191 protein-coding genes, 3 pseudogenes and 1 riboswitch (1 of these 195 cut by a window edge) are annotated in these 230686 nt (G+C 40.6%); of the genes and pseudogenes, 114 read left to right on the top strand and 80 right to left on the bottom strand.

The annotated features are described in order from the left end of the window. On the bottom strand, window positions 1-1285 hold the 5' portion of the coding sequence (locus ACN222_RS22690) for a serine hydrolase (RefSeq protein WP_010998676.1). Its footprint begins 230 nt before the window's first position; 1285 of the gene's 1515 nt are visible here — the first part of the coding sequence; its start codon is at window positions 1283-1285; its stop codon lies beyond the left edge, outside the window. A gap of 353 nt (window positions 1286-1638) precedes the next feature. Beyond that, entirely contained in the window at window positions 1639-2370 is a 732-nt protein-coding gene (locus ACN222_RS22685; protein WP_010998675.1) for an RNA methyltransferase, read from the bottom strand. A gap of 75 nt (window positions 2371-2445) precedes the next feature. Between ACN222_RS22685 and ACN222_RS22680 the strand changes: the two genes are divergently transcribed. The 4 genes from ACN222_RS22680 (at window position 2446) to ACN222_RS22665 (ending at window position 5640) form a co-directional block, all read left to right on the top strand. Then, on the top strand, window positions 2446-3078 hold the full coding sequence (locus ACN222_RS22680) for a Crp/Fnr family transcriptional regulator (RefSeq protein WP_231865486.1): 633 nt from the start codon (window positions 2446-2448) through the stop codon (window positions 3076-3078). Between the two features lie 70 nt (window positions 3079-3148). Beyond that, entirely contained in the window at window positions 3149-3562 is a 414-nt protein-coding gene (locus ACN222_RS22675) for an ester cyclase (protein WP_010998673.1), read from the top strand. Between the two features lie 144 nt (window positions 3563-3706). Further along, a complete protein-coding gene (locus ACN222_RS22670; RefSeq protein ID WP_010998672.1) occupies window positions 3707-5053 on the top strand; it encodes a PQQ-dependent sugar dehydrogenase in 1347 nt (448 codons plus the stop codon). A 179-nt stretch (window positions 5054-5232) separates the two neighbouring features. Continuing rightward, window positions 5233-5640 (top strand): phosphomannose isomerase type II C-terminal cupin domain, encoded by a 408-nt coding sequence (locus ACN222_RS22665; protein ID WP_010998671.1) that lies wholly within the window; start codon window positions 5233-5235, stop codon window positions 5638-5640. Between the two features lie 117 nt (window positions 5641-5757). Here the strand turns inward: ACN222_RS22665 and ACN222_RS22660 are convergent, their stop codons facing one another. From ACN222_RS22660 to ACN222_RS22600, 13 genes are all read right to left on the bottom strand, one after another. Further along, window positions 5758-6516, bottom strand: a complete 759-nt coding sequence (locus tag ACN222_RS22660; protein ID WP_010998670.1) for a HEAT repeat domain-containing protein — start codon at window positions 6514-6516, stop codon at window positions 5758-5760. A 146-nt stretch (window positions 6517-6662) separates the two neighbouring features. Then, on the bottom strand, window positions 6663-7244 hold the full coding sequence (locus tag ACN222_RS22655; RefSeq protein WP_010998669.1) for a GNAT family N-acetyltransferase: 582 nt from the start codon (window positions 7242-7244) through the stop codon (window positions 6663-6665). Window positions 7245-7312: 68 nt separating this feature from the next. Next, the gene (locus ACN222_RS22650; RefSeq protein ID WP_168370997.1) at window positions 7313-7486 is read right to left on the bottom strand and encodes a hypothetical protein; all 174 of its coding nucleotides are present in this window, start codon (window positions 7484-7486) and stop codon (window positions 7313-7315) included. Between the two features lie 245 nt (window positions 7487-7731). Next, window positions 7732-8139 carry a hypothetical protein gene (locus tag ACN222_RS22645; RefSeq protein ID WP_044522214.1) on the bottom strand — a complete coding sequence of 136 codons (408 nt, stop codon included), beginning with the start codon at window positions 8137-8139 and terminating at the stop codon, window positions 7732-7734. Further along, entirely contained in the window at window positions 8124-9632 is a 1509-nt protein-coding gene (locus ACN222_RS22640) for an AmpG family muropeptide MFS transporter (protein WP_010998666.1), read from the bottom strand. Before ACN222_RS22640 ends, ACN222_RS22645 begins: the two co-directional genes overlap by 16 nt. A 96-nt stretch (window positions 9633-9728) precedes the next feature. Next, window positions 9729-11186 carry a DNA phosphorothioation-associated putative methyltransferase gene (locus ACN222_RS22635; RefSeq protein ID WP_419756876.1) on the bottom strand — a complete coding sequence of 486 codons (1458 nt, stop codon included), beginning with the start codon at window positions 11184-11186 and terminating at the stop codon, window positions 9729-9731. A gap of 98 nt (window positions 11187-11284) precedes the next feature. Further along, a complete protein-coding gene (locus ACN222_RS22630; RefSeq protein ID WP_010998664.1) occupies window positions 11285-15025 on the bottom strand; it encodes an ABC transporter substrate-binding protein in 3741 nt (1246 codons plus the stop codon). Window positions 15026-15052: 27 nt separating this feature from the next. Continuing rightward, on the bottom strand, window positions 15053-16213 hold the full coding sequence (locus tag ACN222_RS22625) for a DUF1822 family protein (RefSeq protein WP_044522213.1): 1161 nt from the start codon (window positions 16211-16213) through the stop codon (window positions 15053-15055). Next, the gene (locus tag ACN222_RS22620) at window positions 16197-16841 is read right to left on the bottom strand and encodes a hypothetical protein (protein ID WP_010998662.1); all 645 of its coding nucleotides are present in this window, start codon (window positions 16839-16841) and stop codon (window positions 16197-16199) included. Before ACN222_RS22620 ends, ACN222_RS22625 begins: the two co-directional genes overlap by 17 nt. A gap of 14 nt (window positions 16842-16855) precedes the next feature. Further along, window positions 16856-18124, bottom strand: a complete 1269-nt coding sequence (locus ACN222_RS22615; RefSeq protein ID WP_044522211.1) for a flotillin family protein — start codon at window positions 18122-18124, stop codon at window positions 16856-16858. A 101-nt stretch (window positions 18125-18225) separates the two neighbouring features. Beyond that, entirely contained in the window at window positions 18226-19569 is a 1344-nt protein-coding gene (locus ACN222_RS22610; RefSeq protein ID WP_010998659.1) for a flotillin family protein, read from the bottom strand. A gap of 97 nt (window positions 19570-19666) precedes the next feature. After that, window positions 19667-19987 carry an NfeD family protein gene (locus ACN222_RS22605; RefSeq protein ID WP_010998658.1) on the bottom strand — a complete coding sequence of 107 codons (321 nt, stop codon included), beginning with the start codon at window positions 19985-19987 and terminating at the stop codon, window positions 19667-19669. 544 nt (window positions 19988-20531) lie between these two features. After that, window positions 20532-20774 carry a hypothetical protein gene (locus ACN222_RS22600; RefSeq protein WP_010998657.1) on the bottom strand — a complete coding sequence of 81 codons (243 nt, stop codon included), beginning with the start codon at window positions 20772-20774 and terminating at the stop codon, window positions 20532-20534. 408 nt (window positions 20775-21182) lie between these two features. Beyond that, window positions 21183-21397, bottom strand: a riboswitch (cyclic di-AMP (ydaO/yuaA leader). Between the two features lie 925 nt (window positions 21398-22322). Here ACN222_RS22600 and ACN222_RS22595 point away from each other — a divergent pair. Beyond that, on the top strand, window positions 22323-22928 hold the full coding sequence (locus ACN222_RS22595; RefSeq protein WP_010998656.1) for a DUF4360 domain-containing protein: 606 nt from the start codon (window positions 22323-22325) through the stop codon (window positions 22926-22928). Between the two features lie 172 nt (window positions 22929-23100). Here the strand turns inward: ACN222_RS22595 and ACN222_RS22590 are convergent, their stop codons facing one another. From ACN222_RS22590 to ACN222_RS22580, 3 genes are all read right to left on the bottom strand, one after another. Further along, window positions 23101-23235 (bottom strand): hypothetical protein, encoded by a 135-nt coding sequence (locus tag ACN222_RS22590; RefSeq protein WP_269083583.1) that lies wholly within the window; start codon window positions 23233-23235, stop codon window positions 23101-23103. Between the two features lie 75 nt (window positions 23236-23310). After that, window positions 23311-23496, bottom strand: a complete 186-nt coding sequence (locus ACN222_RS22585; RefSeq protein WP_126987149.1) for a hypothetical protein — start codon at window positions 23494-23496, stop codon at window positions 23311-23313. Between the two features lie 170 nt (window positions 23497-23666). After that, the gene (locus ACN222_RS22580; protein WP_010998654.1) at window positions 23667-24428 is read right to left on the bottom strand and encodes a PEP-CTERM sorting domain-containing protein; all 762 of its coding nucleotides are present in this window, start codon (window positions 24426-24428) and stop codon (window positions 23667-23669) included. A 381-nt stretch (window positions 24429-24809) separates the two neighbouring features. On the opposite strand from ACN222_RS22580, the gene ACN222_RS22575 reads away from it, so the two are divergent. The 3 genes from ACN222_RS22575 to ACN222_RS22565 all read left to right on the top strand — a co-directional run bounded on the left by ACN222_RS22575 (window position 24810) and on the right by ACN222_RS22565 (window position 28522). Then, window positions 24810-25988: an anhydro-N-acetylmuramic acid kinase gene (locus tag ACN222_RS22575; RefSeq protein WP_010998653.1), complete on the top strand. Its 1179-nt coding sequence runs from the start codon at window positions 24810-24812 to the stop codon at window positions 25986-25988. 128 nt (window positions 25989-26116) lie between these two features. After that, on the top strand, window positions 26117-26560 hold the full coding sequence (locus ACN222_RS22570; RefSeq protein ID WP_044522208.1) for a hypothetical protein: 444 nt from the start codon (window positions 26117-26119) through the stop codon (window positions 26558-26560). A 399-nt stretch (window positions 26561-26959) separates the two neighbouring features. After that, window positions 26960-28522 (top strand): serine/threonine-protein kinase, encoded by a 1563-nt coding sequence (locus tag ACN222_RS22565; protein WP_010998651.1) that lies wholly within the window; start codon window positions 26960-26962, stop codon window positions 28520-28522. A gap of 460 nt (window positions 28523-28982) precedes the next feature. On the opposite strand, the gene ACN222_RS22560 is transcribed toward ACN222_RS22565, so the two are convergent. The 7 genes from ACN222_RS22560 to ACN222_RS22530 form a co-directional block, all read right to left on the bottom strand. Next, on the bottom strand, window positions 28983-29180 hold the full coding sequence (locus ACN222_RS22560) for an NblA/ycf18 family protein (RefSeq protein ID WP_010998650.1): 198 nt from the start codon (window positions 29178-29180) through the stop codon (window positions 28983-28985). A 562-nt stretch (window positions 29181-29742) separates the two neighbouring features. After that, complete coding sequence (locus tag ACN222_RS22555) at window positions 29743-30465, bottom strand: Stp1/IreP family PP2C-type Ser/Thr phosphatase (RefSeq protein ID WP_010998649.1); 723 nt, start codon at window positions 30463-30465, stop codon at window positions 29743-29745. Window positions 30466-30483: 18 nt separating this feature from the next. Further along, window positions 30484-32169 carry an ABC1 kinase family protein gene (locus ACN222_RS22550; protein ID WP_044523285.1) on the bottom strand — a complete coding sequence of 562 codons (1686 nt, stop codon included), beginning with the start codon at window positions 32167-32169 and terminating at the stop codon, window positions 30484-30486. Window positions 32170-32291: 122 nt separating this feature from the next. Then, window positions 32292-32624 (bottom strand): DUF6825 family protein, encoded by a 333-nt coding sequence (locus ACN222_RS22545; RefSeq protein WP_010998647.1) that lies wholly within the window; start codon window positions 32622-32624, stop codon window positions 32292-32294. A 227-nt stretch (window positions 32625-32851) separates the two neighbouring features. After that, window positions 32852-32980 (bottom strand): hypothetical protein, encoded by a 129-nt coding sequence (locus tag ACN222_RS22540; RefSeq protein ID WP_269083582.1) that lies wholly within the window; start codon window positions 32978-32980, stop codon window positions 32852-32854. Between the two features lie 92 nt (window positions 32981-33072). Beyond that, entirely contained in the window at window positions 33073-33606 is a 534-nt protein-coding gene (locus ACN222_RS22535) for a ferritin-like domain-containing protein (protein WP_044522207.1), read from the bottom strand. A gap of 32 nt (window positions 33607-33638) precedes the next feature. After that, the gene (locus ACN222_RS22530; protein ID WP_010998645.1) at window positions 33639-34940 is read right to left on the bottom strand and encodes an NAD(P)/FAD-dependent oxidoreductase; all 1302 of its coding nucleotides are present in this window, start codon (window positions 34938-34940) and stop codon (window positions 33639-33641) included. A gap of 287 nt (window positions 34941-35227) precedes the next feature. Between ACN222_RS22530 and petC the strand changes: the two genes are divergently transcribed. Next, window positions 35228-35764 carry a cytochrome b6-f complex iron-sulfur subunit gene (petC, locus tag ACN222_RS22525; RefSeq protein WP_010998644.1) on the top strand — a complete coding sequence of 179 codons (537 nt, stop codon included), beginning with the start codon at window positions 35228-35230 and terminating at the stop codon, window positions 35762-35764. A gap of 86 nt (window positions 35765-35850) precedes the next feature. Next, window positions 35851-36840, top strand: a complete 990-nt coding sequence (locus tag ACN222_RS22520; RefSeq protein WP_010998643.1) for an NAD(P)/FAD-dependent oxidoreductase — start codon at window positions 35851-35853, stop codon at window positions 36838-36840. Window positions 36841-36964: 124 nt separating this feature from the next. Here the strand turns inward: ACN222_RS22520 and csaB are convergent, their stop codons facing one another. Next, window positions 36965-38014, bottom strand: coding sequence for a polysaccharide pyruvyl transferase CsaB (gene csaB, locus ACN222_RS22515; protein WP_010998642.1), 1050 nt, complete (start codon window positions 38012-38014; stop codon window positions 36965-36967). 155 nt (window positions 38015-38169) lie between these two features. On the opposite strand from csaB, the gene ACN222_RS22510 reads away from it, so the two are divergent. From ACN222_RS22510 to hisA, 3 genes are all read left to right on the top strand, one after another. Further along, entirely contained in the window at window positions 38170-38478 is a 309-nt protein-coding gene (locus tag ACN222_RS22510; RefSeq protein WP_010998641.1) for a DUF2499 domain-containing protein, read from the top strand. 76 nt (window positions 38479-38554) lie between these two features. Then, window positions 38555-38845 (top strand): DUF3593 domain-containing protein, encoded by a 291-nt coding sequence (locus tag ACN222_RS22505; protein ID WP_199315895.1) that lies wholly within the window; start codon window positions 38555-38557, stop codon window positions 38843-38845. 56 nt (window positions 38846-38901) lie between these two features. Next, window positions 38902-39675, top strand: a complete 774-nt coding sequence (hisA, locus tag ACN222_RS22500) for a 1-(5-phosphoribosyl)-5-[(5-phosphoribosylamino)methylideneamino]imidazole-4-carboxamide isomerase (RefSeq protein ID WP_010998639.1) — start codon at window positions 38902-38904, stop codon at window positions 39673-39675. Window positions 39676-40297: 622 nt separating this feature from the next. Here the strand turns inward: hisA and ACN222_RS22495 are convergent. Together ACN222_RS22495 and ACN222_RS22490 are read right to left on the bottom strand one after the other, a co-directional pair. After that, window positions 40298-41377, bottom strand: a complete 1080-nt coding sequence (locus ACN222_RS22495) for a hypothetical protein (RefSeq protein WP_010998638.1) — start codon at window positions 41375-41377, stop codon at window positions 40298-40300. Between the two features lie 39 nt (window positions 41378-41416). Further along, on the bottom strand, window positions 41417-42400 hold the full coding sequence (locus ACN222_RS22490; protein ID WP_010998637.1) for a hypothetical protein: 984 nt from the start codon (window positions 42398-42400) through the stop codon (window positions 41417-41419). Window positions 42401-42942: 542 nt separating this feature from the next. Between ACN222_RS22490 and ACN222_RS22485 the strand changes: the two genes are divergently transcribed. From ACN222_RS22485 to ACN222_RS22465, 5 genes are all read left to right on the top strand, one after another. Continuing rightward, window positions 42943-43695 carry a winged helix-turn-helix domain-containing protein gene (locus ACN222_RS22485; RefSeq protein ID WP_044522204.1) on the top strand — a complete coding sequence of 251 codons (753 nt, stop codon included), beginning with the start codon at window positions 42943-42945 and terminating at the stop codon, window positions 43693-43695. Window positions 43696-43753: 58 nt separating this feature from the next. Beyond that, window positions 43754-45058, top strand: coding sequence for a sensor histidine kinase (locus ACN222_RS22480; RefSeq protein WP_010998635.1), 1305 nt, complete (start codon window positions 43754-43756; stop codon window positions 45056-45058). A 49-nt stretch (window positions 45059-45107) separates the two neighbouring features. Further along, window positions 45108-45776, top strand: coding sequence for a phosphate signaling complex protein PhoU (gene phoU / locus ACN222_RS22475; protein WP_010998634.1), 669 nt, complete (start codon window positions 45108-45110; stop codon window positions 45774-45776). Window positions 45777-46514: 738 nt separating this feature from the next. After that, window positions 46515-47141: a Crp/Fnr family transcriptional regulator gene (locus ACN222_RS22470; RefSeq protein ID WP_010998633.1), complete on the top strand. Its 627-nt coding sequence runs from the start codon at window positions 46515-46517 to the stop codon at window positions 47139-47141. 129 nt (window positions 47142-47270) lie between these two features. Further along, window positions 47271-48911 (top strand): iron uptake porin, encoded by a 1641-nt coding sequence (locus tag ACN222_RS22465; RefSeq protein WP_010998632.1) that lies wholly within the window; start codon window positions 47271-47273, stop codon window positions 48909-48911. Between the two features lie 55 nt (window positions 48912-48966). Here ACN222_RS22465 and ACN222_RS22460 read toward each other — a convergent pair whose 3' ends face one another. Beyond that, complete coding sequence (locus ACN222_RS22460) at window positions 48967-49227, bottom strand: hypothetical protein (RefSeq protein ID WP_010998631.1); 261 nt, start codon at window positions 49225-49227, stop codon at window positions 48967-48969. A gap of 252 nt (window positions 49228-49479) precedes the next feature. Between ACN222_RS22460 and ACN222_RS22455 the strand changes: the two genes are divergently transcribed. From ACN222_RS22455 to pcrA, 3 genes are all read left to right on the top strand, one after another. Next, window positions 49480-50082, top strand: a complete 603-nt coding sequence (locus tag ACN222_RS22455; RefSeq protein ID WP_010998630.1) for a DUF3318 domain-containing protein — start codon at window positions 49480-49482, stop codon at window positions 50080-50082. Window positions 50083-50508: 426 nt separating this feature from the next. Then, the gene (locus ACN222_RS22450) at window positions 50509-52236 is read left to right on the top strand and encodes a sensor histidine kinase (protein ID WP_010998629.1); all 1728 of its coding nucleotides are present in this window, start codon (window positions 50509-50511) and stop codon (window positions 52234-52236) included. A gap of 258 nt (window positions 52237-52494) precedes the next feature. Next, window positions 52495-54813: a DNA helicase PcrA gene (gene pcrA, locus ACN222_RS22445; RefSeq protein ID WP_010998628.1), complete on the top strand. Its 2319-nt coding sequence runs from the start codon at window positions 52495-52497 to the stop codon at window positions 54811-54813. 58 nt (window positions 54814-54871) lie between these two features. Here pcrA and ACN222_RS22440 read toward each other — a convergent pair whose 3' ends face one another. The 12 genes from ACN222_RS22440 to ACN222_RS22385 form a co-directional block, all read right to left on the bottom strand. Further along, on the bottom strand, window positions 54872-55939 hold the full coding sequence (locus ACN222_RS22440; RefSeq protein ID WP_010998627.1) for a glycosyltransferase family 4 protein: 1068 nt from the start codon (window positions 55937-55939) through the stop codon (window positions 54872-54874). 37 nt (window positions 55940-55976) lie between these two features. Next, on the bottom strand, window positions 55977-56864 hold the full coding sequence (locus ACN222_RS22435; RefSeq protein WP_010998626.1) for a glycosyltransferase family 2 protein: 888 nt from the start codon (window positions 56862-56864) through the stop codon (window positions 55977-55979). 2 nt (window positions 56865-56866) lie between these two features. Continuing rightward, a complete protein-coding gene (locus ACN222_RS22430; RefSeq protein ID WP_010998625.1) occupies window positions 56867-57895 on the bottom strand; it encodes a glycosyltransferase family 2 protein in 1029 nt (342 codons plus the stop codon). Window positions 57896-58067: 172 nt separating this feature from the next. Next, window positions 58068-59144, bottom strand: coding sequence for a glucose-1-phosphate thymidylyltransferase (locus tag ACN222_RS22425; RefSeq protein WP_010998624.1), 1077 nt, complete (start codon window positions 59142-59144; stop codon window positions 58068-58070). A gap of 2 nt (window positions 59145-59146) precedes the next feature. Next, window positions 59147-60031, bottom strand: a complete 885-nt coding sequence (gene rfbD / locus ACN222_RS22420; protein ID WP_010998623.1) for a dTDP-4-dehydrorhamnose reductase — start codon at window positions 60029-60031, stop codon at window positions 59147-59149. Beyond that, window positions 60024-60569 carry a dTDP-4-dehydrorhamnose 3,5-epimerase gene (gene rfbC / locus ACN222_RS22415; protein ID WP_010998622.1) on the bottom strand — a complete coding sequence of 182 codons (546 nt, stop codon included), beginning with the start codon at window positions 60567-60569 and terminating at the stop codon, window positions 60024-60026. Before rfbC ends, rfbD begins: the two co-directional genes overlap by 8 nt. 38 nt (window positions 60570-60607) lie before the next feature. Beyond that, window positions 60608-62752: a glycosyltransferase gene (locus ACN222_RS22410; RefSeq protein ID WP_010998621.1), complete on the bottom strand. Its 2145-nt coding sequence runs from the start codon at window positions 62750-62752 to the stop codon at window positions 60608-60610. Continuing rightward, the gene (locus ACN222_RS22405) at window positions 62736-65726 is read right to left on the bottom strand and encodes a glycosyltransferase (protein WP_010998620.1); all 2991 of its coding nucleotides are present in this window, start codon (window positions 65724-65726) and stop codon (window positions 62736-62738) included. The genes ACN222_RS22410 and ACN222_RS22405 overlap by 17 nt, the downstream gene beginning before the upstream one ends. A gap of 10 nt (window positions 65727-65736) precedes the next feature. Beyond that, window positions 65737-66477, bottom strand: coding sequence for an ABC transporter ATP-binding protein (locus tag ACN222_RS22400; RefSeq protein WP_010998619.1), 741 nt, complete (start codon window positions 66475-66477; stop codon window positions 65737-65739). Further along, window positions 66478-67284, bottom strand: coding sequence for an ABC transporter permease (locus tag ACN222_RS22395; RefSeq protein WP_010998618.1), 807 nt, complete (start codon window positions 67282-67284; stop codon window positions 66478-66480). Window positions 67285-67818: 534 nt separating this feature from the next. Next, entirely contained in the window at window positions 67819-68544 is a 726-nt protein-coding gene (locus ACN222_RS22390) for a Uma2 family endonuclease (RefSeq protein ID WP_010998617.1), read from the bottom strand. A gap of 23 nt (window positions 68545-68567) precedes the next feature. Then, complete coding sequence (locus ACN222_RS22385) at window positions 68568-68735, bottom strand: hypothetical protein (protein WP_190449778.1); 168 nt, start codon at window positions 68733-68735, stop codon at window positions 68568-68570. 84 nt (window positions 68736-68819) lie between these two features. Between ACN222_RS22385 and ACN222_RS22380 the strand changes: the two genes are divergently transcribed. The 11 genes from ACN222_RS22380 (at window position 68820) to ACN222_RS22330 (ending at window position 80174) form a co-directional block, all read left to right on the top strand. Continuing rightward, a complete protein-coding gene (locus ACN222_RS22380) occupies window positions 68820-69014 on the top strand; it encodes a DUF2862 domain-containing protein (RefSeq protein WP_010998615.1) in 195 nt (64 codons plus the stop codon). 84 nt (window positions 69015-69098) lie between these two features. Then, window positions 69099-70199 carry an ArsA family ATPase gene (locus tag ACN222_RS22375; RefSeq protein WP_010998614.1) on the top strand — a complete coding sequence of 367 codons (1101 nt, stop codon included), beginning with the start codon at window positions 69099-69101 and terminating at the stop codon, window positions 70197-70199. 102 nt (window positions 70200-70301) lie between these two features. Then, window positions 70302-71336, top strand: coding sequence for a chlorophyll synthase ChlG (gene chlG / locus ACN222_RS22370; RefSeq protein ID WP_010998613.1), 1035 nt, complete (start codon window positions 70302-70304; stop codon window positions 71334-71336). A gap of 86 nt (window positions 71337-71422) precedes the next feature. Next, on the top strand, window positions 71423-71914 hold the full coding sequence (locus tag ACN222_RS22365; protein WP_010998612.1) for a DUF1499 domain-containing protein: 492 nt from the start codon (window positions 71423-71425) through the stop codon (window positions 71912-71914). A 218-nt stretch (window positions 71915-72132) separates the two neighbouring features. Further along, entirely contained in the window at window positions 72133-72555 is a 423-nt protein-coding gene (locus ACN222_RS22360; protein WP_010998611.1) for a DoxX family protein, read from the top strand. Window positions 72556-72752: 197 nt separating this feature from the next. Then, on the top strand, window positions 72753-74966 hold the full coding sequence (locus ACN222_RS22355) for an Hsp70 family protein (RefSeq protein ID WP_044522197.1): 2214 nt from the start codon (window positions 72753-72755) through the stop codon (window positions 74964-74966). A 5-nt stretch (window positions 74967-74971) separates the two neighbouring features. Then, window positions 74972-75409, top strand: a complete 438-nt coding sequence (locus ACN222_RS22350; protein WP_419756875.1) for a LysM peptidoglycan-binding domain-containing protein — start codon at window positions 74972-74974, stop codon at window positions 75407-75409. Then, entirely contained in the window at window positions 75409-78138 is a 2730-nt protein-coding gene (locus ACN222_RS22345; RefSeq protein WP_010998608.1) for a tetratricopeptide repeat protein, read from the top strand. The genes ACN222_RS22350 and ACN222_RS22345 overlap by 1 nt, the downstream gene beginning before the upstream one ends. 13 nt (window positions 78139-78151) lie before the next feature. After that, window positions 78152-78766, top strand: a complete 615-nt coding sequence (locus ACN222_RS22340; protein ID WP_010998607.1) for a hypothetical protein — start codon at window positions 78152-78154, stop codon at window positions 78764-78766. Continuing rightward, entirely contained in the window at window positions 78759-79343 is a 585-nt protein-coding gene (locus tag ACN222_RS22335) for a nucleotide exchange factor GrpE (protein WP_010998606.1), read from the top strand. The genes ACN222_RS22340 and ACN222_RS22335 overlap by 8 nt, the downstream gene beginning before the upstream one ends. Before the next feature lie 21 nt (window positions 79344-79364). Beyond that, on the top strand, window positions 79365-80174 hold the full coding sequence (locus ACN222_RS22330; RefSeq protein WP_419756874.1) for a hypothetical protein: 810 nt from the start codon (window positions 79365-79367) through the stop codon (window positions 80172-80174). 103 nt (window positions 80175-80277) lie between these two features. On the opposite strand, the gene ACN222_RS22325 is transcribed toward ACN222_RS22330, so the two are convergent. The 4 genes from ACN222_RS22325 to ACN222_RS22310 form a co-directional block, all read right to left on the bottom strand. Next, the gene (locus ACN222_RS22325) at window positions 80278-80559 is read right to left on the bottom strand and encodes a type II toxin-antitoxin system YafQ family toxin (RefSeq protein ID WP_044522191.1); all 282 of its coding nucleotides are present in this window, start codon (window positions 80557-80559) and stop codon (window positions 80278-80280) included. Beyond that, entirely contained in the window at window positions 80540-80770 is a 231-nt protein-coding gene (locus tag ACN222_RS22320; protein ID WP_010998603.1) for a hypothetical protein, read from the bottom strand. The genes ACN222_RS22325 and ACN222_RS22320 overlap by 20 nt, the downstream gene beginning before the upstream one ends. 181 nt (window positions 80771-80951) lie before the next feature. Continuing rightward, window positions 80952-81338 carry a VOC family protein gene (locus tag ACN222_RS22315; RefSeq protein WP_010998602.1) on the bottom strand — a complete coding sequence of 129 codons (387 nt, stop codon included), beginning with the start codon at window positions 81336-81338 and terminating at the stop codon, window positions 80952-80954. A gap of 324 nt (window positions 81339-81662) precedes the next feature. After that, the gene (locus tag ACN222_RS22310; RefSeq protein WP_044522189.1) at window positions 81663-82151 is read right to left on the bottom strand and encodes a GNAT family N-acetyltransferase; all 489 of its coding nucleotides are present in this window, start codon (window positions 82149-82151) and stop codon (window positions 81663-81665) included. A gap of 514 nt (window positions 82152-82665) precedes the next feature. On the opposite strand from ACN222_RS22310, the gene ACN222_RS22305 reads away from it, so the two are divergent. Then, window positions 82666-83589: a hypothetical protein gene (locus ACN222_RS22305; protein ID WP_010998600.1), complete on the top strand. Its 924-nt coding sequence runs from the start codon at window positions 82666-82668 to the stop codon at window positions 83587-83589. A gap of 54 nt (window positions 83590-83643) precedes the next feature. On the opposite strand, the gene ACN222_RS22300 is transcribed toward ACN222_RS22305, so the two are convergent. Then, window positions 83644-84549: an ATP adenylyltransferase family protein gene (locus ACN222_RS22300; RefSeq protein ID WP_044522187.1), complete on the bottom strand. Its 906-nt coding sequence runs from the start codon at window positions 84547-84549 to the stop codon at window positions 83644-83646. A gap of 614 nt (window positions 84550-85163) precedes the next feature. Between ACN222_RS22300 and ACN222_RS22295 the strand changes: the two genes are divergently transcribed. From ACN222_RS22295 to ACN222_RS22260, 8 genes are all read left to right on the top strand, one after another. After that, window positions 85164-86375 carry an RNA-guided endonuclease InsQ/TnpB family protein gene (locus ACN222_RS22295; protein WP_010998598.1) on the top strand — a complete coding sequence of 404 codons (1212 nt, stop codon included), beginning with the start codon at window positions 85164-85166 and terminating at the stop codon, window positions 86373-86375. A gap of 103 nt (window positions 86376-86478) precedes the next feature. After that, entirely contained in the window at window positions 86479-87204 is a 726-nt protein-coding gene (cysH, locus tag ACN222_RS22290) for a phosphoadenosine phosphosulfate reductase (RefSeq protein ID WP_010998597.1), read from the top strand. Window positions 87205-87340: 136 nt separating this feature from the next. Further along, the gene (gene sbcD / locus ACN222_RS22285; protein WP_010998596.1) at window positions 87341-88582 is read left to right on the top strand and encodes an exonuclease subunit SbcD; all 1242 of its coding nucleotides are present in this window, start codon (window positions 87341-87343) and stop codon (window positions 88580-88582) included. Window positions 88583-88785: 203 nt separating this feature from the next. Next, complete coding sequence (locus ACN222_RS22280) at window positions 88786-90225, top strand: BCD family MFS transporter (protein WP_084789117.1); 1440 nt, start codon at window positions 88786-88788, stop codon at window positions 90223-90225. Window positions 90226-90242: 17 nt separating this feature from the next. Further along, window positions 90243-91049: an inositol monophosphatase family protein gene (locus tag ACN222_RS22275; RefSeq protein ID WP_010998594.1), complete on the top strand. Its 807-nt coding sequence runs from the start codon at window positions 90243-90245 to the stop codon at window positions 91047-91049. Window positions 91050-91330: 281 nt separating this feature from the next. Next, window positions 91331-91885 carry a hypothetical protein gene (locus tag ACN222_RS22270; RefSeq protein ID WP_010998593.1) on the top strand — a complete coding sequence of 185 codons (555 nt, stop codon included), beginning with the start codon at window positions 91331-91333 and terminating at the stop codon, window positions 91883-91885. 847 nt (window positions 91886-92732) lie between these two features. Further along, window positions 92733-93296: a hypothetical protein gene (locus ACN222_RS22265; RefSeq protein ID WP_010998592.1), complete on the top strand. Its 564-nt coding sequence runs from the start codon at window positions 92733-92735 to the stop codon at window positions 93294-93296. 2 nt (window positions 93297-93298) lie between these two features. Then, window positions 93299-94255, top strand: coding sequence for an MDR/zinc-dependent alcohol dehydrogenase-like family protein (locus ACN222_RS22260; RefSeq protein WP_010998591.1), 957 nt, complete (start codon window positions 93299-93301; stop codon window positions 94253-94255). 17 nt (window positions 94256-94272) lie between these two features. Here the strand turns inward: ACN222_RS22260 and ACN222_RS22255 are convergent, their stop codons facing one another. The 4 genes from ACN222_RS22255 to ACN222_RS22240 all read right to left on the bottom strand — a co-directional run bounded on the left by ACN222_RS22255 (window position 94273) and on the right by ACN222_RS22240 (window position 97236). Continuing rightward, entirely contained in the window at window positions 94273-94560 is a 288-nt protein-coding gene (locus ACN222_RS22255) for a hypothetical protein (RefSeq protein ID WP_010998590.1), read from the bottom strand. A gap of 114 nt (window positions 94561-94674) precedes the next feature. Next, complete coding sequence (locus ACN222_RS22250; protein WP_010998589.1) at window positions 94675-95478, bottom strand: SDR family oxidoreductase; 804 nt, start codon at window positions 95476-95478, stop codon at window positions 94675-94677. Between the two features lie 253 nt (window positions 95479-95731). Then, window positions 95732-96493: an enoyl-CoA hydratase/isomerase family protein gene (locus ACN222_RS22245; protein WP_010998588.1), complete on the bottom strand. Its 762-nt coding sequence runs from the start codon at window positions 96491-96493 to the stop codon at window positions 95732-95734. A gap of 119 nt (window positions 96494-96612) precedes the next feature. Next, on the bottom strand, window positions 96613-97236 hold the full coding sequence (locus ACN222_RS22240; RefSeq protein ID WP_084789116.1) for a Crp/Fnr family transcriptional regulator: 624 nt from the start codon (window positions 97234-97236) through the stop codon (window positions 96613-96615). 68 nt (window positions 97237-97304) lie between these two features. Here ACN222_RS22240 and ACN222_RS22235 point away from each other — a divergent pair, with 68 nt between their 5' ends. The 4 genes from ACN222_RS22235 to ACN222_RS22220 all read left to right on the top strand — a co-directional run bounded on the left by ACN222_RS22235 (window position 97305) and on the right by ACN222_RS22220 (window position 100597). After that, window positions 97305-97865, top strand: coding sequence for an RDD family protein (locus ACN222_RS22235; protein WP_010998586.1), 561 nt, complete (start codon window positions 97305-97307; stop codon window positions 97863-97865). A gap of 44 nt (window positions 97866-97909) precedes the next feature. Further along, a complete protein-coding gene (rpmG, locus tag ACN222_RS22230; RefSeq protein ID WP_010998585.1) occupies window positions 97910-98104 on the top strand; it encodes a 50S ribosomal protein L33 in 195 nt (64 codons plus the stop codon). 2 nt (window positions 98105-98106) lie between these two features. Continuing rightward, window positions 98107-98322, top strand: a complete 216-nt coding sequence (rpsR, locus tag ACN222_RS22225; RefSeq protein WP_010998584.1) for a 30S ribosomal protein S18 — start codon at window positions 98107-98109, stop codon at window positions 98320-98322. Window positions 98323-98536: 214 nt separating this feature from the next. Further along, window positions 98537-100597 (top strand): ribonuclease catalytic domain-containing protein, encoded by a 2061-nt coding sequence (locus ACN222_RS22220; protein WP_010998583.1) that lies wholly within the window; start codon window positions 98537-98539, stop codon window positions 100595-100597. A gap of 663 nt (window positions 100598-101260) precedes the next feature. Here ACN222_RS22220 and ACN222_RS22215 read toward each other — a convergent pair. The 3 genes and pseudogenes from ACN222_RS22215 to ACN222_RS22205 form a co-directional block, all read right to left on the bottom strand. Further along, window positions 101261-101406, bottom strand: a pseudogene (locus ACN222_RS22215) (IS1 family transposase); the annotation flags it as partial. A 342-nt stretch (window positions 101407-101748) separates the two neighbouring features. Then, window positions 101749-102897, bottom strand: coding sequence for an endo-1,4-beta-xylanase (locus tag ACN222_RS22210; protein ID WP_010998581.1), 1149 nt, complete (start codon window positions 102895-102897; stop codon window positions 101749-101751). A gap of 135 nt (window positions 102898-103032) precedes the next feature. Next, window positions 103033-103980, bottom strand: coding sequence for a 1-aminocyclopropane-1-carboxylate deaminase/D-cysteine desulfhydrase (locus ACN222_RS22205; RefSeq protein WP_010998580.1), 948 nt, complete (start codon window positions 103978-103980; stop codon window positions 103033-103035). A 300-nt stretch (window positions 103981-104280) separates the two neighbouring features. Between ACN222_RS22205 and ACN222_RS22200 the strand changes: the two genes are divergently transcribed. The 7 genes and pseudogenes from ACN222_RS22200 to ACN222_RS22170 form a co-directional block, all read left to right on the top strand. Continuing rightward, complete coding sequence (locus tag ACN222_RS22200; protein ID WP_010998579.1) at window positions 104281-106011, top strand: diflavin flavoprotein; 1731 nt, start codon at window positions 104281-104283, stop codon at window positions 106009-106011. Between the two features lie 134 nt (window positions 106012-106145). Then, entirely contained in the window at window positions 106146-106643 is a 498-nt protein-coding gene (locus ACN222_RS22195) for a phosphate-starvation-inducible PsiE family protein (protein WP_010998578.1), read from the top strand. A gap of 68 nt (window positions 106644-106711) precedes the next feature. Then, the gene (locus ACN222_RS22190; protein ID WP_010998577.1) at window positions 106712-108439 is read left to right on the top strand and encodes a diflavin flavoprotein; all 1728 of its coding nucleotides are present in this window, start codon (window positions 106712-106714) and stop codon (window positions 108437-108439) included. Window positions 108440-108685: 246 nt separating this feature from the next. Beyond that, on the top strand, window positions 108686-110026 hold the full coding sequence (locus ACN222_RS22185; RefSeq protein ID WP_010998576.1) for an FAD-binding oxidoreductase: 1341 nt from the start codon (window positions 108686-108688) through the stop codon (window positions 110024-110026). A gap of 166 nt (window positions 110027-110192) precedes the next feature. Then, window positions 110193-111851, top strand: coding sequence for a hormogonium polysaccharide biosynthesis protein HpsL (gene hpsL / locus ACN222_RS22180; protein ID WP_010998575.1), 1659 nt, complete (start codon window positions 110193-110195; stop codon window positions 111849-111851). Between the two features lie 98 nt (window positions 111852-111949). Then, the gene (hpsN, locus tag ACN222_RS22175; protein WP_010998574.1) at window positions 111950-112963 is read left to right on the top strand and encodes a hormogonium polysaccharide biosynthesis glycosyltransferase HpsN; all 1014 of its coding nucleotides are present in this window, start codon (window positions 111950-111952) and stop codon (window positions 112961-112963) included. A 33-nt stretch (window positions 112964-112996) separates the two neighbouring features. Next, window positions 112997-113497: pseudogene (locus ACN222_RS22170) on the top strand (glycosyltransferase family 4 protein); the annotation flags it as partial. Between the two features lie 22 nt (window positions 113498-113519). On the opposite strand, the gene ACN222_RS22165 reads toward ACN222_RS22170, so the two are convergent. Further along, window positions 113520-114313, bottom strand: a protein-coding gene (locus ACN222_RS22165) for an IS5 family transposase (protein ID WP_096637171.1) whose coding sequence is annotated in 2 segments (ribosomal slippage) — window positions 113520-113974 and window positions 113974-114313 — 795 coding nt in all. Because the reading frame shifts where the segments join, the coding sequence is not laid out codon by codon here. Window positions 114314-114406: 93 nt separating this feature from the next. Here ACN222_RS22165 and ACN222_RS22160 point away from each other — a divergent pair. Next, window positions 114407-115087: pseudogene (locus ACN222_RS22160) on the top strand (glycosyltransferase); the annotation flags it as partial. Window positions 115088-115156: 69 nt separating this feature from the next. After that, window positions 115157-116335 (top strand): hormogonium polysaccharide biosynthesis glycosyltransferase HpsP, encoded by a 1179-nt coding sequence (gene hpsP / locus ACN222_RS22155; RefSeq protein ID WP_010998571.1) that lies wholly within the window; start codon window positions 115157-115159, stop codon window positions 116333-116335. Window positions 116336-116433: 98 nt separating this feature from the next. Here hpsP and ACN222_RS22150 read toward each other — a convergent pair whose 3' ends face one another. Further along, the gene (locus tag ACN222_RS22150) at window positions 116434-117675 is read right to left on the bottom strand and encodes a hypothetical protein (RefSeq protein WP_010998570.1); all 1242 of its coding nucleotides are present in this window, start codon (window positions 117673-117675) and stop codon (window positions 116434-116436) included. Between the two features lie 414 nt (window positions 117676-118089). Here ACN222_RS22150 and ACN222_RS22145 point away from each other — a divergent pair, with 414 nt between their 5' ends. From ACN222_RS22145 to ACN222_RS22070, 16 genes are all read left to right on the top strand, one after another. After that, window positions 118090-118878, top strand: coding sequence for a DUF1868 domain-containing protein (locus tag ACN222_RS22145; RefSeq protein WP_044522184.1), 789 nt, complete (start codon window positions 118090-118092; stop codon window positions 118876-118878). A gap of 371 nt (window positions 118879-119249) precedes the next feature. Continuing rightward, window positions 119250-122351, top strand: a complete 3102-nt coding sequence (locus ACN222_RS22140) for a filamentous hemagglutinin N-terminal domain-containing protein (protein ID WP_010998568.1) — start codon at window positions 119250-119252, stop codon at window positions 122349-122351. A 912-nt stretch (window positions 122352-123263) separates the two neighbouring features. Beyond that, the gene (locus ACN222_RS22135) at window positions 123264-125468 is read left to right on the top strand and encodes a GumC family protein (protein ID WP_010998567.1); all 2205 of its coding nucleotides are present in this window, start codon (window positions 123264-123266) and stop codon (window positions 125466-125468) included. A 197-nt stretch (window positions 125469-125665) separates the two neighbouring features. Continuing rightward, a complete protein-coding gene (locus ACN222_RS22130; RefSeq protein ID WP_010998566.1) occupies window positions 125666-126619 on the top strand; it encodes a glycosyltransferase family 2 protein in 954 nt (317 codons plus the stop codon). A 76-nt stretch (window positions 126620-126695) separates the two neighbouring features. Next, on the top strand, window positions 126696-128018 hold the full coding sequence (locus ACN222_RS22125; RefSeq protein ID WP_010998565.1) for a flippase: 1323 nt from the start codon (window positions 126696-126698) through the stop codon (window positions 128016-128018). 39 nt (window positions 128019-128057) lie between these two features. After that, window positions 128058-128984, top strand: coding sequence for a hypothetical protein (locus ACN222_RS22120; RefSeq protein WP_010998564.1), 927 nt, complete (start codon window positions 128058-128060; stop codon window positions 128982-128984). A 35-nt stretch (window positions 128985-129019) separates the two neighbouring features. Next, window positions 129020-130255, top strand: coding sequence for an O-antigen ligase family protein (locus ACN222_RS22115; RefSeq protein ID WP_010998563.1), 1236 nt, complete (start codon window positions 129020-129022; stop codon window positions 130253-130255). A 25-nt stretch (window positions 130256-130280) separates the two neighbouring features. Continuing rightward, entirely contained in the window at window positions 130281-131216 is a 936-nt protein-coding gene (locus ACN222_RS22110) for a phytanoyl-CoA dioxygenase family protein (RefSeq protein WP_010998562.1), read from the top strand. Window positions 131217-131257: 41 nt separating this feature from the next. Further along, on the top strand, window positions 131258-132511 hold the full coding sequence (locus ACN222_RS22105) for a glycosyltransferase family 4 protein (RefSeq protein WP_010998561.1): 1254 nt from the start codon (window positions 131258-131260) through the stop codon (window positions 132509-132511). A gap of 35 nt (window positions 132512-132546) precedes the next feature. Next, the gene (locus ACN222_RS22100; protein WP_010998560.1) at window positions 132547-133563 is read left to right on the top strand and encodes a hypothetical protein; all 1017 of its coding nucleotides are present in this window, start codon (window positions 132547-132549) and stop codon (window positions 133561-133563) included. A gap of 78 nt (window positions 133564-133641) precedes the next feature. Further along, window positions 133642-134535, top strand: a complete 894-nt coding sequence (locus ACN222_RS22095) for a glycosyltransferase family 2 protein (protein ID WP_010998559.1) — start codon at window positions 133642-133644, stop codon at window positions 134533-134535. Between the two features lie 121 nt (window positions 134536-134656). After that, window positions 134657-135796, top strand: a complete 1140-nt coding sequence (locus ACN222_RS22090; RefSeq protein WP_010998558.1) for a glycosyltransferase family 4 protein — start codon at window positions 134657-134659, stop codon at window positions 135794-135796. A gap of 160 nt (window positions 135797-135956) precedes the next feature. Then, entirely contained in the window at window positions 135957-136730 is a 774-nt protein-coding gene (locus ACN222_RS22085; protein ID WP_010998557.1) for a WecB/TagA/CpsF family glycosyltransferase, read from the top strand. A gap of 253 nt (window positions 136731-136983) precedes the next feature. Next, window positions 136984-138414: a sugar transferase gene (locus ACN222_RS22080; protein ID WP_044522179.1), complete on the top strand. Its 1431-nt coding sequence runs from the start codon at window positions 136984-136986 to the stop codon at window positions 138412-138414. Between the two features lie 129 nt (window positions 138415-138543). Beyond that, a complete protein-coding gene (locus ACN222_RS22075; RefSeq protein ID WP_010998554.1) occupies window positions 138544-138792 on the top strand; it encodes a response regulator transcription factor in 249 nt (82 codons plus the stop codon). 91 nt (window positions 138793-138883) lie between these two features. Beyond that, window positions 138884-139927, top strand: a complete 1044-nt coding sequence (locus ACN222_RS22070) for an adenosine deaminase (protein WP_010998553.1) — start codon at window positions 138884-138886, stop codon at window positions 139925-139927. A gap of 27 nt (window positions 139928-139954) precedes the next feature. Here ACN222_RS22070 and ACN222_RS22065 read toward each other — a convergent pair whose 3' ends face one another. Further along, window positions 139955-140830, bottom strand: a complete 876-nt coding sequence (locus ACN222_RS22065; protein WP_010998552.1) for a DUF5331 domain-containing protein — start codon at window positions 140828-140830, stop codon at window positions 139955-139957. A gap of 257 nt (window positions 140831-141087) precedes the next feature. Then, window positions 141088-142062: a cysteine synthase A gene (locus tag ACN222_RS22060; RefSeq protein ID WP_010998551.1), complete on the bottom strand. Its 975-nt coding sequence runs from the start codon at window positions 142060-142062 to the stop codon at window positions 141088-141090. 390 nt (window positions 142063-142452) lie between these two features. Between ACN222_RS22060 and ACN222_RS22055 the strand changes: the two genes are divergently transcribed. The 3 genes from ACN222_RS22055 to ACN222_RS22045 all read left to right on the top strand — a co-directional run bounded on the left by ACN222_RS22055 (window position 142453) and on the right by ACN222_RS22045 (window position 147215). Beyond that, entirely contained in the window at window positions 142453-142767 is a 315-nt protein-coding gene (locus tag ACN222_RS22055) for a DUF3040 domain-containing protein (RefSeq protein ID WP_010998550.1), read from the top strand. A 23-nt stretch (window positions 142768-142790) separates the two neighbouring features. Continuing rightward, window positions 142791-144872, top strand: coding sequence for a dynamin family protein (locus ACN222_RS22050; RefSeq protein ID WP_010998549.1), 2082 nt, complete (start codon window positions 142791-142793; stop codon window positions 144870-144872). Window positions 144873-144986: 114 nt separating this feature from the next. Further along, on the top strand, window positions 144987-147215 hold the full coding sequence (locus ACN222_RS22045; protein WP_010998548.1) for a dynamin family protein: 2229 nt from the start codon (window positions 144987-144989) through the stop codon (window positions 147213-147215). Between the two features lie 50 nt (window positions 147216-147265). Here ACN222_RS22045 and ACN222_RS22040 read toward each other — a convergent pair whose 3' ends face one another. Continuing rightward, entirely contained in the window at window positions 147266-149728 is a 2463-nt protein-coding gene (locus ACN222_RS22040; protein WP_010998547.1) for a VIT domain-containing protein, read from the bottom strand. 250 nt (window positions 149729-149978) lie between these two features. Between ACN222_RS22040 and yhdJ the strand changes: the two genes are divergently transcribed. From yhdJ to ACN222_RS22010, 6 genes are all read left to right on the top strand, one after another. After that, a complete protein-coding gene (yhdJ, locus tag ACN222_RS22035; RefSeq protein WP_010998546.1) occupies window positions 149979-150866 on the top strand; it encodes an adenine-specific DNA-methyltransferase in 888 nt (295 codons plus the stop codon). Further along, complete coding sequence (locus ACN222_RS22030; RefSeq protein ID WP_010998545.1) at window positions 150847-151992, top strand: hypothetical protein; 1146 nt, start codon at window positions 150847-150849, stop codon at window positions 151990-151992. The genes yhdJ and ACN222_RS22030 overlap by 20 nt, the downstream gene beginning before the upstream one ends. 105 nt (window positions 151993-152097) lie before the next feature. Further along, complete coding sequence (locus tag ACN222_RS22025; protein ID WP_010998544.1) at window positions 152098-152268, top strand: hypothetical protein; 171 nt, start codon at window positions 152098-152100, stop codon at window positions 152266-152268. A 112-nt stretch (window positions 152269-152380) separates the two neighbouring features. Next, on the top strand, window positions 152381-152638 hold the full coding sequence (locus tag ACN222_RS22020; protein WP_044523269.1) for a hypothetical protein: 258 nt from the start codon (window positions 152381-152383) through the stop codon (window positions 152636-152638). Continuing rightward, window positions 152628-152990: a type II toxin-antitoxin system RelE family toxin gene (locus tag ACN222_RS22015; protein ID WP_044522174.1), complete on the top strand. Its 363-nt coding sequence runs from the start codon at window positions 152628-152630 to the stop codon at window positions 152988-152990. The genes ACN222_RS22020 and ACN222_RS22015 overlap by 11 nt, the downstream gene beginning before the upstream one ends. 92 nt (window positions 152991-153082) lie before the next feature. Further along, entirely contained in the window at window positions 153083-154561 is a 1479-nt protein-coding gene (locus tag ACN222_RS22010; protein WP_044522173.1) for an NB-ARC domain-containing protein, read from the top strand. 39 nt (window positions 154562-154600) lie between these two features. On the opposite strand, the gene ACN222_RS22005 is transcribed toward ACN222_RS22010, so the two are convergent. Continuing rightward, complete coding sequence (locus ACN222_RS22005) at window positions 154601-155185, bottom strand: Uma2 family endonuclease (RefSeq protein ID WP_010998540.1); 585 nt, start codon at window positions 155183-155185, stop codon at window positions 154601-154603. A gap of 139 nt (window positions 155186-155324) precedes the next feature. Then, a complete protein-coding gene (locus ACN222_RS22000) occupies window positions 155325-155963 on the bottom strand; it encodes a peroxiredoxin (protein WP_010998539.1) in 639 nt (212 codons plus the stop codon). A 357-nt stretch (window positions 155964-156320) separates the two neighbouring features. Here ACN222_RS22000 and ACN222_RS21995 point away from each other — a divergent pair, with 357 nt between their 5' ends. The 4 genes from ACN222_RS21995 (at window position 156321) to ACN222_RS21980 (ending at window position 160962) form a co-directional block, all read left to right on the top strand. After that, complete coding sequence (locus ACN222_RS21995; protein ID WP_010998538.1) at window positions 156321-158033, top strand: VWA domain-containing protein; 1713 nt, start codon at window positions 156321-156323, stop codon at window positions 158031-158033. Between the two features lie 59 nt (window positions 158034-158092). Next, window positions 158093-158818 carry a hypothetical protein gene (locus tag ACN222_RS21990; protein WP_010998537.1) on the top strand — a complete coding sequence of 242 codons (726 nt, stop codon included), beginning with the start codon at window positions 158093-158095 and terminating at the stop codon, window positions 158816-158818. A 30-nt stretch (window positions 158819-158848) separates the two neighbouring features. Continuing rightward, on the top strand, window positions 158849-159961 hold the full coding sequence (locus ACN222_RS21985; RefSeq protein WP_010998536.1) for a substrate-binding domain-containing protein: 1113 nt from the start codon (window positions 158849-158851) through the stop codon (window positions 159959-159961). A gap of 207 nt (window positions 159962-160168) precedes the next feature. Beyond that, window positions 160169-160962 (top strand): IS5 family transposase gene (locus ACN222_RS21980; protein WP_419755657.1). Its coding sequence is split into 2 segments (ribosomal slippage): window positions 160169-160508 and window positions 160508-160962, totalling 795 coding nucleotides; the frame shifts between segments, so codons are not numbered across the junction. A 294-nt stretch (window positions 160963-161256) separates the two neighbouring features. Here the strand turns inward: ACN222_RS21980 and ACN222_RS21975 are convergent. Further along, window positions 161257-164484 (bottom strand): DEAD/DEAH box helicase, encoded by a 3228-nt coding sequence (locus ACN222_RS21975; RefSeq protein WP_010998535.1) that lies wholly within the window; start codon window positions 164482-164484, stop codon window positions 161257-161259. A 135-nt stretch (window positions 164485-164619) separates the two neighbouring features. On the opposite strand from ACN222_RS21975, the gene ACN222_RS21970 reads away from it, so the two are divergent. The 3 genes from ACN222_RS21970 to ACN222_RS21960 all read left to right on the top strand — a co-directional run bounded on the left by ACN222_RS21970 (window position 164620) and on the right by ACN222_RS21960 (window position 168036). Beyond that, a complete protein-coding gene (locus ACN222_RS21970; protein ID WP_010998534.1) occupies window positions 164620-165168 on the top strand; it encodes a GNAT family N-acetyltransferase in 549 nt (182 codons plus the stop codon). 146 nt (window positions 165169-165314) lie between these two features. Further along, complete coding sequence (locus tag ACN222_RS21965; RefSeq protein ID WP_010998533.1) at window positions 165315-167471, top strand: polyribonucleotide nucleotidyltransferase; 2157 nt, start codon at window positions 165315-165317, stop codon at window positions 167469-167471. Between the two features lie 301 nt (window positions 167472-167772). Continuing rightward, a complete protein-coding gene (locus tag ACN222_RS21960) occupies window positions 167773-168036 on the top strand; it encodes a DUF3146 family protein (protein WP_010998532.1) in 264 nt (87 codons plus the stop codon). 32 nt (window positions 168037-168068) lie between these two features. On the opposite strand, the gene ACN222_RS21955 is transcribed toward ACN222_RS21960, so the two are convergent. The 3 genes from ACN222_RS21955 to ntcA form a co-directional block, all read right to left on the bottom strand. Beyond that, window positions 168069-168515 (bottom strand): pre-16S rRNA-processing nuclease YqgF, encoded by a 447-nt coding sequence (locus ACN222_RS21955; RefSeq protein ID WP_010998531.1) that lies wholly within the window; start codon window positions 168513-168515, stop codon window positions 168069-168071. A 263-nt stretch (window positions 168516-168778) separates the two neighbouring features. Further along, complete coding sequence (locus tag ACN222_RS21950) at window positions 168779-170269, bottom strand: DUF3084 domain-containing protein (RefSeq protein ID WP_010998530.1); 1491 nt, start codon at window positions 170267-170269, stop codon at window positions 168779-168781. A 329-nt stretch (window positions 170270-170598) separates the two neighbouring features. Beyond that, window positions 170599-171270: a global nitrogen regulator NtcA gene (gene ntcA, locus ACN222_RS21945; protein ID WP_010998529.1), complete on the bottom strand. Its 672-nt coding sequence runs from the start codon at window positions 171268-171270 to the stop codon at window positions 170599-170601. A gap of 628 nt (window positions 171271-171898) precedes the next feature. Between ntcA and fabI the strand changes: the two genes are divergently transcribed. The 5 genes from fabI to ACN222_RS21920 all read left to right on the top strand — a co-directional run bounded on the left by fabI (window position 171899) and on the right by ACN222_RS21920 (window position 177620). Beyond that, a complete protein-coding gene (gene fabI / locus ACN222_RS21940) occupies window positions 171899-172675 on the top strand; it encodes an enoyl-ACP reductase FabI (RefSeq protein WP_041456288.1) in 777 nt (258 codons plus the stop codon). 142 nt (window positions 172676-172817) lie between these two features. Further along, on the top strand, window positions 172818-173447 hold the full coding sequence (hisB, locus tag ACN222_RS21935; RefSeq protein ID WP_010998527.1) for an imidazoleglycerol-phosphate dehydratase HisB: 630 nt from the start codon (window positions 172818-172820) through the stop codon (window positions 173445-173447). 186 nt (window positions 173448-173633) lie between these two features. Next, window positions 173634-174641: an ABC transporter ATP-binding protein gene (locus ACN222_RS21930; protein ID WP_010998526.1), complete on the top strand. Its 1008-nt coding sequence runs from the start codon at window positions 173634-173636 to the stop codon at window positions 174639-174641. 312 nt (window positions 174642-174953) lie between these two features. Beyond that, window positions 174954-176435 carry a polysaccharide biosynthesis/export family protein gene (locus ACN222_RS21925; protein WP_010998525.1) on the top strand — a complete coding sequence of 494 codons (1482 nt, stop codon included), beginning with the start codon at window positions 174954-174956 and terminating at the stop codon, window positions 176433-176435. 348 nt (window positions 176436-176783) lie between these two features. Next, a complete protein-coding gene (locus tag ACN222_RS21920) occupies window positions 176784-177620 on the top strand; it encodes an SPFH domain-containing protein (protein WP_010998524.1) in 837 nt (278 codons plus the stop codon). A gap of 40 nt (window positions 177621-177660) precedes the next feature. Here ACN222_RS21920 and folP read toward each other — a convergent pair whose 3' ends face one another. Further along, window positions 177661-178524 (bottom strand): dihydropteroate synthase, encoded by an 864-nt coding sequence (gene folP, locus ACN222_RS21915; protein WP_010998523.1) that lies wholly within the window; start codon window positions 178522-178524, stop codon window positions 177661-177663. A gap of 52 nt (window positions 178525-178576) precedes the next feature. Next, window positions 178577-179302: a triose-phosphate isomerase gene (tpiA, locus tag ACN222_RS21910; protein ID WP_010998522.1), complete on the bottom strand. Its 726-nt coding sequence runs from the start codon at window positions 179300-179302 to the stop codon at window positions 178577-178579. A gap of 210 nt (window positions 179303-179512) precedes the next feature. Here tpiA and ACN222_RS21905 point away from each other — a divergent pair, with 210 nt between their 5' ends. Next, the gene (locus tag ACN222_RS21905; protein ID WP_010998521.1) at window positions 179513-180988 is read left to right on the top strand and encodes a GTP-binding protein; all 1476 of its coding nucleotides are present in this window, start codon (window positions 179513-179515) and stop codon (window positions 180986-180988) included. Between the two features lie 256 nt (window positions 180989-181244). Here ACN222_RS21905 and ACN222_RS21900 read toward each other — a convergent pair whose 3' ends face one another. After that, window positions 181245-183329: an elongation factor G gene (locus tag ACN222_RS21900; RefSeq protein ID WP_010998520.1), complete on the bottom strand. Its 2085-nt coding sequence runs from the start codon at window positions 183327-183329 to the stop codon at window positions 181245-181247. A 266-nt stretch (window positions 183330-183595) separates the two neighbouring features. Here ACN222_RS21900 and ACN222_RS21895 point away from each other — a divergent pair, with 266 nt between their 5' ends. Next, on the top strand, window positions 183596-184531 hold the full coding sequence (locus ACN222_RS21895) for a tetratricopeptide repeat protein (protein WP_010998519.1): 936 nt from the start codon (window positions 183596-183598) through the stop codon (window positions 184529-184531). Window positions 184532-184595: 64 nt separating this feature from the next. After that, on the top strand, window positions 184596-185150 hold the full coding sequence (locus ACN222_RS21890) for a phosphate-starvation-inducible PsiE family protein (RefSeq protein WP_010998518.1): 555 nt from the start codon (window positions 184596-184598) through the stop codon (window positions 185148-185150). A 47-nt stretch (window positions 185151-185197) separates the two neighbouring features. Here ACN222_RS21890 and hemB read toward each other — a convergent pair whose 3' ends face one another. Continuing rightward, window positions 185198-186178 carry a porphobilinogen synthase gene (gene hemB / locus ACN222_RS21885; RefSeq protein WP_010998517.1) on the bottom strand — a complete coding sequence of 327 codons (981 nt, stop codon included), beginning with the start codon at window positions 186176-186178 and terminating at the stop codon, window positions 185198-185200. 814 nt (window positions 186179-186992) lie between these two features. On the opposite strand from hemB, the gene prfC reads away from it, so the two are divergent. From prfC to ACN222_RS21855, 6 genes are all read left to right on the top strand, one after another. Continuing rightward, the gene (prfC, locus tag ACN222_RS21880; RefSeq protein ID WP_010998516.1) at window positions 186993-188615 is read left to right on the top strand and encodes a peptide chain release factor 3; all 1623 of its coding nucleotides are present in this window, start codon (window positions 186993-186995) and stop codon (window positions 188613-188615) included. A 292-nt stretch (window positions 188616-188907) separates the two neighbouring features. Further along, a complete protein-coding gene (locus ACN222_RS21875; RefSeq protein WP_010998515.1) occupies window positions 188908-191091 on the top strand; it encodes a zinc metalloprotease HtpX in 2184 nt (727 codons plus the stop codon). 612 nt (window positions 191092-191703) lie between these two features. Beyond that, window positions 191704-192204, top strand: coding sequence for an RNA recognition motif domain-containing protein (locus tag ACN222_RS21870; RefSeq protein WP_010998514.1), 501 nt, complete (start codon window positions 191704-191706; stop codon window positions 192202-192204). 1629 nt (window positions 192205-193833) lie between these two features. Continuing rightward, complete coding sequence (locus ACN222_RS21865; RefSeq protein WP_010998513.1) at window positions 193834-195102, top strand: glycosyltransferase family 4 protein; 1269 nt, start codon at window positions 193834-193836, stop codon at window positions 195100-195102. Between the two features lie 255 nt (window positions 195103-195357). After that, window positions 195358-196161: a choice-of-anchor W domain-containing protein gene (locus tag ACN222_RS21860; RefSeq protein ID WP_010998512.1), complete on the top strand. Its 804-nt coding sequence runs from the start codon at window positions 195358-195360 to the stop codon at window positions 196159-196161. A 166-nt stretch (window positions 196162-196327) separates the two neighbouring features. Beyond that, the gene (locus ACN222_RS21855) at window positions 196328-198067 is read left to right on the top strand and encodes an Rqc2 family fibronectin-binding protein (protein ID WP_010998511.1); all 1740 of its coding nucleotides are present in this window, start codon (window positions 196328-196330) and stop codon (window positions 198065-198067) included. Between the two features lie 221 nt (window positions 198068-198288). On the opposite strand, the gene ACN222_RS21850 is transcribed toward ACN222_RS21855, so the two are convergent. Then, a complete protein-coding gene (locus ACN222_RS21850) occupies window positions 198289-198819 on the bottom strand; it encodes a DUF4330 domain-containing protein (RefSeq protein WP_044522166.1) in 531 nt (176 codons plus the stop codon). A 286-nt stretch (window positions 198820-199105) separates the two neighbouring features. On the opposite strand from ACN222_RS21850, the gene ACN222_RS21845 reads away from it, so the two are divergent. Further along, window positions 199106-199963 carry a M48 family metallopeptidase gene (locus ACN222_RS21845; protein WP_190449762.1) on the top strand — a complete coding sequence of 286 codons (858 nt, stop codon included), beginning with the start codon at window positions 199106-199108 and terminating at the stop codon, window positions 199961-199963. Window positions 199964-200082: 119 nt separating this feature from the next. Here ACN222_RS21845 and ACN222_RS21840 read toward each other — a convergent pair whose 3' ends face one another. Then, the gene (locus ACN222_RS21840) at window positions 200083-200838 is read right to left on the bottom strand and encodes a metallophosphoesterase family protein (RefSeq protein ID WP_010998507.1); all 756 of its coding nucleotides are present in this window, start codon (window positions 200836-200838) and stop codon (window positions 200083-200085) included. Between the two features lie 219 nt (window positions 200839-201057). On the opposite strand from ACN222_RS21840, the gene ACN222_RS21835 reads away from it, so the two are divergent. After that, entirely contained in the window at window positions 201058-201342 is a 285-nt protein-coding gene (locus tag ACN222_RS21835) for a DUF2470 domain-containing protein (protein ID WP_010998506.1), read from the top strand. Between the two features lie 50 nt (window positions 201343-201392). Here the strand turns inward: ACN222_RS21835 and ACN222_RS21830 are convergent, their stop codons facing one another. Continuing rightward, window positions 201393-203186, bottom strand: coding sequence for a serine/threonine-protein kinase (locus tag ACN222_RS21830; protein ID WP_010998505.1), 1794 nt, complete (start codon window positions 203184-203186; stop codon window positions 201393-201395). Between the two features lie 677 nt (window positions 203187-203863). Here ACN222_RS21830 and ACN222_RS21825 point away from each other — a divergent pair. Beyond that, a complete protein-coding gene (locus tag ACN222_RS21825) occupies window positions 203864-204373 on the top strand; it encodes a hypothetical protein (RefSeq protein ID WP_231865484.1) in 510 nt (169 codons plus the stop codon). Window positions 204374-204514: 141 nt separating this feature from the next. Here the strand turns inward: ACN222_RS21825 and ACN222_RS21820 are convergent, their stop codons facing one another. Continuing rightward, a complete protein-coding gene (locus tag ACN222_RS21820) occupies window positions 204515-206209 on the bottom strand; it encodes a protein kinase domain-containing protein (protein WP_010998503.1) in 1695 nt (564 codons plus the stop codon). A gap of 570 nt (window positions 206210-206779) precedes the next feature. On the opposite strand from ACN222_RS21820, the gene ACN222_RS21815 reads away from it, so the two are divergent. Further along, entirely contained in the window at window positions 206780-210766 is a 3987-nt protein-coding gene (locus ACN222_RS21815) for a magnesium chelatase subunit H (RefSeq protein ID WP_010998502.1), read from the top strand. A 54-nt stretch (window positions 210767-210820) separates the two neighbouring features. After that, a complete protein-coding gene (locus tag ACN222_RS21810) occupies window positions 210821-211396 on the top strand; it encodes a Uma2 family endonuclease (protein ID WP_044522163.1) in 576 nt (191 codons plus the stop codon). Window positions 211397-211411: 15 nt separating this feature from the next. Here ACN222_RS21810 and ACN222_RS21805 read toward each other — a convergent pair whose 3' ends face one another. Beyond that, entirely contained in the window at window positions 211412-211840 is a 429-nt protein-coding gene (locus ACN222_RS21805) for a lecithin retinol acyltransferase family protein (RefSeq protein WP_269083608.1), read from the bottom strand. Window positions 211841-212227: 387 nt separating this feature from the next. On the opposite strand from ACN222_RS21805, the gene ACN222_RS21800 reads away from it, so the two are divergent. Both ACN222_RS21800 and ACN222_RS21795 read left to right on the top strand, forming a co-directional pair. Further along, window positions 212228-212476, top strand: a complete 249-nt coding sequence (locus tag ACN222_RS21800; RefSeq protein WP_010998499.1) for a type II toxin-antitoxin system HicA family toxin — start codon at window positions 212228-212230, stop codon at window positions 212474-212476. A 1-nt stretch (window position 212477) separates the two neighbouring features. Beyond that, window positions 212478-212690: a type II toxin-antitoxin system HicB family antitoxin gene (locus ACN222_RS21795; protein ID WP_010998498.1), complete on the top strand. Its 213-nt coding sequence runs from the start codon at window positions 212478-212480 to the stop codon at window positions 212688-212690. Between the two features lie 359 nt (window positions 212691-213049). Here the strand turns inward: ACN222_RS21795 and ACN222_RS21790 are convergent, their stop codons facing one another. Both ACN222_RS21790 and ACN222_RS21785 read right to left on the bottom strand, forming a co-directional pair. After that, window positions 213050-214333: a vWA domain-containing protein gene (locus tag ACN222_RS21790; protein WP_010998497.1), complete on the bottom strand. Its 1284-nt coding sequence runs from the start codon at window positions 214331-214333 to the stop codon at window positions 213050-213052. Next, a complete protein-coding gene (locus ACN222_RS21785) occupies window positions 214330-215586 on the bottom strand; it encodes a vWA domain-containing protein (protein WP_010998496.1) in 1257 nt (418 codons plus the stop codon). The genes ACN222_RS21790 and ACN222_RS21785 overlap by 4 nt, the downstream gene beginning before the upstream one ends. A 250-nt stretch (window positions 215587-215836) precedes the next feature. On the opposite strand from ACN222_RS21785, the gene ACN222_RS21780 reads away from it, so the two are divergent. The 3 genes from ACN222_RS21780 to ACN222_RS21770 all read left to right on the top strand — a co-directional run bounded on the left by ACN222_RS21780 (window position 215837) and on the right by ACN222_RS21770 (window position 218068). Further along, on the top strand, window positions 215837-216499 hold the full coding sequence (locus ACN222_RS21780) for an ATP-dependent Clp protease proteolytic subunit (protein WP_096637197.1): 663 nt from the start codon (window positions 215837-215839) through the stop codon (window positions 216497-216499). 79 nt (window positions 216500-216578) lie between these two features. Further along, entirely contained in the window at window positions 216579-217172 is a 594-nt protein-coding gene (locus ACN222_RS21775) for an ATP-dependent Clp protease proteolytic subunit (RefSeq protein ID WP_010998494.1), read from the top strand. A gap of 272 nt (window positions 217173-217444) precedes the next feature. Next, window positions 217445-218068 carry a J domain-containing protein gene (locus tag ACN222_RS21770; RefSeq protein ID WP_010998492.1) on the top strand — a complete coding sequence of 208 codons (624 nt, stop codon included), beginning with the start codon at window positions 217445-217447 and terminating at the stop codon, window positions 218066-218068. Window positions 218069-218113: 45 nt separating this feature from the next. Here the strand turns inward: ACN222_RS21770 and ACN222_RS21765 are convergent, their stop codons facing one another. Further along, window positions 218114-219445: a Rieske 2Fe-2S domain-containing protein gene (locus tag ACN222_RS21765; protein ID WP_010998491.1), complete on the bottom strand. Its 1332-nt coding sequence runs from the start codon at window positions 219443-219445 to the stop codon at window positions 218114-218116. Between the two features lie 180 nt (window positions 219446-219625). Between ACN222_RS21765 and ACN222_RS21760 the strand changes: the two genes are divergently transcribed. Then, window positions 219626-219886: a MoaD/ThiS family protein gene (locus ACN222_RS21760; RefSeq protein ID WP_010998490.1), complete on the top strand. Its 261-nt coding sequence runs from the start codon at window positions 219626-219628 to the stop codon at window positions 219884-219886. Window positions 219887-219933: 47 nt separating this feature from the next. Here ACN222_RS21760 and ACN222_RS21755 read toward each other — a convergent pair whose 3' ends face one another. Next, on the bottom strand, window positions 219934-220131 hold the full coding sequence (locus tag ACN222_RS21755; RefSeq protein ID WP_010998489.1) for a hypothetical protein: 198 nt from the start codon (window positions 220129-220131) through the stop codon (window positions 219934-219936). 447 nt (window positions 220132-220578) lie between these two features. Then, window positions 220579-221775, bottom strand: coding sequence for a 1-deoxy-D-xylulose-5-phosphate reductoisomerase (dxr, locus tag ACN222_RS21750; RefSeq protein ID WP_044523268.1), 1197 nt, complete (start codon window positions 221773-221775; stop codon window positions 220579-220581). 383 nt (window positions 221776-222158) lie between these two features. On the opposite strand from dxr, the gene ACN222_RS21745 reads away from it, so the two are divergent. The 3 genes from ACN222_RS21745 (at window position 222159) to ACN222_RS21735 (ending at window position 226147) form a co-directional block, all read left to right on the top strand. Continuing rightward, a complete protein-coding gene (locus ACN222_RS21745) occupies window positions 222159-223463 on the top strand; it encodes a mannosyltransferase family protein (RefSeq protein ID WP_010998487.1) in 1305 nt (434 codons plus the stop codon). Between the two features lie 126 nt (window positions 223464-223589). Further along, the gene (locus tag ACN222_RS21740; protein ID WP_010998486.1) at window positions 223590-224789 is read left to right on the top strand and encodes a hypothetical protein; all 1200 of its coding nucleotides are present in this window, start codon (window positions 223590-223592) and stop codon (window positions 224787-224789) included. Between the two features lie 170 nt (window positions 224790-224959). After that, entirely contained in the window at window positions 224960-226147 is a 1188-nt protein-coding gene (locus ACN222_RS21735) for a hypothetical protein (RefSeq protein ID WP_010998485.1), read from the top strand. A gap of 24 nt (window positions 226148-226171) precedes the next feature. Here ACN222_RS21735 and ACN222_RS21730 read toward each other — a convergent pair whose 3' ends face one another. Beyond that, a complete protein-coding gene (locus ACN222_RS21730) occupies window positions 226172-227719 on the bottom strand; it encodes an ArnT family glycosyltransferase (RefSeq protein ID WP_010998484.1) in 1548 nt (515 codons plus the stop codon). Window positions 227720-227741: 22 nt separating this feature from the next. Next, window positions 227742-230180, bottom strand: a complete 2439-nt coding sequence (locus ACN222_RS21725) for an ArnT family glycosyltransferase (RefSeq protein WP_010998483.1) — start codon at window positions 230178-230180, stop codon at window positions 227742-227744. Window positions 230181-230686: the final 506 nt, after the last annotated feature.

The following is a 230686-nucleotide window of genomic DNA, read 5'->3' as shown; positions in this document are numbered from 1 at the left end:
GGGGATCATTATTGGGGCGCTGTACCATGACAGCAACTACATAACGCTTCCCTGTGGGTGTGTCAATTAACCCAGCATCGGCCAACATAGTACCGATATCACCAGTTTTATGGTACACCCTGGCACCTGCGCCTAAACCAGAGGGTAGGAGATTATCTCGCTCTGTTTGACGCATGATATCGAGAATTTGATCACGCGATCGCATACTCACCAAATTACCCTGACTTACCATAGTCATAATGTTTCCCAACTCTTTGGGACTAGTGGTGTTTGTCCCTGGTAGGTCTGGCAAGATATTGCGAATGACTGTATTTGTTAATCCCCAACTACGAAAACGCTCATTTAGTGCTTCCATACCTCCCAGTCGGGTAATCAGCATATTAGTAGCTGTGTTGTCGCTAATGGTGATCATTTTCGTAGCAACTTCCAAGGCAGGGTACTGAGTTCCGGCTGGTTTGTATTGAAAATTTCCTGAACCCCCTGCTACCATTTCCTGTTTCATGGTCAGCAATTCATCCAAGCGGATCTTCCCAGCATCCACATCTTGGAAGAAAGCAACAAGAATCGGGATTTTAATTGTGCTAGCGGCTGGTAAAGCATTAGCAGCATTGATATCTACATAACCTCCTGTGTCTAAATCTACCAAGAAGACCCCAGGGCTGAGGTTAGGAGTAGCAGTAGCCAATTGCTGCACAACATTTTTGAGAGGTGTAATTTCTTGAGTCAAGTATAAACCTGCTGCTGGGGTAGGTTTTGACTGAGTTTGTCCTGCGTTACTGGTATTAGATGGGGTAGAAATAGGAGCCATGCGAGTGGCAGGGTCTAAAACCGACAAAACTGTACCGACGATCGCACCAATACCCACTCCGACAATTAATAAGCGTATAGCATACAAAATGGCTCTGGCCATTGGCTTTAATCTAGTCTTGCGTGATACTCGTCTACCGATCTGGGGCATCGGCTGCTTCTGCACTCGTACTGTTCTGACTTTTACATTGTTGGGGTTGAAGGGAGGTATCGGCCGTTTGGCTGTGGGAATGGGTTTGACTACACTGGGCATAACCAGCCCTTGTTTGGGTCTGCGACCCCCAACAGCAACAGGGGGAGGTACAGCGTTATTATTAGAGCGCGTGATCACTGCTGCTCCCGTGCCTGCACGCTGCGGGTTAGGAGCTTTGACCTTTTTCGATTCTACCTTTTGGACTTTACGCGATCGCTGGCGGCGGTTGGCGGGTTGTCGCCGCGAAAAATCTCTTAGTTTGTCACTTGACTCTGACACTGCCACTCCTTGTGACCCACTCAAATTGTTTTCTGCCGACTCCCGATTCAAAACTTACGCCATCGGCTGCTTGAATTGGGGATTGGGGACTAGGGATTGGGTATTGGGAAAGAAACATTGTTATCCTTTGGTTGTGGGCTTTTCTCCATCGGGAAAATCATGGATAGAGCTATAGGCAAATCCATAGACTTGAGCTAACCTCTTTCCAGTCCCCAGTACCCAGTACTCCATTACTCAATACTAGTAACATTTTTGTGTTTAGTTTAAGCCATATTAAATATTTTGGGGAATACTTGCGTAGATATTAGACAATGAATTATACCAAATTGGGAAACAATGTCTCTGGGCATAATTACGAATTACACATCACGCTGGTTGTCCATTGCCCATTCTATCTGTCGTAGAATGCCGCGAAGCATTCCCACTTCATGCGTTTGCAGGTAAGCACGGTTATATAGTTGGCGAAATTTTTCCATACGGCTGGTTGCTGTGTGAGGATATAAATAGCCAATTCTTAGTAGTAAGGATTCTAATTGTTGATAGTACGCCTCCACAAACTCTAAAGGCGCAAACTCCGTTTCGCTGATTGTTTGAGTTTCCGGTGGTGTTAGATTTTGTGCTAGTTCGTAGCAGCATATCCCGACGGCACTAGCCAGATTTAAAGACAGATAATCGGGACTGGTGGGAATGCGAATAAATCTTTGGGCGTAAATTAATTCTTCATTACTTAGACCCCTATCTTCTCTGCCAAAAATCAATGCTGAGGGTTGACCGGTTTCTTCTAATAACCAAGGTAGAGCTATTCTGGGCGTTTCTAAAGTTAAGCCCCAATCATTATCGCGGCCTGAAGTGGCGATCGCCCGCACACATCCATGTAATGCTGCTGGTAAGGTTGGGACTGTGATAGCAGATTCTAAAATTTCTTTGGCATGGACTGCCATTCTCATCGCGTCTTCAGATAGTGGATCGCATTGGGGACTAACTAAGACTAGATGTGCTAATCCAAAATTTTTCATCACTCTGGCGATCGCACCTACATTCAACGGGCCAGATGGTTCTACCAACACAATTCTGACACCAGCCAATCCCATTATTTACCTCCACTATATAAATTCAGAAATAGTATATAAACTAATTTAATCATCTTACCTTTAGAGAATTGCTACTTGAGCTTAGATCAGGTTCAAACCATCACAAGTTTAAATTCCGATGATCAAATGTATGAATCATTTCACGAATTCATTCGGCAACTTTTGCCCGATTTCAAAATTGACCTCACCCTTGTTGAACCACTTTTAGAGGTCAAAAAAGTTAATAAGGGTGAATTCTTTTTGCGGGAGGGTGATGTTTGTGAAGTTCTTGGCTTGACGCTGAAAGGTTGTCTGAGAACATTTTTCTTAAAAGACGGAAAAGAGTTCACTTTATTTTTTCATGTCGAACATCAACCACTGGGTGATTACGAGAGCTTTTGCAAACAAATACCCGCCTGTTTTTCTTGTGAGGCGATTGAAGATTCTGAGGTACTGGTTATCAACCATGAGGCATTAGAAGTTTTTGAAGTAAGTCCAGATGGACAAAAACTTTTGAGGCTCCATGCTGAAAGTCTTGCGTTTATGCTGCGAGATAAATTGCTGTCTCTTTTTAGGGATACGCCTGAACAGCGTTATCTGAAGATAATTCAAAAAGAACCCGAACTCTTACAGCGCATTCCTCAATACTACCTAGCATCATATCTGGGAATTGAACCAGAATCTTTAAGCCGATTAAAACGCAGAGTCAAACAGCAGCAAGTTTCTTAACCTAAGTCAATGCAACAGAGCAACTAACAAGGTAGATTCGTAACGCAATATTTCAGCATCAAAACCTTTCATGTCATTAGAAGATAATAAATTTATAGTCCTGCAAGCTTACGAAGCCTTTGATTTAGGAGACATCGAAAAAGGTAAAACATTTGTAGCCTCAGATATTATTGGCTGTGTGATGGGGAGCCATCAACTTCAAGGATCTGATGCTTTTTTTGAGTATGCACTGATGATGCGTTCTGCTTTTCCAGATGGTTCCCACACTTTTATCGATGTGATTGCTGAAGGCGATAAGGTTGTTACCCGTGGGACATTCAGTGGAACTCATCAAGGAGAAATTATGGGTATTCCACCGACAGGAAAGCACGTCAAATTTTCAGTCATTCATATTGATCATGTCATTAATGGCAAAATTGTAGAACATTGGGGTCAAGGTGACATGATGGCGTTAATGCGGCAATTAGGTGCTGTATCTAACTGAGACTTTGGCGGAAACAAAACTGAAATTTATTAGGTAAGACGATAAGCACGAAAACCCTAACCAGTAAAAATCAAACTTGTGACAGGCGGCAATTATTGAACTTCTAGCTTACATTAAGAAAGTTGTGTATGTATCCGCACCATCATGAAGGTTTCTGGGCGTTTCGTGCTGCCTGTGTTTCTATTCATCACCTCAGCAGCCTGTAACCAGACTAGCGCCTCATTAGATAATTCCCCACCACAAGAAGCATCTACATCTGCGGCTCAACTGGCGCAAAATCCCACACAGGGAAAGAACCTCATCCCTACAGAAACATTTTCACCTACACCTATCCGTATTGACTTACAGAATTTACCAGCGCCCTTTGCTACAGATAGTGCATCTAAAGCCCCGCAAGTTGTATCGATTCCCCAAAAACCAGTTCTGAAAGTCCCAGCCGGGTTTACAGTTAATGTTTTTGCCGAAGGTCTAGACGCACCTCGCTGGCTGGCTTTAACTCCCAGTGGCGATGTGTTGGTGACGGAAACTAGACAAAACCGGATTCGTTTATTGCGTGATACTAACGGCGATGGGGTAGCGGATGTCCGTCAGACTTTTGCTAGTGGGGAAAATGGACTGAATATTCCCTTTGGGATGGCGTTTGCTGGCAATTCCTTCTTTTTAGGTAATACCGATGCCGTTTTACAGTTTCCCTACACCAAAGGACAGCAACAACTCACTGGCACTGGTACAAAAATTGCTGACCTCCCCGGTGGTGGTTACAATCAACACTGGACTCGTAATGTTGTGGCATCACCTGATGGTAAACAACTATATGTTTCCGTTGGTTCTCGTTCTAATGTGGATGAGGAAGAATTACCAAGAGCTTCTGTGCAGGTGATGAATTTGGATGGTTCTCAAAAGCAGACTTTTGCCTTTGGCTTACGTAACCCTGTTGGTCTTGACTTTCATCCTGTGACCAAAGAACTTTATACTACCGTGAACGAGAGGGATGGAATTGGTGATGATTTGGTTCCAGATTACCTGACACGGATTCGCCAAGGGGAATTTTACGGCTGGCCTTATGCCTACTTTAAACCCGAAAACCTCGACCCCAGACAAAAAACAGGTGATCAAAGTAAGCGCCCAGATTTAGCAGCGCGTACCCGTAACCCAGATGTCTTGTTTCAAGCTCACTCAGCTGCATTGGGCTTGCAATTTTATGATGGTCAAACTTTTCCTCAAAGATATCGTAACGGTGCTTTTGTGGCTTTTCGAGGTTCTTGGAACCGCGATCGCGGTACTGGATATAAAGTAGTATTTGTTCCCTTTAATAGCCAAGGAAGACCGCAAGGTTACTATGAAGATTTTCTCACTGGATTTATGCTAGACCCTGATATACCAACCACTTGGGGGCGACCTGTAGGTTTACTTGTATTACCTGACGGTAGTCTATTAGTTACAGAAGAAGCAAACGATCGCATTTACCGAATTCAATATACAGGGGGTTAGAGATTAGAGAGAAAAACAGGAATTATTCCATGTTTAAATTTAGATACAATTTATGGACTAGACTAGACTGAGAGCATTAGTAATCATCAAATAATATTGCACCTCTTGTTCTTGGTTTTCTCTGGTTTAAGTTAAATTACCTGAAAACATTAATAATCTTTTAGCTGAGAAGTTTGGTTATGACTCAGAGTGAAAACAATGGGCAGTTAGAGGCTAATGATTCTTCCTCACACTCAGGTTCACGTTACTGGGGTAATGTGGAGGTAATTGAAGAGGGAGAAAGCTACAGAATTAGTCGCATTGAAATCAAGCCTAGACATGGTATTAAACCCCAAATCCATTATCACCGTAATGAACATTGGGTGGTAGTCTCTGGTGTTGCTAAGGTGACTTGTGGCGATGATGAAGTTTTGCTAGGTCGTAATCAGTCAACTTATGTACCAGCCGCAACACTACATAAAGTAGATAACCCAGGGTCTATCCCGTTAGTAATTCTAGAAATTCAAAATGGTGAATATTTAGGTGAGGACGATACAGAGCGTCCTTATGACTTAAATTTGGTTAAGCCTGGGGTTGAGAATAAGTAGAGGTGAGTGGGGACTGGGGATTGGGGACTGGGGATTGGGGAGTTGTAAGAGTCAATAGTCAGTTGTCATTGGTCTTTTCTTTTCTATCCTCTCCTGCTTTCCCTACACCCCTACACCCTAAAACCAGCCTTCTTGTTCTAAGGTTTCAATCAGTTGCAAGCCACGGGGGTCGCCTACACCTAATAATGAGGCTTTCGCATCTTCGCGCACACCTAAGTCTTTGTCTTCGGCGAAGGCTTGAATTAAAGCGTCGATCGCTGTAGCGTAAACTATATTAGAAGGCAGTTCTTTACACAATTGCCCAATTGACCACGCGCTGTTACTCCGCACTGCGGCTACTGTATCTTGTACTAGAGCTTCAATTAGTGGTGGGATTGCACCAACGATCGCCTCATAGCCAACTCCTGTCATCTGGGCTAAGGCGCTAGCAGACCAAAGGCGCACGGCGGAAATATCCGTTCTGAGAGCATCGGCTAGGGGTGCTAAACAACGGCGATCGTGGCAGTTACCTAATGCCCAAACAACACCTTTTCTGACGTAGCCATTCAAATCTCGATACAGTTGGGCAATTAATGGTTCAACTGCATCTGCGCTGGGATTACGACCGATGCCATAGGATGCACTCACTCGTACCAGTGGACAGTTATCACTCAAAAGACGAATCAAAATTGGCGTAGCGCGTGAGTCTTCGATATCGCAAAAAGCGCGAGCTGCTAACATCCGTTTTTGTGGTTGCGGATTGTCTAGGAGCGCTAGCATTTCATCTGGGTCAGGCTTTGGTATTTCTGACTCAGCCGTAATCGGTTCTATCTTATCTAAGGGGCTTTCTAACTCCTCCTCGATATCGAGTAGGCTTAGGTCTTCTTCGTCATACATATTTCTCTTGCACGCGCGAGTGAGATTTATATAAACCCCCCGTGCTAATTATTTAAAACTTTGTTGTTATGGGTTAAATAATTGTACACTTTCCGATCCATCTCACACGCGATGAATTTGGAATTAGTGAGACTGTTGACTGCTGACTAATTAATTTTCTTTACCATCCAGAGGGATTGGGTTTGATAACCTAAGTGATTGTAAAGATTTATGGCTGGTGGGTTTGATTGAAATACTTGTAATGCAATTTGGCGATCGCCTCTTTCCTTTGCCCAATTTTCTGCATATTGCATTAATGCTGTAGCAATCCCGCGTCTGCGATGTTCTGGGACGACATACAGCAAAAAAATATGAGCATGGCGATCGCCTTTAATTTGATCTATCGCATTTCCCATCCATAGACAAGCCACAGGAGAAGAGGCAGGGGAGCAGGGAGCAGGAAGAGAAGTCGCAAGGAGGGTTTCCCTCCGGGCGAACTTCGGGAGCAGAGGGGAGGAAATATTCAAAGACTCTACCCATGTCATGCTTCCTAATTCTGCCCTCGATTCCTCATGAGAAAAATCGACCCACCACAAAGGTGTGTCTTGGGAAAAGTATTGCTCAACGGTTATTGCTAGATGAGCAAATTCTTTTTGTTGGGGGAACAACTCTTGGTAAGTACGCTGGATGAATTTGACGAGTTGCGATCGCTCCAAGGTTGAGCCGCGTCGAAGATGATAAATAGTCATTTGTCATTGGTCATTTGTCATTAGTCCATAGTCCATAGTCCATAGTTCTCTACCTCCCCCCTGCTCCCTCACAGGACTATGGGAAAATCGCTAATTGGTACAAAACTGACACCTACCTCTTCAATAGGTGCTGGTGCGGCCATATCTGAGGGTAAGAAGATGCGGGCGCTGACTGCAACTAGGGCAAATATAAATACTAGTACTACTAGTAAAGGGGCGATGTATTGTCTGAATATAGCCATATTTTGATTCTTCACTGGATCAGGCGTTATGAGACGACCTAATCAAAGATTTGTAAATTTTACTTGACTTATTTTAGCTATATTTGGGCATGAGAAACCAAAGATTCCGGACTTACGCACCCAGGTTATCTGTTAAGACTGGGTGTAAGGGAGTAAGTGTGTAATAGTTTTAAATATTTACACCCCTACACCCCTATACCCCTAAACCCTTTTCCAAACCTTTGATTTTTCGTTTTCATGCGTAATTAACGAGTGTCACGGTCTAGGTCATCAAGGACTCTCTCGCAATACCAATTGTCTGGCATCCCTGGATAGTTTTGTCTTGCTTGCTCTATTAATCTTTCTGCTGATTCGACATCACCAGATAATCGGGAAATCAGTTTGTTTTTGAGATGATTGTCGGGTATTGTTGTTTGTTCTTCTAGTTGGGTGGGCATTTCTGCGGGTATTACTGGCGTTTGTTCCCGCTTCAATTGCCAGAACAATACATAATATAGAGTGCCAAAAATCAAGATGAGGCTGACTGTTCCGAAAAAGGTTAGGAGGTTAAACGCTAAAAAACCTAGAACTAACTGTGAAAGAACATAGCCGAGTAACAAACCTGTGAGTAAGAGAATAAATGTGCCGACGATAATCACTACTTGGTTTCCCATACATCCTCGTCATCAAGTCCTGGTCTATTTATTGCCACTGGTTTAGGATTCCAAGGGGCGACAACAGGCAAAAGCAGCAATCCAGGTAATGCTGCTGCTAAGGTAAGCAAGAAAAATGCCGGCCAGCCTGTGGCTTTAGCCAAATCTCCTGCTGGTGCAGATAAAACGTCTCTACTAATAGCCATTAAGCTAGAGAATAAAGCGAATTGAGTAGTAGTAAAGCGATGGTTACAAAGGTTCATTAAGAATGCTACTGTAGCAACTGTCACTAATCCTGCACTGAAGTTTTCGATATTCACTGCCAAGACTAGAAGTGAATAATTTTTGCCAGCAACGGCTAGTGCATAATAACCTAAGTTGCTCAGTAATTGAAGAATACCAAAGATCCACAAACTGCGATTGAGGTGGATTTTCGTCATGATTACGCCACCAGCTAATACGCCGATAGTTGTGGCGATAAAACCCATACCAGCCTGAATTGCCCCAATCTCAGTTTTGGTAAAAGCAATTTCTCGCAGGAACAGGTTGGCGGTAATACCTACTAGGGAGTCACCTAATTTATAAAGGATAATAAAAATCAGGATGACGCTGGCTTGAGTTAAGCCAAATCTGTGAAAAAATTCTTTGAAGGGGAGAAAAATTGCAGCTTGCAAATTTTGGGGAGGACTATCTTCTGTGACTTCTCCTAAAAGTTCTATGGGTAATAGCCAGGAGGTGACAATCCAAGCGACTATTAAACTCGCCAATAACCAATAAAATACAGGCAGAGCAATATAACCGACAAAGACACCGCCAATTAATCCCGCAACTAAGACTGTGATTAAGACGATAAAAATAACGTCTTTAACAGATATAGGTGCATACTTTTCAATAGCGTTGCGGATTTCTGGTTCTGGCGGCGACCACAAGGTAGTTAAAATACTCCCCGCCATGAAAACAGCCATAAGTAAGTAAACGCCATTCCAGGGAATATAGTCGGCTAAAACTATCGCTAGGGAACTGGTGATAAACAAGGCTATGCGATAACCTAGCACCCAAACTGATGCACCAGGTTCAGCTTCGAGGGGGTTTAAAATATCGGTACGGTAAGCATCTCCGGCGATGTCTTGGGTAGCGCTCAAAAAAGTAATGATGAGACAGTTGATAGCCAGGATTTGCAGTACTTGGTCACTTTGAGATGGTTGTTGTAATGCTAAGGCAGCGATCGCTAATGTTAACCCAATTTGGGTGCATATTAACCAACCCCGTCTAGCTCCTAAAAGTGGTGGGACAAATCTATCTAATAAGGGCGACCACAGAAATTTTAGGGAATAAGGCAAAGCCAACAACCCAAATAAGGTGATTTTTCCTAAATCAACTTTGGCATCCTGCATCCATAGCTGCAATGTTCTACTAGTCAAGAACAAAGGCAACCCAGATGCAAAACCTAGCAGTAGTAGCGCTCCCATTTTGCGACTTTGAAAGGCTTGTCGCAGTGCTTGAACTTCTCTCATCGTTTATACTTTTCCTTTTTACCAGAGCGCATTGCCGTTATATTGCCATAGTTAATCTAAATGGTGTTAGTAACTTCCACGAGCATCAGGGTTTTCTTAATCTTCCCGAATCACATGAATTTCATGTCCCCTAATTTCTACACCGTGAGCAGCGAGGCATTTTTCCCAACCTTCACGAGTACCAATTTCGCTTTTCTGTTGGAGTAGTCCTAATTCCTGCTCTTGTTGGGTGAGTTTAGCAAATTGTTCATACAGGGGATAGTTGGGAGTAACAAAAGTTTCCTTACGGTGAAGTACAGGTGGATTGGCTCTGGTGCTATAGTCGCGGTGAGTTACATACAGTGTTTTTAAGTCAATTGTGATACTGGCTTTTAAGGATGGGTGGGGGTCTGTGTCGAAGTCTGGATAAAACAGATAGGATATTTGCGGTTGGTCGGTGTAATATTTGATTAGGGTAGCTCCATCGACACGCCCAATGGTACGGCTCGCACAACCTTCGTAAATTCGTAGCAAGGGGTCAAGGGCTGCTAATGCAGAAACGTGGACGTATAAAGCGCCTCGTGTATGTTTACCGATTTTGCTTTTGTCACAGGCTGTCTGGACTACTTTTGGTTGACCTAAACTAAAGAGTTTTTGGTCGGCAACATTACAGGCTTCCTCGTAGCTGCCAAAGAAAGCTTTGATGTCGTGGCGCATTTCTGGCGCTAGTTGGGAGAATTTGGGACGTTTATCAAAGTGGGTGAGGGCAAGGTAAACTTGAATATCTAAAGAACGACGATAGGCGATCGCATCCCATTCTGCCTCATCGGTGGCTTGCAGGACAACTGCGAAAGCCCGGCGGAAGTTGCCAAATTCACCCAGTAATTCTGGTGCGGTGGCTAGTTCTCCTTTTACTGGCAGTCTACCCCGTTTGGTGAAAAATTCCATGAGGGGCGCGAGTTGTTCTTGATAGTCTTCAAACCGTTTTACCGGAATGCGGACTCGCGGTGTAGAGGTGCGAGAAAAGAAACGGATGGCTTTGAAGCTTTCTTTTTCGGCTTCATCACGGAAGACAAAATAAACCCCAAGCGCCACAGGGACAGCCTCAACGTTTAAGACTTCATCAATATATTTTTTCAGTTCTTGTTGTTCGTAATATTTTTGAAAAGTATTACGACTGGTGACAATACCGTCACTGTAAGCCAGTTGAGCTTTACTGGGAGCGTTAATTAATACTTGGGCGGCGACGATTAAAACGTTGCGAGTGAGTTCCCAGGCTTGGATGAGGCTTTGGCGGCGTTCTTCTTGGTCTTCGATGACGTTGAGGACGTAACCCAAATTCACCACATCGGCGGGGTTAATGGCTGCATCAGGATAGTAGTACGGATCCCAACCTGTACTGGTGTAGCCAAGGTTAGCTACACGCTGGACATCGCCACCATAACCACAGCCATAGTCAAAAAAAGTCTTGTCTGGGTTCAGGATTGCCCATTCTATAGCCAATCGTACAGGACGAGAGATTTCCGTGCGAGCGATCGCATCTCGATGACGTTCGATTTCTACAGTTTCCGACATAATAACCCCTTGTTTACGGGATACTACGTGTAGTTTGCTTCCCCGGTGGGGTAGGAGGAATGCAACTTTCTCAATTCAGCATCACACAATATGTAAAATTAAAACCTATTTGTTTTGGAAATCTGGTTTCTGGCTGCATTTAACAAAAAAAAGTCATAGCCAGTTGCAGATGCTTTGTTTGCTTGAATCTTTACTAAGATAGTATCGTTTTTGAGATAGCGATCGCCTGATGGGAAAAAGCGAATTTTGCCGGTGGCACCCACAGCATAAAATTTAGGATTACGTAGAACTCTTTGTAATTCTTCACGATTTTTACTTTGCTGCAAACCTGCAATTACGGCTAGGGTTGCATCATAACTGGTAGCGGAACGCCAAGTTACAGAATTTCCCCAAAGGCGTTGAGCTTTCTGGCTAAAATTATTTTGTGTATTCCCGTCTGGATGCCAGGGGACTGCTAACATTAAACCGTTAACGTCGGCTTGCCCTTGTTGTAAAGTTTGGGATGTGTATAGTGTGGGGCTAGCAAACAGTCTCAATCTACCTTTATTGGCTGCTGCTATATCTAAAGCTTTGTTAATTCTATCTATATGAGGTGCTAAAACTAAGCCATTAGCACCACTACTAATCGCCTCAGTAATTACTTGATTGGGGTTAAAATCAGGTGCAGAAAAATCACAGGGGATATTCACAAGATTTCCGCCATAAATAATGATAGCGGAGGTAAATTCATCTCGAAATGATTGATTATCTATAGCCTGTTCATCTACGCAAATTGCTAAGTTTTTTGTCTTTACTGTTTTAATCGCATAGTTGGAAAGAATATCAGCAATAAGTCTAATATTAGGGGCGGTACGGAATATATACGCACCACATCCTGATAATTTTACAGAAAAGCTGGTGGGGGAAATATTAACTAGTTTACCTGCTTGATAAATAGGACAAGCGGCTACAGAAGCGTCTGAGGCATTATGACCAATAACAGCTAAAATTTGCTTATCGGTCACAAAGTAACTTGCTAATTTTTGAGCAATTTCTGGGTTATTATCATCGGTGGCAATTTCTACTTGTAGTAAATGTCCTTGAATCCCACCTTGGCGATTGATTTCATCTTGAGCTTGAGCTACACCCTGGAGTATTTCTTTCGCAACATTCAAGTTACTACCAATAGGGACACTAACCGCTATTCTCAAGCTTTTACCACTACGAGCAGCCAAAGAATTTTGTAAATATATGCGTGTTTCTGGGTCATTAAATACCTTTTGCAGAGATAGTTGAAATAGGGCGATCGCCTGTTGATAATTACCTACAGCAAAAGCTTCTACACCTAGTTGCTTTTCATGACTAGGGTTATCTTGGATTAAGATTTTATCTCCCAAACTGATCCTATGTTGTAGAGAGTTTTTCGGGACGAAACTGTAGCCACTGGGTGCGTTGGAGTCTGGTTTTACTTCTACTAAGATAGCATTGCCCACGCGATCGCCTTTGCGATCGCCCCAAGATAAAAACTGAATTGTTCCTGTCGCACTTTGTAAAGAAAAATTTCGCGCCAAGGCTTTTTGGATACCGCTTCTGGTGTCGTCTTCCTGTTTCAAGGCTGCGGCGATAGCCTTGGTAGCATCAAAGGCGGTAGCTGTACGCCAAGTAATTAAATCTGATTCACGCCAGAGATTTTTGGCATTCTGCACAAATTCTTGATTAGGAGAAACATCTGCTAACCAAGGAGTTGCTATCACCATTCCCTTAATTACATCGCCTGCATCGAGTATGGTTTTAGTTTGTAAGCTGGGATTTCCTAATAATCGTACCTTACCTTGATTAAATTTCCCTATCTCCACCGCTTTACTCATTCTATCAACTTGGGGATTGAGTAAAATAGCATCTACATTTTGGGCGATCGCATCTTTTACAATAGTCTCTGGACGAAAATCTTCTGAGGCGAAATCACAATTTATATTATTAATATGTTGCAAGCGTTTGTAAATTATTGCATTCACAAATGCTTGTTCAAAAGACTGATCTGCGGCTTGTGAATCGCTACAAATCATTACCCTATTAATACCAGCAGTTTTGGCATATTCAGCTAAACTTTCGGCAATCACATTAAAGCTAATAATTGTGCGATAAATATAATTACCATGACTATCAAGACGAGGACGATCTGTTAATCTTGTAGAACTGCTAGTTGGTGAAACCATGACTAATTTTCCTGCCTGATAAATATCAGATGCAGGGACACTTGCATCACTACTGTTATGTCCTACTACTGCTAATATATCTGCATCTTGAACAAATCTCTGGGCTACTTGTTTGGCAATTTCTGGTTTATTATCATCGTTGGCAAGAACAACTTTTAAAAACTTGCCGTGAATGCCACCTTGATGATTTATTTCTTGTTGTGCTTGTGCAACTCCGCGCAAAATTTCTTGAGCGACATTGGAGTTAGTCCCGATAGGGACAGCAACACCAATTTTTAGTATCGGCTGATTGGCAACTTTAGCATTATTAAAATAGATTAATGTTTCTGGGTCATTATAATACTCTCGTAAGGACGCTTGAAACTTCTCTTGAGCTAATTGGTAATTACCTTGCTGAAACGCTTTGATGCCATCTTGTTTATGAGTATTTGTAAATGTTTTCACTAAAAGATTATTACCATCACTAAAGCGTCCGCGAAACCTCCACTCATTAACAACTGTTGTAAAAATATAACTCCCAGTAACTAACAAACCTATAAAAATAGCTGCCTTAAATCCTATTTTTGCCCAATTACTAGGTTGGGGATATTTTAATTCTGCTGCTGCTGGATTTTGAAAAATCACAGGTAGCCAGGAAGCGCAAGGATAATCGTTTTCTAATTCTTCTTGCAGGCGAGCGCGACTTTGTTGGACTGATGCGTATAAAGACTCGCCTGATGCAAATGCTGTTAAGAAATATCTTAAAAAATGTTGTGCTACTATGTCGGGAACAGGTTCCCGCATAACAATTGTATAAGGAATCCGCACATCAGCCAAATTGCGTGCTAATCCTACACCATCGCAAGAATTAAATATAGCTAATTTTAATCCTTTCTTCACAGCGTGGCGGAGTGTGTGACGCAGACTATCTAGTGATAAAGTTTCTTTGGCATTAATTTGAATTTGTCCAGAAATATCATCTTGATGACTACAACTATGCCCTGCAAAAAAGAAAATATCCCAAGATTGAGTCCATAATTTATCTCTAAGTTGTTGGCGTGATGGTTCTTGCAACAGTTCAATAATGGCACTAGGTAATTTTTTGATTGTTTCTAAATCCTGTTGAATATCAATACCTCGATTGTTGCCAAGAACTACCAGAATTTTCACTGGATTTATTAATTGTTTTTTAGACGGTTCATATTCAGAACTAACTATAATTTCTGGACGGGGATGGATATCATGAAAAATATCCCATAGATGCCAAGGAATGCGTCTTAGTAAGGAATCTTGTGTTTGTAAAATAAAGCGTATATCCTGCCAATCACCAACTTTTTGTAATAATTGCCGTTCCAATTGTCTAACTACTGGTTGATTTAACCATTCATTAAAACTAAATTGAAATCTTTGAGCAGCATGATGACAAGTCTCTATGGTGGATACATTAGTAATTTGAGTTTCGGGAACAGTAATTAACCAATTTGCTGGCAAGTGACGATAACTTGATTGCCATTCATAATAGTGTTGAGGAATTGTTAATGCTGGTGGCAATCTGCCGAGAATTTCCGTAGAATGAGGTTTACGCTCTTCCCCAATTCTAATTTTCACAGGAAACCCCTGCTGAAAACTGCCTTCTCCAATCTCGAAGATAACCAGCTTACCCACTGTTTCTTCCCTATAATAATTTGTCTATTAAATGACAAAATTTTCTGTAAAACTTACATTATTCATACTAACCCGAACTTGAAATTTTTCGCCGAATTCTGCACAAAACTTGCACTGGATGTAATCATCTTTATTTTCTCGTGCTTGGACTTCTAAAAATGATTTGCCATTTTCATCTAGTCCTGCTAATTGCAATCCTGGTGGTAAATAAGGCTGATTTCCCATTGGATACACGCGCAATAAGACAGCCACATTCCTATCCGGTTTGGCTAAAATTGCTACCATTAAAGCGACAGGATGGCCTGCCAGCTGCATTCCTAAATCAATGATGCGTCTAGCACTGACAGCAGGATGATTGGGTGCAAGAGTCCACAAAATTTCTGCCAAAGTCCAGCGAGTTTCTTCGTCTGGAGTTGTTTTTAAAAGATGAGCGATCGCTTCAGTAAATTTAGTGTAATTATTAGTAGTGGGAGATACTTCTATATCGCCTAATCTTCTCCAAGGAAAACTGGCTAATAGTTCCGGCGGTAAATTTTTTTCCCAACTGTGAGCAGGATATAATTGCTCAACTACTTGCCAAGCTTTTTCGGGATTGTCAAATTCCCAACCCCGCACACGTTTAGAACGAAAGGCTAATTGAGTGCTTCTTTGGCTTGATAATTCTTCTATACTTTGCCAATTATTTGTGTAGATGCCTTCTAGCCATTGCCGTAAATGTACTAGATGCAAATGTTCAATTAATACTGTTAATGATCGCAGTTGTTCAAGGGTAATTTCTGGAGTGTTGACACTGGTGACAAACCCTCTAATTTTCCCTTCCTTACAAGTGTGATTAATTTCCACAACAACATAACCAATGCGATTATCCCAAACTTCTGGGGGAATTTTACAAGTGCGATCGCCCGTCCGCATCGGCAGACATTCCAAACGTCCCACACCAGTTAATAGTAAATCTGCAACATCAGCCGTCAAGCGCCCCCGTGGATGCCAACTATAGCTAGCTTCTAGTTCTGTGGGGATATCTAACATAGCTAAATAGCTATTAACTACTTGTACAGCTAATGTATTTAAATATACTTGTTTCGCTTTTGTAGAAATTGGTTGTTCTTGGGCAAATTCCAGAGCTATTTGGCGAAAACTTTCTGGAATCGGTACAGATATGCTTTGCTGTTCACTTAGGTAACTCATACTCATGATCAATATAACCTTGGGATATGCCGAAATTTAGGAGGCGGGGAAAACAATGGCGTTGATAGAAACCACTCAGGGTTGCAATGGAGACATCAAACTCTTGAGATAAGTCCTTCCAAGAAGTTTCTGGCGGTAAGCGACGTTCAATCAACACCAAACAATTGATATCTGGGCGATTGGTTACGTAAATACGGCGTAAAGTATGAGCTTCTTGTTTTAACCATTCCTGAATTTCCTCTAGAATGGGTGGTGGTTCTGGTCGTGCGGGAATCAAATCTGTGGGATCTATTTCTTCGCCATTTTCATCTGACGAAGAATAAATGATTTTTTGATTAGGAACAACGATATCTTTCAGCCTGTACCGCAAGTAGGCATTCAGCCAAGTAATCACACTTCCTTGGCTGGAATTGTATGGTTCCTCACTGGTTGTAGCTTCGCAGAGATTGAGGCAAAAATACAGCCATGTTTTCTGCAATGCTTCCTCTGCATTAGGTACACCCGTACCCCGAAACAATTTACCAGACTGCTGAATCCGCCAGATAATTTCATGCAGTCCTTTTTGGCGTTCAATACTCCCCCTTGGATGCTGACAGGTTTGTTTCACAAGTGCTGTTAATTCATCCATGCTTGACTTTCTTACTAACCTTGATCCAAATTTGAGCCAACCTTGCCATTTTTACCATCAGACTTGAGCTGATTGATCACTTGAGCAACATCGACACCAGTAGTTTGACGTAATTGCTCAATTAAAGAGGCTATTTTCGGCACACCACCACCATTAGCCGCATCAATCACAGTTAAATTTTCTACTTCTACCTCAGGTACTCCCGCAGCCATCATTTTCAATAATGGTTCGAGTTTTTGGAAGATAAAGATTTCTCGCGCCGATGCGCCTGCATTTTGCCAAGATTCAGCTAGACGCTGGGTTCCTGCGGCTTGGGCTTTGCCTTCTTCGATGATTTTGGCAGCATCTCCCTTAGCTTGAGCGATCGCACTGTGACATTCTGCCTCGGCTGGGGCAACTATATCCGCTTGTAGTTGGTTTTCTACTTGAATAATCCGTTCTGTTTGCACTGCTACTTCTGCCTGCACCTTGGCAATTTGGGAATTGACCACCGATTCCACCTCTGCAATCACAGCAACACGCTTGGTGAGTGCATCTCTAACTCTGCGTTCTGCTTCGGCTTTAGCAATTTGCAAATCCCGTTCAATTTGTCTCAGTTTAGTAATGCGGAGATTTTCTGAAGATTTAATGATCGCTTGGGCTTTAGCTTCCGCTTCAGCTATCCGCGCATCTCGCAGCAACTCTGCCTGTTGTTTGCGTCCAATAGAATCTAGGTAAAGAACCTCATCAAAAATATTCTTGATTTGCAGGTTGTCTAGTACCAATCCTAGTTTTTCTAAATCATCTTCGGCTTCTTCCAACAAAGTTTTAGCAAAGGTGATTTTATCTTCGTTCACCTGTTCTGGCGTGAGATTCGCCAATACCCCCCGCAGATTACCTTCCAATGTGTCCTTGGCTAATTGTTCAATATCTTTGCGGCTTTTACCCAAAAGTCGCTCAATGGCATTGTGAATTGTCGGTTCTTCACCAGCAATTTTAATATTTGCCACTCCTTCCACCGTTAAAGGAATCCCACCTCTTGAGTAGGCGTTGGACACCTTCAGTTCAATAATCATGTTAGTCAAATCCATGCGGAAAGTTTTTTCCAACAGAGGGATTTGAATACTACTACCACCTTTCACCAAGCGATAACCAACCGATCGCCTATCATCAACCTGAGTCCGACTCCCCGCAAAAATCAGCACTTCGCTAGGTTGGCAGATATAGTACAAGTTGCGAATCACCCACCAACCTGCGGCGGTTCCAGTTCCAAAAATTCCTAAAAGTAAAGCGATAATTTCCATAATTGTTAGTTGTTAGAGACGCGATTAATCGCGTCTGTACATTTGTTAGTGGTAATTGGTAATTAGTTCCTACTCCTGCCCTAATCCTCAGTCCCCAGTCCCTAATCCCCACTCCCCAACGCCCCTGTAACATCAATACCCAGGGTACGATTAACGTTTTCTAGGAATTGCAGCACGATTTCGGGGTAAATATTTACCAAGCTGGCTACGGATTTGCCATCGCCGTTATCAATCACATTTACCTTCTCTAGGTGAATACGTTTAGGAATCTGCACTGCTTCTTGGAGAACGGTTTCAATTTGTTGAATGAGGAATAACTTAGAAGCGTCGCTGCCGGTTTGCTGCCAAACTTGGGAAAGAATGTCGTTAACTAACGCTGCGGCTTTGGCATTTTCTTCTAGGAAAGCTGCTTCCCCTTTGGCTCGGAGTTCTTGGGCTTGGCGACGGGCTTCGGCGGGTAGGACTTCATCGGCTTGTAGGCGTAGGCGTTCTAACTCAGCCCGTAGTACTTGTAAGACTTGTTCGGCTTTGGCTTTCTTTTCTTGTGCAGCCGCCGTGGTAATTTCTTCTTCAGACTTGGCTCTCTGTTCTAGCTGGGCTTTGATGGTGCGGAGTTCGTTTTCTTTCTCCAACACAATGATTTTGTCTTGGGTTTTGGCGACTTGGGCATATTCTTCGGATTGGGCTTCGATTTGTTCGGCTTGGGTGAGTGCGTTGGATTCGGCAATCTCTGCGTCTCGAATCACCAGGGCAATTTGTTTACGTCCCCAAGATTTGAGATAGTCTACATCGTCAGAAACGCTTTGAATTTTTAGGGTGTCCAGTTGCAATCCCAGTTTACTAAGGTCGCGGCTGACATCGGAGGCGATACGTTGGGCAAAACTCAGGCGGTCTTCGTTGAGTTCTTCTGGTGTGAGGGTAGCGACAACACCCCGGAGATAGCCTTCTAGGGTTTCGCGGGAAACACGAGCCAATTCCGAGCGATCGCGGTCTAAAAAGCGTTCAATGGCGTTACCGACAACCACCGGATCTGAGGAAATTTTCACATTGGCGATCGCTTGAATATTTAAAGGCGTTCCCCCTTTGGCGTAAGCATTCCGCACTTCCACCCTTACCGGCATAGTTGTTACATCCATCCGTTTTACCGTTTCCACTATAGGAATCCGAATGGCGCGCCCACCTAATAACACTCGATAACCCATCTCTTGTCCATCTTTAGTCCGCCATTTGCGTCCCGAAAGTATCAAGATTTCGTTGGGTTTACAAATACATAAAAAAGACTTGATAAACCACACAAGTACAAATGCACCAAAAATAGATAGAGCAATAGGCAGACCACCATAAAGTAGACTTTCTATGCCATTATTTTCTTTGTTAGTAGCAGGTGTATTCGGATCAACTTGTGCTACTGTTACAGTCGCTAATTCTTGTTTAATTAAATTCATAGTTATTTATCAAGAGTCATTAGTAATTTCTCAACTGTCAACCGTCATCAGAATATCCTTCTAAACCGCACTATAAACTGCCTCCTGCCCTCTCTTGCTAAACATTAACCACCCAAACCTTATTTCCCTTAATTCGCACGATAACAACAGAATCACCTTGATTAAATTGATGAATTTCATCGGTGAAAGCTACAAAGTCTACTAGAGAACCTTTGAGATTGATCCGTACTTTTCCTGGACTATTTTGGTTTATGGGAACTTCCACAATCCCAAAACAACCAACCACGTTATTAATACGGATCAAACTGTCTACTGCTTGTCGTCGCCGTTGGATATAAATTAATCCCACAATGAAGACACCAACAATGATACCGAAAGCAATTACAACACTAGCAGTTGCGAGAATTGGATTATTCATTACCCTATTTCCAGGTATTTTATAATTATTGTTTATCCTTTATTGGTAACAAAAAACCCAGATGGTGATGAAATAAATCTACTATTGGCACTTTCATAACACATAGCTTTAATTAATATTTAAGAAATACATAAACTGTCGTACATTTAACTTGCATATCTTTTCGGTTTTACCGTTAGGTGTTAGCAGTTAGCAAACCATACAAGCTTATAAGGAAGGCAGAGATACAACATAAATTCTGTTATATCTCTGATGTTATTGAACGCGGTATATGGAGATTCCAGTTGCGGTTCTATAGGTATTTCTGTAGAAGTAGGACAAAGTTATCCGGTATGTTACAAAACTTTACAATATTTTTATTTCAGTGATTGGGATTTTATAGGTGTTAATATTTACACCTATAAAACCTCAAATGGTGTGTTGCTTTACACGAAAACACGCCACATAACAAAAGATCGGCACTAATTATTGATGTGTATGACTAGAACGGTGTAAGGGAACACCAAAAAATAAATTATCCCTATCACCCCACCCCATTAATTGACTAGATTTCTCCAGTGAGATTAACTAGTTCGTGATTACACTTCATCAACTCGTATAAGTCATAAGCGTATAAATCTTCGTGGTTAGGTTCACTACTATGGCTTGCTGCTACGATGGGATCGCCATAGGCATTAGTTCTGCCAATTAGTAAGAGCTTTTTCCCGGCAAACTCTCCAATTAACTTAAATTTATGCTCAGGTAAAAAGTTAACATCAGTGAAAAAGTTGCGATTTTTAATAGACATTTTATTCTCCTGTAATGTTTACGAATACGTGCTTCTATGCTGAGTTTTTCTGACAAACTAATTCAACCAAGCTGCATCAAAAATTTACACCTAGCACAATGACAGATGTTTTCTCTACAGTTTGATCAAAGTTTTATCAGTACTGTGTTGGAATCTTCTTTATGGGAAAAAACAAACTTTCAATCCTATTTATGGTGGCGCTAACAATATCTACTGTGATGAAAGTAAAGGGATGATTTATCTTCAAAAACATGATCAACTGTACCTCAAGGCAACTAATCCGACCTCAGCCCCTAGAAACACAGACTATAAAACCCTGACTTCCAGTGCGAGGACAGGTAAAACGAAGCGTAAGTTTACCAGCCAAGGATACTGACGACAGGCATTATTTGTATAAATGCTGCTCGTTCAATCTCCTCTCAATGCCTACGAAGTTAGCTGACGGGCTAGGACTGAGAGATGTCCTTCTCTAAATGCTCTAAGTCTAAAATTTGAAATCTCTTTTTCATACTTTAGCTTCAGCTTTTTTGGCAGATACGCCCCAAACTTGGTTCCTCCGTTCCTAGCTTCAACCCTGCACATAGGTGTTTTGAGAGTAAAGCTGGATTAGGCAGACTTATTTTTCTTCTCTGTAATACTAACGTGTTACGACGTAAGGTAAAACTCCAGTAAACAAAAAGATACGATCGCATCTATGATACTGATACAGGCGATCGCTTCTTTTCTGCTACCGTTTTGCATACGCAACTAAGGAAATACCCAGAATCACAAACATAAATCCGGCAATACGTGTTGGAGTGAGATCAAAATTGAGTAATCACATCAACGAAATGCAATAAAAATTTAGGCGAGGCGTTCCGCCTACCGTTGGCGATCGATACTTAATTATCAATGTGATTACTTAACTCATTTTACGGGAACACAAGACAAAATTCTTAGTCATTGAGCGAGTATAGATTAAATATTAAAAGCTTGACTAAGGAGTCGGAAGCTGAAAATCACAATTAATTAGTGGAAAAAATCTTACTAATTATACTCTGCTAAATATTGGATTTAGCACCTCGAATAATGTCGCTAATTCATCCAACGACATTACAAGCAAAAGCTCCTTCTGACTAATAAATCTGAATTCTGTTTAGATGTTTGTATCAGCTATTCAGTGTAACTTTAGTTAGCTTAAATGCAGTATGCAAATGTGGCTTCAGTAGTTATGATCAGCCAATTCATCGATAACTATGAGTATCGAAATTGTTGATAATGCTATCCGTTGCTATTTTTTGCCGACTAATTTAATAATTGATAATCTATACAACGTAGAGTTAAAAACTTGTATTTAGCTCATTGATTAATAAGTTAATTATTTGGCTAGATTATGCTTATCTTATAACTATAATCTATGCCACAAACCATGCTGTCAATAATGTTATATACAAGCTCTACTCTACAAAAAAAGTATGATTCATGCAGAATTCCCTAAATAATTTTTCTGGAATTGCATACATCATATTTGGATCTAAGACTATTCAAATTACTCAAGTTAGGTGAATCGTGAATAATCCCAACATCAAGAAAACATCTATCAATTTTATCCAAGCTTTTCTGACTGCGGCTACACTAATTACCGCTTCTGTTGGCCCTGCTCTTGCTAATGACAAAGTTACGATTTTAGGTGCAGAATATGGCGGTAATGGTTGCCCTGACGGATCTGCCAGCGTCAGTGTCAGCCCCGATGGTCAAGAACTAAGTATCCTCTTCGACAACTTTATAGCTGTGGGTAATAAGTCAGGAGAAAGCCGCAAAAGTTGTAATTTGAGCATTCCGATCAAAGTACCCCAAGGCTTTCAAATCTCCCTCTATGATGCTGATTATCGAGGTTATGTTGCTCCCAAGACAACAGGGAGACTCAGGGCAGAGTACTTTTTTGCTGGTCAGCGTGGCCCTGTTTTTTCTCGGACATTTAGAGGCGAAACAGACTACAATGTCCGAGATCAATTAGTGACCGTGGCTGATGTCTGGTCACGCTGTGGTGATAGTGTGAATATGCGGGTGAACGCTGCCATGACCGCCAGTGGTCAAGGGATGGCCACCGTTGACTCTTTTGACCTTGCTCATCGTGGTTTGGTTTATCACATCAAATATCGCCAGTGTCGTTAGGTCTTTTCGGTGTAGCAGGGTGGTTTTATACAAGCAGAGAAACAAGACAACAGTGTTTCAAAGCCTCTACCTTGTGGGGGCAAGGGGTGTATACACCAGTCTGATCAACCTTGCCCTATAACGTTTTGATCCCCCCTAACCCCTCTTAAAAAAGCAGGGCTGTTTCATTCGCTCAGATAAGTATTTTATCAAGAGTATCAGCCAGAAATTTTAGGGAGTCGGCAAGCGAAAAATTACTATTTCCAGCAGTAATTTTCAGTACGATGGCGTTCCGCCCACCATAGGCGATCGCTAGGCTCATAAGCAAATAAAATTTCTCAACTACCTGATTTCTTCGGTGGATAAGCTTGTAATTTAGGGGCTTTTAAGGGATGAAACAGCCCTACTTCTGATCTGCGTTTATACCTTCTGGTGGTTGGACAGCAATGGATAAGCGATCGCCACTAAATCTTGGAGCAAATATTTCCAAATACTTACAGGGAATTTGTTGGCGAGAATATACAACTTTTTTATTTATAGCTGTTGCCAGTAGTGTTAGGACATCACATAGATGATAAAACCTAGACACAAAACGACTTTTCACCCAGTCCCTAGTCCCTAGCTATATTTGTAGTTTTACCGTCAAAATAGCCATTGCCACATAAAAATTATCTCCAGACGCTATAAAAGCATCATGGAGAAAAAGATAATCTTCTATTTAGTTACTCCAAAATTACCAATTCTCGAACTCGAATCAGATTAAGATTTGCTGGCACCTTGCAATTTTTGCTTTTTGTGTTGACGTAAGAATAAACCACCAACAGCTAGCATCCCTAAAGTCATACCAGGTTCGGGAACAGATTGGGGGTCAAAACCTGTAAATCTGCCATTTCCAATCTTAAAAGAGTGGTTGTCACTTTCAAACCCACCACCATCTGTACTAGCTTGAGAGATGACGATCTTGTTGAAAATATCATCACTGCCTTCAGAGTAGAAATGAAGGTAACCATTACGTTCTCCACCATGCTGTGTAGCACTAATAGGAGCTACGGTATTTACATCTTGAGTGGTGAAAGACCTGATCAAAGTGTCCCCATTATAAAAAGAGAAGGTATTATTGTTGCTGATCGCACCCCAGTTAATACCGAAATAATTAAGATAGCTATCTAAGTTAATGGTCACTTTATCACCATTGAAGACAGCTAAGTAACTTGTATCATTGACTTCTCCGTTGGATCCTGCTGGGGCCCATTGGTCTTTTCTTACACTGCTACCGCCGCCATTTTCAAATGAATATTTAGCAAAACCGGTGGTTGGAGCCATACCATTATTGAAATCAATAGTTGTTACACCTGAATCTTGCCAAAACTGAGAATAAGCGCCTTGATTGGTAACACCATTAGGACCAGCAACACCTGTCTCCACCTTGAAGCCAATAGCGTGAGCAGAGCCAGCATAAGCAAAAGAAGCGATCGCTGATGTCGAGACTAATGCGGCACAAACAAGTTTTTTAAGAATCATAATTTTGAACTCTGCCTTTGTCTAATTAGTAAACACAACTCAATTCTGTGAGTAATTACGGTTAAAAGACAGGATATAAATACTAGACTTTAGTTAAAAGCATCTCTGGACACCTTAGTGCTTTATTGCATGACATTAATAAGTAAAAACATTGTCTATATTGAAGGATTTTGCCAAGCAATTTAAAATAAATGTGAAATAAAATTGTACTTGTATAAAATTCCGTCTAAACATGAGAAATCTTGAAGGCAGTATGAATTTGAGAGTTAATAAATCGGTCAGAACCTATATTCTTTTCATAAAGACAATATGAAAATTTAAGTTTTTGACAAAAAGACAAGTATCAATTAGACTACCCCTGGCAATTAGCAACATTTAATCATGTATTCTTCTCAAGCATCTGCCGTTCCTAACCGTGTTGTCGGTTTAATCAGTGGCACATCTGTAGATGGTATAGATGCCGCCTTAGTAGAGATTACTGGCACAGAATTGGATCTGAAAGTTGAGTTACTAGCAGGAAAAACATATCCTTATCCTGCGGACTTAAGAGAACGCATATTGGCAGTTTGTGCAGGCGAAGCTATTTCCATGTTGGAACTTGCACATATGGATGATGCGATCGCCCTAGCTTTTGCCCAAGCTGCTCAAAATATTCAAATAGGTTATCAGCCAGCAAATTTAATTGGCTCTCATGGTCAAACTGTGTATCATCGACCACCAAAAGAAGCAGGAGTAGGGAAGAAAAACCTTGGTTATACTCTCCAGCTTGGTCGTGGTGAGATGATTGCCTATTTGACGGGAATTACAACTGTCAGTAATTTTCGTGTTGCTGATATCGCTGTTGGTGGTCATGGCGCACCACTTGTTCCCAGAGTCGATGCCTTTTTACTGAGTCATCCCCATGAAAGTCGTTGTATTCAAAATTTAGGTGGTATTGGTAACCTTGCCTATATCCCAGCGCGTACTGATGACTGGCTTTCACAAATTTGTGGTTGGGACACAGGCCCAAGTAATAGCCTGTTAGATTTAGCAGTAGAACGTCTGACGGCTGGTGCTAAAACCTATGATGAAGATGGTCAATGGGCAGCCAGTGGAACTCCTTGCTATCCTTTAGTCGAAAAATGGCTCACCCATGAATATTTTCATCTCTCACCACCTAAATCGACTGGTCGAGAATTGTTTGGTGTGGCTTACCTAAATCAATGTTTCCAAGATGCCGAACCATACCAACTTAGTCCAGCTGATATGCTAGCAACACTTACGGAACTAACTGTAGCTTCCATTGTTCACAGTTACCGTACTTTTTTACCACAAATGCCACAACGTGTATTTTTATGTGGCGGTGGTAGTCGTAATTTGTATTTAAAACAAAGATTACAGTTAGCGTTAGAAACAGTCCCAGTCTTGACCACCGATGAAGCAGGCGTGAGTGCCGACTTTAAAGAAGCGATCGCCTTTGCTGTTTTAGCTCACTGGCGACAATTAGCCATTCCAGGCAACCTACCAACAGCCACAGGCGCACCACATGAAGTTTTGTTGGGAGAAATTCATCAAGGGTGAAGATAGAAAATGGGAATGAGGAGTAAGGAGAAAAGATAACTGCTGACCACTGACTAATGACATTTCGACTTTGCAGAATATATGTTTATAGTCTGAGGACTACTCGATCAAGGCAAGGAAGATACAAAGTGGCTCACACTTTTTTGTTGGAACCAGGACGCTGGAAAATACAAGGCAGTTGGCTAGAACGGAATGGTATGCCAATCAGCGTCAAGGGTATGACCTTGGTAGCTTGGAATCGAGATAACTGGTTTACTATGGCAGCAAAGCTGATATTTCCGGGTAGCGATCGCCCAGAAATTTCACTACAGTATAAGGGGCGCTTACATCAAGAAGAACGCCAATATACTTTTTTACTCCAACATAGTCTTTTAGGACAGGTTGAAGGCGAGGGTTGGATTGGTCTAGACACAATTGTGCAGCGTTACTGGGCAATGAGCGATCGGCAGCGTCGTAGTGGATTTGAAACCATGCACCGCGTTTCTGACGATGCCTATTATCTCAGTAGTGGTGTTATGTCAGGTCATTTTTTAACAAGCACAATGGAAGCAAGCTTAGAGCGTCAGTCTTGATCAAATAATTAGTCAATAGTCAGTTGTCAGTGGGTATCTTTTCGCCAATCCCCATAATTTTGACATCCCTTAAGTTATCTACCACAGAAAAATTGGGCAAACTAGAACTACATCAAAATCCCAGTGCAGAAGATTAGGATACATCTACCTATTATTTTTTGTTTGCGCTCCTCAACCACAGAACTTAGTACTCATATCCTGAGTATCCATAATGAACTGTGTATATCAGGATAAATGAAAAGGGGACTAGAGGTTTAGAGGTGAGAGGCTGGTGAATTTTACGGGCTAAACACCCCGCTACCGCTAACAGAAAACTGCTTATCATCCTGCTAATACTACTCTGCACTTTTTCAGTACAGGTGTAGTTCACCATTGTTGAATATTGGAGTCCAATTTTCTATGTCAGACCCCAACATAGGTCGCTTACTTGGCAAACGTTACCAGCTTCAGGAATTAATTGGTACTGGAGCAATGGGTAGAGTTTACCGTGCCAAGGATGTTTTGTTGGGAGGGGTACCTGTTGCGGTGAAATTTCTGGCTTTATCAATGCAAAATGAGAAAATGCGTTTGCAAGAACGCTTTGAGCGAGAAGCAAAAACCTGTGCCTTATTGGGGCAAAAAAGTATTCATATTGTGCGCGTGATGGATTACGGCGTAGATGAAAATAAAATCCCCTTTTATGTCATGGAATATCTACAAGGACAAAGCCTCAACCAAATAATTCGCCAGCAAAATATATCCTTGTCTCGCTTTGTGAGCATGGCGCGTCAAATTTGCTTGGGTTTACAGTGCGCTCATAATGGTATTCCATTTGATGGGACGGTCTACCCCATTATTCACCGTGACATTAAACCTAGCAATATCCTAGTGATTCAAGATCCCAGCTTTGGAGAATTAGTTAAGGTCTTAGATTTTGGTATTGCTAAATTACTACAGTCAAATAGTGACCAGACAAAATTTTATTTGGGGACACTAGCTTATTCATCTCCTGAACAAATGGAGGGTAAAGAATTAAATAATCGCTCCGATATTTATAGTTTGGGTGTGATGATGTTTGAAATGCTCACAGGTAAGATGCCATTAGTTGCACCTACCCATTCTTTTGGCTCATGGTACAAAACTCATCACCACCAACCGCCAAGAACTTTTTCTGAGGTTGCGCCTGATTTAGCAATTCCGAAGGAAATAGAAAATTTAGTAATGAACTGTCTAGCTAAGTCAGCAAAAGACCGCCCATCAAGTATCAGTGAAATACTGCAAGTTTTAGAGTCTGTGGAACAACAACGTAGTAAACGTTTATTGAAGCAGGAAAACTATGATAATCGTCAATCTACTGCTACCTTAACAGTTAATACTGTCCCTGAACAAAAGATAAAACCCGATGTGCTGTTATCTGTACCTAAGGATAACACTATTTACAATACTTCCTGGCCACAAAATAAACCTATTGCTGATATTGTTTTTCCTCAGTCTGTCAATGTCAGTGGAGAAGTCTTACCTGCACTATGGGTAATGCTGCCGGAAAAAGAAATTTTCAAACGCATCATTTGCAGTCGTTACAATCAATTTCTGTTCATCACAGCGCCTCATCCAATGCTGCTATGGATCACGGTTATCCATAACCGTAAATATGGAGCTAAATGGTTACCTTACTATCTCGATCTTAAAACGGGTATCGGTCAAGAGATAGCCAGCTTGTTAGTAAAAACAGGTAGCTATCGTTTACTATTTTTCGCACGAGAATCACCAAATCGCTGTTCTCATGTCTTAAGTGCTAGTGTTGCCTCTGTTCAACGTCAACGCCTACAACAGTGGATTATGACCGCGAAAACCTTTGTCTCCTGTGTTGATCCCCAAATGAGTAAAAACCTTCTCAAAGGAGAATATGAAAAAATCAAGCCCCAAATTCTAGCCAAATTGGCAGCTATTGATACGGATTCGCCCATTGATCTATCTGGCTAGGACTGTCTGGATTATCTGTAACATCTGTATTAGTGAAACACCTTGTCTAAATATGTAAATTTTTATAAATAAAATATATAACGTAGTTGTAACTATTATTGGCAATAAATATAATGATCATCAGTGTTAGTGAAAAATACGCTCCTGGTTAAGCATAAAAATAGGGTGTCTAAGAGTACTTACGGTATTTAAAAGCCAAAGGTACGCATTGATTTAACCAGTAGTCACTTAAAGGTTGAAGTTTGCTAATACTATCAGCTTGGTAAACAAAAAGCTAAACAAGTTAAAAGACGACAGTACTTAACATCTGAAAGTAGATGCCATGTTTAGTTTTGAGTGATTTCTTTTTAGTCAATGTGAACTTGTTCCGGTCGGAAGTTGACGCCCCAGCATCCCCAGCTCTTTTCCTCCCTGGAACTGAGCAAGAGAAGGAGGTCGCCCACTGCGACACATAGCAACTCTATGCCGGAGTGGAACCAGAATCTAAGCCCCACTGATGCTTGAGTAGCTCTTGATATGTGGCTTCACGGACAACCATTTGTTCGTAAAGTTTGACCAAAAAATCTTTGGCTTGATCATGGCTCATATTCTGCACTTGGGTGGCAAATGAGCGAATGCTGAATTGTTGTTCTAATGACAATTCGATTGGTTGGTTCATAACAGACTCCTAAAAGACAACGCGTAAAGGTTATGTCGGTTACAGAAGCCCCACAGGCATAGGACTTTAGTTAGTACCTGCCCCATATTGTTGATTATTCCTCTGTATTAAGAAAGATAACAACTATTTGACAGATTGCCTATATCCTTAATGGGTAAAATTTGTGCTTTGTTGTTTTGCACCTGAGCCTACTGGTATATAACCCAAGTCTGCTAGAGCAGATTTCGGGGAAATTCATCGATTTAATAAATTTACAGCAGGTTCAATACCTAAAATTGACTACCTATTCAAAACTGTTCTCTGGCGGGAGACGTTAATGACTAGGTAGTAAATTAATGGTAGTAATATCGCATTATATGCGCCATACCTTATTGTGTGCAAGATGTCAACAGACAAAATTTATGTAAACTAAGCTGGCAGTAGGAAAATTTGCTGCTAAAAATATTTGTATCAAGTTGCAAATGGGAAAAATGCTCAGGTTGAACAAATTGCTGAGTATATTTACTAAAAATGCGGTTTTTGGTTGTGAGTTGCCAGTTGGAAATGAGCTATTTTGGGAACGTTATTCTAAAGCGACGATAACGACGGTGATGTTATCGTGTCCGCCTTGCTCTTTAGCGTCTTCCACTAAGGAAAGAGCAGATTGATCCAACAAGGAATTAATTTGTAAGTTATGAGCGATTTTTTGATCGGGAAGTTCTTCTGTTAGACCATCACTACATAACAATAGGCGATCGCCTATCTTCGTATCCAGTGGTTGCACATCTACTTGATGTAAGTCTTCTCTACCTAAACACCTGGATAAAACGTGGCGAAATGGATGAACTCGCGCTTCTTCGGCGGTAATGTCGCCAATTTTAATTGCTCTGGCCACCCAGGTATGATCTTCCGTAACCTGTTCTAGTTGTGTTTCTCGCAAACGGTACAGACGGGAGTCACCAACATGAGCGCACCATTGTTCGTCATTACGGAAAATAACGACTACGGCTGTTGTACCCATATCAGCCCGTTCAGGGTGATTCTGCTGGTCTTGTAGAATGGCTTCATTTGCCTGCCATAGAGCTTGTTCTAATAATTCGGACGAGGGTTTAGAAACATCCCAATTAGCGGTCAAATACGCCTTAATTTCCCTTGTGGCGATGCGACTTGCTTCTTCACCTCCTGCATGACCACCCATACCATCAGCGACGATAAAAAATCGCCCCTCAGGGTCGATATAGTAATCATCCTGATTGTTAGAACGAATAAGCCCCGGATCAGTATGACCCGTGAAGTTGAGTTTCATAACTTTTTATCACAACAATTAATACATACGGTCATAACGATCTAGGCGGAGAAGCAGTCGAATCAGTATCACTGAAACTGCTGCGGCAATTAAACCAGCCAGCAGTGCTAACCATACATAATGATTAACTAACAAAATAGTTGCTGAAAGGGTAAATCCACTGATTATCAGTGCGTAACCTATGCCTATCTGAATATTACCTTGTCGCCGTAGGAGTCGTTCTGATTCTATAGAACGTACCCGCAAGCGCATATCTCCCCGCTCTAATTTTTCTAGTGTATCTTCCAATCTCCGTGGTAATCCAAAGGCAGTGGTACTGACTTGGACTGCTTGTCGGCTCAATTCGTTGAGGAAGCTATTGCTATCTGAACCATTCATATCGGTCATAAGCTGCATTGCGTATGGTTGGGCAACTTCCATAAAGTTAAACTCTGGATCTAAACCTTTGCCTACCCCTTCTAGGGTAGAAAAAGCGCGCATCACAAAAGTGAAAGTTGCAGGAAATCTAAATGGTTGATTATAAGCTATTTCGTATAAATCATCACTAATCGCGGCAACAGATTGATTTTCAAAGGGTTTATCCATGAAATTGTCGAGCATATACTGCACCGAACGTCGCACTGGCCCCATATCATCTACGGGTGCGATCGCTCCCAAATCTATGAGAGACTGGACTACGCGATCGCCATCTTTTTGAGCGATACCAAACAACGTTTGCATTAGCCCTTCGCGGATATTTGATTTAATCTGCCCCATCATGCCGAAGTCGTAGAAAATTAAGGCTCCATCGGCACTAACCGCAATATTACCTGGATGGGGATCGGCATGGAAAAATCCGTTATTGAGCAGTTGCAATAGGTAGGCTTGAGCGCCTTGACGTGCCAATACCTTCCTGTCTAAGCCTGCGGCTTCTATGGCTTCGTATTGGCTAATTTTAATTCCTGGTAGATACTCCAAAGTTAGGACTCGTGGCGAAGCATAACGCCAATAAACTTTGGGGACTTTTACCCAGTCGTAGCCGCGAAAGTTTCGGCGAAAAGTGTCGGCGTTGCGACCTTCGTTGAGATAGTCAATTTCTTCCCAAAGAATGCGGCAACATTCTTCGTAAATCCCCATCCAATCCCTTCCTCGTCCCCATTTGGGATGGCTTTGAAAGTAACGGGCAATGCCTTTAAGAATTTGTAAATCTATCTCAAATAACTTTTTTAATCCTGGTCGCTGCACCTTAACAACAACAGATTCCCCGCTATGCAAGACAGCCTTGTGTACTTGTCCCAAGCTAGCAGCTGCTAAAGGGATTGGCTCAAAACTGTGAAAGAGTTCAGGAATTTTTTTACCCAATTCTTGCTCAACTATTTTTTCGACTTGCTCATAGCCAAATGCTGGCACTTTGTCTTGTAGCTTTGCTAACTCTTCTACGTATTCGCCAGGGAATATATCTGCACGAGTAGAAAATAGTTGCCCGACTTTAATGAAGGTTGGGCCCAAATCCAGCAGAGTATTACGAATCCAGACTGCTTGAGCTTTACGTCTTGCAGCCTGTTTTGCTTCCGTGACACCACCAGGATAACTCCAAGATTTGTTGTATCGCCAAAGCTTAAACATTAAGGTCAACACAAAAGACCAAATGTCCACAAAGCGCCGCTTGCTAGAGTAGTTTTCCCGATTCCAACGGTAAGCCTTATCCGAATAATTGGTTTCCATATCCTGCGCGTACCGTTGGGTTATTACTGAATCACCTGGAAGAAAAGACACTCTGATCCCTAAATTGTTTGCATAAATTGCCATTCGCCAATTAACGACTGACAACTGACCACTAACTAAATCTATACAGAACTACTGCGATAACGTTGTAATTCGTTACGCAAGAGGGCAATTTCTGCCCGTAACTCGTCGATGGTGGCTTGTAAGTCAACTGAGTCAGCAGCCCCAGTTTGTCGTCCACTACCTGTAGTTGTTTGACCTGCTTCAGCCGTCGCTGAGGCTCGGTTTGCTCGTTCTATCACTTCGTCGGTGAATTGGCGTAGCTGTTCTCTAGCTTCCGCATCAAATTTACCGATTTCGCTCAAAGCATCGGTAAAAGCGACTTCTAGACGTTCGTTAATGACTTCGGCTACAGCTCTACCGACAAAAAAAGCCTGTACAAGGGGGTTACTCATAAATTTTTGTTACGCTCATCCGCAAGAGAATTATAACTTGCCCGTATGCTTTGCGGCTTCCTTCTGACAGCGTGCTGTTAGGTTTATTTAGTTTACCGTTTTGCCATCTAGCAATTGTAACTGTATAGATATATAATCAGCCAATGATAGATATTGTATTAAATATTAAAAAAGCTGAAATTTTTATCTCTTTTTTGTGGCCAACCTAATTAAGAGAATCGCGTAGCCTATTGTAGGCGATCGCCTGTTTTTTCCAAAATGATAAAATAAACCCAGAAAATAGTGGAACAAGCTGAGGAGAGGGCAGAATGTTTGGCTACCAAACTGCGAGAGTTAAGTTCAATATTGATCCACATACGATATAACTTACTCACTATTTTTGATTGACAAAATCTCCATTTTTTTTACATATGGAGACCGGCCATCAGCATAGTGCGGGGGACACGCTCTAATAACAACCTACACAACGTTGGAAAGCAGGAAGATGGTGATTTTGAGAAACATAGCGAAGTTGAGTGAAAGCATCTCGTAAATCAGGTTCTTGCACAAATTCTAAAAAGCAGTCATACATCTGGACATTGGCTATTTCTGATTCCACTCCTGCTTGACAGGCAGCTTGGAGAGTGTCAGGGGCTTGGACGTTTCCCATAAAATTATCAGGAGGAATCGGCAATCCGTATCTGGTAAATAGATGACTCCACAAAGAAACGTGTCTATCCTCGGCGTGAACAATATTACTAAAAGGACGCACTTCGCCAAATTTGTTGATTACTGCTGTGTAAAAAGCACGAGCATAATATTCATCGTTGATGGCATCAATCATTGCCTGTTCGGTTTTGGCATTTAACTCGGTATGAGGATTAAAAGCAGAAGTTGGTCTAGTGGTAGTATTGGCGATCGCTACACCACACATACCACTTTTACCTTTATGATTTAATCTAAATATTTGATGATGTCGGCGGCGGTTTCCTTGACAATTCATAATTGATTCCTCATTCTTCATCTCTATATTCTTTAATAATTCTCTTGGCTGATATTTCTACTACTCTTTACTGCCAGAGGCGCAACTAAAGACAGTCCCAATAATTTCAAAGCTAGTTTTTCAAACCAAGGTACAGCAGTCCCGAAGCGCATTTTAGCTAGAAAATACCTTTCAAATGCGGCTTTAGCCCAAGTTACCCAAGCACCACTCAACGCTACAGCTCGCCGACGTTTTCCTGTGGCTAAATCTGGTAACACGGGGTTAGCGAGAAATAAAATTCCTGAATTACCAAAGTCAGCAAAGCAAATGGCATCAAGTGTTGGAGTCACAGGCGGAGCAGAAAATACTCCCAATTCAATGGCAATATTATGGGCTACTGCCATGCCCATTGCTTCTGTCATTTGTCCAGTTTTGGGTACTCCCAAGGGGAGAGGTGTTACCTCTGATGGTTTAATTTCTACTACAACTCCCACCGCATAAATTGAGGCATATTCAGGATGTCTGTATGTAGGCAATACTGGAATAAAACCATCCTGATTACTTAATCCTGGTACTTGCCGGACAAAGCGCGGCCCCCGGAAGGGTGGGAGTAGCATTGAGTAAGCAAATGGTAATACTCTGCCATTTCCCAGATGAATCTGATTTGCCTCAATTGCTGTAACTGCTACGTTTTCAATAACCTCTACCCCTCGTTCTGCCATGAATTTTGTCACTAACTCGGCAGAATTAGCCATCCCACCTATACCCAAGTGTCCTGCGTAAGGTTCTGGAGTCACAAAAGTAATTGATACTTGCTCTCTTAATCCCTGTTTCCTGAGTACGTAGTCAGCTAATAGCGTAAACTCGTAGGCAGGGCCTAAACAACTCGTTTTTGGTAATGCCCCTACTACTAATGGCCCTGGTGCTAAGAGAAAGTTTTGCCAAGCCTGAAACGCCTTGATTGCATGATGCGGATTGCATACTGATTGAGTATATCCATCGGGGCCTAAACCAGCTACTGCATCTAATGCCAGTTCCGCACCTGTGGCAATAATTAAGTAATCGTAACTAATACTTTGCTCTCCAAGCGATATCTTTTGGTTTTGAGGATTCAAGTAATCTACTCGCCCTAGTATCCAATTAATGCCCTTTTGCTTTAGCCGTTGTTGCAGACTAACCTGAATTGACTCTAGGGAAGTTAAACCCATTGCTACCCAAGGCAATGAAGGAATAAATGTAAAGTAAGGGGTTTCTGAAATGACGGTAACTTGATGCTGTTTGGGGAGGATATGCCGTAATTCATAAGCGGTGGGTAAACCACCCAACCCTGCACCGACGATAACAATGTGAGCCATTGCAGGAAATCTCCGAATATTTGATTGTTGATTAGCAAAAATGAAGGTTGAGAGACTGGGGTTTGTGATGTCGTGTGTGTTTTTTATACTCGATTTTCAAATTCCCTAGCATAGATTGATTCTGCTCATTATTATTTGTCCGCTATCAGAACTCTTGTATAGCTGTTAATGAAGCTACAGACTGTAAAAAACGAAGTAAGGAAAATAAAATTCTTTCGGATTTTCCCATCATATAACTATATAGTAGTATAGTGTAAATATAATTTAATGAAAAGGTGAGAAAGTTTATGGACGATACGTTGAATCAGGCCAATCCTTCCATGTCCAGGCGTCAACTCCTGAATTTCTTCACTGGAGCTATTGTGGCAACTACGGCTAGTGCGGCCATATATCCAGCGACTAAGTTTTTTATGCCTCCAGCCGAAAGTACGGACGCAGAAGGTGGTATCCTCGCTCAAGACAAAATCGGTCATCCCATCCCAGCCAGCCAAATTTTAGCCCAAGCATCAGGAACACGGGCTTTAATTGCTGGACTAGCTGGTGAGCCTACCTATTTAACTGTTAGGGAAGATGGCACTCTTGATCCGATGGGTATTGTTAATAACTGTACTCATTTGGGTTGTACCTTCCCTTGGAATCCTGTTGATCAACAGTTTCAATGTCCTTGTCACGGTTCACGCTATGACGCCCAAGGTTCTGTAGAACGTGGGCCTGCTAACCGTCCTCTGAAGTTAGTTCAAGTCCAGGTTAAAGATGATTACATTTGGATTTCGCCCTGGCAAGAAACAGATCCCCGTACTGGTGAAAAACCTTGGTGGGTTTAATTTTTAAGAGCAAGCTACTAAAAGATAATTTTTGAAAACATGGCTTACCGCATTAATTACCCACATAAATACAAAAAAGCCAGAATATGCAAATATCAAAGACTAATATTTCGGAACGTCTTGACCATGTTTATGATGCAATTATTGTTGGTGGTGGTGCTGGTGGTTTATCTGCTGGAATCTACTTACAAAGATACCGTCTTTCTAGCCTAATTATTGATAAAGGTAAGGCGCGTTCTTTTTGGATGCAGGAATTACATAACTATTTAGGGTTGCCTCCAGACACTCCCGGTCGTGTGTTGTTACAACAAGGGAAAAAACATTATGAATCATTGGCTGGAGATTCTTTAACCGCCTACGTTGAAGAGGTTGTGGACGAAGGTGATACTTTTGCTGTACGAGTGAAAGTTGGTCGTCAAAATAGTACTTACTTTGTGTTGCATTCTAAGTATTTGATTGCAGCTAGTGGCATTATTGACCATCTACCATCCTTAGAAAATATGCAGAATGTTTTTGAATACGCTGGCTATAATTTGCACGTTTGTATGGTTTGTGATGGTTATGAAATGGTAGATAAACAGTGCGGCTTTTTTGCGGGGAGTGAAGCCAGTATTGAGGAAATGGTGTTTAATCTTAGTTGGTTTACACCTTACATTACTATCTTTACTCATGGATTATTTACTGTAAGTACAGAATTACGTTCTAAATTACAGCAGTATGGTTATCGCTTAGTGGAAACACCAATTAAGCAGTTTTTAGGTCAAAGTCATCATATGTCAGGTGTGGAATTGGTAGATGGTACGGTAGTTGAGTTAGAAACTGGTTTAATCTCAATGGGTTCTCGCTATCACAATACCTATTTGCAAAGAATCGACCTAGAGTTAAAAGGGGGTAATCTCGTCACAGATAAGATGTGTCGCACCTCCCACCCACGTATTTTTGCCATTGGCGATCTGAAGGTTGGTTTAAATCAAGTCGTGATTGCTGCTGGCGATGGTGCTTTAGCTGCTACACAGATTTGGCGTGATATCCGTCGTTCCTTTGGTGTACGTTGCTGGCAAGAGAATCTGATTTGAACCTCACACAACTCGAAGTCGCGCGAGGTTCAATCTCTCCCACAGCTTATCTCTGAGTGAGTATCTACCCGTCATCTTTTTCCCGTTGTTTATCCTAGATTTCGCAGTTTTAATCTCAGCTTACCTAATTGATGACACACCCTAGTGCTTTACTCAATAATTCTCTGTGCATAAAAGCGCCTTCTACTAAGGTTGTGATTTTCTCAGATGCTAAAGGTTGAACGTTAGTGTAAAACTCTATCCATGTTTTACTAATGACATTTGCGTTATCTGGTAAATTTACTAAATCCCATCCGGGTATTGCCAAATCTTCCATCAAACGATTTATTTTGGGGTCATAACTCAAGGCAAAACAGCGACAACCTTCACTTGCTGCCATAATTAAACTGTGTAGCCTCATGCCGATCGCCATTTCAACGCCACGAAATACGCCTTTTAAAATCTGCGGGTCTTCTATACAGAAAATTTCGCTAACATCTTTTAATTGTGGTTGTATTGCTTGGGCGATCGCTAAATCTTCGCTTTTTTGAAATGGTAGTAATAAAATAAAGGCTTGGGTAGATTTTTGCAGATTCACCAAGGCTTGAGTTAAGTTAGCTAACCTTGCTGCTGTTAACTGCGGATGGTTTCTTAAGGTGACAGCAATTCTAGGGGTGGGTAAATCGGCAAGTTCTGGAAATGGTTTTGCCTGTAGCGCCCAAACTGGGTCTGGTGCAAGGATATGGGGAATCTGCCAATCAGCTAATAATGCAGCACTCACGCGATCGCGTACACTAACTTTTGTACAACCAGTAAAATTCTGTTGTGCTAACCAGCGAGTCTGGGGACGCACTAGGGGGCCAATCCCTTGCGCCCAAGCCACAGTCTTTAAACCTATTTTTTGGGCTAACGCCATCAGTCCCCCATAGTAAAAAGGACTAATACTGCTGGTGACATCCTGAATTAGACTCCCGCCACCCCAAATAAAAGCATCACAAGAACGTAAAGCTGGCAACACAGATGTCAGAGACATCCGATTGTGAGATTCTACACCATAGCGATCGCTGGTTTCCTCTGGATTACCAGACAGCACCACAGGTGTAACATGAGATGGTAACATTTGCAGCAGTGTTGCCAATAAAGCTTCGTCACCACCATTTCCTTTACCGTAATACCCAGATAATAATGCCCGCATTCCATTTAAAATTTTGGATGTTGGATTTTAGATTATCAATATTTTCTCAACTGTTGGCGAGATGTCAGTCATATCGCAAAAAATATGAATTTACCTATGGGAAGATGAAGGGAGTGTTGACAGTTGACAGTTGACTAACGACTACTGACTATCTTATGAACGTTCTCTCAATTCCCACCTGGATTATTCATGTTTCTAGCGTTATCGAGTGGATTGCCGCTATTTGGTTAATCTGGACTTATGGCGAACTCACTGCTAACCGCAGCTGGTGGGGATTGTCCCTAGCAATGTTACCAGCCTTGATTAGTGCTATGTGTGCTTGTACATGGCATTATTTCGATAACTCCGAATCTCTAGAATGGATAGTGACGTTGCAAGCAACCATGACTTTAGTAGGGAATTTTACCCTGTTGGCAGCAGCATGGTTGATTTGGCGTTCTGCGAAAATAGAAGTTAGGGATTAGAGATAAGGGAGAGAAGGTAAACGAGTGAAAATCTTCCCCCTATTACCAATTACCAATTACCAAATTAACAGTGATTATGTCTAAAGAAACCCTATTTGCCCTTTCCCTATTTCCCTATTTGGGTTTCTTGTGGTTTATCCACCGCAGTCAGCTGATGCCTCGTTTATCCCTATATGGATTTTACGGTACTCTTGTTTTTGTAGGTGTTACTATTCCCGCCGGCATTTATGCCAAAGTTCATTATGGTGAAGCCTTAGCTAATGTAGACTGGTTACACGGTGGCGCAGAAGTATTTTTGACTCTTTCTAACATCTTGATTGTAGTGGGTTTCGCACAAGCTATCAGACAACTAAAAGCGAAAAACTAAATCGGGATTTGCACAAAATTGGCACTCTTCATGGCATTAAATACAGGGGAATTGAGATGGATGTAATTCCAGCAATTGATTTACTAGCAGGTCGTTGTGTGCGACTCTATCAGGGAGACTACGATCGCTCACAAGTGTTTAGCGAAAATCCTGTTGATGTTGCTAAACAGTGGGTAGATGAGGGTGCAACACGTCTGCACATAGTAGATTTAGATGGTGCAAAAGCAGGTAAAGTAGTAAATCTAGGAGCAATTGAAGCGATCGCTCAAGCTATTTCTATACCGATTGAAATTGGTGGCGGATTGCGCGATCGTTCTAGTGTGGAACAGGTGTTTAATTTAGGTGTACAGTGGGCAATTCTCGGTACTGTCGCCGTAGAACAACCCCAGCTTGTACAAGAACTCTGTCAACAATACCCCGGACAAATTATTATCGGTATTGATGCCCGTAACGGACTAGTAGCTACTCGTGGTTGGTTGGAAACATCTGAGGTTTTAGCCACTCAATTGGCTATACAGATGCAGGAAATGGGTGCAGCAGCCATCATTTATACAGATATCCACCGTGACGGGACTCTTGCAGGCCCGAATTTAGACGCACTACGAGAACTAGCAGCAGCCATTTCCATCCCTGTGATTGCATCTGGTGGGGTGAGTTCTGTCACCGATTTGTTGAGTTTGTTGGCGTTGGAACCCCAAGGCGTGACAGGTGTGATTGTGGGACGTGCATTGTATACGGGTGATATTAGCTTAAAAGAGGCATTGCAGGCGATCGGCCCAGGACGTATTCAAGACATACCACCGAATTTAGACTTCTCTTCCTTTGCTTAAGATAATTCAACTTGAGGCTAATGGTGTTTGCGTAGGGTCTTTACAAGATACTATGTGAACACAAAGATCACCTGTAAACTGCCATAGTATTTTTTAATTTCCGGAATCCTCAATACCAGATTGTAGTTAGGTATATAAGTTCATCGGCAGTTAGCGTTTCCCTTTGACTCGTTTAAAACATTTGGTTGTAATCAAATTAACCTGCCGAGCAACTATCTATAGGAAGTAGCTTAAAATACTGAATAATTTATTCTGACAAATCTTTCAGTTCTTAAAACAACTACAAATAATGGGTTTCCTTGGACATAGAGACGTAAATATTATAACGTCTCTATTTTATTTTACTATGTAAATTTATTGACTGATTTCTGGAAATAGTAATATGCTAAATGAAGATACAATTATTACTCATTAGCAGATTGCATTCTATGGCTAGCCAACAACCTAATCCCAATCAACCATCCAATAAAAATTTAAAGGCAAGCAACAAGAATAGAAAAAAACCACTAAATAATGGAAAACCAGATAAAACAGACCAATAATATTTTTAATTAAATGTGTTTACATCTTAAAAAGACGTAATTTTCGTTACGTCTTTTTATTTATTTTTATTATTTGTATTTTATTTATTTTTCACTTGACTTTTTGCCTGTTCTAAAGCTATTTCCTTGATTGCTTGATAAGAATTGACATTAGCAGTACCTTCAATAGCTTTTACCGCTAAATCTTGAACTTGCTTGAGTGCAGAATCAAGCTGTTTAGATAAGTTTTGTAGTCGCGTCTCTTGATTGTTAATGGTTTGTTCCAAAGACTGGAGTCTCTGTTCATAGAAGCGTTTCTGTCCTTCTACTTCTTTAGCATATAAATCAGATTTAACTTTAGCTTGGTAGTAAGCAATCCCTTTCCCTTCTTCTGTAGCTTTCTTAATAGCAGCTTCTTTCTCTTTAGGAAATACTTCTACTTTCGTTTTAAAATCTTCAAATTGCTTTTCTCTTTCAGCAATTACTTTTTCCCGATCATTCCACTGTTTTTCTGCATCTTGTTGTAATTCTTCTAATTGTTTATACAAAGCTTTTTGCTGTTGTTCATAGCCATCTGTTGCCAATTGACGAGCAAGTTCTAAATCATATTTGTACTCGGCATTATCTCGTTGTCGAGATTTATTTTGATTGTCATTCCGTTCTTTGATATTGCTTTGGTATTCTTCTTGTTCTTTGTGCCAATTTATTCTTTGTTCAAGAATTTCTTGTGACAGTATTTCATAGCGCTGATTAAACTCATCTTGATAGGCTTTTGCGTTTTCTTCATAAGTAGTAATAAGTGTATCTAATGTATTTTCAGAAACTTCTAAGCCATGTAAGTTTTTTAATTGCTCAACTTCTGTTGCCACCCCTTCGCTAATTCCAGATAATCTTGAAGCTTGTGTAGTTAGCTTTTCCGATAATTCATTTACTGCACTACCAAATCCCAACTGAATTTTTGCTAAACTCTCAATTGTATAATTCATTTTTTGTTGGATGGTATAAGGCTGATTTATTATGTGAGCTTGTTCTGGTTTTGGTTGTTCTTTCTTGATAGTTGGTGTTTCTTTAGATGCTTGACTAAGTTGAGACTTAAGAGATACGGTTTCTTTAGTCAAATCTTCATAAGCCTGTAAAATTTCTGCTTTGGTGTTTTTGTCTGTTAACTTTTTGACTGCCATAAAAACCTCTATTTATTGCAAATTTCCCAAAATTAATATTTATTTAGCCGTAGAACTATCAAAAGCTCTCATTGCTAAATCTTGTGATTGTTTTAGTGTTGTTTGCAATTGAGCAGAAATACTTTCTATTTGTTCAGTTTGTTTTTGAATTGTTTCTTCCAGTGATTTAATTTTCAATTCGTAACTTTGCTTACTGGCTTCCCACTCCTTTTCAAATAAATCTGCTTCAATCTTAGCCTTCTGACTGGTATCTTTAATTGCTTCCTCTCTAGATTTTTTCACTGCTTCTTCTAATTCTGCTGGGAATGCAGCTACTTTTTGTTGATATTCTGCAAAGATGGTTTGACGTTCAGTATTAAGTTTCTCTCTTTCTAACCAATCTTTTTCTTTTTGTTGAGTTTTTTCTTGAATGTCTCTTTCTGAATTGCGTTTCTTAGATTCGTATATATCTGTGTTTAGTTTACGAGTTGTTTCTAATTTATATCGATATTCTTCTTCTTCCTGTTGGCGTTCTTTCGCTAAAATATCATTGTAAGCTTGTAGAGATTCTGCATATTCTACTTGCTCTTTTTGCCACTCTTTACGTCTAGCTGATATTTCTTTTTCTAAAGCTTCTCTTTTACTAGCCGTATCTTGCTCTAGAGTTTTTAATTTTTCCTGGTGTTCTTGGGTCAAAATATCTAAAGTATCTGCAACAATTCTAATTCTTTGCAACTCTTGTAAATGCTTTGTTTCAATTTCTATAGATTGGTTTAACTCATCTAATTTAGAGTTTTCTTTAGCCAATTTTGTAGAGAGTTCATTAACCGTACTACCAAATTCTAATTGTAAATCTGCTAAAGATTTGACAATACTATCAACAGTATATTGAGAAGCAATTGCCAAAATTTCTTGATTTTTTGCCTTATCTGCTTCTTCTTGTTTAGTGGCTATTTTGGATTCTAGTTTTCTCTGTTCTGCTAAAATTTGTTGAAATGCTTGCATTAGTTGCTGCTTACTATCTTTGAGTGCAACTGTCGTCATATTTCAACTCCCTTGATTAGATAATGATTAATCGAGTAGTCAGCAATACCAGTAACTACTCCATGCACACATGATGGTAGCCCCTAAATATACATTTAAGGTGCAGTGCAAATACTGTAATAAAGCAACAAATATTACTTGACATAAATGTTATTTTATGCGGTGAGTTTTATTATTGTTTTGCATTTATTAGTATTTTTGTACTAATAGAAATATATCCAAACCAATCGATACCTGTCAAGCAATTTGTGATTTTATTTGACAATATTGGATTTAGGCTCAATCCAAAATCCTGTAGAATTTTGGAATTTTGTATCTATCGGAGCTATCTGTGGTGTATTTTAAATTTTGTGTAGAGCTATTGCACCCCAGAAATTGCTCTGGGCGTGTAGCTAGAGCGATTTATGGTATATTTGGCAATGTTACATATATTACTTGCAGAATCATTCACGATCGCCAAAGTGTGAATGTAGTGAAAAACAGATAATCAACTCTAACCACCATATTGATACAACCACAGGGCCTGAACTTTTGTGATATCAATGTACACCAGTGAATCGATCAAGTATTCGGCTAGAACAGAGATTGGACAAACCAGTCGGATTCTGGTAGTGGAAGATGAAGAACTCATCCAAGAAATGCTAGCAGTAGCACTGGAAGAGGAAGGTTATGGGGTAGTAACGGCTGCTGATGGCAGGTCAGCTGTAGAGTATCTCAAAAGTTTTGACCCAAACGGAGGAGATTTTCCCTTTGATTTGGTGATTCTCGATTTGATGTTACCCCAAATTAATGGCTTAGATATCTGCCGTTTGTTGCGTCATCAAGGCAACCCAGTACCGATTTTGATGCTCAGTGCCAAAGGTAGTGAAACCGATCGCGTGTTAGGTTTAGAAGTAGGGGCAGATGACTATTTAACTAAACCCTTTAGTATGCGGGAGTTGGTGGCACGTTGTCGCGCTTTACTCCGTCGTCAGCGTCTCATCACTTTACCCCAATTACCTGTACTGAAATTCAAAGATGTGACTTTAAATCCTCAAGAGTGTCGGGTCTTGGTACGAGGACAAGAGGTAAATCTTTCACCCAAAGAGTTTCGCTTGTTGGAACTGTTCATGAGTTACGCCCGTCGAGTATGGTCACGGGAACAGTTGCTAGACCAGGTTTGGGGGCCGGATTTTGTCGGCGATAGCAAAACAGTGGATGTTCACATTCGTTGGTTGCGAGAGAAATTGGAACAAGACCCCAGTCACCCAGAATATATTGTGACTGTAAGAGGATTTGGATATCGATTCGGATAAGCTATTGAGATAGTTGTTAGTTTTTATTAATCACCCGCAACTAACAACTTAAACTCAAATGCTCTTATTGGGATTTTTTCTGGGTTTGGCGGTAGGTATTGGGTTATGGATTTGGCAACAGATTCAACTAAACCGCTACCTGACGCGAGTTACCCAACCCCTCCACTCCCATACTTCTAAGCTGAAAGTGGCGTTGCCGTTGCTTCCTCGTCTGCAACGAGAAATTGCTGCTCTCAAACAGCATCGACTAGATTTGCAACAGTCGCTGCAAACTTACCAAGACCTACTGGAATTCGCACCAGTGGGCTATTTGCAGGTCGATGAAGAAAATCAATTGCTGTGGTGTAATCAGCAAGCCAGAGAAATCTTATATTTACAAAGATGGCAACCGGGACAGGTGCGTTTGTTGCTAGAATTGGTGCGTTCCTATGAACTTGACCGCTTAATTGAGCAAACACGCGATCGCCAAAAACCCCAGACTAAAGAGTGGGTATTTCATCCCTCTTGTGATAACGCCGCAGAAATGCCCACCATCAAATCCATGATGTTAAGGGCGTTTAGCTTACCACTACCCAATGAACAAGTGGGAGTTTTTCTGGAAAATCGCCAACCCCTTTTAGACTTGAATCAAGTTAGGGAAAGGTCTTTTTCTGATTTAGCCCATGAATTACGCACACCCCTAACTTCCATTCGCTTGGTTGCAGAAACCCTGCAAAATCGTCTGGAACCACCCTTAAATCGTTGGGTTGACCGTTTGATGCAGGAAGTGGACAGACTGGTTAACTTAGTCCAAAGCTGGCTAGAACTGACTCAAATGGAAGCAAATCCTACCATGCAGTTGCAGATGGAAACGGTAGAATTGCGATCGCTCATCACTTCAGTGTGGGAAACCCTAGAACCTCTAGCACAGCGTCAAAATCTGTCTCTCTCCTACTCCGGCCCAGAACAACTATTGATTAAAGCCGACTCAGCCCGGATTTATCAAGTGTTTCTCAACTTGTTAGATAACAGTATTAAGTACAGCTCACCCAATACCAGTATTCAAATTCAAGCGGAAATCTTATCCTTTAAGAAGAATCATGAAGCTAATTCTGCTCCTCCCATCCTCGAAATAAATTTGATTGATGCTGGTAAAGGTTTTGCAGATGAAGACTTACCCCATGTTTTTGAGCGATTTTATCGAGGAGATAAAGCCCGGACACACTCAGCTTTGCAGGATACTAATATTGTCGGTAATGGTTTAGGTTTAGCTATTGTCAGGCAAATTATCTTAGCTCACGGAGGTTCCATCAAAGCCATGAACCATTCAGAAATTGGTGGCGCATGGATACAACTTCATATACCTGAAGTAGTGGCAAACTGACAACGCCAAGACTATAGTTAAAGATATCTTCACGTTTGAGACTACAAGTGTGAAAGCTGTCGTTTATAGTCCCAACCCTGAAAATCCCCAGTTAGCACGAGCCATTAGGCGTTTAGAACGGGATGTATTACGCATGGGAGCTTTGGTAGAACAATCATTCCGCCTTAGCCACCAAGCCTTATTCTCCCGCGACTTAAAAGCTGCTGAGGAACTTCCCCGATTAGATAAAAAAATAGACCGTTTTTATAGACAAATAGAATCAGATTGTACATCCATAATGACATTACAAGCACCTACAGCCCAAGATTTGCGCTGTTTGAGTGCCTTTATGCAATTAGTCAGAGATTTAGAGCGTATTGGTGATTATGCCAAAGATTTAGCTCAAATAGCAGTCAAAATCTTTCCTTATCCGCCTCACCCATCTCTACCGGAAATTGCTGTCATGGCGCATCACGCCCAAGCTATGCTAGCCACTAGCTTAGTGGCTTTGGCAGATTTAGATGAAGCCGGTGGACGTAGTATCAAGCATTTAGATGATGCTGTAGATAATGCCTATGATCACCTCTATCAAACTTTATCCCAGCAACGAGATGTGCAAGGCGTTGTTGAGCCAATTATACTGCTAGCACTGGCAATTCGTTGTTTAGAACGTATGGCTGATCATGCAACTAACATCGGTCAACGAGTAGCATATATCGTTACTGGTCAACGCGCCTAATTATAGCTGGAGTATTTTTAAGCTCATCCCATCCCTCCCAGGGGTGGGATTTTTTTTATTAAAGGTGATATTTTACCAATCGTTTATCTTTTCTTAAACTTGCAGACCTAAATTAGCTTGTAACGACAGCTAAACACATAGTAGAGAGTATTATTTTTAACTAAAAGTCTTGAATAAGGCTTTAGTTGCTTATCATCACCAGACTCTCACCTCAACGTAGGAATTAGAGACTATTAGGTAGAGAGAAAAGAAATTTTCATTCTCTTATTGCGTAATTATCACATGAGTGTTTAACGCGAAAGGAAGAAAAAACAAAATTGAGTAATCTTATGTTATTCATCAGCAAGGATTATACTTGTCCTGGTTTTAGGTGCTTAAAATACAGCTATCTGATAAATATCAATATATAAAGACCCTATGATTTAACTCTAAAATAGCAATTTAACAATTACTTACAAACCATAAATATAGACTCTTAAAGATAAAGTATTTTTCAGTAAAAATACCTTAATAATTACTTTTTTATAGAAAAATATAATAGTTATACTCATGTTTGAAAATAGCTACCATAAGATAATCAAAAAATTAAATATTACCTTAAAATTTTGCGTTTATATTTTAAAACACTAAGCTTATTAAAGATTTATCAATCACAATACTTATTCAGATGTCCATGTAACTGCAAAAACCCAACTTATTTGAAGATTCATTTTTTCTCCTCTAGAAAATGCTCATATAATGTCTTCTATAATTTTGCCTCAAACTTCTACTGCTATCTTGAATGACTCAAATCTAAATGAGCATTTAACACAAAGACTATTTACACGTAAAGAAGTCATCCCACCTTGTAAAGACATACTTTGGCGCATTGAGAGTGGGGCTGTTCGGACTCTCACCTGGAGTGAGGATGGCTCATTTATTACTTTGGGGTATTGGGGAGTAGGAGATGTGATTGGTTATCCTTTATCCAAGGTAAATCCATATCAAATTGAATGCCTGACAAGCGTAGAGGCTATTATTATACCCCAGCATCTTTGGTATCAATACACTAATAATCTGCTGACGCATATTCAACGTTCAGAGGAGCTTTTAAGCATAGTCCACCGTAAACCTCTTTCCCTACGTTTATGGCAATTTCTTGTTTGGCTAAGTCAAAAGTTTGGGCGTAACTTAGAAAACGGCAAACTCATTGAGATGTATATTACTCATCAAGAAATAGCAGAGGTCTTGAATACAACAAGAGTGACTGTAACAAGGTTACTACAGCAGTTTGAAAATGAAGGCTTGCTAGTACGTTATAAACGTCGTATTATTCTATGTTTACCAAATAAAACAATTATGAATATGAACTTAAAAAATAAGTAACTATCTTGTCTTTGGTACTTCTAAAGATGTATAGTGATTACAGATATCATGTGTATATACCCGCAAACATGAAAGGGTTAAATATATCACCATGAGTGTGAATTAGTTGGTGTGAGTGATTTATAAACCATGACAAAACTATTCTGGAACGCTTTAAAATTTAGCCCAGTTCTTTTTGCTGCGACCTTTTTCGCTACTAATAGCGCCTTAGCAGTTGAAGCTGGCGAGCCAGTAATGAGTGTTTCCCAATTAACACAAGCTTCTGAATCTCAAAACATTGGCCAGGTAACATCTGTATCACAATTTTCAGATGTGCAACCTACCGATTGGGCATTCCAAGCACTACAATCTCTCGTTGAGCGCTATGGATGTATCGCAGGTTATCCCAACGGTACATACCGTGGTAATCGTGCTTTGACCCGCTATGAGTTTGCGGCTGGCTTGAATGCTTGTTTAGACAGAGTTAACGAACTGATTGCTACAGCAACAGCTGATTTAGTTACCAAGCAAGATTTAGCTACTTTACAGCGTTTACAAGAAGAATTCTCTGCTGAATTAGCAACTTTACGCGGTCGGGTTGATGCTTTAGAAGCTCGTACTGCTGAGTTAGAAGCTAATCAATTCTCTACTACTACCAAGCTTTCTGGAGAAGCAATCTTCAGTGTGTCTCAGGCTTTTGGTGACACAAGAGCGCTACCTTCAGGTTCTCAAGCGGCCCGAAGCGATTTAGATTCTAACCTGACTTTTGCTAACCGGGTACGTTTAACCTTAAACAGCAGCTTCACCGGCACAGATCAATTGCAAACTCGGTTAAATGCTGGAAACATTATTTCTAACAATGCCAATAACATAGGTAATGCTTCCACGGGTACTAACATGACTCGCTTGGGTTATGACGGCGGTACTGATAACAGTGTTTCCATCGATAAACTCAACTACGCATTCAACTTCAGCGATGCTATCCGTGTCAAAATTGATGCTACTGGTGCTGAGTTAAACGAAAACGCCAATGTGTTCAACCCTGACTTTAGAAGTAGTGGTTCTGGCGCTCTCTCCCGCTACGGACGCTTTAGTCCTATCTACCGCCAAGCCTATGATGGTGCTGGTATCACAGTCAACGTTAATCCCAGTGGGCCTTTGACATTTACAGCAGCTTATATGGCAACAGGCCGGAATAGTGCGGCTAATCCTGGGCTGATAGCGGCTGGAAGAGAAGGTGGATTATTCGAGGGTGATAGCACCATTTTTGGTCAAATTGCTTTCAAACCAAACCAAGCTCTTAACCTTGGTTTTGCTTACGCTCGTACTTATCAACAAAATGGAGCGGTCTTTGGGGATACAGGCAGTGCCTTTGCCAACAGACCCTTTGGAAATGCTAAAACCGAAGCAAACCACTACGGTATTCAAGCCACATTCCAACCCAGTTCTACGCTGACCCTTGGTGGTTGGGTAGGCTACACCACTGTTGATTCTCTACAGGATAACAGAGACGCAGATGCTTGGTATTGGGCTGCTAGCCTTGGTATCAGAGACTTTGGTAGAGAAGGGAATACATTGGGTTTGATCTTTGGTCAGCCACCTAAAATCACTGGTGGTAACAATATTGCTTCAGAAAACGGTACTTCTTATCATTTAGAAGGTCTTTACAAGCTGAAATTATCTGACAATATTCTCGTTACTCCTGGTTTATTGGTGATCTTCAACCCAGAGAATAACAACAACAACGATACTATTTATGTAGGTACACTCCGTACTACATTCACTTTCTAAGTTAAGTATTTAACTACTTAATGTTAACCAAAGCCCTCTTGATAGAGGGCTTTTTTTATTGCAAATCAGAATCTTGTGGTTGAGACAAATTGGATGGAGGGCGATCGCTACTCCATGCCCACCAAACACAACCACATTGGCAATGATAAAACTCTTGCCATTTACGCCGATGGTCTGTTGTTAGCACGGGCGATCGCCGATTAATCCAAACTTGTGAAGCTTCTAAACTACTGGCGTGGCAGGTTGGACAGCAAAACTCGTAAGCATGAACTGCCTTTTGTGTCCATTCGGGCGGGGTGGGAGCAAACGCATCCATGTGATAATTCGTAGTTCGTAATTCGTAATTTAGAAATTTTTACAGTGTTTTTTCATACACTGTATTTCATCATAATAGAGTTAATACCAATTAAAAATTCGCGTATTAGCAAAGCTCAACAGAAATAAAGGTGTGTCCATACGTATCTGTCGTATTTTTTTTCAAGTTGGTATAACTTTTTAAACCTAGAAGCCACCAAGGTACAGAAAACTCTGTATCTTAATTACGAAACACGAATTACAAATTATTCCTATGGAGCCAAAAGTTGAGATACGCCGTTTATTTGAAGTGATGCCAGCTTCTGGTAGGATGACGATTAAAATTGTCAGCAAACCAGAACAAAATCAAGTAATTGACCCGATTTTTCCCTTGCCCTGGAATCAAGAGAGGCTAATATATATAAACTTCGATTTATGGGAACGCTTGACCAAACCACAACGGGATTTGCTAATCTTGCAAAAGGTTGCTTGGTTGACAGGGGTCAGGTGGTTTACACCAAATATTTATCAGGGTGTGGTGTTAGCAGGACTTTTGGGCGGATTGGTGGAATCTGCACAGGCTGATGTGGTGGGTGTGGCGATCGCTGGGGGATTGAGTGCGATCGCTTTGTTGCGGATCTGGCGTAGCAACAAATCTCCAGAATTTGAGTTAAATGCTGACATAGCAGCGATTAAAGTTGCTCAACGCCGTGGTTATTCTGAAGCCGAAGCAGCACAAAATTTACTATGGGCGATTGAGTCAGTGGCCAAGATAGAAGGGCGTTCTAGCTTAGATTTTATCGCTTTGATTCGTTGCCAAAACTTACGAGCGATCGCTGGTCTTTCACCAGTGGGTGTACCAGAAAAGTTTCTATAATTTACGACAGAATTTAGTGTATCGCTGGTTATGAAGCTGGTTTGTCATCTAGAATAGAAACCGATTGCTAAAGATTATTTCTTCCAACATTCCCGATGGAAAAGGGATTATAGGTTAGAAGCTATTAGCTAGTTTTTTTATCCAGAACCAACAAAGGACTTGGCTAGACTAACAGGATTCTGACAAATAATCAGGGAAACTACTAAAAAATCGGCAGAATACTTGTTATTTGATACTAGCAAGTCACCATGTAAACATTCATATCAAAACTACTCAAACACTATGAAGTCATGCGAATTATCTAAAAGGTGAATTACTTATATTTCTTATCAGCCAAGATAATACAGGTGTTTATAAACATTTGTAGTGGTTATACAAATGAGGGTGGTTTAGTGGTTTTTGCGGGAGGGTAAGGAGATTTGAGGGATGCAAACTCAGCAGCCGATCCCTGTTGACAGCAGTTCAGACAGCAAAGAAGTGTCATTAGAAGAGCCATCAACATCGACAGACGAACTCCCAACTATAGAATTTCCTTCACGAGGGAAACTCAAAGCAAGTTCCTGGCGTATCCATCAGAAAATTGGGTATGGGTACTTTGTGGCAATTGGAATTGGCTTTTTTGGCTCACTCACAGGATTAGTGATTGCCAACTACTACCGAGGCAAAGAAATTAGGGAATTTAATCAAGCTCAAGAACAAAGACAATTATTGACTGATTACAAGAATGCTGTTGTTGGAGCGCAACTGCATAGCTCTAATATTGTGGCATTTTTGGAAGATCCCCAGCGCTTACCGATGAAAAAAGCCGATTTCTTGAGGGATGTCAAAAAAGCCGAAACTGATGAACAAAAAATTGCCAAGTTTATAGATGGTAGACCTAAAGACTTAGCTGCAACTAGTGCCAACTTAAAAGCTCTATTACAAGATTATGCGTTTTATTTAGATTCTTATGTGCAGCAAATAGATGCTGTCGTAGCAGAAATTCAGCAGCCTGTACCACCAAAACAGGCAGCCGAAGTCAGAGCGAAGTTATTGGAGATTATGCGCGGCGAAACAGCCATGCAGCTAGAGCAACTCTCACAGAAGTTATCCAATATCTTACAAACTGCTGAATCGAAAGAGCGTCAGAGACAAAGAGATGTTGAAGAAGCCAAAAGCGTTGAGAGATTAATTGTGATGGTGAGTATGCTGGTGTCAGTGGCGATCGCTGCCATCGTAGCATGGCGGACTAGTCGAGCGATCGCTGAACCAGTAATTATGGTCACCCAAGTAGCAGAACAAGTAGCTCGCAAACCAAATTTTGATTTACGCGCTCCTGTCACGACAGAAGATGAAATCGGCTTACTGGCTAAATCCCTCAATCGTCTCATTGAGCGTGTATCTGAGCGTACTAAAGAACTAGAACAGGCCAAAGAACTAGCTGAAGCAGCCAGCAAAGCAAAAAGTATATTTCTTGCCAATGTTAGTCATGAGTTGCGTACACCTTTAAACGCTGTAATTGGCTTAAGCCAACTCCTCAAAGACGATGCGGCTGATCTGAATTTGTCGGGAGAATTCACCAGTGATCTGGAAACCATCAATTCTGCGGGTAGACATCTACTGGAACTGATTAACGACATTCTGGATTTGTCAAAAATCGAAGCGGGTAAAATGACCCTTTATCCAGAGATATTTGATGTTGTTACACTCATCAATAATGTTGTTGTAACCGTCAAACCGACTATAGAAAAAAATAACAACCTTCTAGAAATATATTGTGATGAACACCTGGGTACAATGTATGCTGATCAAACCAGGATGCGGCAAGTATTATTAAATCTACTCAGTAATGCTGCTAAATTTACCACTAACGGCAGAATCAAACTGACAGTTAGGCGAGAAAAAGAAGACTTTTTACCAGAAATGCCCTTTGGTGCGATCTCCTTCACAGTTAGCGATACAGGTATTGGGATGTCTCCAAGTCAGCAGCAACAGTTATTTCAACCCTTTACTCAAGGTGACACCTCAACCACGAAAAAATATGGCGGTACTGGACTAGGTTTAGCAATTAGCCGCCACTTTTGCCAGATGATGGGAGGGGAAATTATCGTCAAAAGTCAACTGGGTTTGGGTTCGACTTTTACCGTCTACCTGCCACTTCAGGAGCAAAGTTAAAGGTAGAGTAGTAGATGGGGAGGCCAGGAGAACAAATCATACCAATTCAAAATAGCCTACGGCAAGGCTGCGCCAACAAAATTCAAAATTAGGAAAGCCAGACAGAATAAGGATATGTCCGTATGTATCTGTCCCATTCTTTTCTCAAATTAGTATCACATTAATTGTTGACTACTGACTACTGACTACTGACTACTGACTACTGACTACTGACTACTGACTACTGACTACTGACTACTGACCACTGACTAATAACTAATGACTACCGACTTTCTCAGTCATCTGAATCCCAGCCAACGTCAAGCCGTGGAACACTATTGCGGCCCCTTGTTAGTTGTTGCTGGTGCTGGTTCCGGTAAAACACGAGCGTTAACTTATCGGATTGCTAATTTAATACTGAAGCACCGTGTTGCTCCCGAAAATATTTTGGCGGTGACTTTCACCAACAAAGCCGCCAGGGAGATGAAAGAACGGATTCAACGGCTGTTTGCAGAACAATTAGCATTGACAGAACATGGAAAGCGTTTAGATTTACTACCAGAACACGAACAAACTAAATTGCGATCGCGTGTTTATAAAACTACTATTAAAGAACTGTGGTGTGGTACTTTCCATAGTTTGTTTTCCCGTATTCTCCGCTTTGATATCGAAAAATACCAAGATGAAAAAGGGCGACAATGGAACCGAAATTTTTCCATTTTTGATGAATCTGATGTACAGGGTCTCATCAAAGAAATCGTCACTAAACAATTAAATCTCGATGATAAGAAGTTTGAGCCTCGTTCTGTCCGCTACGCCATTAGTAATGCAAAAAATCAAGGACTTTCACCCCAGGAATTTGAAAAAGACCAACCAAATTATCGTGGGAGAGTAATTGCTGATGTCTATAATCGCTATCAAGATAAACTAGCAGAAAACAACGCTCTTGATTTTGATGATTTAATTTTAATTCCTACGAGATTATTTCAACAAAATGAGCAGGTTTTAGGTTACTGGCATCGCAAGTTCTGTCATATTCTTGTAGACGAATATCAAGATACTAACCGCACTCAATATGACCTAATTCGTCTGTTGACAACTAATGGCGAAGAGAAAAAAAGTGCATGGGAGTGGCAAAATCGCTCTGTTTTTGTTGTAGGTGATGCAGACCAATCTATTTACAGCTTTAGAATGGCAGATTTCACCATATTACTGGATTTTCAGAATCAGTTTGGTGATGGTTTGCCAGATGAAGACACCCGCACAATGGTGAAGTTGGAAGAAAACTATCGTTCTTGTGAAAACATTCTCCAAGTTGCTAACGAACTAATTGAAAATAATACTCAAAGAATCGATAAAGTCCTCAAACCAACGCGGGGAGCAGGCGAAGAAATTTACTGTCACAAGGCAGATAATGAATTAGAAGAAGCTGATTTTGTAATTCGTCAAATCCGCACATTAGAACATCAAAACCCGGAATTGGATTGGGGAAGCTTTGCAATTTTGTATCGGACAAATGCCCAATCTCGTCCCTTTGAAGAATTGTTAGTGAGGAATCAGATTCCTTACACTGTTGTGGGTGGGATGAAATTCTATGACCGCAAAGAAATTAAAGATGTTATAGCTTATTTAAGAGCGATCTCTAACCCCTCGGATACAGTTAGTTTATTACGAGTAATCAACACCCCTCGGCGCGGTATTGGTAAAGCAACTATTGATAACTTAATCAATGCTTCCCAACAATTAGGTACTACTCTCTGGGAAATCTTAAGTGATGAAACATCAGTCAATACATTGGCTGGGCGATCGGCAAAAGGGGTGAATAACTTTGCCAAAATGATTAACCGTTGGCAAGAACAAATAGCTACAGCCCCAGTTACAGAAATAGTTATGGGGATTTTAGAAGATTCTGGTTACGTACAAGATTTACAAAGCCAAGGAACAGACGAATCTGAAGACCGCATCCAAAACGTACAGGAACTTTATAACGCTGTCTTGCAATTCCAAGAAGAGAATGAAGATGTTTCTTTAACAGCTTTCCTGCAAAGTACAGCCCTTAGTTCTGATTTAGATAACCTCAAGGAAGGTCAAACAGCCGTTTCCCTCATGACTCTGCACGCTTCCAAAGGTTTGGAATTTCCTGTAGTCTTCTTGGTAGGTTTAGAACAGGGATTATTCCCCGGCTACCGTTCACTAAGTGACCCCGCAGCCTTAGAAGAAGAGCGTCGCCTCTGTTATGTAGGGATTACTCGCGCCCAAGAACGGCTGTATTTATCCTTCGCCCGTGAACGCCGCTTATACGGCTCACGAGAACCCGCCATGCGATCACAATTTCTCGATGAATTACCAGCCGAATTAATCACAACCCAATACCAAGTCCGGCAAACTTATACTAGACCCCCATCTACTACCAATGGTAAAGAAACAGCCAATCAAGATTGGCAAGTAGGGGACAGAGTATTACACAAAAGTTTTGGGATTGGGGAAATAACCCACGTTTTTGGTGCTGGTAGCAAGCTTTCTGTGGCTATTAAATTTACGAGCTTGGGTCAGAAAATTGTTGACCCTAGAGTCGCCCAATTACAAAAGGTGGATTAGTCATTAGTCAATAGTCAATGGTCAATAGTTTTTCTTCCTCTCGTCCCCAGTCCCTAATTCAAAGATAACGAGATAAGACTTCACTCGTTGCTTTACCTGTTCTTTCCCAACTGAATTGATTGGCTCTAGCGATTCCTTGGCGAGACAGATGGGATTGCAATTTGACATCATTAGCTATAGTCTGCATGGCATCTGTGATTTCTGCTGTGTTGTAGGGGTTGATGAGGATGGCTGCATCTCCAGCCACTTCAGGTAAGGAAGAGAGGTTAGAGGTAATGACAGGAGTACCGCAGGCCAAGGCTTCTAAGACTGGAAAACCAAAGCCTTCCCAAAGACTGGGGAAAACAAGTGCGATCGCTTGATTAATAATGATAGGTAATTCATCATAAGAAACATAATCAAGGAACTTCACACGATCAGTTATCCCTAGTTCCTCAACTTTTGCCTGCAACGTCGGGGTATAACGTGCATCAGTCGGCCCTGCTAACCACAGTTCATAATCCTTATTTGGTAAAGCAGCAAAAGCGGCAATAATTCGATTTAAATTTTTATAAATATTATGTCGCCCATAATACAAGAAATAATTTTTTCTCGGCAAGTCCAAAAAACGAAAATTTTGCTGATCAATAGCTAAAGGAATTACAGTTACTTTCTTTTCTGAAACACCTAGAAAACGCTGGATATCATGAGCCGTAATCAAGGAATTACAAATAATATGCTCTGACTGCTTAATCACCGCAGGTAGATAATTACGGCAGTAAAAAAGTTGCGCCGCAGAAAATTCCTGGGGAAATCTTAAAGGGATTAAATCATGAATAGTAACAACACTGCGACAACTAGAAAATAAAGGAACTTCAGGAATAGGTGAAAATAATAATCGAGACTTTAATCGGTTGTAAAAACTAGGTAGTTGCAACTGCACCCACATCAACCTTTGAAAATGTCCTTTAATTCCTCCCTCAGTTGTAATATTAGTTGGGGATGAATAAACTTTTATATTGTCAATTGCAATGGGACTGACAACATTAATACCTAAAGATTTAATATGTGGTAACAAATTGAGACTATAGGTTAACCATCCAGTTGGCTTTAAGGGTGCAAAAGATAAGTTTACCAATACAGTCATAACTGGCTAAATTAAGTATCAAAATAGCTTAGTATATTTAAGCTATTACGAATAATAATTTTATTATTTCTAAACTGTAAGGATTTCTTGTTGCCAAAAACTCAGGCAAGAATTTAGCAAATAGATATATTCTTAAAATAATTCTCTCCCATACAGGACAATGTTTTTTGTAATAATAAAGTTGGCTACGTCTATATTCCACCACCGTAGCATTGGCGTTTTTTTTCATAGAGTGGCCTCTTATATGTATTAAAGACACTTGAGGTGTATATAAAATTTTATATCCTTGATTTTGCACTCGTCTACATAAGTCTGCATCTTCAAAATAGATAAAAAACTTTTCGTCAAAACCACCCACACTATGAAATAAATCTGCACGAATAAATAAGGCTGCTCCGACAACAATATCCACCTCTTTAATCGTGTTGAATTCCTGCTCCAAGCTATTTAACTTAGATTTGTCTTCGGCGTATTCATGGAGTTTTCTAGATTTATATTCTCCCTTGATACCAATTGTATATGCAAAAGAAATCTGAAATGTCTCATCTGGAAAAACTAATTTAGTACCAATAATACCCACATCCGGATTTTCTCTCATCAAATCAATCAGATGCGGTAAAATATTAGTAGTTAGTATCGTATCAGTATTTAATAATAGTAAAAATTTACCTTTAGCGATTTTTGCACCAGCATTATTTCCTGCGCCAAAACCATAGTTTTTCGGCAATCTAACTATTTTTACATCAGGAAAATCCTGAGCAACTAACTCATAGCTATTATCTTGAGAAGCATTATCAACTAGAAGGATCTCGCAGTTATCTTTAGAAATAAATTTATCTATAGAATTTAAGCAATCTGGTAAAATATCAGCGCCATTATAGTTAACTAAAATAATTGATACTAGAACATTTGACCCTTCGGACATACTTATTGACTGTTTTTATAATAACTTTTGAACGTTTTTAAACAATGATAAAGTATGATTCTGTAACTCCTTTGGATATCGAAAATTAATTTTAAGACCCCAATTCTTAATGCCGCACCTTCTGAATTATAGCCTACAAGCAAACTTTTATACAACAATTTAAGAATATGCCAACCAAAATCCAATTTTCTATCATCAAAAGGGTTGGTATAACCTAGCTCGTTCAGTTCTCGTTTAAATCGACGATAAAATGCTTTACTAAAGTCTCTGTGAACTAAATAACTATTGCCATTGATTTTAAATTTCTTGCGACATAAAAGCAATAACTCACAATGTATTTTGCCTGAGTCTTTGAGAACACCGACATTATTGGCATTATGAATTCTATACCAAACTAAAGGTTTGTGGATATGCACAATTTTGCCTCTATGTGATGCGACTAAGGCTATCCACCAATCGTGATACCAGCTAATTTTATTTTGTGGTGGAAATGGTAATACATCCGTGAGCAGAGAAGTACAAAATAATACAGAGCATCCTGTTACCACGTTGCGAAGTAACAATAAATCGTGGGATAATTTATGTGGTTTACGCCCTTCAAAATCCCAGGCAGATGGGTGAATAGTTTGGTCGTAACTATTAATTAATTCTAAATCAGAATGTATTAAGACTGCCTTTTGTGAACGTAGTTTTTTTAATAAAATCTTTAACTTGTCGTCATGCCAAATATCATCTTGATCAGCAAGAGATATCGCAGTAATAGATTTATCTTGGGCGCAATATTTTAGACCTCGTTCAAAGTTATAATAGTGGTTGAGATTATGACTGTGGAAATGGCAAATAAAACGTGGATCGTTATCAATAATATTCTTGATGCCCACCTGATATTCTGAGTGAGAACAGTCATCTACAATGTGACAAACCCAATTTTTCCAACTTTGTTGTTTAATAGACTGTATTTGTTTCTCAAAATATTCTAGATTGGGATTATATGTGGCTAAAACAATACCGATTTTTTCTATAAACTGCATTATCTTAAGTAAGACAACCTAGATAATTGAGGGTTTGTATTATTTGCTACATAATTAGAATCAGTTCTACAGGCACGTAGGAGAATATCGCAAGTTGAAACCTACTACAAGCCGATGTAAAAACCTTGTCTTGCTTAACGTAGCTTTATTTTTGCCCTAACTCTATTAGGGGTTATGTCAGTTCAATTTGACAATCATCACCAATCAAAAAGCGTAAGGCTTTTGGGCGACGGGGGGCAATTGTTAGTTGCGCTCGTTGTCCAATTACACTATCAATGATTCGCTGATCAATTCCGGATATTTTAGCACCTTCTAAAATTACGCTATGTTCTAAATCTGAGTCGATGAGTGTTGTATTGTTGGCGATGCTGCTATAAGGGCCAATAAAGCAATTTTCTAAATAACAATTATTGCCAATAACCACGGGGCCACGAATTGTACAATTGATGATCTGGGAATTGACTCCGATTTGAACTCGTCCAATGATTTGACTTTTAGCATCCACTTCCCCTAAGTTAGACGTTGTTAAACAGGTATCTAAAATTAAGCGATTAGCTTCTAATAAATCATCTTTTTTACCGGTGTCTAACCACCAACCATATAAATTACAAGCTAATACTTGTCTTTTATCGTCTATTAAGCGTTGAATAGCATCAGTAATTTCCAGTTCTCCTCTGCTTGAAGGCTGGATACGAGCAATAGAATCATGAATAATCGGGGAAAAGAAATAAACGCCTACTAGAGCTAGATTGGATGGAGGAACTTTGGGTTTTTCGACTAATTGTAGTACCCGCCCCGTATCATCTACCTTAGCTACACCAAAGGCGCTAGGGTTGACAACCTCACGCAAGAGAATTAGAGCATCAGGTTGTTCTTGAATAAACTTTTGTAAAAAGTTGCTTAAGTCGCCTTGTTGAATTAGGTTATCACCCAAGTACATGACAAAAGGTGAATCTTTTAAGAAGGGACGAGCAACAGTAACGGCATGAGCTAGGCCGGCAGGCTGTTCTTGTAAAATATAGGTGATGTTCGCTCCAAAAAGTTTTCCATCTCCAGTTTTACTTTGTACTTCTGCCCCTGTTTCTGGGCTGATAATTATACCGATATCAGTAATACCAGCCGCGACCATCTCTTCAATCCCGTACCATAAAATAGGCTTGTTCGCAACTGGGACAAGTTGCTTTGCTCCAGTATAGGTGAGTGGACGTAGACGTGTACCTCTACCGCCAGAGAGAATTAGTGCTTTCATAATCAAGAATATTTGGAGAGCCAGTCTTGCAGCATCAACCGCAGTCTTTGTTGCCAATGAGGGGGAGCAGTTCCCAGAACTTGTGACATCTTCTCACAAGCCAGGACAGAATAGGCAGGACGGGGAGCTAAAGTCGGATATTCGGCGGTGGTAATAGGAATAATTTGTTGGACTGTGAGAGGAAAACCTAGTTTTTGAGATTCTGCAAAAATAGCAACAGCAAATTCGTACCAGCTAATTACACCAGTATTTGTGTAGTGGTAAGTCCCAGAAATTTCTGGTATTTGGGGTATCACTTGGGCTATGGTGTCAGCGATATCTTGCGCCCAAGTAGGGGAGCCAATTTGATCTTTTACTACCCGAATTTCTTGGCGTTCTGCACCCAGTCGCAGCATGGTTTTGACAAAGTTACTTTTACCAAAACTGCCATAAACCCAAGCTGTACGCAGAATAATGTGATGAGGGTGAGTTTGTTGAATGGCTATTTCTCCGGCTAGTTTGGTCTTACCATAAACACTTAAGGGGTTAGTGGGGTCAGTTTCTTGGTAAGGGTGACTTTGCTGACCATCAAAAACGTAATCTGTGGATATGTGAATTAAGAACGAGCCGAGTTTTTGGCTTTCTTCGGCGATAATTTGGGGTGCTGTAGCATTGATAGCTGTAGCTATTTCGGGTTCAGTTTCGGCTTTGTCTACAGCAGTGTAAGCGGCGGCGTTAATAATTATCTGTGGTTGGACTTCTCTGATGATTTGACGCAGACTATCGGCTTGAGTCAGGTCTATCCTTGGTCGTGCGACTGAGATAATTTTGTATCTAGGTGCAAGGAGATTTTGGATTTCTTGACCTACTTGACCGTTGCTACCTAGTAGTAGGATTGGTTCATTCATATACTTCCGCACTTTTAAATGGCTGACCCTGGCTATCTTTGGCTGATAAAATTGGTGGTTCTTTGAGAGGCCAATTTATTGCTAAATCAGGATCATTCCATAGAATAGTGCGATCGCCACCAGGCGCATAGTAATCTGTAGTTTTGTAAATAACTTCGGCAACTTCAGACAGTACGAGAAAGCCATGAGCAAAGCCTGGAGGTACCCACAATTGGCGTTTGTTCTCGGCGCTAAGTTCATAACCTACCCATTGTCCGAAACTGGGAGAGCTTTTTCTAATATCTACAGCAACATCAAAAATTGTCCCCACGACAGCGCGGACTAATTTGCCTTGGGGTTGAATGATTTGATAGTGCAGTCCACGCAGGACGTTATGTTGGGAAAATGAATGGTTATCTTGAACGAAGTTTACGGTGATACCAAGTTTATCTGTAAAATTTTGCTGATTGTAAGATTCAAAGAATAAGCCGCGTGAGTCACTGAAGACTTGCGGTTCGAGGAGGGAAATAGCAGGAATTTTTGTATGAATGAAGTTCATTAGCTAGCTTCAGGTATCTCACTTAATTAAGTGTCTCATTATTTAGTTAATACAAAGTAAAATTCTATATCTTCTATTGGGTTAGATAACGTAGGTTGTGACCATACTGACGACCAAGGGGAAATATTTTTACATACATGACTTATTAGTACACTAAAACTTTCATAAGTAAATGTATGATAGTGAATATCCGCTTGTTCCTGGAAATTTTTTTCTACTGTGGAAATAAAATTTTCTTCTAAGACGGGAAATGCAAGTTTAAAGAATTCAAAATAGTGTTCCTTATCTCTTTCTCTCAAGGGAGATTCATAATCTAGAATTAGATGTTCTAAGGTAGTTAAGTCACGCTGCTTATCAAAAGTTCTATCTTTATCCGGTATTACTAAAACAAGAGACCCTCCCATACGTAGTTTTTTATAAGATGCCTCTATAGCAGCAATAGGATTTCTAGTATGTTCAATCACATGACAAGCAACTATGAAGTCAAGACTATCGTCTTCAATCCCTTCCAAAGTGTTGAAATCAGTAATAACATCGGGTTCAATCAAGCTATAAACTACTTGTCCAGGATACAGTTTTTTTTGCAGTTCATTTGTAGGACAAATATCAGCGTATTTGACATCACAATGTAACGGTATCGGGAAAGGAGATGCCGCCGCGCCAAATTCTACGCCATTCCCACTCAGTCTAGACACAGCAATTTCTCTTATTATCGTCATGCTGACATCTCTAGGTGGGTTTACCCAATTTTCCAATGTCCATTTGTGCGGAGCAGGACGACCTGGCAGCAGACTAAGTAACACTTCATCACTAACAACTTGAACATCGGTTGGCCAAATGAATCCATGTTGGATTATCCAGTCTAAATCTGGCACATAATGACGATACCCATTGTTTACAACAAAAACAGCAGAACCAAAAATATCTCCATTAGACTGCACTAAACAGTTACTGTATTTGATTGCATGATATTGAATAAAATCGGTGATTTTCTTAATCTCAACAGACCAATCAGCATGGTTATATTTAATGCAATTAACTGCATTGTTTCTGATTAAATCAAAATCATCATACTTATCAATAGCTTCTGATATTGTTTCAGCGATACAACTAGCACTAGGGTGGGATAATAGACAATTTTCCCTGTCTTTCAATAACCATTGTGTACTCGAATTAATATTCGATACCACCAATACACCACAAGCCATCATCTCAAAAGGTAAATAAGATGGGTGTTTGGTCATCATCATTGAAAGTCCAATATGGCAAGAACGATACAAATTTCCTGTTTCTTCATAACTTAATAGTCCCAGGTTTTCTATAACTCCTTCTAAACCATATTCTTTAGGATTCCAATTAGCACCAGCAGATAATATTTCTATCTGAGAACCATAACGGGTTTTCAGCTTACGCATTGCTTCAACTGCTAACTCAAATCCATTACGTGGATGTCCTGGTCTTCCATAAAAAAATACGCGCTTGGAAGTATCATTTTTCCTGATGCTACTGTCAGGATAAAAGACCTTTGTATCTACACATGGTGTAAAATGAGTCGCTATGCCAGCATATTCAGTTTCATATATTTTTCTTAAACTGATAGTGTTAGCAATTCCATAGAACCCAAAACGGTAAGTTGCCTCAGCTTGAGCGTAAGTTGAGCCAGCAGGATAAAACAGGGGTTCAAAATCTTGTATAAAATAAAATTTTAAGCCAGTATTGTTTACTTTTAATAGGACATAAGCTGTTGTCCAAAGGGTAGCTATTGAGAAGTCTGATGGTGGAATGTTCTGAATAGCCTCCATGGAGTTGAGAATGATTACTTCAGCAGTATTCAAATTAGGAAAAGCATTAGTAATCTTAGTAAGCATCACTTCAGCATTACTATCTCCACAAATCAGAAATCTTTGTTTGATTTTTCCATGCTGATGTAAATAATCAGCAGTGCGGAGTATGGTCATAACACCACCATAAAAAGCGTTTTCAAATGGTGGTACATACCAATTGATAGTTTGACTGCCTGATTGATTGACTCGCTCAGGATGCTGCTGTATTTCAGAAATATCTGCACAAGAGAAATCCATGATACCCGCAAGTGCGGTAGCATCTCTTATGTATCTATCTACGATGATGTTTTCCTTAATTATGTCTTTGAGAAATTTGGGTAATTTAATTTTTTTTACCATTTTTAACTCTTAATTTTAAAGGAACAACTGAACTAAAGGCAGGATGAAAATAAGGATCATTTCCTAGAGAATCGTCAAATTCTGGAATATCATTTTTTGGTAAATCCTGCAAAAATGCACGAGCATGAGGGTTGACCAAGCCTCGTTTATTATTCACACGGATAGCTTGACAAAGCTTAATCATCGAGTGTGATAGAGAAGGAGAGTTAGATGGTAATCCTCCTCCCTCTAAGTAATTTTTATAACTAAAAGCTATAGACCAAGGAGAACTAGCACTACAATTTCTGTACCATAAAGCCCCACCAAAAATATCCCAGGAATATAAGAAATTTCCTCGCATTAAGGGAGAGCCATTATTATATTGGTCAACGACTAGTCCAGCTTCTACGACTAAATTGTTATCGGTTAAAACAAGTGAGGACACAAATCCAATATCTGGGTGGTTAAGCACCCATCCACTTAGTTCTTGTATCCATCCTTCGGTAAACTTCTTAACTAGACCTGATACAAACACAACTACATCAGTCTTATCTTGTTTTATAGTGTTAGCTAAAGTAGCTAATTTAGAATCTCCTTCTTTAATCGGTAGCCAATCAATAGGTAAATTGACTGCTGTTATAAGATTTTCTCTTTCAGTAGCTTTGGAAGTATACGTGTGTTCGGCTAAAACTATTGTTGCTTTGTGTAATTTGGGATCAGCAAATTCGGAAACAGCATGAATACAAGCTGATAGAGAATCCCAGGACACATCACCATCAATATAAATTGATACCTCCGCAGATGAGGCTTGCCATTCTAAGCGAAAACCAGATTCAGGATGTGGTGAAACTGTGGCCGGCAATTTTGTTCTAGTTAGATGATCTTGAATAGAACGCAGTTGTCCCTCAAGCGCGTATGGCTTGGAATCTATTCCCAAGGAAGTTGAACCTTGTATAATCCGCCAATGGTAAAGTACAGAATTAATTCGAGCAATACGCGATGTATTTTCTGTGATACGTAAAAATAAATCCCAGTCTTGCGCGCCATCTGTTTCTGGACGAAAGCCACCAATCTTTTCCAAAAGTGTGCGACGAGCAATACACAAATGAGTTAAATAATTAGCGGAATATAGGATTTCTGGACTCCACTCTGGTTTGAGTAAGAGCCTTGACCTTACCATGCTGTTGGCACTAATACAGTCTTTATCTGAGTAGATAAAGTCTAAATCTGGTTGCTTGTTCAATTCACTGATGACTTCATAAAAGGCAAAAGGTGCTAATAAGTCATCATGATCGAGTAAAGCTACAAATTCGCCCGAAGCCATATTTAGAGAAACATTAGAGTTACCAGAAATCCCTTTGTTCTCCGCCATCACCTTAAGCTTTATTCGTTTTTCTTGTAAACTCAAGGTTTTTAAATAATCAATTGTTTGATAATTATCTATATCTGCAAAAGCAATACATAGCTCCCAATTGGAGTAAGTTTGTTGAATAACACTATTGATTGTCTCTTGTAAGACAGTTAGTGGTAGTTTATAAACTGGAAGAATTATACTTAAGACAGGTTGATACGGAAACGATGCAGCATTGATTCTTTGTTCCTTCAATTCATCGTTTTTTGCTTCATAATCTTTAATCCATTGACTATATTCTGGAGATTCAGCAAAGCTTTGTAGCACTCCTGCTAATATTTCATCAGCGAAATCATTTTGAGTGCGAAAGCTCATGATCTGATTCTTTATCAGCTTACCTGTACGCTTGACAAATATGGGATAGTTGTTTTTACGAAAAACAGGCAAACTGCCAAAGTCAAGCTTAATGATAGGAAAATTTATTATTTTTTTCTTTAGACTCAAGCATAAGGCTCGTAACTTCCAGAATCTACTTCCCTCCATCCAGTCGACAAGGTTTTTCCAATGTTCTAACTCTGTCTGCATTTGGTATAGTTGGGACTGAGGCAAAGTCAAAGCCATCTGAATTTGTTGCAATTGGGACTGCGATCGCTCCAGTTCTGTCTGAGTCTGCTGTAGTTGAGATTGCGATCGCTCTAATTCTGTCTGAGTCTGATGTAGTTGGGAGTGCGATCGCTCTAACTCTGTCTGAGTCTGCTGTAGTTGGGAGTGCGATCGCTCTAACTCTGTCTGAGTCTGCTGTAGTTGGGAGTGCGATCGCTCTAATTCTGTCTGAGTTTGCTGTAGTTGGGAGTGCGATCGCTCTAACTCTGTCTGAGTCTGCTGTAGTTGGGAGTGCGATCGCTCTAACTCTGTCTGAGTTTGTTGTAATTTATTCTCTAAATTAACTTTTTCTGAGTTTAATTTTTCTATATCTATTTTTTGCTGTTTTATTACTTCTAAGTTTGTTTCATTTACTTCAATAAGCATTTTGAATGCTGTCAGATTATCATCTATTTTTCGTAGTAGAATTCCGTGTGGTATGAGATCATGTATATCAAACTTGTAATCTGGTACAAAGCCAAATGAAAGAAAAGTTTCTAGCCAGTAAATACGGGGTAAAACAGTCAAATGAGTCGGTTCAGCAAAATCATCTGATGTAGATGAAAAGAATATTGATTTAGCAGACTGGCACATATTTTTAATTGCCAACCATGCCTCATCCCGTGGCATATGTTCAACTACTTCAATACAAGTTATCAAATCATAACTATCCTGTTTCTCTAGAAATGCGTTTGAATTGGCAGCCGAAGCAACAAAAGCAAAGGGTTTTAAATCTTCTCGTACACAAGATATGGCGTATTCTGAATAATCGAAACCATGTACTAGAATGCCTCGATTGTAAAATGCTTCCAGCAAAAAACCTTTGGCGCATCCCACATCTAGAACAGAGGTGGGTGAAACATAGTTAATTAACCTATCTGCAACTGTATTGAAAAAACGTAACCAGTGTCCACCATGAGCTTCCCTATCATAAGGAATACCCGGTACCATATTTAGATAATATTCTTGATTATAAAAATTTTGATAATTGAAAGTATCCATGTTTAGATATTCATGTGGATGTTAATGTACTTAAATAATGTTGAATTGCCTCTCCTGAATCGCCTATAAACTCTATCTTTCCATGAGATAACCAAACCAACTGATTACAATATTGTTTAACAAACTGTAAATCATGGGAAACTACTAAAACTGTTGCATCTCCATTCCAAAAATTATCAATTCTTTGCTTGCATTTATTTTTAAAATTTTCGTCTCCTACCGATAAGACCTCATCTAAAATTAAGATATTTGGCTGCACATCTGTGGCAATGGAAAACCCTAAACGAGCAACCATACCAGAAGAAAGTCCTTTTACAGGAACTAAAGCATAGTCCTGTAATTCTGCAAACTCCAATATTGAGTTCGCCCTTTCTTTCATTTCCGCCCTCGAAAATCCCAGTAATACACCATAGAGCAGAATATTATCCATTACAGATATTTCTGCATCAAAACCAGCACCTAGTTCAATCAAAGGTGCAACTTGCCCTTTGACTCTGACTGTGCCAGTCGTTGGTTGAAGTATACCAGAAATGATCTTCAATAAAGTTGATTTACCAGATCCATTTGCGCCAATAATACCAATTTTGTCGCCTTTTTCAACAACTAAATCGACGTTGTCTAAAACCAATTTTTTCGCTGGCTTACGATATTTACCTTCTATCAAAGATAGGAGAGTTTTCTTGAGGTCATAAGAAAACTCTTCTTGGGTTCGCCGCCATAGCGAAACTTTATCCAGACGAATTACTTCCATCTACAGCAGATCCATAAATTGATGTCGCCACAACTGAAAACAAAACCATCCCAATGACAAAATAATTATGCCGCCGAGTAAACCACCCCAAATTAAACTTAAATCCGGTAAATTTCCTGATAGTGTAATTTGACGCAAACTTTCAATAATAGGTGTTAGTGGATTCAACAGTAAAAATGGTTTTACCTGGGGTGGCACGATAGCGGCTGGATAGAATACTGGGCTACTAATCCAGATTACAAAGACAACTAATTCGTAAAAGTAAGGTAAATCTCTAAAGAAGACGTACAAGGCACTGACTAAAAATCCCACCCCGGTAGAAACTAAAGCTAAAGCCAGACAGGGAAAAAATAGTGCTAGAACGTTTATTACACTTTTAGAATTAACGAATGTAATTATTGCCAGCAAAGGGAAAGCCCCCACTGCAAACTGAAATATATTTGCCGCTACCATTGATACAGGAAACACACTTACAGGTAAGCGGATTTTATTCAACAATGCTCCGTTGCCCACTACACTGGACAAGGCTTGGGATGTGGAGGAAGAGAAAAAATTGATGACCACCAGCCCTGTAAATGCAGCCAATATATAGTTCAGGATAGAATTGCCATAGTAAGAAGCAAATGTTGCCCCAAAAATGGCGCTGTAAAGTCCCGTCATAATCAACGGGTTGAGTAACGACCAATATACGCCTAACAAGGAACCTCGGTAACGTACTTTGAGATTCCTCATCACTAAAACACGCAGCAGTTCCCAGTAGCGCTGCACTTGCAGCCAGTTTGAATTATTTTTAATTACAAGAGCCATCTTCAAACACCACCACAGACCACAAGCGAGTTATTCGCGCATTCTATACTATCAGAGTGCATTTTTTTGCATTGGGTTAGTACTGAAAGTTCATATTTCTCAGTCTTTTTTGAATATCAGCAAGATTTATCAGCTTGCTCGCAGACTAAACAACCAAGATATATTTAGATCCTGACGACCAGTTTATTTGTTAGTCAGTTCCTAAAGTTTTCTGTCAGCAACTACTAATCTTAAATTTTGATTAAGAGTTAAATACCAAACAAAATTATACGAGAAATATATACATCTCGTACATCCATATCATCTATATATGTGGATCATCTATATATGTGGTTGCTTAACTGAAGTTTCTTAGATATATTTTTGGCAATGTCTAAAGACAAACAGTTGGCATTTGGCAATTCTATGCCTAGCCTGTTTCTCTGGAAAAGTGATCTCTACGCAACTATTCTATCAATCTATCAGCCCTACTTTTTACGTGGGTAGGTCGTTTGGGTCAATCCCTTGCGATGTCTAAAGACAAGCCGCTTCGCGTCAACGCAGATACTCTGCCAGTCTATCAGCCCGTTGACGTTCTTGTTCAGCCCGTTGATGTTCTTGTTCAGCTTGTTCTTTGAGTGTTGGCAACCAGCCTGCTGCATTATACCAGCGCAACCATAATCCAGTGGTCTGCTGATAAGTACCCTGCCAAAGACCTAAACCCAATTCTATCTCTTCTAACCAAAATCGCTTTTCTGCTAAAGGAATTGACTCGTAACGAGTGCCATTCAGCCGAAAAGCCCGTAAGTTATTCTCGTAGCGGTCATAGACAACGTAGTAAGGAACACGCAAAATCCGTTCATAAACTTCCCATTTTGTTGGGGGTTTGTTCACTTCTCGTAGGGTTTGCCCTAAATCGTCTTGTTCTGTACCTGGTGAAAGTAGTTCAACTACTAAAAATGGGGCAACTCCCTCTTGCCAAATCAAGTAACTTAAACGTAAGTCTTGCTGTTGAGTAGCATTGGATACTCCCAAAACCATGTACCAATCTGGGCGCTTGTACCATAAAGTATGACGGGGGTCATAGTAAAGGTTTAAGTCGCTGGCGAGTAAAATTTCCTCCGGTGGATAATTAGGAGGCTGACAAGTCTCACTGAGTAAATCTGCCTGGATACAATGAAATTCGTCTGGAAAGCCTGATTCCCCTACTAATTCACTGGGTAAATCATACATTGTCGGCATCGTTTCTTGTGGTGAGCAGGGTGGATCAGGTTGATACATGATTTTTACCTCAACGAACTTGCTTAACTTAAACTATCTGGGTCAACGCCTAGAGAACGTAAATATTCTGCCAACAGTTGCGATCGCTCCTGTTCTTGTTGCAATCTTAATTCAGCAACAGTTATCTGATGCTGTGACTCAAATAATTGCTGCTGGGCTATTTTAATTTTAAGCTTTTGGTCAATAGTCAATAGATATCTTCTCCCCAAATCGGATCACCGATGAGTACCGGATTCAGCTAAACTGAAACTTGGTTTATTGCGTTTTATGTAGGCATGGAAATCGGACAAAAGGTTAAGGTGTTTCGTTTGCGCGATCGCGTTTCTGCTCCAATCGCCAAAAAGCTTGGAGAAGTTGGTATAATTGAGGGTTACAAGGTCACTGATGGTGCTGGTATCGGTGTAGTGGTGAAGTTTAACGATAATACTTCCACCTGGTTTTTTGAGGATGAAATCAAACCAGTGTCATAGAAAGAACTCTAGGTAGAAGCTAAGAGTATTTGCCTAGTGTTAAGTTGGAATTGACAAGACCTGCGGTAATTGGAAATCAAGATAATGGCCCTGATATTGACATTTTTGGGCAAAAGTGGTGTAGCGCGAACAAAAATAGCGATCGCCGCAGCCAAGTTATTGGCAAGTCAAGGCAAGCGGGTACTTCTAGCAGGACTGGCAGAACCAGTATTGCCCCTCCTGTTAGAGCAAACCCTAACCCCTGACCCCCAGCAAATTGCCCCCAATCTAGAAGTTGTACAGTTTCAATCTTCTGTGCTGCTGGAACGCAATTGGGAAGAAGTAAAAAAACTTGAGGCGCAATATCTCCGCACGCCCATTATCAAAGAGGTGTATGGTCAAGAACTGGTAGTGTTACCGGGGATGGACAGCGCTTTAGCTTTGAATGCGATCCGTGAATATGATGCCAGTGGTAAATATGATGCGATCGTCTACGATGGCACAGGTGACGCTTTCACCTTACGGATGTTGGGGTTACCAGAATCTTTAAGCTGGTATGTGCGGCGCTTTCGGCAACTGTTTGTCAACTCCGATTTAGGTAAAACTATAGCCGAATCACCCTTGATTCAACCGTTAATTAGCAGCTTTTTCAACGTCAATTGGACAGCAGATAACTTTGCTCAACCTACTAATCAAGTCAATAATTTCTTAGATAAGGGAAAAGAGGCATTGGCTGACCCCAAGCGAGTTGCTGCTTTCTTGGTCACTACAGCAGACCCTCTAGAAGTTGTCAGTGTACGTTATCTATGGGGTAGCGCTCAACAAATTGGGTTGACCATTGGTGGTGTAATTCAGGTATCCTCACAAACAGAAGGCGACCTATCGGCAGAATTTACACCCTTATCGGTGACTGTTGTTCCTGACGTTACCAAAGGTGACTGGCAACCTTTAATAGATGCCCTCCCCAATTTTGTTGAACAAGCCGAACAAGCGCCTAAACCAATAACTATCGACACCCATAATCGTCAGGTACGCCTCTTCTTACCCGGATTTGATAAAAAACAAGTCAAACTCACCCAGTACGGGCCGGAAGTAACAGTAGAAGCCGGTGACCAACGAAGGAATATTTTCTTACCTCCAGCACTCAGTGGTAGACCTATCACTGGGGCAAAGTTCCAAAATAATTATTTGATCATTTCTTTCTAGGTAATGGGTAATGGGTAACGGGTCATAGGTAATGGGTACAGTAACAATTACCAATTACCAATTATCAATTACCGATTACTGATACCTCATTAAGTAAATATTATGTCTGAATCATCTCCTATTACTCCCGACTCCAATCCATCTGAGGCCTTAGCGAATCCCAGCCCAGATATTATCGCCTCTAGTGACCGCACTGCCAAAACCCGGCAGTTATTAGGTATGAAAGGTGCAGCGCCAGGAGAAACTTCTATCTGGAAAATCCGCCTGCAATTGATGAAGCCGATTACTTGGATTCCTCTGATTTGGGGTGTGGTTTGTGGTGCGGCTTCTTCTGGTAACTACACCTGGTCATTGGAAAATGTTTTGAAGGCGGCAACTTGTATGTTGTTGTCGGGGCCACTCTTGACGGGTTACACGCAAACCCTCAACGATTTTTACGATCGTGAAATCGATGCCATTAATGAACCTTATCGCCCCATCCCTTCCGGCGCAATTTCTGTCCCCCAGGTTGTGACCCAAATTGTGCTGTTATTTATTGCTGGGATTGCCGTCGCATTTACCCTGGATTTGTGGGCAGGTCATGAGTTCCCCAACGTCACAGTATTGGCGTTGTTTGGTTCCTTTATCGCTTTTATCTACTCTGCACCTCCCTTAAAGTTGAAGCAAAACGGCTGGTTAGGTAACTACGCTTTGGGTGCTAGTTATATCGCTTTACCTTGGTGGGCTGGTCATGCTTTATTTGGTGAACTCAACTGGAAAATAGCTGTTCTCACCTTAATTTATAGTTTGGCAGGCTTGGGGATTGCCATTGTCAACGACTTTAAGAGTGTAGAAGGCGATCGCCAACTGGGATTACAATCACTACCTGTAATGTTTGGTATCAACACGGCTGCATGGATTTGTGTTGTCATGATTGACGTGTTCCAAGGATTAATTGCAGCTTATCTTGTGACCATTCATGAGAATTTATACGCCGCCATCTTGGTACTGTTAATCATTCCCCAAATCACCTTCCAAGATATGTATTTCTTGCGTGATCCCTTAAAAAATGATGTGAAATACCAAGCCAGCGCCCAACCATTTCTAGTATTAGGGATGCTCGTTGCCGGTTTAGCATTGGGTCATGCGGGAATTTAAAAAGTGCTGAGTGTGAGGTGATATCAGTCGTTCTTTCTTCATTACGAGTTACGAATTGGTATTAAACTTTGAGGAGTATACTTATCGTGTTCCGTCCACTAAAACCTTTCGCCTCTCGCCAACTCCTATGGGGTATGGTTTCAGCAGTATTATTCTTGACAAGTATTGTCATATTTCCTGCACCTACTTGGGCTTCTCATTCTGGGTTGGGGGTTGATAGCGGTCATCTTAGTGCTTGTCCAGCTTCCCCAAATTGTGTTGTCAGTCAAAATGCCGATACTAAACACGCCATTGAACCAATTCCCTATCATATAGACCGCGACAAAGCACGAGAAATTTTACTCAAGGTGCTGACAGTCGTTCCGCGTACAGAGGTTGTAGAACAGACAGATAACTATATCCATGCCCTTTCTAAAAGCCGTATTTTTAAATTTGTTGATGATGTAGAATTTTACTTACCGCCTAATGAGTCAGTGATTCATTTGCGATCGGCATCTCGCATCGGAGATTCTGATCTCGGTGTTAATCGCAGGCGTATGGAGCAAATTCGTCTGGCTTTGCTGGATTTGAATATTTAAGGTAACACCAAAAAATAAATTATCCGAAATTGCTTGTTTGGTAAGGTGCGTCAGTATGAATAATTTCTGAACATAGTTAGGTTCCATCGCACTGACGCACACTACATTTGGACATTTTTTTATTTGGAAGTCCCTAAATACAGGAACAGCTAACCTCAGATAGAAGAACTATAAAAAAACAATATTTACCATATTGTCAGTACATTTTCTATCTGTATATGTCTTCTGTAATCGACCAAAGTTATCGTCGCCGAGAATTATTCCGTGGTATTTTAGCTGTCGCTATCATCATCGTCGGCATCACGCATTTTCTTAGACCAGAGCAGTATGCTCGGATTGTACCACCACCATTTCCGCCATTTACATCAGTCTACATTAGCGGGTTTTTGGAAATTTTGGGTGGTATTGGCTTAATGATTCCATCTGTCAGCGTCGCAGCAGCATGGGGGCTGATTTCCTTATTTATTGCTGTGTTTCCTGCCAATATTTATATGACGCTGCACAACATTCCCATTGATGGTATTCCGCATAATCAATTACTCTATGTGGCAAGATTACCATTTCAAGCGGTGTTAATTGCCTGGGCATACTTGTATACTCGCAGGTCAAACCCTGAGGGGAATTCAAAAACAATGATTTAGCACTTATCACTGCTTATAAACTTTTGCTAACCTGTAGGTTTGACAGTAGTTTTGCTGAGGTTGGTTTCCAAGTATTTTGTATAACATTGGTTGAGCAAAGTCTAAGTAATCCATGAAAACCCTTAATAAGTATGGGTTTTACTCGTGTATAAGCTTGGTTGCTATCAACAATTTATACAAAAAAATCTTGGTTCAGCATGGGTAAGGCAATCGGAATTGATTTGGGAACAACTAATTCTGTTGGTGCGTTTAAGTTAGCAGAAGTAGAGGTAGTGACAGCTAATGACAACACACCCCCAGATAGAAAATTAACGCGATCGCTTGTTGCCTATGACCAGGATAAATTATTGGTAGGAAATCAAGCTTACAATCAGTTACGGGCTGACCCAGAAAATGTGATTGCTTCAATTAAGCGCTTGATAGGTAGGGGTTTTAGTGACCAAGCAGTCAAAAAACAAAGGTTAGAGGTCGGTTACAAAATTACTGAACCTAGCTACGGAACCGATAACAGCATTGCGGTTTGGCTAGGAGGTCAAGAATACAGTCCAGAGGATATCTCGGCTGAAATTCTCAAAAAAGTCGTATCTAATGCCCAAGCTTATCGTCAAGGAATTGGCAAGATAGACGAAGTAATCGACCAAGCCGTGATTACGATTCCTGCCTATTTCAATGACCAGCAACGCTACGCCACCCGTACCGCCGCCCTCAAAGCCGGACTGACACCTTTAGAATTACTACCAGAACCGACGGCGGCTGCTATATCCTATGGTTTTTCGCCAGATAGCGAAGATGTGAAGACGATTTTAGTTTACGATTTTGGTGGCGGTACATTTGATGCTTCCCTGATTACCGCAGCTGGTACTTCATTTATTGAACAGGGAAAAGCGGGAGATTTATGGTTAGGTGGGGATGACATCGATTCTCAAATTATGAACTTTGTCAAAACCCAAGTTGCCCAGGAGGAGAAAATTGGGGATATTGACGGCTTAATAGCCAAAATGCCTTATTACCAAAGGCTAAGATTTAACGCCGACCTGAAAATGGCTGTAGAACGTGCCAAGGTTGAATTAAGTAGCGCCCAAGTAGCACGGATTAGCCCAGCAACTCAATTACTGGATGAATTAGGTATTGCCATTCCTATTGAAGTAGAAATTACTCGCCAGCAATTTGAGGCGATGATTAGTGACTTGGTTGATCGTTCAGTGCAGATTTGCCGCCTCGCCTTACAAGATGCAGAATATCACTTGGAAATGGTGGATATAGTGTTGTTGGTTGGGGGGTCTTCCCAAATTCCTTTAGTACAACGCAAAGTTAAAGAAGCCTTTGGTAATAATAAGGTGGTTTTGCATCCGCGGCCGATGTATGCGGTGGCAGAAGGGGCGGCGATTGTGGCGGCTGGGCAAACAGATAAAGTTACAACAGTATCCCGTGATTACTACATCAAGTTGCTAGACGATCGCTATAAAGTGATTAACCGTAATGATATCCTGCCTGTAATCACATCCCACACCTTCAAAACTGTGGCTGATGGACAACGGTTAATTCACTTCCAGTTTTTTAGCCCTGACCAGGTGAGGGAAGAATTGGATGGGGTCGATAAACAAGAAAGTATCGGGGATATGTGGTTGGGTTTAAACGAGGTTTATCCCAAGGGGACGGAAATTTTAGTGAATTTGGAGTTAGACGAGAAAAATAGCGCTTTAAAAATGACAGCCACCCTAAAAAATGACCCGGCAGAAAGAGTGAGTTGTACATTTTCGCGGGGTCGCTCGGATGAGAAAATTTACAGGGAACTAGAAGTAGCGATCGCTGAACTCAATCATCAAGACTTAACTCAACTTGGGGTAGAAGAAGCATTGAAGTTAGCAGTTCCAGTAGTCAAATTAGCTAACGGTATTATCGATCCTAAAACTGAGGAAGAACGCATCGATAAACGCGATGACGCTCAAGTAACTTTGCAGAAATTCCAAGTTTCCATGTCTAAGGAAGCTTTGGAAGCGGAGTCTCTGATGAATGAATGCGATCGCATTGTCCAAATCTGCGGTTTTCTCATTCCTCAACCACAAAAGGAAAGATTACAAAAGCTGAGTCAAGATTTGCAAGGGGCAATTAATACCCATGACCTATCGAGAATGGAATCTTACAGTGAAGATGCTAGACGAGAACTTGATAATCTACCAAATGAAGTCCAAGTCATTCAAGCTAGTTTGTTAGCTATCCGCCAAGCCAGGCAAGTTGCACCCACCCAAGCCAGCGCCATGTCAGATAAACTCTATCGTCTACTCGAAGCGATGGAAAATGGTAATGGACAAGAAAGCGATCGCTTGTGGCAAGAATTACAACCAGATGTGAAACTTTGGCTCAATCAGGAATTACCGAGCAATATGATTGCTACAGGAATCAGCCGATGATGCAAATGAATTGTCCTGTATGTAGTTACCAAGATATTACAGGCGATACTTGCCCCAATTGTGATGCTGATTTACGTGTAATTCGGATGCTGCAAGCGTTACCGCAAGTCCCCACTCAATCGCCGTGGCCATTAAGAATCGCCCTGTTGCTGCTAATTATTGCCATAGGTCTGGGAGTGGCGACGAATTTTATATTTTCTCGACCGCAGTTAAATACAGTAGTTATTACTCAACCAAGCCCTGTTACACCCCAAAAACCACCAGAACCAACCACCTACACAGTTCAAGCGGGAGATAATCTCAGTGCGATCGCTCAGAAATTGTGTGGTCAGGGAGTTTCTTTGCAAACAATGGTGCAAGCCAACCCCCAACTCATAGGAAGAGAAAACTATCTAGAGGTGGGTCAGGTGTTGAAAATTCCTCATTGCCAGGAGGATATTTAATGAACCTGCTGGAAAGCTTAAATAAATTAACTAAGAATCATTTAGGAATAGGAATTGTTGATGCTTGGCTGAAAGCACCACAAACGAAGGAAGCGAGCCAAAAAGCCGCACAACTAGCCCAAACAAAACACCTGCGGGAAGCCATCACCATCGCCGAAAAAGCCTTGAGTTTTTGGTCGAGAAAACCCGGTTTTTGGGAACGGTTGATTTGCCAAATCCTTTTAGGTAAGCTGGTGAATCAACTAACTCAGCAATTACAAGAATGGCGCAAACAAGTAGGGATGGTTGACAAACAACTTGCTAGTGCTAAAACTCTGCTCAAACTAGATACTGGCGATCCTTGGGAAACCACAAACCTGGCAAATATCATTACCATTTATCAGCGTTGTAGCAAGATTCTCCACGATGAGAGAATATTGCAAGCAATTAACCAATATCAACAAGAACTACGGAAACGCCACCAGTTCCAAGGATTGGTAAAGCAAGCCGAATCCCTGGCAGAAAATCTATTTTTTAAAAATGCGATCGCCACTTACCAGCAAGCTGAACAACTTTACTCTACACAGGCTGTAACACAAGCCATTGCTACCGCTACACAGCAAGTCCCACAAGAAGAACTGTACGCCGCGAGTTTACAAAGAGTGCGACAAGGGGAAACGGAAGGAAAGCTACGGGGAGCGATCGCCCTTTTAGAATCGGCTTTAGTTAGATTTCCCCGCACAGATGGACGTGAGTTACTACACAAACTCAAATCACTAGTTAAAGGTAGGGAACTATTTCGCCGAGGTTTAGCAGCAGAAGAAGTTGGTGATTTCCCCACAGCTATTTCTTTATATGAAAATGCTGAATCCCTATTGCCAGAAAGTACTAATTGCCGCATCAGGTTAGGCTTAGTAACAATTAAAATTCAAGACTGGGAAACAGCATTATCTTACTTGGAAGATTTACCGGGAGAACAAGCGGCATATCTCCGGGGATTTGCTCATGCACAACAGGAAAATTTACAAATAGCCTATCGAGAATGGCAAGGTTTATCGGGCGCACAAATCAGTGAACAACGAGAAATTCTTAAAGTTCTCAGCCAAAGACAACGGCTATGCTCTCTACAAAATATTGAAGAATTAGTTAAGGCTGAAAATCTAGAACAAGCTAAAATAGCTAGTACAGAATTTACCCAAAAATTTGGTTTTAACAAGTTAATAGAAGAAAATCTCCAACAACATATCCAGCCACGTCTTGAAGCAGCAGTTTGGCAAGGATATCACTGGAAAGTTATTAGCCAACAAGCTGAAAATGATTGGATTGCCAACCCTAATATTATTAATTTACACAATTGGGCAGTAGCCAATTACTATCACGCTCAAAAGGACTCAACTCATCTCATAAATTTAATTATTTCCTTATCCACAGCCTTAGCGAATCTCCACAAAGATGTCAACCTTCAAGATGTACCTTGGCTGGGAAGCAAACCTGTTGATTTCAACTTAGTATTTAACCAAATAAAAAATAGGATGGAAACGTTTATTGATACTATAAAAGATAAAAATATTGATAATTATTTAAAGTTTCGTGATTGCTGGCGATTGGAAACCTTAGCCCTAGAAATAATGGGTCAGCCTCCAATCAAAGGAATAAAAATCAACGATATATTTTTAACTCCTGGTTGTTATAATCATTATCTCGCTCTCGCCCAAAGCAATAATTTCAATCAAATAGATCCTAACCAAAAAATTCTACATTGCTTATACACAAATTGGGGATTAGCAGTAGCAGCTTGTGTGGCAGGAGATAGCCAAAGAGCAATTAAACTTAAACCTATAAATCCAGCAATTTCTGAGTTAGAAATATTTGCTAATAACTTTGTTGCTTACTATGAAGGATGCTATTACCTACAACAGCATAAATGGCGTGAGGCAATTAATCCACTCAAGCAAGCAAAATCAGAAATTCAGGTTAATAAAGAATGGCAAAATGAAGTAGATAGACTTTGCTTATTACAGCGTCAAGACATCTCCGAAGACCATGAACATTTAGTTCTTGCCCAATTTTGGTACGATATTTTAGACAGTCCCAAGGCGAGAAATTATTTAGCTGAATACAAAGCAGAAAAAGTCAGAGAGCAAGTTGCTAATAAACAGATATCTAAGCAGAAAGCTCTTAAAGAACTAGAGAAAATTAAACTAATTGATGCTGATAATCCGATTGTCATTGATCTAATTCAGCGAATTGAAGTGGCATTAGCAGTAGAAGTAATTGAAGAACTTTTAAATAAAAATAATCTGGAAGGAGCAGTGAATTTTGCCAAACAAAACCGACATCCTAAGGTTAAAAATATAGTCACTGAAATTTGTGTAGATATTTTAGTCGATGGATTTAAGACCCGAAAAGTGGGCTTTGAAGAGATTTATGATTTAGGTCGTTGGGCTTATGAACTTAGTCCTGATGAGCCAAACATCCAAGAAATCTATCTGATTAGCCAAGAACTACATCAAATCCATCATCTCATCAAACGCGATCGCTATGAAGAAGCTGTCCGCCGCACCCAGTCCTCACAATACGATGCGATTCGTTCCTATGTGGGTGACTATTTCATGATGACCTTGATTAGAGGAATTAAAAGTGAAACATTATCTACTCATTTAGTCCATCAATTAGGTCGTTGGGTTTATGAACTTTGTCCTTATGACCCAGATTATCAAGAAATTTACCACCGACTAAATATCCGTTGAACAAAGGTGAGATATGGAACAGAATCCTTACGATATTTTGGGTATATCTCAAGCAGCATCAAAAGCTGAGATTACCAAAGCTGTAGCAGTGGCGATGAAGCGCAAGCAATATCCTGTAGATGTGATTGCGAAAGCCCAAAAAAGCTTGATGAAGCCAGAAGAACGCATCATCGCTGACTATTTACGTCCTATATTGCCTCCTATCAAACGTTTTAAATATAGTGACTTATCCGCCTTAGCAGAGTCCGCCCCCACTTTAGTTATATTGCCAGAATTTGATGGATTGGAAAAGGCGATCGCTCAAGCAACCCAAGAAGAAAACCAAGAACGAGAACCCTTAAACATACCCCTAGCAGAACTCTTAAGCGAGGGTATCACAGCTTGCCAAGAGAGACGTTACCCGAAAGCCATAAAATATTTAGAAGACTACTGCCACATCTGTCAAGACAGCCATACTCAAGCTTATATCCAAGCCCAGATGTGGCTAATTAGAGCTTATCAGCTAGGTGGACAATTACAAAGAGCCGTGGCACTCTGCCAGATTTTAGTGAATCATCCCCATCCCCAAGTGCAAACTTGGGCAAACAAAACTCTACCTCATTTATCAAAAGAGATGTCCCGTGTCTGACTCACCCTCAATTTATCTCCAAGTTACCAATTGGCTAAAATCCAAATTCCTTGGTACAAAGTCGGAAATCCCCACATCTTCCCCAGATGTAGCTACATTTATCGAAAACCGCTATCTTCTGACTCAAGCACAAAGGGACTGGTTAATCCAAGAATTTAGCAGCTTACAAAAGCAAAATACCTCATTCCAGCAATCCTTGCGAGAACAACAAACTCAAACCGCCGCCAATACTGAAGATTTATTCTTAGAACTCCTAGAAGTTACCGACGCACTCGAAGCCTTACTCAATTACCTAGAAAATAACCCAGACCCCAGCCCAGAGTTTTTCCAGCGCTTACCCAAGTCTGTAGCCGCAGTCCATCGTAAATTTCTCAGCGTCCTCAGCAAGCGCCAAGTTTTGCCGATAGAATTGCAGAGTGACCAACCCGATTTTAATTTCTGTCGAGTCGTAGACCGGGAAATTAGAAATGATGTAGAAGACCAGACAATTACAAAAATTGTCCGTCAAGGTTTTCTCATGGGTGAGAAAGTTTTACGTCCCACAGAAATTATTACATCAAAATCAGAACAGAATTAAAAACAGCAGCCAGAAAAAATCATGACTGGTACTCCATCCTTACAAATACCTATAAAGCAAAATTACCAACCACAAGCAGCTGATACAAATATCGATGCTGATATTTATTTTTTTACTCGTTTGCAGCAACTTTCCCTAAGTCAAAGAATAAAAATGTTTGTTGCACATGAACGTGGGATAAAAAAATTATGTCTAGCAGGAATTAAATCTCGCCATCGCCATACGTCCTTAGAGGAAATTAGGTGTATATTTACGCGTGCGGTGCTAGGTGATAAATTGACTGCTGATTTCCAACCAATAGGTATTAATGAAAGTATGTGGATTCAAGACTCAATTACCCTTGCAGGTGAACTACACCAAATTTTTGAGTCAATTAATATTCCTTACTATGTTAGTGGTGGTGTCGCTAGTTCTATTCATGGTGAGCCTCGTTCAACCCGTGATTTAGATTTGGTGATAGAAATCCAACCCGACCAAATTGATTTACTAGTAGTGACATTAGAAACTGCGGGCTATTATTGTCCTGTAGGTGCAATTGAGGAATTAAAACGAGGTCGAGAGCAAACGCTCAACATTACTCATACAGAAACTATTGCTAATGCTGATCTTTATATCACAGATGCTTCACCATTTGCATTATCGCAGATGGCGCGTCGCATTTTACCTGATTTAGATGGTATATCCCCTTTTTGGGTAGCTTCTCCAGAAGATACAATTTTACAAAAGTTGTTATGGAGTCGTCATAGTCAATCAGAAAAACAGTGGCGTGATGTATTGGGAATACTCAAATTACAAGCGCTTAATTTAGATTATGCTTATCTTACACAATGAGCTGAAGACCTCAATTTAGTTGATGCTTTCAGCCGAGCTTTAAGTGAAGCTGGTTTATAATCTTCTTCAACTGGTCGCGGCATTAGTGAGCGATATTGATAATTTAATAAACTTCATCGTGGCTACCAATATCAACCAATAAAATAACCATTTCTAACAAATTTTCATCCTCAGAGAAAGTAAATATAATTCTACAATCATAAGTAACAGAACAAGACCACAAACCAGCTAAATCTCCTGTTAACTTATGAGACTTTAAAGAAGTTGTAAATGGGTCGTCTGCTAAAAGCCTTAATACCTTAACTATCTGATCCTTTAATTGTGGTTTTTTCTTGATAATTTTCTTGAAAGAGCGCTTAAATCCACTACTCCAGACAACTTCCATCATCGTCTCCTAGTAAATCAGCGATCAAATCATCAACGCTTCCTCTCTTTGCTGTCCCATCTTTCAAAGCCTGCATTACTTCCTGACTATTAGCCAAAATTTCAACTCGTCGATTCTCAATTCTTTGCTGGCGAAGAAACTCAAATAAATACTCTTGATCTTCTGTGGGCAAACTTTCAATAGAATTAATAATTTCTTGTAAAGTCATCATAGAACTTCCTAATCTAGTAAATTCTACCTTTCCTAACTCTATTTTAACGTGAGTTCGACAAGTCTTTTCTGACCTCTCCCCCAGCCCCTCTCCGACGCGGAGAGGGGAGTAAAGAAACCAGGCAATTTGCAGTTAGGTTTAATTTAGCCCTTATACTTAGAGGATGTTTGAAAATTTTCTATTAATGTTCATATATTTCTAACGGCAGATCATCCGGGTCTTTAAAGAAAGTAAATTTCTTCCCGGTAATCTCATCAATTCTAATATTTTCTACCTCTACATCATGAGATTGTAAATAAGCAACAGTCTCTTCTATACTCTCAACCGCAAAGGATAAATGTCTTAAACCGCAAGCTTCTGGAGTGCTTGGCCTTTGGGGTGGGTTAGGAAAAGAAAACAATTCAATTTGAGTATTTTCGTTAATCCGTAAATCTAATTTATAGGAATTTCTGGCAGCGCGAAAAGTTTCTTGAATAATTCCTAAACCTAAAACTTCCACATAAAACTTTTTTGAGCGCTCATAGTCAGAACAAATAATAGCTACGTGATGAATACCAATGGTTTTCATATAGTAATCCTAAATGATTTACGAGAAAATGCCATACTCATGTAACTTAGATCAGACTTACGCATGAAAACGAAAGATAAAGGGTTTGGACAAGGGTATAGGGGTATGAGGGTATAAATGCTTGAAACCCTTACACCCAGTCTCAACAGATAACCTGTTTGCGTAAGTTCTATTATATAAGTCAAATATTTTACAATGTACAGATAGCTCAAATCAACTCTTGACCGACGGTCGGTCATCGTATTAAGAACCATCGAGGCAATACCTATGGTAAGCTACGTTAGCGCCTGTTGCTAATGGCATGATATCAGAAGCTAAAAAATTCTAAATTCTTAATCCCATAATTACTAGATCCCTTTCCACGCCATCCAAGTCTGCAACTTGGGGTAAATATCCCCATTTCTGAAACCCGAAAGTTTCAAACAGGTGTAAACTTGGTTGATTGTGAGCGAAAACAAACCCCAATAGAGTTTTTAAACCCAAATTGGGACTTTCCACAATTGCTTTGGCTAACAATTGCTTACCTAAACCGCACCGATGAAAAGCTGGGGCGATGTAAATGCTAAGTTCAGCCGTTGCAGCGTAGGCTGGCCGTCCGTAAAATGATTGGAAACTCAGCCATCCAGCAATTACTCCCTCTTGTTCGATTACCCATAGAGGACGAAAGCTAGGCGATCGCCCCTGAAACCAAGCAAGACGGCTTTCCACTGACACTGGTTCTAAATCAGCAGTTGCCATGCGGCTAGGAACAGCAGCATTATAAATGCCTATAATTGTAGGCAAATCAGTTGTAGTCGCATGACGGATGGTCATCACTACCAAATGGAAGATAATTTTTAGAAAATACTTACAAATAATACATCTTTAATAGTAATAATTCTATGGGATTAGTACTTTATTTTGACAATATCTGTAGGTTGAGTGCTGTCCACAAAAACCATCATCCTGTGGGCAATTTATAGCTTACAGATGCGGATATTTTGTTAATAATTACATCGAATTTCTGTAAAGATTTCTCCGTTATTGTCAGAGATTGATTACAAGATATTCATTCCTCTTGAACTTTTAGAAAGCAGGAATGATATTTTTTGATAGCCAATGCTTTCAATTCTTGAATGTATAACGACCTGATGAACTTGCTGAATCTTTGTGCAACCATCTGAAAAATGGTTCTTCATAGATCCTCTCTCTATAGTTCTATTCTATTAAGACTATTTTGCCTAAAAATAAGAGTATTGGGACATCTATATTCCAGCCAAGGATAGAGTATTAATTTATTATTTCTAATTAACGTGAAGATAGTAGCTAATGGTTAACTTTAATCAGCATGGTTGATAATTTATCTAAAGATACCCATCATATAGAAGACAAACAAGAGACTAGTAATTCTATTGAATTAGAACTTTATCAATTCCTAAATAAACTGAAAACCGGAGTTTGGCTACTAGGGATTCCATCTTGGCTATTTGGACTAACAGATAGAAGTATGTCTGCCTTTGCCGATGGTTGTCTATCTACAAGAGAGATTTTTCAGCTTTTGACAACATCATTTTTCTTCATAAGTTGGTTGTATTTAAAGCCAGAAAATGGCTCCGGTGAAGAGGTAGGCTTATTATGTCAAAATCAAGCAAGTCGATTTGAACTGAAAAAACGACACATGATTAGCCAGGAGTATATTCTCCCCTTTCCTTACCTTTGCCAAATTTATCATCTCTTAAATCTTAAACATTTAGAAACTATTCACAAATTCAGTTTAAATAATTTAAGAGTGCTAAGTATCAGTGACTTTCAACAAACAAAATTTGGGGGAATCATCAAATTCAACACACTCTTAGATTCGCCCATCAATGCTTTGAGGATTTGGAGACAACCGATAGTAGAAGTAGATTTAATTTTACATACTCCTTATACAATTGAACTGAGCATCCCAGTTTACGATAACAAAAGAATAACGGTAATATTTTATGCTTTTCCTCTCAACGAGCGAGAACACCAGTTATTTATAGAAATCTATAGTGACCTAGATTGGCCAAAACCATTGTTACAAATATTATTACATTTTGCATCTTGTTTAACTCTCTTTGAAGACTTACCTTATCTACGTAATTTGGCTGAAGTCAATATAGAACGTTTATTCAAATTAAGCAGATTTTCTAAACAAGCAAATATGCTGCTGTTTAAAAGATTTGTGGAATTATATGGCTCAAGTGGAGACAGAATTAAATTGCTGGAGGGAAGTAATGGAAATTAGAAACGATTGGAGCATAATGAACTAATAACTATTGATTGCGATGGGCTGCGCCCCTCAGTAGGCGATCGCTACTTCCTTGAGAATGGCCATTGGGCCATGTTGCTTGAGGATTTGCATTTCCGACTCGTTTTTCACTAGCAAAGCACCAGCAAACCCTAAGGAATTTACAGAAATGGATTGGAAGTCTTCTTGCGATCGCGGTACGATTAACATCCATTCTCTAGTTGCTAGTAAATTATAAGCACCCGATTGTCTATCATCATCAACCGCCCCTAAACCCACAGCACGCAGTAATTTATGGTAAATTTCTAAAGTTGCGTCAGCCCCCATCATCGGAGAATCTACCCAAGCAGGCTGTAAACTAGCGAAAGCATGGACGAATGGAAGCCCTGGTATAGTTGCAATAGATTCCTCGAATTTTGCCGATGCTAATAGTGGTGCAATGGGTATCTGCGGTGCTGATGCTGTAAATGGTAACGGTACTAGTTGCAAGTGTTTATGTCGCTGGCTAGCACCTGCAATTTTGCCTCCGTTGTAGAATGCTAAACCATCAATTCCCGCTAAACACGCCCACATTGCAGTAAAGTCCGCTAACGTTAGCAACTTTTCCTGCTCTTCAAAATCACGGGTGATAATCAATAAGTGATAGTCAACAACATTAAATTTATTAAATATACATACATGAGTGTCTGAAATATCCGCTACAAATAAATCCTGTTCGTAAGGAAGAAAGGGGTTAAACTCTTTACCAGCAGATTTTTTATCTCGTTTTTTCTTATCTGCGTTTTTACGGGTAAGGTTAGATAAAATTCGCACCAAAAAATCAACCCCATCCTGCTCAACAAATTCAAATTCCGTAGGTATCGATAGCAACGCACCACAATTTAAAGCATATTCCGTTTGTTTTTTTACCTGTTGCCATAATGTGTCTGGTTTCAGTGAGATTTTTCCTTCAGTCATAGTCACGTCGCTTTACTCCGCATTCAATTTCCCGCTTTCTCAGATGACTTAAACACAAAACTTAAAAACTCCACTCATAAACTGAGCGGAGTTTTGTAAATTTTATTTGCCTAAATTGTTAATGTTTTAATCTGAAAACCTTCAAAACACGCTCATAATTGTGATGATACTAGCGCTGGTTAAAGCGATCAAACCACCCATCATTACATACTCACGTAATGGAGTCGGCAATTTGGTATTCTTCATTTTTGTAGAATCCCTTAATATAGCTGTTGTACTTAAAGATATCAGTTTCCGTATAAATAACTATAAAAGCAAGTCAAAACTTAAAATAGCGTAAACCTTCTTAGTAAATGTGAGAGTAATTACTTAACAGTCCATGAGCCAATAATTTTAGTTAGAGAAACTAAATGATTAGTAAATGATATTATTAATTTTTTATTAATAAAGTTTGAATATATAAATGTGCAGCAGTACACTCTCCTGAGAACGTATATCTTTTAAAGTAGTAATTTCCGTACAATATAATTACCAAGAAACTGGGTCTAAAGCCCCGTCCTTGAAGGACGGCTTTGATTATGGTATAATATTTGCGTAGGATTTGTCCACGTAAAATGATTGTTTTAGAGTTTAAAGCTAAAGGCAAAACAACTCAATATGTAGCCATTGATGAGGCGATTAGAACCTGTCAATTCGTTCGCAACAAAGCTATTCGTTTTTGGATGGATAACCGAGGTGTAGGGCAGAAAGACTTATATCGTCTTAGTAAGGTTCTCAGACATGAGTTTTCTTTTGTCAAGGCTTTGAACTCTAGTGCTTGCCAAGCTTCTATCGAACGGGCTTATAGTTCTATTGCTCGTTTTTACGACAACTGTAAAAAGTCTGTTCCAGGTAAGAAAGGTTATCCACAGTTTAAAAAAAACAACCGTTCAGTTGAATATAAAACCTCTGGATGGTCACTTTCTGAAACTAGAAAGCAAATCACTTTTACTGACAAAAAAGGTATTGGCAAACTCAATCTAAAGGGAACGTGGAATTTAAACTTCTACCAATTGGAGCAGATAAAACGAGTTAGGTTAGTCCGTCGTGCCGATGGGTATTATGTTCAATTCCTGATTAGCGCAGATAACAAAGTAGAAACACAACCGACTGGTAAAACCATTGGTTTAGATGTTGGTTTAAAAGAGTTCTACACCGATAGCAACGGACATACAGAACCTAACCCTAAGTTTTATCGCACAGGAGAGAAGCGTCTAAAGTTTAGACAAAGGCGCGTTTCAAGGCATCAGAAAGGCTCTACCAATCGCAAAAAAGCCCTTAATAAATTAGGGCGAGTACACCTCAAAATAAGTAGGCAACGTGAAGAACACGCTAAGAGAGTAGCGCGTTGCGTAATCCAATCTCACGATTTGGTCGCCTATGAAGATTTGAGGGTTAAAAACTTAGTTAAGAATCACTGTCTCGCTAAATCTATTAATGATGCTGGTTGGTATCAATTCAGAAAATGGTTGGAGTATTTCGGTGTGAAATTTGGCCGGATAACTGTAGCTGTTAATCCTGCGTACACAACAAGCCAATGCTCTAATTGTGGCGCAGTAGTCAAAAAATCTCTATCCACAAGAACTCATGTTTGTGAATGCGGATTTGTGATGGATAGAGATTGGAACGCAGCGATTAACATTCTGAAACTAGCCTTGGGTACTACGGGTCACGTAGGAACCTGGATCTATGATCCGAACGCTTCAGGAGATTCGTCCTCTACTCATGCTGGAGAAATCTTGTGTGAGCAAGTTGGGTCTATGAATGAAGAATCTCCGCACTTATAGGGCGGAGAGTGTCAACTATATTCCCTCATATCCGAGAGAGTTGTGTGCCTTTTTAGTCTAAAATTAATTTTAATCAAGGTAACAACATTTAACGGAAACTCTCATGACAGCTTCTACGGCATTTAAAACCCAAACAAACGAATTTAATTTAGATGAATTAAATCAACAGTTTGAAACTGCCACTCCTAAAGAAATTCTGGCATGGTCTATAGAGCATATCCCCACAGGGTTGGTACAAACTAGCGCCTTTAATGTGGATGACTTAGTAATTACCCATATCCTTTATAGTGAACTCAAGCAACCAGTACCTGTAATCTTTCTCGATACTCTGTTCCACTTTCAACAAACTTTAGAACTCGTTGCTAAAGCGAAAGAAATATATAATCTAGATTTACAAACCTACAAAACTCCAGATGTAGATACCCGTGAAGCCTTTACTGCTAAATACGGCGAAGCGCTTTGGGATAAAGATATTACGCAATTCCACCACGTTACCAAAATTGAACCTCTACAACGTGGTTTAGATGAACTTAATACCGTTGCTTGGATTACTGGCCGTCGTCGCGATCAAGCCGTTACCCGCGCGAATATGCCTGTATTTGAATTAGATGGCAAAGGTCGTTTGAAAGTAAATCCCTTAGCAGCTTGGACACGTCAAGATAGCTGGGATTACGTAGCTGAACATAAAGTAATTTATAATCCTCTACACGATCAAGGTTATCCCAGTATTGGCGATGAACCCATCACCACCAAGGTAGGCGAAGGCGAAGACGAACGCGCCGGACGCTGGAGAGGAAGCAATAAAACTGAATGTGGGATTCACATTTAGTCCATAGTTAATAGTCCACAGTTAATAGTCCACAGTCCATAGTTCAACGCAAAGATGTTAACTATTTAACAGTTAATGGTTCAAAGTTGAAAACAACTATTACTATTAACTATTGATTATTGACTATTAACTAATCATGATTAAAATCCTCCATCTCTCTGACATCCACATGGGAAGCGGTTTTTCTCACGGACGTATTAATAGCGCCACGGGATTAAATACGCGATTGGAGGATTTTGTCAATACTTTATCTGTATGTATTGATCGGGCGTTAGGAGATGCTGTAGATTTGGTCATATTTGGTGGTGATGCGTTTCCTGATGCTACGCCGCCGCCGTATGTGCAAGAAGCATTTGCCAGTCAATTTCGTCGTCTTGTGGATGCTCAAATTCCGACTGTGTTGTTGGTGGGAAACCATGACCAACATTCCCAAGGACAAGGAGGTGCTAGTTTAAATATTTACCGCACTTTGGGAGTGCCGGGGTTTGTGGTTGGTGATAGGTTAATGACTCATCATATCCAAACTCGTAACGGCAAAGTGCAGGTGATTACTTTACCTTGGCTAACTCGTTCGACACTGATGACGCGTCAAGAAACAGAAGGTTTGGGGTTGGCTGAAGTCAATCAACTATTAACAGAACGTCTGCAAGTGGTGATGGAAGGGGAAATTCGCCGTCTTGACCCTGATGTGCCAACTGTGCTTTTAGCTCATTTGATGGCTGATAATGCAACTTTGGGTGCTGAACGCTATTTGGCTGTGGGTAAAGGTTTTACTCTACCTTTATCTTTGCTGACTCGTCCTTGCTTTGATTATGTGGCATTGGGACACGTCCACCGTCATCAAAATTTGAATAAATCTAATAACCCCCCAGTGATTTATCCGGGGAGTATTGAACGGGTAGATTTTAGCGAGGAGAAAGAGGATAAGGGTTATGTAATGATCGAACTAGAACAGGGGAATGTAAATTGGGAGTTCTGTCCCTTACCTGTTCGGACTTTTCGCACCATAGAAGTGGATGTATCAAAGGCAGATGATCCACAAGCTGCTATTGTGAAGGCGATCGCTAAACATGATATTCAAGATGCTGTCATACGCCTAATCTACAAGCTCCGTTCCGAACAGATGGATGTAATTGATAGCGCCTCCCTACATAACGCCTTGAGTTCTGCCCATACTTACACCATTCAAGCTGAATTATTAAGTCAGTTGGCTAGACCCCGCATTCCTGAACTAAGTGCTAGTAGCAGCATCGACCCAATGGAAGCATTAAAAACTTACTTGCAGAATCGTGAAGACTTGAAAGACATATCAGCGTCCATGCTAGAAGCAGCAGGAAAGTTGTTAGATGATGATGTCGAAGTGGTCATTGGTCAATAGTCATTGGTCAATGGTCAGTTGTCCGTAGTCCGTAGTCATTAGTTTTTGTTCTTTACTTCTCCTGCTTCCCTACGTCTTCCTAGTCCCCAATCCCCGTAATTTCCTTAATTTTGAATTTTGAATTTTGAATTTTGAATTGTTCTCAGGGTTTATCTTAAGTTAAAGAAAGGCTAAATCCTGTATTGTTTTTCGTGAAAGTCATAATGGCAACTAGCAATTTTGTACCCGATCCCGAATCAGGTCAATCAATCAAGCCGGAATCAGTCAAGAGGGTTGACTTACTGACTGTGTTTCGACTCGGACTCTTTCAAATGGGTCTGGGTATGATGTCAATTTTGACTCTGGGTGTACTCAACAGAGTCATGATTAAAGAAATCGGAATTCCGGCGACATGGGTAGCAGTCGTTGTGGCCTTACCGTTGTTCGTCGCTCCTGCTCGTATCTGGTTCGGTCAGCTTTCGGATGCCAAGCCTTTGTGGGGTTATCATCGCACAGTTTATGTTTGGGTAGGGGCGGCAATATTTGCGATCGCCTCTTTTTTAGCTGTTCAAGTAATTTGGCAGTTAAATAATGTCGCCAATAGCTCTACTGGTTGGGTGTGGACTACGCAAACTATCGGCTGGATGGCTGTTCTGGCTTTAGTTTTTGCCGTATACGGTCTAGCAATTTGTGCTAGTAGTACACCTTTTGCTGCTTTGTTAGTGGATATCTCTCAAGAAGATAACCGTTCTCAAGTGGTTGGTGTAGTTTGGTCAATGTTGATGGTGGGAATTATTGTTGGGGCAATTATCTCTGGCACTATATTACCGTCAGAAGAAACTACGGTAAATTTCCAACCAGCAGTTAACAATCTATTTATGATTGTGCCAACTATTGTATTTGGGCTGTCAATTGTAGCAACGCTTGGTGTAGAGAAAAAATATTCTCTTTATAGCCAGCGTTCCACTCTGGTAAACCGAGAAGATAGCATTACATTGGGTTCGGCTTGGAAAATTTTGACCGCTAGTCCCCAAACTGTGTTGTTCTTCACTTTTTTAGTAGTGATGACCATCAGTTTATTTATGCAAGACGCAGTGGTAGAACCTTATGCCGGTGAAGTGTTTAAGATGTCCATAGCACAGAGTACCCGACTGAATGCTTTTTATGGTACGGGTATTTTGATTGCCTATGGTGTAGCTGGCTTTTTTGTCGTCCCCCGTTTGGGTAAGCGTCGCACTACACGTCTGGGCTGTGTGCTGGTCGCATTCGCAGCATTATTGTTGGGTGCGTCAGGATTCTCGGCTAATCCCGCCTTCTTAAAGTTCGGTTTGGTATTGTTTGGTTTAGCCGCCGGTTTTTTAACTACAGGCGCAATTAGCTTGATGCTGGATTTGACAGTTGCAGAAGCCGCAGGCACATTTATTGGGGCTTGGGGACTGGCGCAGGCTTTCGCTAGGGGAACGGCTGTAGTCACAGGTGGTGCAGCCTTGGATATAGGGAAAAGATTTTTACCAACTTTAGAATTAGCTTATGGGTTTGTGTTCGTTCTGGAAGCTGTGGGAATGATAGTGTCGATTTGGTTCCTGAACCGAGTTAGCGTGAAGGAATTTCAAACTACCACCAAGAAAGCGATCGCTTCTGTTTTAGAAAGTGATTTAGATTAGAACGTGAGAACTTATTGATGAATGATTTTTGGACGACAATTCTCGATTTTGCCCAAACTACCACCACCAGAGTGGGCGCGCGATTAATGCAGGACTTTGGGCAAGTGCAGGCTTTACAAAAAGCTGACGGTAGCTTGGTAACCCAAGCCGATAAATGGGCAGATCAAGAAATTCGAGATGCGATCGCCTCTACTTTTTCTGGTTATGGAATTTTAACTGAAGAAAGCGAACGCACATTTCCTGGGACAGAGTGGTGCTGGGTTATAGATCCTTTAGATGGGACAACGAACTTTACACGAGGTATTCCCATCTGGTCGATTTCTCTGGCTTTGCTTTACCGAGGGACACCGATTTTTGGTTATGTTTATGCGCCACCCCTCAATCAAGCCTTTCATGGTTTTTGGCCTGGTACATCTGGTTTAAGCACACCCTCTGGGGCATTTCTCAATCATCACCCAATTCATACCAGTAGTGATGCTCCCAGCAGCAATCATTTTTTTAACCTTTGTTCCCGCAGTTTAGCTGTTGTCCAGAACGGATTTCCCTGCAAAATTCGGATGCTGGGTGTCGCTAGTTACAATTTCCTGACGGTTGCGGCTGGTGCAACATTAGGAGGGATAGAAGCAACACCAAAAGTTTGGGACATAGCAGGCGCTTGGGTAATTGTCCAAGCTGCTGGTGGTAGCTGGGTTTCCCTCGACTCAGAAGCGTTTCCTTTGTCAGACGGGGAAGATTATAGCGATCGCTCTTTCCCTACTCTCGTTGTTAGTCGCTCAGACTTAGTTACATTTTTTACACCCTTAATTAAAGATGTAAAAATTTAACTCACCCAATACTTTTTTATCAACCCAGGTTGCCTGTAATCACAAAAAATTTTACAGGCGACCTGGGTAATTTTTCTGGATATGAGATTTTTTCGACGTATATGTATTTATCAAGGTGATTGTATTTGACTAGTATCACAACTCACTCATGATGTTAATACACGATGCAGATACCTAAACTTTCAACAAATTAGGCACAGTCCAAGAAACGTCAATCATTGGCAGTGGTTATTGTTAGAGTCCTTGATACAAGTTTTTCCTAAGTGTTTTAATGAAGAGTTATGTTATCTAACTTAGCTTTAATCCGCGAGTTTATTACTCAATCCATCGACAAGAAAGAAGTTCTATTAGCTAATTCTGCTTTGCAAGCACAAATGGTTTACAAGAGTAACCAATTAATTGCGAAAAAAGAAGGAATAATTGCTACTACACAACTGAATAGTCACCCATCCGATTTTCTCATCGCGTCGCCTTCATCTTATTGGGATGTTATGAATGAGACATTAGCTGATTACAGCTATATATGTACAGGAGAAGTTGATAAACTAGGCTTTTATAAATATCAACAATGTTCTGTACCCGAAGGCTACCAACTGCGATGCACAACATCTGTTAATTTGTGGCAAAATTGGTGGAAATATCGGAAAACAGCCTTCAATTCAGGAATACCTTTAGATATTTTAATTCGGACAAGAGATTCTTGGTACGGCATCAAAGATTTATTTATTAGTGATGGTCTCATTTATATTAAAACCTTAGTCAGTGAAATGACAGTTCATTCTAATGACCTAGTAATCTGGTTGAGTAAAAATGAGCTAGAATCTCAAGTTTCTTGATAAAGCTGCGCTAAATTTTAGCTTTTTAACGCAGATTAAGGCTGTAGACGCTTCGGCTTCCCGCAGGGTGGTTAGTGCGGAGGTACGCAGAGATTTCTTCATGAGAATTCCCTAGTTCTAAAATCATTAAGCGTATCTTCATCGAGAATTGGTATTAAGTGCTTAAATTCTTTTTTTCGTGACTAATTGCATCAAAATTCACACCTAAAACAGCGCCAGTTGCGATAACGGAGGGAACCTCAGTAACGCACTGGTTCTCCTACAGAAGTTTTATTTTCAATTGCTCAATAAAATTGACTATAGGAATAGTATTTGATGTCTTAAATATACGTAGGGGAGCCACTATGTTGGATCTGGGAGAAATTGGCATTTCCCACCCTACAGATACTTAGATATTTTCAATAACCAAATCGAATTTCTATATAATCCGATGTGCAACCTATTCTTGAAACCCCTCTCCATAGCTTGCTACTCTACGAGAACGCCTTACGGCGACCGCAGGGTACCTCTCCCCTGCAAGTGGCGTTAGAGGTTTTAATTCTTGCTCCTCTTCCCTTGTAGGGAATGGTTTGGGAGTTAGGTTTGAAAAAAGTTGCACACGGCGTTATACAAGAATTATATTTATCATTAATCAAAATCAAGATTTGCTATAAATTTTTAAATTCATAGATTAGATTAAACTGTTGCACGAATATATGTACAGAAATCTATGAACATAGTTTAAGAAAGGATTGGATTATAGTGAAAGTTTTGCCAATTTTGTGATAACTCATGGTCTTTTGATAATCGCTCACTTACAATTGGTTGCATCTTACATAAAACATGGTGCATTCAGTATACATAAGCAATGTTATCTAATTTAGAGCTATTACAGCAGTTTGTTGCCCAATCCGTCCACAAACAAGAAATTCTTTTAGCTAACAGCACTTTACAGGCTCAAACAGCTTATAAAATCAACCAAATTATAGCTAAAACCGAGGGGGTGATTGCTACCGCCCCACTCACTCATACACCCCTAGAATTCTCGGTTAAAGCAACTTCATCGCATTGGGAATTGATCAACGAAGTATTGGCTGAACATAACTACATTCTTACAGGAGAAATAGATAGTCGTAATTGTTACAGGTATCAATATTGTCAAATTCCCAAAGGTTACCAGATGCACTGTATGAAATCAGTTCATCTGTGGCGTTCTTGGTGGAAATATCGCAAAAATACACTGCAACTGGGGATTCCCTTGGATTTGCTGATCCGTACCCGCAATTCTTGGTATCCTGTTAGAGATTTAACTATCAGTGACGGACTGCTATATATCAAAACTTTAGGAAGTGAGATTGCTGTTCACTCTGATGACTTAGTAATTTGGTTAAGCAAGATTGAGCAGAAGTTTCCCAATACTACTGAGATATAAAGATGAAAGGACTCTGGCTAGAAAATAACCAGTTACAATTGCTTACAGATATTCCCGTTCCGGAAGCACCACCGGGAGAAGCGCTTGTACGGGTTCTGCGTGCGGGAATTTGCAACACAGATTTGGAGTTGCTGCGGGGCTATTATCCCTACACAGGAATTTTAGGACACGAATTTGTGGGACTGGTGGAACAAGGGCCAGAACATCTACTAAATCAAAGAGTCGTCGGGGAAATCAACGCTGTCTGCGGTTATTGTCGTTTTTGTCGCCGAGGACAACCAACTCACTGTGAAAATCGGACAGTTTTAGGTATTGTCAACCGTCATGGAGCATTTGCAGAGTACCTTTGTTTACCAGTAGAAAATCTCCATGTTGTACCTGAAAATGTACCAACAGACGCGGCAACTTTTACCGAACCTTTAGCAGCCGCCCTAGAAATTCAACAACAGATAATATTGAGTAGAGATGACCGTGTGCTAGTAGTCGGAGATGGCAAATTGGGACAATTAGTAGCCCAGACATTAGCTCTAACTGGTTGTGAACTATTGGTTGTTGGTCGTCACCAAGAAAAACTTGCTAATTTAAAAGTACGGGGTGTGCAAACGGGTTTAGTTGATGCTGTCCAAGATAGAGCTTTTGATATTGTAGTCGAGTGTACTGGTAATCCAGAAGGATTTGCGATCGCTCGTCGGGCTTTGCGTCCCCGTGGTACTCTAGTGCTGAAAAGCACCTATGCTGGCAATCTCAGCTTAGATGCTTCTTCTTTAGTAGTAGACGAAATTACTCTCATCGGTTCTCGTTGTGGTGTTTTTCCCCCTGCACTGGAGCTATTAGCTACAGGAAAAGTTGACGTAGAACCCCTGATTCATAGCCAATACCCCCTCACTCAAGGACTTTTGGCCTTTGAGGAAGCACAACGCCGAGGCGTGTTGAAAGTTTTGCTGGAAATGGGTAATTAGTAAACCGTTAACCTAAACTAATACAAATAAGGATTAGTCTTCGCTTGATAATCCATACAGTTGATGGCTTCTTCTGTGTTAGCACGGGATGGGTGTACAGTGCATTTCAGGCGGTAGTCATCTGTAAAAAATTGGCACCCAGAACAGGGGATTTGGTGCATTTGTTTGGCTGTGCTGATACTATCTCGCGTAGCACTCCACAGACTCCAAGCGATGAGAATCATTAAACCCCATGCACCGACAAAACAAATCGGTACTAAAAACTTTTGAATCCCCAGAATAATAAATATAATTGCTTCCAACACGGCCAGTCCCGATAAAAGTGACGAGTTAGAAGTTATGTTATCGCAATACGGAGTGCAGAGTTCTGAGTCCTAAGTATTATTCAACCTATTTTAATGTCTGTCAGTTAGGTCATTTTAAAAACCAAATGCCAGAAATCCTCCATCAACAGCAATACATTGTCCTGTGATGTAGGATGCGGTAGGCATACAGAGAAAAGCCGTCAGGCTGGCTACTTCTTCGGGTTGACCCACGCGTTTCATTGGTGTGCGTGAAAGGACTGCGCTTAAAGTTTCGGGATTGTTGAGTAGAGGCTCGGTCAGAGGAGTTTGGATAAACCAAGGTGCGATCGCATTAACGCGAATACCATCATCTGCCCATTCTACCGCCAGCGATCGCGTTAACTGCACGAGTGCAGCTTTGGTCATGCCATAGGGTGCGCCAGTCCGAACGGAAATTAATCCAGCAACAGAACCGATGTTAACGATACTGCTGTTTTTACTTGTTTTGAGTAAGGGATAAAACAGTCGGGAAAGCTCAAATATAGAAGTTAGATTAATTTGAAATATCGCAGCAAATTCTTCTTCTGTGTAATCAGTCGCTTTCTTACGAATATTTGTGCCAACGTTGTTCACCAAAATGTCAAGTTCTCCAAAGGTCTTGCTAACGTAATCAAGCATCATTTGACGACCCTCAGAAGTGGAAACGTCGGCTGCAACTCCGTGAACTTTCCCCGCAGAATGCCAAGCCTTCATCTGCTGCTCAATCGCTTCAGCATTGCGAGCCACAATGACGACTTCTGCACCTAAAGCCAAGAACTCTTGAGCGATCGCTAAACCAATTCCTTTTGTAGCTCCGGTAATCAAAGCTTTTCGTCCGGCTAATGTCCAGCGTTCCCGGATTTTTTCCCCAAAAGCTGGAGGGGTAACAAAATTTTCCACTGTAATTTACCTCTGGATGTTTCTATATAACTCATACTTGATTTTTGAAATATACGTAGGGTGGGCAATGCCCACCGGCTCATGGTTCTGGTGGGCATTGCCCACCCTACTGAAAATTTTTCAGAAATCAAATCGGATTCCTATAGACAGGTGAATTATTACTGTTAAATTCACCTGTCAAGAAGAAGAAAGGGAGCAGGGGGAAAAGGGGAAGTACCTCCCCCCTGCCTCTTCCTGTCAAGTATCAAAAATGTTAAGTATTGCGGAGATCGGTGGCGGTAATACCTTCTAATGCTAGACCATAGCCAATCCCTTCATTAACTAACCGCTTCAGTCTTTGAGTCAAGGCCACACGGGTGTATCGCAAGTTTAATGTGGGCTGTTTGGCAAGTGTCCTGGCAATTTCCCAAGCCCGTTCCATGAGTTTGCTTTGCGGCAGTACTTCATGGACAACATTAAGTTCATAAGCTTGTTGAGCCGTCAGCTTTTCTTGAGTAAACAAGAAGTAGCGCCCGCGATAAAGACCAAGTGCCAACGGCCATAATATATGCACTCCGTCACCTGGTACGATACCTGCATTTAAATGAGGCATATCTTGAAATACAGTGTTTTCAGACGCAAGAATAATGTCGGTCGTCAGAATGTATTCACTATGAAGTAATGCTGCACCATTGACAGCAGAGATAACTGGTACTTCAATATCCAAGAGGTTTTGCAGCACCTTTTTACCTTCCCAATAAGTTTTATCCCACTCACGAGGATTGGTGACATCTCCTAAACTAGGAAAATCGATTTCAGCCATCCAAGCATCACCACTACCTGTGAGGATGACAACACGGTTATCTCTGTCTCGGCTAATGTCGTAGAATGCGTCGGGAAACTCTCGATGAGTTTTACCTGTGAAAACAAGTGAACTACCGTTTGTGTGCATTCTCACTTCTAGAATGCCATTTTCATCTCGATGGAAGTGCAGGTTTTCGTATTTGGTGAAATATTCAGGTTGATTCAAAGTCATGATTTGTTCTGTGTTGGCATAGCGTCAGATTTCCGTAGCTAAATCTATGCTTTCGTCACAGAGACTTCTTTGATTGAAATCAAGTTTGAGATGATTTTTAATATTCCGTAATTTTGCGATTAAGTTCGATTTAATTCTTGAATTAATACAATTTGTCGTTTTTTGCGGGTAATTGTCCCGTCTTTTTGCAGTTGACTCAAAACGCGAGACAATGCTTCCTGGCTCAATCCCATATCTTCGGCTATTTCTTTCAGAGGTTTATCCAGATTGACGGTGTTTCCGTGTGGATGGGCGGAAATTTCCAAATAACGCAGCACGCGATCGCGCGCAGAACGAATACTCCGTAGTTCTAGTAAGATTTTTACTTGGTGAAATCTTCGTGCCAGTTGTACTATGAGAGCCTCTGATAAATCTGGATATTGGCGCAAAGTTGCTAGAAACGCCTGTTTAGGAAAAGTAGCGACACGGGAAGGAATATCAGCGATCGCTGTACAATCATAAAACTCATTGAACAATGCAGCTTCTGCAAAACTCTCTCCAGCTTTGACTTCATAGTGCTTGATGGATTGACCAGCGTCGGTATAGTGCATGAGTCTGATCTGTCCAGATATGACTACAAAAATGGCTCTGGTTAAATCTCCTTGATGGAAAAGCGGCTGTCCAGCCGTTAAACTCTCATAGGTGATTGCCATCGCCATTTTGATATTTTCTGGCAGATGGTCAATGTTTAAAAAATTGATCATGTACTTGACTAAAATTATAGAAGTAACAAGAATTACTCCCCATTCACTACTCCCCACCCCCCATTTTTATGACCATCGAACGTATCCCCAAAAAATATTACCCCAAAGCTGATATTTGGCGACGAGGTTTCGCTTTGGGGGTGGATTTTCTTGGTGTTTGGTTAGTTAGTTCCTTCTTGGGTAATAGTGGTGGTATCGGTATTCAAGTTGTGCAAATTTTAGTTTTTGTTATCGGTTGGTTAATCTTGCGTGTGTTGGTTGTCTATAACAATCAAGGACAAAGTTTAGGGCGTTGGGCGTTTGACTTAAAGGTGCTGGAAGTGGAAGATGGGGAAGTTGTCCCCAGGATACCTGAATTACTGGCACTGTTCAAGAGAGAAGTTATAATTGGCTTTGGTGTTCTTTTGCTGTCCATTGCTTTGGGCAACATTAGACTCAACCCCACTGCCATACTGCTAGTGATTCCTCTGGCAATTGACTGTGGTGCGGCTTTCTCTGATAACCAGATGCGGCAGGCTTGGCATGACCGCTACGCTGGAACTTTCATAGTTTCGTCGAGTCGGGGCTATTCCCTTGATTTAAAAATTAAGCGATTAGTTGGAACTTTACGACGAAATGTGAGACGATAGTCATTTGTGTTAATTCTCTTCAGGCTTTAGCGTTTGATAAGATTATGGCTAAAAGTAAAGGTGCGCGCATTATAGTCACACTAGAGTGTACTGAATGCCGGACAAATCCAGACAAGCGATCGCCAGGTGTTTCCCGGTATACCTCAACCAAGAACCGTCGTAACACCACCAATCGTCTAGAACTAAAAAAGTTCTGTACCCACTGTAATAAACATACCGTTCACAAGGAAATCAAGTAAAGATGAGCTATTACCGTCGTCGCCTGTCTCCAATTAAGCCTGGAGAACCGATTGATTACAAAGACGTTGATTTATTGCGTAAATTTATCACCGAGCGTGGTAAGATTTTACCCCGGAGAATTACTGGTCTAACCGCTAAACAACAGCGAGAATTGACACTAGCAATTAAACGTTCCCGTCTTGTGGCTTTGTTGCCATTTATCAATGCGGAAGGCTAATTCTAGTCAGTGGCGAGAATTTTAGATTTTGGATGAACACAAGCAGCTACATAAAGATTGTTATGTAGCTTTGAATCGTCTGAGTCCATAATCTAAAATCTCAATTAGTGTAGGATATTGTTCTACAGTGAAAATTACCAGATTTTGGATTTAGTAGTCATTATTGAACTCCAAAATCTAAAATCTATTTGTTAACCAATTAATTGCGAGAGTTGTGGAGAAGGGGACGCTAGTTGAATTTAGGGTTCAAGGCGATCGCCGTTTGGGCGTGGTAGACCGCCCAGATGGAAAAACCCGTTGGTTTGTGGTAGATGAACGTGGTCAATCCCACAGCCTCGCGCCTAGACAAATTACATATACAGTTAACGGCAACACTTATAAGCCATCGGAGATTGACAGGTTTTTGGAGGAAGTCAAGCCTTATCTCGACCCCTCCAGCTTAGAAGTGGCTTGGGAATTACTAGTAGAAGATGGAGAAACAGTCACGCCATCCCAAATGGCCAATCTACTGTTTTCGGAATCAAACTCAGCTCCCAGTTATGCTGCTCATTGCTTGTTATCAGATGACAAGTTATATTTTAAACAAAAAGGTGATGCTTACGAACCGAGAACGGCGGCTCAAGTAGCAGATCGCAAACACCAGATAGAAGTAGAAGCCCTCAAAGCTAGGGGACAGCAGGAATTTTTGACGCGTGTAGAACAAGCACTCCAAGGCGAAGCAGTAGAGTGGCAGCGTCATGACCGCCAACGCCTAGAAGGATTGGAAAAGTATGGAACACTTTTAGCCGACATTGTGAAGGTGGGGCTAAACTATGATTCTCTGGCGCGTGCCTATCCTCCCCCAGCCCCAGTATTAGAAACAATGAATATGCTGGGGCGACCCGCAACCCCCCAAGGCGCTTTTCAATTACTGGTAGATTTGGGGTGGTGGAGTGCCACGGAAAACTTGTTCCTGCGTCGTTCGTCAATTCCAGTTCAGTTTCCTAGCAAGGTATTAGAAGTGGCGCAACAGCGTTTGGATTTCCCGCCGACAGACTTAGACACAAATCGCCTTGATTTGACTCACCTGAAGGTCTATACAGTTGACGATGAAAGCACCACTGAAATAGATGATGGATTGAGTTGGGAAAAACTCCCGGATGACAGGGAAAGATTGTGGGTGCATATCGCCGATCCTACCCGCTACTTAGCACCAGAAGATGATTTAGACCTAGAAGCCAGGAAGCGAGGCAGCACAGTTTATTTGCCGACGGGAATGATTCCCATGTTTCCCGAAGTATTGGCAACCGGCCCCATGAGTTTGGTACAGGGAAGAGTTTGCTGTGCTTTGAGTTTTGGTGTGGTTTTAGATGGGACAGGGGCAGTACAAGACTTTACTATTCATCCCAGCTTAATTAAGCCTACCTATCGCCTCACCTACGAAGACGTAGATGAGATGTTGGAATTAGGCGTACAAGCAGAACCAGAAATTGCGGCGATCGCTACTTGGGCAACTAAGCGCAAATCTTGGCGGTATAATCAAGGCGCAATCAGCATTAATATGCCGGAGGCGATGATTAAAGTCAAGAATGATGACATCAGTATCGACATTCTAGATGATTCCCGGTCACGGCAGTTAGTAGCAGAAATGATGATTCTAGCTGGTGAAGTGGCAGCCCGTTACGGTCAAGTACACAACATACCCTTGCCCTTTCGTGGTCAACCACAACCGGAATTACCCCCAGAAGACGAATTACTCCGACTTCCAGCCGGATTTGTCCGTGCTTGTGCCATGCGGCGTTGTATGCCCAAGAGTGAAATGAGTATTACTCCTGTACGTCACGCTGGTTTAGGTTTAGATACTTACACCCAAGCCACATCTCCCATCCGCCGCTACAGTGACTTACTAACGCACTTTCAACTTAAAGCCCACCTCCGGGGTGAAGTTCCCCCTTTTACCGCCGAAGAACTCAAAGAAGTAATGATGACCGTTACCAGCACCACCCAAGAGCTGACAATGGTAGAACGTCAGACTAATAGGTACTGGGCGTTGGAATATTTGCGCCGTCATCCAGAAGAGATTTGGCAGGTAACAGTGCTAATGTGGCTGCGAGAAGATAGTAACTTAGCACTAATTTTGTTAGAAGATTTGGGTTTACAATTACCGATGGTATTCAAGCGATCGGTGAGACTAGGTGAACAGGTATTAGTAAAAGTTAGTATTTCCGACCCGCAAAAAGATGTAATTCAGTTTCAAGAAATAATTTATCAAGAAGCCCAGACAGCAGCGAATTAGACCACATTAGCAATTTGAACCACTTGTGAGGCGCGCTCCCCTACTTCGGAACGGGTGGGGGTTAGTCTGACCTCGCCTATTGTTGAGTGATTTTTGGTCAAAATCATACCATTTGTTCGTTGAGCTTGAGATAGCAAGAGACAAAACTATTATTTTGTATGGCTATGTTTGATGCTTACCAAATTCTTAACTTTTTGTATACACCAATTCGATAGATGAACTATTATCGATAAAGGAATAAATTAGAGATATATGGTAAACACCTGGTAAATATAGAGGCTGAAATATTATTCAAGCCTCTATTTTATATTTAAAATATTCATTATTGATCAAAAATATTTTCCTGAAAAATCAAAACTACTCATCATTTTTTTGTTTTTGGGCAACACATACTAAAGGAAGATGATAAGGATAAAAATTCAGTTTAAATTAATTTAGTACGTTGTTAAGCACAGCAATTACGGAGGTTTGGTGTTAAGCCAAGCCTTTTTTGTATGTAAAGATGCCAGTTCATATCAGGTTTGCAAGAATTTGCATACAGTCTAAGGGCAGATGAACTAAAGTTCTAGAGGGTTTAAATTAAGCTTGGTGTAGTAAATGCTTGGTATACATAAAGGCTTGGCTCGACCAAGCCTTTTTTGTTGGTTATTGTCGAATAACTTTGACGTATGAGCGTAAACAACTTTGTTTCACTTCATCTGAGTACCTTTTTGGTGGACTTATAAACATCAATAAATTGACTGACAACCACATTTAATACAAATGTAATTCTGTTTACCTCTTCGCTTTCGGTTTTTTCTAATTTCCATAGACTCACAGTATGGAAAAATGCACAGTACAACACCTAAATTCCTCCCTATTTTACCTATCTTACGCAACGCCTTCGCTAGTTATAAAATAATTAAGCGCATCTTCATCGAGAATTGGTGCTGCAAGAAAAGGATTTGGGGTTATGTTTCGTCGAACTACTAAGAAAGCAGCAAGTGTTCTTTCGCCCTTCCCATAGGTGTGATTTGTTTGGAGACTCACCTTAAGCTAGAGTCCAATATGAAAGCTACTATCTAGCAAATAAGCAGTACCTATTTGCATGGATTTGAAGAAGCTGCTTTTGCGAAGGCTATTATCTAGCAAATACATAGCACCTATTTGAGTCATCTTGAAGAAGTAGCCTTTATGAAGGCTTGGGCGATCGCTTTACGAGCAAGTTTAGGTTTCAGATTCTCGTCGTAGGGAAGTGGACGCAAAAACTTATGGTAGCTGGGATTTGCCTTAAATTTTTGGGGCATCCAATCAGGGTGACGTATCCAGCTATAACGATCAGTAATACCCCAGGTAATGATGGTATCGACTCCATTAGCGAAGCATAAGTCAAGATATCGCTTATAAGAGTCAGCTACCATTTGATCGAGCTTTTCAATAGTGTCTGGTAGAGGAGTGTCAATAATAATATCCAGTTCGGTAATTACTGGTTTAACTTCCAGTTCTTTGAGCCTTTTTAAAACACCAACAAATCCTTTTTCATCAAAAGGATAATTGGTGGAAAACCACAGATGAGACTGGATACCTGCTCCATCTATCTTCGCGCCATTATTCTTAAGATACTCGATCATTTTTAGGAAATACCTGGATTTCCAGGTATCGCCTTCAATGGAGAAATCATTTAAGTAAAACTTCTTGCTGCTATCAATCGAAGCGGCGATTAAAAATACATCTCGAATTAATTCTGGTTTTACACCTTTATGTAAGCCGTAAGTAGAGGCCTTAGCTTCATCTTCACTGTAGGCAATAATTTCATTAGCGATATCCCAAGATATTAAAACTTCACTATTGCGATAATGTCCCATCACACCGTTAAAGTGCCGTTCGATCATGGGTATGGTGGGGGGATAAGGAAGCCAGTCTGGTTTTGCCATGTTCCAGAACAGGGTATGCCCGTGCATTTTCAGGTTATGCTTTTGGCAGAAGTTAGCGATCGCATCAGCTGCTTCAAAAGTAAAATATCCTGGCTGCGGTTCAGTGGCATTCCATTTTAATTCGCCGTTGGGTGTCACAATTGAACATTCGCGGGCAATTAATTTCGCGTAGTCGGGATATTTTTTTAAAGTTTCACTGTCAACTGCTGCACCATAGCGTTTTCCTTTGGCAGCAGCTAATTGCCGCAAGGGATAATTCGTATTGATTGCGGCAATATCCGTACTACGGCTATCCCTCTGTTTATCCCTTTGTAAAAACCCCATCGTCAAGAAAGCAGATAGAGTTGTGTACCCTGCTCTCCTTAAGAATTTTCTCCGATGGAACATAAATAATACCTAATAGAAAATACAGGAGTTATTATATTGCACATTAAAGTTTTAAAGTTTTTAGAGTAATTATACTGATGAAATATAGAAAAACAAATGTTAAATAATCCGGGAAAATATATTTCCTCAAAACCATTACAATCGTTCACTCATCCCGATATTTCCCTGTAAGCCACCCGTGTGAATCATTAAGATACGATGACCTACGGTCGGTCGGAGACCATCACCTTTCGTAAAATATCTTTGCTTTAACAAGTCCATTACGCCGTAAAACATTTTCGCTGTATACACGTAATCAAGAGGTACGCCGTAGCTTTGGGTAAACTGGTGACTGAACAGTATGAGATCATCTTTCACCTTGGCGTAACCGCCAAAATGGTAATCGCAAACTAATTCCCAAGAGGCGGGAGAACTAGATGAAATGGGCAACCCCGCCGCGACATAATTCTTCATTAACTGAGCAATATCCTGTGCTAAAAAACCCCCATTTTTTAAGACAGGAAAACCAATCACACGTTGCTGAGGTTCCAGTGCCAGAGCGATACCTGCTAGGGTGGTGGCTGTACCACAAGCTACACAAACAATATCAAATACTTGTGTTGCGGCACTTATTATTTCTAGACAACCACGCACACCATTCAAATTACTACCACCTTCTGGAATGATAAATACCTCACCAAAGCGTTTCCTTAGGTCTGTGTGTAATGTGGTGCTGTTTCGTTGTCGATAGGTTTCCCTGTCCACATAGACAAGCTGCATACCTTGTTGCGTTGCAAAACTTAGTGTGGGATTTAAGGGTAAGGTTTCTTCCCCACGAATTATACCAATAGTCTGGAATCCTAAAAGATTACCTGCTGCGGCAGTAGCGAAGATGTGATTAGAATATGCACCACCAAAGGTGAGTAATTTTGTGTAACTTTTCTCCTTAGCTTCTAAGAGATTGTATTTCAGCTTGTACCACTTATTACCGTTTACCCACGGGTGCATTAAATCAAGGCGTAATACATAAATTTCTACACCAGCATTATTAGCAATCTCACTATTGATTTTTTGTATTGGCGGAGGAACAAAGGTCAATGACATCGATGAATTCTATGGAGAGTGATAAGGTATTGTGCTTTTAAGTTGCATAATCCATCGTAAGGTTTGTTGACTGTTGATCGTTCACAGTTAACAGCACTTGTTAGTAGTTATGCAATTTAGGCGCGCATTAGCTTATCAATGATTAACATTGATTATTTTCAATGCTAATGCAATTTCAGTGAATAATAAATTTTACTAATAAATAGCTTCAGGAATTGGCATTTTACCAAATAGGATTCTCAGTTCAATATAAGAAGAAGAATATTTAACACTTAATCATACTTTTTTGGGAGAAAACCTATGGTTGCACTCACCGAAGATACACAAGCTAATGCCAACATAGGACGTTTGACAGTGCAAACTGTGGAAATTGCAGATGAAACAACTGCTATTCGCTGTTTGGATTGGGATCGAGAGCGTTTCGATATTGAATTTGGCTTACGCAATGGCACCACATATAATTCTTTCTTAATTAAAGGTGAAAAAATTGCTTTAGTTGACACTTCACACCGCAAGTTTGAGAAACTCTATCTAGAGATAGTTGCCGGATTAATCGACCCAAACACAATAGATTATTTGATTGTTAGTCACACAGAACCAGACCATAGCGGCTTAGTGAAAGATATTTTGCAATTAGCTCCTAATATCACTATTGTTGGGGCTAAAGTCGCAATTCAATTTTTAGAAAATATGGTTCACCAACCATTCAAATCCCTACAGGTGAAAAGTGGAGAACGCTTAGATTTAGGTAATGGTCACAGCTTGGAATTTGTCTCTGCACCTAATTTACATTGGCCAGATACAATTTTGACTTATGACCACAAAACAGGAATTCTCTACACCTGTGATGTGTTTGGAATGCACTATTGCGATGATCAGACTTATGATGAAAATTTCTTCGCCATTGAAGAAGATTTTAAATATTACTATGATTGTCTGATGGGGCCGAACGCTAGGTCTGTGTTGGCAGCTTTAAAACGCATTGAAAACTTAGCAATTAAAACAGTAGCTACAGGACACGGGCCTCTACTACAAGTGCATATTTCTGAATGGTTAGGCAGGTATAAAAACTGGAGTTTAGAACAAGCTAAAACAGAGACATTAGTTGCTTTGTTTTATGCTGAAGATTATGGCTATAGTGAACATTTAGTACATATTTTGGGGCATGGATGTACTAAAACAGGTGTGGCGGTAGAATTAATTGACTTAAATACTGCTGAACCACAAGAAGTAAGAGAATTAGTTACTCAAGCATCTGGCTTAGTCATCGCCATGCCATCACAATATTCACTGACAGCCCAAGCAGCATTAAATACTATCTTGGCGGCTGTACATCATAAACAGGCCATAGGTTTATTAGAGTCTGGTGGCGGAGAAGATGAACCTGTTTTTCCTTTACGAAATAAGTTTCAAGAATTGGGATTAGTTGAAGCTTTCCCACCAATTTTAATTAAAGAAGCTCCCGCACAAACCACAGAACAACTTTGTGAAGAAGCTGGTACAGATATAGGGCAATGGTTAACACGCGATCGCACCATCAAACAAATTAAATCCATCAACACCGACTTAGAGAAAGCCTTAGGACGGATTAGCACCGGCTTATATATCATCACTACCAAAAAAGGAGAAATTCAAGGTGCCATGTTCGCCTCATGGGTGACACAAGCTAGCCTAAATCCTTTGGGAGTAGCCATTGCAGTCTCCAAAGAACGCGCCATTGAATCCTTAATGCAGGTAGGCGATCACTTTGTTTTGAATGTTCTGGAAGAAGATAACTATCAAGGATTGATGAAACATTTCCTCAAACGCTTTGCCCCTGGTGCAGACCGCTTTGCAGGCATCAAAACTTATCCAGCCACCGACGGTTCCCCCATTCTTGCAGAATCCCTAGCTTACACGGAATGCGAAATCACCAGTCGTATGGATTGTGGTGACCATTGGATTATCTACAGCACTGTTCACGTTGGCAGAGTTGCCAATGTCCATGCCATGACAGCCGTTCATCATCGCAAAGTTGGTAATCATTACTAATTAAGCACTGGGGACTAGGGAATAGAGATTGAGAAAAAGCAAGGGAGGCAGGGGGAGAAATTCCCAATCCCCAATACCCAATCCCCAATCCCCAGTCCCCAACCCCCAATCCCCAATCCCTAATCCCCAATCCCATGTACAAACCTGTAGAAGATAGCCCAATTTCCGCGTACGAAATCAATCGGGGTCGCATCGTCCGCACCTTGGAATTGATTCAAGATGTGATTGTGATTTCCTTATGTATCGGTTTATTTAGCTTCATGGCTATCCAGGTGTGGGATATGTTTCTTTCCCTGCTACCGCCTTTAGATTTCCATGTTGTCACTGCCGATATTTTGTTTCTGCTGATTTTAGTCGAGTTATTCCGACTGCTGATTATCTACCTCCAAGAACAACGCATATCTATAGGCGTGGCGGTAGAGGTTTCTATTGTCTCCGCTTTGCGAGAAGTCATTGTTAAAGGTGTACTAGAAACTAATTGGAGTCAAGTTTTAGCGACTTGTGCCTTCTTATTAGTTTTGGGAATATTGCTGGTTCTGCGAGTTTGGCTACCACCCACTTTTGAAGGGATTGATCCAGAACAACAAATAGCCAAGCGCTATCAAAAAATGCAGGCAAATGGACGAGATTAGCTAGATATTCGACTTCTTGAAGAAGTCGGGTATCTAATCACCCACCAATCTTTAAAGGAGAATTAAATATGACTATTGCGACTTCCAGCCGTCCTAGAGATGTACAAGTTGCAGATATTGGTGAACATACCCTGATTTTGCGATCGCGCACTTGGGAGCGTCTAAAATTTGAAGTTGAGTATTCCCGCCAACGAGGAACTACGGCAAATTCCTATCTTATCCAAGCTGATAAAAAAGCCTTAATTGACCCTCCTGGTGAATCCTTTACGGCAATTTATTTAGAACAACTAGCCCAATATCTCGATTTCACTACTCTGGATTACATTATTCTCGGTCATGTCAACCCCAACCGCCGAGTTACCCTACAAGAATTACTCTCCAAAGCACCACAAGCTACCTTAATTTGTTCTCGTCCTGCGGCTAACGCCTTGAAAACAGCTTTTCCTGAATGGGAATCACGCATTCAAGCGGTACGCTTTGAAGATATTCTCGACTTAGGACAAGGACATCAACTCACATTTGTCACCGCGCCTACTCCTCGTTGGCCGGATGGTTTGTTTACCTACGACTCAGCCACGAAGATTCTCTACACAGACAAGTTTTTTGGCGCTCATATCTGCGAAGATACTTTATTTGATGAAGACTGGAAAAAATTAGACGCGGAACGCCATTATTACTTTGACTGTCTCCATGCACCCCAAGCCAAACAAGTTGAAGCAGCTTTAGATAAAGTAGTCATGCTGGGGGCTAGAAGTTATGCTCCTGGTCATGGCCCTGTGGTGCGTTATAGCCTCAGTCGTTTTACTTATGATTACCGTCAATGGTGTCAAGGACAGAAATCTCAAGATTTAAATGTGGCGCTGCTTTATACTTCTGCTTATGGGAATACTGGCATTTTAGCGAATGCGATCGCTCAAGGTTTGGTTCAAAACGATGTTAATGTCCAATCCGTCAACTGTGAACTTGCAGATACGGCAGAAATTACCCGCATTGTGGAAGCTTGTGATGGCATAATTATCGGTTCCCCCACCTTAGGTGGTCATGCACCAACACAAATTCAAACAGCCTTAGGTATAGTCCTCTCAACGGCGGCAAAAACTAAGTTAGCTGGGGTGTTCGGTTCCTACGGCTGGAGTGGCGAAGCCATAGATTTAATTGAAAGTAAGCTCAAAGATGCCAATTACCGTTTAGGCTTTGACACAATTCGAGTCCGCTTTAGTCCTACCCCGGAAATTCTGCAACAGTGTCAAGCCGCAGGTGCGACTTTTGCCCAAACTTTAAAGAAAAACAAAAAATTACGTACTCCTCGCCAAGTAATTCCCGAAGCCAAAATAGACCGTACTGAACAAGCAGTAGGCAGAATTATTGGTTCGCTATGTGTAGTTACAACCCGTGACCAAGAAAGCCACAAAGGTATCTTAACTTCTTGGGTATCTCAAGCAACCTTTAATCCACCAGGAATTATGATGGCGATCGCTCAAGAGCAGAATGCAGATTTAATGAGTCATACTGGTGATCAATTTGTCTTAAATATCCTCAAAGAAGGCAGAAATGTCCGACGCTATTTTTCCCGTCAAAGTACATTAGGGGATAATCCCTTTGCGAACCTAAAAACTAAAACTGCTGATAATGGTTGTTTAATTCTCACCGAAGCACTAGCTTACCTGGAATGTACCGTCACAAATCAACTTGAATGCGGTGACAGACTGTTAATTTATGCTGTGGTAGATAAAGGAGAAGTGTTGGCAAATGATGGTGTAACCGCCGTTGAACATCGTAAATCAGGTAGCCATTAGATTGAACAAAGAAATCTTGTCTAAAAGATTTTACAAGACAGAATCATATTTTAAGCGCCTAACGCACCGCCACATAACAAGGTGCGTTAGGCTACGTAAGTTTTTATATTAAGTTAAGTGGCATGATAGTACAGTGACAAATGGGAATTAAAATTTTCCAACGCACAAGCACGCCAAGTCATAACTCTCCGCGCCCCTCCGCGCCAACCTTTGCGTCACTCTGCGTTAAAAAAAGGATCTAAACCAATGACGATCAAAAACTTGGATGTCCTCATTAACTCCCTAGAAGGTATTGAAACTATCACCGAACCCAATCAAGTAGCAAAATTATCCCAGGACTACCATACCTTTAGCCCCGTACTTGTCCCGAAACTAGCAGGCAAAGTTGGTGATATTGTAGTCCGTCCCGCCAACGAACAAGAAGTCATCAAAGTTGCTGCTATTTGTGCAGAACATCGCGTACCTGTAACTGTCAGAGGGGCGGGAACGGGAAACTATGGGCAGTGCGTACCTCTACATGGAGGTGTCATTTTAGAGATGACAAAATTACAAGAAATCCTGTGGGTAAAACCAGGTGTAGCTAGGGTAGAAGCAGGGGTGAAATTAGCCGCTTTAGATAAAAAAGCACGAGAAATTGGCTGGGAAATGCGGATGGCACCTTCTACTTATCGTACAGCCACAATTGGGGGATTTATTGCAGGTGGTAGTGGTGGTATTGGTTCAGTACAATATGGTTTATTAGGCGATCGCGGTAATCTTTTAGGATTGCGAGTTGTCACCTTAGAAACAGAACCCCGTGTCATTGAGTTACGCGGCGACGATGTGCAGAAAGTAAACCATGCTTGGGGAATTAACGGCATTATCACACAAGTAGAAATTCCTCTGGGGCCCGCCTATCCTTGGGCTGAAGTAATTGTCACCTTCGACGACTTCATCACAGCCGCCAAGTTTGGACAAACCTTAGCTAATGCCGATGGCATGATTAAAAAGCTAGTAACTATCTTTGCATCACCAATTCCTCAATATTTCCACCCGCTACAGCCATACATCCCTAAAGATACTCACCCAGCTTTTTTAATAGTTGCCGAACCCAGTTTAGAATCATTACCTGGGTTAGTCCAGCAATATGGCGGACAAATCACCTACCAAAAGCCAGCCCAGGAAGCAGGTAAGGGATTAAATCTAGCTGAATTTACTTGGAACCACACTACGTTACACGCCCGAAATGTAGATACTTCCCTTACATACTTACAAAGCATCATTCCTGCGGATAAAGGCTTGGAATTAGTCGCGGATTTATATCATTACTTTGGTGATGAAGTGATGGTTCATTTAGAATTTATTCGCGTTAATGGTGTGGTAGTACCTGCGGCTTTACAACTTGTACGCTACTCCACAGAAGAACGCCTAAATGAAATCATCCGCTACCACGAAGCTAAAGGCGTATTTATTGCCAATCCCCACACATATATTATTGAAGACGGCGGCAGGAAAGTTATTGACCCTGAGCAGTTAAAATTTAAGGAAATTGTTGACCCTTACGGGTTAATGAATCCTGGTAAAAGTAAAGTATTAAAATTTTCATAAATTCATCAAGTTATTTTTAAGAATCTTCATTTATTAAAGAAGGGAAATTGTATCAATGCTTTAGTAGTTAAATGGCGAGTCGGTGTGACCTGGCCATAACACCCGCATCGCTCGGAGTGCAGTTGAACAAAATGATAAAGTCTAGGCCATAGAATAAAATGCCTCTATGACAGTATTCAAAACAAAAACCAAGGGTTTTAAAAAGTCGGCACAGCAGTCTCAGGCAGAAACTCCCAGCCTGAGTATCAAAGAACGACTAGCCCAAAAACGCAAAGCGACCCAAGCACGAAAAGAACTTATTAGCACACTGAGTACTGTTACATTTATTAGCCTTTTTGTTGGGCTGGCAGTATTTTTAGTAGCTGGAATTAAAACAGCAGTTCCCCTTGTCTTAGGGATTATTATCATGTCCCTTTGCTACAAATACCCCCGTATGGGACTGATCGCGTTCTTAATATACGTACCTGCTGGTGGTACTATCACTTACTACATTGGTAACAGTCCAATTCTGCAATTAGCAAAAGATGCGTTCTACTTTCCAGCCCTAATTGCCATTTGGCAAGCTTGCCGTAAACAAAAATTACCTTTAATCGTTCCTCCAGCCATTAGAACACCCCTATTTATTCTGCTAGGTGTGTGTCTTCTAACACTGGTTTTTGTCAATGGTGGGCAACAGTTTAGCCCTCCTGATCTTGGCCCATTTAAACAAGCCAGCAATGAAATACCTTTAGGTATGGGTATTTTGGGGCTAAAAGTGCTTTTAGGTTATTTACCTCTGATGGGTTGTGTTTACTACTTAATGAAGGATAAAAAGGACTTTTTGTTCATATCACGCCTACAAGTCAGTCTGATTTTGATATGTGGTGTACTGGGTATTTTTCAGTATCTTTTACTGCTAACTGGTATATGTGAAGGTACTAGATATGCTGAAGGGAATGCTTTATTTAGAGCAACATTAGAAGCACGTTGTTATATTGGTGGTTCCTTAGTATACAGTCCCAGCCAGGGCATGATTAGATTGCCCGGAACCTTTGTAGCTCCTTGGCAGTGGGCATGGTTTTTAATTTCTAGTACTTTTCTGGCTTTCGCTACAGGTTTTTCTGATCCTTCCATCATTTGGCGGTTCATTAGTTTAGGTTCTATGGCGACTGTATTTATCAATGCAGTTGTCTCTGGACAAAGAATTGCCTTGGTCTTAGTGCCTGTCTGTTTTATCATTCTGCTCTTACTTACAGGTCAAATCGGTAACCTGAAACGCTTTATTCCTATTGGTGCAGGTCTAGCGGCTCTACTAGCGATCGCTATGGCTAGTAACCCTGCGGTTGTAGAAGAACGGGTCAATAGTTTGGCAAGTCGTTGGGAAGCATCACCGCCCCAGGAATTTATTGTCCAGCAGTTTGAAGACACCTTGAGAAGTACAGGTAATCCTCTAGGTAATGGACTAGGTCGAGCTACTAACTCCGCTCGTACTTTGGGTTCAACTAGGTTGATTGAGACTTATTACCCTAAACTCCTGTACGAAGTGGGTTTCGCGGGAACATTTAGTTTCTTAGCATTAGTAACTACCATAACAATTGCTGGTCACAAAGCCTATCGCTCAATCAAAGACCGTAATTTACGTACTTATGCGGCTGCTATGTGGGTGTTTATATTGTTTATTAGCTATAACACTTACTACTATCCTCTAGACGTTGACCCGGTAGCTGTATACTACTGGTTTTTCGCCGGCATATTGTTTAAATTGCCAGTCATCGATAAACAAGAAAAGGAAAATGCTGACCCTCAACACAAGAACAAGAAAAAGCGTCCACAATTAAAGTTTTGATAGACTAGACTCTCACTATACGAGAAATAAATATGACAAGGTTATTTATGGCAGACTATTCTCTCAGCAAACAAATTTAAACTAGGTGGAAAGTCGTTATGAGTAATTTGCCTTTGATTAGCGTAGTCATACCAACCTACGGGCGAGAGGAAATCCTCAGGGATAGCATTGTCGATGTCTTAAATCAGGATTATCCCAAATATGAAGTTTTGGTAGTAGACCAGTCGCCAAAACACAAACCAGAAATCGAAACTTACTTAGAAGAAGTAGCCGCAGCAGGTAAAGTTAAGTGGTTTCGCTTAGATTGGGCTAGTTTGCCAGGCGCGCGTAATTATGCTATACGGCGAGCATCTGGAGAAATAATTTTATTTATTGATGATGATGTCAAATTAAAGCCCGGATTTTTAGCAGCCCATGCAAAAAATTACGTACAAAATCCCGATGTAGGATCTGTAGCGGGTAGGGTATTTGACAGAATGAAATTAGGTGATTCTGGTGGAAATTTGGAGATTGAATATCTCCCACCTGAAGCGATGGACCCAGGAGTCGCTTGGTATCATATTGACTTAGTGCATACAATTAAACCCCAGCAAGTGTTGACGGCTAGGGGGTGTAATATGTCTTTCCGTCGGGAAATTTTTACTAAGCACGGACTCAGGTTTGATGAAAGGTTTCGCGGTAGTGCAGTCCGCGAAGAGTCAGACTTTTGTTTAAGGTTGCGGCAGACAGGGTATAAAATTTGGTATGACCCAGAGGCAGATTTAATCCACTTAGGGGAAGAAACAGGAGGTTGCCATGATATTAGTATGCGATCGCTCAAATATCAGTTCACTTTCTATCACAATCATTTCCTATTAGGATTGAAAAATCTCAATTTTAGCCAAGCTTTACGCCTATACGCCCGTTTATTTGATTGTCACGTCCTTGGTCGTCCCCCTTGTCACAAAAGCGGTTCTCCCATCAAAATTATCACCCGTGGCATATTCTATATCTTAGGTTTTTTCAGAGCCTTAGGGAGTGTTATCCAGTCAAATTGGCATGATGGTCAAATTTATAGTCGTCTTGATCAAGAATCAATTATCAAGAGTCAAGAGTCAATGGTCAATAGCTAATGACAACTGACAACTAACAACTAACAAATACTTATGAAAATTTTAGTTGCCAGTCATACTTATATTGTAGACCTCAACTGTGAAAAACTAAGGGCTTTATCTCAATTAGAACCGGGAATTGAAGTCACAGTTGTAGTTCCTAAAACCTGGAAACCTGGTGGCGTTCAAAACAAAATTATTGAAACCCAGTACCGTGATGAAGGTGCTTTTAAGATAGTTCCAGTTTCCAATTTTAGTCAAAATCATCAAGGCCTACTTACTTTTGGGGCTGATTTAATATCTTTATTAAAGCAATTTCGCCCCCAAATTATTCAAGTAGAACAAGGCTCTAGGGGTCTTGCATATGCTCAAATGATTGCCTTAAATCAATTATTAGGTCTGAAGGCAAAAAACATCTTTTTTACTTGGTGGAATTTACCTTACGAGTTAAAACTACCAATTGCTTTATTAGAAAAGTATAACCTTAACCATAGCCACGGCATTATTTCTGGCAATCAAGATGGCGCTGGGGTTTTAAGACAACGGGGATATAAGAGACCATTTATAAAGTAAATCTTTAGACGACTAGACGACGTAGCATAATACGAGTCATAACGGCATATATGGCAGCCTCACTCATTTCTGGGAGACGCTCATAATCCTTACTGAGACGACGGTACTGGTTTAACCAGCCAAATGTTCTTTCTACTACCCACCGTTTGGGCAAAACCTGAAATTCTTGATTAGTACGCCGGATTACCTCAACATGAGCTTGAATCATCAGCCAAACAGAGAGCGCAAATTTATCACCGTCATAGCCGGAATCAACCCAGATGACTTCAACTTTTTCCAGTAATTCTGGACGCTCTTCTAACAGTTCCATCAAAGTATAGGCGGCAAGTAATCTTTCTCCAGCATTTGCTTCACTTACAACCACTTTTAACAAAAGTCCCAGACTATCAACCAAAGTTTGCCGCTTTCGTCCTTTTACCTTCTTGCCACCATCAAAACCGTACACATCCCCCTTTTTTCAGTCGTTTTTACCGACTGGCTGTCTGCCGCGATCGCCGTGGGTTGAGTTGACTTCCCCATTTTTTGACGAACTTGATCGCGCAAAGTATGATTCATTTGCTCCCAGATACCTCGTTTTTGCCATTTACGATAGTAGCTGTAAACAGTTGAACTAGGAGGAAAATCCCCTGGAAGCATATCCCACTGACAACCTGTTTTCAGATGGTAGTAGATAGCGTTGCATACTTCTCGCATATCAGTTGTTCGGGGATGCCCACCGCATTTAGCGGGTGGAATCAAAGGAGCTAAAATTGCCCATTCTGAGTCATTAAGGTCTGTAGAATAAGACTTTCGTCTCATTGTTTCCTATGTAAATACACTCTACAAACAGTATCTTATCGCTGCCTTTTTATCTGATGGCTCTCCTTTAGATTTACTTTATAAATAGCCTCTAAAGGGAAAATTAAAGTTATGCCTCAATTGGGTATAGATGAAACTTTATTTACACCTCAAGCACAACTAGAATTAGCGGCTAAGTTAGGTATTCAAGCAAATGAATTTGTGATTGGCTTCGTGGGGCGATTTGTACCAGAAAAGGGCTTACTCACACTTTTGCAAGCATCAACTAAGTTACCTCTAGATAAAACTTGGAAGTTACTATTATTAGGTCGTGGTTCCTTACAAGAAGAGTTAATGAAAATTGCCACAGACAATAATATTCAAGATAGAGTAATTTTCATAGAAAGTGTCCCTCATAATGAAGTTGTCAACTACATTAATTTAATGAGTACTTTGGTACTGCCTTCAGAAACGACTTATAACTTTAAGACCTTAACTTCTGTTGGTTGGAAAGAACAATTTGGTCATGTGTTAATTGAGGCGATGGCTTGTCAAGTTCCCGTAATTGGTTCTGATTCCGGCGAAATACCCCATGTCATTGGTGATGCTGGTTTAGTCTTTCCTGAAGGCAATGTTCAAGCGCTGGCAAATTGCTTATTGCAACTTATTGAACAACCAGATTTAACCAAAGAAATTGGTGAAAGGGGTTATCAAAAAGCTATGGTTAAATATACAAATAAAGCTTTAGCAAAAGAGCAATTTGAGTTTTATCAAGAATTGGTCAATGGTCAATAGTCAATGGTCAGTGGTCATTGGCAACTGACAACTGACAACTAAGAACTAACAACTGACAACTGACAACTAATGAAAATTTTACAAATTGTCCCATCTATTTCTTTGATTTATGGTGGCCCTAGTCAAATGGTATTGGGACTATCACCAGCGTTAGTAAAAGCAGGTGCAGAAGTTACAATCATTACCACTGATAGCAATGGTGATAGTGGTCAAAAACCTTTAGATGTGAATTTGAATGTTCCCATAAAACAAGATGGTTATGAAATAATATATTTTCGCTGTTCTCCATTTCGACGTTATAAATTTTCTTTAGACTTACTCAATTGGTTAAAAATTCATGCCCGTGAGTATGATATAGCCCATATCCATGCTTTATTTTCTCCTGTGAGTAGTGCTGCAGCTACTATATGTCGCCAACAAAAGTTACCATATGTTTTGCGCCCATTGGGTACTCTTGACCCGGCTGATTTACAGAAGAAAAAACAATTAAAAAAGCTGTATGTCGAAATTATCGAACGGCGTAATTTATCTGGTGCAGCAGCAATTCATTTTACTAGCGAACAAGAGGCGAAAGTATCAGCTAGATTTGGAGTGGCGACGCATGATTTAGTGATTCCGTTGGGTGTTATTCCCCCACAGAAAAAAGCAGACAATAGCTTAATTAGTCAATTAGGTATTCCAGAGAATATACCGTTAATATTATTTATGTCGCGGATAGACCCAAAAAAAGGGTTAAATTTACTAATACCTGCATTAGAGAAGCTATTAGCAATCGGGAATAACTTTCATTTTGTCTTAGCGGGAACAAACCCCCAAGACCCAGATTATGAACAGCAAATAAAAGACCAAATTAGTAATTCATCACTGCGATCACACTCTACCATCACAGGCTTTGTCACTGGTGAGTTAAAAGCTAGTTTACTACAAGCGGCTGATTTATTTGTCCTACCTTCATACTATGAAAACTTTGGTATTGCGGTCGCCGAAGCAATGGTAGCAGGTGTACCTGTAATTATTTCCGACCAAGTACATATTTGGCAACAGGTGCGTGATAGTGAATCCGGCTGGGTAGGGACAACAGAGGTAGAATCACTGGTAGAACTATTACAACAAGCACTCCAAAATCCCCAAGAATGCCAACGTCGGGGACTAAACGCCCAAAATTACGCCTTACAAAATTTTAGCTGGGATGCGATCGCAGGGCAAATTATCCAAGCCTACCAAACAATCATGAACCTATGCCACTAATACCAAATTGTAGTAATCTATTTTTTGCTTTGAGTTGGGTGTATCTTTATGTTTAAGTCCCATTAGTCGACCGTCAGCAATCAACACTCACCTGTCTACTACGAATTACCGACATCTTGTAAAGTGCCGCAATGCTTACAGTGTGGTAAATGCTTGTAAGTTAAGTTGTGACAATTTTGACATTCAATATACTGATAATAACCACAGTGTGGACAATAGGCATCATTAGCTCTAATTTTTTTCGCACACTTCACACACCGTGATTTTTGAATTCTATTAACTGCTTGTAGTTTAGGATTAAGAACAATTTTCTGGAAAAACTTGATAATCCCAAAACCAATCAAGGGAATCAATAATATATAAACATAGCTGACCAGGAACAGTAAACTACCAAAAACAGCACTAATAACATCAAAGAAAAATTGAAATATTGCCCCTACTTGTAAAAATTCAAATATTTTTAGAACTAAAGGGATAAAAAATATCACTAATAAATGCCAGCTAATCAGAGCAATGAGTCCGTAACCCCGACGCTGAGAAAATTGATGAACTAATAAAGCTGCGAATATCAGTGGTAACAAAAACAGAGATTGAAAAGCAAGTTGAATACTGGGATACCAAAAAGATGCTTGTTTATAACCTTGCTCAACCGTGGCAAATTCTCCCCTATTTTGCAGAAAGGCAATAAAACTTTTACTTTCTGTTTGAGTCAATAGTTGATTTTTAAGATTAGATATTTCCTTTTCCAACTGAGAAATTCTAACATTATTTTTATCTAACTCCTGTTTAGCTTTTTCTGCTGGGACTTGATTAATCGATTGGCCAGGAGCTTGTCCGGCAAGTTTGTCTAAGAGTGTAGAGTCATACTGGGCGCGAATCCGGTTATTAGATTGTTTAAGATTACTTATTTGTGCTTGTCGCTGGTCAATTCCTTTGATGGCTTGCTGATTTTGAGGAGTTTTGATTTTATCGATGTATTCTCCATACTGCAAGCAAGTAGAAGAAACCTTACCCAGACGGTCTACCTCATTTTGTTGATAAGTTTGTTTTTGACTGGGTAGATTACTAATATTATCTAGCAGCGATTGTCTAATAATTTCATAATCTTTATCTTTATTAGTTTGTGTGCGATAAGTCTGCCATTGGAAATAACATGGATAAGCTTGTGAAGGGCTGAGATGCCATCTACTAATATCATCTAAACCTGTAAAAACATTAACTAAGATAAAAATATCAATCAAAATAATGACAATCAAACTCACTCTATTCAGAGGTTCATTGTTGATTTTTCTTGACTTACTAAAAAATTGATTGACAAGACGGCGGATTCTGGCAAACATATTGGCTGTTGATGAATATTCAAATTAAACAACTGTTATAGCAAGCTAGTTTGATTCTCCATAGCGTAGTCTCCCCTATATTTATGCCTCAATGTTGGGGTAGACAGTGCCAGCCCTTTTAGGGTTGTGATGGACAATTTCTTACGTAAATGTTCAAAAGCAAACAGGAACCCTATATTAACCGTTAAGTAGAGTTACACAGTTGTGTTTGTAATTATACTTAGCATAGGAAGTACCAAAGTTTTTAGTAGTTGAGCAAAGCAAAATTGTTATGAGAGGATGGAAGGGTGGGGAATTCATGACCTCTACTGATAACATGACTTTAAGAAAAAAACTAACTACCTTTTAAATCAGTCTGTTAAGTTGTGTAATTTTTCTTAAAATCTATCAAGTGAGAATGCGAGGCAATGAAGATTGGACGATAACTATCAAACTTACCTAAATCGGGTAGCAAGACTGACGCTACCAGAAGCATTGAGATCCCAAGCCCAGCATATTCAGGAATCATATAAGTTTCAGCCTTCTTCGGGATCTAGGCAAGCAGTACCTTTTCCTGGGTACACCATAATTACTCCATCGGCGGCAGAAGATTCGGAAAATTCTGGTTTTTATACTCAGGTACAAGCTTATCAAGAAGAACTGTTACAGTTACCTATCAACAATGGTTTGATAGTTCCTGTACCTCCCGCAAGCTTCCATTTGACTTTGGCCGATTTGATTTGGGACAGTGCTTACTGTGATGCCTGTGAAAAAAATCCTGACTTTGAGCAACAATTACGCTCTTGTATAGGTGATACATTACAGCAATATCAAGAATCTCTAACATCAGGGAGTAATCCGATTTATTGGCAGATGTTGGGATTGATTCTCATGCCCAGGGCTGTTGCTGTTTGTTTAGTACCGAAAGATGAACGTTGTTATGAACAGGTCATTAAATTCCGCCGCACAATTTACCAGAATCCCAAATTAATAGCCTTGGGTATCGAGCAACATTATCATCTTACTGCTCATATAACATTAGGTTATTTTGGGGAGGTTTCATCAGATTTAGATAGAACAAAATTTAGTGATACACTATCTGAGTTGAGTCAAAAATGGCTGTTAAATACGCCAGAATTTCTGATTAGCCGTGTAGAATTGCGAAAATTTGACGATATGACACGCTATTATCGTCAGCCAGACTGGCCAAGCTTGAATTTTTAATTTTGCTTTGAGCATGAGACTTTGAGAAAAACGTTCACGGTCTTGGGCGCGTCATTAGTTCTTCATCAATAGTCAATCATTATGCAATTAACAAAATCCTCATCCCCTTGTTGGTGAGGATTTTTCTTATTAAACTAAAAACAACAAATATGCAGCTATACTAACTAGCTAATACATATTAGATCATAAGATTGATAATTGATTTTTAAAATATATGTAGGTGGTTAGTTAATGGTTACTCAAGACTTGCTTGGTATGTTATCTTCACCTTATTTAATCTAAAAATACTTAATTTTTTTGTAAAAATCAAATCATATTCCTATATGAGAGTATACTAATTTTTTATTCACCACTTACGAATACGAGCAAAGATGAGCCATCATTGCATCAAAATAGGCATCTCTATCATTTTAGGCGTAGGTGCAATAACTGGCATTGAGCATCCTAGCAACGCTGAAATTATTCAAGATAGTACACTACCTAACAATACTAATGTTACTGTTACTATCGGTAAAGAGAATGATACTACATTCTTCATTGACGGCGGAACAGCAATAGGCAGCAATCTATTTCATAGTTTTAGCAAATTTTCCTTACTCAAGAGTCAAAATGCTTACTTTAATAGTACTGAAAATATTCAAAATATCTTTAGTCGGGTTACTGGTGGAGAAGTATCAAAGATTGATGGTTTAATCACAGCTAGAAGTAGAGTTAATCTATTTCTCATTAATCCCAATGGCATTATTTTCGGGACTAATGCTCAGTTAAATATTCAAGGTTCTTTTGTTGCTAGTACTGCTGATAGTGTCAGATTTGCTGAGGGTGGAGAGTTTATCACTAAACCTTCAAGTGTTACACCCTTACTCAATGTCACAACTCCTATTGGTTTGCAATATGGAGCTAATTCTGGCAGCATTCAGTTACAAGGAGAATCAATATATCAGCCTAGTACGCTACAAGTTCAAGGCAGTCAAACTTTAGCGTTAATTGGTGGCAATGTTATTTTAGGAAACGCTAATCTTAGCACTATAAAGTCGGAAGGCAGGATAGAAATAGGTGGTGTCTCATCAGCAGCCTTAGTAGGTATTGAATCAGTCAGTTCAGGCTTCTTGTTTAAATTTGACAAGACATCTGAATTGGGCGATATTCGACTATATTCAGGCACTAATATTAATAGTTTAGGCGACCTTAATCTTACTGGGAAAAATATTGTCATTCAAGATGCGTCCTTGAATGTGTTTAATAATCTAACAGTCAATGCCCAGGAGAGGGTTGAGTTAACGGGTAGAAGTGCAATTGATACTGGAGTTCCCTATAATTCGCCAGGAAATCACGTTATTAATACTCGTAATTTATTACTAAACAATCAATCTTTTATTAGTATAAATAACGGTAATTTGGAGGTAAATGCTTCAGATTCGGTGCAACTGACAAGTGATATCAAAGGTGTTCCCAGTCGCATCTATGCCACAGCTTCAGATGGTGACGTATCCAGTGGGAATTTAACAATTAATACGGGGTATTTATTAGTCGATAATGGTTCACAAATTATTACTAATTCTTCTACTGCATTTTCCGGCATTATTCCTCGTAATGTGCAGACAAAAGCTAGTTTAACTATTAATGCCTCAGATTCAGTAACTTTGCGGGGTAATTCATTTGACGAAATATATCCTAGCGGTGTGTTTACTCAAACTGATGGTGATGGCAAGACTGGAGACCTGACAATTAATACTCGTGTGTTACGAATTGAAGATGGGGCGCAGGTAATTGCCAGAAATTTGAGTGTCGGTAAAAGCGGAAACTTGACTGTAAATGCTACTGATAAGGTGGGAATAATTGGTACTTCTCCTAAGGGTACAATTCCTGGGAACTGGCCTAATGATTCAGAGCTAGATGAGCAAGTACCTAGAACTGCCGGTCCCTTAAAAGAGTTGTTGATAACAGGTGTATTACGCAGAGATAGTTTACCTAGTGGTATATTTACTGACTCAGTTTCTTCCGGTGATGCTGGCATGATCACGATTAACACTGGTGAGTTAACAGCACAAAATGGAGGGCGAATTAGTGCTGATACTTTTTCAGCAGGTCAAGGCGGAGATTTAATGATCAATGCTACTGATAAGGTGGAATTGATTGGTACTGCTGTTAATGGGGTTGCTAGTGGTTTGTTCACGAGATCTGGTTCTTCAGCTACAGGAAATGCGGGATCTTTGACAATTGTCACTGGTAATTTATTAGTAAAAGATGGGGCGCAAGTCAGTGTTAGTACTTTTGGTACGGCTCAGGGTGGTAATTTATTTGTGCAGGCTGCTGAGGGGATAAAACTAATTGGTGTTTCTCGGAGGAATATTGCCAGTGGCTTGTTTGCTCAAGCTAATCGTTATGCAACAGGAGATGCTGGTAGTTTAAAGATTGATACCTCCACATTAGTGGTACGTGATGGCGCACAAGTTAGTGCTAGCACTTTCGGGGCAGGTAAAGGTGGAGATTTGTTTGTCCAAGCTTCTGATATCAAACTAATCGGTACTGCTGCTGATGCTTCGTTCTCTAGTGGCTTGTTTACTGTAGCGACGGCAAACTCTACTGGTAGCGCTGGTAAACTCACAGTGAACGCGGATCTATTGGATGTTCAGCAGGGAGGTGGGATAGCAGTGCAGAGTAGTGGTAAGGGGAGTGCAGGCAACTTAAATATTAATGCTCGTAGAATCAGATTGGATGATCAAGCTTTTATCAGTGCTGATACTCGTGATAATGGAAGTGACCCTAAGCGATCGCAAGCAAATATCAATCTGCGATCGCACAATCTCATTCTATCTCGTGGCAGTAACATCACCACTAACGCCACAGGGAATAATGTCATTGGCGGCAATATAGACATTGATACTAACACTCTAGTTGCTATTCAAAATAGTGATATTAGTGCTAATTCTGCTGATTTTCGTGGTGGTCGAATCAACATTAATGCTCAAAATATTTTTGGCACCAAATTTCGCAATCAACGTACCCCTAATAGCGATATTACTGCTACTGGCGCTAACCCTGAGTTAAGCGGTGCGGTGGAAATTACTACCCCTGATGTAGACCCTAGTCAAAGTTTAAGCCAACTCCCATCAGAGGCGGTTGATGTGTCTAATCAAATTTCTCAACAATGCCGGATTGATGAGGCGACGGCACAGAGACAAAATCAATTTATTATTACTGGACGAGGTGGTATACCGATAAATCCCTATGAAATCTTCGATAACAGTGCGGTAATTACGGATTGGGTAACTATTAATGATGTCAATAGTGTTGCTCACAAAGAAACTGATTTCGCCAAAGAGGAAAACACTACTGCTGATACTATTGTTGAGGCTCAAGGCTGGGTTTATGATGCCCAAGGAAATTTGGTTTTGACTGCCGAAGCAACTAAAATAACGCACCACAGTTTAGGTTTGACAACCGATTTCTGCCGGATAAATAAGGGATAGAAAAAAGAGTCGATTTGGGAACAAGTCATGTTTCAATACGTCTGCAATCGGTTAGTCGATTAGTGAAGAGAAGACAAAAAAGGCGATCGCTATAACTTGATTTGATACGTTGGCTAATTAACAGGCTTGTTCACGTAAATCCTATGAGATAGCCAAAGTATAAAAACTTTTCCTGACCCTACAAGTGTGGGGAAAAATAATTCTCTCGTTAAATAATTTTGCTTTTTCCTATATATAAACTTTTAACAATACTTTGCTGTCTCAGGCTGAAGCCCTGGGAATGGATACAAACAGGGAAAGACAATGCTTCATGAGATTACTAGTAGAACACAAAATCTATGAATTTTCCGTAAACTTGTTTCATTAAGTGTTTTTACATAAACATGGTATGATATGACTGATTAAGCATATATATCAGGGAATATCTTTGGTGAATAACAACTTACTTATCAATCAACAAACTCACTAGTATTCCTTAGTTATATTTTAGGAAAAAATTGCCGATCATCGGTAATTTAGCACCAATTAGGTGTTCATTACAACTAAAAAATCTTTTGAGTGCTTTGGAGTTTAAGTGTTGATAGTCTTTTAGCTCAGTTTTTTTAAAGTCACTTTGTCTTTAGGTCTTTAAACAAATAAAAGAGCATGAGTTGTATGTATTGAAGGTGCTTTCATCAATCAAAGGATTCAAAATCGTGTACTGTATTCTGTTCTGTGTATGGGTTAAACCCAAATAGTACACTTTATAAAAAGTTCGTTAGTTGATATCAACTGATGAGTAAATCCACCAAAAATTTGTTTCCTGATAGTCAACAGAACACATGAATATTGTTAAGTAGAATACAGTGTTAATGGTGCATAAGCACTGGTATAATCTGCTTTCGACAGTCTTTTTTATAAAAGTTTGTATATATGACAATGGACTCTTTACAAGGTTTTGAAGAAGTAGATATTCACAAATACGTAGAAGTTCTTCAACGACGTTGGTTAGCTGTAGTAGGAATTTTTGGACTATCGCTGACCCTTGGGTGTGTGTATGCCTTTTCACAAAAGCCTTCATACAAAGCAGAAGGAAGTGTGATGATTAAAACTAATCGTACTTCCTCACTCACTGGTTTACCACAGGACATTGGTCGCTTAGAACCATTGAATGTGAACGACAACCCCTTGGAAACTCAAGTGAGAATTATTGGCTCAAATCCAGTACTTCAGCAAACAATTAAAGCACTTAACCTTAAAGATCAAAATGGCAAACCACTATCAATTAGAATTTTCGCCAAACAACTAAAGATAGAAGGAATCAAAGGCACAGATGTTGTGCAGCTTTCTTATAAGAGTAATGATCCTGCACTGGCTGCCAAAGTTGTCAATAAAGTTATTGACAATTATATCGCCCTAAATATTAAAGCCAATCAAGACGAAGCACTAACAGCTAAACAAGTCCTCATCGCGGAAATACCTAAAGCTGAGACAAGCGTCAAAAAAGCCGAATCAGAACTGCGAATATTTAAAGAAATCAATAAAATCATTGCTCTAGAACAGGAAGCAACCGTAGCAGTTGATACTGTTTCCAAACTGAGCAACCGCATATCTGAAGCACAAGCACAACTCAACGACGTTAAGGGTCGCTTAGAACAGTTACGCACACAAGCTCAGGTTGACTCACAACAAGGTGTTATCGCCTCTGAATTGAGTCAAGCGCCGGGAGTCCAAAAAGTGCTAGCCGAACTCCAAGAAGCAGAAAGTAAATTGGCAGTTGAACGTACTCGCTTTGAAGCTGAACACCCTGCAATTACTAGCTTAGAAGAAAAAATTGTAGTTTTGAAGAACTTGCTCAAAGATCGCACAGGACAAGTAGCAGGTACAGCGCAAGTTACCCAGGGAAGCTTACAGGTTGGGCAATTGAAGCAAAGCCTCATAGCAGATATTACTCGTGCCGAGTCACAACGGGTTGGTTTAGAAAGACAAATCAGTACACTCTTGCAACAACGAGAGGCGTACATTAAACGAGCCAACTATTTACCAAAACTCGAACAGAATCAACGAGAGTTAGAACGGAAGCTACAAGCAGCACAAGGAACCTACGAAACCCTCCTGAAAAAACGCCAAGAAATTGACATTGCCCAAAACCAAAAAATTCCTAATGCGCGGGTTATTTCCTATGCCTTAATTCCCGATTTCCCAGAGGGGCCGCGCAAAATTCTATTTATTATTGGCGGCGGAGTAGCTGGTATTTTCTTAGGTATCATTGCCGCCTTCAGTATAGACTTGATCGACCGCTCAGTTAAGACTGTTAAAGAAGCTAAAGAAGTCTTGAGATATACCGTTTTAGGAGTCATCCCCACATTAGGTAGAAACGGTAAAGACGATACACCCATACCAGGACTTGATAGAGCTGTTCCCAAAATCATTGGTAGAGATATCCCTTACTTTCCTCTAGGTGACGCATATCAGATACTACAAGTTAATTTAAAGTTCCTCTGTTCCGATAAACCACTCAAAAGTATTGTAGTCACCAGTTCCGTCCCTAAAGAAGGCAAGTCAGAAGTATCGGCAAATTTAGCTGTAACTATGGCTCAGGCGGGTCGTCGGGTGTTGTTGGTAGATGCAGATATGCGCCACCCCATACAACATCATATTTGGGATCTATCTAATGCGATCGGGTTAACCAATGTCTTGATTGGTCAAGTTACTTTAGATGAAGCAGTACAAGAAGTAATGCCAAATTTAGAGGTACTTCCGTGCGGAATTCTACCACCTAATCCTGTAGCCATGTTAGATTCTCAACGCATGGCCACATTGATGAGTAACTTTGCTAGGGATTACGACTTTATTATCTTTGATACACCACCCCTAACAGGCATAGCAGATGCGGCTGTGTTAAGTACCCTGACTGATGGCATTTTATTAGTTGTTCGTCCAGGGGTAGTTGATTTTAATAGTGCTAATGCGGCTAAAGAATTTTTAACTCAGTCTGGTCAAAAGGTTTTAGGCATAGTCATCAATGGAGTGAATATTAAAAATGAACCGAACGGTTACATTTATTCCTCAAAATACAGACAACTTGAACCAGATTCACTATCTAGTAGCTTGAGCAAGTTGTCTAGAAAAAGTTGATGTAATGTAGGGATATTGCAGAGTATTTTTGAGGCGATTATTTCCATTCGCATTTTTACAAGAATATCAAAAGTAAATTATGGGAATAATCGCTTGCAACTGAATACAGCATAATAAAAGTCTTTTTGTGAGTTCAGAAAAATTGGTTTTTATCAACCAACGTTCTTGTTTTTTGTTCCCTTTTCAGACCCTTTCCTATGGATACAAAAAAAATCAAAACGTCTTGCTTAATTAATAATTATAATTACGCAGCATTTCTGTCAGAAGCAGTTGCTAGTACTTTACGGCAGACAGTTAAATTTGATGAAATTATTATTGTTGATGACGCATCTACAGATAACTCTGCTGAAGTGATCGCTAAATTTGCTCAACAAGCAGATATTAAATATATATTAAAAGAAAAAAATCAAGGTCAATTATCCTCATTCAATGAAGCTTTTTTAAATGCCTCTGGAGACATCATCTTTTTTTTAGATGCTGATGATGCTTATGAACCTGAGTATTTAGAAACTGTTCTGAATTTTTATAATAGACGTAGCGAATGTGATTTTGTATTTTGTGCCTATAAAAAATTTGGAGCAGTAGAAGGCACATTTCAAGATTATGAAATAGATGTAGATTTGGGTTACTCAGTCATTAGAACTTTATGTAATGGCGAATGGATTGGCTCTATAACTTCAACATTGTCAATGCGTAGAGACATCCTGAGGAAAGTTTTACCTATTCCCAATACAGAAGATTGGCGCGTTAGGGCTGATGATTGTTTGGTGTGGGGAGCTTCTTTAGTGGGGGCGAAGAAATTTTATTTATCTCAACCTTTAGTAAGGTACAGAATACATCAAAACAACCAATTTCATAACAGTAAATTTGTAAATACAGATAAAGATTACGAATATAAGAGATTTTGGAAGCGCAATTCATTATTTAATTACATCCTGCAAAAAAATAATTTAGAGTTACCTTTTTTATTAGCTTTTACATCGCTGAATGAGCTAAAAACAATACCATGTCCTAATAATCAAGATTTTATATCGTATTTAAAAATAATATTTCTGTTTGAGAAGAATGTGTATTGGAAAATTAAGGGCATATTTTTATTATTTAATTATCTTGGCAAATTTTTGCTGAATGGAAAACTACAAATAAGGTAAATATTAATCAAATAAAACACAGATTATTTTCTTTAAATATGATGAATTTTGACAAATAGAAAAAAATATAGTTAAAATGCTAAGTAAATTGAGGCTGTCAAACTTATCTAAATTAAAATCTCATTCTCGGTTACGTGCCATCATTGCTAATGCTGGTTGGTTATTTGCCGATCGCATCTTGCGTATGGGTGCAAGCCTGGTGGTGGGAGTGTGGATAGCCCGCTATTTAGGGGTGCAACAGTATGGTCTATTTAACTATGCACTAGCCTTTGTTACTTTATTTACTCCTGTTTTGACTTTAGGTCTAGATGAAATAGTGGTTCGCCATGTAGTGCGTGAATCATCAAATAAAGAGGAAATTTTAGGAACCACATTTTGGCTAAAACTTTTAGGAGGAATTGCCTCTGTATTATTAGCAGTTGGTATTACGATATTCTTGGGTGAACGCGAATTTTTGAAGATATCGTTAGTGGCTATTTTAGCAATAGCGGGAATTTTTAGGGCTGCGGATACTATTGAGCTATGGTTCCAGTCGCAGGTGCAGTCAAAATATGCTGTTATTGCTAAAAATATAGCTTTTTTATTAAATACTCTGATCAAAGTAGCCCTGATTTTAACAAAAGCACCATTATTAGCATTTGCTTGGGTAACCTTGGCCGAATTTGCCATGAATGCAGTTGGTTTAGCTATTGTTTACCAGTATAAAGGCTTTTCATTTTTGTCATGGCGTTGGAATTTTCAGGTTGCTAAAACACTCCTCAAAGAGAGTTTACCTTTAATTTTTTCTGGCTTTGCCATCATGATTTTTATGAAAATTGACCAGATCATGTTGGGTCAAATGATTGGGGATAAGGAGGTAGGAATTTATTCTGCGGCTGTGCGGCTATCAGAAATTTGGTACTTTATCCCCGGAGCGATTGTCCCCTCTGTAGCTCCATCAATTTATGCAGCGAAGGATCAGTCAGATAAAGTTTACTATCAGCGTCTAGGACAATTGTTTCGGCTGCTAACTTGTATAGCTGTAGCGATCGCTGTGCCAATGACTTTCCTTTCTGACAAGATAGTTATGGTGTTATTTGGTAATGGATACGCAGGTGCTGGCGCAATACTCGCCGTACATATTTGGACTTCTATATTTGTATTCCTTGGTTTTGCGTCATCACCTTGGTTTATTGCCGAAGGGTTAAATCATGTAACTCTAGGTAAGACTGTATTTGGGGCTATATTGAACATTATTCTCAACTTCTTGCTGATTCCCCAATATTCAGGACTTGGTGCGGCGATCGCCACAATTATATCCCAAGCTGCGGCAGCTTTCCTTTGCAATGCTTTCGATAGAAGAACACAAAAAATATTTAAGATTCAATTGCAGTCACTTCTGCTGTTCTATAAATATTAGCCTGTTTAAAACTAACTAAAATACTAACTAATACTAAAAATGGAAACACCAGTAACTTTCATTATTTTTAAACGCCCACAAACAACAGAAAAAGTTTTCCAGGCGATTCGACAAGTCAAACCAAAAAAACTTTTTGTCATTGCGGATGGCCCCCGAACTGACCGCCCAGGTGAGGCGGAAAAGTGCGAAGCAAGCAGAGCTATTATTGACAGAGTAGATTGGGAATGCGAAGTTATCAAAAATTATGCGGATACTAATTTAGGTTGTGCAACGAGAGTTTCTAGTGGTTTAGATTGGGTATTTAGTAAAGTAGAACAGACAATCATTTTGGAAGATGATTGCATACCACATAATAGCTTTTTCCGATTCAGTGAAGAGTTACTAGAAAAATACCAAAACGATACTAGAATCTCTAGTATTTCTGCACAAAACGTCCAAGCTGGGCAACCACGCACAAATTATAGTTACTACTTCTCTCGCTATAGCCACTGTTGGGGTTGGGCAACATGGAAACGTGCTTGGCAACATTATGATTTAAACATCAAACTCTGGCAAGAAGTTCAAGCACAAAATCTTCTACATGACATTCTGCTCGACTCCAAAGCAGTCAATTATTGGCGTAGAACCTTTCAAACTATTTACGACAATCCTACAGGCATCACTTGGGATTACCAATGGACTTTTGCTTGTTGGATGCAGGGTAGTTTAAGTATTACACCCAACGTTAATTTAGTTGCTAATGTGGGCGTTGGTGCTGATGCAACTCATTTTACATCTGATAAAGAATTTTCTTTTATCAATCTACCGACCCAATCAATGGAATTTCCCTTAAAGCATCCACCATATATTATCCGCAACGTAGAGGCGGATACTTTTACACAAAAAATAGTTTATAAAGCAACGACTTTAGACATTTTTAAAGAGGAATTGAAGAAAAAAATTAATTATTCAAAATCCCATAAATAATTTTTCATAATTATTACAACTAGTAGAATCACACCATGAATGTAAAGCTACCAGAAAAAATATTAACTATATTACTATTATTAATTGCTGTAGGCGCATTAACAATACATCCTGCACAAGAAATTTCAACCTCCCCTTTGGGCGGTGACAAGCTAGATACTCTATTTAATATAGTTTCATATTTAATTCTCTTCTTCTTTATCATCTCTTACTGGAAAGGTTTTTTATATGTCATTACCAAAGAGCCTTTACAGTTCATTTTATTAGGAATAGTTATATTGTCTCTTTTGTGGTCTGAAGATATCAGGACTGCTCTGAACTATACAAGAGGGCTAATCAGAATATATTTATTAGCAATATATTTAGCAATGCGCTATTCCATAAGAGAGCAAATGAGACTCATAGCTTTAGCTCTTGGTGTAGCCACATTATTATCTCTGTTTTTCTCTGCATTCCTGCCAGATTATATTCACAAAGCGCCTGAATTAGCAGGAATGTGGAGTGGAATTTATGGACATAAAAATGAACTAGGATACATGATGGCCTGGAGTGCAGGAATTTTTCTGCATCTAGCTTTGAGTAATTATCAATATACTTGGTTGAGGTGGATATTATGTAGTACAGCTACATCCCTCATTATCCTTTCCCGATCTACAACATCTTTGACAATTTTATTAACAATAATCCTGCTTTTACCTTTTTACAGATTTTTCAAAAAAACCAATTATAAATTACAAGTTATCATGATTGGTTTAGCCTTAATACTACTCACACTTTCTACAATATTACTGATGACTAATATTGAAAATATAGTGGGTACTTCAGGTAAAGATTTAACTTTTAATGGGCGTGTTGACCTCTGGGAACCAATAATTTCCAAGGTTTGGGAAAGACCTTGGTTCGGTTATGGATATTATGGGTTTTGGAATAGCTCTGAAGCGGCTAATGTTAGAGCGACCTACGAATGGGCGAGTAATTCCCATAATGGTTTCTTGGAAATGTTATTAGACATAGGATTTTTAGGCTTCTTGGTATTTGCAGCCGGATTTATACGATTTTTTGTCCTAGCACTAGGTCGAATTATTTCAGTAGCCAAAAAGCCAGAGGATTATTGGCCGATGCAAATGTTAATTATCATTGTTATCGTCAATTTTTCCGAAGCTAGATTACTAACTCCTAGTTGGAATTGGTTAATGTATATCACAACTTCCTTATCCTTAGGTCTTAGCTATCAGCGAATACGTATGGGTATCAAAGAAGAGCTTATATAGTCAAATAAATTTAGGAGAACAAATTATGTCACAGGCTTTCTTAGCGAGCGAAAATGAACAGATTAAAGATTATTATGAAGAGAATGGTTATGTAGTTGTAAAAAATGCTGTATCCCTTGAAAAAATAACAGATTTTATCAACAAGTATGAGAATTTTAAGATATCAAAAAACTATTACTTTCGATCTCAAGATACTAACAGGGCAGAAAAACTTGCCATCAACGAAAAGGGATTCATAGAGCGTTCTATTCTCAATCCATTAGAGTTAGTATACCAAAAAGATTTTTGTCGTTCATCGTCAAATATTATTTGTGCAGATTCTGTTTCTCAGATATTAAGAACACTCACAGGTAAACAGAAACACACCATCTGGCAAACAATGTTTTTTGACAAATCAACTGGCACTGTAGCCCACCAAGATCATTACTATTTAGATAGTGATCCCCCTGGTAACTTAATTGCGTGTTGGTATGCCCTTGAAGATATTCAAGAGGATGCAGGCGCTTTTTTTGTAGTTCCCAAGAGTCATAAGGGTTCTGTAATACCCAGAAAAACAGATGTTCCCTTGTTTAGTGATCATGAAGAATACGCCAAAAACATTCAAAAATTAATCAATGAGCAAAGTTATCCAATACAGCCAATGCTGCTGGAAAAAGGTTCAGTCCTCTTTTGGCATCCTTATCTCATTCATGGTGCTTTTCAAAATACTAACCCAAAGTATTCTCGAAAATCTTTTACTGCACACTTTCTACCAGAAGGATATAGTCGATTAGGCATTTCCAGGGTGAAACCTACTGTAATTTCTACTAATCCGAATATCCTTTCTTGGAAGAAGAACTTGCTGCATCATGCAGAAGCCAGTATTAGACATTGGCGTTATTGGCTACAGGTTAACTTAAGACCAAAGTCTCAACGTCCCTATCTAGAAATGCGTTCATCAGAATACTTAGATATCAAATAGTTACTGAAATATTTACAAAAACCTAATGAAAAAATATTGCAATGAATGTTTTACTAATTAATAAATCTGATATTGATGGTGGTGCAGCTCGTGCAGCCTATAGATTGCATTGTGGACTAAGAAATATTGGGATCAAGTCGCAGATGCTGGTGCAAGAGAAACTGACTAATGACAAAACAGTAATTGCACCCGAAATTAGACTATTTCAAGGAATTGCTAGAGCAAAACTGACATTTGAAACCTTACCATTAAAGTTTTATCCTCGGCGCAGTAATAACCCATATTCGGTTCAGTGGTTGCCTGACACTGTAGCTTCTAAAGTGGCAAAAATCGCTCCTGATATTATCCATTTGCACTGGATTCGAGGAGGATTTATGCAAATAGAAACAGTCGCAAAGCTGAAACAACCTCTAGTTTGGACTATTCATGACACAGGGGATTTTACTGGAGGATGTCACGTTATTGGAGAGTGCGATCGCTATCAATTTTCCTGCGGAGCTTGTCCTCAACTCAATAGTGATCATGAACAAGACATATCACGTTGGATATGGCAACGTAAAGCCAAAGCTTGGAAAAATCTGAATATCACTTTGGTTTCACCCAGTCGTTGGTTAGCAGAGTGCGCTCGCTCTAGTCCTTTGTTCCAAAATCTTCCCATAGAAGTGATTCCTCACGGACTAGATACGCAAAAATACCGTCCCATCAGTCAACATTCTGCGCGGGAGATACTCAATCTACCCCAAGATAAAAAACTGGTACTGTTTGGAGCGATACAAGCAACCAGTGATAGAAATAAAGGGTTTCATCTTTTGCAGCCAGCTTTACAACAATTAAGCCAGTCTGCTTGGCGAGATAACTTAGAAATAGTCATTTTTGGCGCATCCCAACCCGAAAAACCCATTGATTTAGGCTTCAAAACCCACTATTTAGGACACTTGCACGATGATATATCGTTAGCAACAGTCTACTCAGCAGCAGATGTAATGTTAGTACCATCTCTGCAAGAGTCTTTTGGACAGACAGCCTCTGAATCACTCGCTTGTGGTACTCCGGTTGTGGCATTTAATGCCACTGGCTTAAAAGATATTATTGACCATCAGCAAAACGGCTATTTGGCTAAACCTTATGAAGCCGAAGATTTTGCTCAAGGAATTAATTGGGTACTGGAAAATGAGCAGAGACTGCAAAAACTGTCATTTTACGCCAGAGAAAAAGCTGAACGAGAATTTACTTTAGAGCTGCAAGCTCGCCGCTATTCAGCCCTTTTTCAGGAAATATTACATAACAAAAATTAGTTTTTACTGGATCATAAATTTTACAAGTAATTATTATGTCAATACCTTTAGCTTTTATAATTTGTACAGAACCTGGTCGATTAGAAGCCCAATCTTTAATGCTGGCTACCAGTATTCGTAAGTTCTGTGGCAATTTAAAAGACACACCTATATATAGTTTTCATCCTAGAGTTGGTGAGCCAATATCCCAGCAAACCCAAGCAGCTTTTGCAGCATTACAGGTCATTCACCAACAAATTCCAATTAACCAAGAATTTCATGAGTACTATTTAGCAAATAAACCCTTAGTTTGTGCCTATGCAGAACAGAACATTGATGCAGAAATATTAGTTTTTCTCGATAGTGATAAATGCTTGTTTGCTGAACCAACAGAATTTTTACTGCCGAAAAATTGTAACGTGCGGGTGCGTCCTGAGTATGGTCAAGGAATCGGCTCGACAGGTTCACAAGACCCTCAAGAATGGTACTGGCAGAAATTATATCAAGTGCTGGGTGTTAAGCGTGAGATATTTGTTAACACGCCCATCGGGAATAAAAGAATTAGAGCCTATTGGAATTCTGGTTTAGTTGCTGTGAGAAGAAGTGCAGGTATATTTACAGCTTGGAAAGAAAATTTTACAAAAGTAATGCACCTTGACATCACTCCTCCTCAAGGAATTTACTTCGTTGAACAGTCTGTCTTGTCTGTGACACTATGTGCCTTAGCAGATAATGTAGAACATTTCTCTCTTAACTACAGTTATCCTTTACCTTTACATAATCGCTTATCACCAGAACTACGGTTGCAGAAATGGGATGACATTACATCCATTCATTATTTCAATTTATTTTTTTATAACGACTGGAATATACAGATTAGAAAATTGAAAAAATTCAATATTAATTCTAATAAATATAAGTGGTTATCTCAAGAAGTTATCAGGCTCAATATGCCTCGTACATCAGTGTTACATAGATATATGTTAGCAATTAGAAGAATAGAGCAAAAACTACAAAAATTCAATATAAAAATTAATTTGAGTAGTTTGATAGAGAAGACAGCCAAATTTTGAAAATCAAATCTGCAAAAATAACGAAAAGTTTTCTATTTTTAAAGATTGTTTTCAAAAAAATTATATGAGGTAAATGAGATGAAGCAGCCAACCCTAGCGGTAATTATGACTTGCCACAACCGGCGTAATACCACTCTTGCTTGTTTACAAGCTCTATATCAACAAAAAAATCATTTTGATGTTTATTTAACTGATGATGGTAGTACTGATGGTACAGCAGAGTTTATTAAAGCAGAATATCCAGATGTAAAAATTTTTCAGGGTGATGGCAATTTATTTTGGGTTGGGGGAATGCACCTGGCCTTTGGAGAAGCTATCAAAAATCAGTATGATTACTACCTGTGGTTGAATGATGACACATTTCTCGAAGCTGATGCTTTAGAGAAGTTATTGCAGGTTCATGAGAATTTAGCGGTAGAAGGTTATGGGCAATCAATTGTAGTTGGTTCCACTCAAGACCCGATTACGAAGCAAGCCACTTATGGCGGAGCAGTTAAATCGAAAAAGTGGTACTCTAATAAATTTGAATTTTTAGAACCAACTTCAGATGTACAAAAATGTGATGCTATGTATGGCAACTGTGTTCTCATTCCTCACAGTGTCACCCTAAAAGTTGGTAATATTGATACTGCTTTTATTCATAGTTTGGGAGATTTAGATTACGCTCTCAGAGCGCGTAATCTAGGTTGTCATGTATGGGTAGCACCCGGATATATAGGCACTTGTAATAAAAATTCCGTCCGTAATAGCTGGGTGGATACAAAACTTCCTGTATTAGAACGTTTGCGAAAAATCCTACAAATTAAAGGATTTCCGTTGAAACCCTGGACTACATTTTGTAGCAGACACTCTGGGCCATTCTGGATATTTTATTGGTTTTTGCCTTATATCAGAGCAATCATTGGTTACAAGAATTTGGCAACTTCTCCCACATTCTCCGAAGACCCAAAAGAAACGAAACCAGAAGTTTAATTATTCTTGTAGCGGTATTTATCAAATGTAGTTGAATAGGAGACATTACTTTTGGTAAATACTTGAATAAATTTTAAAAAAATACCCACCTTAAATCAGAAACAATATCTTAAATATTCTTATGGGTAAACGCTTACTAATTGTCTCTAACCTTGACTCCAGCCAACCATTTGGCGCTTTTACTAGACCTTTTTACTTAGGACAAAATCTTACTGAATACTTTCAAGTTTTTCAGTTGGGTCTAGACTGTTCGGCTGTAGACTATGCCCCTTCTCTTTCTATTGGCTCACGCAGTCTGAAGTCGTACATTCAAAATATTCAAAAGTGTATTGATGAGTTTGAACCAGATGTTGTCTATGCTCAAGAAACGTTACCTGGTTTAGCTGCTCTCATTGCAACAAAGTTAAGGAAAAAGAATAATTTTTCTCTGGTATTAGATTTTCACACTTTTTCACCATATGAATATTGGACACGCTTATTTTCAGTAGCTAATCCTTTTAAAGAATTTACTCAATTAATTAAAACATATATTGCTCAAGGACTATTAGTGTTCTCCGGATGCCCAATAATTGCGGCGGGTGAATCAACACCTTATCTAATTTCCCGGTGGTATGCTAAGAATCCTCAAAAGATTTATTGTATAGGTAATGGAGTAGCTGAATACTTACTGAATAATGAATCTCGTTTGGGTCAAGACCCTTACCAAGCATTGAGACCAGCCAAAATAGTAGTTGTTATTGCTCCTAAAACATTTCAGTTCCCTACTAATGATATGTCCGTATTAATGACTATGGAGGTTGCAAAATCCCTTGAGATTCATCAGCAAAAGATTCATTTTGTTGTCATTGGTAGGGATAGTAGCGATATTGCAGAACCCATTCCCTCTAATATTTCTTTCTTAGGGTTTCTACCTAAACGTGAAGATTTCCTTGACCATCTTCAATATTCAGACATTGCCTTGCTGCCATTTCCTAAGCAAGCAGTAGCGGGTGGCGCTCGCAATAAAGCCTTAGATTTTTTTGCCAGTAAAAAGTTAGTTGTGTCAACACCAGAAGGCTTACGAGGTTTAGAAGACTTTCGTCACAAGGAGCATCTTTTAATATCTGGATACTCTTGCGAAGATGTGGCTAATACGATTGTGGACGCTACTACAAATATCGATGAATATCAAGAGCTTGTCCAACAGGCATATTTTTTGATTAGAGAAAAATACTCTTGGAGTGCAAAGGCTAAATATACAGCAGAAATACTGATGAAGTAAATAGAATCTTAACAATGTTTCCCTCTCTTCACAAAAGATTTAACCAAAAATCTTAGTGTATTTACGTAGGTAAATGATAATATAGATTTAACGAATTAATTATAAAAACCTTAGTTTTTGTGTGTTCCAGACTCTTAGATTTACAAAATAGTTACAAGTCATGAAGAAGCGGCCTTCTTATAAACTTCTTGGGGTTAGCGTAGATGCTCTTTCTATCCCTGAATTAAATTGTTTAATTGGAGAGTCTATTGAGCAGGGAAAAAAATGGATTATCGCTAATCACAACCTGCATAGTCTTTATCTATTTCACAAGGACTTAGAAATGCAAGCCTTTTATGCTAAGGCCGAATACATCCATATTGATAGTATGCCTATAGTTTTTATTGGCAAGCTTCTAGGTTTTCCTATGAAGAGGGAACAGAGAGTAACCTATGCCGACTGGGTATGGCCTCTCATGGAGGAAGCAGCCAATAAAAGTTGGCGTATTTTCTATCTAGGTTCAAAACCAGGAGTTGCTGAACAAGGGGCAGTTATTTTGCGCCGAAAGTTTCCTGGGTTAAAAATTGCTTGCTCTCATGGCTACTTTGATACTAGTGAAGAGAGTGAAGAAAATCTGACTGTTATTAAGGCCATCAATGATTACAAACCCCATGTGTTAATGGTGGGGATGGGGATGCCACGACAAGAGCATTGGATTTCCCAAAATTTGGAACGTATTCAACCCAATGCTATTTTGACCAGTGGAGCTTGCCTAGACTATGTGGCAGGAGCGATACCTACGCCACCTCGTTGGATGGGGAGAATGGGGCTGGAATGGTTGTATAGGTTGTTGACCGAACCAACTAGATTGTGGAGACGTTACTTACTTGAGCCGTGGTTTTTAGGCACTCTCTTCTTACGAGAAATTTGGAGTTTGTCTAGTCAATCAAAATAGGTGGGCATTATTTGTCAGACTTTGAGGTTAGTGTAATCAATACGTCAAGTTGATTCAAACTTGTGTTTTTAAATACTGGTGATGACAATATTTTCCAGAATAAGTGACTGTAAAAACATAGGTATTTGATTTTTTCAAAGAATAAACGGATGTTATTAAAACTTTTAGGAAGATTGATTTTGCATAAACCATAAAATCATAGCTGATATTTTTTGTTGTCAATTTTGCTGTAATATGGAGGAATAATATACTTATGGTTTCTGGTAACATTTCTATAGAAAGTTTAAAACCAGACTTACGCTCTGCTAACAGTCCCAGAATCCAGAGGGGATTGTTTATCAGATTAATGCGTGTGGTAATTCTGGTATTTTTGGATGCAGTATTTATAGCCTCTGCATGGAATTTAGCAGTTTTGTCCAGTAATTCCATTGAATTATTTTCGATACAAAATATATCGTTTATGCTGCTCAATTTGAGCTTGGCGATCGCTATATTTCAAACAACAGGGCTTTATAAAGCAGGTATTCACAGGCGGAACTATGCAGGTATAGTTAAAGCAATTTCTTTATCATCTGTATTGTTGTTATTTGTAGAGGTTCTCTATGGAGAAAATACTTATATTCCCTATGCAACTTTTCTAGTGCATTGGTTATTGTCCATCAGCTTCATTTGCTCTTTTCGTTATTTATTTAACTTCTTTACTAATTCAATCCGTCAAAAAGGCGCAGTACGTCACCGGATTTTTATTATTGCTGATGATGAAGAAAAAGAGCCTTATCATGTAAAGCTGCTGGAACGAGAGAATTACTTTGCAATTCAAGGTTATGCTAACTCCAAATGTTTAGATTTAGCTAATAGAGAAAGAACCTTTGCGTATCTTCGCGCTCAAAATGTAGATGAAGTTTTTATTGCTTGGGATACCATCAAAAATCGGTTGTTCCTTTGCTGGTATTTCTACAATGCTGGCATTACCTTGCGCTTATTGCCAACAATGAGTGAATTTTCTCTCCCTAAATCTACGTTTGATATGATTGGAGAGGTCTTTTATCCCACAATCCCCGCACCCTTAATTGTTGGCGGTGATTTTTGGATGAAGCGATTTTTTGATCTTTGCTTTTCTTCCATCCTCATCATCTTGCTTTTACCCGTATATGTGGCGATCGCTTTGATAATCAAGTTTGATTCTCCTGGGCCGGTATTCTTCAAACAAGAACGTGTTGGCTTACATCGCCAAACCTTCAAGATTTGGAAATTCCGGACAATGGTGACAAATGCGGAAAAAATTCAAGCCTCTCTAGAAGCTAAAAACGAAATGAAAGATGGTGTGTTTTTCAAAATGAAAGACGACCCTCGCATCACAACAGTTGGTAAATTCTTACGCCGCTATAGTTTGGATGAATTGCCACAATTATTTAATGTGTTCTTGGGAGAAATGAGCCTTGTCGGGCCTCGTCCTTTACCGATGCGCGATGTTCAGAAGTTTCAGAATAATCATTTTATTCGCCAAGAAGTTCTTCCTGGTATCACTGGTTTGTGGCAGGTTTCTGGACGTTCCAACATTGATAATTTTGATGACGCATTCAAACTAGATATGGACTATATCGAAAATTGGTCTATCTGGCTAGATTGGAGAATCTTGTTACAAACCTTTAAGGTTGTGATTCAGAAGACAGGCGCACATTGATTTGAATCAACATCAAGGTTTTGAATAAGGGGTGTAGGTGTTAAAAAGGCTTACACCCTTTTAAAATTTGGGTCTATAGCTCTAGCTGGTAAAGAGGAGAGTAGAAAAGACCACTTTCATGCAGGACTTGTGGAACTTGCTTCACCACAACAGGACACCAAGAGCAAATTAGTGTCATTCTGTTTGGATATGATGATGCCATCATATAGATGGAGCGATCGCTTTCATCCCCAGATCAAAATTATCGCCATTAGTGGACTTTTATCTGAACCCCATGAGAGTGCAATTGCTAACATGGGGGTAAAAGCATTTTTATCTAAACCCTGCACAGCCAAAGAGTTAGTACAAACAATTCATACCGTCCACACTGATAATTAACAGTGAATTTACAGAATCTTCCTGAAGATATAGATTTTTTCTCTCAGTAATTTTGTTAATATTATTAAAATTTTTATCAAAAAGTCACACTATGGCATTATATGCAGAATTGCATAGACACCTGGGTGGTTCCGTTGTCCCCCGTGTCTTATGGCGCTATTTTGAGCGACACTCATCGGAGTTGATTTCTCGGTTTGCCGAGTACCCAGAGTTTGAAGACTTTTATACCCGTCCCCGCAATACCCTCGATGAGTACTTAGAACTGCACACCCTTGTGGAAAGTGTACAGACGGTAGAAACTCTGCCTTACTTTATTTATCGTTTGGTGCGGGGTGCTTACATTTTTGAAAATTTGGCTTATCTGGAACTGCGCTACACTCCCTACTTACGTACACCAGAACATCTCAGCCAGTCCCAAAGAATTGACAAGATGGCCGAGATCGTCAAAGTTGTAGGGGAGGCTAGTAGCCAGCCAGAGTATCCTATTATCACAAGCCAGATTTTGTGTATGCACACGCGTCTACCTTATGAGGTGAACAAGGCAATTATTGATTTGGCGGCGCAAAACAAAAATTATGTGTGTGGAATAGATGTAGCTGGGGGTGATAGCCATTACGCCGATCGCCTTCCCGAATGGATCAGTTTATATGAGTATGGGCGATCGCTAGGGATTAACACCACTGGACACTTTTACGAAACCCCATCTGGTTGTTACCCCCAACTCCTACCTTACCTCATGCGGATTGGTCACGGTATCCAAATTCCCCTCTTGTATCCAGAGCTACTACCAGATGTAGCTAGGCGCGGCCAGTGTTTGGAAGTGTGTCCCACAACTTATATTCAAACAGGTACTTTACAAGACATCCGCCAACTCAAGTTAGTTTTTGACCGATGTTTTGATGCTGGGGTAGATATCGCCATCTGTACTGATAACGCTGGGCTGCATAATGTACGTTTGCCATTCGAGTATGAAAATCTCCTAACTTACGACATTATCAACTTTGAACAGTTACAAGCTTGCCAGGATGCAGCTTTCCGCCATGCCTTTGCTTGGCCTTATGGTGAACGTCCTGCATCCCTATTGAATGAATTACTACAACCGGAAACTACCAAAGTTTTAGCATTGAAAGACTAATCACTGAGATATGGAAATAGTTTCATTTTAATAACAGCCAGTACCCTGACAAAACTCATCCACCCAAGAAGCTAGACTACTGGCATTAGTACCAAGTGATGGCTGAACTTTGTGGCTAGGTGCTGGTGTTTGTTTATTTGTGTACTGTCCATTTTGGGTAACTTCCGTAGCTAATGTTGGTGATGGTAGAGTTTTTGGCTGACTCGAAACATTAGTGATAATTTCTAGTACTCTCACTGCTTTACCATTACGGTGATTCTCGGTAGCTAAGGCTAATCTTAAGGATGCTAAAGGTTTAGTCTTGTCAGGAGCTTCCATAGTTAGAGATGGTGATGACCTACGGTCAATTGCAGGCGATCGCCCTGGCTGAAAATTGCTAGAAACTGCGTTTACCTTGGATGTAGCGTAGCTGATTGCTGTTTGAGCATTTCCCGAAGAGAGAACTGCTGGTTCAAGTTGATGTGTCTTATCAGCCTCCTGAGTTTCTGTAGGCGATCGCAAAGGTTTATGTACCAGTGACAAAACAGGTTGGTTTTCCCAATGTTGTTTGTGGGACGCATTCTTGAGAGCAAATTCATTTAATGTGATGACTTCGCTTTCTGTCTGCTGTTTTTCCTGGTTGGTGTGAGATTCTGTTAAACGTAATTCAACATCGGGATTAAAATTCAGACCCAAAGCAGCAACAATCTCATCGGGATTATTATTCAGTTCCATAATAAAAGCAAGTGTCTGCTCAAACTGTGGTTCTAAAACAGATAGCGTTGCCAAAATAAATCCAGAGGAAGGTCTACGCAAACCATTATAAGTAGCCCAAACCTTCATTTTGACCAACCAAGAACGATTTTGCTCGTAATAACTCAGCCACTTCATCTTCAAGGATTGACGCAGCTCCTGAATGTCCATCGGATGCCTCGCTTCAGTCAAAAATAGTGCAGACCTGTATGTACCAATTCTCTAAAACAGGGAAACAGATGTAAACCTAAAATCCCAAATCTATGGTAAAAACTGGCGTTGCTTGAATGCGGGATGAATTGAGAGATTTAAGCAAAGTGAAAGATTGATTTCTGTATCTACTCTGCAAGTTCCGCCGTGGCGGTATGCACACAACAAAATTTATCCCTTAATCAGCAACGCCCAGAAACCTAACTAATGACTCATAACTAATCTACCGTTAGTCCTTTGGATGCAAGCCAATCACGGTTGAATATACGCGATTGGTAGCGGGAACCACTATCACATAATATGGTGACAATCCTGTGACCAGGCCCCAATTGCTTCGCCAAAGCTACAGCACCGGCAACATTAATACCTGTCGAACCACCCATGAATAAACCATCTTTCCGCAACAGTTGGTAAACTACCCGCAAAGCTTCATGGTCATCTATTTGGATGGCATCATCAGTTGGTGCGCCTTCCATATTAGCTGTGACGCGGCTGTTACCAATACCTTCGGTGATAGAATTTCCTTCTATCTTGATGTCACCAGTTTTGATGTAACTATATAGTCCGCTACCTAGTGGGTCAGCTACTACGCATTTAATGGCGGGATTTTGGTTTTTCAGATACATGGCTACACCGGCAAATGTGCCACCAGTACCAGTGGAAGCTACCCAAGCATCAACTTTACCATCGGTTTGTGTCCAGATTTCTGGGCCGGTAGTCTCGTAATGAGCGCGGCGGTTAGCTAAATTATCAAACTGATTTGCCCAAATTGCGTTGTCTAACTCCGCAGCAATTCTCCCAGATAGTTTGACGTAATTGTTTGGGTCTTTGTAAGGTACAGCAGGAACGGGACGGACTTCTGCACCCAAAGCTGTGAGTGCATCAATCTTTTCCTGTGATTGGGTGTTAGGAATAATTATCAGGCATTTGTAGCCTTTGGCATTGCAAATATGCGCTAATCCAATGCCAGTATTACCAGCAGTTCCTTCTACAACAGTTCCGCCTGCTTTGAGGAGTCCTTTTTCTTCTGCATCTTGGATGATGTAAAGTGCGGCGCGGTCTTTGACTGAACCACCAGGATTGAGAAATTCTGCTTTAGCGAGAATTTCACATCCTGTTTCTTCACTAAAACTGTTTAAACGAATTAGTGGTGTGTTGCCAACAGTTCCTATAAAGCCATTTTTGATATCCATTGTGTCTTGACTTGAGTGGAGTGCATATAAAAATTGTGACTTATAGCGGTGGCAGGATATACAGTTAATCTAAGTTGTCCAGTGATTCTCTCCGACCAACCATATGTCATCGCCAGCAGATTTTATTTCAATTTAATACAAATCTCGGCAACACGTAATCACAATTGATAGTCGTAGTATTTTATGAATGACTTGTCCGTTATTTAATTGCTCCAATAATTTCCGAAAAGTCAGTCTAGCTCGTGGGATCTATTTTTAACAAATCAACTGGAGAGTTTATCAAGTTACAATAGTAGTTTCACTGTGGCTAACAAAAAGTTAAGTAAGTTAATATACATTGTTTTATAAGTGTGAATATCATCATTAACGTCCTAGCCGGGGTGGACATCAATGACATTTCCAAACGATCGCCATCAGGAACTTGAGCAACGGGAACGGATACTACGAGAGAAGGAAGTAGAATTGCGGTTGCGGGAAATAGAACAACAAATTTCTCCCAACGATGTTACTTTTCATAAAACAGTCAAGCACCAACCAGAACAAAAACCCTGGATCAAAAAAGCAATTCTGGGTGCAAAGTTGTTTGCTTTGGGTGTAGCGGCGTTAGTTGCAGTCAGAATTGCTTCGGCTTTAGCCGGGTTGATTATTATTGCAACTCTGGGGTGGGTATCTTACCAGCTATTTTTTGTATCTCGAAAAAAATAATTCTTAACTAAGGTGTAATTATTGTGGTTAATCAAGTAGCAACTGATAAATTTATTCAGGATTTAGAACGTGTTGCTCAAGTGCGTTCTAAGATTGCGGTCTGTTTACAAAAATTATCTGACACAATTAATCAAGCAGAATTAGCTGGGGACACATCATCAGGTAAGTTAAGTTTAGAAAGAGATTTAGAAGATATTTCTGTAGCAAGTAAGAACCTGAAAAAAGGAGTATTTCGCTTATTGGTTTTAGGCGATATGAAGCGGGGTAAGAGTACATTTCTTAATGCTTTGATTGGAGAAAATTTATTACCTAGTGATGTTAATCCTTGCACAGCAGTATTAACAGTGTTACGCTACGGGGCAGAAAAAAAAGTTACAATTCACTTTAATGATGGCAAAAGCCCACAAACCTTAGATTTTCAAAGCTTTAAATATAAATACACTATTGATCCGGCGGAAGCAAAGAAGTTAGAACAAGAGAAAAAACAAGCTTTTCCTGACGTTGATTATGCAGTTGTAGAATATCCTCTGACTTTACTAGAAAAGGGGATTGAAATTGTTGATAGTCCTGGGTTAAATGACACGGAAGCACGAAACGAATTATCTTTGGGATATGTCAATAACTGTCATGCAATTTTATTTGTTATGCGAGCTTCCCAACCTTGTACTTTAGGGGAGCGTCGTTATTTAGAAAACTACATTAAAGGTCGGGGGTTATCTGTTTTCTTTTTAATTAATGCTTGGGATCAGGTGAAGGAATCATTGATTGATCCTGATGATGTAGATGAGTTAAAAGCGTCAGAAGATAGACTACGACAAGTATTTAAGGCGAACTTGACAGAATATTGTTATGTAGATGGTCAAAATATTTATGATGAGAGGGTGTTTGAACTGTCATCAATTCAAGCACTGCGGCGACGGTTGAAGGATTCCCAAGCGGATTTAACTGGAACCGGCTTTCCTGAGTTTATGGGTTCTCTAAATACATTTCTTACCAGAGAACGGGCGATCGCAGAACTACGACAAGCCAGAACATTAGCAAGACAAGCTGTCAACCATACCCGCGAAGCAATTGGGAGACGCTTACCATTACTAGACCAAGATGTGGATGAATTAAAGAAACGGATTGATTCTGTTGAACCGGAGTTTACCAAACTCAATCATATTCGTGACCAATTTCAAAAGGAAATTTTCACTACTAGGGATACCCAAGCGCGCAAAGTCTCAGAATCTTTCCGCAGCTATGTTTTAAATTTGGGTAATACTTTTGAAACTGATTTTTTACGCTATCAACCAGAGTTAAATCTGTTAGATTTTCTGAGTAATGGTAAGCGGGAAGCGTTTAATACTGCACTACAAAAAGCCTTTGAGCAATACATTACTGATAAATTTGCGGCTTGGACTTTGACAGCCGAAAAAGATATCAATGTGGCTTTTAAAGAACTTTCCCGCAGTGCATTCCAATATGGTGCATCTTACAGCCAAGTTACAGACCAAATAACCGAAAAACTTACGGGACAAAAAGTTACGGTTAATCCTACAACCACCACAGAAGATGATAAATCTCCTAGTTGGGCAAAATGGGCGATGGGATTGTTATCTTTGTCTCGCGGAAATTTGGCGGGTGTGGCGTTAGCTGGTGCTGGCTTTGATTGGAAAAATATTTTGTTAAATTACTTTACTGTGGTTGGGATTGGGGGAATCATTACGGCCGTTACAGGGGTATTTCTCGGCCCTATCGGATTTGCTTTACTTGGTTTGGGTGTAGGCTTTTTACAAGCAGACCAAGCGCGGAAGGAGTTGGTGAAAACTGCGAAGAAGGAGTTAGTTAAATATCTCCCACAGGTAGCACATGAACAATCGCAAACTGTATATGATGCGGTGAAGGAATGTTTTGATGCTTATGAAAGGGAAGTGAGTAAACGGATTAATGACGATATTACTGCTCGGAAGTCGGAGTTAGATAATTTACTGAAGCAGAAGGAAACACGGGAAATTAATCGGGAAGGTGAGTTGAAAAGGTTTAAGAGTTTGCAGGAGGATGTGATTGCTCAGTTGCAAAATATTGAGGCTGCTTATAGTAATTTGTTGGCTTATTATGGCTAAATGAGGTTTTTTTAACGCGGAGGGGCGCTGAGGTTGGCGCAGAGGGGCGCAGAGATGTAAGAGGAGAGGGGAGTTTTTTCTTCTCTCTTTGTTTTTATTGAGGAGAGGGGTTGTATGGAGCAGTATGCAGGTTATGGGAGTTTGATTGAGGTGTTGAAGTCTGCGTCTGGTTTGTTGGGGTTGGAACGGACTTCTCGGTTACATCAGGATTTGGTGTCTATATGTGGTTATTTAGAGAATCCTAATTTTCGGATTGCGGTTTTTGGCCCTTTTAATCATGGTAAGTCTACTTTGTTAAATGCGGTTTTGGGTAGTCGTGCTTTACCAATTGATTTGATTCCCACTACAGGGGCGGCTATTACGGTTAAGTATGGTTCTAGTGTGCGATCGCGTATCATGTTGGTAGACGGTACAGAAGTCTATCGCAGTGGTACCGATGTTTTACAGCAGTTTGCTATTCTTGATGGTAATAGACAGATGCGCCGAGATGTGGCATCTGTAGAGGTTTTTTGTCCCCATCCGTTTTTAGAAACTGGTGTTGAGTTTGTTGATTTACCAGGAACTAATGATCGGGAGGAGCAAGATAATTTAGTTAAGGAGCAATTATTGAGTGCAGATTTGGTGGTGCAATTACTGGATGCGCGCAAGTTGATGACTTTGGGTGAACGGGAAAATTTGCGTGATTGGTTATTGGATAGGGGTATTAAAACAGTTATTTTTGTTGCTAATTTTATTAATTTACTGGAGCCGGAGGAACAACAACAGGTACAAAGTCGGCTCAGGTTTGTTGCAGAAAGTTTCCGGGCTGAGTTACCAGCAGGATTCAGTAATTTGTATCGGGTTGATGCTTTACCTGCTTTACGCGCCAGGTTAAAAGGTGATGTGGCGGCGGCTAGTAGTAGCGGTTTAGCGGCGTTTGAAACAGCTTTGCAAAATGTTGTGGGTATCTTACAACAAAATCGGGGTAGTGTAAGGTTGCCAAGAGTGGAGGCGATCGCATCCCAAATTCAATTATCATTAAAGCATAAAATTGACCCTATTGCTAATGAGTTTAATGCTTTTGATGAGAAATACAATGCTAAAATTTCTATCAAACAAAAGGCTCAAGATTTAATTAGCAGAGGCTTTGCTGCTAGTATTTCTGAATTAAACGATTGGCTATCTCTACCTAATTTACTTGCCAAATACCAAGCCAATGCTGCTGTTGCTTTGGCAGAAAATAATTTCAAATCTTGGCAAATAAACAATCTGAAAAAAGACTTGAATGAGTTACAAATATCTGTCGTGAAGTGGCTCTATCAAGCTTATGAATTTTTCCACGCAGAACGACCAGAAGATTTATTAATTCCTTTACCTAGTGAACCAATTATTACCCTACCTCCTAAGTCTGATCATAGTGATACTTGGAGCGAACCAGGTTCAATTGCTGTCGGTGGTGGTATCGGTTGGCTATTAGGTGGGCCTGTTGGTGCGGCTGTGGTTGGTAGTGTTTCCTATTTACTCAACAAAAATGTACAACAGCAAGATGACCAATTGGCGAAGGAATCCTATCATCAACAAGTTGCCAAACTTTGTATAGCTGCAACGGAAGAGTATTTTTCTCATCTTAGCCATCAAGGCTTATCAATCTTAGCTGAATACGAACGTCAAGCTGAAAAAGTAATTTGCTTTAAAGTTACTCAAGAACCACAAGAAATTACTAAAAAACGTGCAGAGTTACAACTATTACAACAGGGTTTTAATCAACTACTGGGTGAGTTAGCAAAAGTTAAAATTTCTTCTAACTATCAACCTTATGTAGAAACGCCACAAGTTACTCAAACTCAACAAAAATCTGGGCAAAAACAAGAACGCATATATACTCGCCCATCTACAGCTACACCTAACCCACCACGACAGGAAAATACAGCCAAAACTACTGAGAAAAAAGTTGAACCGCCAAAGCAGCAAGTTTATTCACCACCACCAAAAACTACTCCCTCACCTAATCCAGCCGAATTAGAAGCGAAGTTTCACAAATGGGAAATGGATGAGGAAATAGCACGGATGAAAGCAGAGATGCGTTCTCCTGGTTATCAGAATGGTAAGCAGCAACCAAATCAAAATACGCAAGCACCTAAACCACCCCAAAGCCAAACAGAAAAAGATAAAATTGCTCATGCTTATAAGGTTTTAGGACTACCACAAGATGCAGCTTTTGCTGATATTAAACAGACTTATAAAACTTTAGTCAAAAAATGGCATCCAGATTTATTTGTAAATCAACCGCAGATGCAAAAACAAGCGCAAGAAAAAATGCGTTTGTTTAATGAAGCTTATACAGTATTGTCTGATCAAAAATAGGGGTGTAGGGGTTTAGAGGAAGAAAAAACCGGGATAAACCCGGTATTATTTTATGCTTGCACTCGAATCGTTAGCAAAACTGTAGCTGTGAGTATTTGAGGGGGTTGCCAGGAGATGAGCGATCGCCTGATAATATCAATTACTTCCTGTTCCTTGAAAGTAGAAGCTTGCTCATCTAACAACACCTGTCTCACTCGTCCCTTACTTATCTGCAACTCAAACACTAAATCGCCACTGTAAGCTGTATGTAATGGGAGAGATTCTAAATACTGAGTCAGAAGAGCAATCATCTGCTGATCCAATCCTGTCACACTCACAACCTCTAGAAGCTCAACAGGCGAAATTTCCGCTAAAAAAGGTTCTTCATCCTCAATACTTTCATCGAAAGCACGATACTGTTCTTCATAACGCGACATTTTTGGTGGTGGTGCTTCCTCAAGAATGCCGCCGGAAAAATCGTATAATGATAGACTTTCCAGTTCTTCACCTGGTGCTATTACTGGAGGTGGTTCAAACAGAAAACTCTCCGCTTCCGGTGCGCCTGGAGATAGTAGGCTTCGTTTACGTTGGACAACAGGCGCAGGAGATACCATATTTGCCATGATGGGAGCAGCAGCACTAACAGCACTCCCGAAAATACCTAGATAGCTGATACCTTCAGCCATTTCTACAGGTACTTGCACTGAAACCGTCTCTTGAAGCGAATCAACTCGCACATCATCACTTACCGCCACAAAAGCTGTATACTGCGACAACATCTGATAAGTCAAAGCCGTATCCGTCACCGCTTCCACTCCTAACTTAGTTTCACCACTCACCATAAGATTCATCAATTCCTTGATGCGGTAACGTCCCCAAAGTTGAGCGATGGCGGGGTTTCCAGTTTCCTCAAAGTTCAAGTCAAAAGTATGCTGATAATGTGTACCACCCGCAACAATTCCCGTAATGTGCAGTTTTCCCCCACGCGCATCAGGCTTTTTACCAAATAAAACTAACGGCTGTTCCGCAAACAAATCTGGTGGGTTGCAAGGATAAATAATTGGGGAATCGCCATCGCCTTCCCATTGCAAATTAATGTTAGCCAAAACAGGATTATTAATTTGACGGTAGAATTTATCGACTATCTCATCCGTTGGTTCATCGTGGCGAATTATCTGCGCTATCCCCCGTCCTAATTCTGCAATGCGGTTGAGTAAAAACCGATTCACCGAACTACCCGCGCCAAAGCTATAAAGGCGGTTTCCAGACTTGAGATGTTGTTGCACTTCAGCAAGGATTTGGTTTTCATTGCCGATATAACCATCCGTCAACAATACAATACTCCGCAACCGTCCAGGATCTGTGACGGGAAAATTCAACACAGCACGAATCCCGCGTAACATTTCCGTGCCGCCATTAGCACTCAATTGATTAATATAATTGATGGCTCTTGTGCGATTTTGGGCATTATTGGCGAGGGGAACAGGCGATAGTTGCCGAGTCGTATCTGAAAAATCAACAATACTAAAAGTGTCATCAGGATTAAGTCCATTAATAAAGCGGCGCATCAACTCCTGACATTGCATTAGTGGCGCACCCATCTGCGAACCAGAAGTATCGATGAGAAACACTACATCTTTAGGAACCACTTGATCCTGACGATATTGAATCGCAGGAATTAGATATAGTGCAAAATGTCCACCCCTTTCATCAGCTTGGCTGAGTACGGTAGCTTGGGTAGATTCGCCGGCTACTTGATAACGTAAAATCAAGTCTTTATTCGGAATAGTATCCCCACCCGCCAACTTCACCAACACCTGCTTTTCTGCATAACTTATCTGAACTTGGTGAGAAGGAGACTGGATATTTTGCACCTTAACCCCCGCATCGATTTCTATGGTGACATTAATATCGTGGGGCGATCGCATACCCGATGGTAAGATAGGTGCATTCAACCGTGAACCATCAGGAACTATATCTGTATCTTGGTTTTGCGTCATCGGTGCAGTCGCCGAACCTACACCGCTTGCATTTCCCTCAATTGGTATCCCTGGAATGTAACGCGGAGCAACCACCATCGGGAAAACAAACTCATAATTACCCGCAGTAAATTTCAAACTTTCAGAGTAGCGAATAATCACATCAATTTGCTCACCCGGTTGAATGTTGGCGAGGGATTGAGTAAAAATATTGTCTCGTTCTTGTTCTAACAGTCCGGCGGTGCGCCCTTGCTGCTTGGCTTGCTCGTAGATTTGCTGTGCTTCTTGGCGTTTTTTAACACTACCTTTAATAGTCTTGTCCCCAATCCGAATCAGCATATCATCAACAGCCGCCTCATCCGGTAACGGGAAAATATAGACAGCTTCTAACGTAGTTGTGAAGGGATTTTCAAAGCTTTGGGTAACTTCCACCCGTGAGATATTCCCCGCAATTTTGGCTTGTACTTCAGTATGCTTCAGGGGGAAAGCAATTTGCTGTTGTTCAGGAGTTTGAATATATAAGCCACCAGCCTGGCGTTCTATAGTTTGAGTCATATTCGTTACCTCGCGCTGTTTTGTTATGTCTCTAGCGTAAGCGCGTTTACTCGGCAGATATGCTCAGTTTTGTGTTCACTTGATGCTCAGTAGTTGGTTCACTTATCACATTAGTACCAAATACTGCTTGCTTGTGCAGAATATCAAGAATTGAAACAGTTGTTCTAAATTATTTATATTGTTTACTAAAAATAGTATTAATAGCTATAATATTAAACCTGTTTAGTTTTATTTATAGATTAATAACATAATGTTTGAAACATATGAAGACGAAGCACACATCTTATTTCATGGAGATGCCTTAAATATTTTGTCAAGTAACATTCCAAGTGAATCTGTAGATCTTATTTTTATAGACCCCCCGTACAACATAGGAAAACATTTCTCTAACTTTCATGATAAATGGGAATCTGAGGAAGAATATGCAAACTGGGCTTATAAATGGCTAGATGAGTGCATTCGGGTGCTAAAATCTCACGGAACTATTTATGTTATGACCAGTACACAAGCCATGCCATATTTTGATATTTATTTGCGGCAGAAATTAACAATTCTGAGTCGAATAGTATGGCATTATGATAGTTCTGGAGTTCAAGCAACTAAGTATTTCGGTTCTATGTATGAACCGATACTTCATTGTGTTAAGAACAAAAGTAATTATATTTTTAATTCAGAAGAAATCAAAATTGAAGCGAAAACTGGCGCACAACGAAAATTAATTGATTATAGAAAGGCAGTTCCAGCACCATACAATACAGAGAAAGTGCCTGGCAATGTTTGGTATTTTTCTCGTGTGAGATATCGGATGCCAGAATATGAAAATCATCCTTCACAGAAACCAGAATCATTAATAGAAAGAATTATTTTGTCCAGTAGCAATGAAGATAGTTTGGTATTAGATCCCTTTGCGGGGACGTTTACAGTTGCTTCTGTAGCAAAGCGTTTAGGGAGAAAATCAATTAGTATAGAGTCTCAAGAAGAATATTTGAAAATAGGTTTAAGACGTGTATTAGGTTGGGAAGAATATAAGGGAGAACAACTTTCACCACCAATTAAAACACATATTAGCAGAAATAAAAGTCATCAGAGTTTAGATTCATTACAGCAGAGCCTTTTTAATGCCGATACCACAGCATGAGTTTACCCAAAATATAGTTGCAATTCTCAATTCTTATTTTCCTAGCTATGGTAATCAAATATTAGAGTATAGTGAGTTATTACAGTATTTAAATATTAAAACTAAAGCTGCAAACCGTGGCTCAAAATCAAGAGCATCATTCGCTAACCACTATGCAATTTATGTTCTAGTTGAAGACTACTTGAACAAAGAGTTTCATCTAAACAATGGTTATGAGGATTATCAAGGTGTTCAATACTCTGTTTTATTTCAGAGACAGAGAGAGCTACCTTTTGGTAAAAAACTTCAAAATCATGCACTAAATAACCGCTTAAATGCAGAATTTAAAAAATACTTTCCTACATCTGTTTATGTTCCAATTATCAGAGACCAAGTAACCAATCGATATTGGATCAACGAAAATCTACTAAGGTTTACAATTAATAACTTTCAGGTAAATATTGCTGAAGCTGTTAAGGATATCATTGATGCTTATGTGAAAGCTAGAACGGACGCATTCAACGATTTTGTAAACTATTGCCAAGAAATGATGGCTATACAACAAGACAGCGAACGTGCTTTAGCATTTATCCGAAATCTACTACGACCAAATATAGACGCTAGAGTTTTTGAAATTGTTAGTTATGCGATTTTAAAAGAATATTATGGTGAACAACAGATATATTGGGGTTGGTCTCTAGACGAGATTAATCTTGAATCTTTAATACTTTATAAGACAGGTCGTACAAATGCTAATGATGGCGGCATAGACTTTGTAATGAAACCTCTTGGTCGTTTCTTTCAGGTAACAGAAACTATAGATGCTGGTAAGTATTTTCTAGATATTGATAAGGTTCAAAGGTATCCAATTACGTTTGTTGTAAAAACTGAGCAGCCAATTCAGAAGATATTGGACAAAATTAAGGAACAGGCAACTATCAGATATAAAGTTAAAGCTATTGTCAATAGATATATGATGGCAATAGAAGAAGTAATAAACATTCCAGAATTAATGAGTCGCCTTGAAACAATTTTAGAACGAAATAGAGGTAGAAATGTAATAGAGGAAATAGTTTTACAGAGTAAAGTCGAGTTCAATGTAGAAGAAGAATATGTTAACGCCGAAGATGAAATATTAGAAGAGTAGTAACATTATATTGACCCATATGGCTAATTTATTGCTCTATTTATCAAGCGCAAATGGAGGTTATATTAAGGCAAAATAGAGACAATCTACTCAGTTAACAGATATATGTCAAACTCGCTCAAAGCATCAACAACTGGACTGACAATTGTAGATAAGGTACGAAAACGTCTTGGGTGGACGAAAACTAGTACGGCGCGTTGGTGGCAAGATGCTCACACTTCTAGAGCTACTTTACGGCGATTTTGGCAGGGCGATCGCCTACACATCACTGTGTGATCGCATTCAGGTTTTAGAATAAAGAGGCGATCGCATAGATTGCCGATATTGAAGGGTGCGTGGCTTGTATTTGGGCGTGTTAGGATCTCCTACAAAATCTGGTAGAGCCAAGATGAAAGCGATCGAAGTAACTGGCAAAATAGATGCTCAAGGAAATTTAATTTTAGATCAGCCGATTCAGGGAACAACTTACCCTGATCAAGTACGGGTGATTGTGTTAATTCCAGAACAGGAAGAAACAGAAGAGTTTGACCCAGACGATACACCAGTTGAGGAAATTAAAGCCAGCTTGAGGAGAGCCTTACAGCAAGCAAAGATGGGTCAAACAAGACCAATTAGTGAGCTATGGGACAGAATTGATGCAGAGTGACAACACAGTATCAATTCGTTTCTCCGATGAGTTTGAGGCAGAACTTTACAGACTCTCAAAAAGATTCCGCAAGATTCGCTCTGATGTCCAACCGATTATCGAGCAGTTACAACAAGGGGATTTTGTAGGCGATAGAATTAGCGGATTTGGGGAAGAATATTTTGTTTACAAGGTGAGAGTTCGCAACAGTAATATCCAAAAAGGTAAAAGTGCTGGATACCGACTGATTTATCAAGTTGATTCACCCACGAATATTGTGTTGCTAACAATCTATTCTAAATCTGATCGAGAAGATATTGGTGCTAATGAAATTCGAGATATTCTGGCTGATTTTTATGGTGATTCAGGCTAAAACTAGGATACACAGCAGATTGTGGCAAGGCGATGTTAAAACACAGCATCTAGTAGAAAAATATCAAGACAATCTGCTCACTTAACAGATATATGTCAAACTCGCTCAAAGCATCAACGACTGGACTGACCATTGTAGACAAGGCGCGAAAACGTCTTGGCTGGACGAAAACCAGCACGGCGCGTTGGTGGCAAGATGCTCACACTTCTAGAGCTACTTTACGGCGATTTTGGCAAGGCGATCGCATTCAACAAGAAATTTTCATCGCTATCTGTCAGGCTGTTGGCATTAACGATTGGCAAAGTATTGCAGAAATCCCTCATACAGACTTAGAGGAACTCTCTACACAATACCTCGACTGGGATGAAGCACCTGATGTTGAAAGCTTTTATGGACGCATTCAGGAATTAGCTCAGATAGAGCAATGGATTTTAGCCCATCGCTGTAAACTAATCACTATTACAGGGATTGCTGGCATTGGCAAAACGGCTCTAGCACTGGCTTTAGCTGACCGCCTTCAGTTACAATTTGATGGTTTAATCTGGAAAACCCTTCATTCTGCACCATCCCTGGTTTCGCTGTTAGATGGACTTCTCCACACCTTTAAGGAAACTCCTGTTGATGATATTCCCCAAGACACAGCAAAACTTATTCACCATCTGCAACAGCGTCGGTATTTATTAATACTTGATGGTTTGGATGAGTCAGAAAAGCACTATCATCAATTCATCCAGCAATTAAGCCTCGATCGCCATCAAAGTTGTATTCTTCTCACCAGTCGTCAGCAACCCAACATCATTGAATCGAATACAAAAACTGTTCACAGTCTCACGTTAACAGGATTACCAAAAGCTGCGGCTGTAGAACTATTGCAAGGGAGAGGATTCACAGGTAAGGAACTCGGACTATCAACATTAATTCAACTTTATCGCGGTAATCCTTTAGCACTAAAACTTGTCACCCCATTGATTCAGTCGGTGTTTGGTGGGAATATTGCGGCTTTTCTGAGTCAAAATACGATAGTAATTGGCGATCGCTTACGTGCTATCCTCCAACAACAATTTGAACAACTGAGTGATTTAGAACAAGAGATTCTCTATTGGTTAGCAATCTGGCAACAACCCATTTCTTTTAGCCGATTGCAAACTAATTTACTCATTTCTCTTGATCCTGCCACAGTTTTAGCAGCAATTGTCAGCTTGGAGAGGCGATCGCTTTTAGAAAAATGGATTTGTAGTGATGCACCAGCTTTTACCTTGCAACCACTGGTGATGAAAATTGTCACTGATGAATTAGTAGAACGTGCAACTCAAGAGATAATTCAGGTGATGCAGAGTCAAGATATCGCTGATTTTAAAGTTCTGCGAACCCATTGGTTATTGCGTCCGGGTAGTGATGATATTGTAGGCGATCGCATTTTGCATCAACTACAAGAAAAACTCTGGCAGATTTATGGAGCAAATCTCGTACAGAATCTTCAACAAATTTTATTACTTTTAAATGATAAATCCCCTTTAGCAACTGGTTATATTGCTTGTAATATCACAACAATTATAAAAAAAGGGGTGTAGGGGTTTAAGGGTGTAGGGGTGTAGGGGTGTTGTGGAGAATTACCAAATTTTAGACATATTCAAGGAAAATCCTGGTAAAATTGGATGTGCGCTAACTGTCTCAGGATTTTCTAGACATTCTTCTGATTGACCAGGACGATAAATATAAACTTGGCGATGTTTGCGGTCAATCAAAAAACCTAATTGTACCCCTGGCTCTTGCATATATTCTGCCATTTTATCTTTGAGGGGTTGGAGGTTGTCGCTAGGCGATCGCAATTCAATGACAAAATCAGGACAAATCGGTGCAAATCTTTGTTTTTGTTCTGATGATAAAGCATTCCACCGTTCTACTTTCATCCAGGAAGCATCAGGAGAGCGTTTTGCACCCGTGGATAATGTAAAGCCTGTACTGGAGTCAAAACAAATACCTGTACCATCTTTTTCTGACCAAACTCCTAGCTGTAAAGCTACATTAAAGTTACGATTTCCTGTCTCTGAACCTGTAGGTGGCATAATTGATATTTCTCCGAATTGATTCATTTCAATGCGTAGATCACGATTTACTTGACAGAAATCAAAGAATTGTTCGTCTGTCATTTGCATTGATGGCGGCATTTGGATCACTAAGGAAGATGACAGCATAATATTTTAAAAGCTGACTTTATTTTCCATTCTTACGTAAATACAAAAAAACGCAAAGATAAAGCTTTGCGTCTTGTAAACGAATTGATTTAAAAATTTATCTACTCAATATTGAGTAGTTATTCTCACTCAGCAATCATTACTTGTTAGGTTGAGGAGTTAACCGCAAATAGGGTTTGACTACTTCGTAACCTTTAGGGAATTTTTCTTTTAAGACTTCGGGGTCTTTGAGGGAGGGAACGATGACAACCTTATCGCCATCTTTCCAGTCGGCTGGGGTAGCGACGCTGTAGTTGTCGGTGAGTTGCAAGGAATCGATGACTCGCAACAGTTCATCAAAGTTACGTCCGGTGCTGGGGGGATAGGTGAAGGTGAGACGGAGTTTTTTGTTGGGATCAATCACAAATACTGAACGCACTGTTACAGCTGCATTCGCATTAGGATGAATCATGTCGTAAAGGTCAGAAACTTTACGATCTGCATCTGCCAAAATGGGGTAGTTGAGTGTGGTGCTTTGAGTTTCTTCAATGTCGCCTACCCAACCGTTGTGAGATTCTACATCATCAACGCTAAGAGCGATCGCTTTCACATTGCGCTTGTCAAATTCTGGTTTCAGTTTGGCAACTGTTCCTAATTCAGTTGTACAAACTGGGGTATAGTCAGCAGGGTGAGAAAACAGCACAACCCAGCTATCACCAGCCCATGCGTAAAAATCTATGTCGCCATGTGTAGACGCTTGTGTAAAGTTGGGTACTGTATCACCAAGACGGAGAGCCATAAGAGATTCCCTGTAGTTAAGTAAGGCCTATGTATTCTATCTTGCCATAAAGGCAAAACAACATCGGTTTCCCCATCGGCTTTTAGTGGTTTTTAACAAAATTTTAATTTCTTAACCCTTAAGAAGTCTGTCTTGATGGGGAATAATACTGACGAGTTCTGATTATCACATAAATGCGATGTATTTTTTCCTGAGCGTTCATTAATTTGTTTTGCAGGTTTTCAGGAATCCTCTGGTAAGGATTTGTGGTTGTGATGGGTATTGGTGTAATCAGGCACTAATATTGTGTTAATAAATGTATGGCTAGTAGTTAGAGCGCGCAACGATTTTCAATAAACGACTTGCTGGGATAAATACATGATTCTCAAAGGGTCTTGGTTAAAAATACGCCTCGTAGCAGTTTTTGGTGTTCTGTTACTAACCGCTTGTAACAGTAACTCCAACTCAACAGATAATTTTACGGGTTTAAAAGTCAAAGTTCTAGTTGGCAGCGCCTTGGGAGACTTTTGTAACCAAGCTGCAAAAAATTTTAATGCAACGCAACCTAAGTTAGATAATGGTAATGCTTTTCGGGTGGAATGTGAGGCACAGGGTAGCGGTGATGTTGTTACTAAGTTGCTAGGATTGACCAATCAGTTAAAGAACGGCACTTTACAGGCTGATGGGGCAGATTTTCCCACAATAATTTCCCTGGATGGGGATATATATCACAGTCAGTTAATTTACCGCATAAACCAAGTTTTTCCGGGGCAAAATTACATTCCTCAAATTACTGATGCACCATTGCTAGCTAATAGCCCAATGGTATTTATGGCACAGGCGGATGTAGCTGGAGGTTTACAGAAAGTCCCTGATGCTTATAAGGCTTTGGTAACAGCGAAAACTCACCGCGATATCGACCCATCTTCACCATCATTAACAGTTAATTACGTCCACACTGCGCCGACTCGTTCTAATTCCGGTTTACAAACCTTAGTAGCTCAGTATACTAGTGTTTCTGGTAAGCGTCCTGAAGAATTGACCATTGCTGATGTGCAGACGTTTCAGCCGCAAATTCAGCAAATCCAAAGCAAGATTACTCGTTACGGCGTTTCTACAAATTCTCTTGCTCAAGCGATGGTGAAAAATGGGCCGTTTTGGGCTTCTGTGGGTTCTGTGTATGAATCGAGTGTGATTGCTGCCAATTCCAGCTTGCAACCAGGACAGGAGCGTTATCAGGCAGTTTACCCCAAAACAACGTTTACTTCTAATATGCGGGCAATTGTGCCGAATGCACCTTGGGTGAGTGCTGATGAGAAGGCTGGTGCAGAAAAGTTTATCACTTATTGGCGATCGCCTGATGCTCAAAAATTTGCCACAGATTTAGGTTTGCGACCAGGAACTCCAGGAGTCGCTTTAGGTGCAAAGTTCTCTCCTGAATTTGGTGTGGTAGCCCAAGCTAAGTATGATTCTCTGCGACCACCAAAACCAGAGGTGGTAGATGCAATGTTGAAATCTTGGCAGGAGGCTTCTAAAAAACCATCGTTAGTGGTGGTTGTGGTGGATTCTTCGGGGTCAATGGAGGGGAACAAGTTACCAGCCGTACAAAATACTTTGCAAAATTATATTAAGAATTTGGGCAAAAAAGAACAAATTGCTTTGGTTGATTTTGACTCAGAAATTAGAGAGCCTGTCTTAGTAGATGGTACTCCCCAAGGACGCGATCGCGGTGTGCAGTTTATTAGTGGTCTCCGTGCTGATGGTGGGACAAGATTATATGATGCTGCTATGCAGGCGCGGAATTGGCTACAAAAAAATCGTCGTGAAGGGGCGATTAATGCAGTTTTGATATTAACTGATGGGGAGGATTCCGGTTCACAAATATCTTTAGATAATCTATCAGCAGAGTTGCAAAAAAGTGGTTTTTCTACTGACCAAAGAATTGGCTTTTTTACTGTTGGTTATGGTGAGGAAGGGGAGTTTAATCCTGATGCTTTAAAGAAGATTGCTGAGTTGAATGGAGGTTATTATTCTAAAGGTGATCCGGAGACGATTTCGCGGTTGATGTCGGATTTGCAGGTTGAGTTTTAAACGCGGAGGGGCGCTAAGGTAGGCGCAGAGGGGCGCGGAGTGTTTTTGAGGTTGATTTTATGTTGAAGTTAGTAAATCCGCTTGATTATCCGGTGGCTGTTTTGGTTGGGGGTGTGAGTTTATTTGTGGGTGTGCGTTTGGGAAGCTTGCCAAGTCCAGTTATGTTACCTGTGGCGGCGGGAGTTTCCATGATTGGAGCTAGTTTTTTAAAATCCCGTGAGTCACCATCTTTAACATTAGATAATCCAGAGTTGGAGAGAGAAATCAATTCTGTGAAAGTGTCGGCTTTAGCATTGGCAAATCAGGCAAATGACTTGCGTTTAGAAGCTAAGAAATTGCTGACAGATTCTTTTCAAATCGAACTTTTGGCAGGCTTGCAAACGAATTGCGATCGCGCTGTTGCACTTCCAGGTAAAATTGATGCTTTAGTATGGAACATCAACGGGAGTAATTCTCTACTGTCAGTTGATTCCCTCAAGAAACAATTGCAGGAAGTTAAACAAAAACTGCCATCTAGTTCCGGTGTCGCTAAACAACATTGGCAGCAACTTGCAGATAGTTTGCAACGTAATATCAAATTAGCTAAAGAAGGAGAAGATACTCGCCTGGCTAGAATCATTAATATCTCTACTTTAATTCAAGATTCTGCGGGTTTATTGCAGAGATTGCAGACAAAATTACGTACCTCAGATTTAAATGATTCTGAGCAAATTAATGGCATGATATTACTAAGTGATGAGCTTAATAGCTTATCAGAAAACCTGGAATTGTTAGTAAGTAAATAATATTCAATCACCGGGATCAAAAGTCACTTTATGGCTAATAAAAAGTCAAAGTCTTCCCCAATTTATATATCAGCCGGAATTATTGCTGCATCGCTAATTTTAACTTATACCCCTATTCCTGGGTTACAGCAAACTGTTATTATTGTCAGTGGTACAGAATTACAGGAACCATTACAACAGCTAGAGGCAAAATTTGAGCAGGAAAATCCTCAGATTAAATTAGAACTAAAGTTTCAAGGTTCCCAAGATATGGTTAACAAATTTGTTGACCATAAAAATGATTTTAAACCTACTATATTAATTCCTGCTAATGGAGAAATTTTAGCAGAATTAAGCGATCGCCTGCGCGCCGCTAACAATACTGCCCCATTTTACGACTCTCCCCGACCCATCGCCAAAACCATATTAGTGGGTATTGCCTGGCCTGAACGTGGCAAAGTCCTCTTTCCTGATGGACGCTTCCAATGGCAAAAAGTCGAACAAGCCATGCTAGCTAGTAACTGGGAAAAAATCGGTGGTAATAAAGATTGGGGTAGCTTTGATTTTGTCACCACAGACCCCACCCGTTCTAACAGTGGACAGGTGACGTTAAATCTGTGGACACAATCAAAATTAGGCACAAAAGTTAACAGTAATAGTCTCAATAATCCATCTGTCCAATCGTTGTTTGGGTTGGTGAAAAAGTCAGTATATCAGCCACCCCGGTCTACAGATATTCTGTTGCAAGAATTTATTACCAGAGGCCCCAATGATGCTGATGTAGCTACAGTCTATGAAAGTGTCGCCCTTTATCGTTGGCAACAGTCAAGTACGAATAACGGTAGACCTTATCAAATATATTATTTAAACCCATCCATTGAATCCACAGCGACAGCCGCAATCGTCCGCCGGGACGTTGACTCAGGGACAGCGAATGCAGCCAAGAAATTTCTCGACTTTGTGACACAACCAGCACAGCAAGCAGTATTAGTTGAGTATGGTTTCCGTCCGGTGAATAATGCTGTTGATTTAAAATCTGTGCCTAAAAGTCCTTGGAGTCAAAATATTCCTGGCGCTGAAGTGAAACCAACGGTGGAAAAACTACCGCCTCCCACACCTGAGATGATTACAGAAATGCAAAGATTATGGGAAAGGGTGAATTAATTGGTCATTGGTCATTGGTCATATCAGCAAGTGTGGTATTTTGCTTGTTATCAGCGCAAATACCACCGTCTCGTCGTTAGATGGGAACGTCAAAAATTTTACTTCGACCCATTCAGAGGCTATTTATAAAGTAAATCTAAAGGAGAGCCATCAGATAAAAAGGCAGCGATAAGATACTGTTTGTAGAGTGTATTTACATAGGAAACAATGAGACGAAAGTCTTATTCTACAGACCTTAATGACTCAGAATGGGCAATTTTAGCTCCTTTGATTCCACCCGCTAAATGCGGTGGGCATCCCCGAACAACTGATATGCGAGAAGTATGCAACGCTATCTACTACCATCTGAAAACAGGTTGTCAGTGGGATATGCTTCCAGGGGATTTTCCTCCTAGTTCAACTGTTTACAGCTACTATCGTAAATGGCAAAAACGAGGTATCTGGGAGCAAATGAATCATACTTTGCGCGATCAAGTTCGTCAAAAAATGGGGAAGTCAACTCAACCCACGGCGATCGCGGCAGACAGCAAGTCGGTAAAAACGACTGAAAAAAGGGGGATGTGTACGGTTTTGATGGTGGCAAGAAGGTAAAAGGACGAAAGCGGCAAACTTTGGTTGATAGTCTGGGACTTTTGTTAAAAGTGGTTGTAAGTGAAGCAAATGCTGGAGAAAGATTACTTGCCGCCTATACTTTGATGGAACTGTTAGAAGAGCGTCCAGAATTACTGGAAAAAGTTGAAGTCATCTGGGTTGATTCCGGCTATGACGGTGATAAATTTGCGCTCTCTGTTTGGCTGATGATTCAAGCTCATGTTGAGGTAATCCGGCGTACTAATCAAGAATTTCAGGTTTTGCCCAAACGGTGGGTAGTAGAAAGAACATTTGGCTGGTTAAACCAGTACCGTCGTCTCAGTAAGGATTATGAGCGTCTCCCAGAAATGAGTGAGGCTGCCATATATGCCGTTATGACTCGTATTATGCTACGTCGTCTAGTCGTCTAAAGATTTACTTTATAAATGGTCTCTCATTGACCTTGCTATAATCCACATCTGGATTAACAAAATATTATTAGTGGCATAGGTTCTAGTAATCCAACCAAAGCCATTAATTTATTTGGTGATCGCGGTAGTCTAGAGACAGGTAAAAGAGCCAATGATGATGGTATTTTACCCCACTTGAAGACAATTATCTGCCGAGGCGATCGCGTTGCTTCACCGAAAAGAGAAATTCATAAATAAAGAAGTCTGCCAAAACATTTTTTACATTCAAAGCCTTGGCAAAATCACGCATCTTTTTCAATCTGCTTCTTCATCAATTACTGTACTACGATCAAGTATCAGTAAGTTGCGGAGTTGATCTGTATCTAATTCAGTTAACCATTCTTCGCCTGCTCCAACAACCTGTTCCGCTAGTTGTTTTTTACTTTCAATCATGTCGTGAATTTTCTCTTCTAAGGTGCCATTACAAACAAATTTATGCACCTGTACATTGCGAGTTTGACCAATGCGAAATACGCGGTCTGTAGCTTGATTCTCTACGGCTGGATTCCACCATCTATCAAAGTGAAATACATGATTTGCCCTGGTTAAGTTCAACCCTACACCACCTGCTTTGAGGGAGAGAATCATAATTGGTGGCCCTTGGGGGTCGTGTTGAAAACGGTCAATCATTTCTTCTCGTTGCTTTTTACTCGTACCACCATATAAGAAAAATATTTCCCGCCCTAGTTGTTTTTCTAAATGTGGTTTGAGTAACTTACCCCATTCTGCAAATTGGGTAAAAATCAAAGCACGTCCCGCACCGGCAACACCGTAAGTATTACTCTCTGCTAACACCTCTTCTAACATTTCTTCTAATCTTTGCAGTTTTCCAGAACTGTGTTGTTCTAATGTATTTATTTTCAGATATTGGGCTGGATGATTGCAGATTTGTTTGAGTTTAATTAATAAAGCTAAAATCATCCCTCGGCGTTGCAATCCTTCGGCTGATTCAATTTCTGCTAAAGATGTTTCTACCGCTTTTTGATAAAGTGCAGCTTGTTCTCCAGTCAAACCACAAAATACTGTCATTTCTTGCTTATCGGGCAAGTCTTGAATAATATCACGGTCTGTTTTCAGCCGACGCAGAATAAATGGTTGCACTAAAGCACGCAATTGATTTAAAGATGCTGCATCACCATACTTTTCAATTGGCATAGCAAAACGTCTTTGAAAGAATTGCTTATTACCTAAGTAACCAGGATTAAGAAAATCTAAAATTGACCAAAGTTCTTGTAGTCTATTTTCTACTGGTGTACCTGTTAAAGCAATACGAAATGTTGTTTCTAATTGTCTGACTGCTTGTGATTGTTTGGCTTCCGCATTCTTCACATTTTGGGCTTCATCTAAAACAATTATTTGCCAAGGAATACCCTGCAATGATTTGATATCTCTATGAATTAATGAGTAACTTGTAATAACTAAATCATGTTTTTTTACTGCTTCTTGAAATGCTTTACCTTTAGGACGTTTGTCACCATGATACTGGAGAACTTTAAGTGTAGGTGCAAATTTTCTCACCTCTCGTTCCCAGTTACCTAAAACAGAAGTAGGACACACTAGTAAAGTTGGTTTTTCTAATACATCCTGTTCTTTAAGATGGAGAAGGAAAGCAATGAACTGTATCGTTTTTCCCAGTCCCATGTCGTCGGCGAGACAAGCACCTAAACCCCAGCGTTCGAGGAACGCCAACCAAGCCGCACCCCTTTCTTGATAAGGACGTAACTGTCCTTGGAAGTTTTTCGGCGTAGGTAATGGTGCAACTGCTTGATTATTTGTCAGCGCCCCAATCAATTCTTGTAATGCGCCAGAGGCTTCAAAGCTGACTACTGGTAATTTCTCAATTACTTGTGTATCGCCACTACTTAGACGTAAGGCATCTTCTAAAGATAAGGCCATTTGGTCTTTACGCGCAGTAAAAAAGGCTTCAGCTGTTTTGATATCTTGGGGACGTAATTCCACCCACTCGCCGTTAATTTCTACCAATGGGCTTTTTAAAGCTACCAGTCTGTCAAATTCAGCTTTAGAAATAGTTTGCCCACCAATCGCTAAGTGCCATTGGAAATTGAGCAAACTCTGCAATCCTAAGCGTCCTGGTTTTTTCTTCGGCGTTTCGGCGGAGATTTTCAAACCCAAGCGATTTGCCCAGCCTTCACGATTCGCCAAACTAGGAGGTAAAATCACCCCTAAGCCGCTATCTTCAAATCGCCAAGCCACAGCCTTGATAAATTCATAAGCCTGCATGGGCTTGAGATGACAAAATTGGGGTGATTCTGTATCTAAAGTGGGGGCAATGACCGGATACAATCGAGAAGCTAACCCCAAACCTCGCAAAAACGTTTCCTGGGGTTCTTCAATCGTTCGCTGTTGATAAATTAGCTGTTCAACAGGATTTTGCCAAATAGTCGCCGCATCTACTAAAAATTCTGGATCATCGGCTGCTTGCAGGAAATACGCCAGCGTCCATTCAGTTTCGTCTGGTTCTGGAGAACGTAATTCAAAACAAGTGCGAAATTGATTTTTACTTGCTAGTTGATATTGTAGCGGCATCGTCCAAGCCTTGAGCGCCGCTTCCAGCCTTTCTAAACCAACAGCATCTGCATCAATTGAATTAGATGCAGCAATTAACGCTTGCAACCACTGTCGCACCGCCGATGGTAAAGATGCCATCAACCGAGTTTCCACCACAGGCTGATTCCCCACCATCTCCCGCAATTGCGTATCTATCGCACTATTGAGAAAACCCAAGATTAAATCCTGCGGCTGACTAGGAAAATCTATATATATAGGAGATTCCCCACTCCCAATTTCTTGATAAGTCCGACAAACCAAGGGCATCTTCGCAGCAAACTTTTCTAAACGAGTTCCATCTACGGCACTATCTAAAAGTACTTGCCATTTAGCACTTACAGAATTATTAGGTTGTCGTTGGATAATTGGGAGAAACTTAGACCTAGAAATTAAATCTAAACTCCAACGGGCAATTTGTGACCAGAAACGTAAATCTCCACCTAAAAAAGCATTCTCCCCACTAGTTATATTTAAAGGTAAAGAAGTTAGCAATTTAATTGCTGCACTAGGAGGAAGACAAAAACCTTCTACACGCCAAGTTTGTAAATAAACTTCAGAGTCTGACTCAGATGCTAAAGCGGCAGAATGCACAGGAGAAATTAAAATGGTTTCTTTTTTACGAGGTTGGGAAATTTCCGTTGGCAGGGCAATTATTTGTGAATGAGTTAATAAATTTATTTTTACAGAACTTGCTGCTTTGGAGGTTCGTTTTTCCAATTGTTGCGGTAACAACTTAGCGATCGCCTGATGTTGAGACTGCAACCACTCACTTAATTCCAGTGCAGACAGCGCCAAGGGATTGAGGGATATCTCCGCAAAATTAAAATCCACTTGTGGCGATCGCCAAGTTTCCCCCCAAATAAATAAACAACTCTCCTGCTCATTTAATATCCAACTACCGTGTAGAATTGCCATTTGTTAATTACTCAGACTTTACTTAAAGTAATAAATGTTTATTTTTGGACTATCAACTATATTTAGTGAAATAAATATCATCTAAAATAAATATATGTATATGTAACTATTTATATATATCAAATAACATTAATCATGAAATTACCTCTACATAAAATTCTCAAAAATGGTGCAACTGTAGAATTAGATTATATAAAACCTCAGGAATATGAAGATGTAAGAAGACTGCTCAATGTTGTCATTGATGAAGGTCAGACCTATCCACAAAAGCAACCATTATCACAACAAGAATTTGCAGCTTACTGGTTGAGTCAAGATGCCTTTGTTATTAGGTTATCTGGTGAGGATGGTACACAAAAACCACAAACAATATTAGGGTCATTTTATATCAAACCAAACTTTCCGGGACGATGCAGTCATATCTGCAACGCTGGTTTTATTGTACAACCAGGATTGCGGGGTCAGGGCATAGGTAAGTTCATGGGAGAATCTATGCTCTTGGTAGCAGCCCAATTAGGCTACGAGGCAGTAATGTTTAATTTGGTCTTTGAAACTAATATACCTTCAATCACTCTATGGCAATCCTTAGGTTTTGATATCATTGGAAGCGTTCCCGATGCGGCAAAGCTGGCTGATGGAAAGGTAGTCAAGGCGCTGATTATGTATCGTGCTTTAGGGGTATAGGGGGAAAGAGTAAAACTAAATTCTTCCCTTACACCCTCACAAAATCCCGATGTTGCTCTTTGTATGTAACAGAAGCCAGCCATAGGGCATAAATGTTAGGATTGCCACAGAGAGAGAATAGCGTGCATAGAAGGAAAAAAAGCTGAATGGCAGAATTTGAGAAGTCAATATCCTTCGATGGAAGGGATATTCGACTGAAAGTAGGCCTACTAGCACCCCAAGCTGGTGGGTCGGTTTTGATAGAATCAGGGGATACAGCTGTTTTAGTCACAGCTACGCGATCGCCAGGTAGAGAAGGCATTGATTTCCTTCCCCTGACAGTAGACTATGAAGAAAGACTATATGCGGCTGGTAGAATCCCCGGTGGGATTATGCGCCGAGAAGGCCGTCCCCCAGAAAAAACAATTCTCACCAGCCGTCTCATAGATCGTCCCCTGCGTCCTTTGTTCCCTTCATGGTTGCGGGATGACTTGCAAGTTGTCGCCTTAACAATGTCGATGGACGAGCAAGTACCACCCGACGTGCTAGCGGTAACAGGTGCTTCCATTGCTACTCTCATTGCCAAAATCCCCTTTAACGGGCCAATGGCAGCAGTGAGGGTAGGGTTAGTGGGCGATGATTTCATTATTAACCCCACCTATGCAGAAATCGAAGCCGGAGACTTGGATCTGGTAGTCGCAGGTTCACCTCACGGTGTGATTATGGTGGAAGCAGGGGCTAATCAATTACCAGAGCGAGATATTATCGAGGCGATTGATTTTGGTTATGAGGCTGTGCGCGACTTAATTAAAGCGCAGCTAGACCTAGTAGCCGAACTCGGTCTAGAAATTGTCCAAGAAGCACCGCCAGAGGTAGACCAAACTCTGGAAAATTATATCCGTGATCGCGCTAGCGACGAAATTAAGAAAATTCTGGCTCAATTTGAACTAACCAAACCCGAACGCGATGCCGCGTTGGACGTTGTTAAAGATAATATTGCCACAGCGATCGCCGAACTCCCAGAGGAAGACCCAATTCGTTTAGCTGCAACTGCCAACAGCAAAGCCCTGGGCAACACTTTTAAAGACATCACTAAATACTTCATGCGCCGTCAAATCGTCGAAGATAACGTGCGTGTGGATGGTCGGAAACTTGATCAAGTGCGTCCGGTTTCTTCCCAAGTTGGTGTCTTACCAAAACGTGTCCACGGTAGCGGTTTATTTAACCGAGGGCTGACTCAGGTATTATCAGCTTGTACTTTGGGTACTCCTGGTGATGCCCAAAACCTCAATGATGACCTGCAAACAGACCAATCGAAACGCTACCTCCATCATTACAACTTCCCGCCTTTCTCCGTCGGGGAAACTAAACCCTTACGCGCCCCTGGTAGACGGGAAATTGGTCACGGTGCATTAGCAGAGAGAGCCATCTTACCTGTGCTGCCACCAAAAGAGCAATTCCCTTACGTGATTCGCGTCGTCTCGGAAGTGCTTTCCTCCAACGGTTCCACCTCAATGGGTTCAGTTTGTGGTTCCACCTTGGCATTAATGGATGCCGGTGTACCCATTCTCAAACCCGTGAGTGGTGCAGCAATGGGTTTGATTAAAGAAGGTGATGAAGTCCGAGTCCTGACAGATATTCAGGGCATCGAAGACTTTTTAGGTGATATGGACTTTAAAGTCGCTGGTACCGATGCAGGGATTACCGCCTTGCAAATGGACATGAAAATCTCTGGTTTGTCTTTGGAGGTTATTGCCCAAGCCATTCACCAAGCAAAAGATGCTAGGCTGCATATTTTGGACAAAATGCTCCAAACTATCGACCAACCACGCACTGAAACCTCACCTTATGCCCCACGCCTGTTGACTATCAAGATTGATCCAGACATGATCGGTCTAGTCATTGGCCCCGGCGGTAAGACAATTAAGGGCATCACCGAAGAAACTGGTGCAAAAATCGACATTGAAGACGATGGCACAGTGACAATTTCTGCGGTTGATGAAAACAAGGCGAAAAGAGCGCGTAATATTGTCCAAGGCATGACTCGCAAACTCAACGAAGGCGATGTCTATGCCGGACGTGTGACTCGGATTATTCCCATTGGTGCTTTTGTGGAATTTCTCCCTGGAAAAGAAGGGATGATTCACATTTCCCAATTAGCTGATTACCGTGTCGGCAAAGTTGAAGATGAAGTAGCTGTTGGCGATGAAGTAATTGTCAAAGTGCGCGAAATTGACAATAAGGGACGGATTAATCTCACACGCTTGGGTATACACCCAGATCAAGCAGCTGCGGCGCGGGAAGCTGCGGCGGTGAATCGTTAAATCGATTGGGGATTTTAGATCATATCTAAAATCCGCGATGCCTCTTTACGTAGGCATCGCCGTAAAGTTTTTCATGATTGTGAATAATCCCAAGTAGAGACGTTGCATGAAACGTCTCTACTGAACCGTATTGGGTCATAGACAATAGGTAATTGTTTTTTACCATGACCTATTACCTATTACCATAAGTTTCGATATACTCATTTTGTCAGTTTGTCGATTTGAGCGAAGTTTGGTAAATAAAAGAAATAGCTTACATAGTTAAGCTTGTGCTTTTGTTCCATACTTAACACCAAGCATTGTGAGTGCTAAACCTTTGCCAGAAACTACTGCCCATGTCAAAATCATTCGCCAATCCTGGCAACACGGCTTCCTAGAAGGTGAAGTGAGTGCTGGTGATTTTGAGTGGCATTTCCAGTGGCATTTTCGTCGGGGAGAACTGCTGGTAAAGCCTTCCCAAGGACGCGCTTTAATCAAAGAACCCCTCGGTCGCTTCTTGGAACAGCAAGATTATCAACTAGAACCAGGAGGAGACTATGCTTTTAAGATCCGCGCACAATTGTGAAAATTAGGCAGGAGACAGGAGGAGAAAATATATTAACCATTAACCGATTCTGTGAGGCGATTTAGGTATCTTTCGATTAAGAGGATAGCCACAATATCATCTATTGGGCGTGGAGGTTGACGCATTCCGTGGGGTAGTAGCTTGGTTAGTCCTTTAGGAGGATACATCTGCCAATAGCGATCGCGTGCCTCTAAGGTACTATAACGCTCGTCTACTAAGACAATATTTAATGCTTCAGCTAATTCTTGCTGTAGTTGCTGTTTCCAGCGTTTGGCTGTGGTCTGATTGCCCATAACTAGCATGGAAATGGGAAACTGTTGTCTTAGGGTATTAATGATGGCGATCGCATCTGCGGAAGCGACTACTTGATGATAGTATAGTTGCCGATCCAATCCCATCACCGCTAAACCACATTTATCTTTACCTGGGTCAAAACCTAAAATAACTGGTTGTGTGGGAGAAAATGCACTTAAAGTCATAATAAGTCCAAAAATAATTATTCAGAATACAAATAAATCTCGATAAATATATTTATTGATTAATTAAATATTTTTAATATAGCTGTTGCCAGTAGTGTTAGGACATCAATAAGATGATACGACCTAGACACAAAAAGACTTTTCACCCAGTCCCCAGTCCCCAGCTATATATTTCTAGTATTTTAATTACACAACTCTCTCGTTACCCTTAATCCTTGGCAGTTATTTAATATTTTGAATTGCTCACTCCCTAATTTTTTCATTTAAGTACTCAAAATAACTTTGCCATTTTGGATTGCTACCAATCGCACTCTCAATGGCCCTGCTGTATAAGTATCTTCAGCAGCGATCGCTTTAATTTCTATTGGTTGATCTAACTGACGCAACAAGGAAACGAAGCGCAGAAAAGTACCATCTATTTGCACACCTTCAACAATTCCCGCATTCCTAGCACGAAATTGGGAAGCGGAAATTAATAAATCTAACCGTTGTCGTAATTGATAAGAGGTCATACTACGAGGATCGGCTGTAGTTGTAGCCAAAACTTCACTTCCAGAAAATACCAGCACATTTCTAGCTGTATCAGCAAAAAATTCTATCTGGTTTTCTCCTCTGACGTAATTACCAGCTGAGAATATTCTGACTACATATTCTCGACCATCATTAATTTGCTGAATCAGCTGCTCAATTCTATCTGGGGTAATACGTAGTAGTTCTATATTTGCCGAGTTTGACCCAGGTTCGCTTAATTCTAAACTGGCGTTGCGGTTAGCTTCTTGCAGTAGTTGGATAATTATCTGACGTGTAGCCGCTACCTGATTAGTCCGAATAACAGCAGAGGCCAAAACTTGACCGCGAACTAATGCTAGTTTGCCTAAACGTAAGTCGCGGTATGACTGGTAATATTTCTCCAGCCGCGCCACTTCCTGCTCTAAATAGTCCTGTTGTGTTTCTAATTCTTTGAGCCGTGACTCTCGTTTGGCAATTACCTCTTCTCGCTGTGCAATTTCCAAGTTACGATTTTGAATTATTTTATCTAGTTGGGAAATTTTCTGGTCGCGCTGTTGTAGTGCTTGTTGACGGTTAGCTAGTTCTCTGTCCCGTTGTTCTATCGCTTGTTGACGGTTAGCTAGTTCTCTGTCCCGTTGTTCTATGGCTTTTTTAGCTTCAGCATATAACCTGCGGCGTTCTGTCTTGAGTTGTTCCACTGCCCCTTGTAAGGCTTTTCTTTGATTGTAAACGCTTTGCAGTTCAGCGATCGCTTTTTGATATTGTGTAACTACTTGTCCCAGTCGGCTTTGGGTGCGCTGGTATTGTGCTTGGGTTTGCGCTAAATCTTGCTGTGCTTTTAATTTTTCTTTTTTGGCTTGGTCGCGCTGAGTTTCTACCTGTTTTTTATCTGTTCTGGTGGTTTCTAGCTCTTGATTAACTTTATTACGTTCAATTTCCACCTGAGTTTTTTGCTCTTCTGCGACTTTGAGCTGTTCTCGTTTTTGCCTGAGGTCTTTTTGAATATCTTCTAACTCGAAAACCCCTTTACGTAGTCCTTCGTCAGCAATGAATAAGATTGCCAAGGTAGTTGCTGAAACTAGTCCTCCTGTCAAAATTGTCACCAGTACAGCCGTGTTTTTGGGGCGTAGATTAAACAGAGAGAGGCGTGCTTTGCCAACTCTTGTGCCGATGCGATCGCCAACAGTGGCAATTACACCTCCCAAAATTAAAATTGCTGCTATGAGGATGTACCCAGTGGTCATCTTCAGCTACCCAATTGAGTCCAGATACAGCCTACTACTTTCAATCATTCTTTGTGGAGGATGGGAGGGTGGGAATAGCTGAAGTTACTCAAGATTTTCGATTTACTTCTAACTATGGGTGTCATTGAGAAAAATATAACACGTACCACCTCTGATGGTTCCAATTGTTTAAAGAGTGCAGAAGGCAAGAGCCAGAATTTCAGTATGGGTTCACCGTCACTTTGAGTTAAATAAACGGATTGAAGAAACCAACTAAATCTATAATGAGTAGGATTTAGCCTGTGCTAATAGTTAGCCACATTCTGAATTCTGACTCCTGCTATTCTTCTTTAAGTGAACTGTCTGCTGAGAGTCACAGGTTTATGCACAGTAATCTTCTTTTTGTGGATGGAAATCATCTTTTTCTCCCGCAAATCCCCTAGTAGCCTAGTAACAGTAACGCGAGTAGAGCCAATTGCTTCGGCGATCGCCTGATGAGATAACTTTAAATCAATTGTGATTCCATCTGCACAAGGAACACCAAAATCACGACAGAGAATTAACAGAAAACTCACCAATCTCGAACCCATATCTCGGTGCGCTAAGGTTTCAATCATCATCTCTGTTTGTAGAATCCGCGAAGACAGACCCCGCAGCATCAACATCGATAATTCAGGATTTTCCTTCAGTGCTTGCTCCACTTGTTCAATTGGTGCAGAAAGCAATTCTACTGGAGTAAATGCCACCGCATGGTAAAACCTATCCGACTTGTTTCCTGTCAACAAAGACAGGACACCAAAAACGCTATTTTCCCGTAGTAGTGCTACTGTAATCTCTTCTCCTGCCTCGTACACCCTGGAAAGTTTCACAGCCCCTTTCAAAAGAAAGTAGACTCGTTCGGCAGGATCGCCAGGAAAAAAGATCGTTTTATTGCGTTCAAACGTTTCGACAACAGGAGGAAAAGCTCCGGTTGCCATCTGACGAAAAACATTTGCTAGGGCCTTATCTTGTGTCACGATCATCTCCCTTCCCCTACCCAATGCCGGAATAACAAAAAACTAAAAACTAATTACCTAAGAATACACCTGAAAAATCAATAAAGCACCGTTAACCTTTCTGTACTTTCCTATACTCAAACGTACAACTTTATGGTTATTTGTTCATAATGATACCCAACTTTTGCTATTTTTAGCTAGCAGTTCTTGATAGATACTTCTACTTTCTCTAACCATCAGGTTTTTTGCAGAAAAAATTAAGTAATCTTGAAAATATCTTAAGAAATAACAAACATTTTATTCTAAAAAACGCCCTTAATAATCATCATTTTTGCTAACCATGTATAAAACAAAGATAAAGGGTTTGGATAAGGGTGTAGGGGTATAGGGGTATAGGGGTATAGGGGTATAGATTGCCTAAGTCCTATCTTGGTTCAGGCAGGCTGTTCTTGAGTAAGGGGGAAAAGAAAAATTCTGAACCTCTTTCCTCCCTGGCCTACCTTGCCTCTCTTGCTCTCCTCCTGTCCCCTAGACATTCTTTCGAGTTAAACAGCAAGAAAATTCCCAACATAGCTTGATTACCTCTTCTACTGGGTAGTGATTTCTGTCAAGCTGTACAAATGAATCGATCACATTAATGACAACAAAAATCTCTATGCTGAATCTGACTGGAAAAAATGCCTTGGTTACAGGTATCGCCAATAATCGTTCCATTGCCTGGGGAATTGCCCAACAACTGCACGCAGCCGGAGCTAACCTTGGTATTACTTATCTACCAGATGAACGTGGCAAATTTGAGAAGAAAGTTTCAGAACTCGTAGAACCCCTTAACCCCAGCTTATTCTTGCCTTGTAATGTTCAAAATGATGAACAAATTCAGTCTACTTTTGATACCATCCGCGATAAATGGGGCAGGTTAGATATTCTGATTCATTGTCTAGCCTTTGCTAACAGAGATGATTTGACTGGAGATTTTAGCCAAACATCTCGTGCTGGTTTTGCCACGGCTTTAGATATCAGCACTTTTTCACTGGTGCAGTTAAGTGGTGCGGCTAAACCCCTAATGACTGAAGGCGGTAGTATTATTACTTTGTCATATTTGGGTGGTGTTAGAGCTGTTCCTAACTACAACGTTATGGGAGTAGCCAAAGCCGGATTAGAAGCTAGTGTACGTTATCTAGCATCTGAACTCGGCTCTCAAAATATTCGCGTTAACGCCATCTCTGCTGGCCCCATCCGCACCTTGGCTTCTAGTGCCGTTGGTGGCATTTTAGATATGATTCATCATGTGGAGCAAGTAGCCCCCTTACGTCGGACTGTGACTCAGCTAGAAGTGGGCAATACAGCCGCTTTCTTGGCTAGTGATTTAGCTAGCGGTATTACTGGTCAAGTCCTGTACGTAGATGCAGGATACGAAATCATGGGGATGTAATAAAATCTGGGTACTGGGTATTAGGGATTGGGGATTAGGTATGAGGAACAAACAAGGTGGAAAAAGAATGATTTTTTCACCACTTTTTCCTTATATGCCCAGTCCCCAATCCCCGATCCCCAATCCCTAATCCCTAGCCTCTATGCAAATCAGCGATTATCCCCAACTTAATTTGTCCTCAGTTCCTCGGATTGCTTCAGTGCATCGCATCACTGGGGAAACAAATGTACAAGTTACTGTCAATTTGGATGGTACGGGAATTTGTAAGGCAGCTACTGGCATTCCCTTTTTAGATCATATGCTGCATCAAATTTCCTCCCACGGCTTGATTGATTTGGATGTCCAAGCCAAAGGAGATTGGGAAATTGATGACCACCACACAAATGAAGATGTGGGTATTACTTTAGGTCAAGCTTTGGCTAAGGCATTAGGCGACAGAAAAGGTATAGTCCGCTTTGGTAATTTCCTAGCACCTTTAGACGAAGCTTTAGTACAGGTAGCATTGGATTTTTCTGGTCGTCCTCACCTCAGCTATGGCTTACAAATTCCTACGGAACGTGTGGGAACTTATGACACCCAATTAGTTAGAGAATTTTTTGTGGCATTAGTCAACCATAGCCAAATGACTCTGCACATTCGCCAATTAGATGGCATTAATTCCCATCACATTATTGAGGCGACCTTCAAAGCCTTTGCCAGAGCAGCCAGAATGGCTATAGAAGTCGATCCTCGCCGCGCTGGGACGATTCCTAGCTCTAAGGGGGTTTTGTAAACAGCAGGGGGCAGGGAGCAGGGGCAGGGAGCAGAAATCCCCAATCCCCAGTCACCAGTCCCCAATCCCCAGTCCCCAATCCCCAAAATTCGCAACAATTAACAAACCAGTAGCGATCGCGCTGATCTTCTTGGGTACTTTATAACCAATGCTGCGTAATCACTAGTATTTGTTAATTAACACCCAATGCAGTCTTTTACAGACACCCCGGATTTTCAATTAACTACCAAAAATACCCCGTCGGTAGTGATGACTTCTGATTTGCGAAAAGTTTATCGCACCGGCTTTTGGATGAATCAAAAAGTTGTTTCCCTCAAGGGCTGTTCTTTAACGGTTTACCAGGGGGAAACTTTTGGTTTACTGGGGCCGAATGGTGCAGGTAAAACTACTTTGTTAAAGCTATTGTTGGGAATTATCCGTCCAAGCGGTGGAAAAGGGTTATTGTTGGGTCAGCCATTAGGCGATCGCCATATCAAGCAACGTGTTGGTTATTTGAGTGAAAATCCTTACTTGTATGAATATCTTACTGGTTGGGAGTTTTTAGAGTTAGCGGCTGGTTTGTTTGAAATTCCTGCCAGTGTGCAACGTCAACGCATTCCTGAATTATTGGATTTGGTGGGTTTATCTGTAGCTGATGCCCAAAAAAAACAGATGCGCCGCTATTCCAAAGGAATGCTACAGCGTGTTGGCATGGCTCAGGCACTAATTAACGATCCAGAATTAATATTTTTGGACGAACCCATGTCTGGTTTAGATCCTTTGGGACGCTACCGGATGCGGGAAATTATCTTGTCGCTGAAAGCCGCAGGTAAGACGATTTTCTTCAATAGCCATATTCTCAGTGAAGTGGAGAAAATATGCGATCGCATTGCCATTCTTTCACAAGGTGAATTAGTTTGCTCTGGTTCTCTGGATGAACTACTGGGTAGTCAGAACACATATCATGTTCAAGGTCAAAATGGTGATTGGGAAATTCTCAAAAAATGGCTGGCAAATTTAGTATATGAACCTGATGGTTATTGGCAAGGCACACTGCAAGAAGATTATTATGATTTCCTAGCTAGCGTGCGTCTAATGGGTGGGCGAATTATTTCTATGAATTTATCTCGTCAATCTTTAGAAGAATTTTTTATCAACCAGATTCAAAAACAAGACACATCTTTGCATGAAGTAATTGATCAATCAGAAGTATAGCCGTAGCTAGACAGACTAGGACATCAAGCTAAGATAAAACCTGGACAACACAATGATTTCAAGTCTGTCAACAGCTATATCTCAGCAAAAATACTAATGTGAAAATTATATTCACAGATGTTGTTTAGTAAAATCAGGCAACTTTTACTGTAACTTTACTAAAAATTCAAACTTGGGAAAAAATATTTGACCGGATTAAGATAGTTTTTCTAGGAAAATGAGAATTGTCGGGAAACTTCAATACTTAAGTATAGTCAAGATTAAAATGTTTAGACAATACTTTACCGATGGTAGTCTCAGAGTTTAAAAAATATGCTTAACACAGGTTCGCTGAAATTTCTATCACAGCCAGCTGTGGGTGCAGCTTTGCTAACTGCTGCTCATCTCGTTGTGCCGTTTGCCAGCGTAGCTCAGGGACAACAAGTATTTCCTAATTCGCAAACAGTACCCCCTACTAACCAACGAGTATCACCACCAGTACAAGTAGATACAAAATACTTGTTGGGAGGCGGCGATCTAATTCGTGTAAATGTATTTGAAGTTCCCGAATATGGTGGTGAATATCAAATTCCTCCAGGTGGAGCTATCAACTTACCTTTAATCGGCAGTGTTTCTGTTCAGGGGTTCACGACAGAACAAGCAGCTGATGTGATCACTGACAGATATCGCAGGTTTCTGAAACGTCCCCAGATTTCTGTAAATCTTTTATCCCCTCGCCCCATCAATATCTTAGTTGCTGGGGAGGTCACACGCCCAGGCTCTTACACTTTGAGCTTGCAAGGCGGTGCAGGTAATAATCCAGGGGTACAATATCCCACTGTCTTGGCTGCACTCACCACAGCCCAGGGTGTTACCTTAGCAGCAGATGTCACTCAAGTGAAGCTGAGACGTAAAACCAGCAATTCTACTGAGCAAATCGTGAGTCTAAATTTGAAGGAACTCATCCAAACTGGTAGCTCTTCACAAGATATTACTTTAAGGGATGGAGACGTTATAGTCGTGCCAACTGCTACTAGCTTCAACGTAGCAGAAGCACGTAATCTATTTGCTGCTAACTTTGCTGCTAGCCAAACAGCACCCCGCACAGTAGCCATTATTGGTCAAGTCAATCGTCCTGGCTCATATCTTGTGAGTGCGGGTGCGACAGAAGCTCAGGCTGGTGGCGCTGGGGCTAGTGGTAGTGGTTTACCTACGGTGACACGAGCAATTCAATTAGCTGGCGGTATTACTTCCCAAGCAGATGTTACCAAGATCAAATTACGCCGACCGACAAGGACTACAGGGGAACAAACGATAGACCTCAATCTTTTGGAACTATTGCGGACTGGTGATGTTAATCAAGACGTAATTGTCCAAGATGGAGACACAATTGTGATTCCTACTGCTACTGAGGTTAATCCAGCACTAGCGACGGAATTAGCAACTACTACTTTGTCTCCTAATACAATTCAGGTTGGTGTGGTAGGTGAAGTTAAACGCCCAGGAGCCGTAGACATTAGACCAAATAGCTCCTTAAACCAAGCACTACTCGCGGCTGGTGGATTTAATGACGCTAGAGCGCGTAGCGCCAGTGTAGAGTTGATGCGTCTTAACCCCAATGGTTCAGTGACTAAGCGTGAGATCAAAGTTGATTTCAACCAAGGAATTAACGAAGAGACTAATCCCATACTCCGGAACAACGATATTGTGGTGGTTGGTCGCTCAGGTCTAGCCAGGACTAGTGATAGCGTCGGCTTGATATCGGGGCCTTTAGGTACGTTCTTGGGTGTAGTTAGACTGATATTTGGTTTTTAACACAAGCTGTAAACTGGGGGCGTTGTCAAATTTGTCTGTCCCCAGATTTTTTTGTTGAACCAAATTAGGCGATAGTGCGATCGCCATTTATTTTTTAATATTAAATAAATATTAATTATTTACCTTTGTTTAATCTTGATTGGTAGCGAGTTATAGCTAATAGGCTGCCGTAGTGAGCGTTAGCTAAAAGGTAATTGTGTTTTGCCATTACCAATTACCCATGACCCATTACCAACCCCCACAGATATTACAAGTATTCAAATAGACATGATATTAGACTTAAATGTAGGGCATGGTAGTACCATGTCCTTTAAACTAAAATTGCCCTAAAAGGTAATAGGAGCATATATGGAGCCAATTATTGCTATAGTCTTAGCGCTTATCGGTTATGCCTTAGGATCTGCAAAAATTATTAATGAAGGGAATGCAGCCCTTGTTGAACGCTTAGGACGGAGACATCGCACACTAAATCCAGGCTTAAACTTCATCGTGCCTTTGGTTGATCAAGTGGTGATGGAAGATACCACAAGGGAGCAATTTATCGATATCAAACCTCAAAATGTCATCACTAGGGACAATATCTACCTAGAAGTTGATGCCATTCTTTTCTGGCGTATCCGGGATATGGAGAAAAGCTTCTATGCAATTGAAGACTTGCAGGGAGCGTTGACACAACTGGCAACAACCACACTCCGGGAAGTGATTGCTCAAAATACGGTAGAAGACACCAATGTCACCAGAGATGAAATGAACCGAACCATCTTAAGTGAGTTGAACAGCACAACAGCCGATTGGGGCGTTGAAATTATCCGGTTAGATATTCAAAGAATTACACCACCGGAAAGTGTGCGGAAAACAATGGAAGAGGAACGAGCGGCTGAATTCAAAAAACGGGCGCTAATTTCCGAAGCTGAAGGAGAACGTCAAGCTGCTATCAAGAAGGCAGAAGGCACAATGACTTCTATGCAGATAATTGCCGAAGCATTGCGTAGTAATCCCGAAAGTAAAGAAATTCTCCGTTATTTGGTCGCTCAAGATTATATTAATGCAAGTTACAAACTAGGAGAAAGTACCAATGCCAAGGTCGTGTTCGTAGACCCAGGCAAATCGGGTGAATTGATGAAAGAGGTCATGGCTGAGACCGTAAATACTGATGGTAATGGGAAGAGTGGGGAGCATGGGTAGACAGTGGGGAGCAGGGGGCAGAGGAGCAGGGGACAATAACTCAATTTTCAGAACTCAATACCTCACCCCGAAAGAGTGCATCAGCAACTAGGGATACATCACGCATCTCTTGAACATCATGTACTCGCAGGATATCAGCTCCGTTGAAAATAGCAGCGCAACAAGCCGCAGTCGTTCCCCAAACTCGTGCTTTGGGATCTGGTTGATTTAAAATTCGACCGATAAAACTTTTACGGGATGCCCCTACTAAAATAGGACAATTTAGCGCCCGTAATGAACGTAAGTGGCGTAGTATTTCTAAATTTTGTTCGTAGTTTTTAGCAAAGCCAATACCAGGATCAATGATAATTTTTTCGGGTTGAATACCCAAAGTTGTGGCTGTGGTAATTTGGTTAGCTAAAAAACTAGAAATTTCTCCCATTAAATCTTGATAATCGGTAAATTGCTGCATAGTCTGTGGTGTACCACGGATGTGCATCAATATAATTGGCACGCCTAAAGTTGCCACTGTGGGCAACATTTGGGGGTCAAATGTGCCACCAGAAATATCATTAATAATATTTGCTCCAGCTTCTATAGATGCTTTAGCTACGACTGCCCTAGTTGTATCCACTGATATGGGTACAGAAATTTGCGATCGCAATATCTGGACTATTGGCAATACCCGCTCCAGTTCTTCTGTCAGGGTGATTTGCTCTGCGCCTGGTCTAGTAGATTGACCACCGACATCGATAATATCAGCACCAGAAGCTACTAGGGCTTTTGCCTGGGCTAAAGCGGCAGATGTAGTATTAAATTTACCACCATCACTAAAACTATCTGGCGTTACATTTAAAATGCCCATTAAATAAGTACGCTGTCCCCAGTGGAAACAGCGATCGCCTATGATCAATTTACTGCACATAATTATTTAGTAGAGACGTTGCGGGCAACGTCTGTACATTAGAGTGGACTCTTTAGAGATAGTTGACTATCCTAGCGAAACTTGCAGCTTCTAGACTTGCTCCGCCCACGAGAACGCCATCGATTTCTGGTTGAGCCATAATCTCGTCAATATTATTTGGTTTGACTGAGCCACCATATTGAATCGGCACATCAGAATTCTTCAATTGGCTGCGAATTAAGCCAATAACTCGATTAGCCTCTGTTGTTTCACAAGTATCACCAGTGCCTATTGCCCAAATGGGTTCGTAGGCAATCACCAAATTTGTCTGATCAACATTTATGAGGTCTTTGTCGAGTTGGCTGACAATTAGTGATTCAGTTTCCCCAGAATCTCGCTGTTGTTTGGTTTCGCCTACACAAAGAATTGGTGTTAAACCATACTTTTGGGCAGCTTGGAGACGTAAATTCACTGTCTCGTCTGTTTCCCCAAAAAATTGTCGTCGTTCGCTATGACCGACAATGACGTAACGGACACCAATTTCTGTCAACATTGGGCCAGAGATTTCACCAGTGTATGCTCCATTTTCTGCCCAGTGGACATTTTGCGCTCCCAGTTGTACAAGGCTACCATGTAAGCTCTGAGACAAAATGGCCAGATCAGTGAAAGGAACGCAAAGCAGCACTTCCCGTTCTTGAGGTGTTTCCTCTAATGCAGGCAGAAATTCTTTTAAGAACTCTTGAGACTCTGCCTGGGTTTTGAACATTTTCCAGTTACCGGCAATAACTATTTTCCGCACAGGTGATTTAGTCAAGTTCCTAACGCTACTAGATGCACTTTTCAGTTTATGACTTTTTGTTAGCCATTTAGTCATTTGTCATGAGTCATTTGTCAGTTGTTACTCCCATCTGTTCTCTAGCTTGCTTATTTGCCCAATATCCTGCGAAAAATTACTAGGATGGAAAATAAAGCTAGTTTAAAAATTAAAATTTAAAATATAGAACTGAATATGACCTCAATATTACCCTTGCCTGATCCTCAACCAAGCGATGCAACCAATACTGATACAAGTTCTCTCAACTGGGAGGAAGAACTTGATAGTGCCATTTTTAGCTTTGAAGATATTCAAGCAGAACTCAACTATAAACAAGCGCAATCGGCGCTGCGGAACTTAGTAGACAATATTGACCTCAGTTCTCAGGAAAAGGCTGGCTTAGAGTCAGAAATAGCTGATTTAGAAACCATGTTGGGGAAGTTAGACAGCATGGTGGTACAAATCGCTGCTTTTGGCATGGTGGGACGAGGTAAGTCTTCTTTGCTCAATGCGTTGGTGGGGGAATCTGTATTTGAAACGGGGCCTTTGCATGGTGTTACCCGTGCGGCTCAACGGGTCAATTGGCGGATTAGTGAAGAGGCGATTGGGGAAACAGAACGGGCTTTGCGTGTCACTTTACCATCGGTTGGGCGATCGCAGGTAGAGTTAATTGATACCCCTGGGTTAGATGAAATTGATGGAGAAACCCGCACTGCTTTGGCGGAACAGATAGCGAAGCAAGCAGATTTAATTTTGTTTGTGATTTCTGGCGACATGACCAAAATTGAGCATGAAGCCCTTTCTCAATTACGAGAAGCAGGTAAACCCATAATTCTGGTATTTAACAAGGTAGACCAATATCCAGAAGCCGATAGGACAGCAATTTACCAGAAGATTCGGGATGAACGGGTGCGGGAGTTACTGACACCACTAGAGATTGTCATGGCAGCTGCATCACCACTGGTAAAAACTGCCGTGCGTCGTCCTGATGGCAGTAGGGGGGTGCAGGTGCGTACAGGTAACGCTCAAGTGGCAGAACTCCAGGTGAAGATTTTGGAGATTTTACAACGGGAGGGCAAGGCTTTAGTTGCATTAAATACGATGCTGTTTGCCGATAATGTAAATGAGCAATTGGTGCAGCGTAAATTGATGATTCGGGAGCAGAACGCGAATCAGTTGATTTGGAAAGCCGTCATGACTAAAGCGGTGGCGATCGCTCTCAATCCTGTTACTGTAGTAGATATACTGAGCAGTATAGTAATTGATATTTCTCTTATCTTGGGCTTATCTAAACTCTATGGTATTCCCATGACTGAAGCAGGTGCTGTGCAATTGCTGCAAAAAATTGCCTTGAGTATGGGTGGTATCGGTGTTAGTGAACTCCTGGCAAATTTGGGTTTAAGTGGTTTAAAAACTTTACTTGGTATCTCTGCAACTGCTACAGCTGGTATTTCCTTGGGGCCTTATATCTCAGTTGCTATTACCCAGGCTGGTGTAGCTGGCGTGTCTTCCTATGGTATTGGGCAAGTGACTAAAGTCTATTTAGCCAATGGGGCAACATGGGGGCCAGATGGGCCGAAAGCCGTAATTAACCGAATTTTGGCAACCCTTGATGAAAATTCTATTCTCAATCGCATCAAAGATGAATTACAGGTAAAACTTCATCGGTAAAATTAATAAAACGGTTATTAGTTCCAGGTTAAGAATAGCTAAATTCCAATTTGCTCTCTTACCCACTTTCTAAATGCCCTCTGATTCTTAATCTATTTAAACTATGTTTAAATTTTAATCATTGAAAAAGTGTATTTTTATTAGTAAAGTTACTGAAATTATGTCCATATTCTGAAGGTGAATAGTGATAAAAAATTGGAGTGATAAATATTACCACTCCAAGATTCTGAATAGAGGAGACATTCGTTAACTGATACTACTTGCCATTGCCGTTACTACCATTACCGTTACTAGCAAGTACGCGTTCAGCAAGCTTTTCTGGGACTTCTTGCAGGTGGTCATAAGCCCAATGGAATGAACCAACGCCGAGAGTGAGCGATCGCAGCTCTACAATAAAGTTTTGCATCTCGGCTTGTGGTAGGTAAGCAGAAATATTATCCCAGCCTTGCCAATCTTGTCTGCCTTCGTAGCCCAAAATTTGCCCACGTCTACCACTCAATAATTGCAGCACCTTAGAGGTAAACTCACTGGGTGTTGTCACTTCCACCCGCAAAATCGGCTCTAATAAGGTGGGTTGGGCTTGGGGTATGCCTGTTTGCATGGCTAAACGGGCGGCTTGCTTGAAGGCTTGTTCGGAACTATCAACGGTGTGATAGGAACCATTTGTTAATGTCACCGCCACATCAACCACTGGGAAGCCTAAAGGCCCATGTACAAGAAATTCCCGCACACCCATTTCTACCCCAGGAATATACTGTCTAGGTACTACACCACCAACAATGCTTTCTTTAAAGTTGAAGCCTTCACCCCGTGGTAGGGGTTTGATATCCAGGAACACATCACCGAACTGTCCATGACCACCGCTTTGGTGTTTGTAGCGTCCATGTACTGAGGTGACTGGTTTACGGATGGTTTCTTTATAAGGCACTTGTGGCAAATGGGTAGACATGGGCAAGTTATATTTGCGGCGCAGTCTATCCAGGGCGACTTGCAAATGAATCTCGCCTTGTCCCCACAAAATCACTTCGTGGGTGTCGCCGTGTTGTTCCCAAGCTAAAGAGGGGTCTTCTTCTAAGAGTTTGGTGATAGCGTTGCTGAGTTTAACTTCATCGTTGCGCTTTTCTGGGGTGATGGCGAGGGCGTAAACTGGCTCTAACTGTTGGGCTTTGGGTAATTGCGTCGGCTGTTCTGTGGAGATGGTATCCCCGGTTTTAATTCCTTCTAAACGGCTGAGGGCGACAATTTCACCTGCACCGACTTCGTTCACCGATTGCTGTTGTTGTCCCATGAGGCGATAAATCCCACCAGCGCGCACGCCGTTGAGGATGATACCATCGGTGAGTTTGCCTTGCCATACTCGCACGAGGGAAAGTTTGCCACCTTGGGGAGTGTAATAGGTTTTTAAGACTTGGGCTATGGGTGTATGACTAACTTTTCCTTTGAGGCGACGGGCGGCGGTGGTTTCTGGTTCGGGGGCTTCCCTGAGTAAAGCTTCTAATAAAGGTCTGACACCATAATCTTGTTCCGCGACACCAAAGAAGACGGGAACTACTAAATCTGCCCCTAATTCCATTTTTAAATCTTTGAGGATTTCTTCTGCTGGTGGTTCAATATCTTCTAAAAGCTCTTCCAATAAATGGTCATCAAAATTTGCTAAGGCTTCGAGCATTTCTGCCCGTGCGGTATGTTCTTCTTGTTTGAGATGTTCAGGGAAGGGAATGGGGTCAGCTGGTGCGCCGGGATGATATTGATAGGCTTGTTCACTCACCATGTCGATAAAGCCGGTGAGTTGTTCCCCCCCGAAGTTTGGATCGGCGGAAGCCGCCGCTCCAACTTCTCTCTGCATGATGGGGTATTGGTGAGCTACTAAGGGACGACTGGAAACTGCTTTGAGGGCGTGTAATGTTTCGAGGACATGAATGTTTGCTCGATCCATTTTATTCACAAAGACAAGATGGGGAATTTCCCAATCGTCTAGGAATTTAAATAGAGGAGCAAGGGTGAGGACTCTTTCACGTATTGGTTCGCAGACTACAATTGCCGCATCAACGCCCATGAGCGCGTTATATGTTTCTTGGGTAAATTCAACGCTACCCGGACAGTCTATAAAGGTAAAACGAATGTCGTTATACTCAGCGCAGGCAGTGCTGATTTCTACGCTCATGTGGCGATCGCGTGATTCATTCGCACTATCCCCAACTGTGTTAGTATCCTTAACGCTGCCTTTGCGAGAAATCGCTCCTGTGACAAATAATAAGCTTTCTAGTAAAGTTGTTTTTCCACTTAAATAAGGGCCGACAATGGCAACATTCCGCGAACCTAATCTGACTTTTTCGCTCATAAAACCTCCCTTGCGGTAAGTCTCAATACCGCATTGCCCTGTTTTGTCAAAGATGAATAATCCGAGAATTACCCTCTCTTTAACTTGTTATTATCCTTCCTTTAATCAAAGGTGCAAAAAATTGTAGCCTGTCGTAAGATTTATCTTAAGAAACGTTAAGCGATACAAACTTTAATGCAGAATCTAGAATTTTTGTTAAAACGTAATTTTGAATGTCAGTTTATTTGAAGTAAAGATAACGCAAATTGTTGTGAGTTAGCCCATCAATGAGACTACCATTCTATAAATATCGCATAACAGCGTTGCTGAGTTTGATATTACTAGGTGAATGCTTGACACCAGCCAGAGCAACTATCCCCATCATCCCCAAATTATTAGCACAATATAGTCTTCCTACAGCCCCTACCTTATTAAATCAGGGATTACAGGCAATCCAAGCCGGTAGGCTCCAAGATGCGATCGCTGCTTTCCAGTCAGCCATTCAGTTAGATCCTAACCTAGCCGCAGCCCACTACAATCTCGGTTTAGCACTGCGACAAACTGGACAATTACAACCAGCCGCCGACGCATTTTATCGCGCTACTCAAAGTGACCCCAATTTTGCTTTAGCCTTTGCTAATTTGGGCGGCTCATTATTGGAAGGCAATAATTTACAACAAGCCAATGACTATTTGCAACGTGCATTGGAATTAGAACCAAGGTTGGGTTTTGCACATTATAACTTGGGGTTAGTCAGACAGCAGCAACAAAATTGGGAAGGAGCGATCGCCTCATTTCAAAAAGCAGTAGAGTTGAGTAAAAATGCACCGGAACCTCATTATTATCTAGGGATTTCTTATTTACAACAAGGTAAATTAAATGAAGCTAAAAATGCTTTCAATCAAGCGATAAAAATCAACCCGCGATATTCCGAAGCTTATTATAATCTGGGCGTTGTCTTATTTAATCAAGGCCAACCCCAAGAAGCATTAACAGCCTTTAGAAAGTCAGCCGAAGCTAATCCTAATTATCCCAATGCTTATTACGGTGCAGGATTAGTTTTTACCCAATTAAATCAATATGGTGAAGCAGCAAAAGTATTTAATCACGCCAAGAATTTATATAGTACCCAAGGGAATCCCCAATGGGCAAAAAATGCCGAACAATTGTTACAACAAGTACAAAATTTAAATTCTCAACCACGCGGAGGTAAGAATAATTAACCTACGGTAAAAATGAGATATGGGGTGAATTAATTATTGTCGTCTCCAACTAACCCCTATCCACATGAACAAGAAACTCAAAAAGCGTACCAAGAGTAGATTTTTATTTTGCGATCGCTGGTTAGATCGTCATGCTATTGTTAGGCAGATGGAAGCATTTCAAGATTTATTAGTCATAGTCTTATGCTTAGTTTTATTCGTCGTCATGCTTATACAGTTGTGGGGTATATTTATAGCACTTACTCAGCCACTCAACTATAAAGTAGTCACGGCAAAAATACTCTTCATCTTGATTTTGGTGGAATTATTTAGACTATTAATGGTCTACTTGCAGGAACATAGTATTTCTGTAGGTGTAGCCGTAGAGGTAGCTATTGTATCAGTTCTGCGAGAAGTAGTTGTTCATGGCGTACTAGATATCTCTGCAATTCAAACAGCAGCAATTTGTGGTTTGTTATTTATCTTGAGTATTTTACTGTTAGTTTGTGCCAAGACACCACACATGGATTGTATGAGTGCCAACACAAAACTCTGTCCAATTTTTTCCCAAGGAAAAAGAGAACAAGAAGCCGAGTTTGAGTATTCCCGTAACTGTGACGAAAATCAATCTCACGCCTAAACACGAAAAACTCTATATTTCCGCGCCTATGCGTGAGATAGCCTACCCTACGGTAACCAACGAGCAGCATCTTTAGCGTGATAGGTTAAAATCAGGTCAGCACCAGCACGCTTAAACCCAGTTAAAGTTTCCATCACTACGCGCTGTTCATCAATCCAACCATTCAGCGCCGCAGCTTTCACCATCGAATATTCACCAGACACATTGTAAGCAGCCACAGGTAAATTACTGGCTTCCTTTACCTGCCAAATAATGTCCATGTAAGCCAAAGCAGGCTTCACCATCAACATATCAGCGCCTTCAGCTATATCTAGTTCAATTTCTCTGATAGCTTCGCGGGAGTTACCAGGGTCCATTTGGTAGGTTCTTCTATCTCCAAATTGTGGTGTAGAATCTGCTGCATCCCTAAATGGGCCATAATAAGCCGAAGCATACTTAGCAGCATAAGACAAAATCGGCGTGTCTTGAAATCCTGCTTCATCTAAACCTGCGCGAATTGCCTGCACAAAGCCATCCATCATCCCGGAAGGGGCGATAATATCCGCACCAGCTTTGGCTTGGGAAACTGCGGTTTTCTTCAACAATTCTAAAGTAGGGTCATTCAATACTCGTCCTGTCAAATCACCCACTTGCAAATAACCGCAATGTCCATGACTGGTGTACTCGCACAAACAAGTATCCGCAATTACAATCAAATCGGGTACTGCTGCTTTTACAGCCGTTGCAGCCTTTTGGACAATACCGCAATCATGCCAAGCACCTGTCGCATCTGTATCCTTATCTGCGGGAATACCAAACAAAATAATTGCGGGAATGCCTAAATCGTGAACCTCTTTAGCTTCCTCAACAATCTTATCTACCGATAGTTGATAGACACCAGGCATAGATTTTACTTCGTTAGCAATTCCTTCTCCGGGAACAGCAAACAACGGGTAAATCAAATCATTGGTAGTCAATACAGTCTCACGTACCATGCGGCGTAATTGGGGATGGGTACGCAAACGACGAGGGCGGTGTGTTGGAAACATAAAGTTTTGTAAAAAATAACAATGGTATGGACACAAAACAAAGCGTCACAAAAGTCTGGCGAAACTCCGTTGTCGTCGGACAGACTACAAAAAGTGCTTAACTGTCCTTTGCCCTACTCTGCTTCAAGTTGTGGGGCAATTTTGTATTTTACCGTGCTGTTGCGTGTTATTAGTTGTCAGTGTTGTAGATGGGAATTTTTCCACTCGGTAGGCATCTGTATTACATCTCAAAAATCGAGAACTTTTTAAATTCTATTTGTTAATAATCAGACAATTGAGATTTGACGAAATCAGCGATCGCCTATTTTTAAATTCTCAATTTTTGGGATACATTTATGATAATTTTTATTAAAAAAGTGAGTAATGAATCTTTCTGAATGTCTGCTAACAAGGAAATAAGGCAGCAGATAGCCACCTCTTAGGGCAAACAATCACCCAGAAATCCAGCACAGGTAAACTGTATTTATCATTTCATAAAACTACGGGTTAATGAGCAACTGATTTGCTGATTTAGCTTTTTTTTAAACACCATTAAAGCTTTTTGATTTTTCTATATCTCTAGCTTGAAAAAGATCAGGGTGTAAGGGAAGGATATTTTCCTGCTTGGTTGGGAAATTTTCTACTGAGGGACTGTGTTTAAAAAGTAATTTTGTTAACCCAAGATACATAGAGGAGAATCTATTCTCAAAATCTCAGCGTATTTTGAATTTCCGGGAATAACCCTATCACGAGCATCGTTGTTTTAAGATGAAAAGACTCGCTAAAGTAGAAAAAAATTAAGTTAAGTTACGTAACAAGGAAGTTAATACATTTTATGTCAACTGAAATACAGACGGAACTCCACCAAGCAGTTGAGCTTCGCCGCAATTTTGCTATTATCTCTCACCCTGACGCTGGTAAAACTACGCTGACAGAAAAATTACTATTGTACGGGGGTGCAATTCACGAAGCTGGGGCAGTCAAAGCCCGCCGCGCTCAACGCAAAGCTACCTCAGACTGGATGGCAATGGAACAACAACGAGGTATTTCCATTACATCTACAGTATTACAGTTTGAGTACCAAAATTGCCAGATTAATTTACTCGACACACCCGGACACCAAGATTTTAGTGAAGACACTTATCGCACCTTGGCGGCGGCTGATAATGCGGTGATGTTAATTGACGTGGCTAAAGGTTTGGAACCCCAAACGCGCAAGTTATTTGAGGTGTGTAAATTACGAGGTTTACCAATCTTCACATTTATTAACAAACTTGACCGTCCAGGTAGGGAACCACTGGAGTTATTAGACGAGATTGAGCAAGAATTGGGTTTACAGACCTATGCTGTTAACTGGCCGATTGGCATGGGCGATCGCTTCAAGGGAGTATTTGATCGTCACAAGCAACAAATCCACCTGTTTGAACGTAGCGCTCACGGTAGCAAGGAAGCCCGTGATACAACAGTTGAGTTGGGCGACCCCAGAATTGAAGAGCTATTAGAAGAAGATTTGTATTACCAACTGAAAAACGATCTAGAACTTTTAGAAGGTGTCGGCCCGGAACTAGATTTAGATTTGGTACATCAAGGCAAGATGACACCAGTTTTCTTTGGTAGTGCCATGACAAACTTTGGGGTTGAGTTATTCCTCAAGTACTTCCTAGACTATGCCCTAAAACCCGGTGTCCACATCAGCAGCGTTGGTGAAGTACCTCCCACATACCCAGAGTTTTCTGGTTTTGTCTTTAAATTACAAGCCAATATGGACCCCAAGCATCGAGATCGGGTTGCTTTTATCCGGGTCTGCACTGGTAAGTTTGAAAAAGATATGACAGTTAATCACGCCCGGACTGGCAAAATTGTGCGCCTATCGCGTCCACAAAAGCTCTTTGCCCAAGAACGGGAATCGATTGATGTAGCTTATCCAGGTGATGTGATCGGTTTGAATAATCCAGGTGTTTTTGCGATCGGCGATACAATTTACACGGGGCAAAAGCTGGAATATGAAGGAATTCCGTATTTTTCACCAGAACTATTTGCGACTCTTCGCAACCCAAACCCCTCGAAATTTAAGCAATTTCAGAAAGGCATCTCCGAATTGCGCGAAGAGGGTGCAGTGCAAATTATGTACTCTAACGATGAAGCCAAGCGCGACCCAATTATGGCAGCTGTGGGTCAGCTGCAATTCGAGGTGGTGCAGTTTCGCTTACAAAACGAGTATGGTGTAGAAACCATTCTGGAACTACTACCTTACAGCGTCGCCCGTTGGGTCGAGGGCGGTTGGGAAGCTTTGAACAAGGTGGGACGTATATTCAACACCACCACAGTCAAAGACAGCATGAACCGCCCAGTTTTACTGTTCCGCAACGAGTGGAACTGTCAACAGTTACAGGGAGATCATCCAGAGTTAAAACTCAGCGCGATCGCCCCAGTTTTTTCTAGCCAAACAGTAGAATAATTCAAAATTCAAAATTAATAATACTAGACGTATTAATTACGAATTGCGAATCAAGAATTAGAAATTGCTAGGCTGGAATTTACTGGCATTTAAAATCAGTTCAAGCAAATTTATTATTCAAAGATAAACTCAGAAGCCACTGTCAGGTTTGGGTTCGTTCATTTTGAATTTTGTTGGCGCAGCCTTGCCGTAGGCTATTTTGTAGCTTGCTTCCCGCAGGGTATTTTGAACTGATACCGCGCTGTTGCATCACCGTAGATCAATTAGCAGAGATGGGAGTGCCAGAATTTCTATGCCTTCACATACTGAATCGGCTTTGGAGGCTGGTTTAGCGGCCCTCAAGCAGGGAAATTATCAAACAGCGATCGCTCAACTAGAACCCATCGCCACCCAGGGGAATGGAACGGCTAGCCTGCAAGCTAGAGTAGGTTTAGTCATGGCTTATGCACGTAGTGGCGAACTCAAGAAAGCGATCGCCCTGTGTCAAACTCTAACCGAAAGCCAAAATACCCAGGTGAAAGAATGGGCTAATGTTGCCCTGACACACCTGACAAAAAAACGCAAAAAGCCGCAAAATTCTCATCATGCAGCCGCAGATACATCTCCAGCCGCAACTACCAAGCCTCACTACTCATCATCTGTGCCATCTGTGCCATCTGTGGGCTTGCAAAATAAATATGTAGGTAACAACGGCTTATTAAACTCTCCAGGTTATACCCAACCCAAAGAATTTGGGATTTATTGGCGACAAGCAAAACGCGCCAAAGTCTGGCAACCTTTAAAAAAGCCGAGTTTAATACCTTTGCGGTTGCTATCAGTAGGAACATTTATCGCCCTGTTTTGGGTGCTGAAAGAAATCCTCAAGTCCGTCATGGCAGCCATTAACATCACTTTAGTGAAACTGCCTTACTTGGAACCATTGCAGCTATTATATCGAGATCCTAGCCGATTGATATTAGCTATTTTGTTCATAGCGATCGCCACATCGCCTTGGTTACTAGATTGGCTCTTAGCTTATTTTTATGGACAAAAAGAGCTATCTAAAGATGTACTGCCTAATTACAGTCGGGAAACCTCCCGTGTTCTACATCGTTACTGCCAACAGCGACATTGGCCGTCACCCCAACTACGGATTTTACCCATAGCTGCACCCATAGCGTTGACCTATGGAAACTTACCTCGGAACGCCAGAATCGTTGTCAGTCAAGGATTATTAGAACAACTTGCAGATGATGAGATTGCTGCTATTTATGCTGCACAACTAGGACAGATCACTCACCAAGATTTTGTCCTCATGTCATTGGTACTGCTGATCACCCTACCAATTCATCAATTGTATCAGCAAGTTGCTGTATGGGCAGACAAATTATCAAAAGGCGCATTTCACTGGCCGTTGACCATTACTTCTAGTTTGATCTATGGATTGTGGTGTGTGTTGACTGGTACGGCGTTGCTTTACTCACGACTTAGACCTTACCACAGCGATCGCCTAGCGGCAGAAGTTACAGGTAATCCCAATGGCTTGACTCGCGCCTTGCTGAAGATGAGCATCGGCATTGCGAACGATGTAAAAAGGGAAGAACAAACCAGTGGTTTATTAGAAAGCTTAAATGTCTTGCTGCCAGTCAGCTATCAACAAAGCATTTCTTTAGGGAGTATTGCTGGTCATCTGACCTTTGAATCTTTGTTGATGTGGGATAGTATTAACCCCTATCGCCGTTGGTTAACAGTTAACAATACCCATCCTTTAATAGGCGATCGCATCCGTAACCTCTGTCAAATAGCCCAGCATTGGCATATAGATCCAGAAGTTCATATAACTAGCCAACAATCACTCAGTGAACAGACATTACAAGTCACCCGTCAATCATTCTTACGGCAAACAGCTCCTTTTTTCGGTGTGCCTCTAGGTTTCGTCTTTGCTGGATTAATTTGGCTAGTTTGGCAAACTGCCTTCGCACTCAAGTTTTTAAATTTAAAGTGGATTTATGAAGATTTGTCTTTCGTGACAGGTTGCCTACTCATCGGCTTCAGCATTGGTACAGTCATCAGGATGAACTCCTTTTTTCCCAACATTAAGCAAAGCAACATCCACACTGATCAACAACTACCCCACCTGTTAGCAAATCCCTCTAGCCTACCCATAGACAGCATTCCTGTGCAGTTTGTCGGCAAGCTATTAGGTCGCCAAGGCATGAGTAACTTTCTATCCCAAGACTTAATTCTCCAATCCAGCACAGGCTTAGTGAAATTACATCATGTTTCTTGGCTAGGACAACCAATTAATCCCCAAGATTTGGTTGGTCGGCAGATTATTGTTACAGGTTGGTTTCGCCGAGGTGCTACACCCTGGATAGACATCCAAACTATCCAAACCCAAAGTGGTAAAACCATTCATAGCCCCCACCCCATCTGGTCTATTATCTTGGCAGTCGCAGCCCAAGCCTGGGGAGCCTATATTTTCCTCGTGGGTTAGCCAAGGGGATTAACTAATGAAAAATGAAAATGTAAATAAATATTGCTATTTATTTTAAATAATGTTACATTTTCTTAAGAAAAATAGATAGCCAAAATAACACAACTAGCGAGCTTGGTTGTATCTATTAGGCTCCTTGCGCCAATCTATCTGTTTTATCCTCCCAACACAGCAGCAAATCGACCAGCCACAGGCTGGTTTTTGTTTCTTTATATTTATGCTTGAGAAAAAAAAGTACTTTATGCTAGGATGCCTCAATACTAATGCTAGAAAAGTGTATGATGAACTAGCTACGTAGAAAATACCGTGGTAATGTAAAGAGTGGTATTTAACTCTGCGGGCTAGGGCAGACAAAAAATTATTACTGTAGTAGGCAGTAAAATAACAAATTTAAAACTTTTAGAATTAAGGTGGTAGTAGTCGAGCGTTGGTACGCTCTATGATTAAACAAGCTTGATCCCAACAAAAAACTGTATTGTATAAGTTGACAGTTTGGAGTAAAAAATTGGTTTACGGCAGTCTTGGTCAATAACACATAAAAGTCAAAGCCAAGCAATTGATTTGTTGCCTTGCCATGTTCACCATGTTCATTTAACTCTGGAGGTATAGTTCATGTCCGTGCGCCTATACATAGGCAATTTGCCAAAAGAAGAAATAGACCGTCAAGAATTGCAAGCTGTTTTTGCCGCAGAAGGCGATGCTGTGACGACTAAACTCATCAAAGACCGCAAAACTGGTAAATGCCGTGGTTTTGGGTTTTTGACGGTAAACAATGATGAACAAGCTGACCAAATTATTGAAAAGTATAATGGTCAGATGTTTAAAGAAACGCCTATCAAGTTAGAAAAAGCTTTACCACGAACAAAAGGTGATGAAGGCGAGGAGCAAGCAACTCCTAAACCTGTAACTACCTCCGGTGGTCATGCGGCTCCTAACACCAACAAAGAAGGTAGTCGTCGTGATAAAGGCGCTAAGAAGTCTCGACGTGGCGGTGGTAATCGGGAAAATACCACCACAACCACCACTGATTCAGATGCTATTCGTCCAGATCCCCGTTGGGCTTCTGAATTAGAAAAGCTGAAGCAGATACTAGCAGCTCAAGCCACAAATTAAGTGAGCAGACTGAGAAATTAAAAATTAAAAGTCAGAATTTTTTTTGATTTTTAATTTTTAATCGTTAGTAGATAACAATTAACTATATCAATGGTTAAGTGTCGCTATTTTTGTAAGTGCATTGGGCTATGCTCCAAGTTAGGTGTTAAGGTTCCGCCCACCGCAAGCGATCGCTACTTTTGAGTAAATATTGGGCTTATACTGAGTAGCACCAGTAAATACTGACAGAGGTAGCGATCGCCTAAACTACAGTTTAGCTGATTGCACTTGTCGAAAATAACTAAACCTTCTTCTATCTTCCAGAGTCAGAAGTGCCAAGGTGAGGGCAAGGTACGATTCTTCCACTGGAATTATGGCAGGGGAAAGGGACAGGTTTCCACGAATCAACTGATCTTCAGTCGCACGGAAAAAGGCTTCAAAGCCACCTGCTATCAGGGTTTTAGAATGATTCTATTTCCTAATCTATCTGGCAACTGCTATAGTTTTGATTTCTTACGTATATCTAACATAAGATTACAGTAAAAATTGAATAACTTTTATACCCCTTGAGTCTCAATGAACATCAGACTAGACTCAAGGGGTTTTTGTCGTTAGGGACTTGCCTAAGACTAATATAGCTGGGGACTGGTGACTGGGTGAAAAGTCTTGTTGTGTCTAGCTTGTATCATCTCATTGATGTTCTAACACTATTGGCAACAGCTATAGCTGAGAATGGTGTAGGTTGGGTGAAGGAACGAAACCCAACATTCTCAAGACTTTGTTAGGTTACTATTCTTTTAACTCCATCCCCTTGTGGGTGAATTTTTCTGTCATAGGGACAACAATTACCTATTACCTAAATCGACTCTAGTCTCCTGCCACTATTTTTCAGAAAGTGCGGTGCTTCACACTAACAAAACATAGCAGAAATGTCCTGCTTTCCTCTTTGCTGTTCCTTATGTTTTTTGAGAGACGTAATTTTTTCCGAGAAAGAATTTAAATGATTCGCAAAAGAAGAGAGAGAAGCAATTTTTCTCATCTCCGATAGCTGTTAAATTCTCCGATGAAAACTTAAACTCTCACAGAGTTTTTATAGGAAAACTGTATTGAAAATTACAAAAATCTTATTTACTTATTAGTAACATTGGTGACTCATCTCTTAATGACGATAGTCATGATAATTTAATGGGTAAAATTAAGTAATTACCAGGAATATTTAAGAATACAAGCGGAGTTAACGAGTAAATTTACGGAAATATAGGAATTCTTTTCAGTAAAAATACGGTTAATTTTGAATTAATCAATTGGGAATTAGCGTATATTTGCTGAACCAATATGATCACGTATTGGTGAAATAAACCGATAAATTTGTAGCGCCCAAAAAAAGTATATCTGCATATTCATCACTATCTAAATAGAAGTTAATCTATCACAGGCATTAGATATACGTATAACCACTTATATATAAAGAGATTAAATGTAAATGCTGAACAAAAAAGTATAATTCTCGTAGTATGTATATAACAATCTTTGACATATTAAATTAAAATAAAGATTACTCAACGTTCCTACATAATTCCCGCATATAGTGGTGTCAGCACACTAAAAGCTGACCGCGACTTTACTTAAAATCAGCAACACACACAAACTATGAACTCTAACACTGAAAAACGCATAGCTTTAATTTCAGTTCACGGAGACCCAGCAATCGAAATTGGCAAAGAAGAAGCTGGAGGGCAAAATGTTTACGTGCGCGAAGTGGGTAAAGCATTAGCCCAACTGGGATGGCAAGTGGATATGTTTAGCCGCAAAGTGAGTCCTGAACAAGAGTTAATTGTTCACCATAGCCCACTTTGTCGGACAATTCGGTTAACAGCAGGGCCAGAAGAATTTGTACCAAGAGATAATGGCTTTAAATATTTACCAGAATTTGTACAACAACTGCTTCGATTCCAAAAAGAAAACAACGTTAATTACCCATTAGTGCATACAAACTACTGGCTTTCTAGTTGGGTGGGAATGCAGTTAAAAGCAATCCAAGGAAGCAAACAAGTTCATACTTATCACTCTTTAGGAGCAGTCAAGTACAAATCTATAGATACGATTCCTTTGGTTGCTACTAAACGTTTATCGGTAGAAAAACAAGTATTAGAAACAGCAGAAAGAATCGTTGCTACCAGTCCTCAAGAACAGCAACATATGCGATCGCTAGTTTCTACTAAAGGTTACATTGATATCGTTCCTTGCGGTACAGATATTCACCGCTTTGGTTCAATTGCTAGACAAGCCGCAAGAGCAGAATTAGGAATTGATCAAGAAGCAAAAGTGGTCTTGTATGTAGGACGCTTTGATCAACGTAAAGGCATAGAAACCTTAGTACGTGCCATGAATGAGTCTCAATTGCGTGACACGAATAAACTCAAACTAATTATTGGTGGTGGTAGTACTCCTGGTAATAGCGATGGCAGAGAGCGCGATCGCATTGAGGCCATTGTGCAAGAATTGGGCATGACGGAAATGACTAGTTTCCCAGGCCGCCTCAGCCAAGATGTCCTCCCTGCTTACTACGCTGCGGCTGATGTTTGCGTTGTTCCCAGTCACTATGAACCTTTTGGATTGGTGGCAATTGAAGCAATGGCAAGTGGTACACCTGTAGTAGCCAGCGATGTTGGTGGACTTCAATTTACGGTAGTTTCCGAGAAAACCGGTTTATTGGTACCACCAAAAGATATTGCTGCGTTCAACATTGCAATTGATAGAATTTTGATGAATCCACAATGGCGGGATGAGTTAGGCCTTGCTGCGAGGAAACACGTTACCCACAAATTTGGTTGGGAAGGAGTAGCTAGCCAACTGGATGGAATATACACTCAATTATTGACACAACAGGTTAAAGAGCCAGCATTGGTAACTAAATAGACGCTTTTTAGCCTATTCTTTCATTGATTAATGGAAAATTAGTAATAATCAAATACCAATAAATTAGGGTTAAGGCTTAGAATTATACCTCTTCCCTAAATTTTTTTGTCTTTATTTATCATAATTAAAATATCCCTACATCAAAAAATCATTGTTAAGCCATAACGATAATGGTATTTTCTTACAAGGGTCTACTTACGTAGATACCGTATCAGTAGCAAAGCAATATTATATTTTTGTAGTCAAGGGAACAAAATGATACCACCTGACAATTTTCTGAGCAAGAGTAAAACTCTGGCATCTTTAGGATTAATAACCCTGGGACTATTTCTAGCGCCTCAATCGGCACAAGCTGTATCACTCATTCCTTTAACTTCTGTGGATGCTAATCCTGGCTTTGATGATATAGATTTTAATTTGTTGTTGGATAACCGTGACTTTACAGAACTGTTTGTAGCTGAAGGAAGAATTGGTAATAATGCCATCGGTGGAGACCGGGAATTAGGTATTAACAGAGATGTGAGAGCGACTTCAAACCCTGGTCTAGCAGTTGCTCAAGGTCAATACAATTGGGGAAGAGGCATTCTCAGTGATTTTACCCTCGCTTATACAGGCAATCAGGTAACATTCTCTGTTAGCCGTGCGGGCATTACACCAGTAGTACTCTCCACAACTGCATTTAGTGGGGATATAAACCACATATTTTTACGTACCTTTGCTCAAGGCGGTAGGCCTATAGATGATAACAATTTCTTAGGACTTTCTGGCTTGTCTCTCAACGGTACTGCCATACCCAACATCTCCTCTCTTGGTACAACTAGTAGCAGAGATGTGGACTATATAGCTATTGGCGACGTACCAACAAACTTCATACTCACTGGCCAAGCAGAGTTTGACTGGGATGGTAATCGCCCCACAGGTTCTAACCTCGCTTTTCAAATTAAAGTCGGAAATAGCAGAAGAGTACCAGAACCAAGCATTTTGGGAGCTATCTTGACAACAACGATCGCTGGATCATTTCTCGGTTACAAAAAGAAAGTAGCTAGTCAACAAGCTTAAGACGAATAGCAAACTTTAATTAAAACTCAAGAATATTCTCCAGCCGACAGCCTGAACTCACCAAAGTTCAGAATAGCTAACGGCTTTTTTAATTTATATAACTGAGAATTAGGGAAGAGAGAAGTATACTAACCATTGTCTTGTAAATGCCAGTGACTAATTTGTTATGCAGCCAGTAGACTTTACCACCCTTACAGCTACTTGTAGCGAACTCCACGCTCACTGGCTACCATCCCGCCTAGAGCAAGTTTATCAGCGCGATCGCTACACTATTGCTATAGCGTTACGTACCCTCGATAAAAGAGGTTGGTTACAAATTTCTTGGCATCCTCAAGCAACTCATATTTGTATTGGTGATCCACCTCCACGTACACCAGATACCTTTACCTTCAGCCAACAACTAGTCCACCAGTTGGGGGGATTAGCCTTAGTTGCAATTGAAGCGATCGCCCCTTGGGAGCGTGTAATTGATTTACAATTTGCCCGCCGCCCTGGAGATGCTGCACTGTATCACATCTACGGGGAAATTATGGGTAAATACAGTAATGTGATTCTCACCGATGCCAACAATCTAATTATTACTGCTGCCCATCAAGTGAGTCAGCAACAATCAAGCGTGCGTCCTATCCTCACAGGACAACCTTATGAAGCACCGCCCAAACTCACCGGAACTATCCCCAGTTTGCAGGAAACTCAAGCAAGGTGGCAAGAAAGAGTCAGTTTAGTCCCAGGAGCAATTAAACGTCAGTTGCTCAAAAGTTATAGCGGCTTGAGTGCTGTGTTGGTAGAATCCATGTTATTGGTAGCCAACATTGCCCCAGAAACTACCACGGATACCCTACATCCTGAAGACTGGCAAAGGTTATTTGCACGCTGGCAAGAATGGCTACACACCTTAGATAGTGGTAAATTTCAACCAGCTTGGATGGCAAACGGATATACAGTTATGGGTTGGGGTGCTGTTGCACCAGTCCAAGATATCCAAACATTAATCAACGAATACTATACCAAACAGCTAAATCAACAATTATTTGCTCAATTACGCCATCAACTGACTCAGAAATTAAGTAATATTTTAGGCAAATTACGTAATAAAGCCCAAACCTTTAGCGATCGCCTACAGCAATCAGATAGAGCCGATGAATATCGCCAAAAAGCTGATTTATTAATGGCGCACCTGCAAAATTGGCAACCAGGGATGAAAGAAATTAGCATACCTGATTTTGAGACAGGTGAGCCTGTAGCGATCGCTCTTTTGCCTGATAAAAATGCTGTGCAGAATGCCCAAAATCTCTACAAACAACACCAAAAACTCAAACGCGCTCGCATAGCTGTCGAACCGCTACTGCAAGAAGTACAAGCAGAAATCGATTATTTAGAACAAGTAGAAGCTGCAATTTCCCAAATAGATAACTACCAAACAGCAGAAGATTTGCAAGCTTTAGAAGAAATCCGCGACGAGTTAATTGGACAGAAATATTTAGAAGAGTTAGAGTATCGTAGCCGCAATAACAACGAAACTGCTAGCACTAACTTTCACAACTATCGTACCCCTAACGGTTTCACAGTCTTAATCGGTCGCAACAATCGTCAAAATGACCAATTAACATTTCGAGTAGCCGGAGATTATGACCTATGGTTCCATGCCCAAGAAATCCCTGGCAGCCATGTACTATTGCGTTTAGAACCGGGTACAGCACCAGAACTATCAGACTTACAATATGTAGCCGATTTAGCAGCTTACTACAGTCGCGGTCGCCAGAGTGATCAAGTACCAGTCGTTTACACTCAACCCAAACACGTTTATAAACCCAAAGGTGCTAAACCAGGAATTGCTATTTACAAACAGGAACGCATCCTTTGGGGAAAACCGCAGTTAGTAGATATAGAGAAGGTAGGAAGTTGAGGGAGCAGGGGAGCAGGGAGCAGGGAACAGGGAGCAGGGGAGCAGGGAGCAGGGAGCAGGGGAGCGGGGGGAGAGAACTAGAACTTACTTCCAGAGTTTTGCCCAGTCCCCAATCCCTAGTCCCCAGTCCCCAGTCCCCAATCCCCAGTCCCCAATCCCCAGTCCCCAATCCCTAGTCCCCAATCCCTAGTCCCCAGTCCCCAATCCCCAGTCCCCAATCCCTAACTTTGTAATCTGACATCAATGACAGTTGCATTGAAATTGTAGTTGAAGCCTTCCAACTCAAAGGGCATACCAATTTTTACCTTACTGTTGCCTAAAACAGGGCCGTCCTTAGTAACTTGGGCTTTACCGTTTAAGGTTAAAAGCATATCTGTACTAAAATTATTAGCTTTGGGATCTGGTAATTCTTTCACAGAACCATCTGGTTGAGTAGCGACTACGGTTCTTGGTAACTGTTCCACAGACTTAATTTCAATCTCACCATAAGGTTGATTGCGGATAATAACCTTAGTTTTACCGCCTGTTTTCAACCCATTGCCAGCTAACTGTTGTGGATCGCGCACATTTAAACCGCGAACAACCAAATCTACTTCTATGGGTACTGTTTTTGCACCGACTTGGGCAACACTACCAGAAGTACCTGGAAATACAAAGATGCCAAATATAACCATCACAATAACGAGCAAAGCCCCTAAATCCAGAATGTTGACTTTGCCAAACAAGCGACCTTTGGAATCTAAAATAGCCATAAAAATTTTTCCAAATCAATGTGAGGTAATTGATTTTAACAACAAGTTTTATCAGTTACACCGCAACTTTTCCATTGCTGGCAGTTGCATTTACGCGACAGTCTATCATGAGTTGAGAAATGGGGATTGGCAAAAGGCAGGGAAAGCAAGGAAAGAAAAGAACTGTGGACTATTGACCAATGACAAATGACGACTGACAACTGACCAAGTTAAAAATGCAACTTACAAAAGGATAGATACGTCTTCTTATTTAGTGTGGTTCCAAAATTATCTTCTAGCCAAATTTATGATGAACAGGAAAGGCTTAATGGCAAATTACCGTGTGTGGCGGCGGCGCTGGTTTTATCCATTAATTTCGGTGGTAGTCGCTGTGAGTCTATGTTTGGGTACACCTTTGGTTGGAAGGGCTATAGACTTACGACCCCTTTTATTACAAGGTGTGCAAGTACTTCAGCTGTCTAATATATCCGATCGCCAAGAAGTTGATCTGGGCAATCAGATGAATCAGCAATTACGTAGTAGCGAAGTGAAAATTTCTCGGAATGCAGAAATTACTCGCTACGTAGACCAAATTGGACAGCGCTTGGTTGCAAATAGCGATCGCCCCAATCTTCCTTTTACCTTCCAAGTTGTGGAAAATGATGCTGTTAACGCCTTTGCCACTTTAGGCGGCTTTGTTTATATCCATACGGGTTTACTGAAAACCGCAGACAATGAAGCGGAATTAGCCAGTGTGATAGCTCATGAAATTGGTCACATCGGCGGTAGACATCTAGTAAAACAGATGCGACAACGAGCGCTGGCTAGTGGTTTAGCTTCAGCTACAGGTTTAGACCGCAATACAGCTGTAGGACTGGGTGTGGAACTAGCACTAAACCGTCCCCGCAGCCGTCAAGATGAGTTTGATGCTGACACCAGAGGGTTAAGAACTTTAACAAGAGCGGGTTATGCACCATCGGCGATGGTTTCATTCATGCAGAAACTCACGAAAGGTGGTGGTTCTGTGCCGGCATTTTTGAGTACTCACCCAGCCACAGGCGATCGCATTACTTCTCTCAGGCGTGCTATTAATTCCCAAGGCAGTAATGGGCGTGATGGCTTAGATAATGCTGCCTATCGCGCTAGAATTCGGTCAATACTTTAAAAAGTGCTGAGTGCTGATCTAAAAGACCACCCACACTTTGTGGGGCATTTACCCAGTGTACTTTTCTTACTCAGCATTCAGCACTGAATGAAACTTGTTTTATCTTGAATTTTGAATTGTTAAGCTCGCTGTCTGCTACTGCGAACCGCTATTTTTTTAGGATCAACAGTAATTACTCCTTCCTCTAAGGGTAAGGTGCGTAAGCAGTTAGTAAAAATATTAATTTGGTAAATTAAATTATTGGTGATGTCTAATGCGGTTAACCAACCACTGCGGGGATGATATGCACCAGTATCTATATCCAGCCAACCCTGTCCTTGAGCCAATTCACCAGGATTTACACCAGGGAAAGTAAATGTAATAGTGTGACCTATAATTACTAGTTTATCAGGAAAATATGGCTGGGGAATACTATGAAAATCTTCCCTAATCCAGCAAAACTGTTCTGAGGTTTGTTCTGATAAGGGTAGGTTAGGGTCAAGACCAGCATGAGTCAACCAAACGTCACCCAAGTCAATGTATGTGGGCAAACTCCTTAGCCATTCTAAATGTTCTTTAGGAATGCTTTGATCTGGATAACTGGCGATCGTTGCATGACCTCCACTATGCAGCCATGCTTGCGTTGTGGCGACGGAAATATCACCACTAAGGATGTTTAATAACATCTGCTCGTGGTTTCCCAACAGACAAAAATAATTATTGTCTCTGACTAAATCTATTACGTATGAGCTGTGGGGGCCACGATCAATTAAGTCTCCCAAAAAATAAACTTGGTCATCACCACCTGGAGCGATCGCTGCTAATAAGGTCACCAATCCCTCATAGTGTCCATGTACATCCCCAATAACTATTCTACGTTGACTAGTTTGGCTCATCGGTTCTTAACTGGAATAACTCAGCTGAATAATTTTGCTACAGTTTAGGCGGTTAGGATTCCGCAACAATAGGTAAAAACTACTTGAAGAATTTAAAGTTATTGTAGATGTTTCTGACAAAATCAGCCCTGGCTACAAAGGTCAAATCACACTCCTACAAATCTGCGCTCGGTTAGCCTAAAATTTATAAAGTCATTTTATTGATTCCTCATCTTAACAATGTCTGAACAGTTTTCTGCGGAAATTAGCTCACGCATCTGCAATCACATGAATGAAGACCATGCAAATGCGGTAGTGCTATATGCTCAGGTTTTTGGCGGAGTTACCCAGGCCGAATCCGCCCAAATGCTGGCAATTGATGCTCAAGGTATGGATTTAACCGCACAAGTAAATGGCGAATCTGTCCCAGTGCGTATCCACTTTGATCATGTTTTAGCCGATGCAGAAGATGCCCATCACACCTTGATTGCAATGGTAAAACAAGCTAGAGTTCAGGCAAAGTAGAAAATTTTTTGGGTTGGTAATGGGTAATGGGTTTTTACTATTACTGATTATCAACACCTTTTCGCTGATGCTGGGTTGACAAAATCGTGTAAATCTGAATCCCAAACACTAATGTAAATTAAATCGCAGTTCTGACGGACAATTTGACCCTTAACTCCACCTGAGGTAAAGCTAAAATTATCTGACTGGCGTTGTTGGATTTTTTGTAAGCCTTGCTGAATTTTTGCCGTAGATTGTCCACCCAACATCCCATTTAGCGTAGCTTGCATGATCTCTGGGTCTACCGACTGAGCAAAAGAAACTTCAGTTTGGCGTAGCACACCAGATTTACGATCAAATAAGTATCCTAAGTCAACTTGATTGGGAACTAACCGATATACTACTGCACGAGTATTGCCCCACACACCTCTTAAGTCTCTATTTGGTTTACCGAGTGTGGCTTCTACTGTGCTTCTGGCTGTACCTGTGGGAAACGCGGGAACACTTGATCTGGTTGTATTTGCTTTTCTTCGAGGTAATGAATCTACTTGAGTTGGGGGTGCGGGAACAGGTTGATTCTCTGGTTCTGGTATGGATGTGGGTTGTGGTGCTGGAGTATCAGCTGTGATGGGTGTGTTGTCTGGTGCGGGTGTGAATACTGCTGGCGGATTAGGGTTTTCTTGGCGGGTTTCAGGTTGTGGCGGTGTGTCGGGGGCTACTGGCTGTTCTGTGGAATCAGGGAGAATAGAATCTGGGGAAACAGGCGGAGTATTGGGTGCAGTGGTGGGAATTTGAGAGACTGGTGAAGGGATAGGATTACTGACAACAGGTGTTTGCGATTGTGGCTGACGCGTCAGAGTAGACATTGCTACTCCTGCCATTAAACCACCTGCTATGAGACCACCGAAGATTAAAAGAGACTTTTGGCGATTGGGTTCAGCCCACCGTAGAGGTTCGCCTTGAGGTTTAATAGCTGGAATAGATAAAGCTTGGGTTTGTTGGGTTGGTGTAGTGCTGGGAAGGATGCTAGGTTGAGCAGTCACACTAGATGATAAAGCATATAACATTTTACTGGCAGTACTGTAGCGATCGCCTGCGTGGGGTTTAATGGCTTGATTCAGCACAGATACTAGTTGCTGTGAGACATGAGGAGCCATGTTTTGCCAAAGAATCTCACCGGTTTGGGGATGAGTTGGCAATTCTTCAGGACTTTTACCAGTTAACAAATAAATCGCTGTCAAACCTAAGCTATAGATATCAGTGGCGTAAACTGGTCTACCTACGGCTTGTTCACTAGGCATATATCCGGGTGTACCAATGACGAGCGATCGGGTAGCATATCCTGGGGAACTGACGACTGAACGAATGGTTTCTTTAACTGCACCAAAATCAATCAAAACTGGCTTTTGGTCAAAATCACGGAGAATTATATTATCGGGTTTAATATCTCGGTGAATAATCCCTTTACTGTGGACATAATCTAAAACTGATAGCAGACTCAACAGAATTGTTTTAACAATACCTTCGCCTTGAATGCCTTGGGATACCAAAAGCTGTCTGAGGGTGTGACCATGAATCCATTCTTGCACGAGGTAAAACTGCCCATTCTCGGAAAAATAGGCGTATAGTCTGGGAATTTGGTTGCTGTGTTCACCCAAAAACTCTAGAGTCGCTGCTTCCCTCTCAAACCGTTGTTGAATAGATTGATAGGCTTGTGGGTCGTTGCTTACTGGTTTGAGTCGCTTAATCACGCAGCGACGACGAGAAGGCATATGAGTATCTTCCGCCAACAAGGTTTCTCCAAACCCCCCAGCACCGAGTATCTGAATTACTTGATAGCGATTGTTCAGCAGAATAGATGTCATGGAAAGTTCAAAGTGTCCGCCCTTTCTCAATGTACATCACGATGTGGTGATAGGTTATGTTCCCGCGAATATGCAGGATATCCCATTGCTATGGCAATTTTGTTGTAGCTATACCAATTCAATTAATGATTGCAACACATCATTGGGTGAAATGAAGACGCGATTAATCGCGTATCTACAGATGGTTGATTGGTCGCATTCTTTTTTCAAATTGGTATTACTTTGAGAATTTAAATAAGGTGATACGCACCTAGAGCAAATATTTTTGCGTCAGATCTTTCCATAGTTAAGAGTCCAGAGTTAAAGGCTAGCTTGGACTGTGGACTGTGGATTTTTGACAACCTGAGTGCGAAATCTACCATTTAAATGCGTAAAAGGTTAGCTGATTCATGAGTTTTTTCTCATCAATTATTTAAATAGTTTTCATGCTTCTGTATGACATTGATAACTAACGCCGTGTGCAACTTTCTCTCAAACCTAACCCCCAACCCCTTCCCTTGTAGGGAAGGGGGGCAATATTTAAAGCCTCTCTCCTTGCAGGGGAGAGGTTTGGAGAGGGGTTTCAAAAATAAGTTGCACAACGCGTTAACTATCAACTTTTACCACAACCTAAACCAGTTATGCTAAAGTCAATTTCTAGCGTGGCAATGACATTGATCGGATTCAGCACTAGTCTAATGTTCCCTCACATTGCAGTTGCTGAAGAGATTTCCTGCCAAAGAAGGCTAGGTGCAATCACCGTTGATAATGTGAAAGTACCTCAAGGTAAAACCTGCACCCTCGCTGGAACTACCGTCAAAGGAAATATCGTAGTCGAAGGCGGCGCAACTCTCAAGGCCATAGGTGCGAAAGTCAATGGTAGTATTCAGGCAGAGGGTGCAAGTCTAGTAGATGTAAATTCTAATACCACCGTCGGTGGAAGCATCCAAGTGAAGCAAGGTCGTGCGGCTCGTGTGGTGAGTACAAGCATCGATGGAGATTTGCAGTTGGAGTCGAACTCAAGACAAATAGTTGCTAATCAAAACCAAATTGACGGCAATTTACAAGTCTTTCAAAATACTGGAGGGGTAATGATTCGGCAAAATCGCGTTAAGGGCAATTTGCAGTGTAAAGAAAATACTCCTCAGCCGATTGGTGGTGACAATATTGTCCAAGGTAGTAAAGAAGATCAGTGTGCAAGATTATAAGAAGTTACTCTAATACCTGATTAGCAAACTTTGCTCCACTATACTGTGATTCAAAAAAGGGAACAGATAGGTAGTATGTAATACTCCATACTACCTATCTGTTCCCTTTCTTGGTCAAATATATCCCAGGAAACAATTAGCCTATCTAGCACCACTGACAACCCATCTATTATTGTCCGCATCCCATACTAAAGAGAAGCGCACAGAACTAGATGATTGCCTGCCACTTTTCATAAAATATCTCAACCGAGCATTAACCGTGGCTGTGTCTGCATTCGCTTTTAGCAAACTTACTTGTTCCACATCTACATTTTCCACTTGTCCACCCCACCAATCAAGATAGGAATCATAGCCTCTGGGGTGCAATTTTCTATTATTTTGGAAGCTGGAAGCTAGCAGATTCCATGCAGTACTATATTCGCCCTGATTTATAGTTTCGTAATAGTTTTGTACAGCTTGTTCTGGTGAAGGTCTATCTGTTGCTTCTACTGGGGTTGTAATTTGGGGTTCTGATGGTGTGGTTGGCTGTGGAACTGATGTAGTTGGTTCGGTGGTATTTCTGGGTTTGGAATCTATAGGTGTGGTAAAAGGTCTTGAGTTGATGGGAAATCGGACAGATGCCTGTGGTGTGGGATCTTGAGTGACAGTCTGACTTATAGGTGTTTCAGGGGTGTCTGTGGGTGATGGTTCCACAGTTGGGGTATCATTGTTGCTGATAGTAGTTTCACTAGGTAAAGATGTTGTTTGTGTTACAGGCTGATTTGGTCTAGTGAGGGCAAAGCCAATGACTACGGAAGCACCAATCAAACCGCCAGCAATTAAACTACCCATGAGGATACCTTTATTGCTGTTGTTGTGATTTATCGGTTGTGGTGTGGGTGCAGTACCCGGACTTACGGCGACGGTGTTGGTTTGAGTTGCAAAGGGTGGTGTAGTTACTACTGGTGGTTGCTGATAAGGGACAGTGGGTGATGATTGTGGTTGCTGATAGGGAACTGTTGGGGGGTAACTGACTACACCTAATTGCAAAGCTTCGAGCATTTCTCTCGCGGTGGTGAAACGTTCTCGTGGATGGTAGGCGATCGCTCGATCAATCACAGCTGCTAATGTAGGACTTATATTCAAGGCGTATCTATGCCAAATAATCTCCCCACTGTGGGGTTCTGTTTCTAATTCCTGTGGCTGTTTGCCGGTGAGCAAATAAATTGCTGTCAGACCTAAACTATATAAATCACTGGAATAAACTGGTCTTCCGGCTGCTTGCTCGCTGGGCATATATCCGGGTGTACCAATGACAATGGAACTGGTAGGATTACCTTGGGAATTAATGACTGTTCCCATTGATTCCCGCACTGCACCAAAATCAATCAATACAGGTTTACCGTCACGATGGCGCAAAATTATGTTGTCTGGTTTGATGTCGCGGTGAATGATGCGCTTGGAGTGGACGTACTCCAGAACGGGTAATAAGTTGATTAAAATATCTCGAACGGCGCTTTCACTCAATACGCCTTGCTGTTTAAGTTTGGCTGTGAGGGTATCCCCTTCTACCCATTCTTGAACTACGTAGAATTGGGTATTCGACTGGAAATAAGCATATAAGGTGGGTATTTGTCCTGAGTAGCTACCCAAATCTTCTAAAATTGCCGCTTCTCTTTGAAAACGTTCTTGTACGAGTTGATAAATCTGGGGATTATTATGAATTGGTCTGAGCTGTTTTACTACACAACGACGGTTGGAGGGCATTTGGCTATCTTCGGCTAAGAATGTTTCCCCAAAGCCACCACTACCCAAGGTTTTAATCACCCGATAACGATTGTCAAGCAGCTGTTCCATAATTTAGTGCGTAATATTACGTTCAGAAATGTTATATAATTTACTTTTTTAATTCTATTTGTACTTGCTTAAAAATTGTTACTCAAATATAAATTTAATTATTTTTAACTCATCAAAGTGCGTGTCAGTCTTTGACAAGTATCTAGTTTAATACACCATTTCCTCTTGGGTTCTTTTTAGGCTTCTTCTGGAAAAGTCGCTCCTCTTGGGTAGGTAGAACCTAAGACTACACTTTTCGCTTTGCTACTGACCACCAACTACTGACTACTGACGAAAACTCTATCCCCTTGTGGCTGGAGTTTTTTATTTTTTTCATCTTTTACCAAGACTGTTACCGAAATATTAATTTTTCTTTACAAATACTGAGTGTTTACTCTTATTATTTATTAATGTTTGTTGATAAAGTTTGCGATTTTTATATCGATTTGTGTCAGATGAACGACAAAATGCCCATTGGGCAAGCTTTTTCTGATAAAAAACTGATATTGCCGAACAAAAAAATCTCTCTTGGGCGGCATGAGTCCCCAAGAAAATCTAGTAGAGAACACGCATCAAAGGAGCCGAGGAAGCATGTTCACCCACGTCAAGTCCACCATTAGACACATTGCGCCTGATAACCTGCGCGGACGTAATTTAATTAAGGTGGTCTATGTCGTGCTTGAGTCCCAGTACCAGAGCGCACTGTCGCAAGCGGTTCGCACGATTAACGCGAATAATCCCAACCTGGCGATTGAAATCAGTGGGTATTTGATTGAGGAACTGAGAGATCCAGAGAACTACGAAGAGTTCAAGCGGGAGATCGAGGGTGCCAATATTTTCATCGCTTCATTGATTTTCATCGAAGACTTAGCACAGAAAGTAGTTGCAGCAGTAGAACCACACCGCGATCGCTTAGACGTTGCCGTTGTCTTTCCCTCGATGCCAGAAGTTATGCGCCTGAACAAGATGGGCAGCTTTTCTCTGGCACAGTTGGGACAGTCGAAAAGTGCGATCGCCCAATTTATGCGGAAACGCAAAGAAAAATCCGGTGCGGGATTCCAAGATGGGATGCTGAAGTTATTGCGAACCTTGCCGCAAGTACTGAAGTATTTACCAGTGGAGAAAGCACAGGACGCTCGCAATTTTATGTTGAGCTTTCAGTATTGGCTAGGAGGTTCACCAGAAAATCTGGAAAACTTCTTGCTGATGCTAACTGATAAATATGTATTAAAAGCAGTAGAAAAACAGAATTCTGCATCCGTAGAATATGAAGCGCCAGTTGTATATCCTGATTTGGGGATTTGGCATCCTTTAGCGCCGAGTATGTTTGAGGATGTCAGAGAATACCTCAACTGGTACACAGCCCGTAAGGATATATCCAGCGATTTAAAAGATCCCTTAGCACCCTGTGTAGGGTTGGTATTACAACGCACTCACCTAGTTACCGGTGATGATGCCCATTATGTGGCAATGGTGCAGGAGTTGGAAGCCTTAGGGGCAAGGGTATTGCCAGTTTTTGCAGGTGGTCTGGATTTCTCCAAGCCTGTGGATGCTTACTTTTACGAACCAACGACTAAAACCCCGTTAGTAGATGCAGTGATCTCTCTCACTGGTTTTGCGTTGGTGGGTGGCCCGGCTAGACAAGACCATCCTAAAGCAATTGACGCACTTAAACGCCTGAATCGTCCTTATATGGTGGCATTGCCTTTAGTCTTCCAAACGACTGAAGAATGGTTGGATAGCGATTTAGGCTTACATCCGATTCAGGTGGCTTTGCAGATTGCCATTCCCGAACTAGATGGGGCAATTGAACCGATTATATTATCGGGTAGAGATGGCACAACAGGAAAAGCGATCGCCTTACAAGACCGTATCGCCGCAGTTGCTCAACGCGCTTTAAAATGGGCTAACCTGCGCCGCAAACCCAAACTCAACAAAAAAGTTGCTATCACAGTTTTCAGTTTCCCACCTGATAAAGGTAATGTCGGGACGGCTGCTTACTTAGATGTATTTGGTTCCATCTACGAAGTAATGCAGGCTTTGAGAAACAACGGCTACGATGTGCAGGACTTACCAGAAAACGCTCAAGAGTTGATGGAACAAGTCATCCACGACGCACAAGCACAGTATGCTAGCCCGGAACTCAACATTGCTTATAAGATGTCAGTCCCAGAATATGAGGAACTAACACCTTATTCCCAACGCCTAGAAGAAAACTGGGGGCCACCACCAGGAAACCTCAACAGCGACGGACAAAACCTGTTAATTTACGGTAAGCAATTTGGTAACGTCTTCATTGGTGTACAACCCACCTTTGGTTACGAAGGCGACCCCATGCGGTTGTTGTTCTCCCGTTCTGCTAGTCCTCACCACGGCTTTGCTGCTTACTACACTTACCTAGAAAGAGTTTGGGGTGCTGATGCTGTACTGCACTTCGGTACACACGGTTCCTTGGAATTTATGCCAGGTAAGCAAATGGGGATGTCTGGTGAATGTTACCCAGATAACTTAATTGGCACAATTCCCAACCTGTACTATTACGCAGCCAATAACCCCAGCGAAGCGACAATTGCTAAACGCCGCAGTTACGCTGAGACAATTTCTTACCTAACACCACCTGCGGAAAACGCTGGTTTGTACAAAGGTTTGAAAGAACTCAGTGAGTTAATTGCGTCTTACCAAACCTTAAAAGATAGCGGTCGTGGTATCCCCATCGTCAACACGATCATGGATAAATGCCGCATCGTCAACCTGGATAAAGATATTAACTTGCCAGAAACCGATGCCAAAGATATGACCCCCGAAGAACGGGATAATATTGTCGGCAGCGTTTACCGCAAGTTGATGGAAATCGAATCCCGGTTATTACCTTGTGGTTTGCACGTCATTGGTAAACCCCCAACGGCAGAGGAAGCGATCGCCACACTAGTCAACATTGCCAGCTTAGACCGTCAAGAAGAAGAAATTCTCAGCTTACCCCGGATCATCGCTAACAGCCTGGGGCGCGACATTGACGAAATTTACCAAAATAACGACAGAGGCATACTAGAAGATGTCCAATTACTACAAGACATCACCCTAGCCACCCGCGCCGCCGTCCGCGCCTTGGTAGAAGAACAAACCAACGCAGAAGGACGAGTTTCCCTCGTTTCCAAGTTGAATTTCTTCAACATGGGCAAAAAAGAACCTTGGGTAGAATCCCTGCATCAATCAGGTTATCCCAAAGTTGACACCTCAGCCTTAAAACCCCTGTTCGAGTATTTAGAATTCTGCTTACAACAAGTTTGTGCAGACAACGAACTCGGCGCATTACTCAAAGGCTTAGAAGGCGAATACATATTACCCGGCCCTGGTGGAGACCCCATCCGCAACCCAGATGTATTACCCACAGGTAAAAACATCCACGCCCTCGACCCCCAATCAATCCCCACAGCCGCCGCCGTCCAATCAGCCAAAATTGTCGTAGATCGGCTATTGGCACGGAACAAAGCTGACAACAATGGTAATTGGCCAGAAACCATCGCCTGCGTCCTTTGGGGAACGGATAACATCAAAACCTATGGCGAATCCCTAGCCCAAATCATGTGGATGGTTGGTGTACGTCCGGTTCCCGATGCTTTGGGACGGGTGAACAAGTTGGAGTTAATACCCCTAGAAGAGTTGGGACGACCCAGAATTGACGTAGTAATTAACTGTTCTGGCGTATTCCGCGACTTGTTCATTAACCAGATGAACTTGTTAGACCAAGGGGTGAAGATGGCGGCGGAAGCGGATGAACCATTAGAAATGAACTTCGTCCGCAAACACGCACTGCAACAAGCTGAGGAAATGGGTATTAACCTCAGACAAGCAGCCACCCGCGTGTTCTCCAACGCTTCTGGTTCCTACTCCTCAAACATAAACTTGGCAGTAGAAAACAGCACATGGGATAGCGAAGCCGAATTACAGGAAATGTACCTCAAGCGCAAATCCTTCTCCTTCAATTCCGATAACCCCGGAATGATGGACGAATCCCGCCAGCTTTTTGAAAGCACCTTAAAAACTGCTGACGCAACCTTCCAAAACCTGGATTCCTCCGAGATTAGCTTGACTGACGTTTCCCACTACTTCGACTCAGACCCCACCAAGTTGGTAGCAAGTCTGCGTGGTGATGGAAAGAAACCTTCATCCTACATTGCAGACACCACCACAGCTAACGCCCAAGTCCGCACATTATCCGAAACCGTCCGCCTAGATGCTCGTACCAAATTGTTAAATCCCAAGTGGTATGAAGGTATGCTATCTCACGGTTACGAAGGTGTCCGCGAACTCTCCAAGCGGTTGGTAAATACCACAGGTTGGAGTGCGACAGCCGGCGCAGTCGATAACTGGATTTATGAGGATACTAACGAAACCTTCATTAAAGATGAAGAAATGCAGAAACGGTTACTTAACCTTAACCCCCATTCTTTCCGCAAGATTGTCTCAACTTTGTTGGAAGTGAATGGTCGTGGTTATTGGGAAACTAGCGAGGAGAATTTAGACCGCCTCCGCGAGTTGTACCAAGAAGTTGAAGACCGGATTGAAGGCATAGAATAGGATTACATGGGCAGGCGTAAAGCCTGCCTTCATATTTTAATCAGAGATATCCTTATGAATGCTTTAACAATCAATCTGAAACCAGCGTTGGAATTGACAGATGAGCAATTTTTTCAGATATGTCAGGCAAACCGTGATTTGAAATTTGAACGCACTGCTACGGGAGAATTAATTATCATGCCACCCACGGGGGGAGAAACGGGAAATAAAAACGCTAGAATTACTCAACAAATAATGAATTGGACTGATGCTGATGGTACCGGCATCGCCTTTGATTCTTCTACTTGTTTTAAATTGCCTAATGGTGCAGATCGTTCACCTGATGCTGCTTGGATAAAGTTGTCAAGATGGAATGCTTTAACTGAAGAGCAAAAAGAAAAGTTTCCCCCCATTTGTCCTGATTTTGTAATTGAGTTACTTTCCCCAAGTGATAGTTTGAAGGTTGCACAGGAAAAGATGAGGGAATATATAGACAATGGTGTGCGGTTAGGTTTATTAATTAATCGTAAATCCCGACAAGTAGAAATTTATAGACAAGGTAAGGAAGTTGAGGTTTTGGAATCTCCTGTTACAGTATCAGGGGAAGATATTTTAAATGGTTTTGTTTTGAATTTGGGGATGATTTGGTAATTGATTTTTTAATTATCAATAATATTCAAAAAAACCATCGTCGTCATCATTATCATTTTTCCAAAAATTGGAGATTTTATCTAAAGTTGTTTTCATCAAATTTTGAGTTGTATCAACTATTGATTTGCCATTGTTCAACAAAGCATCAGAAGCATCAATTCCACTGTTACCTACCAAACTTTTATAATTTTCTACTTGATCACTAATAGGTATACCTACTTTACAATAACGTGCAAAATGTTCACAGTTGTTATAAAAGGGATTGTATTTTGTTTCCCCAAGTCTACGCTTTGCTCTCTCAACTACAACTAGTGATGGATCGCATTTATTATACGTCCTTGTGTAAATTTTTCTACCTTTAACAAAATCTTTCATAGAAACCCAAAGAATTATTCCATTTTTCTCATTTTTGTAATTGATTGTGGTAATAAATAACAGTATCATTACCACAATCAATTCCATGATGATATGGAGCAGCACTATTCGAGTAAATGCTGACGTAAATATGATCGCCTTTTGCCATGATTTTTATTTTTTAGAAATTTAGATAATTTATAATTACTGGCTCTCCTAGACTAGCTATGTTAAATTAATACTTAATACCAGCTTAAATTATTACATAGCATGGAATTCAAATAAATAAAGCGTATTTTTATTAAATCTTTAATTTTGTATTGCTATAACCTTTCTATAGCAGGAGTCTTAGCCTGTTTTTATTATTAATTTATCATAACCACTCTGGAAGAGCCTAATTACTTAAAGAATAATATTAAAGACTAATATTATATGTCACCAGTAAAAACCGTAAATTTATCCAAAATTTTATAGTCGATGAGTCAAATAGATAAACTACTGGCTAAGATATTATCAGGAACATCAGACAAAAACATTGCCTTTGAGCAGTTGTGTCAACTACTAATTAAACTAGGGTTTGATGAGCGCATTCGCGGTAGCCATCATATATATACAAAAGATGGTATAGAAGAAATCTTGAATCTTCAGTCCAAACAAGGAAAAGCTAAAGCTTATCAGGTAAAGCAAGTTCGTGAAGTAATTATTAAATATGAACTAGGAGAATAAGATGAATCTGCGTTATGAAATTAATCTCTATTGGTGTGAAGAAGATCAAGCATTTATAGCCGAAGTACCAGAGTTACCTGGATGTGCTGCTGATGGTGAAACTTATCAAGAAGCACTGCAAAATGTAGAAATTATTATGCAGGAATGGATAGAAACTGCTCAAGAATTGGGTCGTTCAATTCCTGAACCAAGACAGCGTTTGATGTCTGCTTAATTCACAAGGACGATCACCTTAATGCCATCATAGACCAGCGTTAGTGTAGCTTAAGGTAGGTATCGCTTGAGGATTGTGAGGAGTGCGATCGCCTACAGTGTCATCATAGAATTAGCGATCGCAGTTTGGAAATGTGGAGAGATGCGTTAGCACGGCTGTAGGTATCGCTCATCTTGAAAAACAGGCGATCGCCTATATTAATCAGGAATAAAGAGAGTAGAATAAGTAGAAGAGGTTAAATAATGAGAGTTTTGCAGTTAAAGATAAAGTTCTTACTACAAAATAAAGCCTCGTTTTTTTACATTACTTAACTTAGTTTGTTTTTCAAGTCTTTATACTCAATTTAATAAGGCATAGAATTAAAAACTTTGCAAAACTGTCTTAGAAACAATTCTAGTCTTCTTTAAATCTGCATTTGAAAGTTTTTCTCCAGCTTGCAGGCGGATGGCAGAAGTTTGTAAAACTGTGGCTGCATTCTGATCGCCGATTTGTAAAGCCGTTTTTGCCGCCGTTTGTAACATTGTCGCCGCACCAGAGCGATCGCCTTGTTGTAATTTTGTCTCTGCTAGTTGCGTTTGGCGATACTTAGCTAATGTCAGAATAGACTTATGCACCTGAGGATCGAAATCTGCCTGATACGCCTGCATCACATTTGCATATATTGGCCAAGTCTGTGAAAGCAAACCCTCTTCATTCAAACTCGGATTATCATAGCGGACTTGTACATTACCAATTACCTGCTGTCCTTCGGGTAGCTTTCCCAGGTAAAGATTTGCCAAAACTACCCGGTTGATATCTTTCATCAAATCTCCCAAACGAACTATAAAACTCCCATCTGCTTCCGGTTCTACAGGTAACTCAATAATATCAGGGGCAACTTGGGCAATGGGTCGCAGTTCTGCTAGCCGGACTTGCGGCGCAAGAGATAGCGTGAGGTAAGCGTTAGTTAACCCCACTGATTGCACCCTTGTAAACAGGCGATTAAAGTGATGTACTGCTTGTTCTGGACGCTCAATGTGAGCTAGAGTCCCGCCACCAGCATCAGCGATTGTTTCTAATAAATCCTGATTCCAATTGTTACCAAATCCCAAAGTATTAATAGTGAGGTTGATTTTCGCCGCCTTCTTGGCAAATTCAAGACAGCGCCTACTATCATCTGGGCCAATCTCCCACTTCCAAATTTTGAGACTATCTTCACCATGACCATCGGTAAGGAGAAATGCTTGGGAAACTGCACCTCTTGTCCCCTTCATCAGTTCTGTAATTCCCTGTTGTAAACCCTCAGCAATAACTGTACCGCCGCTAGCCTGCAATTTCTTTCTAATTTGAGTTTTGATGCTTTCGGGGTTTTCGACTATTTGATTAGGGATAATGACTGTCGCTGACCCTGCAAACGCCACAACTGAAATCCGATCGCCTGGCTGTAACCTATCTAGTAACTTCTCTACGGCTTCAACTACCATTTTCAATGGCTGACCGTGCATGGAACCACTCTGATCCAAAATCAAGCATAAATTGAGTGGTAAATTTTGCTCAAACTGCTCGGCGACAGCAGAAATGGAAATTGCCAATTGACGCTGGCTGCTCAATTGATTGGCATCAATATTAGTATCACTTAACGCTGAGAGCAATTGAACTTTCATTTAGGAGGGGTATCTTGCAAGACGGTTTTGGAGACAATCCGGGTTTTCTTGCGATCGCTTTCTGATAAATCTTGCCCAGCCTGTAGTTGAGTCGCAGAGGTTTGTAAAACTGTCGCCGCGCCTGTATCACCCATTTGCAGGGCAGTTTTAGCAGCAGTTTGCAACATAGTAGCCGCACCCACGCGATCGCCTTGTTGCAATTTGGCTTCTGCTAGCTGGGTTTGCCGATACTTAGCTAAGGCTAAAATCGACTGTTGCACCTGGGGATTAATATTTGGTTGGTACGCCCTAACAACATTGGCATAAACGGGGATATTGGGAGTGAATAGCCCGGTTTGATCTTCGGACGGGTTATCATAACGGATCTGCACATTGGCAATGGGTTGTTTACCCTCTGGCAACTGTCCCAAATAAATATTAGTCAAAATCACCCTTTCTACATCCTTCATCAAATCTCCCAGGCGAACCGCAAAACGGCCATCTGTTTCTTGTTGCAGAGGTAACTCAATTGTGTCTGGGGCAACTTGGGCAATGGGTTTAAGTTCTGCGAGGCGGACGTTAGGCGCGAGGGACAATAGCAAATAGGCATTAGTCAACCCCACCGTTTGTATCCGGCTGAACAGACGACCAAACTCGTCTACCGCTTGTTCGGGTTTCTGGATATAAGACAAGCTTCCCAAGCCAGCATCCGCAATTTTTTCTAAAATATCTTGGTTCCAGTTGTCACCAAATCCCAGAGTATTCAACGTCAAGCTATAACCAGCGGCCAGTTGAGCAAATTTCAAGCAGCGACTGTTGTCACCGTGTTCATTTTCCCCATCGGTTAACAAAAAAGCTTGAGAAATCGTTTCTTTCTTCCCCTTGGCTAATTCCTCAATCCCCAAACGTAAACCCTCATCAATGGCTGTACCACCATCCGCCGCCAGCCGACTGATTTGTTTTTTGATTTGTTCTGGGTTGTCGATGACTTGATTAGGGACTAAGACCTTAGCACGGTGATCAAAAGCTACCACACTCAGGCGATCGCCTGTCTTGAGACGGTCAACCAAACGAATTGCCGCCTGTTTGACGATTTCTAGCGGTCGCCCATTCATCGAGCCACTATGGTCAAGAATTAGGCATAGATTAAGCGGTACAGTACGGTCTTGCGGTTCAGCACCAGCCGAAATCGAAATTGCCAACTGACGCTGGCTACTGGGCTGTTGTGCATCCAAATTGGCATCATTGAGGACAGGCTGCAAATTAACTTTCATAACCCTTAATTCCTGGTTAGGATATATACATTCATGAATAACTCCAAAACGCTACATTAGCGCTACGGAAAACTTTATTAAAGTCAATCCATTAATATATTTCAGATAATATATTCAGAATATCTTAGGAGCCACCTGTTGGCAGATGCTCTGTTACCTTTAAATTAGCGAGAAAACCGCACTTGAAGAGAGCTAGCATCGCGCTAGGATGTATTACAGTTAACGGCACAATATCAGGCGATCAGTTGCTATGGACATTTCCCCCATCAAGGCTGTTCAAGCCCCTTACTACGGTGACAGCTCCTACAGGACACCGCCACCAGATTTACCCTCCCTTTTACTCAAGGAACGAATTGTCTATCTGGGGATGCCACTGGTTCCTGCTGTTACGGAATTGATAGTCGCTCAACTATTGTATTTACAGTCTGACGACCCCGACAAACCAATTAAAATCTATATAAACTCCACTGGCACTTCCGGTTATAGTGGCGAACCTATCGGCTTTGAAACTGAAGCCTTCGCCATCTATGACACCATGAAATACATCAAGCCTCCAATTCACACCATTTGCATTGGTTCGGCGATGGGTATGGCAGCAATGTTACTGAGTGCTGGGACAAAAGGTTGTCGCGCTAGTTTACCCAACTCCTCAATTATCCTGCACCAACCCAAGAGCTACGCCCAAGGTCAAGCAACGGATATTCAAATTCGAGCCAGGGAAGTCTTGGTAAACAAAGGTTCAATGGTTGATATTTTCGCCCGCACCACCGGACAGGCACCAGAAAAAATCACCAAAGACATGGATCGTCTCCTATACATGACTCCTTATCAAGCCAAGGATTACGGTTTGATTGATAGAGTTTTTGAAAAAGAAGAACTCGCAAATCCGCCACTACCAGCAAGTGTTCTTTAAAAAGTCAGCAGTCAATAGTTATAAAACTAATGACTAATGACTAATGACTAATGACTAAATTACAAACGGAGTCAAAAAAATGCCTATAGGAGTTCCTAAAGTCCCGTATCGGATGCCAGGTGGTCAATTTACAGATTGGATTAGCATCTACGATCGCCTATACCGAGAACGAATTATTTTCTTGGGACGCGACGTTGATGATGAAATTGCTAACCAAATTATCGCCGTCATGTTGTACCTGGATTCAGAAGACCCAGGTAAGGACATTTATTTGTATATCAATTCCCCCGGTGGGATGGTAACATCCGGTTTGGCAATTTATGACACAATGCAGCACATCAAATCAGATGTGGTAACCATTTGCGTAGGTTTAGCTGCTTCTATGGGTTCTTTCTTGTTAGCTGCTGGTACCAAAGGTAAGCGCATGGCATTACCCCATTCACGGATTATGATTCACCAACCTTCTGGTGGAACCCGTGGACAAGCAACCGATATCGAAATCGAAGCCAGAGAAATTCTACGGATTCGCCACCAGCTCAATCAAATTTATGCCAACAACACCAGTCAACCCCTAGCCAAAATCGAAAAAGATATGGATCGGGACTTTTTTATGTCAGCTCAAGAGGCGATGGAATACGGTTTGATTGACCGTGTGATTGAAGAACGCGTCTAAACATGGGGGCAGGGGGCAGGGGAAGCAGGGGAGGCAGGGGGGCAGGGAGCAGGGGGAAAAAGGAATTTACAGAAAGATTTCCCAGTCCCCAGTCCCCAGTCCCCAATCCCCAATCCCCAGTCCCCAGTCCCCAATCCCCAGTCCCCAATCCCCAATCCCTAGAAAAACTGTCAAATGTGAACTATAAATTATAAGATTATTGTTTATTATTAAAACTTTCAGCAAAAAGCTCGTCGCTGATGGCTGAATATTACAGAATTAAGTAGATCAAAATGGATCTCGGAGATTGCTACCGTTTATTGGGTTTAAGGTCGGGAGCTTCATTTGCTGATATTAAAGCCTCTTACCGAAGGCTGGCGCAGCAATATCATCCTGATATCAACCCTACTGATAAAAAAGCTCAAGATAAGTTTATTGCCTTGACCGAGGCTTACAGATTTCTGTTGACGGTAGTACCTCCAGAGGACACAGCGCAAAAGTCAAAGCAATCACCTACCTCTAGTAGTGAAAATATCAAAGCAACTCACCAAGAGAAAGCGCCTACGGCTACCGTCACAGATGAAAAGCCGTCTCCATCAAAACCACCAAACATTATAGAAATCGAACAACGGTTAAAGTGGAAGACCTATGAACAACTGCAACGGTTTTTGCGGGAAAGAAGATTTCCCCAAGCGATCGCCTTAGCAGAAGCTTTAGCCGCCCGTTTACCGAAAGATCCAGAAGTACGCCAATGGCAAGCGATCGCCTATCAAATCTGGGGACGCGCCCTCATTAACGAAAATCAACTCCTCAAAGCCAGAGTCTATCTCAAAAAAGCCTTAAAAACTGACCCCCATAACAAAGCATTATGGGAAGAAGTACAGCGCGATTTCCAAAAGTTGGAACAGATATTTTGAGAGGATTCAACAGTTAACTGTTAACTGTTAACTGTCAACCGGTTCTTATTTTTCAGCGTGGACATAATCTACAAAGTAAAATTTCGGAACCAGCCAAAATTTTAGCCAAGAGTAAAGTCCCAATCCTAAGATTGCTGTAATTATTAAGGGTAAACCTAGCTGGACTCGTAAGGAGTCTGGTAGAACGGCAACCCCAGAGATAATAATAGCGAAATAGCCTAGCAGTATCACTTGTAATCGCTTGATATTTTTCAGCGCATCACGACAGCTACTGCAATGCTGGGTATGTTGTTTGTAGCGGTCTAACAAAGTATCGCGGCTGTCGTTGATTGTTGAACCTTCAGAAATGGCGATTCCCACTTCTTTCCAAGGTAATTGCCCCTCACAGTATTTATCAAACCACTTGCGAAATTCAATTACTAGGCGATCAGCGCTTGTTGGCATCTTGTAAACTGTTTTCCAACTGGCTGATAATTGTCTTTCTTGGAGAAAATGCTCTTGCTGCTTGAGCAAAATCATATCTCCATCCAGTACTAAATTACGCGTTTTGACGTGATCCCACCATCGGGGTGTAAGATGATACAGTATCTTAGCAAAATTCCGAGGAAACTGAGCGACAATTCTTGATTTGCCAGGAGATACAGGAAGGCAATAAGTGACAAGTCCTACTTTTTTTCCATCATTACCAATACTAATGGCGTATTCTAAACGACAAGGTGGTTCAAAGGTAATCTTTGCTTTGAATCGTCCATCTGCGACAGCCTCAATCAAACCTGGCGTTGATTGCATAATACTAATAGGTGTAGCCCTGGCCTGTTCTCGATTACCCTGCACGCCATGATGGGCAAAAGGAACGTGACTAGGATCTGCCACATTTTCTACCAGGGTTTGCCAGTCGTATTCTAAATCGCGGACGAAAGAACTCCACACAAAACCTTTGCTAGCGTCTACTTGTGGTGACAGAGGTAATGGTGTTTGATCAGCTAATTCCTGAGATTTCACATCAGGCCAAACCCAAAGCAAATCGTTCTGTTGGCGCACTGGTAAAGAAATAACACAAAAATCTTTTTGGTTTTTAGTAACTATTTCTGGATTCTCGGCTTGAGGAATGTGGGTACACACACCCTCAGGATCAAATTGCCAGCCGTGATAACTGCACATTAAGTTACCTGTTTTATCATCAACACGTCCTTCACTTAAGGGTGCAAGACGGTGAGGACATTGATCTATAAATATCCGAAAACCCTCTGAAGATTGTGGTTTCCAGATCACTAAACGAATTCCTAAAAGAGTAACAGGGGTTGGTCGTTTGGGATCTAAGTCTTCTATGGGTGAGACAGGATACCAGTGCTGAAAAAAATTGAATTCAGGTTGCATTTTACCTTAAAATTGAATAAATTTTATTAAGTGTATGTAAAATCAGATAAATTCAAAGTAAGCAATCAACTTGCTGTATCAAGCTGCCAATTTCTATCATTACCCAAATTGGTGACTGTTTATCTGCTCATTTAAGTCTTTACTAAAATCCTCGCACAGTAAAATCGAGGACAAAATATTATGTCCAATTCTGCAATCACTATCACCATCAAATTATTTGCTGTTTACCAAGAAGCTTATGGAGTACCACAACTGGTGTGGGAATTCCCCAATGGTACACCCGTTAGCGCAGTGTGCGATCGCCTCATAGCCGAACGCCCAGAACTATCTCAATGGCGAGATATCACGCGCTTTGGGATTAATTTAATATTTGTCGAACCCGATACAGTTTTAAAAAACGGGGATGAAGTAGTGTTAATTCCCCCTGTGAGTGGTGGTTAGGCTTAGGTAATTGTCCCAATTCCCTCATCCCTAGCCTCAATGCGCCTCTATTTCCCACCCTGTACCTGTGATAAAGTTTGTGCAAACTGCATGATTTGATGCCAAATATCCTGCGGTGTAATGCCAAAACCAATGTTTAATAAAATGAGAATAGCGGCAATAGTTAAGGCATTGGTAATAGTTGCTTTTAATACCTTCCAAACTATAACAAATACAATCCAAGCTAAAATAAGCGTAGGAATCATAAATATAAATTCCTCAATATTCGTCTCTAGTTTTCAAGGGACTTAATTAGTAAGTCTATATTTTTCCAGGAAATAACTACTTATAAATTTTGCCGCAAACGTACTGTTTTTAGCAGTATCTTATTTCCAGCAATGCTAAAATTTTTGGGCAGTTATTGCAAAATGATTATACATAAAATAATTGCTTGATTCCGGAAGTTAAAATGAATTTTTAGACAAATTTACTCAAGAGATTTTTATTTTTAAGGAATTAATAGGGGCAAGAGGTTAGAGAATAGAGGCTAGCGTAGGTATTTCATCCTATACACATTCCTGTATATGTGATTTAAGCATACTCAATGGCTGATAACAAAACAGATAAAAAGCCCGTGTATCTTGATGTCTTATGTAGTTTCAGATTTTTCTCACGTAAGACATCAAGATACTAAGTATTTGCAATTTCAGCGCTTAGTTGACGGAAATTATCTGAGGTTGGCTTGCTAAATTTTTAGTAGCTGTTAAAACTTCTTGTCTTGCCCATTGATCTGCTGCCAAAATATCATCTAAAGAAGGATTGGCACAGTTATCGTTTTGATGGCGATCGCACACTAATTCGATACAACGGGGAATATCTAAAAATTTGATTTTCTCGTCCAGGAATAATGCCACAACCTGTTCATTCGCGGCATTTAACACCGCCGGCATGGAACCACCAGCCCTACCAGCAGCATAAGCTAACTGCATACAAGGATACTTTTGATGGTCTGGTTCACGGAAGGTGAGATTGCCAGCTTTGACTAAATTTAAGCGTTCCCAGTCTGTGTAGATGCGTTCAGGCCAAGATAAAGCATATAGCAAAGGTAAGCGCATATCCGGCCAGCCGAGTTGGGCTAAAACAGAGGTATCTTGCAGCTCAATTAGTGAATGAATAATACTTTGGGGATGGATGACAATTTCGATATCTTGATAATCTAACCCAAACAGAAAGTGAGCCTCAATTACTTCTAAGCCTTTGTTCATTAAGGTAGCTGAGTCTACAGTAATTTTTCGCCCCATTGACCAGTTAGGATGTTTCAGGGCATCGGACACCGTCACTTCTGCTAATCTTTCCACATCCCAATCCCGAAAAGCACCACCGGAAGCTGTGAGTAAAATCTTCTTTAAGCCGCCTTTTGGTACACCTTGGAGGCACTGGAAGATGGCAGAATGTTCGGAGTCGGCTGGTAATAATTTAACGCCGTGCTTTTCTACTAAGGGTAAAACTACAGGCCCGCCGGCGATGAGAGTTTCTTTGTTTGCTAAGGCGATATCTTTACCAGCTTCTATAGCGGCGATGGTTGGCAATAACCCAGCACAACCGACAATACCTGTCACCACCGTTTCAGCATCACCATAACGAGCAACTTCGATCACTCCGGCTTCGCCCCCTAATAAAATCGGCTGGGGATCAAGGTCTTTAATGGCTGCTTGGAGTGCTGGCAATTTTTCGGCGGCAGAAATCGCTGCTATTTGGGGACGGAATTGGCGAATTTGTTCTGCCAACATTTCTACATTGCTTCCCGCCGCTAACCCCACAATCCGAAACTGATCTGGGTACTGACTCACGATATCTAGAGTCTGAGTACCAATTGAGCCAGTGGAACCAACAAGAGTAATACTTTTCACAATTGCTTCAGGATTTACCGACAACTCTCACTATAAATTGCTGAGGACTCATTAATAGGATTTACGCACCCAGATTTTTTGTTGAGACCGGGTGTAAGGGTATAGGGGTGTAAGGGTTTCAAACATTTATACCCCTATACCCCTACCCTTCAAAGGATTGGGTACTGGGAACAAAACTCATGGCACATTTGAGTGATTATGTGTCTTTAAATACTAGATATTTAGTTTTAAATCATTAAAGTTTTTCCAAAAATCAATGAATGACCATTATTTTATGGTGGCATGAAAGCCAATCATAGCTATACTAAATTTTGTCCAATTTTCTGTTGTTTATTTCTATAAGAAAAAAATGCGTAAGGGATTTTTGGGAAAGACTCAACTCTATGTTTGAAAAGCGAATATTCATCAAAAAAATTTTATGGAAGACTGATTTTCTCCTTCCTGGAATTCTATGGTTTCTTAGCCGTATCCTCATTTGGATAACGATGTTGTTGGTTGCGCCTAATTTACCATCAGCACCAGAAAGTTTGCCTAGTTTAAGCTGGGAGGTTTTTGATGCTTGGGATAGCGTGCATTATAGAGCGATCGCCACTACTGGATATCAATTTGTCGATGACGGTAAGCAGCACAATCTAGCTTTCTTTCCCTTGTTTCCCTTGTGTATTCGGTTATTGATGAATTTGGGTTTGTCTTTTGAATTAGCTGGCCTTTTAATCAACAATGTGACATTTTTGGCAGCACTTTATGTGTTGTACTTCTGGCTGAAAAATGCTTATGGAATCAGTATCGCTAGATGGGCTACGGCTGTAGTGTCTTGTTATCCATCGGCGATGTTTACAGGAGTAATTTATACAGAGGGGCTATATCTTTTTTTAAGTACAGCCGCTTTACGGGCTTTTGATCAAAAGCAGTATGGCTGGACAGGATTCTGGGGTGCATTGGCGACAGCAACACGTCCCACAGGGATGGCCATGATTCCTGCATTTGCGATCGCTGCTTGGAAAGAACGCAGACGAACAATTGCTTATATCGCAGGTTTAGCCACCGCTATAGGAGTCACGGTCTTTAGTTTATATTGTGCTATCCGCTTCCACAATCCTCTAGCCTTTATCGCTGCACAACGAGGCTGGCGGCCATCTCTCGGCTTTGATTGGCAAGGATGGTTAGGTATGCTAATGAAAATTGTCGTGGGGTCACAAAACTGGCAGTTTGGTTGGGTTAAGCCTACATCTGGTTTGATTAATGATCCTTGGCATCCTTTGTTGTTTATCCTGTTTGTTGGTGGAGGATATTGTTTATACTTTTTTCGGCAATATTTAAACTCCTCCAAGGTCATTTATGGTTGTTACAGCTTAGTGTTGTTTTGGTTACTACTGGCACCAGAAGATTTAATTAATCACTTACTGAATGTATTCATGGTCTTTGGTGGTAGTTATGCGTTGTGGTGTTTCCGTGAAAAGCTAACTCCTGTAACTGTCATGTATGGCTTTTGCGGTATCGGACTGCTGCTTGCTTCTGGGGGAACAATATCCTTAAGCCGCCTAGCTTATGGTATTGTGCCTTTGAGTATAGCGATCGCCATGCTGTTATCTCGCTATCCTCGTCAAGGGTATTTTGTTTTAGGTTTATTCATCACATTACTCGCCAGGTTAGCTGTAGGATTTGCTCAAAAACAGTGGGTGGGGTAGAAAAATTAGTGTTTTGTCTGTGCTAACTATCCTCTGCGTAGGCGATCGCTTCTTGTTATTTAGCCAGTTCCCTAAGTCAGATATAATAATCACAATTTATGTGCTACAGCACTGCATTTACCATCTATGACACAATGGACAGGTAGGAAATCATTTAAATTCATAAAACATGACTTCAAAAGCTTGTTAATTTCTTTCCAACAACGATTTCCACGATATTTAATCGTCTGTATTATATGTGCCGTAATAATTCGACTAATCTGTGTTCCTAATAAATCTGTTGATTATAAATATTTTTTAGCGCCTTGGTATGATTTTATAGTTTCCAACGGCGGATTTAGCGCATTAAAATATAGTTTTGCTGACTATACACCACCCTACCTCTACTGGATTTTAATAGCTGGTACCGTGCTTTCAGGATTACCGAAAATTCTGGCAATCAAGCTTTTCGCCATGTCTGTTGATTTTGTTTGTGCTTTTTTCACTTACAAAATAGTCAAACTTAAATATCCGGAAGGAAGGAAAGCAATTTTTGCCTTCATCACAGTCATTTTAAGTCCTGTCGTTATTTACAATAGTGCCTTGTGGGGTCAATGTGACAGCATATATACAACAGGATTAATTGCCTGTATTTACTTTTTATCTATACAAAAACAACTTTCAGCGTTAGTGAGTTTTGGCATAGCATTGTCTTTTAAATTGCAAGCAATGTTTCTTTCGCCTTTATTATTAATTTTTTTAATAAAAAACAGAATAAAATGGTACTACTTACCAATACCTTTTTTAGTATATTTAATAGCAATTATGCCAGCCTGGGTCGCAGGAAGACCAATACAGGAATTATTGTTAATATATTTTAATCAAGCTAATAAATACAAAGAATTAGCTAAGAACGCACCTAATATTTATCAATGGATTCCGAATAATTCTTATAATATTGTTGCTCCTCTAGGTGTAATAATAACTATATTTGCAATATTTTTATTAACTTACGTCGTATATAAAAGTAAACTAGAAATTACTCTAGACAGACTGATCCATTTAGCCACTACGATAGTTTTATTAGTTCCTTATATTCTCCCAAAAATGCACGAGAGATATTTTTATCCTGCCGATATCTGTTCCATTATTTTTGCTTTTTATTTTCCCCATTATCGTTGGATAGCTATCTTAGTGCCAATGTCGTCATTTTTCAGCTATTTAGGAACACCTATATATATCAAATTATTTTCTATACCTTTAGCTTTTGTACTTTGGTTTGTTGTTAAAACTTGTGATTTAATTTATCCGAGATATCAAGCGAAGTTTTACTTGAATAATCAGTAATTAAGTTTGAGTCAAGAATCAGTCAGGGAAAGTATCTCATATAATTGGGTTTTGTCTTTTAGCTGACTATTATGCTTGGGTTATATATGTTGATTTGACTTTACAAAGTTTTCCTAACAGTCATATCTAATAATTAGAATTTTTAAACCATACCATCGTATCTCCTATTTATGACACAACATTCAGATAAAATATTACCTAGAAGTATAAAATATAAAATCAAAAAGCTCTTGAAAATAGTTACTCCTCCAGTTCCTAATTATTTAACTATTTCTATTATCTGTGCTGTCATAATTCGGTTAATTTGTGTTCCTAATCGCTCCTCTGACTATACCTCTTTTTTAGCTCCTTGGTATGATTTTATAGCCAATAATGGCGGTTTTAGTGCCTTAAAACATGGTTTTGCTGACTACACACCTCCCTATCTCTACTGGATTGTATTTGCAGCCACTCTACTTTCAGGATTGCCAAAAATATTTTCAATTAAGCTTTTTGCCATGTTTGTTGATTTTGTTTGTGCTTTCTTCACTTACAAAATTGTTAAACTTAAATATCCGCAAGGCAGACAACCAATTTTCGCTTTTATAACAGTTATATTGAGTCCTGTTGTTATCTATAACAGCGCCATCTGGGGTCAGTGTGACAGTATATATACAACAGGGTTAATTGCCTGTATTTATTTTTTATGTATAAAAAAAGAAATTCCAGCATTGGTGAGTTTTGGGATTGGACTGTCCTTTAAACTGCAAGCAATGTTTCTCTCTCCTTTATTATTAATAATGCTGCTTAAGCAAAGAATACGTTGGTACTATATACCAATAATTCCTTTAGTGTATTTATTAGCAATATTGCCTGCTTGGTTTGCTGGAAGGCCAATGTCGGAATTATTGTTGGTATATTTTAATCAAGCCAATAAATATAAAGAATTAGCCAAAGCCGTCCCTAATATTTATCAATGGATTCCTAATAACTTATATAATATAGTTGTTCCCATAGGCTTAATATCAACTATATTTGCAATAATTTTACTGGCCTACGTCGTACATAAAAGTAAATTAGAAATTACGCAAGAGAGACTAATACATTTAGCAACAATATCAGTTTTGTTACTGCCTTATATACTGCCGAAGATGCACCAGCGATATTTTTATCCAGCTGATATTTGTTCTATTATTTTGGCTTTTTACTTGCCACAATATCGTTGGGTAGCAATAGCTGTACAGTTGTCATCTCTTTTCAGTTACTTGGGAACCCCTATACATATCAAGTTTTTCTCTATTGTTTTGGGTTATGTACTTTGGTTTGTGATCCGCAAGTGTGATTTGATTTATCCAAAATTAAATACTGTATTAAGATAGCGAATTATTCGATTTTTAACCAAATTAATTTTTAGCGGGAGCAATCAAAGTAAAGTTTTCAACAGTTCCTAAAATTTCGTTTCTAGATAAGTTGATCTTTTCTAAAATTGTATTATCCAAAAGCAAATAATGATTATTGCTTCCGATTTGCTGGGAAATGGATGGCTTAGTCAGAACTTGACAATCACAGTAAAAATCTAGACTAGGGCGATTATAGGCAAAAGAAGTATAAATCTTGGTGCCTGGTGAAACGTATTGGCGGATTAATGCGGCAACTGGTTTGACTGGAAATGCTTCGTTTAATTCCCAAATCCATGACTGGGAACTTACGAACATAGTTAAAACTAAATACATCCCTGCAAATAAAACTGGAATAAAGTTGCGATCGCCTTGATTAATCAGCCATGCTACCGTAGACATACTCACGGCTAAGACAAGACTCATGGCAATTAGGACAGGCTGAGGTTCAGTAGCCACAAAGTAAATGCAGCCGCCTAAACCTGCGATCGCCAGTATGACAAATAATACTACCCAAGTTGTTGATTTAACATGATGGTACTGCCAAACATCAGCTAATTTAGCACCAATAGCCAAAGCCAAAAATGGATATATTGGCATAACGTACCAAGGTAGTTTAGTTCTCATCACAGAAATACTTACCAAATAGACAATTGTCCCGACAAGAATTAAACAACCCCAAGAAGTATCACGCTTTTTTGCAGCTAAATAAAGTCCTCCTGGTAAAAACAATAGCCAAGGAAAACCATATTTGAGTATTTCCAGTACGTAGTACCAAGGTGGGCCGCTATGTCCTTCTACAGGTTGAAAAAGCCGATTAAAGGTTTGTGATTGCAAATTGGTTTCTAAAAAACTACCTCCATAATGTTGCCATTGAGCAATATACCAGGCGATCGCTGGCGCACTTCCTAAAAATAGACCTGACCATAAATAGGGGCTAGTTAATAAAATTAATTGTCTATCTGCTAAAAGAAACAAACCAGCAATTCCGCCTAATAGCAAAACCATCATCCCTTTAGTTAGAGCAATTAGCCCTAAACCGATACCCACACCTAAGGCATATTTTTGATTTTGGCGGGCTTTTACTAGACAAAACAAAACGAATAAGAAAAAGGTAATAAGCGTACCATCCAACATTGCTAGTCTTCCGTGGCGTACCACAGGCAACATAGTTAAATAAACTAATGCCGCAAACAAAGCTGGTAAACTGCGGTTAAAAAGCGATCGCCCTAACAAGTACAATAAAGGTACTCCCAAGGCAGTGATAAATGCGCCAGGAAAACGTGTTGTCCATTCATTGACACCTCCAATAGAGTAAGCCCAAGCAATTAATACGTGCATTAGAGGGGGTTTGTTATGATAAGCCTCCCCCGCCAAGGTGGGATAAAGCCAACGCATAGAACCAACTGGAGCCTGCCAAATGTCACGAGCGACCTGTGCTATAGTACCCTCGTCCCAATCTCTTAAAGGTAAGTTACCTAAAAATGTGAGCCACAAAGCCAAAGCAGCAACCAACAAAACTAATAGTAATTTTCTTTGTGTGATTGGGCGCATATTAAAACTTTTAGCCGATGTTTTAGAAGTGGAATAATGGCAGGAATTTCATAATATTTGTCACCGTTTTCAGTGTTTTTAATTCTGGTATGTCTGCTTGTAACTGTTCGGCGATCGCTAATTTTGCCTCAGCTTGTCTGGGTTGAAAGTCATACAAATAAACAAATGCTAGATACAGCCACACATAAGGGTTTTGTTTATCATATTGAGTTAACTGGGTTAAATTTTCGATTAAATCTGGAACTTTCCTTTGTAAAAGTTGTGACAGCACCAAAGTATAACGCCAGTTTAAATTATTCGGCTCATTTTGCAGATGATAAATGGCTGCAAATTCAATTTGTTTTAAGTAATCTTGAGTAGGATCATATTGATTAAAATTAGATATCTGCTCAAATATATTATCTAATTTACCCTTTTGTAATTCTAATCCTAATTGGGACATCCTAGAAACTAAATCTAAAGCTGGTGCTTTTTCTACTATCCCCGTATCGGACACATTTACGGTAATATTAGCGATATTCAACGGTGTAACTTTACCATTTCTTCTATCTAAATATAGTGCTGATAGTTGATATTTTCCTAAAGCAACATTTTTGGGAATAAATGCGGAGAGATTTTCTGTTATCTGAAAAATTCCTTGAGGATGGCATTGAAGACCACAATATAAGTTACCTAGAGCGATCGCGTGGTCATGATAAAATGATGATTCTTCATTTTGCCATTTTAATAGTAATAACCCATTTTGTAATTCATCCCAAGCGCCTGTTATTTTATAAGTAACTGGATTATTCTGATCTTTCACAAAATTGTTAGCAGTTATAACTTGTTTTAAAATAACTTGAGAATCACCGCTATTTAAATTTTCAACGACTACAGCAGGATTTATGCGGTGGTACAATCGTAATTTATCATCTTGGGGCAATTGCCACTCATCCTGCAATTTTAAATCTTTAGAAGATTCTACTAAAGATTTCAATTTTCTTTTAGTTTCTCCCCTTTCTCCAGGTTCATCAGGTTCATTTTCTCTAGTAACATACCAAGAAAAATACTCTAAATCCTGCTCAACTTGAGATAATTGCGTCGTCAATTTCCTGCTATATACTAGAAAATCAGCTAATGTCCCAAAATAATCTAAAGTAAACTGATTGACTTGAGGTGTTGAAACTGGAATAACGCCTAAAGCTGACCTTAAGTATGGATTTATTTGGTTAATTTTGCCTATTAGTTGGGAAAGTGGATATTTTGTTGCCTCATCATTAGGAAAATGCTTAATTCCCCATCCTTGAATAATGGGTAGAGGGAATAAACTATTGAGTAAAACTATGAAACTTAGACCAATAGTCGTTATTCGGAGTCTACTAAACCATTTATTATCAATCAAATTACAAAAATAAGACAGAATTAGACTGATTATCGGAAAACAAGGCAGAATAAACCTAATATCCTTATTAGTACCAAGAGAGCAAATTACATAGCTACTCAGCAAAAAAATGATTAACCAATTTAAACTGGACTGATGCCACTTATTTTTAATTACATGAAAATCAAATTTATTTTGCCACAAATAAACTAGTAAAGTACCTATACTGACAAATAATATCGGTAAGCCAATAGTGTCTGGGATCATTTGTGGGTAAACCAACCATCCGGCTATGGTTGTAGCTGGAGGATCACCTTCTCTTTGACCTACTCTATTAGCATTTAACGCGGATGTAATAATAGTTAACCAATTTAAACCGTACCAAAAACCACAAACTAGCCAAGCTACTATCAAAGATAAACCTGATTGGATTAACTTTAGATAACTACCTTTTCTAACAAAGCTAATTAATGTCAGTATCCCAGGAATAAAAATAAAAATAAATCCTGTGGGTTTTGCTAACATAATCAACCCTAAACTTATTCCTAAGCCCAAGGTTAATAACCACGCGGAAAAGCCTGTTTTTCTGTCTTTCCAAATAGTTAATATAGTGAATGTTAGGGCGATAATTGCTGTTAATCCATAGTCTAATAAATAGTCTGTTCGTATAATTCCCAATACAGGAAATAGTAAACAAAATATACTGGCTGTTATAGCAGTTTTTCGATTTTTAAATAAATAAATGCCTAAACTATAAACTGAAACAATAATGATAGCTGTATATAAAAGGTTTACTAAACTTGCTTGGTCATATCCCCTGCCAAATAAAAATAAGAATGGAACGGTACAAATATATACAAAAGGAGCGCGATAACTAGGGGTTATTTCCCACAGCGATAACCACCAGTCACCAGAAAAAATATTGAAGTTTTGAAAAATTCGATAATGGTGCAATACAGTTGTTAGATGTGCGCTTTGATCATAGGCGGGAATAGAGTCATCTATGAAAAACCAAATTCTATCTATGAATAATGTGACAAAAAAAATTATCAACAGGATGATATAGTCTCTTTTGATTTTAGAAGCATCTGAGTAATTCATATTTACGGCAAAATATTAGTACAACTAACGATTGTTAGTTAGCCTTGCCAATTCACTGGCAATGAATAATAAGTATCCTAAGTTACAGAAAAGGCCAGCGATCGCCTCTTATTCGTTCAACGTCACAAATCTTACTATATATGTGTGGGTCAATTAAAAAAAGATTTTAAGCTGGTCAGGTCACACCATCGTAGTGGTTAAATATTGAGAATTTTAGACAATTTCAGTAAATATACTGTAACGACATATATCTAATTTTTATATTAATAGGATAGTAACATTAATTTGCTAGAGACTTGAAATAGCAATTATCAAGCTAACAAAATTTTTACTGATCCCATATATTGAATAATTAAAGTATTTTTATACATAAGATTCAGTATTTAATCATTAATTTTGCATGAATATCTCAAAGAGTATATAGATTAACTAATCTAAACTTATTGGTAATGCGAAACTATGTTTAGGCGAGTGTCGTCTATCTGCTGGATAACAAAGTTAAAAGG

Source organism: Anabaena sp. FACHB-595 (assembly GCF_048568275.1).
Taxonomy (GTDB): domain Bacteria; phylum Cyanobacteriota; class Cyanobacteriia; order Cyanobacteriales; family Nostocaceae; genus Trichormus.
Note: the sequence above shows the minus strand (reverse complement) of the source record. Positions and strands in the feature narration are given on the sequence as shown.

Excerpts from the sequence above, each read along its gene's own strand:
- ACN222_RS22685 (WP_010998675.1), bottom strand. The coding sequence starts at position 2,370 with ATGGGATTGGCTGGTGTCAGAATTGTGTTGGTAGAACCATCTGGCCCG.
- ACN222_RS22675 (WP_010998673.1), top strand. The coding sequence starts at position 3,149 with ATGTCATTAGAAGATAATAAATTTATAGTCCTGCAAGCTTACGAAGCC.
- ACN222_RS22670 (WP_010998672.1), top strand. The coding sequence starts at position 3,707 with ATGAAGGTTTCTGGGCGTTTCGTGCTGCCTGTGTTTCTATTCATCACC.
- ACN222_RS22665 (WP_010998671.1), top strand. The coding sequence starts at position 5,233 with ATGACTCAGAGTGAAAACAATGGGCAGTTAGAGGCTAATGATTCTTCC.
- ACN222_RS22660 (WP_010998670.1), bottom strand. The coding sequence starts at position 6,516 with ATGTATGACGAAGAAGACCTAAGCCTACTCGATATCGAGGAGGAGTTA.
- ACN222_RS22655 (WP_010998669.1), bottom strand. The coding sequence starts at position 7,244 with ATGACTATTTATCATCTTCGACGCGGCTCAACCTTGGAGCGATCGCAA.
- ACN222_RS22650 (WP_168370997.1), bottom strand. The coding sequence starts at position 7,486 with ATGGCTATATTCAGACAATACATCGCCCCTTTACTAGTAGTACTAGTA.
- ACN222_RS22645 (WP_044522214.1), bottom strand. The coding sequence starts at position 8,139 with ATGGGAAACCAAGTAGTGATTATCGTCGGCACATTTATTCTCTTACTC.
- ACN222_RS22640 (WP_010998666.1), bottom strand. The coding sequence starts at position 9,632 with ATGAGAGAAGTTCAAGCACTGCGACAAGCCTTTCAAAGTCGCAAAATG.
- ACN222_RS22635 (WP_419756876.1), bottom strand. The coding sequence starts at position 11,186 with ATGTCGGAAACTGTAGAAATCGAACGTCATCGAGATGCGATCGCTCGC.
- ACN222_RS22625 (WP_044522213.1), bottom strand. The coding sequence starts at position 16,213 with ATGAGTTACCTAAGTGAACAGCAAAGCATATCTGTACCGATTCCAGAA.
- ACN222_RS22620 (WP_010998662.1), bottom strand. The coding sequence starts at position 16,841 with ATGGATGAATTAACAGCACTTGTGAAACAAACCTGTCAGCATCCAAGG.
- ACN222_RS22615 (WP_044522211.1), bottom strand. The coding sequence starts at position 18,124 with ATGGAAATTATCGCTTTACTTTTAGGAATTTTTGGAACTGGAACCGCC.
- ACN222_RS22610 (WP_010998659.1), bottom strand. The coding sequence starts at position 19,569 with ATGAATTTAATTAAACAAGAATTAGCGACTGTAACAGTAGCACAAGTT.
- ACN222_RS22605 (WP_010998658.1), bottom strand. The coding sequence starts at position 19,987 with ATGAATAATCCAATTCTCGCAACTGCTAGTGTTGTAATTGCTTTCGGT.
- ACN222_RS22600 (WP_010998657.1), bottom strand. The coding sequence starts at position 20,774 with ATGTCTATTAAAAATCGCAACTTTTTCACTGATGTTAACTTTTTACCT.
- ACN222_RS22580 (WP_010998654.1), bottom strand. The coding sequence starts at position 24,428 with ATGATTCTTAAAAAACTTGTTTGTGCCGCATTAGTCTCGACATCAGCG.
- ACN222_RS22575 (WP_010998653.1), top strand. The coding sequence starts at position 24,810 with ATGTATTCTTCTCAAGCATCTGCCGTTCCTAACCGTGTTGTCGGTTTA.
- ACN222_RS22565 (WP_010998651.1), top strand. The coding sequence starts at position 26,960 with ATGTCAGACCCCAACATAGGTCGCTTACTTGGCAAACGTTACCAGCTT.
- ACN222_RS22560 (WP_010998650.1), bottom strand. The coding sequence starts at position 29,180 with ATGAACCAACCAATCGAATTGTCATTAGAACAACAATTCAGCATTCGC.
- ACN222_RS22555 (WP_010998649.1), bottom strand. The coding sequence starts at position 30,465 with ATGAAACTCAACTTCACGGGTCATACTGATCCGGGGCTTATTCGTTCT.
- ACN222_RS22550 (WP_044523285.1), bottom strand. The coding sequence starts at position 32,169 with ATGGAAACCAATTATTCGGATAAGGCTTACCGTTGGAATCGGGAAAAC.
- ACN222_RS22545 (WP_010998647.1), bottom strand. The coding sequence starts at position 32,624 with ATGAGTAACCCCCTTGTACAGGCTTTTTTTGTCGGTAGAGCTGTAGCC.
- ACN222_RS22540 (WP_269083582.1), bottom strand. The coding sequence starts at position 32,980 with ATGTGGATCAATATTGAACTTAACTCTCGCAGTTTGGTAGCCAAACAT.
- ACN222_RS22535 (WP_044522207.1), bottom strand. The coding sequence starts at position 33,606 with ATGAATTGTCAAGGAAACCGCCGCCGACATCATCAAATATTTAGATTA.
- ACN222_RS22530 (WP_010998645.1), bottom strand. The coding sequence starts at position 34,940 with ATGGCTCACATTGTTATCGTCGGTGCAGGGTTGGGTGGTTTACCCACC.
- petC (WP_010998644.1), top strand. The coding sequence starts at position 35,228 with ATGGACGATACGTTGAATCAGGCCAATCCTTCCATGTCCAGGCGTCAA.
- ACN222_RS22520 (WP_010998643.1), top strand. The coding sequence starts at position 35,851 with ATGCAAATATCAAAGACTAATATTTCGGAACGTCTTGACCATGTTTAT.
- csaB (WP_010998642.1), bottom strand. The coding sequence starts at position 38,014 with ATGCGGGCATTATTATCTGGGTATTACGGTAAAGGAAATGGTGGTGAC.
- ACN222_RS22510 (WP_010998641.1), top strand. The coding sequence starts at position 38,170 with ATGAACGTTCTCTCAATTCCCACCTGGATTATTCATGTTTCTAGCGTT.
- ACN222_RS22505 (WP_199315895.1), top strand. The coding sequence starts at position 38,555 with ATGTCTAAAGAAACCCTATTTGCCCTTTCCCTATTTCCCTATTTGGGT.
- hisA (WP_010998639.1), top strand. The coding sequence starts at position 38,902 with ATGGATGTAATTCCAGCAATTGATTTACTAGCAGGTCGTTGTGTGCGA.
- ACN222_RS22495 (WP_010998638.1), bottom strand. The coding sequence starts at position 41,377 with ATGGCAGTCAAAAAGTTAACAGACAAAAACACCAAAGCAGAAATTTTA.
- ACN222_RS22490 (WP_010998637.1), bottom strand. The coding sequence starts at position 42,400 with ATGACGACAGTTGCACTCAAAGATAGTAAGCAGCAACTAATGCAAGCA.
- ACN222_RS22485 (WP_044522204.1), top strand. The coding sequence starts at position 42,943 with ATGTACACCAGTGAATCGATCAAGTATTCGGCTAGAACAGAGATTGGA.
- ACN222_RS22480 (WP_010998635.1), top strand. The coding sequence starts at position 43,754 with ATGCTCTTATTGGGATTTTTTCTGGGTTTGGCGGTAGGTATTGGGTTA.
- ACN222_RS22470 (WP_010998633.1), top strand. The coding sequence starts at position 46,515 with ATGTCTTCTATAATTTTGCCTCAAACTTCTACTGCTATCTTGAATGAC.
- ACN222_RS22465 (WP_010998632.1), top strand. The coding sequence starts at position 47,271 with ATGACAAAACTATTCTGGAACGCTTTAAAATTTAGCCCAGTTCTTTTT.
- ACN222_RS22460 (WP_010998631.1), bottom strand. The coding sequence starts at position 49,227 with ATGGATGCGTTTGCTCCCACCCCGCCCGAATGGACACAAAAGGCAGTT.
- ACN222_RS22455 (WP_010998630.1), top strand. The coding sequence starts at position 49,480 with ATGGAGCCAAAAGTTGAGATACGCCGTTTATTTGAAGTGATGCCAGCT.
- ACN222_RS22450 (WP_010998629.1), top strand. The coding sequence starts at position 50,509 with ATGCAAACTCAGCAGCCGATCCCTGTTGACAGCAGTTCAGACAGCAAA.
- pcrA (WP_010998628.1), top strand. The coding sequence starts at position 52,495 with ATGACTACCGACTTTCTCAGTCATCTGAATCCCAGCCAACGTCAAGCC.
- ACN222_RS22440 (WP_010998627.1), bottom strand. The coding sequence starts at position 55,939 with ATGACTGTATTGGTAAACTTATCTTTTGCACCCTTAAAGCCAACTGGA.
- ACN222_RS22435 (WP_010998626.1), bottom strand. The coding sequence starts at position 56,864 with ATGTCCGAAGGGTCAAATGTTCTAGTATCAATTATTTTAGTTAACTAT.
- ACN222_RS22430 (WP_010998625.1), bottom strand. The coding sequence starts at position 57,895 with ATGCAGTTTATAGAAAAAATCGGTATTGTTTTAGCCACATATAATCCC.
- ACN222_RS22425 (WP_010998624.1), bottom strand. The coding sequence starts at position 59,144 with ATGAAAGCACTAATTCTCTCTGGCGGTAGAGGTACACGTCTACGTCCA.
- rfbD (WP_010998623.1), bottom strand. The coding sequence starts at position 60,031 with ATGAATGAACCAATCCTACTACTAGGTAGCAACGGTCAAGTAGGTCAA.
- rfbC (WP_010998622.1), bottom strand. The coding sequence starts at position 60,569 with ATGAACTTCATTCATACAAAAATTCCTGCTATTTCCCTCCTCGAACCG.
- ACN222_RS22410 (WP_010998621.1), bottom strand. The coding sequence starts at position 62,752 with ATGGTAAAAAAAATTAAATTACCCAAATTTCTCAAAGACATAATTAAG.
- ACN222_RS22405 (WP_010998620.1), bottom strand. The coding sequence starts at position 65,726 with ATGGATACTTTCAATTATCAAAATTTTTATAATCAAGAATATTATCTA.
- ACN222_RS22400 (WP_010998619.1), bottom strand. The coding sequence starts at position 66,477 with ATGGAAGTAATTCGTCTGGATAAAGTTTCGCTATGGCGGCGAACCCAA.
- ACN222_RS22395 (WP_010998618.1), bottom strand. The coding sequence starts at position 67,284 with ATGGCTCTTGTAATTAAAAATAATTCAAACTGGCTGCAAGTGCAGCGC.
- ACN222_RS22390 (WP_010998617.1), bottom strand. The coding sequence starts at position 68,544 with ATGTATCAACCTGATCCACCCTGCTCACCACAAGAAACGATGCCGACA.
- ACN222_RS22380 (WP_010998615.1), top strand. The coding sequence starts at position 68,820 with ATGGAAATCGGACAAAAGGTTAAGGTGTTTCGTTTGCGCGATCGCGTT.
- ACN222_RS22375 (WP_010998614.1), top strand. The coding sequence starts at position 69,099 with ATGGCCCTGATATTGACATTTTTGGGCAAAAGTGGTGTAGCGCGAACA.
- chlG (WP_010998613.1), top strand. The coding sequence starts at position 70,302 with ATGTCTGAATCATCTCCTATTACTCCCGACTCCAATCCATCTGAGGCC.
- ACN222_RS22360 (WP_010998611.1), top strand. The coding sequence starts at position 72,133 with ATGTCTTCTGTAATCGACCAAAGTTATCGTCGCCGAGAATTATTCCGT.
- ACN222_RS22355 (WP_044522197.1), top strand. The coding sequence starts at position 72,753 with ATGGGTAAGGCAATCGGAATTGATTTGGGAACAACTAATTCTGTTGGT.
- ACN222_RS22350 (WP_419756875.1), top strand. The coding sequence starts at position 74,972 with ATGAATTGTCCTGTATGTAGTTACCAAGATATTACAGGCGATACTTGC.
- ACN222_RS22345 (WP_010998608.1), top strand. The coding sequence starts at position 75,409 with ATGAACCTGCTGGAAAGCTTAAATAAATTAACTAAGAATCATTTAGGA.
- ACN222_RS22340 (WP_010998607.1), top strand. The coding sequence starts at position 78,152 with ATGGAACAGAATCCTTACGATATTTTGGGTATATCTCAAGCAGCATCA.
- ACN222_RS22330 (WP_419756874.1), top strand. The coding sequence starts at position 79,365 with ATGACTGGTACTCCATCCTTACAAATACCTATAAAGCAAAATTACCAA.
- ACN222_RS22325 (WP_044522191.1), bottom strand. The coding sequence starts at position 80,559 with ATGGAAGTTGTCTGGAGTAGTGGATTTAAGCGCTCTTTCAAGAAAATT.
- ACN222_RS22320 (WP_010998603.1), bottom strand. The coding sequence starts at position 80,770 with ATGATGACTTTACAAGAAATTATTAATTCTATTGAAAGTTTGCCCACA.
- ACN222_RS22315 (WP_010998602.1), bottom strand. The coding sequence starts at position 81,338 with ATGAAAACCATTGGTATTCATCACGTAGCTATTATTTGTTCTGACTAT.
- ACN222_RS22310 (WP_044522189.1), bottom strand. The coding sequence starts at position 82,151 with ATGACCATCCGTCATGCGACTACAACTGATTTGCCTACAATTATAGGC.
- ACN222_RS22305 (WP_010998600.1), top strand. The coding sequence starts at position 82,666 with ATGGTTGATAATTTATCTAAAGATACCCATCATATAGAAGACAAACAA.
- ACN222_RS22300 (WP_044522187.1), bottom strand. The coding sequence starts at position 84,549 with ATGACTGAAGGAAAAATCTCACTGAAACCAGACACATTATGGCAACAG.
- ACN222_RS22295 (WP_010998598.1), top strand. The coding sequence starts at position 85,164 with ATGATTGTTTTAGAGTTTAAAGCTAAAGGCAAAACAACTCAATATGTA.
- cysH (WP_010998597.1), top strand. The coding sequence starts at position 86,479 with ATGACAGCTTCTACGGCATTTAAAACCCAAACAAACGAATTTAATTTA.
- sbcD (WP_010998596.1), top strand. The coding sequence starts at position 87,341 with ATGATTAAAATCCTCCATCTCTCTGACATCCACATGGGAAGCGGTTTT.
- ACN222_RS22280 (WP_084789117.1), top strand. The coding sequence starts at position 88,786 with ATGGCAACTAGCAATTTTGTACCCGATCCCGAATCAGGTCAATCAATC.
- ACN222_RS22275 (WP_010998594.1), top strand. The coding sequence starts at position 90,243 with ATGAATGATTTTTGGACGACAATTCTCGATTTTGCCCAAACTACCACC.
- ACN222_RS22270 (WP_010998593.1), top strand. The coding sequence starts at position 91,331 with ATGTTATCTAACTTAGCTTTAATCCGCGAGTTTATTACTCAATCCATC.
- ACN222_RS22265 (WP_010998592.1), top strand. The coding sequence starts at position 92,733 with ATGTTATCTAATTTAGAGCTATTACAGCAGTTTGTTGCCCAATCCGTC.
- ACN222_RS22260 (WP_010998591.1), top strand. The coding sequence starts at position 93,299 with ATGAAAGGACTCTGGCTAGAAAATAACCAGTTACAATTGCTTACAGAT.
- ACN222_RS22245 (WP_010998588.1), bottom strand. The coding sequence starts at position 96,493 with ATGACTTTGAATCAACCTGAATATTTCACCAAATACGAAAACCTGCAC.
- ACN222_RS22240 (WP_084789116.1), bottom strand. The coding sequence starts at position 97,236 with ATGATCAATTTTTTAAACATTGACCATCTGCCAGAAAATATCAAAATG.
- ACN222_RS22235 (WP_010998586.1), top strand. The coding sequence starts at position 97,305 with ATGACCATCGAACGTATCCCCAAAAAATATTACCCCAAAGCTGATATT.
- rpmG (WP_010998585.1), top strand. The coding sequence starts at position 97,910 with ATGGCTAAAAGTAAAGGTGCGCGCATTATAGTCACACTAGAGTGTACT.
- rpsR (WP_010998584.1), top strand. The coding sequence starts at position 98,107 with ATGAGCTATTACCGTCGTCGCCTGTCTCCAATTAAGCCTGGAGAACCG.
- ACN222_RS22210 (WP_010998581.1), bottom strand. The coding sequence starts at position 102,897 with ATGTTCCATCGGAGAAAATTCTTAAGGAGAGCAGGGTACACAACTCTA.
- ACN222_RS22205 (WP_010998580.1), bottom strand. The coding sequence starts at position 103,980 with ATGTCATTGACCTTTGTTCCTCCGCCAATACAAAAAATCAATAGTGAG.
- ACN222_RS22200 (WP_010998579.1), top strand. The coding sequence starts at position 104,281 with ATGGTTGCACTCACCGAAGATACACAAGCTAATGCCAACATAGGACGT.
- ACN222_RS22195 (WP_010998578.1), top strand. The coding sequence starts at position 106,146 with ATGTACAAACCTGTAGAAGATAGCCCAATTTCCGCGTACGAAATCAAT.
- ACN222_RS22190 (WP_010998577.1), top strand. The coding sequence starts at position 106,712 with ATGACTATTGCGACTTCCAGCCGTCCTAGAGATGTACAAGTTGCAGAT.
- ACN222_RS22185 (WP_010998576.1), top strand. The coding sequence starts at position 108,686 with ATGACGATCAAAAACTTGGATGTCCTCATTAACTCCCTAGAAGGTATT.
- hpsL (WP_010998575.1), top strand. The coding sequence starts at position 110,193 with ATGACAGTATTCAAAACAAAAACCAAGGGTTTTAAAAAGTCGGCACAG.
- hpsN (WP_010998574.1), top strand. The coding sequence starts at position 111,950 with ATGAGTAATTTGCCTTTGATTAGCGTAGTCATACCAACCTACGGGCGA.
- hpsP (WP_010998571.1), top strand. The coding sequence starts at position 115,157 with ATGAAAATTTTACAAATTGTCCCATCTATTTCTTTGATTTATGGTGGC.
- ACN222_RS22150 (WP_010998570.1), bottom strand. The coding sequence starts at position 117,675 with ATGTTTGCCAGAATCCGCCGTCTTGTCAATCAATTTTTTAGTAAGTCA.
- ACN222_RS22140 (WP_010998568.1), top strand. The coding sequence starts at position 119,250 with ATGAGCCATCATTGCATCAAAATAGGCATCTCTATCATTTTAGGCGTA.
- ACN222_RS22135 (WP_010998567.1), top strand. The coding sequence starts at position 123,264 with ATGACAATGGACTCTTTACAAGGTTTTGAAGAAGTAGATATTCACAAA.
- ACN222_RS22130 (WP_010998566.1), top strand. The coding sequence starts at position 125,666 with ATGGATACAAAAAAAATCAAAACGTCTTGCTTAATTAATAATTATAAT.
- ACN222_RS22125 (WP_010998565.1), top strand. The coding sequence starts at position 126,696 with ATGCTAAGTAAATTGAGGCTGTCAAACTTATCTAAATTAAAATCTCAT.
- ACN222_RS22120 (WP_010998564.1), top strand. The coding sequence starts at position 128,058 with ATGGAAACACCAGTAACTTTCATTATTTTTAAACGCCCACAAACAACA.
- ACN222_RS22115 (WP_010998563.1), top strand. The coding sequence starts at position 129,020 with ATGAATGTAAAGCTACCAGAAAAAATATTAACTATATTACTATTATTA.
- ACN222_RS22110 (WP_010998562.1), top strand. The coding sequence starts at position 130,281 with ATGTCACAGGCTTTCTTAGCGAGCGAAAATGAACAGATTAAAGATTAT.
- ACN222_RS22105 (WP_010998561.1), top strand. The coding sequence starts at position 131,258 with ATGAATGTTTTACTAATTAATAAATCTGATATTGATGGTGGTGCAGCT.
- ACN222_RS22100 (WP_010998560.1), top strand. The coding sequence starts at position 132,547 with ATGTCAATACCTTTAGCTTTTATAATTTGTACAGAACCTGGTCGATTA.
- ACN222_RS22095 (WP_010998559.1), top strand. The coding sequence starts at position 133,642 with ATGAAGCAGCCAACCCTAGCGGTAATTATGACTTGCCACAACCGGCGT.
- ACN222_RS22090 (WP_010998558.1), top strand. The coding sequence starts at position 134,657 with ATGGGTAAACGCTTACTAATTGTCTCTAACCTTGACTCCAGCCAACCA.
- ACN222_RS22085 (WP_010998557.1), top strand. The coding sequence starts at position 135,957 with ATGAAGAAGCGGCCTTCTTATAAACTTCTTGGGGTTAGCGTAGATGCT.
- ACN222_RS22080 (WP_044522179.1), top strand. The coding sequence starts at position 136,984 with ATGGTTTCTGGTAACATTTCTATAGAAAGTTTAAAACCAGACTTACGC.
- ACN222_RS22070 (WP_010998553.1), top strand. The coding sequence starts at position 138,884 with ATGGCATTATATGCAGAATTGCATAGACACCTGGGTGGTTCCGTTGTC.
- ACN222_RS22065 (WP_010998552.1), bottom strand. The coding sequence starts at position 140,830 with ATGGACATTCAGGAGCTGCGTCAATCCTTGAAGATGAAGTGGCTGAGT.
- ACN222_RS22060 (WP_010998551.1), bottom strand. The coding sequence starts at position 142,062 with ATGGATATCAAAAATGGCTTTATAGGAACTGTTGGCAACACACCACTA.
- ACN222_RS22055 (WP_010998550.1), top strand. The coding sequence starts at position 142,453 with ATGACATTTCCAAACGATCGCCATCAGGAACTTGAGCAACGGGAACGG.
- ACN222_RS22045 (WP_010998548.1), top strand. The coding sequence starts at position 144,987 with ATGGAGCAGTATGCAGGTTATGGGAGTTTGATTGAGGTGTTGAAGTCT.
- ACN222_RS22040 (WP_010998547.1), bottom strand. The coding sequence starts at position 149,728 with ATGACTCAAACTATAGAACGCCAGGCTGGTGGCTTATATATTCAAACT.
- yhdJ (WP_010998546.1), top strand. The coding sequence starts at position 149,979 with ATGTTTGAAACATATGAAGACGAAGCACACATCTTATTTCATGGAGAT.
- ACN222_RS22030 (WP_010998545.1), top strand. The coding sequence starts at position 150,847 with ATGCCGATACCACAGCATGAGTTTACCCAAAATATAGTTGCAATTCTC.
- ACN222_RS22025 (WP_010998544.1), top strand. The coding sequence starts at position 152,098 with ATGTCAAACTCGCTCAAAGCATCAACAACTGGACTGACAATTGTAGAT.
- ACN222_RS22020 (WP_044523269.1), top strand. The coding sequence starts at position 152,381 with ATGAAAGCGATCGAAGTAACTGGCAAAATAGATGCTCAAGGAAATTTA.
- ACN222_RS22015 (WP_044522174.1), top strand. The coding sequence starts at position 152,628 with ATGCAGAGTGACAACACAGTATCAATTCGTTTCTCCGATGAGTTTGAG.
- ACN222_RS22010 (WP_044522173.1), top strand. The coding sequence starts at position 153,083 with ATGTCAAACTCGCTCAAAGCATCAACGACTGGACTGACCATTGTAGAC.
- ACN222_RS22005 (WP_010998540.1), bottom strand. The coding sequence starts at position 155,185 with ATGCTGTCATCTTCCTTAGTGATCCAAATGCCGCCATCAATGCAAATG.
- ACN222_RS22000 (WP_010998539.1), bottom strand. The coding sequence starts at position 155,963 with ATGGCTCTCCGTCTTGGTGATACAGTACCCAACTTTACACAAGCGTCT.
- ACN222_RS21995 (WP_010998538.1), top strand. The coding sequence starts at position 156,321 with ATGATTCTCAAAGGGTCTTGGTTAAAAATACGCCTCGTAGCAGTTTTT.
- ACN222_RS21990 (WP_010998537.1), top strand. The coding sequence starts at position 158,093 with ATGTTGAAGTTAGTAAATCCGCTTGATTATCCGGTGGCTGTTTTGGTT.
- ACN222_RS21985 (WP_010998536.1), top strand. The coding sequence starts at position 158,849 with ATGGCTAATAAAAAGTCAAAGTCTTCCCCAATTTATATATCAGCCGGA.
- ACN222_RS21975 (WP_010998535.1), bottom strand. The coding sequence starts at position 164,484 with ATGGCAATTCTACACGGTAGTTGGATATTAAATGAGCAGGAGAGTTGT.
- ACN222_RS21970 (WP_010998534.1), top strand. The coding sequence starts at position 164,620 with ATGAAATTACCTCTACATAAAATTCTCAAAAATGGTGCAACTGTAGAA.
- ACN222_RS21965 (WP_010998533.1), top strand. The coding sequence starts at position 165,315 with ATGGCAGAATTTGAGAAGTCAATATCCTTCGATGGAAGGGATATTCGA.
- ACN222_RS21955 (WP_010998531.1), bottom strand. The coding sequence starts at position 168,515 with ATGACTTTAAGTGCATTTTCTCCCACACAACCAGTTATTTTAGGTTTT.
- ACN222_RS21950 (WP_010998530.1), bottom strand. The coding sequence starts at position 170,269 with ATGACCACTGGGTACATCCTCATAGCAGCAATTTTAATTTTGGGAGGT.
- ntcA (WP_010998529.1), bottom strand. The coding sequence starts at position 171,270 with ATGATCGTGACACAAGATAAGGCCCTAGCAAATGTTTTTCGTCAGATG.
- fabI (WP_041456288.1), top strand. The coding sequence starts at position 171,899 with ATGCTGAATCTGACTGGAAAAAATGCCTTGGTTACAGGTATCGCCAAT.
- hisB (WP_010998527.1), top strand. The coding sequence starts at position 172,818 with ATGCAAATCAGCGATTATCCCCAACTTAATTTGTCCTCAGTTCCTCGG.
- ACN222_RS21930 (WP_010998526.1), top strand. The coding sequence starts at position 173,634 with ATGCAGTCTTTTACAGACACCCCGGATTTTCAATTAACTACCAAAAAT.
- ACN222_RS21925 (WP_010998525.1), top strand. The coding sequence starts at position 174,954 with ATGCTTAACACAGGTTCGCTGAAATTTCTATCACAGCCAGCTGTGGGT.
- ACN222_RS21920 (WP_010998524.1), top strand. The coding sequence starts at position 176,784 with ATGGAGCCAATTATTGCTATAGTCTTAGCGCTTATCGGTTATGCCTTA.
- folP (WP_010998523.1), bottom strand. The coding sequence starts at position 178,524 with ATGTGCAGTAAATTGATCATAGGCGATCGCTGTTTCCACTGGGGACAG.
- ACN222_RS21905 (WP_010998521.1), top strand. The coding sequence starts at position 179,513 with ATGACCTCAATATTACCCTTGCCTGATCCTCAACCAAGCGATGCAACC.
- ACN222_RS21900 (WP_010998520.1), bottom strand. The coding sequence starts at position 183,329 with ATGAGCGAAAAAGTCAGATTAGGTTCGCGGAATGTTGCCATTGTCGGC.
- ACN222_RS21895 (WP_010998519.1), top strand. The coding sequence starts at position 183,596 with ATGAGACTACCATTCTATAAATATCGCATAACAGCGTTGCTGAGTTTG.
- ACN222_RS21890 (WP_010998518.1), top strand. The coding sequence starts at position 184,596 with ATGAACAAGAAACTCAAAAAGCGTACCAAGAGTAGATTTTTATTTTGC.
- hemB (WP_010998517.1), bottom strand. The coding sequence starts at position 186,178 with ATGTTTCCAACACACCGCCCTCGTCGTTTGCGTACCCATCCCCAATTA.
- prfC (WP_010998516.1), top strand. The coding sequence starts at position 186,993 with ATGTCAACTGAAATACAGACGGAACTCCACCAAGCAGTTGAGCTTCGC.
- ACN222_RS21875 (WP_010998515.1), top strand. The coding sequence starts at position 188,908 with ATGCCTTCACATACTGAATCGGCTTTGGAGGCTGGTTTAGCGGCCCTC.
- ACN222_RS21870 (WP_010998514.1), top strand. The coding sequence starts at position 191,704 with ATGTCCGTGCGCCTATACATAGGCAATTTGCCAAAAGAAGAAATAGAC.
- ACN222_RS21865 (WP_010998513.1), top strand. The coding sequence starts at position 193,834 with ATGAACTCTAACACTGAAAAACGCATAGCTTTAATTTCAGTTCACGGA.
- ACN222_RS21860 (WP_010998512.1), top strand. The coding sequence starts at position 195,358 with ATGATACCACCTGACAATTTTCTGAGCAAGAGTAAAACTCTGGCATCT.
- ACN222_RS21855 (WP_010998511.1), top strand. The coding sequence starts at position 196,328 with ATGCAGCCAGTAGACTTTACCACCCTTACAGCTACTTGTAGCGAACTC.
- ACN222_RS21850 (WP_044522166.1), bottom strand. The coding sequence starts at position 198,819 with ATGGCTATTTTAGATTCCAAAGGTCGCTTGTTTGGCAAAGTCAACATT.
- ACN222_RS21845 (WP_190449762.1), top strand. The coding sequence starts at position 199,106 with ATGATGAACAGGAAAGGCTTAATGGCAAATTACCGTGTGTGGCGGCGG.
- ACN222_RS21840 (WP_010998507.1), bottom strand. The coding sequence starts at position 200,838 with ATGAGCCAAACTAGTCAACGTAGAATAGTTATTGGGGATGTACATGGA.
- ACN222_RS21835 (WP_010998506.1), top strand. The coding sequence starts at position 201,058 with ATGTCTGAACAGTTTTCTGCGGAAATTAGCTCACGCATCTGCAATCAC.
- ACN222_RS21830 (WP_010998505.1), bottom strand. The coding sequence starts at position 203,186 with ATGACATCTATTCTGCTGAACAATCGCTATCAAGTAATTCAGATACTC.
- ACN222_RS21825 (WP_231865484.1), top strand. The coding sequence starts at position 203,864 with ATGTTCCCTCACATTGCAGTTGCTGAAGAGATTTCCTGCCAAAGAAGG.
- ACN222_RS21820 (WP_010998503.1), bottom strand. The coding sequence starts at position 206,209 with ATGGAACAGCTGCTTGACAATCGTTATCGGGTGATTAAAACCTTGGGT.
- ACN222_RS21815 (WP_010998502.1), top strand. The coding sequence starts at position 206,780 with ATGTTCACCCACGTCAAGTCCACCATTAGACACATTGCGCCTGATAAC.
- ACN222_RS21810 (WP_044522163.1), top strand. The coding sequence starts at position 210,821 with ATGAATGCTTTAACAATCAATCTGAAACCAGCGTTGGAATTGACAGAT.
- ACN222_RS21805 (WP_269083608.1), bottom strand. The coding sequence starts at position 211,840 with ATGATACTGTTATTTATTACCACAATCAATTACAAAAATGAGAAAAAT.
- ACN222_RS21800 (WP_010998499.1), top strand. The coding sequence starts at position 212,228 with ATGAGTCAAATAGATAAACTACTGGCTAAGATATTATCAGGAACATCA.
- ACN222_RS21795 (WP_010998498.1), top strand. The coding sequence starts at position 212,478 with ATGAATCTGCGTTATGAAATTAATCTCTATTGGTGTGAAGAAGATCAA.
- ACN222_RS21790 (WP_010998497.1), bottom strand. The coding sequence starts at position 214,333 with ATGAAAGTTCAATTGCTCTCAGCGTTAAGTGATACTAATATTGATGCC.
- ACN222_RS21785 (WP_010998496.1), bottom strand. The coding sequence starts at position 215,586 with ATGAAAGTTAATTTGCAGCCTGTCCTCAATGATGCCAATTTGGATGCA.
- ACN222_RS21780 (WP_096637197.1), top strand. The coding sequence starts at position 215,837 with ATGGACATTTCCCCCATCAAGGCTGTTCAAGCCCCTTACTACGGTGAC.
- ACN222_RS21775 (WP_010998494.1), top strand. The coding sequence starts at position 216,579 with ATGCCTATAGGAGTTCCTAAAGTCCCGTATCGGATGCCAGGTGGTCAA.
- ACN222_RS21770 (WP_010998492.1), top strand. The coding sequence starts at position 217,445 with ATGGATCTCGGAGATTGCTACCGTTTATTGGGTTTAAGGTCGGGAGCT.
- ACN222_RS21765 (WP_010998491.1), bottom strand. The coding sequence starts at position 219,445 with ATGCAACCTGAATTCAATTTTTTTCAGCACTGGTATCCTGTCTCACCC.
- ACN222_RS21760 (WP_010998490.1), top strand. The coding sequence starts at position 219,626 with ATGTCCAATTCTGCAATCACTATCACCATCAAATTATTTGCTGTTTAC.
- ACN222_RS21755 (WP_010998489.1), bottom strand. The coding sequence starts at position 220,131 with ATGATTCCTACGCTTATTTTAGCTTGGATTGTATTTGTTATAGTTTGG.
- ACN222_RS21745 (WP_010998487.1), top strand. The coding sequence starts at position 222,159 with ATGTTTGAAAAGCGAATATTCATCAAAAAAATTTTATGGAAGACTGAT.
- ACN222_RS21740 (WP_010998486.1), top strand. The coding sequence starts at position 223,590 with ATGACACAATGGACAGGTAGGAAATCATTTAAATTCATAAAACATGAC.
- ACN222_RS21735 (WP_010998485.1), top strand. The coding sequence starts at position 224,960 with ATGACACAACATTCAGATAAAATATTACCTAGAAGTATAAAATATAAA.
- ACN222_RS21730 (WP_010998484.1), bottom strand. The coding sequence starts at position 227,719 with ATGCGCCCAATCACACAAAGAAAATTACTATTAGTTTTGTTGGTTGCT.
- ACN222_RS21725 (WP_010998483.1), bottom strand. The coding sequence starts at position 230,180 with ATGAATTACTCAGATGCTTCTAAAATCAAAAGAGACTATATCATCCTG.